Source organism: Shinella sp. 838 (genome assembly GCF_029623935.1).
Lineage (GTDB): Bacteria > Pseudomonadota > Alphaproteobacteria > Rhizobiales > Rhizobiaceae > Shinella.
This window is the reverse complement of record NZ_JARSBQ010000001.1, coordinates 168,743-398,666: the sequence shown is the minus strand read 5'-3', so window position 1 is coordinate 398,666 and position 229,924 is coordinate 168,743. Positions and strand designations below refer to the sequence as shown.

At 63.8% G+C, this 229,924-nt stretch carries 208 protein-coding genes, 1 tRNA gene and 1 other RNA gene (1 of these 210 only partly in view); 109 read left to right on the top strand and 101 right to left on the bottom strand.

Going from position 1 to position 229,924, the window contains the following annotated elements; translation table 11 throughout:
- The 4 genes from P9A16_RS01840 to P9A16_RS01825 all read right to left on the bottom strand — a co-directional run.
- A protein-coding gene (locus P9A16_RS01840) for a hypothetical protein (RefSeq protein WP_024271175.1) crosses the window boundary here: on the bottom strand, window positions 1-133 show its 5' portion. Its footprint begins 125 nt before the window's first position; only the first 133 of its 258 coding nucleotides appear in the window; it begins with the start codon at window positions 131-133; its stop codon lies beyond the left edge, outside the window.
- Between the two features lie 195 nt (window positions 134-328).
- Window positions 329-487: non-coding RNA, 6S RNA (gene ssrS, locus P9A16_RS01835), on the bottom strand.
- A 51-nt stretch (window positions 488-538) separates the two neighbouring features.
- A complete protein-coding gene (locus P9A16_RS01830; RefSeq protein WP_023514645.1) occupies window positions 539-910 on the bottom strand; it encodes a cell division protein ZapA in 372 nt (123 codons plus the stop codon).
- Between the two features lie 18 nt (window positions 911-928).
- Window positions 929-1,201, bottom strand: a complete 273-nt coding sequence (locus P9A16_RS01825) for a DUF4164 domain-containing protein (RefSeq protein WP_037408596.1) — start codon at window positions 1,199-1,201, stop codon at window positions 929-931.
- A gap of 329 nt (window positions 1,202-1,530) precedes the next feature.
- Here P9A16_RS01825 and tkt point away from each other — a divergent pair, with 329 nt between their 5' ends.
- From tkt to P9A16_RS01810, 3 genes are all read left to right on the top strand, one after another.
- A complete protein-coding gene (tkt, locus tag P9A16_RS01820) occupies window positions 1,531-3,513 on the top strand; it encodes a transketolase (RefSeq protein ID WP_023514643.1) in 1,983 nt (660 codons plus the stop codon).
- Between the two features lie 66 nt (window positions 3,514-3,579).
- Window positions 3,580-4,581 carry a type I glyceraldehyde-3-phosphate dehydrogenase gene (gene gap, locus P9A16_RS01815; RefSeq protein ID WP_023514642.1) on the top strand — a complete coding sequence of 334 codons (1,002 nt, stop codon included), beginning with the start codon at window positions 3,580-3,582 and terminating at the stop codon, window positions 4,579-4,581.
- 77 nt (window positions 4,582-4,658) lie between these two features.
- Window positions 4,659-5,858, top strand: coding sequence for a phosphoglycerate kinase (locus P9A16_RS01810; protein WP_023514641.1), 1,200 nt, complete (start codon window positions 4,659-4,661; stop codon window positions 5,856-5,858).
- 329 nt (window positions 5,859-6,187) lie between these two features.
- Here P9A16_RS01810 and P9A16_RS01805 read toward each other — a convergent pair whose 3' ends face one another.
- Window positions 6,188-6,343: a hypothetical protein gene (locus P9A16_RS01805; protein WP_024271176.1), complete on the bottom strand. Its 156-nt coding sequence runs from the start codon at window positions 6,341-6,343 to the stop codon at window positions 6,188-6,190.
- 152 nt (window positions 6,344-6,495) lie between these two features.
- On the opposite strand from P9A16_RS01805, the gene P9A16_RS01800 reads away from it, so the two are divergent.
- The 3 genes from P9A16_RS01800 to rcdA all read left to right on the top strand — a co-directional run bounded on the left by P9A16_RS01800 (window position 6,496) and on the right by rcdA (window position 8,855).
- Window positions 6,496-7,773: an MFS transporter gene (locus tag P9A16_RS01800; protein ID WP_024271177.1), complete on the top strand. Its 1,278-nt coding sequence runs from the start codon at window positions 6,496-6,498 to the stop codon at window positions 7,771-7,773.
- Window positions 7,770-7,958, top strand: coding sequence for a DUF1192 domain-containing protein (locus P9A16_RS01795; protein WP_024271178.1), 189 nt, complete (start codon window positions 7,770-7,772; stop codon window positions 7,956-7,958). The genes P9A16_RS01800 and P9A16_RS01795 overlap by 4 nt, the downstream gene beginning before the upstream one ends.
- 378 nt (window positions 7,959-8,336) lie before the next feature.
- Window positions 8,337-8,855: a protease adaptor protein RcdA gene (gene rcdA, locus P9A16_RS01790; RefSeq protein ID WP_023516321.1), complete on the top strand. Its 519-nt coding sequence runs from the start codon at window positions 8,337-8,339 to the stop codon at window positions 8,853-8,855.
- 151 nt (window positions 8,856-9,006) lie between these two features.
- Here the strand turns inward: rcdA and rpmE are convergent, their stop codons facing one another.
- Complete coding sequence (gene rpmE, locus P9A16_RS01785) at window positions 9,007-9,228, bottom strand: 50S ribosomal protein L31 (protein WP_023516320.1); 222 nt, start codon at window positions 9,226-9,228, stop codon at window positions 9,007-9,009.
- Window positions 9,229-9,418: 190 nt separating this feature from the next.
- On the opposite strand from rpmE, the gene P9A16_RS01780 reads away from it, so the two are divergent.
- Window positions 9,419-11,242 carry an ABC transporter transmembrane domain-containing protein gene (locus P9A16_RS01780; RefSeq protein WP_024271179.1) on the top strand — a complete coding sequence of 608 codons (1,824 nt, stop codon included), beginning with the start codon at window positions 9,419-9,421 and terminating at the stop codon, window positions 11,240-11,242.
- A gap of 109 nt (window positions 11,243-11,351) precedes the next feature.
- Window positions 11,352-12,311, top strand: coding sequence for a tripartite tricarboxylate transporter substrate binding protein (locus P9A16_RS01775; RefSeq protein ID WP_037408601.1), 960 nt, complete (start codon window positions 11,352-11,354; stop codon window positions 12,309-12,311).
- Between the two features lie 40 nt (window positions 12,312-12,351).
- On the opposite strand, the gene P9A16_RS01770 is transcribed toward P9A16_RS01775, so the two are convergent.
- The 5 genes from P9A16_RS01770 to P9A16_RS01750 form a co-directional block, all read right to left on the bottom strand.
- Entirely contained in the window at window positions 12,352-13,383 is a 1,032-nt protein-coding gene (locus P9A16_RS01770; RefSeq protein WP_023514879.1) for a peptidoglycan -binding protein, read from the bottom strand.
- A 2-nt stretch (window positions 13,384-13,385) separates the two neighbouring features.
- Complete coding sequence (locus tag P9A16_RS01765) at window positions 13,386-14,465, bottom strand: MotA/TolQ/ExbB proton channel family protein (protein WP_023514878.1); 1,080 nt, start codon at window positions 14,463-14,465, stop codon at window positions 13,386-13,388.
- Between the two features lie 109 nt (window positions 14,466-14,574).
- Complete coding sequence (locus tag P9A16_RS01760; RefSeq protein WP_023514877.1) at window positions 14,575-15,375, bottom strand: inositol monophosphatase family protein; 801 nt, start codon at window positions 15,373-15,375, stop codon at window positions 14,575-14,577.
- Window positions 15,376-15,555: 180 nt separating this feature from the next.
- On the bottom strand, window positions 15,556-16,698 hold the full coding sequence (locus P9A16_RS01755; protein ID WP_023514876.1) for a tetratricopeptide repeat protein: 1,143 nt from the start codon (window positions 16,696-16,698) through the stop codon (window positions 15,556-15,558).
- A 9-nt stretch (window positions 16,699-16,707) separates the two neighbouring features.
- A complete protein-coding gene (locus P9A16_RS01750) occupies window positions 16,708-17,361 on the bottom strand; it encodes a thiamine phosphate synthase (RefSeq protein WP_023514875.1) in 654 nt (217 codons plus the stop codon).
- Window positions 17,362-17,450: 89 nt separating this feature from the next.
- On the opposite strand from P9A16_RS01750, the gene P9A16_RS01745 reads away from it, so the two are divergent.
- Together P9A16_RS01745 and P9A16_RS01740 are read left to right on the top strand one after the other, a co-directional pair.
- Window positions 17,451-18,221 carry a sulfite exporter TauE/SafE family protein gene (locus P9A16_RS01745; protein ID WP_023514874.1) on the top strand — a complete coding sequence of 257 codons (771 nt, stop codon included), beginning with the start codon at window positions 17,451-17,453 and terminating at the stop codon, window positions 18,219-18,221.
- A 72-nt stretch (window positions 18,222-18,293) separates the two neighbouring features.
- Window positions 18,294-18,554, top strand: coding sequence for an ArsR/SmtB family transcription factor (locus P9A16_RS01740; RefSeq protein WP_023514873.1), 261 nt, complete (start codon window positions 18,294-18,296; stop codon window positions 18,552-18,554).
- Between the two features lie 188 nt (window positions 18,555-18,742).
- Here P9A16_RS01740 and P9A16_RS01735 read toward each other — a convergent pair whose 3' ends face one another.
- A complete protein-coding gene (locus P9A16_RS01735; protein WP_024271180.1) occupies window positions 18,743-18,916 on the bottom strand; it encodes a YdcH family protein in 174 nt (57 codons plus the stop codon).
- 216 nt (window positions 18,917-19,132) lie between these two features.
- Between P9A16_RS01735 and P9A16_RS01730 the strand changes: the two genes are divergently transcribed.
- The 6 genes from P9A16_RS01730 (at window position 19,133) to P9A16_RS01705 (ending at window position 23,048) form a co-directional block, all read left to right on the top strand.
- Window positions 19,133-19,336, top strand: a complete 204-nt coding sequence (locus P9A16_RS01730; protein ID WP_024271181.1) for a YdcH family protein — start codon at window positions 19,133-19,135, stop codon at window positions 19,334-19,336.
- Window positions 19,337-19,386: 50 nt separating this feature from the next.
- Window positions 19,387-19,854, top strand: a complete 468-nt coding sequence (purE, locus tag P9A16_RS01725) for a 5-(carboxyamino)imidazole ribonucleotide mutase (RefSeq protein ID WP_037408602.1) — start codon at window positions 19,387-19,389, stop codon at window positions 19,852-19,854.
- Window positions 19,851-20,909, top strand: a complete 1,059-nt coding sequence (locus P9A16_RS01720) for a 5-(carboxyamino)imidazole ribonucleotide synthase (RefSeq protein WP_023516274.1) — start codon at window positions 19,851-19,853, stop codon at window positions 20,907-20,909. Before purE ends, P9A16_RS01720 begins: the two co-directional genes overlap by 4 nt.
- 213 nt (window positions 20,910-21,122) lie before the next feature.
- Window positions 21,123-21,248, top strand: coding sequence for a type B 50S ribosomal protein L36 (gene ykgO / locus P9A16_RS01715; protein ID WP_024271182.1), 126 nt, complete (start codon window positions 21,123-21,125; stop codon window positions 21,246-21,248).
- Window positions 21,249-21,328: 80 nt separating this feature from the next.
- Entirely contained in the window at window positions 21,329-21,946 is a 618-nt protein-coding gene (locus P9A16_RS01710; RefSeq protein ID WP_037408603.1) for a hypothetical protein, read from the top strand.
- Window positions 21,947-22,040: 94 nt separating this feature from the next.
- Window positions 22,041-23,048 carry an alpha/beta fold hydrolase gene (locus P9A16_RS01705; RefSeq protein ID WP_037408597.1) on the top strand — a complete coding sequence of 336 codons (1,008 nt, stop codon included), beginning with the start codon at window positions 22,041-22,043 and terminating at the stop codon, window positions 23,046-23,048.
- 4 nt (window positions 23,049-23,052) lie between these two features.
- Here P9A16_RS01705 and pyk read toward each other — a convergent pair whose 3' ends face one another.
- Complete coding sequence (gene pyk / locus P9A16_RS01700; protein ID WP_024271184.1) at window positions 23,053-24,492, bottom strand: pyruvate kinase; 1,440 nt, start codon at window positions 24,490-24,492, stop codon at window positions 23,053-23,055.
- On the bottom strand, window positions 24,492-24,881 hold the full coding sequence (locus P9A16_RS01695; RefSeq protein ID WP_306414950.1) for a DUF1036 domain-containing protein: 390 nt from the start codon (window positions 24,879-24,881) through the stop codon (window positions 24,492-24,494). The genes pyk and P9A16_RS01695 overlap by 1 nt, the downstream gene beginning before the upstream one ends.
- Before the next feature lie 281 nt (window positions 24,882-25,162).
- Here P9A16_RS01695 and P9A16_RS01690 point away from each other — a divergent pair, with 281 nt between their 5' ends.
- From P9A16_RS01690 to P9A16_RS01680, 3 genes are all read left to right on the top strand, one after another.
- The gene (locus P9A16_RS01690) at window positions 25,163-25,951 is read left to right on the top strand and encodes an N-formylglutamate amidohydrolase (protein ID WP_023516227.1); all 789 of its coding nucleotides are present in this window, start codon (window positions 25,163-25,165) and stop codon (window positions 25,949-25,951) included.
- A 10-nt stretch (window positions 25,952-25,961) separates the two neighbouring features.
- Entirely contained in the window at window positions 25,962-26,267 is a 306-nt protein-coding gene (locus tag P9A16_RS01685) for a DUF1244 domain-containing protein (protein ID WP_023516226.1), read from the top strand.
- A gap of 97 nt (window positions 26,268-26,364) precedes the next feature.
- Window positions 26,365-26,628, top strand: coding sequence for a DUF2312 domain-containing protein (locus tag P9A16_RS01680; RefSeq protein ID WP_023516225.1), 264 nt, complete (start codon window positions 26,365-26,367; stop codon window positions 26,626-26,628).
- Window positions 26,629-26,757: 129 nt separating this feature from the next.
- Here the strand turns inward: P9A16_RS01680 and P9A16_RS01675 are convergent, their stop codons facing one another.
- Window positions 26,758-28,551: a DUF882 domain-containing protein gene (locus P9A16_RS01675; protein ID WP_371687632.1), complete on the bottom strand. Its 1,794-nt coding sequence runs from the start codon at window positions 28,549-28,551 to the stop codon at window positions 26,758-26,760.
- A 175-nt stretch (window positions 28,552-28,726) separates the two neighbouring features.
- Window positions 28,727-30,259, bottom strand: coding sequence for a sigma-54-dependent transcriptional regulator (locus tag P9A16_RS01670; RefSeq protein WP_023512867.1), 1,533 nt, complete (start codon window positions 30,257-30,259; stop codon window positions 28,727-28,729).
- 177 nt (window positions 30,260-30,436) lie between these two features.
- Here P9A16_RS01670 and P9A16_RS01665 point away from each other — a divergent pair, with 177 nt between their 5' ends.
- The 10 genes from P9A16_RS01665 to P9A16_RS01620 all read left to right on the top strand — a co-directional run bounded on the left by P9A16_RS01665 (window position 30,437) and on the right by P9A16_RS01620 (window position 42,049).
- On the top strand, window positions 30,437-32,284 hold the full coding sequence (locus P9A16_RS01665; protein ID WP_023512866.1) for a M3 family oligoendopeptidase: 1,848 nt from the start codon (window positions 30,437-30,439) through the stop codon (window positions 32,282-32,284).
- 21 nt (window positions 32,285-32,305) lie between these two features.
- A complete protein-coding gene (locus tag P9A16_RS01660; RefSeq protein WP_023512865.1) occupies window positions 32,306-33,463 on the top strand; it encodes an aminodeoxychorismate synthase component I in 1,158 nt (385 codons plus the stop codon).
- Window positions 33,448-34,080: an aminotransferase class IV family protein gene (locus P9A16_RS01655; RefSeq protein WP_023512864.1), complete on the top strand. Its 633-nt coding sequence runs from the start codon at window positions 33,448-33,450 to the stop codon at window positions 34,078-34,080. The genes P9A16_RS01660 and P9A16_RS01655 overlap by 16 nt, the downstream gene beginning before the upstream one ends.
- On the top strand, window positions 34,077-34,970 hold the full coding sequence (locus P9A16_RS01650) for a heme-dependent oxidative N-demethylase family protein (RefSeq protein WP_023512863.1): 894 nt from the start codon (window positions 34,077-34,079) through the stop codon (window positions 34,968-34,970). The genes P9A16_RS01655 and P9A16_RS01650 overlap by 4 nt, the downstream gene beginning before the upstream one ends.
- 133 nt (window positions 34,971-35,103) lie before the next feature.
- Window positions 35,104-36,555 carry a homospermidine synthase gene (locus P9A16_RS01645; RefSeq protein ID WP_023512862.1) on the top strand — a complete coding sequence of 484 codons (1,452 nt, stop codon included), beginning with the start codon at window positions 35,104-35,106 and terminating at the stop codon, window positions 36,553-36,555.
- A gap of 171 nt (window positions 36,556-36,726) precedes the next feature.
- Complete coding sequence (gene omp10, locus P9A16_RS01640; protein ID WP_023512861.1) at window positions 36,727-37,098, top strand: outer membrane lipoprotein Omp10; 372 nt, start codon at window positions 36,727-36,729, stop codon at window positions 37,096-37,098.
- 205 nt (window positions 37,099-37,303) lie between these two features.
- Entirely contained in the window at window positions 37,304-39,232 is a 1,929-nt protein-coding gene (locus P9A16_RS01635; protein ID WP_023512860.1) for a 5'-nucleotidase C-terminal domain-containing protein, read from the top strand.
- A gap of 196 nt (window positions 39,233-39,428) precedes the next feature.
- Window positions 39,429-40,460, top strand: a complete 1,032-nt coding sequence (gene hemH / locus P9A16_RS01630; RefSeq protein WP_050746177.1) for a ferrochelatase — start codon at window positions 39,429-39,431, stop codon at window positions 40,458-40,460.
- A 97-nt stretch (window positions 40,461-40,557) separates the two neighbouring features.
- Window positions 40,558-41,589 carry an SPFH domain-containing protein gene (locus tag P9A16_RS01625; protein WP_024271655.1) on the top strand — a complete coding sequence of 344 codons (1,032 nt, stop codon included), beginning with the start codon at window positions 40,558-40,560 and terminating at the stop codon, window positions 41,587-41,589.
- Window position 41,590: 1 nt separating this feature from the next.
- The gene (locus P9A16_RS01620) at window positions 41,591-42,049 is read left to right on the top strand and encodes an NfeD family protein (RefSeq protein ID WP_023516169.1); all 459 of its coding nucleotides are present in this window, start codon (window positions 41,591-41,593) and stop codon (window positions 42,047-42,049) included.
- 61 nt (window positions 42,050-42,110) lie between these two features.
- Here P9A16_RS01620 and P9A16_RS01615 read toward each other — a convergent pair whose 3' ends face one another.
- The gene (locus P9A16_RS01615; RefSeq protein WP_023516170.1) at window positions 42,111-43,106 is read right to left on the bottom strand and encodes a KpsF/GutQ family sugar-phosphate isomerase; all 996 of its coding nucleotides are present in this window, start codon (window positions 43,104-43,106) and stop codon (window positions 42,111-42,113) included.
- Window positions 43,107-43,607: 501 nt separating this feature from the next.
- On the opposite strand from P9A16_RS01615, the gene P9A16_RS01610 reads away from it, so the two are divergent.
- Window positions 43,608-44,393, top strand: coding sequence for an HAD-IIB family hydrolase (locus P9A16_RS01610; protein ID WP_024271656.1), 786 nt, complete (start codon window positions 43,608-43,610; stop codon window positions 44,391-44,393).
- A gap of 144 nt (window positions 44,394-44,537) precedes the next feature.
- Here P9A16_RS01610 and P9A16_RS01605 read toward each other — a convergent pair whose 3' ends face one another.
- From P9A16_RS01605 to P9A16_RS01595, 3 genes are all read right to left on the bottom strand, one after another.
- Entirely contained in the window at window positions 44,538-44,864 is a 327-nt protein-coding gene (locus P9A16_RS01605; protein ID WP_037409715.1) for a hypothetical protein, read from the bottom strand.
- Between the two features lie 135 nt (window positions 44,865-44,999).
- Window positions 45,000-46,067 (bottom strand): linear amide C-N hydrolase, encoded by a 1,068-nt coding sequence (locus tag P9A16_RS01600; RefSeq protein ID WP_037409717.1) that lies wholly within the window; start codon window positions 46,065-46,067, stop codon window positions 45,000-45,002.
- 36 nt (window positions 46,068-46,103) lie between these two features.
- Complete coding sequence (locus P9A16_RS01595; RefSeq protein ID WP_024271658.1) at window positions 46,104-47,048, bottom strand: hypothetical protein; 945 nt, start codon at window positions 47,046-47,048, stop codon at window positions 46,104-46,106.
- 847 nt (window positions 47,049-47,895) lie between these two features.
- On the opposite strand from P9A16_RS01595, the gene P9A16_RS01590 reads away from it, so the two are divergent.
- Window positions 47,896-49,374, top strand: coding sequence for an outer membrane beta-barrel protein (locus P9A16_RS01590; protein WP_023516794.1), 1,479 nt, complete (start codon window positions 47,896-47,898; stop codon window positions 49,372-49,374).
- Between the two features lie 3 nt (window positions 49,375-49,377).
- Here P9A16_RS01590 and galU read toward each other — a convergent pair whose 3' ends face one another.
- Window positions 49,378-50,265: a UTP--glucose-1-phosphate uridylyltransferase GalU gene (galU, locus tag P9A16_RS01585; protein WP_024271659.1), complete on the bottom strand. Its 888-nt coding sequence runs from the start codon at window positions 50,263-50,265 to the stop codon at window positions 49,378-49,380.
- A 218-nt stretch (window positions 50,266-50,483) separates the two neighbouring features.
- Between galU and P9A16_RS01580 the strand changes: the two genes are divergently transcribed.
- Together P9A16_RS01580 and P9A16_RS01575 are read left to right on the top strand one after the other, a co-directional pair.
- Entirely contained in the window at window positions 50,484-51,704 is a 1,221-nt protein-coding gene (locus P9A16_RS01580; protein ID WP_050743801.1) for a lytic murein transglycosylase, read from the top strand.
- 181 nt (window positions 51,705-51,885) lie between these two features.
- Window positions 51,886-53,034 carry an SGNH/GDSL hydrolase family protein gene (locus tag P9A16_RS01575; RefSeq protein ID WP_278025512.1) on the top strand — a complete coding sequence of 383 codons (1,149 nt, stop codon included), beginning with the start codon at window positions 51,886-51,888 and terminating at the stop codon, window positions 53,032-53,034.
- A gap of 71 nt (window positions 53,035-53,105) precedes the next feature.
- Here the strand turns inward: P9A16_RS01575 and P9A16_RS01570 are convergent, their stop codons facing one another.
- The 3 genes from P9A16_RS01570 to P9A16_RS01560 are packed head-to-tail and all read right to left on the bottom strand — an operon-like array spanning window position 53,106 to window position 55,446.
- A complete protein-coding gene (locus P9A16_RS01570) occupies window positions 53,106-54,449 on the bottom strand; it encodes a sensor histidine kinase (RefSeq protein WP_272789954.1) in 1,344 nt (447 codons plus the stop codon).
- Window positions 54,446-55,111: a response regulator transcription factor gene (locus P9A16_RS01565; protein WP_023515673.1), complete on the bottom strand. Its 666-nt coding sequence runs from the start codon at window positions 55,109-55,111 to the stop codon at window positions 54,446-54,448. Before P9A16_RS01565 ends, P9A16_RS01570 begins: the two co-directional genes overlap by 4 nt.
- Window positions 55,111-55,446: a PepSY domain-containing protein gene (locus P9A16_RS01560; protein ID WP_024271661.1), complete on the bottom strand. Its 336-nt coding sequence runs from the start codon at window positions 55,444-55,446 to the stop codon at window positions 55,111-55,113. Before P9A16_RS01560 ends, P9A16_RS01565 begins: the two co-directional genes overlap by 1 nt.
- Before the next feature lie 112 nt (window positions 55,447-55,558).
- Between P9A16_RS01560 and P9A16_RS01555 the strand changes: the two genes are divergently transcribed.
- The gene (locus tag P9A16_RS01555; protein ID WP_024271662.1) at window positions 55,559-55,822 is read left to right on the top strand and encodes a PepSY domain-containing protein; all 264 of its coding nucleotides are present in this window, start codon (window positions 55,559-55,561) and stop codon (window positions 55,820-55,822) included.
- Window positions 55,823-55,875: 53 nt separating this feature from the next.
- A complete protein-coding gene (locus P9A16_RS01550; protein ID WP_278025511.1) occupies window positions 55,876-56,841 on the top strand; it encodes a calcium-binding protein in 966 nt (321 codons plus the stop codon).
- 220 nt (window positions 56,842-57,061) lie between these two features.
- Here the strand turns inward: P9A16_RS01550 and P9A16_RS01545 are convergent, their stop codons facing one another.
- Both P9A16_RS01545 and gltB read right to left on the bottom strand, forming a co-directional pair.
- Entirely contained in the window at window positions 57,062-58,519 is a 1,458-nt protein-coding gene (locus P9A16_RS01545) for a glutamate synthase subunit beta (protein ID WP_023515511.1), read from the bottom strand.
- A 124-nt stretch (window positions 58,520-58,643) separates the two neighbouring features.
- The gene (gltB, locus tag P9A16_RS01540; protein WP_024270888.1) at window positions 58,644-63,368 is read right to left on the bottom strand and encodes a glutamate synthase large subunit; all 4,725 of its coding nucleotides are present in this window, start codon (window positions 63,366-63,368) and stop codon (window positions 58,644-58,646) included.
- Window positions 63,369-63,503: 135 nt separating this feature from the next.
- Here gltB and P9A16_RS01535 point away from each other — a divergent pair, with 135 nt between their 5' ends.
- Both P9A16_RS01535 and P9A16_RS01530 read left to right on the top strand, forming a co-directional pair.
- Complete coding sequence (locus tag P9A16_RS01535) at window positions 63,504-63,830, top strand: hypothetical protein (protein WP_156032032.1); 327 nt, start codon at window positions 63,504-63,506, stop codon at window positions 63,828-63,830.
- A gap of 56 nt (window positions 63,831-63,886) precedes the next feature.
- The gene (locus P9A16_RS01530; protein WP_050743794.1) at window positions 63,887-64,933 is read left to right on the top strand and encodes a threonine aldolase family protein; all 1,047 of its coding nucleotides are present in this window, start codon (window positions 63,887-63,889) and stop codon (window positions 64,931-64,933) included.
- A gap of 60 nt (window positions 64,934-64,993) precedes the next feature.
- On the opposite strand, the gene P9A16_RS01525 is transcribed toward P9A16_RS01530, so the two are convergent.
- Window positions 64,994-65,455, bottom strand: a complete 462-nt coding sequence (locus tag P9A16_RS01525) for an Hsp20 family protein (RefSeq protein ID WP_023515711.1) — start codon at window positions 65,453-65,455, stop codon at window positions 64,994-64,996.
- A gap of 452 nt (window positions 65,456-65,907) precedes the next feature.
- Between P9A16_RS01525 and P9A16_RS01520 the strand changes: the two genes are divergently transcribed.
- Window positions 65,908-66,870 (top strand): alpha/beta fold hydrolase, encoded by a 963-nt coding sequence (locus P9A16_RS01520; protein WP_023515712.1) that lies wholly within the window; start codon window positions 65,908-65,910, stop codon window positions 66,868-66,870.
- Window positions 66,871-66,879: 9 nt separating this feature from the next.
- Here the strand turns inward: P9A16_RS01520 and hisN are convergent, their stop codons facing one another.
- Window positions 66,880-67,653 (bottom strand): histidinol-phosphatase, encoded by a 774-nt coding sequence (gene hisN / locus P9A16_RS01515; protein ID WP_023515713.1) that lies wholly within the window; start codon window positions 67,651-67,653, stop codon window positions 66,880-66,882.
- 270 nt (window positions 67,654-67,923) lie between these two features.
- Window positions 67,924-68,808 carry an N-formylglutamate amidohydrolase gene (locus tag P9A16_RS01510; protein ID WP_023512678.1) on the bottom strand — a complete coding sequence of 295 codons (885 nt, stop codon included), beginning with the start codon at window positions 68,806-68,808 and terminating at the stop codon, window positions 67,924-67,926.
- Between the two features lie 190 nt (window positions 68,809-68,998).
- Here P9A16_RS01510 and cpdR1 point away from each other — a divergent pair, with 190 nt between their 5' ends.
- From cpdR1 to P9A16_RS01490, 4 genes are all read left to right on the top strand, one after another.
- On the top strand, window positions 68,999-69,361 hold the full coding sequence (cpdR1, locus tag P9A16_RS01505; RefSeq protein ID WP_023512679.1) for a response regulator CpdR1: 363 nt from the start codon (window positions 68,999-69,001) through the stop codon (window positions 69,359-69,361).
- A 94-nt stretch (window positions 69,362-69,455) separates the two neighbouring features.
- Window positions 69,456-69,530 (top strand) — tRNA-Val (locus P9A16_RS01500).
- Between the two features lie 611 nt (window positions 69,531-70,141).
- Window positions 70,142-71,626, top strand: coding sequence for a nucleobase:cation symporter-2 family protein (locus P9A16_RS01495; protein WP_023516035.1), 1,485 nt, complete (start codon window positions 70,142-70,144; stop codon window positions 71,624-71,626).
- A gap of 157 nt (window positions 71,627-71,783) precedes the next feature.
- On the top strand, window positions 71,784-72,812 hold the full coding sequence (locus P9A16_RS01490; RefSeq protein WP_023516036.1) for a sensor histidine kinase: 1,029 nt from the start codon (window positions 71,784-71,786) through the stop codon (window positions 72,810-72,812).
- A gap of 20 nt (window positions 72,813-72,832) precedes the next feature.
- On the opposite strand, the gene P9A16_RS01485 is transcribed toward P9A16_RS01490, so the two are convergent.
- Window positions 72,833-72,970, bottom strand: coding sequence for a hypothetical protein (locus P9A16_RS01485; RefSeq protein WP_023516037.1), 138 nt, complete (start codon window positions 72,968-72,970; stop codon window positions 72,833-72,835).
- A gap of 122 nt (window positions 72,971-73,092) precedes the next feature.
- Window positions 73,093-73,839 (bottom strand): FadR/GntR family transcriptional regulator, encoded by a 747-nt coding sequence (locus P9A16_RS01480; protein WP_023516038.1) that lies wholly within the window; start codon window positions 73,837-73,839, stop codon window positions 73,093-73,095.
- A 163-nt stretch (window positions 73,840-74,002) separates the two neighbouring features.
- Between P9A16_RS01480 and P9A16_RS01475 the strand changes: the two genes are divergently transcribed.
- Complete coding sequence (locus P9A16_RS01475; RefSeq protein ID WP_023516039.1) at window positions 74,003-75,532, top strand: UxaA family hydrolase; 1,530 nt, start codon at window positions 74,003-74,005, stop codon at window positions 75,530-75,532.
- A 3-nt stretch (window positions 75,533-75,535) separates the two neighbouring features.
- On the opposite strand, the gene P9A16_RS01470 is transcribed toward P9A16_RS01475, so the two are convergent.
- Together P9A16_RS01470 and P9A16_RS01465 are read right to left on the bottom strand one after the other, a co-directional pair.
- Window positions 75,536-75,886, bottom strand: coding sequence for a VOC family protein (locus P9A16_RS01470; protein ID WP_023516040.1), 351 nt, complete (start codon window positions 75,884-75,886; stop codon window positions 75,536-75,538).
- A gap of 10 nt (window positions 75,887-75,896) precedes the next feature.
- Window positions 75,897-76,946: a GntR family transcriptional regulator gene (locus P9A16_RS01465; protein WP_023516041.1), complete on the bottom strand. Its 1,050-nt coding sequence runs from the start codon at window positions 76,944-76,946 to the stop codon at window positions 75,897-75,899.
- Window positions 76,947-77,137: 191 nt separating this feature from the next.
- Between P9A16_RS01465 and ilvD the strand changes: the two genes are divergently transcribed.
- Window positions 77,138-78,973 carry a dihydroxy-acid dehydratase gene (ilvD, locus tag P9A16_RS01460; protein WP_023516042.1) on the top strand — a complete coding sequence of 612 codons (1,836 nt, stop codon included), beginning with the start codon at window positions 77,138-77,140 and terminating at the stop codon, window positions 78,971-78,973.
- A 45-nt stretch (window positions 78,974-79,018) separates the two neighbouring features.
- Here the strand turns inward: ilvD and P9A16_RS01455 are convergent, their stop codons facing one another.
- The gene (locus tag P9A16_RS01455; RefSeq protein WP_023516043.1) at window positions 79,019-79,423 is read right to left on the bottom strand and encodes a GFA family protein; all 405 of its coding nucleotides are present in this window, start codon (window positions 79,421-79,423) and stop codon (window positions 79,019-79,021) included.
- An 85-nt stretch (window positions 79,424-79,508) separates the two neighbouring features.
- Between P9A16_RS01455 and P9A16_RS01450 the strand changes: the two genes are divergently transcribed.
- The 16 genes from P9A16_RS01450 to P9A16_RS01375 all read left to right on the top strand — a co-directional run bounded on the left by P9A16_RS01450 (window position 79,509) and on the right by P9A16_RS01375 (window position 104,516).
- On the top strand, window positions 79,509-79,970 hold the full coding sequence (locus tag P9A16_RS01450; RefSeq protein WP_023516044.1) for a MarR family winged helix-turn-helix transcriptional regulator: 462 nt from the start codon (window positions 79,509-79,511) through the stop codon (window positions 79,968-79,970).
- Between the two features lie 81 nt (window positions 79,971-80,051).
- Entirely contained in the window at window positions 80,052-80,786 is a 735-nt protein-coding gene (locus P9A16_RS01445; RefSeq protein WP_023512845.1) for a DUF899 domain-containing protein, read from the top strand.
- Between the two features lie 29 nt (window positions 80,787-80,815).
- Window positions 80,816-81,592 (top strand): VOC family protein, encoded by a 777-nt coding sequence (locus P9A16_RS01440; RefSeq protein ID WP_023512846.1) that lies wholly within the window; start codon window positions 80,816-80,818, stop codon window positions 81,590-81,592.
- Between the two features lie 189 nt (window positions 81,593-81,781).
- Window positions 81,782-84,028, top strand: a complete 2,247-nt coding sequence (locus P9A16_RS01435; protein ID WP_023512847.1) for a methyl-accepting chemotaxis protein — start codon at window positions 81,782-81,784, stop codon at window positions 84,026-84,028.
- Window positions 84,029-84,129: 101 nt separating this feature from the next.
- Window positions 84,130-87,447: a transglutaminase family protein gene (locus P9A16_RS01430; protein ID WP_024270889.1), complete on the top strand. Its 3,318-nt coding sequence runs from the start codon at window positions 84,130-84,132 to the stop codon at window positions 87,445-87,447.
- 43 nt (window positions 87,448-87,490) lie between these two features.
- Window positions 87,491-89,884 carry a circularly permuted type 2 ATP-grasp protein gene (locus tag P9A16_RS01425; RefSeq protein WP_037408075.1) on the top strand — a complete coding sequence of 798 codons (2,394 nt, stop codon included), beginning with the start codon at window positions 87,491-87,493 and terminating at the stop codon, window positions 89,882-89,884.
- A 22-nt stretch (window positions 89,885-89,906) separates the two neighbouring features.
- Window positions 89,907-90,794 (top strand): transglutaminase family protein, encoded by an 888-nt coding sequence (locus P9A16_RS01420; RefSeq protein WP_023514257.1) that lies wholly within the window; start codon window positions 89,907-89,909, stop codon window positions 90,792-90,794.
- A 140-nt stretch (window positions 90,795-90,934) separates the two neighbouring features.
- Complete coding sequence (locus tag P9A16_RS01415) at window positions 90,935-92,176, top strand: vWA domain-containing protein (protein WP_024270890.1); 1,242 nt, start codon at window positions 90,935-90,937, stop codon at window positions 92,174-92,176.
- Between the two features lie 207 nt (window positions 92,177-92,383).
- On the top strand, window positions 92,384-94,843 hold the full coding sequence (locus P9A16_RS01410) for a glycogen/starch/alpha-glucan phosphorylase (protein ID WP_023513435.1): 2,460 nt from the start codon (window positions 92,384-92,386) through the stop codon (window positions 94,841-94,843).
- Window positions 94,843-97,056, top strand: a complete 2,214-nt coding sequence (glgB, locus tag P9A16_RS01405) for a 1,4-alpha-glucan branching protein GlgB (protein WP_023513434.1) — start codon at window positions 94,843-94,845, stop codon at window positions 97,054-97,056. Before P9A16_RS01410 ends, glgB begins: the two co-directional genes overlap by 1 nt.
- 22 nt (window positions 97,057-97,078) lie before the next feature.
- A complete protein-coding gene (glgC, locus tag P9A16_RS01400; protein ID WP_024270891.1) occupies window positions 97,079-98,341 on the top strand; it encodes a glucose-1-phosphate adenylyltransferase in 1,263 nt (420 codons plus the stop codon).
- Window positions 98,342-98,349: 8 nt separating this feature from the next.
- Window positions 98,350-99,789, top strand: coding sequence for a glycogen synthase GlgA (gene glgA / locus P9A16_RS01395; RefSeq protein WP_023514814.1), 1,440 nt, complete (start codon window positions 98,350-98,352; stop codon window positions 99,787-99,789).
- Between the two features lie 4 nt (window positions 99,790-99,793).
- Window positions 99,794-101,425 carry an alpha-D-glucose phosphate-specific phosphoglucomutase gene (locus P9A16_RS01390; protein ID WP_023514815.1) on the top strand — a complete coding sequence of 544 codons (1,632 nt, stop codon included), beginning with the start codon at window positions 99,794-99,796 and terminating at the stop codon, window positions 101,423-101,425.
- A gap of 1 nt (window position 101,426) precedes the next feature.
- Entirely contained in the window at window positions 101,427-103,400 is a 1,974-nt protein-coding gene (gene glgX, locus P9A16_RS01385; RefSeq protein WP_023514816.1) for a glycogen debranching protein GlgX, read from the top strand.
- Between the two features lie 106 nt (window positions 103,401-103,506).
- A complete protein-coding gene (locus P9A16_RS01380; protein ID WP_023514817.1) occupies window positions 103,507-103,995 on the top strand; it encodes a MaoC family dehydratase in 489 nt (162 codons plus the stop codon).
- Window positions 103,992-104,516, top strand: coding sequence for a GNAT family N-acetyltransferase (locus tag P9A16_RS01375; protein WP_023514818.1), 525 nt, complete (start codon window positions 103,992-103,994; stop codon window positions 104,514-104,516). The genes P9A16_RS01380 and P9A16_RS01375 overlap by 4 nt, the downstream gene beginning before the upstream one ends.
- Before the next feature lie 6 nt (window positions 104,517-104,522).
- On the opposite strand, the gene P9A16_RS01370 is transcribed toward P9A16_RS01375, so the two are convergent.
- The 5 genes from P9A16_RS01370 to P9A16_RS01350 are packed head-to-tail and all read right to left on the bottom strand — an operon-like array spanning window position 104,523 to window position 110,061.
- Window positions 104,523-105,071: a sarcosine oxidase subunit gamma gene (locus P9A16_RS01370; protein ID WP_023514819.1), complete on the bottom strand. Its 549-nt coding sequence runs from the start codon at window positions 105,069-105,071 to the stop codon at window positions 104,523-104,525.
- Window positions 105,064-108,057 carry a sarcosine oxidase subunit alpha gene (locus P9A16_RS01365; protein ID WP_023514820.1) on the bottom strand — a complete coding sequence of 998 codons (2,994 nt, stop codon included), beginning with the start codon at window positions 108,055-108,057 and terminating at the stop codon, window positions 105,064-105,066. The genes P9A16_RS01370 and P9A16_RS01365 overlap by 8 nt, the downstream gene beginning before the upstream one ends.
- Entirely contained in the window at window positions 108,054-108,398 is a 345-nt protein-coding gene (locus P9A16_RS01360; protein ID WP_023514821.1) for a sarcosine oxidase subunit delta, read from the bottom strand. The genes P9A16_RS01365 and P9A16_RS01360 overlap by 4 nt, the downstream gene beginning before the upstream one ends.
- A 14-nt stretch (window positions 108,399-108,412) precedes the next feature.
- The gene (locus P9A16_RS01355; RefSeq protein ID WP_023514822.1) at window positions 108,413-108,808 is read right to left on the bottom strand and encodes a hypothetical protein; all 396 of its coding nucleotides are present in this window, start codon (window positions 108,806-108,808) and stop codon (window positions 108,413-108,415) included.
- Window positions 108,808-110,061 carry a sarcosine oxidase subunit beta family protein gene (locus P9A16_RS01350; RefSeq protein ID WP_024270892.1) on the bottom strand — a complete coding sequence of 418 codons (1,254 nt, stop codon included), beginning with the start codon at window positions 110,059-110,061 and terminating at the stop codon, window positions 108,808-108,810. Before P9A16_RS01350 ends, P9A16_RS01355 begins: the two co-directional genes overlap by 1 nt.
- A gap of 327 nt (window positions 110,062-110,388) precedes the next feature.
- Here P9A16_RS01350 and rpsU point away from each other — a divergent pair, with 327 nt between their 5' ends.
- Both rpsU and P9A16_RS01340 read left to right on the top strand, forming a co-directional pair.
- A complete protein-coding gene (gene rpsU, locus P9A16_RS01345; RefSeq protein WP_024270893.1) occupies window positions 110,389-110,616 on the top strand; it encodes a 30S ribosomal protein S21 in 228 nt (75 codons plus the stop codon).
- Between the two features lie 223 nt (window positions 110,617-110,839).
- Window positions 110,840-111,736, top strand: a complete 897-nt coding sequence (locus tag P9A16_RS01340; RefSeq protein ID WP_023515778.1) for a tetratricopeptide repeat protein — start codon at window positions 110,840-110,842, stop codon at window positions 111,734-111,736.
- Between the two features lie 118 nt (window positions 111,737-111,854).
- On the opposite strand, the gene P9A16_RS01335 is transcribed toward P9A16_RS01340, so the two are convergent.
- The 6 genes from P9A16_RS01335 to P9A16_RS01310 form a co-directional block, all read right to left on the bottom strand.
- Complete coding sequence (locus tag P9A16_RS01335) at window positions 111,855-113,255, bottom strand: NAD(P)(+) transhydrogenase (Re/Si-specific) subunit beta (protein ID WP_023515779.1); 1,401 nt, start codon at window positions 113,253-113,255, stop codon at window positions 111,855-111,857.
- 10 nt (window positions 113,256-113,265) lie between these two features.
- Window positions 113,266-113,676, bottom strand: coding sequence for an NAD(P) transhydrogenase subunit alpha (locus P9A16_RS01330; RefSeq protein ID WP_023515780.1), 411 nt, complete (start codon window positions 113,674-113,676; stop codon window positions 113,266-113,268).
- Window positions 113,676-114,830 (bottom strand): Re/Si-specific NAD(P)(+) transhydrogenase subunit alpha, encoded by a 1,155-nt coding sequence (locus P9A16_RS01325; protein ID WP_023515781.1) that lies wholly within the window; start codon window positions 114,828-114,830, stop codon window positions 113,676-113,678. Before P9A16_RS01325 ends, P9A16_RS01330 begins: the two co-directional genes overlap by 1 nt.
- Window positions 114,831-114,917: 87 nt before the next feature.
- Window positions 114,918-115,142: an aa3-type cytochrome c oxidase subunit IV gene (locus P9A16_RS01320; RefSeq protein WP_023515782.1), complete on the bottom strand. Its 225-nt coding sequence runs from the start codon at window positions 115,140-115,142 to the stop codon at window positions 114,918-114,920.
- A gap of 231 nt (window positions 115,143-115,373) precedes the next feature.
- A complete protein-coding gene (locus tag P9A16_RS01315) occupies window positions 115,374-116,147 on the bottom strand; it encodes an N-acyl amino acid synthase FeeM domain-containing protein (protein ID WP_050743768.1) in 774 nt (257 codons plus the stop codon).
- Window positions 116,148-116,331: 184 nt separating this feature from the next.
- Complete coding sequence (locus tag P9A16_RS01310) at window positions 116,332-118,641, bottom strand: putative bifunctional diguanylate cyclase/phosphodiesterase (protein WP_024270896.1); 2,310 nt, start codon at window positions 118,639-118,641, stop codon at window positions 116,332-116,334.
- A 454-nt stretch (window positions 118,642-119,095) separates the two neighbouring features.
- On the opposite strand from P9A16_RS01310, the gene P9A16_RS01305 reads away from it, so the two are divergent.
- Complete coding sequence (locus P9A16_RS01305; protein ID WP_024270897.1) at window positions 119,096-119,917, top strand: gamma-glutamyl-gamma-aminobutyrate hydrolase family protein; 822 nt, start codon at window positions 119,096-119,098, stop codon at window positions 119,915-119,917.
- A gap of 26 nt (window positions 119,918-119,943) precedes the next feature.
- Here the strand turns inward: P9A16_RS01305 and P9A16_RS01300 are convergent, their stop codons facing one another.
- Window positions 119,944-121,191 (bottom strand): MFS transporter, encoded by a 1,248-nt coding sequence (locus tag P9A16_RS01300; protein WP_023515986.1) that lies wholly within the window; start codon window positions 121,189-121,191, stop codon window positions 119,944-119,946.
- A gap of 93 nt (window positions 121,192-121,284) precedes the next feature.
- Between P9A16_RS01300 and P9A16_RS01295 the strand changes: the two genes are divergently transcribed.
- On the top strand, window positions 121,285-121,803 hold the full coding sequence (locus P9A16_RS01295) for a winged helix-turn-helix transcriptional regulator (RefSeq protein WP_278025510.1): 519 nt from the start codon (window positions 121,285-121,287) through the stop codon (window positions 121,801-121,803).
- Between the two features lie 23 nt (window positions 121,804-121,826).
- Here P9A16_RS01295 and P9A16_RS01290 read toward each other — a convergent pair whose 3' ends face one another.
- The 4 genes from P9A16_RS01290 to P9A16_RS01275 form a co-directional block, all read right to left on the bottom strand.
- Window positions 121,827-122,234: a hypothetical protein gene (locus P9A16_RS01290; protein ID WP_023515984.1), complete on the bottom strand. Its 408-nt coding sequence runs from the start codon at window positions 122,232-122,234 to the stop codon at window positions 121,827-121,829.
- 61 nt (window positions 122,235-122,295) lie between these two features.
- Window positions 122,296-123,282 carry a 2-hydroxyacid dehydrogenase gene (locus P9A16_RS01285; protein ID WP_156032034.1) on the bottom strand — a complete coding sequence of 329 codons (987 nt, stop codon included), beginning with the start codon at window positions 123,280-123,282 and terminating at the stop codon, window positions 122,296-122,298.
- 29 nt (window positions 123,283-123,311) lie between these two features.
- Complete coding sequence (locus P9A16_RS01280) at window positions 123,312-124,340, bottom strand: LacI family DNA-binding transcriptional regulator (protein WP_023515982.1); 1,029 nt, start codon at window positions 124,338-124,340, stop codon at window positions 123,312-123,314.
- Between the two features lie 58 nt (window positions 124,341-124,398).
- Window positions 124,399-124,926: a MarR family winged helix-turn-helix transcriptional regulator gene (locus P9A16_RS01275; RefSeq protein WP_023515981.1), complete on the bottom strand. Its 528-nt coding sequence runs from the start codon at window positions 124,924-124,926 to the stop codon at window positions 124,399-124,401.
- Between the two features lie 104 nt (window positions 124,927-125,030).
- Here P9A16_RS01275 and P9A16_RS01270 point away from each other — a divergent pair, with 104 nt between their 5' ends.
- The 5 genes from P9A16_RS01270 (at window position 125,031) to cysE (ending at window position 129,304) form a co-directional block, all read left to right on the top strand.
- Window positions 125,031-125,822 carry a creatininase family protein gene (locus tag P9A16_RS01270; RefSeq protein ID WP_023515980.1) on the top strand — a complete coding sequence of 264 codons (792 nt, stop codon included), beginning with the start codon at window positions 125,031-125,033 and terminating at the stop codon, window positions 125,820-125,822.
- A 121-nt stretch (window positions 125,823-125,943) separates the two neighbouring features.
- The gene (locus P9A16_RS01265; RefSeq protein ID WP_024270898.1) at window positions 125,944-127,062 is read left to right on the top strand and encodes a CobW family GTP-binding protein; all 1,119 of its coding nucleotides are present in this window, start codon (window positions 125,944-125,946) and stop codon (window positions 127,060-127,062) included.
- Between the two features lie 19 nt (window positions 127,063-127,081).
- Window positions 127,082-127,492 carry an Imm45 family immunity protein gene (imm45, locus tag P9A16_RS01260; RefSeq protein WP_197032924.1) on the top strand — a complete coding sequence of 137 codons (411 nt, stop codon included), beginning with the start codon at window positions 127,082-127,084 and terminating at the stop codon, window positions 127,490-127,492.
- Window positions 127,492-128,481 carry a WD40 repeat domain-containing protein gene (locus tag P9A16_RS01255; protein WP_023516269.1) on the top strand — a complete coding sequence of 330 codons (990 nt, stop codon included), beginning with the start codon at window positions 127,492-127,494 and terminating at the stop codon, window positions 128,479-128,481. Before imm45 ends, P9A16_RS01255 begins: the two co-directional genes overlap by 1 nt.
- Before the next feature lie 10 nt (window positions 128,482-128,491).
- A complete protein-coding gene (gene cysE / locus P9A16_RS01250) occupies window positions 128,492-129,304 on the top strand; it encodes a serine O-acetyltransferase (protein WP_023516270.1) in 813 nt (270 codons plus the stop codon).
- A gap of 88 nt (window positions 129,305-129,392) precedes the next feature.
- Here the strand turns inward: cysE and P9A16_RS01245 are convergent, their stop codons facing one another.
- Window positions 129,393-129,677, bottom strand: coding sequence for a hypothetical protein (locus tag P9A16_RS01245; protein WP_023516271.1), 285 nt, complete (start codon window positions 129,675-129,677; stop codon window positions 129,393-129,395).
- Between the two features lie 248 nt (window positions 129,678-129,925).
- Here P9A16_RS01245 and P9A16_RS01240 point away from each other — a divergent pair, with 248 nt between their 5' ends.
- Window positions 129,926-131,092 carry a hypothetical protein gene (locus P9A16_RS01240; RefSeq protein ID WP_024270899.1) on the top strand — a complete coding sequence of 389 codons (1,167 nt, stop codon included), beginning with the start codon at window positions 129,926-129,928 and terminating at the stop codon, window positions 131,090-131,092.
- 49 nt (window positions 131,093-131,141) lie between these two features.
- On the opposite strand, the gene P9A16_RS01235 is transcribed toward P9A16_RS01240, so the two are convergent.
- Window positions 131,142-131,588, bottom strand: coding sequence for a glyoxalase superfamily protein (locus tag P9A16_RS01235; protein ID WP_023515692.1), 447 nt, complete (start codon window positions 131,586-131,588; stop codon window positions 131,142-131,144).
- Between the two features lie 249 nt (window positions 131,589-131,837).
- Here P9A16_RS01235 and P9A16_RS01230 point away from each other — a divergent pair, with 249 nt between their 5' ends.
- Window positions 131,838-132,470: a LysE family translocator gene (locus tag P9A16_RS01230; protein WP_023515693.1), complete on the top strand. Its 633-nt coding sequence runs from the start codon at window positions 131,838-131,840 to the stop codon at window positions 132,468-132,470.
- Window positions 132,471-132,512: 42 nt separating this feature from the next.
- On the opposite strand, the gene P9A16_RS01225 is transcribed toward P9A16_RS01230, so the two are convergent.
- From P9A16_RS01225 to odc2, 3 genes are all read right to left on the bottom strand, one after another.
- A complete protein-coding gene (locus P9A16_RS01225; protein ID WP_024270900.1) occupies window positions 132,513-133,199 on the bottom strand; it encodes an OmpW/AlkL family protein in 687 nt (228 codons plus the stop codon).
- A 200-nt stretch (window positions 133,200-133,399) separates the two neighbouring features.
- Window positions 133,400-133,990: a GNAT family N-acetyltransferase gene (locus P9A16_RS01220; protein WP_023517129.1), complete on the bottom strand. Its 591-nt coding sequence runs from the start codon at window positions 133,988-133,990 to the stop codon at window positions 133,400-133,402.
- Between the two features lie 91 nt (window positions 133,991-134,081).
- Window positions 134,082-135,215, bottom strand: coding sequence for an ornithine/lysine decarboxylase (gene odc2 / locus P9A16_RS01215; RefSeq protein WP_050743756.1), 1,134 nt, complete (start codon window positions 135,213-135,215; stop codon window positions 134,082-134,084).
- A 559-nt stretch (window positions 135,216-135,774) separates the two neighbouring features.
- On the opposite strand from odc2, the gene P9A16_RS01210 reads away from it, so the two are divergent.
- The 3 genes from P9A16_RS01210 (at window position 135,775) to P9A16_RS01200 (ending at window position 138,409) form a co-directional block, all read left to right on the top strand.
- A complete protein-coding gene (locus tag P9A16_RS01210; RefSeq protein ID WP_024270902.1) occupies window positions 135,775-136,680 on the top strand; it encodes a LysR family transcriptional regulator in 906 nt (301 codons plus the stop codon).
- Between the two features lie 86 nt (window positions 136,681-136,766).
- On the top strand, window positions 136,767-137,408 hold the full coding sequence (locus P9A16_RS01205; RefSeq protein ID WP_023512024.1) for a DUF1007 family protein: 642 nt from the start codon (window positions 136,767-136,769) through the stop codon (window positions 137,406-137,408).
- Window positions 137,402-138,409, top strand: coding sequence for a nickel/cobalt transporter (locus P9A16_RS01200; protein WP_023512023.1), 1,008 nt, complete (start codon window positions 137,402-137,404; stop codon window positions 138,407-138,409). Before P9A16_RS01205 ends, P9A16_RS01200 begins: the two co-directional genes overlap by 7 nt.
- Window positions 138,410-138,520: 111 nt before the next feature.
- Here the strand turns inward: P9A16_RS01200 and P9A16_RS01195 are convergent, their stop codons facing one another.
- From P9A16_RS01195 to P9A16_RS01180, 4 genes are all read right to left on the bottom strand, one after another.
- Entirely contained in the window at window positions 138,521-138,739 is a 219-nt protein-coding gene (locus P9A16_RS01195) for a hypothetical protein (protein WP_023512022.1), read from the bottom strand.
- Window positions 138,736-139,416: a GNAT family N-acetyltransferase gene (locus P9A16_RS01190; RefSeq protein ID WP_023512021.1), complete on the bottom strand. Its 681-nt coding sequence runs from the start codon at window positions 139,414-139,416 to the stop codon at window positions 138,736-138,738. Before P9A16_RS01190 ends, P9A16_RS01195 begins: the two co-directional genes overlap by 4 nt.
- A 98-nt stretch (window positions 139,417-139,514) precedes the next feature.
- Entirely contained in the window at window positions 139,515-140,207 is a 693-nt protein-coding gene (locus tag P9A16_RS01185; protein ID WP_023512020.1) for a tellurite resistance TerB family protein, read from the bottom strand.
- 134 nt (window positions 140,208-140,341) lie between these two features.
- Window positions 140,342-140,980 (bottom strand): 2-dehydro-3-deoxy-phosphogluconate aldolase, encoded by a 639-nt coding sequence (locus tag P9A16_RS01180; protein ID WP_023512019.1) that lies wholly within the window; start codon window positions 140,978-140,980, stop codon window positions 140,342-140,344.
- A gap of 153 nt (window positions 140,981-141,133) precedes the next feature.
- Here P9A16_RS01180 and P9A16_RS01175 point away from each other — a divergent pair, with 153 nt between their 5' ends.
- A complete protein-coding gene (locus tag P9A16_RS01175) occupies window positions 141,134-141,619 on the top strand; it encodes a CYTH domain-containing protein (protein WP_023512018.1) in 486 nt (161 codons plus the stop codon).
- A 49-nt stretch (window positions 141,620-141,668) separates the two neighbouring features.
- Entirely contained in the window at window positions 141,669-142,607 is a 939-nt protein-coding gene (trhO, locus tag P9A16_RS01170) for an oxygen-dependent tRNA uridine(34) hydroxylase TrhO (protein WP_037408103.1), read from the top strand.
- On the opposite strand, the gene P9A16_RS01165 is transcribed toward trhO, so the two are convergent.
- Together P9A16_RS01165 and P9A16_RS01160 are read right to left on the bottom strand one after the other, a co-directional pair.
- Window positions 142,608-144,803, bottom strand: coding sequence for a putative bifunctional diguanylate cyclase/phosphodiesterase (locus P9A16_RS01165; RefSeq protein WP_023512016.1), 2,196 nt, complete (start codon window positions 144,801-144,803; stop codon window positions 142,608-142,610).
- Window positions 144,804-144,890: 87 nt separating this feature from the next.
- Window positions 144,891-146,264, bottom strand: coding sequence for a GH1 family beta-glucosidase (locus P9A16_RS01160; protein ID WP_024270903.1), 1,374 nt, complete (start codon window positions 146,262-146,264; stop codon window positions 144,891-144,893).
- Window positions 146,265-146,471: 207 nt separating this feature from the next.
- On the opposite strand from P9A16_RS01160, the gene P9A16_RS01155 reads away from it, so the two are divergent.
- Window positions 146,472-147,377, top strand: a complete 906-nt coding sequence (locus P9A16_RS01155; RefSeq protein ID WP_024270904.1) for an HD-GYP domain-containing protein — start codon at window positions 146,472-146,474, stop codon at window positions 147,375-147,377.
- 50 nt (window positions 147,378-147,427) lie between these two features.
- Here P9A16_RS01155 and P9A16_RS01150 read toward each other — a convergent pair whose 3' ends face one another.
- The 5 genes from P9A16_RS01150 to P9A16_RS01130 all read right to left on the bottom strand — a co-directional run bounded on the left by P9A16_RS01150 (window position 147,428) and on the right by P9A16_RS01130 (window position 153,573).
- Complete coding sequence (locus P9A16_RS01150; protein ID WP_023515691.1) at window positions 147,428-148,612, bottom strand: Gfo/Idh/MocA family protein; 1,185 nt, start codon at window positions 148,610-148,612, stop codon at window positions 147,428-147,430.
- A gap of 48 nt (window positions 148,613-148,660) precedes the next feature.
- Window positions 148,661-149,713 (bottom strand): sugar phosphate isomerase/epimerase family protein, encoded by a 1,053-nt coding sequence (locus tag P9A16_RS01145; protein ID WP_024270905.1) that lies wholly within the window; start codon window positions 149,711-149,713, stop codon window positions 148,661-148,663.
- Window positions 149,714-149,943: 230 nt separating this feature from the next.
- Window positions 149,944-150,897, bottom strand: a complete 954-nt coding sequence (locus P9A16_RS01140; protein WP_024270906.1) for a substrate-binding domain-containing protein — start codon at window positions 150,895-150,897, stop codon at window positions 149,944-149,946.
- A 93-nt stretch (window positions 150,898-150,990) separates the two neighbouring features.
- A complete protein-coding gene (locus P9A16_RS01135; RefSeq protein ID WP_023517133.1) occupies window positions 150,991-152,001 on the bottom strand; it encodes an ABC transporter permease in 1,011 nt (336 codons plus the stop codon).
- Between the two features lie 45 nt (window positions 152,002-152,046).
- A complete protein-coding gene (locus P9A16_RS01130; protein ID WP_023517132.1) occupies window positions 152,047-153,573 on the bottom strand; it encodes a sugar ABC transporter ATP-binding protein in 1,527 nt (508 codons plus the stop codon).
- 219 nt (window positions 153,574-153,792) lie between these two features.
- Between P9A16_RS01130 and P9A16_RS01125 the strand changes: the two genes are divergently transcribed.
- Entirely contained in the window at window positions 153,793-154,824 is a 1,032-nt protein-coding gene (locus tag P9A16_RS01125; RefSeq protein ID WP_023517131.1) for a LacI family DNA-binding transcriptional regulator, read from the top strand.
- A 36-nt stretch (window positions 154,825-154,860) separates the two neighbouring features.
- Here P9A16_RS01125 and P9A16_RS01120 read toward each other — a convergent pair whose 3' ends face one another.
- The 7 genes from P9A16_RS01120 to P9A16_RS01090 all read right to left on the bottom strand — a co-directional run bounded on the left by P9A16_RS01120 (window position 154,861) and on the right by P9A16_RS01090 (window position 164,660).
- On the bottom strand, window positions 154,861-156,369 hold the full coding sequence (locus P9A16_RS01120; protein ID WP_023517130.1) for a globin-coupled sensor protein: 1,509 nt from the start codon (window positions 156,367-156,369) through the stop codon (window positions 154,861-154,863).
- Between the two features lie 350 nt (window positions 156,370-156,719).
- A complete protein-coding gene (gene xylA / locus P9A16_RS01115; RefSeq protein ID WP_024270907.1) occupies window positions 156,720-158,030 on the bottom strand; it encodes a xylose isomerase in 1,311 nt (436 codons plus the stop codon).
- Between the two features lie 27 nt (window positions 158,031-158,057).
- Window positions 158,058-159,512 (bottom strand): xylulokinase, encoded by a 1,455-nt coding sequence (gene xylB, locus P9A16_RS01110; protein ID WP_023515979.1) that lies wholly within the window; start codon window positions 159,510-159,512, stop codon window positions 158,058-158,060.
- Window positions 159,513-159,522: 10 nt separating this feature from the next.
- Window positions 159,523-160,572 (bottom strand): LacI family DNA-binding transcriptional regulator, encoded by a 1,050-nt coding sequence (locus tag P9A16_RS01105; RefSeq protein WP_024270908.1) that lies wholly within the window; start codon window positions 160,570-160,572, stop codon window positions 159,523-159,525.
- A gap of 89 nt (window positions 160,573-160,661) precedes the next feature.
- On the bottom strand, window positions 160,662-161,801 hold the full coding sequence (locus P9A16_RS01100) for a metallophosphoesterase (RefSeq protein ID WP_081870652.1): 1,140 nt from the start codon (window positions 161,799-161,801) through the stop codon (window positions 160,662-160,664).
- A 37-nt stretch (window positions 161,802-161,838) separates the two neighbouring features.
- A complete protein-coding gene (locus P9A16_RS01095; protein ID WP_024270909.1) occupies window positions 161,839-163,431 on the bottom strand; it encodes a DHA2 family efflux MFS transporter permease subunit in 1,593 nt (530 codons plus the stop codon).
- A 26-nt stretch (window positions 163,432-163,457) separates the two neighbouring features.
- Window positions 163,458-164,660, bottom strand: a complete 1,203-nt coding sequence (locus tag P9A16_RS01090; RefSeq protein WP_024270910.1) for an HlyD family secretion protein — start codon at window positions 164,658-164,660, stop codon at window positions 163,458-163,460.
- A gap of 143 nt (window positions 164,661-164,803) precedes the next feature.
- On the opposite strand from P9A16_RS01090, the gene P9A16_RS01085 reads away from it, so the two are divergent.
- From P9A16_RS01085 to P9A16_RS01060, 6 genes are all read left to right on the top strand, one after another.
- Window positions 164,804-165,463 (top strand): TetR/AcrR family transcriptional regulator, encoded by a 660-nt coding sequence (locus tag P9A16_RS01085; RefSeq protein WP_024270911.1) that lies wholly within the window; start codon window positions 164,804-164,806, stop codon window positions 165,461-165,463.
- 146 nt (window positions 165,464-165,609) lie between these two features.
- Window positions 165,610-166,362: a TerC family protein gene (locus tag P9A16_RS01080; RefSeq protein WP_023515732.1), complete on the top strand. Its 753-nt coding sequence runs from the start codon at window positions 165,610-165,612 to the stop codon at window positions 166,360-166,362.
- A gap of 295 nt (window positions 166,363-166,657) precedes the next feature.
- Complete coding sequence (locus P9A16_RS01075; RefSeq protein WP_023515733.1) at window positions 166,658-168,430, top strand: SLC13 family permease; 1,773 nt, start codon at window positions 166,658-166,660, stop codon at window positions 168,428-168,430.
- 175 nt (window positions 168,431-168,605) lie between these two features.
- Complete coding sequence (gene gltX / locus P9A16_RS01070) at window positions 168,606-170,075, top strand: glutamate--tRNA ligase (protein WP_023515734.1); 1,470 nt, start codon at window positions 168,606-168,608, stop codon at window positions 170,073-170,075.
- A 13-nt stretch (window positions 170,076-170,088) separates the two neighbouring features.
- Complete coding sequence (lysS, locus tag P9A16_RS01065) at window positions 170,089-171,582, top strand: lysine--tRNA ligase (protein ID WP_272789998.1); 1,494 nt, start codon at window positions 170,089-170,091, stop codon at window positions 171,580-171,582.
- A gap of 199 nt (window positions 171,583-171,781) precedes the next feature.
- A complete protein-coding gene (locus tag P9A16_RS01060; protein WP_024270913.1) occupies window positions 171,782-172,609 on the top strand; it encodes a class I SAM-dependent methyltransferase in 828 nt (275 codons plus the stop codon).
- 41 nt (window positions 172,610-172,650) lie between these two features.
- Here P9A16_RS01060 and P9A16_RS01055 read toward each other — a convergent pair whose 3' ends face one another.
- Entirely contained in the window at window positions 172,651-173,343 is a 693-nt protein-coding gene (locus P9A16_RS01055; RefSeq protein ID WP_023517021.1) for a hypothetical protein, read from the bottom strand.
- Between the two features lie 212 nt (window positions 173,344-173,555).
- Between P9A16_RS01055 and P9A16_RS01050 the strand changes: the two genes are divergently transcribed.
- From P9A16_RS01050 to P9A16_RS01025, 6 genes are all read left to right on the top strand, one after another.
- Window positions 173,556-174,458: a metal ABC transporter substrate-binding protein gene (locus P9A16_RS01050; RefSeq protein ID WP_023517470.1), complete on the top strand. Its 903-nt coding sequence runs from the start codon at window positions 173,556-173,558 to the stop codon at window positions 174,456-174,458.
- The gene (locus P9A16_RS01045; RefSeq protein ID WP_023517469.1) at window positions 174,455-175,324 is read left to right on the top strand and encodes a manganese/iron ABC transporter ATP-binding protein; all 870 of its coding nucleotides are present in this window, start codon (window positions 174,455-174,457) and stop codon (window positions 175,322-175,324) included. Before P9A16_RS01050 ends, P9A16_RS01045 begins: the two co-directional genes overlap by 4 nt.
- On the top strand, window positions 175,321-176,193 hold the full coding sequence (locus tag P9A16_RS01040; RefSeq protein WP_024270914.1) for a metal ABC transporter permease: 873 nt from the start codon (window positions 175,321-175,323) through the stop codon (window positions 176,191-176,193). Before P9A16_RS01045 ends, P9A16_RS01040 begins: the two co-directional genes overlap by 4 nt.
- Window positions 176,190-177,044, top strand: coding sequence for a metal ABC transporter permease (locus P9A16_RS01035; RefSeq protein ID WP_023514776.1), 855 nt, complete (start codon window positions 176,190-176,192; stop codon window positions 177,042-177,044). Before P9A16_RS01040 ends, P9A16_RS01035 begins: the two co-directional genes overlap by 4 nt.
- 122 nt (window positions 177,045-177,166) lie before the next feature.
- Window positions 177,167-178,402 carry an NAD(P)/FAD-dependent oxidoreductase gene (locus P9A16_RS01030; RefSeq protein ID WP_023514777.1) on the top strand — a complete coding sequence of 412 codons (1,236 nt, stop codon included), beginning with the start codon at window positions 177,167-177,169 and terminating at the stop codon, window positions 178,400-178,402.
- Between the two features lie 49 nt (window positions 178,403-178,451).
- Complete coding sequence (locus P9A16_RS01025) at window positions 178,452-179,402, top strand: nucleoside hydrolase (protein ID WP_023514778.1); 951 nt, start codon at window positions 178,452-178,454, stop codon at window positions 179,400-179,402.
- A gap of 21 nt (window positions 179,403-179,423) precedes the next feature.
- Here the strand turns inward: P9A16_RS01025 and P9A16_RS01020 are convergent, their stop codons facing one another.
- From P9A16_RS01020 to P9A16_RS01010, 3 genes are all read right to left on the bottom strand, one after another.
- Window positions 179,424-180,401: a hypothetical protein gene (locus P9A16_RS01020; protein ID WP_023514779.1), complete on the bottom strand. Its 978-nt coding sequence runs from the start codon at window positions 180,399-180,401 to the stop codon at window positions 179,424-179,426.
- A gap of 32 nt (window positions 180,402-180,433) precedes the next feature.
- The gene (ung, locus tag P9A16_RS01015) at window positions 180,434-181,129 is read right to left on the bottom strand and encodes a uracil-DNA glycosylase (protein ID WP_023514780.1); all 696 of its coding nucleotides are present in this window, start codon (window positions 181,127-181,129) and stop codon (window positions 180,434-180,436) included.
- Between the two features lie 85 nt (window positions 181,130-181,214).
- Window positions 181,215-182,387 (bottom strand): dihydrodipicolinate synthase family protein, encoded by a 1,173-nt coding sequence (locus P9A16_RS01010; RefSeq protein ID WP_023514781.1) that lies wholly within the window; start codon window positions 182,385-182,387, stop codon window positions 181,215-181,217.
- 339 nt (window positions 182,388-182,726) lie between these two features.
- Here P9A16_RS01010 and P9A16_RS01005 point away from each other — a divergent pair, with 339 nt between their 5' ends.
- From P9A16_RS01005 to P9A16_RS00985, 5 genes are read left to right on the top strand one after another with little or no spacing between them, the layout of a single operon-like run.
- Window positions 182,727-183,773: a LacI family DNA-binding transcriptional regulator gene (locus P9A16_RS01005; protein WP_024270915.1), complete on the top strand. Its 1,047-nt coding sequence runs from the start codon at window positions 182,727-182,729 to the stop codon at window positions 183,771-183,773.
- On the top strand, window positions 183,770-184,771 hold the full coding sequence (locus P9A16_RS01000; RefSeq protein WP_023516641.1) for a Gfo/Idh/MocA family protein: 1,002 nt from the start codon (window positions 183,770-183,772) through the stop codon (window positions 184,769-184,771). Before P9A16_RS01005 ends, P9A16_RS01000 begins: the two co-directional genes overlap by 4 nt.
- A 5-nt stretch (window positions 184,772-184,776) precedes the next feature.
- Window positions 184,777-186,390 (top strand): acyl CoA:acetate/3-ketoacid CoA transferase, encoded by a 1,614-nt coding sequence (locus P9A16_RS00995; RefSeq protein ID WP_023516642.1) that lies wholly within the window; start codon window positions 184,777-184,779, stop codon window positions 186,388-186,390.
- Window positions 186,383-187,162, top strand: a complete 780-nt coding sequence (locus tag P9A16_RS00990; protein WP_023516643.1) for an enoyl-CoA hydratase/isomerase family protein — start codon at window positions 186,383-186,385, stop codon at window positions 187,160-187,162. The genes P9A16_RS00995 and P9A16_RS00990 overlap by 8 nt, the downstream gene beginning before the upstream one ends.
- Window positions 187,162-188,667 (top strand): aldehyde dehydrogenase family protein, encoded by a 1,506-nt coding sequence (locus tag P9A16_RS00985; RefSeq protein WP_023516644.1) that lies wholly within the window; start codon window positions 187,162-187,164, stop codon window positions 188,665-188,667. The genes P9A16_RS00990 and P9A16_RS00985 overlap by 1 nt, the downstream gene beginning before the upstream one ends.
- Before the next feature lie 47 nt (window positions 188,668-188,714).
- On the opposite strand, the gene P9A16_RS00980 is transcribed toward P9A16_RS00985, so the two are convergent.
- Window positions 188,715-189,767, bottom strand: a complete 1,053-nt coding sequence (locus P9A16_RS00980; protein ID WP_023516645.1) for a LacI family transcriptional regulator — start codon at window positions 189,765-189,767, stop codon at window positions 188,715-188,717.
- A 306-nt stretch (window positions 189,768-190,073) separates the two neighbouring features.
- Between P9A16_RS00980 and P9A16_RS00975 the strand changes: the two genes are divergently transcribed.
- The 8 genes from P9A16_RS00975 to P9A16_RS00940 all read left to right on the top strand — a co-directional run bounded on the left by P9A16_RS00975 (window position 190,074) and on the right by P9A16_RS00940 (window position 198,821).
- Window positions 190,074-191,324, top strand: coding sequence for an ABC transporter substrate-binding protein (locus P9A16_RS00975; RefSeq protein ID WP_024270916.1), 1,251 nt, complete (start codon window positions 190,074-190,076; stop codon window positions 191,322-191,324).
- A gap of 167 nt (window positions 191,325-191,491) precedes the next feature.
- Window positions 191,492-192,373: a carbohydrate ABC transporter permease gene (locus P9A16_RS00970; RefSeq protein WP_024270917.1), complete on the top strand. Its 882-nt coding sequence runs from the start codon at window positions 191,492-191,494 to the stop codon at window positions 192,371-192,373.
- Entirely contained in the window at window positions 192,370-193,251 is an 882-nt protein-coding gene (locus tag P9A16_RS00965; RefSeq protein WP_024270918.1) for a carbohydrate ABC transporter permease, read from the top strand. The genes P9A16_RS00970 and P9A16_RS00965 overlap by 4 nt, the downstream gene beginning before the upstream one ends.
- Window positions 193,252-193,255: 4 nt before the next feature.
- The gene (locus P9A16_RS00960) at window positions 193,256-194,371 is read left to right on the top strand and encodes an ABC transporter ATP-binding protein (protein ID WP_023517141.1); all 1,116 of its coding nucleotides are present in this window, start codon (window positions 193,256-193,258) and stop codon (window positions 194,369-194,371) included.
- 9 nt (window positions 194,372-194,380) lie between these two features.
- The gene (locus tag P9A16_RS00955; protein WP_023517142.1) at window positions 194,381-195,889 is read left to right on the top strand and encodes a GMC oxidoreductase; all 1,509 of its coding nucleotides are present in this window, start codon (window positions 194,381-194,383) and stop codon (window positions 195,887-195,889) included.
- Window positions 195,886-196,665, top strand: coding sequence for a 3-ketoacyl-ACP reductase (locus P9A16_RS00950; RefSeq protein WP_023517143.1), 780 nt, complete (start codon window positions 195,886-195,888; stop codon window positions 196,663-196,665). Before P9A16_RS00955 ends, P9A16_RS00950 begins: the two co-directional genes overlap by 4 nt.
- A gap of 170 nt (window positions 196,666-196,835) precedes the next feature.
- Window positions 196,836-198,491, top strand: a complete 1,656-nt coding sequence (locus tag P9A16_RS00945; RefSeq protein ID WP_023514099.1) for a GMC family oxidoreductase — start codon at window positions 196,836-196,838, stop codon at window positions 198,489-198,491.
- Between the two features lie 9 nt (window positions 198,492-198,500).
- Window positions 198,501-198,821: a Dabb family protein gene (locus tag P9A16_RS00940; protein WP_023514100.1), complete on the top strand. Its 321-nt coding sequence runs from the start codon at window positions 198,501-198,503 to the stop codon at window positions 198,819-198,821.
- Between the two features lie 138 nt (window positions 198,822-198,959).
- On the opposite strand, the gene P9A16_RS00935 is transcribed toward P9A16_RS00940, so the two are convergent.
- From P9A16_RS00935 to osmF, 4 genes are read right to left on the bottom strand one after another with little or no spacing between them, the layout of a single operon-like run.
- Window positions 198,960-199,703 (bottom strand): ABC transporter permease, encoded by a 744-nt coding sequence (locus P9A16_RS00935; RefSeq protein ID WP_023514101.1) that lies wholly within the window; start codon window positions 199,701-199,703, stop codon window positions 198,960-198,962.
- Window positions 199,700-200,638, bottom strand: coding sequence for an ABC transporter ATP-binding protein (locus P9A16_RS00930; RefSeq protein ID WP_023514102.1), 939 nt, complete (start codon window positions 200,636-200,638; stop codon window positions 199,700-199,702). Before P9A16_RS00930 ends, P9A16_RS00935 begins: the two co-directional genes overlap by 4 nt.
- Complete coding sequence (locus P9A16_RS00925) at window positions 200,635-201,795, bottom strand: ABC transporter permease (protein WP_023514103.1); 1,161 nt, start codon at window positions 201,793-201,795, stop codon at window positions 200,635-200,637. The genes P9A16_RS00930 and P9A16_RS00925 overlap by 4 nt, the downstream gene beginning before the upstream one ends.
- Before the next feature lie 52 nt (window positions 201,796-201,847).
- Window positions 201,848-202,759, bottom strand: a complete 912-nt coding sequence (osmF, locus tag P9A16_RS00920; RefSeq protein WP_024271331.1) for a glycine betaine ABC transporter substrate-binding protein OsmF — start codon at window positions 202,757-202,759, stop codon at window positions 201,848-201,850.
- 323 nt (window positions 202,760-203,082) lie between these two features.
- On the opposite strand from osmF, the gene P9A16_RS00915 reads away from it, so the two are divergent.
- Entirely contained in the window at window positions 203,083-203,550 is a 468-nt protein-coding gene (locus tag P9A16_RS00915) for a hypothetical protein (RefSeq protein ID WP_023513436.1), read from the top strand.
- Window positions 203,547-204,923 carry an FAD-containing oxidoreductase gene (locus tag P9A16_RS00910; RefSeq protein WP_037408823.1) on the top strand — a complete coding sequence of 459 codons (1,377 nt, stop codon included), beginning with the start codon at window positions 203,547-203,549 and terminating at the stop codon, window positions 204,921-204,923. Before P9A16_RS00915 ends, P9A16_RS00910 begins: the two co-directional genes overlap by 4 nt.
- 187 nt (window positions 204,924-205,110) lie before the next feature.
- On the opposite strand, the gene P9A16_RS00905 is transcribed toward P9A16_RS00910, so the two are convergent.
- The 10 genes from P9A16_RS00905 to paaN form a co-directional block, all read right to left on the bottom strand.
- Complete coding sequence (locus P9A16_RS00905) at window positions 205,111-207,090, bottom strand: copper amine oxidase (RefSeq protein ID WP_024271330.1); 1,980 nt, start codon at window positions 207,088-207,090, stop codon at window positions 205,111-205,113.
- A gap of 28 nt (window positions 207,091-207,118) precedes the next feature.
- Entirely contained in the window at window positions 207,119-208,525 is a 1,407-nt protein-coding gene (locus P9A16_RS00900) for an aldehyde dehydrogenase family protein (RefSeq protein ID WP_037408855.1), read from the bottom strand.
- 116 nt (window positions 208,526-208,641) lie between these two features.
- The gene (locus P9A16_RS00895) at window positions 208,642-209,559 is read right to left on the bottom strand and encodes a helix-turn-helix domain-containing protein (RefSeq protein ID WP_023512761.1); all 918 of its coding nucleotides are present in this window, start codon (window positions 209,557-209,559) and stop codon (window positions 208,642-208,644) included.
- Between the two features lie 154 nt (window positions 209,560-209,713).
- On the bottom strand, window positions 209,714-211,774 hold the full coding sequence (locus P9A16_RS00890; RefSeq protein ID WP_023512762.1) for a 3-hydroxyacyl-CoA dehydrogenase NAD-binding domain-containing protein: 2,061 nt from the start codon (window positions 211,772-211,774) through the stop codon (window positions 209,714-209,716).
- Between the two features lie 4 nt (window positions 211,775-211,778).
- Entirely contained in the window at window positions 211,779-212,480 is a 702-nt protein-coding gene (locus P9A16_RS00885) for an ABC transporter ATP-binding protein (RefSeq protein WP_023512763.1), read from the bottom strand.
- A complete protein-coding gene (locus P9A16_RS00880; protein WP_278025509.1) occupies window positions 212,467-213,252 on the bottom strand; it encodes an ABC transporter ATP-binding protein in 786 nt (261 codons plus the stop codon). The genes P9A16_RS00885 and P9A16_RS00880 overlap by 14 nt, the downstream gene beginning before the upstream one ends.
- On the bottom strand, window positions 213,249-214,205 hold the full coding sequence (locus P9A16_RS00875) for a branched-chain amino acid ABC transporter permease (protein WP_023512765.1): 957 nt from the start codon (window positions 214,203-214,205) through the stop codon (window positions 213,249-213,251). Before P9A16_RS00875 ends, P9A16_RS00880 begins: the two co-directional genes overlap by 4 nt.
- A gap of 2 nt (window positions 214,206-214,207) precedes the next feature.
- Window positions 214,208-215,080, bottom strand: a complete 873-nt coding sequence (locus P9A16_RS00870; protein ID WP_023512766.1) for a branched-chain amino acid ABC transporter permease — start codon at window positions 215,078-215,080, stop codon at window positions 214,208-214,210.
- Window positions 215,081-215,150: 70 nt separating this feature from the next.
- The gene (locus P9A16_RS00865) at window positions 215,151-216,302 is read right to left on the bottom strand and encodes an ABC transporter substrate-binding protein (RefSeq protein ID WP_023512767.1); all 1,152 of its coding nucleotides are present in this window, start codon (window positions 216,300-216,302) and stop codon (window positions 215,151-215,153) included.
- Window positions 216,303-216,348: 46 nt separating this feature from the next.
- Entirely contained in the window at window positions 216,349-218,010 is a 1,662-nt protein-coding gene (gene paaN, locus P9A16_RS00860) for a phenylacetic acid degradation protein PaaN (RefSeq protein ID WP_023512768.1), read from the bottom strand.
- A gap of 100 nt (window positions 218,011-218,110) precedes the next feature.
- Here paaN and paaG point away from each other — a divergent pair, with 100 nt between their 5' ends.
- The 4 genes from paaG to P9A16_RS00840 all read left to right on the top strand — a co-directional run bounded on the left by paaG (window position 218,111) and on the right by P9A16_RS00840 (window position 221,479).
- Entirely contained in the window at window positions 218,111-218,899 is a 789-nt protein-coding gene (paaG, locus tag P9A16_RS00855) for a 2-(1,2-epoxy-1,2-dihydrophenyl)acetyl-CoA isomerase PaaG (RefSeq protein WP_278025508.1), read from the top strand.
- Entirely contained in the window at window positions 218,896-219,336 is a 441-nt protein-coding gene (gene paaI / locus P9A16_RS00850) for a hydroxyphenylacetyl-CoA thioesterase PaaI (protein WP_023512770.1), read from the top strand. Before paaG ends, paaI begins: the two co-directional genes overlap by 4 nt.
- 41 nt (window positions 219,337-219,377) lie before the next feature.
- Window positions 219,378-220,688 (top strand): phenylacetate--CoA ligase PaaK, encoded by a 1,311-nt coding sequence (paaK, locus tag P9A16_RS00845; RefSeq protein WP_023512771.1) that lies wholly within the window; start codon window positions 219,378-219,380, stop codon window positions 220,686-220,688.
- Between the two features lie 194 nt (window positions 220,689-220,882).
- Complete coding sequence (locus tag P9A16_RS00840) at window positions 220,883-221,479, top strand: TetR/AcrR family transcriptional regulator (protein WP_024271329.1); 597 nt, start codon at window positions 220,883-220,885, stop codon at window positions 221,477-221,479.
- A 7-nt stretch (window positions 221,480-221,486) separates the two neighbouring features.
- On the opposite strand, the gene P9A16_RS00835 is transcribed toward P9A16_RS00840, so the two are convergent.
- The 9 genes from P9A16_RS00835 to pcaF form a co-directional block, all read right to left on the bottom strand.
- Window positions 221,487-221,990, bottom strand: coding sequence for an acyl-CoA thioesterase (locus P9A16_RS00835; protein WP_023516155.1), 504 nt, complete (start codon window positions 221,988-221,990; stop codon window positions 221,487-221,489).
- Window positions 221,991-221,994: 4 nt separating this feature from the next.
- On the bottom strand, window positions 221,995-224,052 hold the full coding sequence (gene paaZ / locus P9A16_RS00830) for a phenylacetic acid degradation bifunctional protein PaaZ (protein ID WP_023516154.1): 2,058 nt from the start codon (window positions 224,050-224,052) through the stop codon (window positions 221,995-221,997).
- A 68-nt stretch (window positions 224,053-224,120) separates the two neighbouring features.
- Complete coding sequence (locus tag P9A16_RS00825; RefSeq protein ID WP_023516153.1) at window positions 224,121-224,876, bottom strand: Phenylacetic acid catabolic protein; 756 nt, start codon at window positions 224,874-224,876, stop codon at window positions 224,121-224,123.
- Window positions 224,877-224,887: 11 nt separating this feature from the next.
- On the bottom strand, window positions 224,888-225,964 hold the full coding sequence (paaE, locus tag P9A16_RS00820) for a 1,2-phenylacetyl-CoA epoxidase subunit PaaE (RefSeq protein ID WP_023516152.1): 1,077 nt from the start codon (window positions 225,962-225,964) through the stop codon (window positions 224,888-224,890).
- A gap of 123 nt (window positions 225,965-226,087) precedes the next feature.
- On the bottom strand, window positions 226,088-226,612 hold the full coding sequence (paaD, locus tag P9A16_RS00815; protein ID WP_023516151.1) for a 1,2-phenylacetyl-CoA epoxidase subunit PaaD: 525 nt from the start codon (window positions 226,610-226,612) through the stop codon (window positions 226,088-226,090).
- A 9-nt stretch (window positions 226,613-226,621) separates the two neighbouring features.
- Window positions 226,622-227,377 (bottom strand): 1,2-phenylacetyl-CoA epoxidase subunit PaaC, encoded by a 756-nt coding sequence (gene paaC, locus P9A16_RS00810; RefSeq protein WP_023516150.1) that lies wholly within the window; start codon window positions 227,375-227,377, stop codon window positions 226,622-226,624.
- Complete coding sequence (paaB, locus tag P9A16_RS00805; RefSeq protein WP_023516149.1) at window positions 227,377-227,661, bottom strand: 1,2-phenylacetyl-CoA epoxidase subunit PaaB; 285 nt, start codon at window positions 227,659-227,661, stop codon at window positions 227,377-227,379. The genes paaC and paaB overlap by 1 nt, the downstream gene beginning before the upstream one ends.
- 13 nt (window positions 227,662-227,674) lie before the next feature.
- Complete coding sequence (paaA, locus tag P9A16_RS00800; RefSeq protein ID WP_024271328.1) at window positions 227,675-228,679, bottom strand: 1,2-phenylacetyl-CoA epoxidase subunit PaaA; 1,005 nt, start codon at window positions 228,677-228,679, stop codon at window positions 227,675-227,677.
- Between the two features lie 23 nt (window positions 228,680-228,702).
- A complete protein-coding gene (gene pcaF / locus P9A16_RS00795; protein ID WP_023517488.1) occupies window positions 228,703-229,908 on the bottom strand; it encodes a 3-oxoadipyl-CoA thiolase in 1,206 nt (401 codons plus the stop codon).
- Window positions 229,909-229,924: the final 16 nt, after the last annotated feature.

Here is a 229,924-nt window from a genome sequence, read left to right as displayed (position 1 = left end):
CCGAGTGTTTAAGCGCTATCCTGCCCGACACGAAGGCGCGTATCGCGAGACCCGCTGCGAACATCCCGCCAGCCATCGCGATTGCGACAAACAACCAAACAGCACGATCTGTTAAAGGACGCTCCTCGTTCATCGTGATCAATCCATGATTGTCGTTTTGATCACGGATTACAGCGAAAATTTAAGGAGCGCCTAGCCGAAGATCCAGGAAGGTTTTCAATTTCAACAATCGATAGCGGGCACGCGGCTAAGCGTCCCCCGGAAATCATGCATATCTCATGGCGAAAGCCATGCATTCAGCAGAAATGACTGAAATGTAAAATAAAAAGTGCGATCCACGACGACCGATGGAGATTTACGATCCTGGGTGCCTACAAACGTAGGTGGGCACCGTGTGACCAAGCCCACGGGCCGGGTCAGGGACAGCTCCCTTTGGATCGAGTATGGCCCCAGGGATTGTGGTTCCTGTCGGGAAGCGCAGATCGCCTCCGCTATATAGGCGCAAAGCGGCCGCTTCGCCAGTGGCAATTGTTTAGGTTCAGTTGACCGGCGGCTTGCCTGAGAGTTTGGCCGCCATGCCCTGGATCTGGCTCGTCAGTTCGCCGAGCGCCTGGGCGATGGCGTCTTCGCTGCGCGAGACCTCGCTCATCACGCCTTCTCGCCCCTTGCGCAGATCCTCCGTCTCCGCTTCCAGCTTGCTCAGCCGGCGCTTGACGTCGTTGAGCTCGTCCATGACCATGATACCGGCCATGACGGTCAGGCGCAGGTCGCCGATCTCGCCGAACTGGCTCTTCAGGTGCCCGACATACTGATCGAAGCCGGAGGCGAGCTCTTCAAGATGCGCCTCCTGGCCCTCTTCGCAGGCCATGCGATAGGCCTTGCCATCGATCTGTACGGTTACCTGTGCCATGCGGGATTTCCTGACTGATTATCGATCGAGCACGGCCCGGATGGTTTCCATGGCCGTGACGAGCCGCCGGGAGACCTCGCGGTTGACCTCCTCCAGGCGGTTTGCACGGAATTCGGACTGGTCGAGCTCCTGGGCGAGCCGCGAGCGATCGGCATTGACACGCCGCACCTCGCCTTCGACCTCTCCATGGTCGCGTTCGCGGTCGAAGCGCATGTCGAGCGCATTGTCGAGGCTGAGTATCGCTCTGCGAAGCTCCTCGATCGCCGCTCTGACTGTTTCCCCGTTCGTCATAAAGCCTTCACCGGCACTCTCAAAAAACACGAATCGCCGCCGCCAGCGCCGGTTCTCTCCCATTGACAGTATTCAACTGCGGGCACGAGCGTCAACAGCACGGCCATCGCGGCGGGAAAGCCGCTGTGGATCAGCATCGCGGCGGGTTGCGCAAGGTGCCCGATACAGCCCCGTTGCCGCGGCAAAAAAGCCGCCGGAATCCCCCCGCAAAGGCCGGAAAAACCGCCGAATTCGTTGACTCCGACGGCTTACCTGCTATGTGTCACCCGCTTCCTAACCGATGCCGGAAACGGCACCGGCCCTGACACCCCGAAGAATACGGAACAGTCATGATCTCTCGCGAAAAACACGACCGGATGGCGAACGCAATTCGCTTCCTTTCCATGGATGCCGTGGAAAAGGCGAACTCGGGTCACCCCGGCCTGCCTATGGGCGCAGCAGACATCGCAACGGTTCTTTTCACCCGCTTTCTCTCCTTCGATCCGAAGACCCCGTCCTGGCCGAACCGCGACCGTTTCGTGCTGTCGGCCGGCCACGGCTCGATGCTCCTCTACTCGCTGCTTTATTTGACGGGCTACGAGGACATCACGATCGACGAGATCAAGAATTTCCGCCAGCTCGGCGCCAAGACGGCCGGCCACCCGGAATACGGCCATGCCGCCGGCATCGAGACGACCACCGGTCCGCTCGGCCAGGGCATCGCCAATGCCGTCGGCATGGCGCTTGCCGAGCGCAAGCTGCGCGACGAGTTCGGCTCCGACCTCATCGAACACTATACCTACGTTCTCGCAGGTGACGGCTGCCTCATGGAGGGGATCAGCCAGGAAGCAATCTCGCTCGCCGGCCACCTGAAGCTGAACAAGCTGATCGTGTTCTGGGACGACAACAACATCTCCATCGACGGCCCGATCTCGATCGCCGACTCGACCGACCAGCACGCCCGCTTCCGCGCCAGCGGCTGGAACACGATCGCTGTCGACGGTCATGATCCGGATGCGATCGCCGCGGCGATCGAAGTGGCTCAGAAATCCGACAAGCCGACCATGCTCGCCTGCAAGACGACGATCGGCTTCGGCGCCCCGAACAAGGCCGGTACGCACAAGGTGCACGGTTCGCCGCTCGGCGCGGACGAAATCGCCGCCGCCCGCAAGGCACTGAACTGGGAATCGGAAGCCTTCGTCGTTCCTTCCGACGTGCTTGACGCCTGGCGCCTTGCCGGCCTTCGCTCTGCCAAGACCCACAAGGAATGGGACGCGCGCCTCGAAAAGACGGACGCCGAGAAGAAGGCACAGTTCGTCCGCCGCTTTGCCGGCGATCTCGAGAGCAGCCTGGATTCGGCCATCTCCGCCTACAAGAAGAAGCTTGCCGAAACCAAGCCGAACCCGGCGACCCGAAAGGCTTCGGAAGACGCGCTCGAGGTCATCAACGGCGTTCTCAACGAAACGATCGGCGGCTCGGCCGACCTCACCGGCTCGAACAACACCAAGACGAGCCAGACCAAGTCGATCACCCCGACGGACTTCTCCGGCCGCTACATCCACTACGGTGTGCGCGAGCACGGCATGGCGGCAGCCATGAACGGCATGGCGCTGCATGGCGGCCTCATCCCGTATTCCGGCGGCTTCCTGATCTTCTCGGACTACTGCCGTCCCTCGATCCGCCTTGCCGCCCTGATGGGCATCCGCGTCATCCACGTCCTGACGCACGATTCCATCGGCCTTGGCGAAGACGGCCCGACGCACCAGCCGGTCGAGCATATGGCGGCCCTGCGCGCCATCCCGAACCTGCTCGTCTTCCGCCCGGCCGATGCCACGGAAACGGCCGAGTGCTGGCAGCTTGCCCTCGAAAGCCACAACCGCCCGTCCGCCATCGCGCTGACCCGCCAGAACCTGATGCCGGTCCGTCTGGAGTATGAGGAAGAAAACCTCTGCGCCCGCGGCGCCTACGATCTCGTCTCGGCCAGCGATGCCCAGGTGACGCTCTTCGCCTCCGGCTCGGAAATCGAGATCGCGGTCAAGGCGCAGCAGGCGCTGTCGGCCAAGGGCGTTTCGACCCGCGTCGTCTCGGTTCCCTGCTTCGAGCTCTTCGCCGAGCAGCCGGAAGCCTACCAGCAGGCGGTCATCGGCAATTCGCCGGTCAAGATCGCCATCGAGGCCGGCATCCGCCAGGGCTGGGATCACTTCATCGGTTCGGACGGCCTCTTCGTCGGCATGTCCTCCTTCGGCGCATCCGGTCCCTACAAGGACCTTTACAAGCACTTCGGCATCACGCCGGAGGCCGTTGTCGCCGCCGCGGAAGCCAAGCTCGCCTGAGTGCGTAGGGCGCGACCTGTCGCGCCCTCCCCCGCCAAACGTTTTATTGATAGGGAGAGACCCCACATGACTGTGAAAGTTGCCATCAACGGCTTTGGCCGCATCGGCCGTAACGTTCTGCGCGCAATCGTCGAATCCGGCCGCACCGACATCGAAGTCGTTGCCGTCAACGACCTCGGCCCGGTCGAGACCAACGCGCATCTCGTTCGTTACGATTCCGTGCACGGCAAGTTCCCGGGCACCGTTACCGTTTCCGGCGACACGATCGACGTCGGCCGCGGCCCGATCCGCGTCACCGCGATCCGCGATCCGAAGGAACTGCCCTGGGGCGACGTCGACATCGCGCTGGAATGCACCGGCCTGTTCACGACGAAGGAAAAGGCCGGCGCGCATCTCGCCAACGGCTCCAAGCGCGTCATCGTCTCCGCACCGTGCGACAATGCCGACAAGACGATCGTCTACGGCGTCAACCACAACACGCTGACGAAAGACGACCTCGTCATCTCGAACGCGTCCTGCACGACGAACTGCCTGGCGCCCGTCGCCTATATTCTCGACAAGGCCTTCGGCATCGAGAAGGGCTACATGACGACGATCCACTCCTACACGGGTGACCAGCCGACGCTCGACACCATGCACAAGGACCTGTACCGCGCCCGCGCCGCAGCCCTGTCCATGATCCCGACCTCGACGGGTGCCGCCAAGGCCGTCGGCCTCGTTCTGCCGCAGCTCGCCGGCAAGCTCGACGGCTCGGCGATCCGCGTACCGACCCCGAACGTCTCGGTCGTCGACCTGAAGTTCGTGCCGTCGCGCAACGTCACGGCTGACGAAGTCAACGCCGCCATCAAGGCCGCCGCCGAAGGCGAACTGAAGGGCATCCTCGACTACGTCACCGGCCCGCTCGTCTCGATCGACTTCAACCACGACAGCCATTCCTCGAACTTCGCTGCCGACCAGACCAAGGTCCTCGACGGCAACCTCGTGCGTATCCTGTCCTGGTACGACAACGAGTGGGGCTTCTCGAACCGCATGTCCGACACGGCCGTTGCCCTCGGCAAGCTGATCTAAGCAGAAACGCAAAACACCCGGGCAGCGATGCCCGGGTGTTTTTTCATGACCAGACACCAGACTTCCGGAGCGGCCCCATGACCTTCAAGACCCTCGACAACCTCACCGATATCGCCGGCAAGCGCGTGCTCGTCCGCGTCGATCTCAACGTGCCCGTCAAGGACGGCAAGGTCACCGATGCAACCCGCATCGAACGCGTCGCCCCGACCATCCGCGAACTCTCGGAAAAGGGCGCGAAGGTCATCCTGCTCGCCCATTTCGGCCGCCCGAAGGGTGAGGTCGTCGCCGACATGTCGCTTGAACAGATCCTGCCCGCCGTCAACGACGTTCTCGGCAGAAAGGTCGGCTTTGCCGCCGATTGCATCGGCGAGCCGGCCGCCACCGCCATCGCCGCCCTGCCGAACGGCGATATCCTGCTTCTCGAAAACACCCGTTTCCACAAGGGTGAGGAGAAGAACAGCCCGGACTTCACCGCGGCTCTGGCTGCCAGTGGCGACATCTACGTCAACGACGCCTTCTCCGCCGCCCATCGCGCCCATTCCTCGACCGAGGGCCTTGCGCATCTGCTGCCCGCCTATGCCGGCCGCACCATGCAGGCCGAGCTGGAAGCGCTGGAAAAGGGCCTCGGCAATCCGGCCCGCCCTGTCGTCGCCATCGTCGGCGGCGCCAAGGTCTCCACCAAGATCGACCTCCTCATGAACCTTGTGAAGAAGGTCGACGCGCTGGTCATCGGCGGTGGCATGGCGAACACATTCCTCGCCGCCCGGGGCACCAATGTCGGCAAGTCGCTCTGCGAGCACGACCTTGCCGATACCGCCAAGCAGATCATGATCGAGGCTGCGACCGCAACCTGCGCCATCGTTCTGCCGGAAGACGGTGTCGTCGCCCGCGAGTTCAAGGCCAATGCCGAGAACGAAGTGGTCGATGTCAACGCCATTCCGGCCGACGCCATGATGCTCGATGTCGGTCCGAAGACGATCGAGGCAGTCAACGCCTGGATCTCGCGCGCTTCGACGCTCGTCTGGAACGGCCCGCTCGGCGCCTTCGAAATCGCGCCCTTCGACACCGCGACGGTGGCTGCTGCCAAACATGCCGCCGCACGCACCAAGGAAGGCGCACTCGTCTCTGTCGCTGGTGGTGGTGATACGGTCGCGGCCCTCAACCATGCCGGCGTTGCCGACGATTTCACCTATGTCTCGACCGCCGGCGGCGCCTTCCTCGAATGGATGGAAGGCAAGCCGCTGCCGGGCGTCGATATCCTGCGCCAACAGAAATAATGCCAAAGCCCTTGCGCTTGGCGGTGGATCGCCTACATTCCTGACATCGTCAACGTTCAGAAAGGAAGGTGATCCAATGTCTAATGAGATTTCGGTCTTGGCTTCGGGCATGGGAATTGTGGTGAACGCAACGAGGCAGCCCTCGTTCTGATCACGCCTTCCTTCGGGTCCAAAGACCCGGGTCCACGCCGGACCAAACCTCATGGGGGCCACCTTCGGGTGGCCCTTTTGCGTTTCCGAGACGGCGCTGCCGCGCCGAACCGCAACGAAGGAGTGGTTTGCGGCCCTTTGACCTCGATCTGCCGGGCCTTTCCGGCAACGGCCTTGTCTTACGGACGGACCAGCACGGTCAGCATCATCAGGGCGATGGCGACGACGGCGATCTTCCAGAAATCCGCACGGCGTTTCAGCCCCGGCAGGCCGAGAGGCCGGATGAGATGCAGCAGCATGACGGCAAGCAGCAGGGCGGGAAGGATTTTCGACATGACGGCCTTTCTCCCCCCTTCCTGTCACACCTCAGACACTTTTCCAAGCGATCAGCACGAGACCTGAAATTCGTACGCCCACGTGCTTTGCATCTGGCAATCGCGGACAGGTGCGCTATTCCTTACCCATTGGCGAAACTCACGAAAACCTCATGCGAAAAAACCTCATATCCGTCTTCGCGCTTCTCATGGGCACGCTGTTCCTCTTTCTCGGGAACGGCCTGCACGGCCTGCTTCTGCCGATGCGCGGCGCCTTCGAAGGGTATGAGACGACGATGCTCGGCCTGCTGGGTACGTCCTGGGCCTCGGGTTTCGTTCTTGGCTGCCTTCTCGCCCCGACCGTCGTCAAGCGCATCGGCCATGTCCGTGCCTTTTCCGGTTTCGCCTCGCTGATCGCCATCATCGCGCTTCTGACGGGCATGCTGGTCGATCCGTTCTGGTGGATCGCGCTGCGCGCCGTCACCGGCTTCTCGATCGCCGGCACCTCGATGATCATCGAAAGCTGGCTGAACGAGCGCGCGACCAATGAAAGTCGCGGCCTGATCTTCTCGCTCTACATCGCCATCACCCTCGTCGGCACCGTCGGCGGCCAGATGACCGTGGCGCTGGGCGACGTGACGACCCCCCTGCTCTTCATGTTCGCCGGTATCCTCTATTGCCTTGCCATGCTGCCGACGACGCTCTCCACAGCCGCCTCGCCGCAGCCGCTAAAGCAGGTCAGGCTCGACATCCCCGCGCTCTACCGCACCTCGCCGGTCGCCAGCGTCGGCATCGTGCTGATCGGCATCGCCAACGGCGCCTTCGGCACGCTCGGCGCGGTCTTCGGCGCCAATGCAGGCCTCTCGCCCAGCACGATCGCCATCATGATGAGTGTCGCCATCTTCGCCGGCGCCGTGATGCAGCTGCCCGCCGGCCGCCTGTCCGACCGCGTCGACCGGCGCATCGTGCTCGCGGCGCTGTCCGCCATCGCCGCCGCGGCGGGTCTGTCGCTCTTCGTCTTCCAGCCCGCCTCGGTCACCATGCTTCTGGTGCTGACGGCGCTCTATGGCGCCATGGCAAACGCGCTCTACCCGATCGCCGTCTCGCACGCCAACGACTTCGCCAGCCCGGAAGACTTCGTCAAGGTCTCCGGCGGTCTGCTGCTGCTCTATGGCGTCGGCACGATCATCGGCCCGACGATCGGCGGTCCGATCATGTCGGCGGTCGGCCCCTATGCGCTCTTCATGGTCACCTGCTGGGCGCATATCCTGATCACCGCCTACGCCATCTTCCGCAGCCGGCGCCGCGCCGCAAAGCCGGCCGAGATGCGCGAGAACTACACGACCCTCAATCCCGGCACGCTCACCACGCCGGAAAGCCTTCAGCTTTCGCCGCGCGCCCTCGCCCAGCCACAGGCCGCCGACGAGCAACAGGAGGAGCGACCCGCATGACCTTTTTCGAAGACGACCGCCCGGCAAGGAAGATCGCCCACGAGATCGGCAGCGACCTCGCGCTGCTGTCCGTCGACGAGCTTTCCGCCCGCATCGACCTGCTGCGCGCGGAAATCGAACGGCTGGAGGCCGAAAAGCTGAAGAAGGGCGCCAGCCGATCGGCCGCGGAAAATCTGTTCCGGTAGGCGCGTCGGACTGCCGCAGCCTTGCCGAAAAGGCACAGACACAAGCAAACCGGCAATAGAGTTAACCGGCCATTAAGCCTTCCCTGTTATTACTTGAACATCCGGTCCTTCCGGGTTCAGACATTTTCACCCTTCGGGGTTCGGTCTGATTTTTCTCCCTGTTTTACCTTGAGAGCCGCTTTCCGCGGCTCTTTTTTTGTCTGCCGCGCCCACAAAAGGAACCTGTCCCGAAAGAATTGTGGAGATTAACCCTTTCTTAAGAATACCCTTGCGCGAATTAGGTTATGGGATCATCCTCACGACATAGACCGGCCGATTGGAACACCACGGGCCGACCTTCCGTTACCTGCATGTGATGCGTTCAACAGGGATGAAACCATGTCCGAAAGAGGATTGAATACCGTCAGCTTCGCTGGCCACGTTGCGTCGTCGGCGCAATTCAAGTCCCTGTACGCCGAAGGCATGGGTCTGGTCGAGGAGACCGCGAGCTATCTCGATGGCGTCGGCCGCCAGGCTTCCAAGGTGCTGCCCCGCATGGCCTCCGTGCTTTATGCGGCAGAGTCGATGCGCCTCACCACCCGCCTGATGCAGATGGCCTCCTGGCTGCTCCTGCAGCGCGCCGTCAACAATGGCGAGATGAGCCGCGACCAGGTGCTTTCGGAAAAGAACAAGGTCCGCCTCGACAGCTTCAACGTCGACAAGACCGCACCCGGCTGGAACGACCTGCCGGAAGCCTTCCGCGACCTCATCGAGCGCTCGCTGCGCCTGCAGAACCGCATCGCCCTGCTCGACCGCGAGATCTATCGCCCGCAGGAGGTCCAGACCTTCGCACCCGACAACCAGAACAGCGTGCAGGCCCAGATCAACCTGCTGCAGACGGCCTTCGGCAACAACTGAGCGACAGGCCAGATGTGACGATGGAGACCCGGCTCAGGCCGGGTTTTTTGTTGCACGGACCGCCCTCGCCTGCCCGCCGGGATCATCTCCTCCCAAAACGCAAAAAACCCGGCCGAAGCCGGGTTTTTCAAATTCGTCCGAAGCAGGCGGATTAGAGGCCGAGGCCTTCGAAGCGCTTCTTGAACTTGGAGACGCGGCCGCCGCGGTCCATGAGCTGCTGGTTGCCGCCGGTCCAGGCCGGGTGCGACTTCGGGTCGATTTCGAGGTTCATCGTTGCGCCTTCCGAACCCCAGGTCGAGCGGGTTTCGTACTCGGTGCCGTCGGTCATCACAACCTTGATGGTGTGGTATGCGGGATGGATATCAGCCTTCATGACAACTTTCCTGCCTGTTCCGGGGGCCAATTGTCGCAACGGATTGCGACAGCGGGGCCAAAGACGTAAATGAAGCCGCGGTCGGTCGGACCTACGGCTTCCCAATTCGATGGCGAGCCTATACAGGAAGGCCGTCTGGATAACAAGAGCCGAAAGACAATTCGTGCCGGAAGGCGCTGGAAACGGGGGTATGGTGTCCACAGACAAAGAGCAGGGCGCACAGGAAAAATCGGCGCGCCGCAACATTCGTCCGCTGGGCAGGCTCGCTCCCTATATCGGCCGTTATCGCGGCCTCGTCGCCGGGGCGCTGGTGGCCCTCGTAATGGCCGCCGTCACCACGCTCATCCTGCCGCTCGCCGTCCGCCGTATGATCGACCACGGCTTCTCCGGCGCCGATGCCGGCTTCATCAACACCTATTTCATGATGCTCTTCGCGCTGGCCGGCCTGCTCGCGCTGGCGAGCGCCATGCGCTATTACTTCGTCATCACGCTCGGCGAACGCATCGTGGCGGACCTGCGCCGCGACGTCTTTTCCCATGTGACGAGGCTTTCGCCCGCCTTCTTCGACGTCAACCAGTCCGGCGAGATCGTCTCGCGGCTGACCGCCGACACGACACAGATCAAATCCGCCGTCGGCGCCACCGCTTCCGTCGCGCTGCGCAACCTCATCCTCTGTTTCGGCGCCATCGCCATGATGGTCTATACCAGTCCGAAACTCTCCAGCCTCGTCATCGCCGCCATTCCGGTGATCGTCTTCCCGCTCGTCGCCTTCGGCCGCTCGGTGCGCCGCCGCTCGCGCGAGGCGCAGGACACGCTGGCCGCGGCCTCCGCCTATGCCGGCGAGGCGATCGGCGCCACCCGCACGCTTCAGGCCTTCAACGCGGAAGACGCCGCCCGCGCCCGCTTCTTCGGTGCTGTCGAGCAGGCCTATGGCGCCGCACGCTCCGCCATCCGCGCCCGCTCGCTGCTGACCGGCTTTGCCATCGCCATGATCTTCGGCTCTGTCGTTGCCGTGCTCTGGTTCGGCGCCCGCGACGTGCTGGCGGGCACGCTTTCGGCCGGCACGCTCGGCCAGTTCCTGCTCTATGCGGTCTTTGCCGCCGGCAGCCTCGGCGCACTGTCGGAAGTCTGGGGCGAGCTTTCGCAGGCTGCCGGCGCCGCCGAGCGTCTCACCGAACTTCTGGCCGAGCCGCCCGCCATCACCGCGCCTGCGAACCCTGTGGCCCTGCCGCTGCCCGCCCGCGGCGAGCTCACTTTCCGCGATGTGCATTTCTCCTATCCCGCCCGCCCCGGCTATCGCAGCATCAACGGCCTGGACTTTGCAGTAAGGCAGGGCGAGACCGTGGCCATCGTCGGCCCCTCCGGCGCCGGCAAGAGCACGATCCTCTCGCTGGTGCTGCGCTTCTACGATCCCGATACCGGCACCGTACTTCTCGACGGGGTAGACCTTCGTGCCGCCGATCCGGAAGAGCTGCGCCGCCGCATCGCGCTGGTGCCGCAGGACGTCACCATTTTTGCTGCGACGATCCGCGACAACATCGCCTTCGGCATGACCGGCGTGAGCGACGAGGCCGTGCAGGCCGCAGCAAGGGCCGCACAGGCGGAAGAATTCATCGCACGGCTCGACAAGGGCTATGACACCATGGTGGGCGAGCGCGGCGTGACGCTGTCCGGCGGCCAACGCCAGCGCATCGCCATCGCCCGGGCCATCCTCAAGGACGCCCCGTTGCTGCTGCTCGACGAGGCGACCTCCGCGCTCGACGCGGAAAGCGAAACGCTCGTCCAGAAGGCCCTCGACGGCCAGATGGGCAAGCGCACCACGATCGTCATTGCCCATCGTCTCGCGACCGTTCTCAAGGCCGACCGCATCCTCGTCATGGAGGCCGGCCGTATCGTCGAGGAAGGCACCCACCAGTCGCTCATAAGGCAGGACGGCCTCTACGCCCGCCTCGCCCGCCTGCAGTTCGATCACGGTGGTCAGGCGTTCCTTGGAGAAGACCGCGCAACCGGCTGAATGCGGCCCCTTGCCTGACGGGCTGGGCGCCCTATCCTGAGGTGGCGGACTTCACGTCACCTCGGGAGGAAACCACGTGACATTTTCGACGCTCACCCGCCGGACCCTCATGGCCCTCGGCACCACCGTGCTTGCATCGCTGGCACTCGGCCAGCCCGCCAGCGCCCAGCAGTTTCCCGACAGGACCGTCACGCTTGTCGTGCCCTTCGCCGCCGGCGGCTCGACGGATGTCGTCGCGCGCATCATCGCGCAGAAGATGGGCGACATCCTCGGCCAGCAGATCATCGTGGAAAATGTCGGCGGCGCGGGCGGCAGCCTGGGGGCCGACCGTGTGGCGCGCGCCGAACCCGATGGCTACACGATCCTGATGGCGACCGTCGCCACCCATGCACTGAACCCGCTGATCCTCAAGACCAAGCCCTACGATGCGGAAAAGGACTTCGCGCCGGTCTCCTTGCTGGTCATCGTGCCGAATGTCCTGGTGGTGAATCCGGAGCTGCCGGCCAAGAATGTCGAGGAACTGCTGGCCCTGCTGAAGGCCGATCCGGAAGGGTACAGCTATGCCTCCTCCGGCAATGGCACGCCGCTGCACCTTTCTGGAGAGCTCTTCAAATCGATGGCCGGCGTCAGCATGCAGCATGTGCCCTACAAGGGCTCCGGCCCGGCACTGAACGACGTGATCGGCAACCAGATCCCGATCATGTTCGACAACCTGCCGTCGTCCTCCGGCCACATCAAGGCTGGTACGCTGCGGGCGCTCGCCGTCACCACGAAGGAGCGCGCCGCTTCGTTCCCCGACGTGCCGACGATCGCCGAAGCGGGCATTCCCGGCTACGAGACCTATACCTGGAACGCGCTCTTCGCCCCGGCCGGCACGCCAAACGAGGTCGTCGCCAAGCTCAACGAGGCCGCCAACGCGGCGCTGAAGGATCCGGCCGTCGCCGAGCGCATGAAGGAGTTCAGCGCCACCATCGTCGGTTCGACGCCGGAAGAACTCGGCAAGCACGTCACGGCCGAGCTTGCCAAGTGGAAGCCGGTTGTCGAGGGCGCCAACATCCAGATGGACTGACGCTGCCTGTCCGAAGCAATTCCGCTTCGGCGGGATTGCTTCAGCGTTCGGTGAGTTTCAGTTCGATGCGACGGTTGGTTGCCCGCGCCGCATCATCGCTGCCTTCGGCGATCGGCTGGAACTCGCCGAAACCGGCCGCAACAAGCCGGTTGGCCGGAACGCCCCTGGAGATCAGGAACTTGACGACCGACGTCGCGCGGGCGGAAGAAAGCTCCCAGTTGTCGCGGTAGCGGCCCGTGCCCGACAGCGGCACATTGTCCGTGTGCCCGTCGACGCGCAGCACCCAGTTGATCTCCGAGGGGATCTCGCGAGCAAGATCGAGCAGCGCGGTGGCAAGCTTGCTCATTTCCGCCTGCCCCGCCTCGTTGAGGTCGTTGCCGCCAGAGGGGAACAGCACTTCCGACTGGAAGACGAAGCGGTCGCCGACGATGCGGATGTTTTCCCGGTCGGAAAGGATTTCACGCAGGCGCCCGAAGAAATCGGAACGGTAGCGGTTGAGCTCCTGCACGCGCTGCGCCAGCGCGACATTCAGGCGGCGGCCGAGATCGGCGATCTTCGTCTGCGACGACTTGTCCTTGGCTTCGGAGGCCTGCAGCGCCTCCTCGACGGCGGCGATCTGGCTGCGCAGCGCCGCGATCTGCTGGTTGAGCAGCTCGATCTGGCTCATGGCCCGGGCGCTCACCTGCTTTTCCGAATCGAGCTCGCCCTCCAATGTCGTGACCCGCGCATTGGCGGCATCCGAAACCCCGGCGCCACTGTCGAGCAGTTGCTGCAGGCGGGTACGGTCACTCTCCGACTGGGCGAGCGAGGCCTGGAGATTGGCTAGCGCGTCCTCGAGGTCCTGCTTGCCGCTCTTTTCCAACGCCAGAAGCTGGGTCAGCTCGTTGATCTGGCTGGTTAGCCGGTTGAGCACGTCGTCCTTGCCGGAGATTTCACGGCTGAGGAAGAACTGCGCCAGCACGAAGACCGTGAGCAGGAACATGATGGCGAGCAGCAGCGTCGACAGCGCGTCAACGAAGCCCGGCCAGTAATCGACCGTGCGTTGGCTGCGCCGGTTGCGGGCAAGCGCCATCCTTATTCGCCCCCGGCCTTATGCACCTTTTCCGTCGTGCGCTCCGGCAGGCGCTCGACGGTCTTCTCGCCGCTGCGTGCGGCAAGCCGGTCGAGCGTGCGGCGCAGCGCTTTCGCTTCCTCCTGCTGTGCCTCGATCCAGTCGCGCAACATCTGCTGCTCGCTGCGCATGTTCTTGACGAGGCCCTGGATACCTTCGGCAAGGCTGGCCATGGCCGCGGTCGAACGCCCGGGCCCGCCCTCCTGCGCCAGCTTGAGGATCTGCTGTGCCAGCGCCTGCACGTCGGTGGAGGAGTTGGCCGCCATGTCGACCACCGGCTGCAGCTCCGAGCCGACATCGGTGACGGACGAAAGCCAGTTTTCCAGCTCCGTATAAAAGCGGTTCTGTGCGCGGCCGGCCTGAAGGTCGAGGAAGCCGAGAATCAGCGAGCCGGAGAGACCGAAAAGCGAGGTGGAGAAAGCCGTTCCCATGCCTTCGAGCGGCGCGGAAAGGCCTTCCTTCAGCGCGTTGAGAATGTCGTTCGCCGTACCGGCACCGGCATCGAGTGACTGGATGACGGCGCTGATCGAGCCGATCGTTCCGAGCAATCCCCAGAAGGTGCCGAGCAGGCCGAGGAAGACGAGAAGGCCGATCAGGTAGCGGGAGGTGTCGCGCGATTCGTCGAGGCGCGTGGCGATGGAATCAAGGATCGACCGTAACGCCGTGGTCGAGAGCGCCACCGAATGACGCCGACCGATCAAAGCACGCATCGGCGCAAGCAGGACGGGATCGCGCCCGACCTTCTCGGCGCTGCCGGCCGCGCGGAACGAATTGAACCAGCGCACCTCCGGCCGCAGCGCCAGCACATGGTTGAAGACCAGCAGGATGCCGATCAGCAGAACGCCGAGAATAAGGCCGTTCAGGCCGGGGTTGCTGAGGAAGGCCGATTGCGCCTGGCGGAAGAGGATGGCGGCCACGAAGCCGACGATGATGAGGAAGATCACCATCGTCCAGAAGAAGGCCATGGGGCTTGAGAGTTTGTGGGGATAATCTTCCCCGGTCTCGGGCGCCCCTCCCCAACCCGACAGCCCAAGCTTCGCCATGTCGTCGTCTCTCCGCTTCCTTGTCGGGCGGGAGACTAGAGGAAGATTGCGCCGAATTGAAGGGCTTAGCGGCAACAGCGGCGCGGAATGCGCCGCCCAATTGCGGGTCTTAGCGGGTCGGCACCGGGCGATGCACGACTTCGCTCAGCGCCTTGTGGATATATTCGTTGCCCGCGATGATCGTGCCGGTGTCGAGCATAGCGCTGCCGCCCGTCAGATCGGTTGCATAGCCGCCGGCTTCGCGAATCAGGAGAATACCAGCCGCCAGATCCCAAGGCGCCAGATCGCGTTCCCAGAAGCCGTCGAAACGGCCCGCGGCGACATAGGCAAGGTCGAGCGCGGCAGAGCCGAGACGACGCATGCCGGCGACTTCACCCATCACGTGGCGCAGCTCGATAAGAAACTTGCCATGGTTGCCGCGGCCGAGATGCGGCACGCCGCAGCCGATGACCGCATCCGACAGGCTCTTACGGGCCGCAACGCGCAGGCGCCGATCGTTGAGGAAGGCGCCGCCGCCACGCTCGGCGGTGAAGAGTTCATCCGTCGCCGGGTTCAGCACCACGGCAGCAACGATCTCGCCGTTGCGCTCGAGCGCGATCGAAATGGCGAAGGCGGGAATGCCGTGCAGGAAGTTGGTCGTGCCGTCGAGCGGATCGACGATCCAGCGATGTGCCCCGTCGGTGCCGGCGATCTCTTCCGATTCCTCGCCAAGGAAACCGTAGGTCGGACGGGCCTTCATCAGGTCTTCACGGATCAGCTTCTCCGCCTTTCGGTCGGCCTGCGAGACATAGTCGCCCGGGCCCTTGAGCGAGACCTGCAGGTTCTGCACCTCGCCGAAGTCACGCGCGAGCGACTTGCCGGCCTTGAAGGCGGCCTGAACCATGACGTTGAGAAGAGCTGAACGAGCCATGTAGAAATAATCCTTCGGGAATGTCCGGCGCTTCGAAACGGCAGAGCCGCGGCGCGAAAGCACGCCGTGACCGGAATATGTGGCCTCAAAACCACAAATCCCCCGAAGTTTCAAGCCTTCGCCCCCTGCAACGGCTGCAATGCAGGGGGCCTGATGCTGCAAAGGGTAAACGGGACGGCCTCAGGAGCCGGACCGGTACTTGTTCGCCGCGTCGACTGCAGCCTTCTGTTGTGTGTCGCTGAGGCCGAGATAGAAGTCCTCGAGCGAGGGATCGTTGAGCCCGGCGCGGCGCGCCAGAACGAACCACTTGCCTGCCTCGACCGGATCGGCCTTCGTGCCGATGGCATGGATATAGAGCTGGGCGAGCTTGCTCTGGGCCACGGCATTGCCGCCGCCGGCCGCCCGCTTCAGCCACTTGAAGCCGGCCTCGTAGTCACGCTCGCCGCCCGTGCCGTTGACCAGCCACATGCCGAGATCGAGCTGGGCCGTATCGAAGCCGGCGCGCGCCGCGCGCAGCAGCCACTCACGGGCGCGCCTGGTCTTCTCCTCCGGCAGGTCCTTCAAACCGATATAAATCTGCGAAACGGCATATTGCGCATCGGCAATGCCCTGCTCGGCGGATTTTTCATAGTAGGGCAACGCGGCGCGCAGGCCCTTTTCTCCCGGAGAATCGGCCACCAGCACCTGTGCATAGTTGAACTGGGCGGAGGCATTGCCAAGCTCGGCCGATTTCTTCATCAGCTCGTCCGCCCTGGTGCGGTCTTCCTTCGAGCCCGAGCGCTCCATCAAGAGGATGGCATATTTGAACATGCCGGTCGGATCGCCGCCGCCTGCCGCCTGCTCATACCAGAACATGGCCTGTTCGCGGTTGCGCTTGACGCCGAGGCCGCGATCGAGGACCTCGGCCACCAGTGTCTGGGCTGCCGGATCGCCGAGCTGCGCGCGCGGCAGGGCCAGCTCCATCGCCGTCAGGTAGCGCCCGCGCTGGAAAGCGCCATACGCCTCGTCGATCTTCCCGGTAAAGGGTTTTTCCGCCGGCAATGCCGGCAGGTCCGCCCCCATGCGGTCGAGCACCGAGAGGCCGGTCGAAGGGCCATCGGCCGGCTTTTCCGTCTGCTTGTCCGTCTTCGCAGCAGACGCGTCATCGACAGATACCGGTTCAACGTCGGTCGCCGGATCCTTGGCGACCTCAGCACTACCGGCCGTGACGGACGGTCCCTTCTTCGCCGTTTCCGCAAGGGCGGGAATGGCCACGACGACACCCGCGGCGAGAAACGCCACCGGCGCGATACGGCAAGCTTGGATGAGAACGGCCCTGATCATGCGCGCCTACTATTGCTCAAACCGTGGCGCTTTTTCGTCAAGAAGCGCATTGACGGCGGCAACCACATGGGGCGCCTGCGCCGGATCGGCGAAAACCGCCCTGTCGAGCGCCACAAATTCCGCACCCGTCTCGGCCGCAGCAAGCGCGGACTGCGGATCCGTACCGCCGAGCACGATGCAGGGAATCTCCACCATCGAGGCCCACCATTCGGCAAGCGCAAGGTTCTTCGGGTGCGCCTCCGGCTTGATGTCGCCGCCGATCTTGCCGAAGAAGATGTAGTCGGGCTGCACCTCGCCGATCTCCAGTGCCTTGTGCCGGTCGGTCGCGTTGCCGCCGCCGACGATAAGTTTCGGCGTGAACTTCTCGACGGCCTCGCCGAGCGCCTCGAGCCCGCCGGTGATGTGAATGCCGTCGGCTTTCGCACGGCCAGCAACGCGGGTATCGCCGGCAACGAGCGCTGCAGCGCCTGCCTGCTGGATGATTGGAACCAGGGTTTCGGCATGTTTCTGGAACTGGCCGTCGTCCAGCCCGTATTGCGGCAGGATCACCGAGGCGACGTCACCGCCCTTCAGTGCGCCCTCCAGCATCGCGGCGCGGGCGGCAAGGTCCTCGCCCTCGGGGAGGATCAGCACCAGACGGCAGCGGGGTTCGGCATCGGACATGGATGAACTTCCTTAGAATACGGCACTCAGGCTCGTCATAACAGATCAAAGCGGATAGACGGAAGGACGAACAGGATCAATCGCCCTCCATGTCCATCGACCCCACCATCTACTATGCCGCCATTCCCGCAGTTCTCCTGGTCGGCTTGACGAAGGGCGGCATGGGCGAGGCATTGGCCCTGATGGGCGTGCCGTTGCTTGCCATGGCCGTTCCGCCGGTGCAAGCCGCCGCCATCCTGCTGCCCATCCTCGTGGTCATGGACTGCGTCTCGCTCTGGATCTGGCGCCAGCACAACGACCGCACGCTGCTCAAAATGCTGCTGCCCGGCGCCCTCGTCGGCATCGCGATCGGCTGGGCGACATCGGCCTATGTGCCACGCGACGCATTGCGCCTCATCATCGGCCTCATCACCGTGCTCTTCGTCGCCCGCTACTTCTACAACAGCTGGCGCGCACGGCGCGGCTATGTCGTCCCGGCGAAGCCGCACCGGCTGCTACCTGCCGCCTTCTTCGGCACGCTGTCCGGTTATGGCAGCTTCGTCGCCCATGCCGGCGGTGCGCCCTTCCAGGTTTACGGCCTGCCGCTGAAGCTGCCCCCGCGCGACTATACCGGTGCAGGCGTGCGCTTCTTCGCAATCCTCAACGCGATCAAGCTCGGCCCCTATTTCGCCCTCGGCCAGCTCGACACGACCAACCTGACGATTTCCGCCACGCTGGTGCCGCTCGCCATCGTAGCAACCGCTATCGGTGGTTTCCTCGTCAAGCGCATGAAGCCCGAGGTCTTCTACCCCTTCATGTATGCCATGGCCCTCATCGCCGGCCTGAAGCTCTCCTGGGACGGGGTTCTGGCCTTCCTCTAAGCCCGGAAATCCAGGGCCTTCGCAGCGCACAAAACGCTTGCCGCAAATGCTGCTTTGCCATAGCTTCCCGCCATGGCGCACCCGGACCCCTTTACGGCGATTGCCGACCCCAACCGCAGGTTCCTGCTGGAGGAGCTGCGCCGCGCGCCGCGCACGGTGAACGAGCTTTCCGAAGGTCTGCCGATCAGCCGCCCGGCTGTCTCGCAGCATCTGAAGGCCCTGCTCGACTGCAATCTCGTCAGCGTCAAATCCGAAGGCACGAAGCGCATCTACGCCATCAACGCGAAGGGCTTCGACCGGCTCAATCTCTGGCTCGACCAGTTCTGGGCGTAACGCCTTCGTCCCATCCTGAAACAGAACGCCCCGGCGCGTCATCATGGCGGCCAGGGCGTCTCGACATCTAATGTTTTCGTGTACCGGGAGCGGTTTCGCGAAATGGGCTCCTACCCTGGTCCTCCCATACAGACCAACTGTTCCGCGACCCTCACCCCTTCCGTAATTTTGGAAAAATCCCTGTCCTTTCAGTGAGACGAACCGCGAATGCGCTCGATCTCATCCTTGATGCGCAGCTTGCGACGCTTGATGTCTGCAATCGTCTGGTCCTCAGAGGAGGGCTGGTTCATTGCAGCGTGCAGCTCTGCTTCCAGAGCGAAGTGCTTCTTTTCGAGCGTGGCCAGATGAGCCTCAATCGTCATGTGACAGTTCCTTCCTTTTGCTTGCACCCGGTCATTTGCATGCCGGGTGATCCAGGTTGCAACAGAACTAGTGTGCCATGTCATTTTTCATTTGTCGAAGGCGAAAACGTGGCAAGGGATAACTTCCCGTTACCAGGGGTTTCGTGGTAGGAGCAGCCTTCATACAAGCTGGGGACCGCGGTTCTGCCGCGCCGCCGACGACGGGGAAAGAATAGCATGGCAGACCAGGAACAGGCTGAATTGCGGCTTGCCGCCGCACGGCTTCGCCAGGAGCACGAAGACTACGATGCCGCTATCAATGCAATGATCCAGGTCGGCTGCGAAGCCCTCAGAATCCAGCGCATGAAGAAGAAGAAACTGGTCCTCAAGGACAAGATTTCCAAGCTGGAAGACCAGATCATCCCCGACATCATCGCCTAACCGGACGAGACGCCTTGGACACCACAGAAACGCCCCCCGTCGCCATCATCATGGGAAGCCAGTCCGACTGGGAGACGATGAAAAACGCCGCCGATACGCTCGATGCGCTCGGCGTCGATTACGAGGCCCGCATCATTTCGGCGCACCGCACACCAGACCGGCTCTACAGCTTCGCCCGCGGCGCGAGGGCGGAAGGCTTCAAGATCATCATCGCCGGCGCCGGCGGCGCCGCCCACCTGCCCGGTATGGCCGCGGCGATGACGCCGCTGCCGGTCTTCGGCGTTCCGGTCCAGTCCAAGGCGCTCTCCGGCCAGGACAGCCTGCTCTCCATCGTGCAGATGCCTGCCGGCATCCCGGTCGGCACGCTCGCCATCGGCAAGGCCGGCGCCGTCAATGCCGCCCTGCTCGCCGCTGCCGTTCTGGCGCTGAGCGACCCCGAGCTCGCCCACCGCCTCGATGAATGGCGGGAGAACCAGTCGAACGCCATCGCCGAGTATCCCGTGGACGGCCCGCTATGAGCACACGCACGATCGGCATTATCGGCGGCGGTCAGCTTGGCCGCATGCTGGCCATGGCGGCTGCCCGGTTGAACCTGCGGACCGTGATCCTGGAACCGCAGGCAGATTGTCCGGCCGCGCAGGTCGCCAACGCCCAGATCGTCGCAGCCTATGACGATCCGGATGCGCTTGCAGAGCTTGCCCGCGTCTCGGACGTCGTGACCTACGAATTCGAGAACGTGCCGGTCTCCGCCGCCGAGGCGCTTGCCGCCGCCGTAGCGGTCTATCCGCCGTCGCGCGCGCTGGAGGTCTCGCAGGACCGGCTCGTCGAGAAGCGCTTCATCCGCGATTGCGGCATCCTCACCGCCGACTTCGCCGCCGTGGACAGCCAGGCCGAGCTTGAAGACGCGCTCGACCGCTTCGGCGGCGTCGGCGTGCTGAAGACGCGCCGCCTCGGTTACGACGGCAAGGGCCAGCGGCTGTTTCGTTCACCCGCCGAAGAGCGCGATGGCGCCTTCGAGGCACTTGGGGGCGTACCGCTGATCCTCGAGAGCCTTGTGCCCTTCGAGCGGGAAGTGTCGATCATTGCCGCACGCGACCGCGACGGCACGATCGCCTGCTACGACCCGGCGGAAAACGTCCACCGGAACGGCATCCTGCACACCTCGACCCTGCCCGCCCGCATCAGCGAGGCGACCGCGGACCAGGCCCGCAAGGCCGCACGCGCCATACTCGACCAGCTCGGCTATGTCGGCGTCATCGGCGTCGAGTTCTTCGTGCTGCCGGATGGCGGGCTCGTGGCCAACGAGATCGCGCCGCGCGTGCACAATTCCGGCCACTGGACGGAGGCGGCCTGCGTCATCTCGCAGTTCGAACAGCATATCCGCGCCGTCGCCGGCCATACGCTCGGCGACCCTCGCCGCCATTCCGATTGCGTGATGCAGAATCTCGTCGGCGACGATATCGAGGACGTTCCCGCATGGCTCGCCAGACCCGGCGTGCTCGTTCATCTCTACGGCAAGACGGAAGCCCGGCCAGGCCGCAAAATGGGGCATGTCACGCAAATTCTGGGCTGATGCGATTCCGGGAAAACTGCGCGCAAAGGCCAAAAAAGCCGTCAGGGACGCTGGAAAACCAGCCTGTGTCGCGGAAAACCCGCCGCAAATGGTTGACAGCACAAAAGTGACAGGGTACATGCCTGCCAACCCGAAAGCGCGCCCGAAACGGCGCGTTTTTGATTGAGGAAATCCGGCGAACTCGAGTCGCCCTGCAATACGCGGATCAGAAAAATGAAGATCAAGAATTCGCTCAAGTCGCTCAAGGCTCGTCATCGCGAGAACCGCCTTGTTCGCCGTAAGGGCCGCATCTACATCATCAACAAGCAGAACCCGCGCTTCAAGGCTCGTCAGGGCTGATTGTCGCCGCGGTCGCCATCCTGCAATGGGATGTGGTGATCGAGAAATATCGATTTGAAGTTGGGCCATGGCGGTTTACAATAACCGCCATGCGCTTTTTTATGCTTTCAGTACTCTGCCTTTCCCTCTCCCTGATCGGTACCGCACCGACTGCCGCGCTTGCGCAGGCCGTAGAGGCATCCGTCGATCCCGCTGCATCCAGCACCTTCACGACCCCGGCGCAACGCCTCGACAAGCTCTTCAGCGAGCTGAAACACGAGGGAAACGCGGATAGCGCCCGCGGCATCGCCGACCAGATTCGCCGGGAATGGCAGGAGTCGGGTAGTGCCAGCATCAACCTCCTGATCCAGTGGGCCGACAAGGCAATATCCGAAGAAAAGAACGCCGCGGCGCTCGATTTCCTCGATGAGGCGATTCGCCTGAAGCCCGACTATGTCGAAGGCTGGAACCGACGGGCCACCCTGCACTTCAAGATGGGCAACTATCGCAAGTCGATGTCCGACATCAACCAGGTGCTGGCCATCGAACCGCGCCACTTCGGCGCACTCGCCGGCATGGCCGCGATCCTCGCGCAGTCGGGCCGGGACGAGATGGCGCTGAGAGCATGGGAGCGCTTCCTCGACATCTATCCAACCGAGCGGCAGGCGCAGAAGGAAATGGGGGACCTTGCCGAAAAGCTGACCGGCCAGCGGACATAACCTTCGGCAGTGAACCGGCACGACGCGGTTTTCGTAGATCGGTTACTTCCACCGCCTGAAACCGGACCCTGCCTTGCCCTCCGCCCTCCGCACCATGCTGACAGCCCTGCTCGCCCTCCCTTTCGCCCTTGCTCTTGCTGGCTACGCCTTCACGGCGTGGAAGGCACGAGCGATCGAGGCGGCATTCCCCAATATCGGTGAGCTGGTCGATGTCGGCGGCTTTCGCATGAACAGCGTGCTGGTGACCGCAGGCGCAGATGCCGATCTGCCTCCCATCGTCTTCATCCACGGCGCCAGCGGCAACCTGCGCGACCAGATGCATGCCTTCCGGACACAGCTGGAGGGCCGGGCGACCATGCTTTTCCTTGATCGGCCCGGCCATGGTTATTCAGAGCGCGGCGGGCCGGAAAACGCCTGGCCGGACGGGCAGGCCCACGCCATCGCACGCCTGATGGAGATACGGGGCATCGAGAGGGCGATCATCGTCGGCCACTCCTTCGGCGGCGCCATCGCCGCAAGCTTCGCATTGGAACATCCAGAGAAGACGGCCGGCCTGCTCTTCCTCGCCCCGGCCACCCACCCCTGGCCCGGCGGCATCGACTGGTACTACGACGTCGCAAAAATGCCCGTTCTCGGCTGGCTCTTCACCCGCATCGTCGCGCTTCCTGCCGGCCTGTCCCGCATCGACAGCGGCACACGCTTCGTCTTCGCACCCAACAGGCGCCCCGACGGCTATATAACCGAGACGGCCCCCGCCCTTGTTCTGCGCCCCGACGCCTTCCGCAACAACGCCACCGATGTCGCCAACCTCCTGGACTATGTCCGCCGCATCCAGCCGCGCTACAGCGCGATCCATACACCGACGGTGATCATAACCGGCGACACGGACGGTGTCGTCTACGAGGAGATCCATTCACGGGGGCTGGCGCATGACATAGCGGGATCGGAACTGGTCTGGATCCGCAATCTCGGCCACAAGCCGGACTATATCGTCACCGGCCTTGCAATCGAGGCACTGGAAAAGATCGCCGGCAAGCCGCGCGACCTCCAAGAGTCAGCAAGGCGGGCCGAGGCCCGCCTTGCGAAAGATCACGAGGAATGATGGCTCAGACGCCGCTGACGCCGTCCGCCCCGATATAGGCGATACGCAGCATGTTGGTCGCGCCGGGCGTGCGCAGCGGCACACCGGCCGAGATGATGATGCGGTCACCCGGCTTGCCGAACTCTTCGGCAACGACGATGCGGCAGGCGCGGTTCACCATATCGTCGAGGTCCTCCGCATCGCCCGTGACGACGCAGTGCAGGCCCCAGACGACCGACAGACGGCGCGCCGTCTCGATGACCGGCGACAGCGCCAGGACCGGCACATCCGGCCGCTCGCGCGCAGCGCGCAGGCCCGTCGTGCCCGAAGACGTGTAACAGACGATGGCCGACAGCTTCAGCGTCTCGGCGATCTGGCGGGCAGCCAGCGAGATGGCATCGGCGCCCGTTGCTTCCGGCGTCGAGCGCTGGGCATAGATGATGCCCGGATAGTGCGGGTCGCGCTCGACCTTGCTGGCGATCGAAGCCATGGTCGAGACGGCTTCGACCGGATAGTCGCCCGAGGCGGATTCGGCCGACAGCATCACGGCATCGGCACCCTCGAAGACGGCGGTCGCGACGTCGGAGACTTCGGCGCGGGTCGGCACCGGTGCGGAGATCATCGATTCCAGCATCTGCGTGGCGACGACGACCGGCTTGCCGGCGCGGCGGCAGGCGCGGATAAGCTGCTTCTGCAGGCCCGGAACGGCTTCCAGCGGCATTTCCACGCCGAGGTCGCCACGCGCCACCATGAGCGCGTCGGACAGTTCGATGATCTCGTCGATACGCTCGATCGCCTGCGGCTTTTCGATCTTCGACATCAGGCCTACGCGGCCGCGGGCCACCTTGCGCACTTCGGCAAGATCCTCCGGGCGCTGGATGAAGGAAAGCGCCACCCAGTCGACACTGCCGGTAGCCAGAACCGCATCGAGGTCGACACGGTCCTTCTCGGTCAGCGCGCCGACACCGAGCAGCGTGTCGGGCAGGCTGACGCCCTTGCGGTCGGAGATCTTGGTACCGGAGACGACCGTGCAGACGATGGACTTGCCATCGGAGGTTTCGGCGCGCAGATGCAGCTTGCCGTCGTCGATCAGCAGGCGATGGCCGGGCTTGACGGCTTCGAGGATTTCCGGGTGCGGCAGGTAGACGCGTGTGTTGTCGCCGGGCACATCCTTGTTGTCGAGCGTGAAGGTCTGGCCGGGCTTCAGCTCTTCCGAGCCGTTGGCGAACTTGCCGACGCGCAACTTAGGCCCCTGGAGATCGGCAAGAATGCCGATCGGGCGACCACAGCGGGCTTCCACCGCGCGAATGCGGCTGATCAGCGTGCGCATCACGTCGTGGCTGGCGTGGCTCATATTGATGCGGAACAGATCGGCCCCGGCCTCATGCAGCTTCTGGATCATCTGCTCATCGGACGATGCGGGTCCGAGCGTGGCGAGGATTTTGACTTTTCTGTTCCGTCTCATCAGTTCTGGCTTTCCTGGGTCCCTGGCGTATCTGAGAGCTGCACCATCCAGCTCCCCTGTCGGCCCGTGTCATATTCCTTGAAGCCCATGCGCTGGAAACCGCGTGCGAAACAGTCCTGCACGCCGGTGATCTTGAACTCGTTCTCGGCGACGCACATGTTGACGTCACCGGTCCAGCGGCCGCCGCGAGCGGCGTCTTCGGCATAGAGATAGTAGTAGCGCGATTGCAGCTCACCCTCGATCAGCGTGGCGCAGGTGGTCGCGGGAACCTGCCACCAGCCTTCGGTCATCCAGCCTTCCTTGGCACGGTAGCCGATAGCGACGCCGACAAGGTTCTGCGTGCCGTTGCACACGCGGAAATCGGCTTTCGCCGTATCCGGCACGGACAGGGCGGCAAAGCCGGCAAAGGCGAAAAGGCCGGCCTGGAAGAGGCCGCGGGCTTTCGGGAAAAACGGGCGATGGCTCTTGGCTCTCACGGCTTCCGATGCAACTCCGTTGATTTGAATAAGCGCTTTCTTGCGACGGCAGGGCATGAATGTCAACGCAACACTAATCGATTACAATTTCACGACAGGAGAAGGAATCTTTCCTGAAAGGCGAGAGGCTGCGCTTGCGGCTCCCATCGCCCCATGCGATCAGTCGGCATGAGCGGCGCAATTCGGCAAAAGGCATGCAGGATCACTCTCCCTTCGAAATCATTGACGGCGACCTCGGCCTCGGGCTCGTCATCCTGGCGGACCACGCCACCCATCATCTCCCCCAACGCTATGGCCGCCTCGGCCTGCCGGACAGCGCCTTTGAGCGCCATATCGCCTACGATATCGGCGTCGAGGGCGTGGTGCGCGGCCTCAATGCCCGGCTGAATGCGCCGGTCGTCATGAGCCGTTTTTCCCGTCTCCTGATCGACCCCAATCGCGGCGAGGACGATCCGACACTCATCATGCGCATTTCCGACGGCGCGATCATTCCAGGCAATCACCCAATCACATCAGAAGAATGGCAATACCGGCTGGAAACCTTCCATCGCCCCTATCACGATGCCGTGTCCCGCACGATCGGCGCCGTTGCCGACAAGACCGGCAAGGCGCCGCTCGTCCTCTCCATGCATTCCTTCACGCCGGCCTGGAAGGGTGCCGCCCGCCCCTGGCAGGTCACCGTGCTCTGGGACAGCGATCCCCGCGCCGTGCACCCGCTGCTGGCGGCGCTTGAAGCGCCCGGCGACGTCGTGGTGGGCGACAACGAGCCCTATGACGGGGCGCTGCGCGGCGACACGATGTTCCGCCACTGCATGAAGCCCGGCATTCCGCATGCCCTCATCGAAATCCGCCAGGACGAGATCGGCGATGCGGCAGGCATTGCCCGCTGGGTGGAGCGCCTCGCTCCGGTCTTCGCCCGGTTGAATGCGGACGAGACGCTGCACACCTATGCCGTATTCCCCTCCCGCACGGGACCCTATTGAGGCCAAGACGATGACCGAGCTCAGCAAGGAACAGCAGACCGAGTTCGAGGCCGCCGCCTTCCGGCGCCTCCTCAAGCATCTCGGCGAGCGCAGCGACGTGCAGAACATCGATTTGATGAACCTCGCCGGCTTCTGCCGCAACTGTCTGTCGAACTGGTACCGCGAGGCGGCGAACGAAGCGGGCGTGCCGCTCGACAAGGAGGCGTCCCGCGAGATCGTCTACGGCATGCCTTACGAAGAATGGCGCGCGCGCCACCAGCGCGAGGCGAGCGAGGCACAGAAGGCCGCCTTCGAGGTGAACAGCCCGAAGGAATGAGCCTTACCCCCGTGAAAATCGGCGGGAGGCCTTGATCTTGCCGGAAGTTCGCGGCAAGTCACGGCCTTCGAATTTTATCCCACCCAAGGAGAAGACCATGTCGGATGCCCACGGCGTCGCCCGCGACCAGCTTCGCGCGTTCATCGAGCGCATCGAGCGCCTCGAGGAAGAAAAGAAAACCATCGCCGACGACATCAAGGACGTCTATGGCGAAGCCAAGGGAACCGGCTTCGATGCCAAGATCCTGCGCAAGGTCATCCAGATCCGCAAGCAGGACAAGGACGAGCGCATGGAGCAGGAAGCCATCCTCGACACCTACCTGCAGGCCCTCGGCATGATCGAACTTCCACCGGAAGCGTGAGCCGTCTCCCTCTTTTTTGGCCATGCTCGGGTCAATCTCGAGGATGGCGGCTGAGAAGAGGCAAGGTCAGACCACAAAAAACCCGCCGGATCGCTCCGGCGGGTTTTTTATTGGAATGATCGGCGAACCTTAGTTCTCGGCGTTCTGGAACTTGCGCACTTCCATGAAGTTGACGGCGGTTCCGCTGAAGCGACCGGCATCGATCGACTTGCCTTCCGACTGGAAGCCGGCCATGTAGACCGTCGTCGGCGCGGCACGCAGTGTGCGGCTGACGAAGCGCGGCGCCTTGACGGGCTTCGAGAGCGTCGCGACACGGCCCTGGGTCAGCGCCCATTGCGAGATGATCTTCTGCGTCAGCTTCGGCTCGGTGCGGATGGCACCGCGGCTTGCCGCATCGGCATCCTTCTTCTTCGGACGGCCGCCCTTGGACATCGTCTCTTCCGCCGGCTTGCCGTCGAAGGCGTCGAGCCCGGCCAGCGAACGCGTGCCTCCGGCATTGGTGGAGACGAGCGCCGCCATTTCGACCGGACCGCCGGCAGTGCCATCCGTCGTCGGATCGGCAAGCGCGGCAAGCCCGGAGCGATCGGCAGCGGTCGGCAGCGCGACATCAGCTTCCGCAGCCGCCATCAGCGCGGTCTGCGTCTGGTCAAGCGAGACCTCGGGACGCAGGCCCGGCACTGGAACCATGGCCAACTCCTCCGCATCCTCGACGGCCGCTTCGGCGGTCATGACCGCACCAGGCTCGGCATCGCCGGGCTCGGTGCGCGCACCGAGCATGACGGGAAGCGGGATCTTGTAGGTCGCAAGGTCCTCGAATTCAGGCTTCTGCTCTTCGGTCGTCGCCGCTTCGAGGGCCGCAACGGCGCCGCTCGTCGTCGGAGCGACAAGGGCAAGCTCGCTCGTCGTCTCGGCGGCCTTGAAGGCGGGGCGGCTGCCCGGCACCGGCGCGTTGAAGGCAAGCTCCGTCTCGGCTTCCGCCACGACCGGCTTCTTTTCTTCGACGACCTTCGCCTTCGCGCCCGCACTCTCGCCGCCTTCATCGAAGCTGTCGGCAATGGTGGCGCTGCTGGCGATCATTTCGGGTTCTTCATCCTCGTCGCCGCCGCCGCCGAAGAGAGCGGCAAGGAAGCCGCCCTTGCGCTTGGACGCGGTCGGGCTCGAGCCGCCGCCGGCCACCTGGATCGAGTCCGCGCCGACGCGGCGCTTGTAGTCGGCCACCGCCTGCTGGTAGCCGGGCAGCGGCTTGCCGTCTGTCGGCACATGCATGGTCTTGCCGTCGGGGAAGAGGCGGGCAAGCTCCTGGCGGCTCATGCGCGGCCAGGCGCGCACGCTGCCGACATCAAGATGCACGAAGGGCGAACCGGAGGTCGGGTAATAGCCGACGCCGCCGACCTGGAACTTCATGGCGGCCGCGCGCAGGTTGGCGAGCTTCACGCCGGGAATATAGAAGTCCATCGCCTTGCCGAGCATGTGCTGGCTCTTCTTCGCCACACCCTTGGAGCGCGAACGCAGCATGCCGTTGGTTGCCGGCGAGCGATAGGCAGAGACGACGTTGATGTAACCCTTGCCGCCGACCTTCTGGTAGACTTCCCACACGAGGTCGAGGAGCCGCGGATCCATCTTCGTCGGCTCGTTGCGGCGCCAGTCGCGCAGGAACTGGTTGATCTGCTTCAGGCCGCGCGCATCGTAACGCCCGTTGCGCTTGAAGGTGATCTCGGCCTTTTCCTTGGTATGGATGAAATAGAGCTTGAGCGTGCGGTTGCCGCTCTCGGCCTGGACCGTCGCGGGAATGGCCGTGGGCAGAATGAGGGCAGCAGACAGCACAGCCGTGGACAATGCCTTAGGCAGCTTTTGCAACACTGTCTTGCAGAGGCTGCCCAGGGAGGCCCCGGGGCGCTTCATCGATGCGAACAAATTTGCCAACTCTTTCCCCGTCCGAAGGACAACGAACGTCCGTTATCCCAGATGACTGCCAATTGCGGTGAGAGCATGGCAAATACGCCACACTCGTCGTTGCGCACCCGTTATAGTGAACAATCCACTAACAGGGAATAAACGGCAATCGAGAAATCGCAAGTGGCCGGGATTCAAGGGGTTTTTACGCAGCTTCTTTCAACGGATCGTCCGGGTCGATGCCATAATCCTTCAGTTTGCGATAAAGAGTCGAGCGGCCGATGCCCAATTTGCGGGCAACCTGGCTCATCTGGCCATGATAAAACTTCAGGGCAAAGCGGATCAGTTCCTCCTCCACATCGGCCAGCTTGCGCACGTGGCCGCCCTTGTCGACGCTGGCAATGGCGTTGTCCGGCCCGGTTTCGACGCTTGCCGAATCGTTCGGGCGAAAGTCCGGATAGACGCTGGGCAGGCGCGTTTCGGCGGCCGGCTCGGGCAGACGCTGGCTCGCCGATTCCCAGGTGACGACGCCGTCTTCGGCAAGGCCGTAGCCCGGAACCTGTGCGGCGATCTGCGGAAAATCAGCGGCGGTGAGTTCTGCGCCTTCCGAAAGCACGACGGCACGGAAGATGGCGTTTTCGAGCTGGCGGATGTTGCCCGGCCAGTCATAGGCGGTCAACAGCGCCATGGCGGCAGCGGAGACGCCAAGCGGGCGGGCGAGCTTCTGTTCGCCGGCAAAGCGCTGCACGAAGGCACGCACCAGAACCGGGATGTCCTCCTTGCGCTTGCGCAGCGCCGGGATCGTCACCGGGAAGACGTTGAGGCGATAGTAGAGGTCCTCGCGGAAGCGACCCTCGCGCACCTCGTTGATGAGGTCGCGGTTGGTCGCAGAGATGAGGCGGACGTTGACCTTCTGCGGGAAGCGGGCGCCGATCGTCTCGATCTCTCCCTGCTGCACCGCACGCAGAAGCTTCACCTGCACTTCGAGCGGCAGGTCGCCGATCTCGTCGAGGAACAGCGTGCCGCCGTCGGCTTCCATGAACTTGCCGGTATGGCGCTCCGTCGCACCGGTGAAGGCGCCCTTCTCGTGGCCGAACAGGATGCTTTCGACGAGATTGTGCGGGATCGCACCGCAATTGACGGTAACAAAGGGCTTTTGCGCCCGGTCGCTGGCCGCCTGGATGGCACGCGCGACCATTTCCTTGCCGACACCCGATTCGCCTTCCAGCACGACGGGGATGTTCGACTGGGCGGCGCGGCGGCCAAGCTCGATGACGCGCAACATTTCGGGGCTGGCCGAAACGATATCGTCGAAATGTACGGCCTCGCTGCGACCTCGACGCCCGCCCCGGCCGCGGCCTTCGCGCTGGTCCATCTTCAGCGCATTGCCGACGGCAACGTTCAGCCGCTCCGGTGAGACCGGCTTCACCACGAAATCGAAGGCGCCGGCGCGCATGGCCATCACGACCGTCTCGATACCGCCCTGCCCCGTCTGCACGATGACGGGGATGGTGTTCTCCCGCTCGGAAAGCGCATCGAGGAAGGCCGAGCCGTTCATTTCCGGCATCATCAGGTCGAGCAGGATCACATTGATCAGACCGCCCTTGCGATCGAGCAGATCGAGCCCCGCACGGCCGTTTTCCGCCATATGGGCGACATGGCCGGAGCGCTCGATCATGTTCTTCAACAGCCTGCGCTGGACAGGATCATCGTCGATGACAAGAATATGGGCCGTCACTGGAACCTCCTTGCCTGAAGCGTGCGTCATGCACGCCCAAGGGAACTCAACACCAGGGGACCATGGCAGAAAGGGTTGAACATGCCGTTTTGAGAAAGGCTTGCATTTTAACCAACGCCGACGCAAGCAAGGGGCCGATCCGCCCACCTGCCCGCCCACCTGGAAGAGAGACAGACGATGACCCGATTTTTCCAATCCCCCCGCATCGACTTCGCGCCGGCGGACGCCGCCGCCAGCGCCGAACTGGGCGATCTTCCCGGCTGGAATCTTGCCGATCTCTATTCCTCGCAGACCTCCCCCGAATTTCAGGGCGACATGAAGAAGGCAGAAGCCGGCTCGCTCGCCTTCGAGACAAAATGGAAGGGCAAGCTGGATGCCGCGACGGAAAAAACCGGCGACGACGGCATCGGCGCGGCCGTACGCGAATTCGAGGCGCTGGAAGACGTGATGGGCCGCCTCATCTCGTTCGCCGGCCTTACCTATTTCACCAACACGACCGATCCGGCCAACGGCAAATTCTACGGCGACATCCAGTCCAAGCTGACCGATCTCGGCGCGCATCTGCTGTTTTTCTCGCTTGAACTCAACAGGATAGCGGACGAGCGCATCGAAGCGGCGCTGGCGAAGGACGCGCTTGCCGCGCATTACCGCCCCTGGATCGAGGACCTGCGCAAGGACAAGCCCTACCAGCTCGACGACAAAACGGAACAGCTTTTCCTCGAAAAATCCATGACGGGCGCGGCGGCCTGGAACCGGCTCTTCGACGAGACCATGGCCTCGCTGCGCTACACGATCGACGGCGAGGAAGTGCCGCTGGAAATCGCCCTCAACCAGCTCCAGTCGCCCAACCCGGATGACCGGCACAAGGCGGCGCAAGCGCTGGCAAAAACCTTCAAGGACAATATCCGCACCTTCACGCTGATCACCAACACGCTCGCCAAGGACAAGGAAATCGCCGACCGTTGGCGCGGCTTTTCCGACATCGCCGACAGCCGGCATCTCGCCAACCGCGTCGAACCCGAGGTCGTTGCAGCCCTCGCCGCGGCTGTGCGCGAAGCGTATCCGCGCCTCTCGCACCGCTACTATGCGATGAAGGCAAAATGGCTCGGAATGGAGCAGATGGAATTCTGGGATCGCAATGCGCCCCTTCCCGAGACACCCGACGCAATCATTCCGTGGAGCGAGGCGCGCGATACCGTGCTGTCAGCCTACAGCGCCTTCGCGCCCGAGATGGCCGATATCGCCCGAGAATTCTTCGACAAGGGCTGGATCGACGCGCCGGTGCGCCCCGGCAAGGCGCCGGGCGCTTTCGCGCATCCGACGGTACCCTCCGCGCACCCCTATGTGCTCGTCAACTACATGGGCAAGCCGCGCGACGTGATGACGCTCGCCCACGAACTCGGCCATGGCGTGCACCAGGTGCTGGCCGGCGGCCAGGGCGCGCTGATGGCCTCGACGCCGCTGACGCTTGCCGAGACCGCCTCGGTCTTCGGCGAAATGCTGACCTTCCGCAGTCTGCTCGACAAGACCAAGGACAAGCGCGAGCGCAAGGCGATGCTCGCCCAGAAGGTCGAGGACATGATCAATACGGTCGTGCGCCAGATCGCCTTCTACGAATTCGAACGCAAGGTGCACACCGCCCGCAAAGAGGGTGAACTCACCTCCGACCAGATCGGTGAACTCTGGCTCTCCGTGCAGGAGGAAAGCCTCGGCCCGGCGATCCGGATTTCCGAGGGTTACGAGACCTATTGGGCCTACATCCCCCACTTCATCCACTCGCCCTTCTACGTTTACGCCTATGCTTTCGGCGATTGCCTCGTGAACTCGCTCTATGCCGTCTACAGCCAAGCCGAAGCCGGCTTCCAGCAAAAATACTTCGACCTGCTCAAGGCCGGCGGCACCAAGCACCACACCGAGCTGCTGAAACCGTTCGGCCTCGATGCGAGCGATCCGTCGTTCTGGAGCAAGGGATTGTCGATGATCGAAGGGCTGATCGACGAATTGGAAGCGCTTGATAAGGCCTGATCTCGAAAGAAGAAGCCACGCATGACCGACCGCGAACGCTTTGTGCTCCTCAGGGACGACCGCGAGGACCGGACGGTGGTTTTCGCCGAGCCGCTTGGCCTCGTCACCGTGCGCGATCGCGCCGGCTTCGAACCCGCCTTCGCGGCCTTGCAGGCGGCGCATGACAACGGCCACTGGATCGCCGGCTTCATGAGCTATGAGGCCGGCCATCTCTTCGAGGAGAAGCTGGCGCCCTTCGCGCCGGAGAACCGCCCGACGCCGCTGATGAGCTTCGGCATCTTCGAAAAGCCGGCGGACGACCATCCGCTGGCAAGACCGCGCCTGCGCACGGAAAACGAACCCTTCCTCACCGAGCCGAAAGCCGGCTGGGATTTCGAGACCTACCGCAGCCGCTTCGGCCGCCTGCACCGGCATCTGAGGGAGGGCGACTGTTACCAGGCGAACCTCACCATGCCGATCCGTGCCCGCTGGACCGGCGATCCGCTCGCCGCCTTCTGGTCGCTGATCGAACGCCAGCCCGTGCGCTACGGCGCCTTCGTCTCGCTCGACGGGCCGCTTCTCCTCTCCCGCTCGCCGGAACTTTTTTTCGATATCGACAAGGACGGCTGGATCGAGACGCATCCGATGAAGGGCACTGCGCCGCGCGGCGCCAATGCGGCGGAGGACGCAGACATCATCGCCGCCATGCAGGCCGATCCGAAATCGCAGGCGGAAAACCGCATGATCGTCGACCTCCTGCGCAACGACATCTCGCGCATATCAGAGGTCGGCACGCTCACCGTGCCCAAACTCTTCGCCGTCGAGACCTATCCGACCGTGCACCAGATGGTCAGCCATGTGCGGGCGAAACTGCTGCCCGACATCTCGATCCGCGACATCTTTGCCGCCCTCTTCCCCTGCGGCTCGATCACTGGCGCGCCGAAGATGAGCGCCATGAAAATCCTGCACGACCTGGAGGATGGTCCGCGCGACGCCTATTGCGGCGCGATCGGCGTGATCGCGCCCGACAGCACCATGCGCTTCAACGTGGCGATCCGCACCGTCTCGATCTTCGAAGAAGGCGAAGCGGTCTTCAATGTCGGCGGCGGCATCGTCTTCGATTCGACCGCCGAAGCGGAATATGAGGAGTGCCTGCTGAAGGCGCGCTTTGCGGTGGGGGATCAATGGATCTCTCGCTGATCGAGACCCTGCGCTGGGAACCCGGCACCGGTTTCCTGCGGCTGGAACGGCATCTGACGCGGCTCGCACATTCGGCGAGTGTGTTTGGACTGAACGGCACAGAGGAGGCGCGGCAGGCCCTGTTAACGGCGCTCGCCGCTCCTGCCCTGCCGGGTATCTCGCCTCTGCGCATCCGTCTCGAACTTTTTGCCGACGGCCGGATCGACGTGCAGACGGCTCCGTTCACGCCGCTCGCGCCCGACGCGATCTGGCGCCTGAAAATCGCCAGAACCCGCCTTTCGTCCGTGGATCCACTGTTGCGCCACAAGACCTCGCGCCGCGCCGCCTATGCCGCGGCCCGCGCCGAATTCCCCACCGAGACGGCAGACGAAGTCCTCCTTCTCAACGAACACGGTATGCTTTGCGAGGGCACCATCACCTCGCTCTTCCTGGATGACGGCACGGGTATCCTCAAGACGCCGTCGCTCGCCTGTGGCCTGCTGGCCGGCGTGCTGCGACAGGAACTGCTGGAAAGCGGCAAGGCAGCTGAGCAGATCCTGCGGCCGGAAGACTTCGGCGAGGGCACGGTCTTCGTCGGCAATTCCCTGCGCGGGCTCATCCGGGCAACGCTTTCATGAAAACACCCGCCTACACGCCCTATGATGGCTCTGCCCGCCTCTTCACCATCGGCCTCGGTCCGCTCGACCCTGCACGCTGGATCGAACCGGATGGCGATCTCGAACGCTACCTTCTCGAAAAGGACCGGCTGATCGCCGACCAGCGTGATGTCGTCTTCGTGGAAGAGGTCGGCACGCGTGCCGCACAACAGGAGGTTCTGGACCTTCTCGCGGACCATGTGGCGACGCAGCATCCCGCATTCTATCGCCGCGAAGGATCGGCGATCGCCACCGATGCGCGTACCATTTCCCTCGACGCCGACGACGCGCCGCTTGTCACCGCTGGTGCGCTTGTGCAGGAGGACCTCGTGCTGATGCGGCGCGACGAAACAGGCTGGCGTCTTGTCGCCGGTTACGTCGCCTTCCCCTCCTCGTGGTCCCTGCCGGAGAAATTCGGCCGGCGGATGGAGGATATCCACGCGCCCGTGCCGGATTTCGGCGAGGGTACGCGCAATGCCCTTCTGATCAACCGCATGTTCGACAATCTGAAGGTCGAGCAACCGGTCTTCCGCTTCAACTGGTCGATCAATCCGGATGCCGACCTGCACTACCCTGCGTCCAAGGCCCATGGCGCCCTGCCGGACGGGCACGCACTGTCGCTCGAGACCACCTTCGCCCGTGTCGAGCGACAGACGCTGCGCAAGCTGCCGGTCTCCGGCGACATCCTCTTCACCATCCGCATCTATACCGATCCGCTTGCCGCGCTGCGCACCTTGTCCGATGCGCGGAAGATTGCGCTCGTCTTTGCCGACCAGCTGGAAGCGCTGAACCTGCCGCAAGCGACTTACAAGGGGCTTGCAACAAAAAGGACGGCGCTGGTGGCGGAATTGCGGGCGGTTGCGGCCGGTTAAGAATATCACGACGGAAAACCACGGCCGCCCTTTATTGTGACAGAAAACTGTGCTCTAGCGCTGCCATATTATGCTATGGGGCCCGTCGAGACCCTGATTTTACAGCAAAAGCGGCCGTCCGCAGGAGAACCAAATGGCAGACAGCACCTATCCGGTTTATGGCGAGATCACCGGCCCGATCGTGATGATCGGCTTCGGCTCCATCGGGCGCGGCACGCTGCCGCTGATCGAGCGCCACTTCAAATATGACCGGAACCGGCTGATCGTCATCGAGCCGCGCGAAGACGCCGCCGACGCGGAGATCTACGCCCGCCACGGCGTGCGCCATGTCAAGGCCCATGTCACCAGGGAGAACTACAAGGACCTCCTGAAGCCGCTCCTCACGGAAGGCGGCGGCCAGGGCTTCTGCGTCAACCTCTCGGTCGATACCGGCTCGGTGGACCTGATCAAGCTCTGCCGCAAACTCGACGTGCTCTATGTCGATACGGTCATCGAACCCTGGCTCGGCTTCTACTTCGACAAGGGCATGAAGAACGCCGACCGCACCAACTATGCGCTGCGCGAAACGCTGCGCAAGGAAAAGGAAAAGAACCCCGGCGGCACGACCGCGGTCTCCACCTGCGGCGCTAATCCGGGCATGGTCTCCTGGTTCGTCAAGCAGGCGCTCGTGAACCTTGCCAGGGATCTCGACATCAAGTTCGATGAGCCGACGCAGGACGACCGCGAAGGCTGGGCCAAGCTGATGAAGAAGGTCGGCGTCAAGGGCGTGCACATCGCCGAGCGCGATACCCAGCGCACCAAGAACCCGAAGCCGTTCAACACGTTCTGGAACACCTGGTCGGTCGAGGGCTTCATCTCGGAAGGCCTGCAGCCGGCCGAACTCGGCTGGGGCACCCACGAGAACTGGATGCCGAAGAACGCCAAGAAGCACAAGAAGGGCTGCAAGGCAGCGATCTACCTGGAACAGCCCGGCGCCAACACGCGCGTGCGCTCCTGGTGCCCGACGCCCGGCCCGCAATACGGCTTCCTCGTCACCCACAACGAGTCGATCTCGATCGCCGACTTCTTCACCGTGCGCGACAAGGACGGACACGTCACCTACCGCCCGACCTGCCACTACGCCTACCATCCGGCCAACGACGCCGTGATCTCGCTGCACGAGATGTTCGGCAATGGCGGCAACCAGCAGCCCGTCCTGCACGTTCTCGACGAGAACGAACTGGTCGATGGCGTCGACGAGCTCGGCGTGCTGCTCTACGGTCACGACAAGAACGCCTACTGGTACGGTTCGCGCCTGTCGCTGGAAGAGACCCGCCGCATCGCCCCCTATCAGAACGCGACCGGCCTGCAGGTGACCTCCGCCGTGCTCGCCGGCATGGTCTGGGCGCTGGAAAACCCGAAGGCCGGCATCGTGGAAGCCGACGAGGTCGACTACAAGCGCTGCCTCGAAGTACAGACGCCCTATCTCGGCCCGGTCGAAGGCCACTATACCGACTGGACCCCGCTCGACGGCCGCCCGGGCCTCTTCCCGGAAGACCTCGACACGAAGGATCCGTGGCAGTTCAGGAACATTCTGGTTCGCTGAACCGGCCTTCATTTTGCAACAGGACGCCCGCGGCAAAACCGCGGGCGTCTTCGCTTTCAATGGGATAATGCCCGTCGCCCCGGCGGCGCGTCTTGCTTTCGACGTCTCTTCGCGGCATGGTTTGCCGAATTGGACGGGTGGTTCGCGCCGCCGTGACCCTGGGAGACCCATATGAAGCCGATCACAGTCCTCAGCCTGCTGACCGCCGCCGTCGCGCTTGCCTCGTGCCAGTCCGAGCGCGCACCGCGCGACCTGCCGGTGACCCAGCGCCCTGTGGCGCAGGGTGTGGAGGGGGCCTGGGTAGACCCGAACGGCATCGTCTCCACCTTCCAGGCCGGCACGTTCACGACGCGCACGACCGACACGAACCAGCTTCTCGCCTCCGGTACCTACATCAACACCTCGCCGACGCTGGTCGAGATCAACATGACCTCGCTGGTGCGCAACACCCAGTCCAAGGTCAATTGCGCGCTGGTCAGCCAGAGCCAGCTGAACTGCACGACGGCGGAAGGCGCACAGTTCTCGCTTGCCCGCCGGGCTTGAGCGACCGGCATATGAACGGAAAGGGCCGCAAGGCCCTTTTTTCGTTTTACCTCATAAACATGCGCGGCCTGTGGCCCCTCACCTTTTCTCTTGAACTCCTCCGCGACCGGTGAAAACATCCGCCGGCTGGCTGTCATGTTTCCGGTTTATCGAGAAACGGATCGCCCCTCCCGCGGCATCGCGGGCAAACAAGGAGAAGAGGACCATGACGTTTTTCCGATCCGGCCTTCTGGCCGCCTCCATCATAGCGCTCTCCAGCGGCTCGGCGCTTGCCGATTACGAGCTGAACATCCTGCACATCAACGACCTGCATTCGCGCATCGAGTCGATCAACAAGTTCGATTCGACCTGCTCTGCCGAGGAGGAAGGCAAGGGTGAGTGCTTCGGCGGCGTCGCCCGCCTCAAGACCGCGATCGACACCCAGCGCCAGGCACTGACGGGCAAGAACGTGCTGCTGCTCAATGCAGGCGACAACTTCCAGGGTTCGCTCTTCTACACCACCTACAAGGGCGCGGTGGAGGCCGAGTTCCTCAATCTCATGAAATTCGACGCCATGACCGTCGGCAACCATGAATTCGACGACAGCGAGGATGGCCTCGCGACCTTCCTTGACAAGGTGCAGTTCCCCGTCGTCACCGCGAACGTCGCGGCCAGCGCCTCCTCGAAGATCGGCGACCGCATCAAGCCGTTCATCGTGCTCGACCAGGGCGGCCAGAAGATCGGCATCGTCGGCGCGGTGGCAAACGACACGGCGGAACTCTCCTCGCCCGGCCCGAATGTCCTGATCGGCGACGACGTCGCCGACATTACCGCCGCCATCGGCGAATTGAAGAAGCAGGGCGTCAACAAGATCATTGCGCTGACCCATGTCGGCTATCCGCGCGACCTCGCGGCCATCGCCAAGATCCCCGACGTCGATGTGGTGGTCGGCGGCCACACCAACACGTTCCTCTCCAACACCTCGGACAAGGCGGAAGGCCCTTACCCGACGCTGGTCGACAATCCCGGCGGCTACAAGGTGCCCGTCGTGCAGGCCGCGGCCTACTCCAAGTATCTGGGCAATCTCAAGGTCGTTTTCGACGATGCGGGCGTCGTGAAGGAATCCTCCGGTGAACCGGTGCTGATCGACGGCTCCATCAAGCCCGACGAGGCCGTGCTCGCCCGCATCAAGGAGCTGGGCGGTCCGATCGAGGAACTGAAGAACAAGATCGTCGCCGAGAGCGCCGCGCCGATCGACGGCTCGCGCGAAGTGTGCCGCGCCGCCGAATGCGCGATGGGCAACCTGGTGGCCGACGCCATCCTCGACCGCACCAAGAGCCAGGGCATGACCATCGCCATCACCAATGGCGGGGGCCTGCGCGCCTCCATCGACGGCGGCCCGGTCTCCATGGGCGAAGTGCTGTCGGTGCTGCCGTTCCAGAACACGGTCGCCACCTTCCAGCTCAAGGGCTCGGACCTCGTCGCCGCTCTCGAAAACGGCCTCGGCCAGATCGAGGAGGGCGCTGGCCGCTTCCCGCAGGTCTCCGGCATGAAATACTCCTTCGACAAGTCGAAGCCGGCAGGCAGCCGCGTCGTTTCCGTCGAGGTGAAGGAAGGCGGGGCCTTCGTGCCGCTCGATCCGGCCAAGACCTACGGCATCGTCTCGAACAACTACATGCGCGCCGGCGGTGACGGTTACTCGGTCTTCGCCAAGGCGGGTCAGAACGCTTACGATTTCGGCCCGAACCTGGAACTGGTCGTCGCCGACTATCTTGCAGCACACCGCCCCTACCAGCCTTATACGGATGGCCGCATCACGGAAGTCGCCAATGCCACGGTCGTCGAGACCCCGGCAAGCACGGAGACAGCGACCGGAACCGAGGCCAAGCCCGCTGCAGGCGAAACGGCAACCAAGTCGGCCGAAGGCACCGCAACATCCGGCGAAGCCGCATCGGGCACTACGACCACGACGGCCGAAACCGCAACGGTGGCGGCCGGCGGCAAGCATGTCATCGCCCGTGGCGACACGCTTTGGGATCTTGCCAAGGCGGCCTATGGCGACGGCACGCTATGGCGCAAGATTGCGGAAGCCAACGGCAATCCGCGGCCGCGCGCCCTGCATGTCGGGACGGAACTGTCCATCCCGACCAAATAAGGACAATTTGTCTCCACTATTTCTGCCGGCCCGGGCTTTCCCGGGCCGGCATTTCTTTTTAGAACGATTCTGAGCCGACCGGGCGTCCGCCGCGTTAGGAGCAATCCAGCGCGCATGCCGCGGTCTTGCACCCGCACTTGCAAGAAGAAAAAGCCCAAGAGCAATGAACGACACTCCGCACGCCGAGGACCGCACCATGCAGGACATCGCCGCCAAGCCCGCCGACCACACGCCCGTCAAACACGGGAAGGTCGGTGTGCTGCTGGTCAATCTCGGCACGCCCGATGGTACCGATTACACCTCGATGCGCCGCTACCTGAAGGAATTCCTGACCGACAAGCGCGTCATCGAATGGCCGAGGATCGCCTGGTATCCCATCCTCTTCGGTATCGTCCTCAACACCCGCCCGGGCAAGGTCGGCAAGGCCTACGAGACGATCTGGAACAAGGAGAAGAACGAGAGCTACCTGCGCACCTATACGCGCAGCCAGGCCGAGCTGATGGCAACGGCCCTCTCCGATTGCTCCGAGGTCGTCGTCGACTGGGCGATGCGCTACGGCCAGCCTTCCATCGCCTCGCGCATGGACTATCTGCAGAAGGCCGGCTGCGAGCGCATCCTCGTCTTCCCGCTCTACCCGCAATATGCGGCCGCAACCACGGCAACCGTCAACGACAAGGCCTTCGAGACTCTTTTGAAGATGCGCTGGCAGCCGGCCCTACGCACCGTGCCGCCCTACCACGACGACCCGGCCTATATCGACGCGCTCGCCATCTCGATCGAGAAGCACCTGGCAACGCTCGACTGGGAACCCGAGCGGGTGCTGACCTCGTTCCATGGTATTCCTCAAAGCTATTTCGACAAGGGCGATCCCTACTACTGCCAGTGCCAGAAGACCGCACGGCTGCTGCGCGAACGGCTCGGCTGGTCGAAGGAGAAGCTCGTCGTCACCTTCCAGTCGCGCTTCGGGCCGGAAGAATGGCTGCAACCCTATACGGACAAGACCGTGGAGAAGCTGGCACAGGAAGGCATCAAGCGCATCGCCGTTCTCAATCCCGGCTTCGTTTCCGACTGCCTGGAAACGCTGGAGGAGATCGCCGAGCAGGCCGCCGAGAGCTTCCTGCACAATGGCGGCGAAAAGTTCGCGCACATTCCCTGTCTCAACGATTCGCCCGAGGGCATGGCCGTCCTCGAAAAGGTCGTGCGACGCGAGCTTTCCGGCTGGATCTGATACCGGATAAATCTTGTCTTCGTCCAAATAGACTGGCGTCGCGGTCCGTATTCCTTAAAGTGGCGCCGCGTCGCATTGTCTGTTGGAGAGAAGAACTATGGATTTAGCCGGACTGGATATCGTCGTCATCGCCCTCGTGGTGCTGGTCATCCTGATTCTTTTTGCCGGGATCAAGACCATTCCGCAGGGATATCAGTACACGGTAGAGCGCTTCGGCCGTTATACGCGTACGCTGGATCCCGGCCTTAACCTGATCATCCCCTTTATCGACCGCATCGGTGCGAAGATGAACGTGATGGAGCAGGTGCTCGACATCCCGACGCAGGAAGTCATCACACGCGACAATGCCAGCGTCGCCTCCGACGCCGTCGCCTTCTACCAGATTCTGAACCCCGCCCAGGCGGCCTACCAGGTCGCCAATCTCGAGCATGCCATCATCAACCTCACCATGACCAACATCCGCTCGGTCATGGGATCGATGGACCTCGACGAGCTGCTCTCCAACCGCGACAAGATCAACGACCAGCTTCTGCGCGTCGTCGATGAGGCCGCCAATCCCTGGGGCGTGAAGATCACCCGCGTCGAGATCAAGGACATCGCGCCGCCGAAGGACCTCGTCGATTCCATGGCGCGGCAGATGAAGGCCGAGCGTGAAAAGCGCGCGCAGGTGCTGGAAGCGGAGGGCTCGCGCAATGCACAGATCCTGCGCGCGGAAGGCGCCAAGCAGTCTGCGATCCTCGAGGCCGAGGGCCAGCGCGAAGCGGCGTTTCGTGATGCCGAGGCGCGTGAACGCCTCGCCGAAGCCGAGGCCAAGGCAACGAAGATGGTCTCCGAGGCCATCGCAGCCGGTGACGTGCAGGCCATCAATTACTTCGTCGCACAGAAGTACACCGAGGCTATGGCCTCGATCGGCAAGGCGCCGAACTCGAAGGTTGTGCTGATGCCGATGGAGGCTTCCTCGCTCATCGGTTCGCTCGGCGGTATCGGTGCGATCGCCAGGGAAGTCTTTGGGAGCGGCGGCGCGCAGGTGGCCAGCACGCCGCGCACGCGCCAGTCGACGCCCGCCACGACAACCACCGCCTCGACGCCTGCGTTCCGAAACCCGTTCGATACGCCGCAGGGAAGCTGAAATGATCCAGCGCATCGTCACGGAACTCGGCCCCTGGGCATGGTGGGTACTCGGCATCGTGCTGCTGATCCTCGAAGTGCTGATGCCCGGCGTCTTCCTCGTCTGGATCGGCATCGCGGCAGTTGTCACCGGCGCTCTCTCGCTGCTGCTCTGGGAGACGGCCTTCTGGACCTGGCATGTGCAATGGCTGGTCTTTGCCGTTCTGTCGCTTGTCGCCGTTTTGATCGGCCGGCGCATCGTCAGCGCACGCGGCACCGCCTCCGACCAGCCTCATCTCAATCAACGCGGCCAGAGCCTCGTCGGCCGCACCGCGACGCTGGAGCAGCCGATCAGCGAAGGCCGCGGTCGCATTCGCCTCGATGATACGATGTGGAGCGTGCAGGGCCCGGACCTGCCGGTCGGCGCGCGCGTGCGCGTCACGGCCAGCAATGGCCGCGATCTCATGGTCGAGCCTGCCTGAAACAAAAAAACCCGCATTTCCGGGAAATGCGGGTTTTGGTACGAGCCGTGGAGGATGCGGATCAGGCAACGCCGATTCGCAGCAGATCGTGGAAATGCACGACGCCGACAGGACGGTATGTCTCGTCCGTAACGATCAGCGCGGAAATGTTGTACTGGTTGAGCAGACCAAGCGCGGCGGTTGCCAAGGTCGACGGCTTCACCGTCTTGGGGCCGCGCGTCATGATCTCGTCGACGCTGAGTTCGGCAAGATTGCGCGAAAGGTTGCGCGCGATATCGCCGTCGGTGACGATGCCGACGAGAATGCCCTCGTCATTGATGACGCCGACGCAGCCGTAACGCTTCTGCGACAGGAGCAGAACCGCATCCGGCATGGACGTGCCGAGAGGAACGAGCGGCATGTTTTCGCCGCTGTGCATGATGTCGCCGACATGGGAAAGACTGGCGCCGAGCTTGCCGCCGGGGTGGAAGGTCTTGAAGTCCGTTGCGGTGAAGCCGCGGGCTTCGAGAAGAGCAACCGCAAGCGCATCACCAAGGGAAAGCTGCATCAGCGTGGAGGTGGTGGGTGCCAGGCCGTGCGGGCAGGCCTCCTGCTCCTTCGGCAGCAGCAGCAGCGTATCCGCCTCGCGGGCAAGAGCCGAGCGCTCGCCTGACGTGATGGCGATCAGCGGGATGGAGAAACGGCGGGAATAGGAAACGATACCCTGCAGTTCGGCCGTTTCGCCGCTCCAGGACATGGCGAGGATGACATCGTCACGCCCGATCATGCCGAGATCGCCGTGATTGGCCTCGACGGGATGCACGAAGAAGGATGGCGTACCGGTGGAGGCAAGCGTCGCGGCGATCTTCGCCCCGATATGCCCCGACTTGCCGATACCCGTCACGATGACGCGGCCGCTGATATCGCCGATGACGCGAACAGCTTCGCAAAATGCGTCGAAGAGCCGCCCTTCAAGGGCCGTCGAAAGGGCGGCAAGGCCAGCCTTTTCGGTTTCGACGGTACGGATTGCCGAGGCAATGGCGCCGGCACTGTCAACTTTTGCCTGTCTTTTGATCATGCGCCTCGTTAGCGCTTTTGCAATCTTCTGTCCATGCACGAAAGAACGCAGATTGTTACGGCGAGTGAGCTGGCGGTCGGCAACCAAGCGTTAACCACAACGATTTAGCCAGTGTTGCTTTACATACACAATGCGCATGCACCAGATTTTAGAGGCGCCATGATGAACTGGCGTCTGAGGTGTGAATGATGGAAATGACAATTCGGCCAAAGGCTTGACGATGACGTTCCGGTGCATGTGCGCGCGGCGAAGGTCGCTATCGAGAAGATTCTCGAGGCGCGGGTCTTGAAGGGCACGACTGGCGCGAAAGACTTGCCGCAAGAATGTACTGTTTTGCTAGACGTGTTCGCCGAGGTGCGGAACTGAGCTGGATGGGATGCACACCATTCCTACCAACGGCGTTGTCGTTGCAAAAATCCGTACTCTGCAACGCCGCGAATGTTATGCGCAGAACTCGAACAATATTCGCAATTTTTGCGACAATCACTCCTGGAGGACTATGTGCGACCGCTAGAACACGCCGACATTTCCACGTTTCGAGATGTGCAGTTCGTCCTGACCGACATGGATGAGACGCTGACCTATCAAGGCCGGCTTGCGGGGCACACCTATTTAGCTCTTGAGAATTTGCAGGCGGCAGGAGTGAAGGTAATTCCGGTAACCGCCGCCCCGGCCGGATGGTGCGATCAGATGGCCCGCATGTGGCCCGTGGATGGCGTAATCGGGGAAAATGGCGGGTTCTTCTTCCGCCGTCATGATGCCGGACATGGCATCGAGCGACATTTCTGGCATAGTGATGATGACCGTCCGGCCGTATCCAAACGCCTCGAGGAAATCGGGCGGCAAGTGCAACGCGCCGTTCCTTCCGCCAGCTTTACCGACGATCAGCCGTTCCGGCTCACCAGCCTTGCCTTTGAACAACCGAAGGATGCGGAAGTGCGCGCCGCGATCCTTAACGCACTTTGCGACGCTTCAGCCGATGCCACAGTTAACAATCTTTGGGTGCTCGGCTGGCTCGGGAAATATGACAAGCTGGCGATGGCGCGGCGGGTGCTTCTAGAACACTATGAACTCGACATAGACGCTGACCGCTCGGCGGTCCTTTACACCGGAGATTCCACTAACGACGCGCCGATGTTCTCGTTCTTCCAGCATACGGTAGGCGTCAGTACCGTGACCGACTACCTCGACCAGCTCCCCCAATCGCCGCGCTGGATTACGCGCGGCCCGGGAGGTGCAGGCTTCGTTGAAGCAGTAAATGCCGTGATCGTGTCGCGCAAATCCTGACTTTCCGCCGAAATCCTCCAACACTGAGAAATCAGCGATTTTCTTGTCGCGATATTCGGTCGCGAGAAGCTCAGCTTCGCGACCGAACTTTGCAACATCACCTAAACCGGGCTACGACTTCTTCAATGCCAATCCGACACCCTTTCAGGAAAAGCGCGTGTCAAAAGCCTTGGTGTAGTCGGTTTCCTGCTTCAGCAACCCCACCCTGACCAATTCGTCGGCGAGCCATTTGTAGCGCTCAGCGGTCAGGCAACCGATGCCCTTATCCAGCGCTTCGCCGCTATCAACGATGCCGTGTTTGTTGATCTTCTCGATGGCATATTCAGTTTGGCCAAAGCGGCGACCATCTTCTCGCGGACGCGCTGCACCGGATCGGCGGCGGAGCGAACCGGAACTGCGCTGGCGAGCTTGAGATGGGACATGCTGCGATCCTTTCCGAAACCGTTGAACATGTTCTCGGGATACAGCCATCTGCCAAAAGGGCGAACGAAGCGTTTTCTGAGGTATGTCCGATTTAGCCCTTAGATTGCAGGGCTGACTTGAACATGCCTGAGAAGGGGTGGAAAGCGGTCAGCGACTTTCCAATTGGCTGGCAAAAAACAGCCTTCATTCGGCTTCCATGAAGTCGAACGGCTTTGCAGGGGCGAACTGGTCCGATGCCTCGCCGGCAAGGATACGGGCCATGTCAACCCCGAGATCCAGTTTGCGGACATGCGCGCCTTCAGAGAAGTCGAGTTTCTTCAAATCCACCCAGAAAACGTTGGGTGACGTTGCCGATTCACCATAGAAAAGCATGCTCTTCTGGTCCGCCACCACACGCCAGCGGGTCGTGGAAAGGTTCGGTGCCTCTGGAATGCTTACGCCATAGGGTGCCGAAGCGTTGCGGATCACGCTGAAAACGGCGGCGGCGGCAACCCGGGGATCGTCGCTCTGGGTCACCGTGTTGATATAGAAGCCGGCGCGTACGAAACGGTCTTCGGAGCGCCCGCTGCCGGGAAGGAATTTGAGGGAGTCGACCGCACTCCAGTATTTTTGCAAGGCGAGTTGGTCATCATAAGGCGGATCGTTCGTCACCACCTGATACGCGCGGCCATGATGGATGTTCAGCTTTCCATCGATCCACTCAAGAATGGCGCTGTCGCCGGTGGCGTCGGAGAGCGTCAAATGCAGTGGCGCGAGGCTGCCGGGACGGCCGGGCACCTCGCCGCTCACGACCTGCACAGGATGGGCGCGCGTATATTCAACCGCTTCCGAGACCGTTGCGAATTGATCGAGGTAGAATTGCGCCCAGATCGAGAGCGACATGCGCGACGTCGTTCCGTCGTCCTCCGGAAATTTCGTGGCGTTGAGCCATAGCAGGCTGGCGTTGAGGCCGGCTTCGTTCATGCCGTCGACCGTCGAGATATCGTAGCCGGAAACGGCCAGACTGCCGAACTTCGATGTCCATTCCACCGACCGCGGACCGGCGGCCCCGCTGCGCTTCATACCGCGGGGAAAAACCCAGAAGTTGCTGATCATCGGGTCCTTGAAGTCCATGTTGCGACCCGTCAGAATCCGCCCGTCAGGCCCCTGATAGACGACCCGTGTGCAGGCCTGGGCCTCGGCGGTCAGCAGCGCCGCAGCGGCGGTCAAGGTAACGAGGAAGCGTGTGAACCGAGACATGTTGAACATCATTCCATCCATAAGAAGGCTACGCGAAACCGTTGCCGATCAGAACCGATAGGTCAGGCCGAGAACCGGGCCGCTGAGGCGCGTGTCATAGACGTGACCGCCGCGCTTGTAATCAACGTCGAGTACCTTGTAGCCCACGGAGGTGGATAGGCGATCGCTGAAGACATAATTGACGGTTGCCAGCGCCGACCATGTGAGATCGGAGCCGGCGCCGAATCCGCCGATGTCAGCCTGCGCCTGCACCGACAACTTTTCCGTGATAGGAAGGAAGGCGCGTAGACCGACCAGTGGATCGACCCAGCCGAAGCTTTCGTCGTGATTGACAGACCCTCTCAAGCCGCCAATGCTCCCGGTAAGCGTCACATCGTTCGAGATGTACCAGAAGCGAGCGCCGCCAAGGGCATCCAGAGTGAACTGCGATGTATCGACAACCCGGTACCCGCCCATCATCGTGGCAGTGAACTGCCTCGTGTCAATCTTCGCATCGATGTTGCCGCCCGGCGGGATCACGCCGACACCCGGAATCGTCAATGCAGGCAGCGGCCCGACCCCATGGCCATCCGTCGTATCGACATACATGATGTCGCCCGAAAAGACGAAGCGGTCGTAGCGTCCCCAGATGTTGATGAAGCCGCCGAAATTTAGGTCGTCCATGACGTCGGAGAACGACTTTTCTACGCCGATCGTCGGGCCTCGTTGAAACGGAGAAATGCGCCCGTCAAGGCCGGCCGCCCACAAATAGGGCGTGACCTGCAAGGCCCAATTTTGGGTGTCTACCGGGACTTGCCCTTCCGCCAAGTTGAGAGCAGTGTCCGCGCCATACGCGGAATGCGCACCGCAAAGGGATAGGGCAAGGACGACGGCATACCAAGGCGACAGAACCTCGCCAATGCCGGCGACGAACGGTCGCTCTTGAGGAGTGTGGTAGGCTTGATTCCGACCGTTGACCAGATCTAGTAATTTTTTGCCGGATCGAAACAGCATGACGCTCCCCCTCTCTTTCCATTCACGTCAACTAAATTACTGATATCAATTCATAAATTGCGATATTTAATACTATGCTCCATACAGGTCTCACCAAGTTCACGCAACCCACGACAGATTTGATTCAAGAAACTCGCGATCTGCAGGGGACGCTTTAAGCGTCCTCACCTCCTGCCATGAACGGCAGAAATTAAGGTCGGAAGCGGAAATGCCAATCGCGCAGCGACAGAAGCTCCACCATCCAGCATTCCAAGATCGCCGTCAAAATGGGACATCCCGTCATCGTATTGGAGACAACAGGGCATCCCATGCCACGGGGGAAGGCACGAACGGATGATGGTATGTCAGGGAAACTGTAACCCTAGGTCTTCGCTCGAAAGTCCATGCAGCTATCCGGGAATTCATTACGGAAATCGTCTTCGACAGCGACGACCATTCCGCAATCGTCATCATAGCCAATGGTGTTTCCCATACCGGATTCAGCATGGGCGTTTCAATCGACAGTTCAGAGCACTAGCAGCGTAGTCGCATGGGACGAGAGTTCGCTCCACCGAATTTTCGAAGAGGTCCCTCGCTTGCAGCGATGCACAGCGTGCTTTGCTGAAACACGGTAAGGGGAAAAGAGATCCTTGCAGATTTTCACCACCTGTTAACCATAAACTAACCCTTGGCTAATAGAGTGTTACCATGAGCGTAGACGTGGGAAATAACGCCGTTTTCCAAACACTTAAGCGCGAAGCGCCCGTGTAAGCAAAACAGCATTGGACTTTACGTTCGCTTAGGAAATCAAAAAGGGTCGCAGGCCGCAGACATGCCAAAGGTAGAAGCAAGAGATCGCGAGGCAAGGATGCCCCGCCTGTCATGGCCTCTGGCCGGTCTTCTGCTTGCCGGCACCATGCTTGCAGCCACCCCGGCGTTCGCCCAGCAGCAGACCGTAAACGAGACACCCACATTCCAGGAGCCGCTCGACCCCCTCGTCCAGGCAACCGGGAGCGAGACGCCGGACACGATGGCGTTGCCGGGTGCCGAGACCACGGCATCGACCGAAGCGCTGAGCGACCCCGCCCTCACGGGCGACCAGGCCGAGGCGCTTTCCGAAGCCGCCAGCGACAACGAGGCCATCCGGCGCACCGCCAGCGAGGGTGAGCGGCTGAACCTGCGGGAAGGCAGCGCCGACGCGACGAGAAGCAATTTCGGCGACCCCTATGAGCCGACCGGCATCCGCGTCGGCACGTTCGTGCTGCGTCCATCGATTACCCAGAGCATCGGCCATGAGCGCACGAAGGCCGGCAGCACGACGCGCCGGACCTATTCGCAGACCGGTTTTCGCGGCTCGCTGACCTCCGACTGGTCCCGCCACCAACTGATCATCAATGCCGAGGGCATCTACCAGCGCAACATAAGCGGCACCGGCGAGACGGAGCCGCAGGCGCGCATCGACAGCGACCTGCGCCTCGACCTCAGCGACGACACCATCGCGAACCTCACGGCCGGCTACAGTTTCGAACGCGAGGATTCCGCCGATCCCAACGCCGTCGACGGTGCCAGCGCCCAGTCCGGCGTGCATGGCTTTACCGCCGGTGCGCGCGTCCAGCGCGATTTCGGCGTGATCCGCGGCACGATCGGCGCCGAGATCGATCGCGAGGTCTACGGGTCGGTAAAACTCGCCAATGGCGGGAAGCTCAGCCTTTCCGATCGGAATTTCACGGAAGGCACGCTGACGGGACGCGTCGGCTTCGAACTGTCGCCGGCGCTGATTCCCTATCTCGAGGCTTCGATCGGCCGTTCGATCTATGACGAGAAACGCGATTCACTCGGCTACGAGCGTTCCAGTTCAACGGTGGTCGGTCGTGCCGGCGTGGAAATCGACCTTGGCGAGAAGCTGCGTGGCGATCTCGGCATGGGCTATCGGCGCTCCGCCTTCGACGACAGCCGCCTGAAATCGATTGCTGCCCTCGCGCTCGACGGCACGCTCACCTGGTCGCCGCAGCGCGGCACGGAACTCCGGCTCGGCCTCGCCACAGCGATCGAACCGTCTACCACCGCGGGCGAAAGCGGCTACGTCTCCTATGCCACTACGGCCGAACTGACGCACGAACTGCGCGAAAACCTCGTCGCGCGCCTGAGCGGCGCCTATACGTGGCGGGATTTCCGTTCGTCCGGCAGTGCCGATCAGAATGTCTACCTGGTCGGCACGGGTCTCACCTGGGACTTCAACCGCTGGCTCGCGCTGACCGGCGACGTCTCCTACGAGTTGACGAGCCAGTCGCGCGGCAGCGATACCGGCGTCACGCGCGCCGGCATCGGTCTCGTCCTGCGTCGCTGAAGCTTATTTCAGCTTGGCGACGAGTTCCTTCAGCGGGCCTTCGACAGTCGGGCGGATATCCGCGCGGGCCAGCGCGAAGGCGATGTTGGCCAGAATGAAGCCGTCCTTGGCGCCACAGTCATAGGTCTCGCCGCGGAAGTGGTAGGCGGCGAACTTCTGGACATCGGCAAGCTTCACCATGGCGTCGGTGAGCTGGATCTCGTTGCCGGCGCCCCGCTCCTGCGTGGAAAGGATCGGGAAGATTTCCGGCTGGAGAATGTAGCGGCCGTTGATGAAGAAATTGGAGGGCGCTGTGCCCTGCGGGGGCTTCTCGACCATCTTGGTGATGGCAAAACCGTCGCCGATCTTCTCGCCGACGCCGACGATACCGTATTTATGGGACTGCTCCGGCGCGCATTCCTCGACAGCAATGACGTTGGCCCCGCTGTGCTCGAAAAGCTCGACCATCCCCTTCAGGCAGCCCTTCTCACCCTTCATGATCATGTCGGGCAGGAGCAGCGCGAAGGGTTCGTTGCCGACCAGCTCGCGGGCACACCAGACGGCATGGCCGAGACCCAGCGGCTCCTGCTGGCGGGTGAAGCTCGTCGAGCCGGCGACCGGCAGGATGCTTTCGAGCAGCGTCAGCTCGGCGGTCTTGTTGCGTTGGCGCAGCGTCTGTTCCAGTTCAACCTGGATGTCGAAATAGTCCTCGATGACCGCCTTGGAACGCCCCGTCACGAAGATCAGGTGCTCGATGCCGGCGTCCAGCGCCTCGTCCACCACATACTGGATGACGGGCTTGTCCACGACGGTCAGCATTTCCTTCGGAACGGCCTTGGTGGCCGGGAGGAAGCGGGTGCCGAGACCGGCCACTGGGAAGACTGCTTTGCGAACCTTGCGTGCCTGCGACATATTCACCTCGTTGCGCCCGTCGCCATCATGGCCGGGACGTATTTGTGCCGAAATAGAAGCCAATTGCTATTTTTTTGCAAAGGAAGACTTTTTTGCGAAGGAAGACGGGGCAAATTTTTGATGGTAAAGAATTTGTTGACTTCGTTTTTATAAGTTTTGCGTTCAGCCGGTGGTTCCACGCCATCGTACCGAAATTTGAGAAACGGACACGACAGCTGATGACACAGAATCTGAAAACCGTTCTGCGCCGATCCGCGCTCACTCTCCTCCTGTCGGCCGGGCTTTTCGCCCAGGCCACCGCGGCCCGCGCGGACGCCCGCTTCCAGAAGTGGATCGCCGACTTCTACGCGACGGCATCGGAAGCCGGTATCAGCAAATCGACCTACCAGAAGGCGTTTTCCGGCGTCAAGACACCCGACCCGGCCGTCCTCGAAAAGGCCGCCTACCAGCCGGAATTCAAGCACAAGATCTGGGACTACCTTGATTCGCGCGTCAACCCGTACACGGTGCGCATCGGCCAGGAAATGGCGGCAAAACACGGCCGCACGCTCGCCGCCCTCGAGCGCCATTTCGGCGTCGACCGCAACATCCTGCTGGCCATCTGGTCGATGGAATCGAACTACGGCGCGGTGCTCGAAAAGGACGACCGGCTGCACTACGTACCGCGAGCGCTCGCAACACTCGCCTATGCCGACAAGAAGCGTGCGAAGTTTGCACGCACGCAGCTGATTGCCGCCTTGAAGATCATCCAGCGCGGCGACATTGCGGCCTCCGACATGACCGGCTCCTGGGCCGGCGCCATGGGCCATACCCAGTTCATCCCGACGAGCTATCTGATCTATGCCGTCGACGCTGACGGCAACGGTCACCGCGACATCTGGAATTCGGTGCCGGACGCACTGGCGACCGCCGCAAACCTGCTTGCCAAGAACGGCTGGCAGGCCGGCAAGACCTGGGGTTACGAGATTATCGTACCGACCGGCGGCAGCAAATATTCCGGCCAGACGAAGACGCTTGCCCAATGGGCGAAGCTCGGCTTCACGCGCCCGAACGGCTCCGGTTTCAAGAACGGCGCGGACCGCGCCGAGCTGAAGCTGCCGGCAAACGGCGGACCGGGCTTCCTGATGACCAAGAACTTCTTCGTCATCAAGCGCTACAACGCATCGGATTCCTACGCGATGGGTGTCGGCATGCTCGCCGACCAGCTCGCCGGCTATAGCGGCGTCAAGCAGCGCTGGCCGCGTCCGGAGGGCACACTCGACATCACGGAAAAATTCGAGCTGCAGACCCGTCTCAAGGAACTTGGCTACTACGACGGCGAAGTGGACGGCAATTTCGGCTCCGGCTCCAAGGCCGCGATCCAAGCCTTCCAGAACCGCATGGGCCTCTCGGCGGATGGCGAGCCGAGCCTGCAAGTGCTGAAGGCCCTGCGCCGCTAGGGCCTGTCGCAGTGAGGCGAAGGCGCCTCGGCCCCGACATTCGATAGTGCTCGAATCCCATAGAGACGAACAGGGGCGCTCCGGCGCCCCTTCTTGTTCGGGCTTTCGCTTGGCCCGCGCATTTGCCATCATGCCGCCACCGGGATCCGGCAGGGTAGCGCTCGAGACGGGAGCCTTCGCGATGAGCACGACAACGACCATGCGGATTGTGCGCCTCGGACTGGCCTTTGTGGCTGGGGCGAGCATCGTGGTGACCGCTCTTCCGGCCGAAGCCCAGCAGCGCAAGGAGCGCAAGACCATCCTGGAACTGCTCTTCGGCAAACCGAAGCGCGAGGAGGCCGCACCGGAGCGACAAATCAAGAAGCCGCGCACCGTCAACCGCAAGAAGAAGCAGACGACGACCATCGCGACGAAACCGGAGCCTGCGGCGATCGAGAAGCTGCCGGACGCCAAGGTCGTGCTTGTCGTCGGCGACTTCATTGCCGGAAGCCTCGGCGAAGGCCTCGTCGCCGCCTTCGAATCGACACCCGGCATCATCGTCGAGCGGCGCACCAACGGTTCTTCCGGCATCGTACGCGAGGACTACTACAACTGGCCGGCCTCCCTGCCCGGCCTGATCGCGGAAACGAAGCCCGCCCTCGTCGTGCTCAGCATGGGCGCCAACGACCGGCAGCAGATGGCGGTGGCCGGCGAGAAGGAAAAGTTCCGTTCCGAGGCCTGGACAAAGGAATATGAAGCACGGGTGGAGCGCCTTGCCACGCTCGCCCGCCAGGGCGGCAAGCCGATGATGTGGATCGGCATGCCGGCCTTCCAGTCTTCGGCCATGACGGCCGACATGACGACGCTGAACACCATCTATCGTGCTGGTGTCGAGAAGGCCGGTGGCGAATTCGTCGACATCTGGGACGGCTTCGTCGACGAGAACGGCAAGTTCGTCATTTCCGGCTCCGACATCAACGGTCAGCAGGTGCGCTTGCGCGGCTCCGACGGCATCAACTTCACCAAGGCCGGCAAGCGTAAGCTCGCCTTTTATGTGGAGAAGGAAATCCGCCGCGTGCTGGGCGACGCCGCTGCCGACGGCCCCGGACTGCAGGGCGACCTCAAGGATCTGGTGGTGACCGCACCGGCCGAGGACACCGAAATCACCAAGACCCTGCCGATCAGCCTCTCCGACCCGGCACTCGATGGCGGCACCGCGCTGCTCGGGGGCACGGCGATCAAAGGCAACGGCAAGAGCCTGCGCGAAAAGCTGGTGGAGAAGGGCGAGATCGCCGACGCCCCGCTCGGCCGGGTCGACGATTTCCGCTTGAATAAAATTGCAACGCCTTGATCATAGACGGGTGCTGCGACGGCGCCCTGCCTTCGAGGCTGTTGTGCGCCTTTCGCTGCTCGGCAGTCGAATCAGGCCACGATCCGGGGCAACATGATTCGGGCACAGAGACCGGGCTTGCGGTTTTCCAGCACGAAGCTGCCATTCGCCTCCTCGACGAAGCTCTCCGCAATGGCCAGTCCCAATCCCGCGCCTTCGCTCGTCGTGTCGAGACGGCCGCCGCGCTTCAGCACGAACTCGATCTCCTCCTCGGGGATGCCCGGCCCGTCATCGACGACTTCGATGACCGCGGCCGCCCCCTCCGCCCGGGCAAAAATACCGACGGTGGTCTTGGCGTAACGCGCGGCATTTTCCGCAAGGCTGCCGAGGATTTCGGCGAGGTCCTCGGCATCGATGCGCAGAATGAGGCCCGGTTCGATTTCCTGCTGCCAGTCGAGGTCACGCCCGGCCGGCGTGCGCGAGACCACGCTGACGACCTGCGAGGCGACGCGGCCGAGATCGCTGCGTGCCGTGTGCCCACGCTCGGCCTGGCGGGCACGAGCCATTTCGTGATCGACATGGCGGCGCATGCGCAGGATGATCGCCTCGATATCGCGAGCGACGCTCTCCTCGCCCCGCTCGCGCAGGCGCAGCACGTCGCCGGAGAGGATCTGCAACGGTGTCTTGAAACCATGGGCAAGGTCGGCTGCCCGCTCGCGCGCCTTGCGCAACTGGTTCTCCCGCGATTGCAAGAGGGCATCCACCTCGCCGGTGAGCGGCAGGACCTCGTCCGGGAAATCGGTCCCGAGCCGTTCCGCCTTGCCGGCGCGAATGGCCGAAAGGCGCTCCGTCAGCGTCGCCAGCGGACGAAGGCCGACGAAGATCTGCACGAAGCTCGCAGCCAGGAGAAGGACGGCGAGCACCTGCACATAGGGCAGAAGATCTCCCTCGAATTCATCCGTGGCGCGCGAAATATCAGTTCGATCGATGGCGACGGCGACACGCAGGGGCAGCGCCCCGGCCCGCTCGCTGGTCACAACCTCACGCTCGACGAGCAGCAGCGCCGCATCCCCCGGCCCCTTGATGGTCGCCGTATGCACACCGCCGGCCGGGATATCCGGCAGGGCCAGCACATCGTCCCAGAGCGAACGGGAGCGCAGCCGCTTCCCGTCCCCCTCGATCTGCCAGTAGAGCCCCGAAAGCGGCCGCTCGAACCGCGGATCGACCGGCGGCTTGACGAGGTGGAGCGTGGCGCCCGGCTGTTCGGCAAGACCGGCGATCACCTGGTTGAGATGCAGCATCAACTCGGCGGCGATACGCCGCTCCACATGCCGCTCGAACAGTGTCGACAGAACGAAGAACGCCGCCACGAGGGCGGCGATGATGGATGCGGCGCCGGCAAGCGCCAGGCGGAGACGCAGCGAACGGCGCGTCACGGAGCAGTCTCGCCCATATAGTAGCCGAAGCCGCGCCGCGTGCCGATGGCAACCGCGCCAAGCTTCTTGCGAAGGCGCGCGACAAGTGCTTCCAGTGCATTGGCATCGCGGGAGAAATCATCGCCGTAGAGGTGTTCCTGCAGCTCGGTCGGCGGCACGATGCGGTCGCGGTGATGGCCGAGATAGCTGACGAGGCGATACTCGAGCGGTGTCAGCGACTGCGGCACGCCGTTGACGCTGACGCGCATCGCCCGTGTGTCGATGGTGACGGTTCCGATGGCGATCGTCGCCGCGCCGTGCCCGACGGACCGGCGGATGAGCGCACGGGCACGGGCCAGCAGCTCCTCGAACTGGAAAGGTTTCGGCAGATAGTCGTCGGCGCCGGCATCGATGCCCTCGACACGCTCGGCCCAGCTTCCGCGGGCTGTCAGCACCAGCACCGGCATGTGGCGGCCGTTGGCGCGCCAGCGCTTCAGGAGAGACATGCCATCCATGCTGGGCAGGCCGAGATCGAGGATGATGAGGTCATAATCCTCCGTATCTCCCAGGAACCAGGCGTCCTTGCCGTCCGAGGCGGTCTCGACGGTATAGCCGGCCCCCGTCAGCACGGCGGAAACATCGGCCGCAATGCGGGCATCGTCCTCGACGAGAAGCAGGCGCATCAGTCGTCGTCGTCCTCTACGATCGCCATCGTCTTGGCATCGAGCTGCAACTCGATGATCTGGCCGGACGGCTGGATGAACTCCAGCTCATATATATAGCGATCGCCTTCACGCTCAAGCTCGACTTCGATGAGATCGCCCTCGACATGCTTGCGGGCTTCCACGATGATCTGCTCGAGCGGACGCACGAGGCCCTGTTCGAGGGCGCGGCGCGCTTCTTCATGCTCTACCGCATCGTCGTCATCGTCCGCTTGCGCGCCCATCGGCGGCACCACGGAAAGGGCGACGAACAGGGCCAGCGCCAGCGGAAAAGGGGTCAATATCTTCTTGATCATGGGCCTACCTATACGCGCATCAAGCTGACAAATCGCTGACAGCGCCTGTCAGGCAAGCAACAGGCGGGCTGTGCGAAACCTCTCCTCACAACGACAGGAAAGGACTTCGCAAATGCGCCCCATCACGACCGGCCTTCTCGCCGCCAGCCTGCTTGCCCTTAGCGTGCCGGCCCTTGCAGAAACCACCACTGCACCCGTTCGCAAGACGCTGGAACAGGTCGCCACGGAACTTTCGGCCAAGGGCTACGTTATCCGCGAGCTCGAAATGGACGACGGCCACTTCGAGGCAAAGATCGTGGATGCAAAAAACGTGATCAGCGAAGCCAAGATCGACAGCTACACCGGTGAGATCCTTCGCCTCGAGCGCGAAGACTGATCCCCGCCCTCTACCCATTCCATTGACCTCCCAAAAGAACAAGGACACTCCTCATGGTTAAGATTATCGGCACCTCTTCCAACAACACGCTCAAGGGCCAGTCGACGGGCGACGACCTCTACGGCAAGGGCGGCAACGACAAGCTCTTCGGCTATGGCGGCAATGACGACCTGGAAGGCGGCGCCGGCAACGACTGGCTGCAGGGCGGCACCGGCAATGACGAACTGACCGGCGGCTCGGGCCGTGACACCTTCGTCTTCTCCGCCGGCCGCGACGAGATCGACGATTTCTCCACGAGCGCCGACAAGATCATCATCGACAGCGCCCTCGGCGTGAAGAGCTTTGCCGAGCTGAAGGCGATCGCCAAGTCCGTCGATGGCGGCGAAGACGTGCGCTTCGACTTTGGCAACGGCAATACGCTGACGCTCGAGGACACCAAGCTGTCGAGCCTCAAGGAAAGCCACTTCTCCTTCAAGGCAGTTGACACCGACGAGCCGAAGGACCCGCGTTCGGGCGATGACGTGCTGAACGGCAACAGCAAGGCCAACACCATCTCCGGCGGCGACGGCAACGACCGCATCTCCGGCCACGGCGGCAACGACAAGCTTTCGGGCGACGCCGGCAACGACAAGATCTGGGGCGGCTCCGGCCATGACGACCTGGAAGGCGGCTCGGGCAACGACCAGCTCTTCGGCGGTTCGGGCAATGACGATCTCGAAGGCGGTTCCGGCAACGATCGCCTGGACGGCGGCACCGGCAACAACGAGCTTGAAGGCGGTGCCGGCCGCGACACCTTCGTCTTCAAGACCGGCAAGACCGAGATCGAGGATTTCCAGGCGAATTTCGACACGATCGAGATTTCCAAGAGCCTCGGCGTCTCCAGCTTCGCCGACCTCACCGATATCGCCCGCACGGCCGATGGCGGCAAGGACGTGGTGTTCGATTTCGGCCAGAGCGAACTGCGCCTCGACGACGTCAAGCTCGCCGATCTCTCGGCGTCGGACTTCCTCTTCGTCTGAGGCAGACACGGCCCCTCATCCCGCTGCCGCGACCTTCTCCCCGCAAGCGGGGAGAAGGGATTTTGCGGCAAGGCCACGCCCAAAACACTGGAAAGCGATGCGGCATACGCCTTCTCCCCGCTTGCGGGGAGAAGGTGCCGGCAGGCGGATGAGGGGCACTTCACCAACAGCAAAGGGCGCGCCGGTTTCCCGGCGCGCCCTTTCATCCTTGTCGAAAAACTCAGCGCGGCAGCGTGGTGGAACCCATCAGCGCCTCGTCGATCGCGCGGGCGGCCTGGCGGCCTTCGCGGATCGCCCAGACGACCAGCGACTGGCCGCGACGCACGTCGCCGGCGGTCCAGAGCTTTTCCACCGAGGTCTTGTAGTCGCGGTCGTTGGCGATGACGTTCGAGGAGCCGCGCTTGTCGGTGTTGATCGCGAGCTTGTCGCCGAGATCCTTCAGCACGCTGTTCGTGAAGGGCCCGCGGAAGCCGATGGCGATGAAGGCGAGGTCCGCCTTGATGATGAACTCCGTGCCGGCGATGGGCTTGCGGCGATCGTCCACCTGGCAGCACTTGACACCCGTCAGCACGCCGTCCTCGTCGCCGACGAATTCGAGCGTACCGACCTGGAACTCGCGCACCGCACCTTCGGCCTGCGAGGAGGAGGTGCGCATCTTCGTCGCCCAGAACGGCCAGACGGCGAGCTTGTCTTCCTTTTCCGGCGGCTGCGGGCGAATGTCGAGCTGCGTGACCTTCACTGCGCCCTGGCGGAAGGCCGTGCCGACGCAGTCCGACGCGGTATCGCCGCCACCGACGACGACGATATGCTTGCCGCCGGCGAGAATCGGATCCGACGGCCAACCGACGCTGTCGATGTTCTCGCGGCCGACGCGGCGGTTCTGCTGCACGAGATAGGGCATGGCATCGTGCACGCCGGTAAATTCGACGCCCGGAATACCGGCATCGCGCGGCGTTTCGGAGCCGCCGCAATAGAGCACGGCGTCATGTTCGGCGAGCATCTCGTCCATCGGCTTGTCGACGCCGACATTGACGCCGTAATGGAAGGTGACGCCCTCGCCCCGCATCTGGTCGACGCGGCGATCGATAAAATTCTTCTCCATCTTGAAGTCCGGAATGCCGTAGCGCAGCAGGCCGCCGGCCTTGGACTCGCGCTCGTAGAGGTGGACTTCGTGGCCAGCGCGGGCGAGCTGCTGGGCGGCCGCCATGCCGGCCGGGCCGGAACCGATGACCGCGGCCTTCTTGCCGGTCTTCACCGTCGCCGGCTGCGGCACGATATAGCCCATCTCATAGGCCTTGTCGGCGATGGCCTGCTCGACGGTCTTGATGGAGACCGGCGCATCCTCCAGGTTCAGCGTGCAGGCTTCCTCGCAGGGCGCGGGGCAGACGCGGCCGGTGAATTCCGGAAAGTTGTTGGTCGAATGCAGGTTGCGGATCGCCTCTTCCCAGTTGCCGTTATAGACGAGGTCGTTCCAGTCCGGGATCTGGTTGTGGACGGGACAGCCCGTCGGGCCGTGGCAATAGGGAATGCCGCAGTCCATGCAGCGCGCGGCCTGCTTCTGGACCTCGGGGTCCGACATCGGGATGGTGAACTCGCGGAAATGGCGGATGCGGTCGGAGGCCGGTTGATACTTCGCCACCTGCCGGTCGATTTCCATGAAACCAGTAACCTTGCCCACGTAAAAAATCCTCACTCAAAGACGGGCGCCGCTCGGGGCCCGATGCCGGAAGGCCGGCCAAGATGAATTCGATGCTGATGGCGTCTTCGCGCCATCAGCGTGTGAAGGGTGGTGAACCGCTGCCTTATTCGGCAGCGATGCCCATCCTCATGCGCTCCATCTCTTCGAGCGCGCGGCGGTACTCGACCGGCATCACCTTGCGGAATTTCGGACGATACTCGGCCCAATTGTCGAGGATCTCCTTGGCCCGCGGCGAACCCGTATAGTGCAGGTGGTTCGAGACGAGCTGGTAGAGCCGTTCCTCGTCATGGCGCGTCATGTCGTCGGACACGTCGACCATGCCCTTGTGCATGAGGTCGCCGCCATGGTGGTGCAGCTTCTCCAGCATGTCGTCCTCTTCCGGAACCGGTTCGAGTTCGACCATCGCCATGTTGCAGCGGCGGGCGAAATCGCCTTCCTCGTCCAGCACATAGGCGACACCGCCCGACATGCCGGCCGCGAAGTTGCGGCCGGTCTGGCCGATGACAACGACAACGCCGCCCGTCATGTACTCGCAGCCATGGTCGCCCACGCCCTCGACGACGGCGACGGCACCGGAGTTGCGCACGGCAAACCGCTCGCCGGCCACGCCGTTGAAGTAGCACTCGCCCGAGATCGCGCCGTAGAGCACCGTGTTGCCGACGATGATCGATTCATGCGGCACCGCCCGGTTGCCCTCCGGAGGACGCACGACGATGCGGCCGCCGGAAAGGCCCTTGCCGACATAGTCGTTGCCGGCGCCGACGAGATCGAAGGTGACGCCGCGGGCAAGGAACGCGCCAAAAGACTGGCCGGCCGTGCCGTGCAGCTTCACGGAGATCGTGTCGTCCTTCAGACCCTTGAAGCCGTAACGCTTGGCGACGGCGCCCGACAGCATCGCACCGGCCGAGCGGTCGACGTTCTTGATATCGACCTCGAAGGCGACGGGCGTCTTCGATTCGAGCGCGGGCTTGGCCTCTTCGATCAGCTTGCGGTCGAGCACGTCATGGATCGGGTGGTTCTGCCGCTCGGTCCAGTAGGTCGCTTCCTTCGGCGCTTCGACCTTGTGGAAGATGCGCGAGAAGTCGAGACCGTTGGCCTTCCAGTGCGAGATCATCTTCTCCTTTTCGAGCAGCTCGGAGGCGCCGATGATCTCATTCAGCGAGCGAACGCCGAGCGAGGCCAGGATTTCGCGCACCTCTTCGGCGACGAAGAAGAAGTAGTTGATGACATGCTCCGGCGCGCCCTTGAAGCGCTTGCGCAGCACCGGATCCTGCGTGGCGACCCCCACCGGGCAGGTGTTGAGATGACACTTGCGCATCATGATGCAGCCGGCCGCAATCAGCGGCGCGGTGGCGAAACCGAACTCGTCGGCCCCGAGCAGCGCGCCGATGACGACGTCGCGACCGGTCTTCAGGCCGCCGTCGACCTGCAATGCGATGCGCGAACGCAGCTTGTTCAGCACGAGCGTCTGGTGCGTTTCGGCAAGGCCGATTTCCCAGGGCGAGCCGGCATGCTTCAGCGAGGTGAGCGGCGAAGCGCCCGTACCGCCATCGAAGCCGGCAATGGTGATATGGTCCGCACGCGCCTTGGCGACACCGGCGGCGACCGTGCCGACGCCGACTTCCGAGACGAGCTTGACCGAGATATCAGCTTCCGGATTGACGTTCTTCAGGTCGTAGATGAGCTGCGCCAGGTCCTCGATCGAATAGATATCGTGGTGCGGCGGCGGCGAGATGAGGCCGACGCCCGGCGTGGAGTGACGGGTTTTCGCAACCGTCGCATCCACCTTATGGCCGGGCAACTGGCCGCCCTCGCCGGGCTTGGCGCCCTGCGCGACCTTGATCTGCAGCATGTCCGCATTGACCAGATATTCGGTCGTCACACCGAAGCGGCCGGAAGCGATCTGCTTGATCGCCGAACGCTCCGGGTTGGACGACCCGTCCGGCAGCGGCAGGTAGCGGTCTGCCTCCTCGCCGCCCTCGCCGGTGTTCGACTTGCCGCCGATCCGGTTCATGGCGACGGCAAGCGTCGTGTGCGCCTCACGGCTAATCGAGCCGAAGGACATCGCACCCGTCGAGAACCGCTTGACGATATCGACAGCCGGCTCCACCTCGTCGATCGAGATCGGCTTGCGGCCGGCCGCGTCCGCGCCCTTGATCGAAAAAAGGCCGCGGATCGTGTTCATGCGCAGCGCCGAGCTGTTCACCAGTTCGGCGAATTCCTTGTAGCGATCGGCCGCATTGCCGCGCACCGCATGTTGCAGCGAGGCAATGACGTCGGGCGTCCAGGCGTGCTCCTCGCCGCGCATGCGGTAGGCATATTCGCCGCCGATATCCAGCGTGTTGGCGAGCAGCGGATCACGGCCAAAGGCGGCCCTGTGGCGGTTGAAGGTCTCCTGCGCGATGGCATTGAGGTCGATGCCCTCGATGGTCGTCGCCGTGCCGAAGAAGTACTTGTCGGTCAGCTCCGAGGAGAGGCCGATGGCGTCGAAAATCTGCGCGCCGCAATAGGACTGGTAGGTCGAGATGCCCATCTTGGACATGACCTTGAGGATGCCCTTGCCGATCGCCTTGATGTAGCGATAGACGATTTCCTCCGCATCCACCTCCTTCGGAAACTCGCCGCGCTTGTGCATGTCGGTGAGCGTGTCGAAGGCCAGGTACGGGTTGATCGCTTCCGCACCGTAACCGGCGAGAAGACAGAAGTGGTGCACTTCGCGCGGCTCGCCGGATTCAACGACGAGGCCGACCGAGGTGCGAAGACCCTTGCGGATCAGATGGTGGTGCACGGCGGCGGTAGCGAGAAGCGCCGGGATCGCCACGCGGTCCGGGCCGATCTGGCGGTCGGAGAGCACGATGATGTTGTAGCCCGAGGTGACCGCCTGTTCGGCGCGCTCGCAGAGCCGGTCGAGGATTTCCGGCAGGCCTTCGGCACCGCGCGAGACGTCATAGGTGAAGTCCAGCGTCTTGGTGTCGAAGCGGTCCTCGACATGGCCGATGGAGCGGATCTTTTCGAGATCGCCATTGGTAAGGATCGGCTGACGCACTTCCATGCGCTTGGCCTTGGCCGCACCGCCATGGTCAAGGATGTTCGGCCGCGGGCCGATGAAGGAGACGAGGCTCATGACCAGTTCCTCGCGGATCGGGTCAATGGGCGGGTTCGTCACCTGCGCAAAGTTCTGCTTGAAATAGGTGTAGAGCAACTTGGTCTTGTCGGACATGGCCGAGATCGGCGTGTCCGTACCCATGGAGCCGATCGCCTCCTGGCCGGTCGTCGCCATCGGCGACATCAGGAGCTTGGTGTCCTCCTGGGTATAGCCGAAGGCCTGCTGGCGGTCGCGCAGTGAGACGTCGCGGCGCAGCGCCCGCGGCTCGACCGGGCCGAGGTCTTCGAGAATGATCTGGGTGTTGTCGAGCCATTCCCGGTAAGGGTGCTTTGCGGCGAGCGCGGACTTCACCTCTTCGTCGGAGATGATGCGGCCCTCTTCCATGTCGATGAGCAGCATCTTGCCCGGCTGGAGGCGCCACTTCTTGACGATGCTCTCTTCCTTGACCGGCAGCGTACCGGCCTCGGAGGCGAGGATGACGCGGTCGTCGTCGGTGACGAGATAGCGCGCCGGACGCAGGCCGTTGCGGTCGAGCGTCGCGCCGATCTGCCGGCCGTCGGTGAAGGCGACAGCGGCTGGGCCGTCCCACGGCTCCATCAGCGCGGCGTGGTATTCGTAGAACGCCTTGCGCTGCTGGCCCATCAACTGGTTGCCGGCCCAGGCCTCGGGGATCAGCATCATGACCGCATGCGCCATGGAATAGCCGCCGCGCACAAGGAATTCGAGCGCGTTGTCGAAACAGGCGGTATCCGACTGGCCCTCATAGGAGATCGGCCAGAGTTTGGTGATGTCCTCGCCGAACAGCGGCGACGAAACAGAGGCCTGGCGGGCCGCCATCCAGTTGACGTTGCCGCGCAGCGTGTTGATTTCGCCGTTATGGGCGACCATGCGATAGGGATGCGCCAGCTTCCACGACGGGAAGGTGTTCGTCGAGAAGCGCTGGTGCACGAGCGCGACAGCCGATTCGAAGCGCGGATCGGCAAGGTCCTTGTAATAGGCGCCCACCTGGTAGGCGAGGAACATGCCCTTGTAGACGATGGTCGTCGAGGAGAGCGAGACCGGGTAGAAGTTGCTCTCTTCGCCCTCGTATTCGTCGTAGATACGGTTGGAGATCACCTTGCGCAGGGTGAAGAGGCGGCGCTCGAATTCGCCGTTCGTCGCGGCCTCACGGCCAGCGCCGACGAAGACCTGAACATGGCGCGGCTCGGTGGCGGCGATCTCAGGGGCCTTGGAGAGGGAAGAATTGTCGACCGGCACGTCGCGGAAACCGATGAGGACCTGTCCCTCTTCGGCAACGACATCCCCGATAACCTTCTTGAAATAATCGACGAGCTTCTCGTCCTGGGGCATGAAGATGTGGCCGACGGCATATTCGCCTGCCTTCGGCAGCGTGATGCCCTGCTTGGCCATCTCCTCGCGGAAGAAGCGGTCCGGAATCTGAACGAGAATGCCTGCACCGTCGCCCATCAGCGGATCTGCGCCGACGGCGCCGCGATGCGTCAGGTTTTCGAGCATGAACAGCCCGTCCTGCACGATCTGGTGCGACTTCTTGCCTTTCAGATGCGCCACGAAGCCGACGCCGCAGGCGTCATGTTCGTTGCGCGGGTCATAGAGTCCCTGTTTTTTCGGCAGGCCCGTTGTAGAAGCGCGCGTTTTGGCGCCCGTCGCAGTCGTCTGCGACCGGGTCTGCCGACAGTCATGTGCTTGGGTCTTCTCCATCATCGTCTTCCCTCCTGTGGCCCATCCTGCGGGCATTCGTTTTCGCCCGTGTGACCGTCATCTGCCTTTCGGCTGGGCCGGCCCCGCGAGCGACTGCTTCATGAACCCGATGCGACCAACAAGCGACGGTCGACCGGAATGATCATCAGGACCGTCTGGACAGCCAGGGTTTCGGAAGAACTCTCTTCCCTCCCCCGGCGCCGTTTCGGCAACGCGCCGCAGTCGCGGACGGTGCCTCTTCGGTCTCTTGACCGAAATAGGACAGTAAACCTGTCCTATTTCATGGGCTCTATGCCAGAAACACCCCCCGGCCGCAAGGCCATCATGCCAAATAATCACCACCTCATGAAGAAAAATTGCCCGCCCCGCCATATGCTTGAAATTAAATTACGGACACCCGGCACATTGTTTCCATTCCTTTCATTCTGGAGCCATGCGGCACTTTCGGCGGTTTTCGGCGATTGATCGCCTTCATTTCTCCATTATGGTCCTTTCGCAGCCTCATTCGAACTGGAAACCGCATGTTTTTCGCTTCCGACAACTGGGCCGGCGCCCATCCCGACATCGCACAGAGCCTCGTGACCGCAGCCGGCGGCTTCGCCTCGGCCTACGGCACCAGCGACCTCGACAAGCGTGTGGAAAAGACCTTTTCCGAGATTTTCGAACGCGACGTCGCGGTCTTCTTCGTCGGCACGGGCACGGCGGCCAATTCGCTGGCGCTCGCCAGCTTCAATCGCCCCGGCGGCCAGGTCTTCTGCCACCGCGAGGCCCATGTGAATGTCGATGAATGCAATGCGCCGGAATTCTTCGCCACCGGCGCCAAGCTGGTGCCGATCGACGGCCCCGCCGGCAAGCTCTCCCCGGATGCACTTGCCGCCGCCATCGGCCGCTTCCCACCGGATTTCGTGCATGGCGGGCAGCCGATGGCCGTCACCATCACCCAGGCGACCGAAGCCGGCACGGCCTATACGCTGGACGAAATCGCCGCCCTTTCAGACGTCGCGAAGAAGGCGCACCTGCCGCTGCACATGGACGGCGCGCGTTTCGCCAACGCCCTAGCGCATCTCGGCACGACGCCGGCGGAAATGACCTGGAAACGCGGCATCGACATCCTCTCCTTCGGAGGCACGAAGAACGGCTGCTGGTGCGCCGAAGCGCTGATACTGTTCGATCCCGGCAAGGCGCAGCAGATGCATTTCCTGCGCAAGCGCTCGGCCCAGCTCTTCTCCAAGTCCCGCTTCATCGCCGCCCAGTTCGACGCCTATTTCAAGGACGGCCTGTGGCTGAAACTCGCCCGCCATTCCAACGCCATGGCCGCCCGCCTTGCGACCGGTTTTGCCACATCGGATACAGCACGCCTCGCCTGGCCGACCGGCTCGAACGAACTTTTCGTCGTCATCCGCAACGATGCGATGAAAGCCTTGAAGGACAGGGGCGCGGTTTTCTACGACTGGCCGGCCGGCCCCGAGCTGAAGGCGACCATGCGCGCGGACGAAACCCTCATTCGCCTCGTCACCAGCTTCGCCACGACAGAAGAGGACGTCGACAGGTTCCTGTCAGTGCTTTGACACACCAAAAAGGCGGCGCCCTGCGGCGCCGCCCTTGTTCATTCCCGAGACAGCGAAAAATCAGTTCGTCTGCGCTTCGATCTGCTTGGCTTCGCGCTGGACGGCGGCGATCTCGATACGGCGCGGCTTGGCGGCTTCCGGAATCTCGCGGAGAAGATCGATGTGGAGGAGACCGTTCTTCAGCGAAGCGGCGCGCACTTCCACATGATCGGCGAGCTGGAAGCGGCGCTCGAAGGCGCGCTTGGCAATGCCGCGGTAAAGATACTGGTTTTCCTCAGCCGCTTCGTCCTTCTTCTCGCCCTTGACCGTCAGCGCATGTTCGCGCGCTTCGATCGACAGTTCACTCTCATCGAAACCGGCCACCGCCATGGTGATGCGATAGGTGTTTTCGCCGGTGCGTTCGATGTTGTAGGGCGGATAGGTCTGGGCCTGATCGGGCTGGCCGAGGCTGTCGAGCATGGTGAAGAGGCGATCAAAGCCGACGGTGGAGCGATAGAGGGGGGAGAAATCGACGTGACGCATGGTGTCCTCCTTTAGAGCAACGGTTGCGATCTTCCTGAAGGCAACACCCGATTTCTAAAGGTGCAGCCCGGTTAAACCGGCCTCCGCCCCATTCTGGCGACGGAAACCTCGACGGACCCTGTTGGCGCCCGTGACGATGAGATGGGAATGGGTTTTCGGCCGTTCAAGGGGTCCCAAGCGGCCGAAAAGGCCACGCCCTAAAAATTTTCGAGATGAACGGTGGATGAACGGCGACTTCGGGCAGCGTTCAGATTGATCCCGCTAGAACAGCATCATCGGAAGCGAAAACTTCTGACGACCGGGGTGTAACGTCCCTTCCTTCCCGGTCAAATTGCGCCGGACTGCATGTGAAGCCACCCCCGTGCCCACATGCAGCCGGCTTTTTTCTTTGACGACACTTGCGCCAGCGCCTATCCATCGATCATCGACGCCCGCCGAGACCCGCCAGCGCCATGGATTCCATCCTCAACGCCACCGCCGACAATCCCGTTCCGGAGAACCATTCCGCCGGTTTCCTGGAGGGCAGTGGCGGCGTGAAGATCCGCTATGCCGTGTTCCGCTCGAAGGAGCGCGAGGCCAAGGGCACGGTCGTGCTGCTGCAGGGCCGCAGCGAATGCATCGAGAAATACTTCGAGACGATCAACGACCTCACGGCCCGCGGCCTGTGGGTCGCCACCTTCGACTGGCGCGGCCAGGCCGGCTCGGACCGGCTGATACCGGACAGCCGTGCCGGCCACGTGATACGGTTTTGCGACTACGAAGCCGATCTCTCGCTCTTCCTGGAGAAGATCGTGCTGCCAGATGCCCGCCTCCCCTTCTTCATCGTCGCCCATTCGACCGGCGCGCTCGTCGCCCTCTCGCAGGCGCCGGCCCTTGAAAACCGCATCGAGCGCATGGTGCTCGCCGCGCCCTTCATCGCGCTCGCCGGCCAGTCGATGAGCCAGCGCAAGATCACCATCATCGCCCGCCTCGCCTCGATGCTGGGTTTTGGCAAGCGCACCTTCCGCAAGGGCGATCCGCCGCTGGACTTCGCACACAACATCGTGACGTCGGATCAAAGGCGATTTGCCCGCAATGCCGGTATCTTCACCGAACATCCGGAGCTTTCCATCAGCTGGCCCTCCGCCCGCTGGCTGAACGAGACGCTGAAGACCATGGCGCGCGTGACGCACCAGGATCATCTGACGCGCATCCGCATTCCCACCCTGCTGCTGTGCCCGACGCGGGACGCCCTCGTGCCGCGCAAGGCAATCGGCGATCTCGCACGCATCTTCCGCGCCGCCCGCCTCATCGAGATCGACGGCGCACGGCACGAGCTGTTCCAGGAGGCTGACCGCTATCGCGCACAGGCGCTCGCTGCGATCGACGCCTTCATTCCGGGAAGCGACGCCGAGCGGACGGGGCTCGGCGCCTGACCCGAAGCTTCATGCCTTCAGCAGCGCCATCGCCTCGTCATAGACCTTGCGGCTGCCCGCCGCGATGATCTCGCCACCCATTTCCGCCGGGCCGCCATCCCAGGCGGTGATGATGCCGCCCGCCTGCTCGATGACGGGAATGAGGCCGCCGACATCGTAGGGCTTGAGCCCGCATTCGACGACGAGGTCGATATGGCCGGCGGCAAGCAGCGCATAGGCGTAGCAGTCGACACCATAGCGGAAGAGCCGGACCTTTTCCTGCACGGCTTCGAACCGCGTCTTGCGGCTCTCCGTGAAGAGATGCGGCGAGGTCGTGAAGAGAATCGCGTCGGACAAGCTGTTGCAGGAGCGGGTCGAGAGGACCTTGCTGCCGTCCGGTCCGGCATAGTGCGACGCCTTGCCGTCAGCGAAATACCGTTCGCCGGTGAAGGGCTGGTCGATCAGCCCCATCACAGCCTCGCCATTGCGGTAGAGGCCGATCAGCGTGCCCCAGACCGGCACGCCGGAAATGAAGGCCCGCGTGCCGTCGATCGGGTCGATGACCCAGACATATTCCCGGTCGAGACCGACCGAACCATGCTCTTCACCAAGGATGCCATGCTCCGGAAAATGCTGCTCGATCAGCGCCCGGATCGCCAGCTCCGCCGCCCTGTCGCCCTCCGTCACCGGATCGAAGCCAGCAGCTTCCTTGTTGACGACATCGGCACCGGCGCGAAAGCGTGGCAGGGTTTCCTTCCTTGCAGCTTCGGCAAGGCGGTCGAAGAAGGCGCGATCAGGCAACATGGGGGATCTCTCGGAGGGACTGCGGACCGCCCTTCCTTACTGCATCGACACGCAAAACGGAACCGGGATGGTGCGAAAGCCCGCGCAGCGCAGGCAAAGGAAATTGCTTAACGGATCGCAAATTTGTTCCGCAGCTGCGCTTGACATTTGTGCAGCGCAATATTATTGTTTTCTTACAGTCACTCGTGGCTGTAAATACCCTCCTTGGGTGTTTCCTCCCTAGACTTAACCGCGCCCCAAGCGCGGTTTTTTTTGAGAGGAGACCGGCCCCTATTCGGCCGCCAGCGCCCGGTCGACGGCGTATTCCTCGACATGGTCGGAAAAATCCTGCAGGAACGCTGAAATCGCCGTCTGCAGCACCGCGAAATCAGGTCGCTTGGCCAGTGTCGTTTCATCGACATAAAGGCCGCGGTTCACCTCGATCTGCAAGGCATGCAGCCCCTTGGCAGGCCGGCCGTAATGTTCGGTGATGAAGCCTCCCGCATAGGGCTTGTTGCGCACCACGGAAAAGCCCATGTCCTCCAGAAGCCGCATAGCAGTGCGTGAAAGCTCGCCCGACGCACTGGTGCCGTACCGGTCGCCGATGATGAAATCCGGCCGCATGCCCGTGCCGGAGACGCGGATATTGCCCGGCATCGAATGGCAGTCGATCAACACCGAGAAGCCGAAGGTGACATGGGTGCGCACGACAAGACGGCGCAGGCACGCATGATAGGGCTTGTAGACCGTCTCGACCCGCTCCAGCGCCTCCTCCACGGGAAAGCGCTGGCGGTAGATCTCCATGTTCTCGGCGACGACCCGTGGCACGGTGCCGAGCCCGCCGGCGACCCGAATCGAATTGATGTTCGCAAAGGAGGGTAGTGCCCCCTCGAACATGCGCGGGTCGAGCTCGTACGGCTCGCGATTGACGTCGAGCCAGGCACGCGGGAAGTGTGCGATCAGCATCGGCGCGCCGAGCGCCGGCGCGACCGAGAACAGCTCATCGACATAATGGTCTTCCGAACGGCGGATACCAAGTGAATCGAGACGCGACTGCGCCAGAAAGCCCTGTGGATAACGTCGGCCGCTGTGGGGGGAATTGAAGACGAGGGGCACGCTTTGCGAAACCGGCTCCAGCACTTCGAAGTGGCTGTTTTCGCTCAAAGCCTCCGCCATTGCTGCCCTTTACCATGCCTTCAAGTCATTGCGTGTGCCATGTTGCCAGCGGCCACCCTGCGTGTCCATACTGAGAAACAAGGGATAAGGGCTTGCCCTGCCCCATTCACCGGATATTTACCGGAATACGCTCTTGTAACAGAACCGCCCGTCCGCGGGCAGACAACCTTAGCAACGGTTCCCGAACTCCATGACACCCAAGATTCTCCTCGCAGAAGACGACAACGATATGCGCCGGTTCCTCGTGAAGGCGCTCGAAAAGGCGGGCTACCAGGTGCTGTCCTATGACAACGGCGCCAGCGCCTACGACCGGCTTCGCGAAGAGCCCTTCTCGCTGCTCCTGACCGACATCGTGATGCCGGAGATGGACGGTATCGAGCTGGCCCGCCGCGCAACGGAACTCGACCCGGACCTGAAGGTCATGTTCATCACGGGCTTCGCCGCCGTGGCGCTCAACCCGGATTCCAAGGCCCCGAAGGACGCCAAGGTTCTGTCAAAACCGTTCCACCTGCGCGATCTCGTTGAAGAAGTCAACAAGATGCTGGCCGCCTAACCCCCGGAAAAGACCGCAAAATCGGCCCGTAAAAAAAGCTTCAAAAAGCTATTGACGCGCCTCAGGGTTTTGTGGTCTATGCCCCTCATCGGATGGGCGTGTAGCTCAGCGGGAGAGCACTACGTTGACATCGTAGGGGTCACAGGTTCAATCCCTGTCACGCCCACCATTCGAATTCCAGAGGCCTTTCGGGAAACCGGAAGGCCTTTTGCTTTTCCGCCATTGCGTCTTGCCGGCAAGGCCGGGCGCTGGGTACGAAGCATTCTCCCCCACAGCGCAAAACCTGCTTCGCCGACCCGCCCCTGATCCTGACCGGAAACCGGCGCCTGCAAGGTGAGGATTCGGAGAATCCAACAGCGCGCTCCAACTCCCCATCACACCGTCATGTTTTCAGCCAGCGCCGGCGCGGCTCTTGAAAATTGTCCGGCTTTCCTCGCGGCACGCCGCATGCCGCCGGCTTTTTGCTCCGTCCGGATGGCTACGCGGAAATACACATATGCCGTGCAGGAAAGAGTTGACGGCGAGGGGTATTTTGCGGTCATATGGGTGGCACGTCCAGCCGCATATCGCACTGCGGACCAGCGCCAAGCAGGTGAAATTACACCCGAATCCGGCAGGTCGGCGGCACGCGGCGCGCATACTCCACCACTCGATTACCCCAGGAAACCGTAAAGTGTTTCTCGCCTGGCTATGCTTGCGGCCGTCTGCCCCTCTACCAAAGATGGCGCACCCCGTTGGAGGACGGGCATTCGAAAAGTCGACGTGATCGGAGGAGTATCCATGAGCGACGCATCCAGCATACACCCGGTGGACGAGAAACTGCCCGCAGGCAGGCTCGCGACGCTGGGCATCCAACACGTACTCGTCATGTATGGCGGCGCCGTCGCCGTGCCGCTCATCGTCGGGCGCGCCCTGCAGCTCAGCCCCCAGGACGTGGCGTTCCTGATTTCTGCCGACCTCTTCGTCTGCGGCCTCGTCACCATCATCCAGTCGCTCGGCTTTGGCCGGCATGTCGGCATCCGTCTGCCCGTCATGATGGGCGTGACCTTCGCTTCCGTCGGCCCGATGGTCTCCATGGCAACGATGACGCCGGGAACGGAGGGTGCCCGCATGATCTTCGGCGCCATCATAGGTGCCGGCTTCATTGCGCTGCTGATTGCCCCCATCATGGGCCGGTTGCTGCGCTTCTTCCCGCCCGTCGTGACAGGCACCATCATCCTCGTCATCGGCGTGTCGCTGATGCGCGTCGGCATCAACTGGACGTTCGGCAACCCCTTCGGCCCGACCGCGCCCAAGCTGATCGACCCGGCGCATGCCGAATGGCTCGCCCAGATGAAGACGCTCGCCGAAAGCGGCGGCCCTGCCGTGCCCAGCGGCTTTGCGATCGCACCGACCGTGTCCAACCCGGTCTATGCCGAGCCGAGCCATATCGCGCTGTCGGCACTGGTGCTCGTCTCGATCCTCGCCATCGCTCGCTTCGGCCGCGGCCTCATCAGCAACATCGCGGTCCTCAGCGGAGTCGTCATCGGCTGCGTTGCTGCCTCCATCCTCGGCATGATGCATTTCGACCGCGTCGCCGATGCCGGCTGGTTCGCCGTCGTCACGCCGCTGCGCTTCGGCATGCCGATCTTCGATCCCGTGCTGATCGCCACCATGACGCTCGTCATGATCGTCGTCATGATCGAATCGACCGGCATGTTCCTGGCACTGGGTGAAATCACCGAAAAGCCGGTTTCCCAGCAGAAGCTGACCGCAGGTCTGCGCGTCGATGGTATCGGCACGATGATCGGCGGCCTGTTCAACACCTTCCCCTATACCAGCTTCTCGCAGAATGTCGGCCTCGTCGGCGTCACTGGCGTGAAGAGCCGCTATGTCTGCGTCGCCGGCGGCATCATCATGATCATCCTCGGCCTCATCCCGAAGATGGGTGCCCTCGTCGAGGCCGTGCCGACCTTCGTTCTCGGCGGTGCCGGCCTCGTGATGTTCGGCATGGTGGCCGCGACGGGCGTGCGCATCCTCACGACGGTGGACTTCAAGTCCTCGCGCAACAACCTCTTCGTGGTTGCGGTCTCGGTCGGCTTCGGCCTGATCCCGCTGCTGGCCCCGAACTACCTGATGTGGATGCCGCATGCGATCCATCCCATCATCGAATCGGGCATCGTGCTCGCCTCCATCGTCGCCGTGCTGCTGAACGCCTTCTTCAACGGCGTACGCTTCGAGCAGTCCGATGCCGTCGAGGCCGCCCGCATGGCCGACTCGCATTAAAGGCCACTCGCTCACCTCAAGCCCGGCTTGCCTCTGCGCAAGCCGGGTTTTTCCGTGAACAAGGGTGCACGCGGCATTCTCCTGAGCCCACTTCCAAGGCATAGCTGAGGGCGTGGCGGACAACCGCCTCCGGGAAAGGCGGTTTCGAGGAGTACTCATGGCCGGCATGCTGAATGGACGCGAAGCGCTCGTGTTGGCCGTCACCCTGTGGACGGCGCTATCGATCAACGACATTCTCATGTTGCCCGGCGGCCTGCCCATCATCGCACCGGGTTGGCTGAGCAGCATCCTGCTCGCGCTGCTTCTCGCAAGGGTGTTGCAGCGCCTTCAAAATCTGTCGAAGGTCCAGGCGATAGGTTTCGGCACGCTTTGCGTGTTCGCCGCCGCGACCACCCAGGCGGTGTTCGACATCACCGTCATCATGACGGTCGGCCCGCACGCCTTGCCCGGCGGCCAGAGCGTGCCGGGCTTCGCCATCGCCAATACCTGGGAGAAGGCTCTCCTGCAGTTCCGCTTCAGCCTGATCTGGAACGGCATTGTCTTCGGCTTCTATGTGGCGGCGCTCTCCCTGCTCAATGCGCAGCGCCGCAAGCTGGACGCGGAGATGCGGGCGCTGCGCTACGAACTCAACCCGCATTTTCTTTTCAATACCCTGAACTCCATCGCCGGCCTCATCGAGGAGGGATCGGCGGGGCGGGCTGACCGCATGGTCCTGTCGCTTTCGCGCTTTCTCCAGAAGACGCTTTCGCTCGACCCGCTCCACGATGTCCCGTTGGCCGAGGAAATCGCCCTGCAGCGCGACTACCTCGAAATCGAGCATGAGCGCTTCGCAGACCGCATGGCCTTCGATATCCGTCTGCCGGCCGAACTGGAAGGGGTGATGGTCCCCAATCTCATTCTCCAGCCGCTGATCGAGAACGCCGTCAAACATGGCGTCGGCCCGTCGCGAAAACACGTCGCGATCGTGCTTGAGGCGAAACGGGAGGGGGATCATCTCGTGCTGAGTGTCGAGAACGACCTTCCAACTGAGGACATGGGCAGAAAGCCGCCTGGAATGGGCATAGGCCTTCGCAACATCCGGGAGCGGCTGCAGGCCCGCTTCGGCAACCGGTGGCGTTTCTCGTCAGGTCCGGTGGATGGCGGCCGCTACCTGGCCACCATCACCTTGCCGCTCCGAAACGCCTGAAGGCGATCACCGGCATCCCATCAATTCAGAGGGATCGAAAGGCCGCCGCCCGAAGCCGCCGGGCGAGCATAGGTCGTGTTGTTCGCAGCGGTCGTGCTGCATCCTGCCAGCGACAGGACCGTAAGTGCGGCGACGACGAAACCGGTGATGGGGCGCATGAATCTCTCCTTTGCGGTGTGCCCGTATGACATAGGCATGACGAAGGCTTGCGTCCACCGCCGCCGCCTTCATATCCCGTGCGTTCATCGTCAAGCCCGGGATGCCACACCCGCCAGCTTCGTCATGGCACCTCGGTGCGCCCCATCAGGCCGGAGATATCTCGCGCGGCGAGATCGAGAATATGACGCGAGCAGGCCTCCGCGCGCGCACCATCCCGCAAACGCAGCGCATCGACCAGCGACCGATGCACGCCGAGCGCTTCGTCATGACGCTCCGTCGCCCGGTTGGAGGCGTGCAACGCGTAGGAAAGGGCAGCGTGGATGATCGAGGACAACTGGTGGAAAACCTGGTTGTGGCTCGCTTTCAGCAGCGTCTCGTGGAAACGCGTATCGGCGGCGGTGAAGGCTTCTAGGTCGCCTTCGGCATCGCTCATGTCGTCACAGGCGCACTCGAGGTCGGCAATCTCCTGCGCCGTCGCGCGGGCGGCCGCGAGGAAGGCGGCGGCCGGCTCGACGGTGCGTCGTGCTTCGAGGATGGAGCCGAGAAGCTCGGCCGAGAGCACGTCCGGGCCCATCCATTCCAGGATTTGCGCGTCGAGCACGTTCCATTCCGAACGGTCGCAGACCAGCGTGCCGACCCTCGGCCGGCCTCGCACGAGCCCCTTCGTCTCCAGCACCTTCAGCGATTCACGGATGACGGTGCGGCTGACGCCATAGCTTTCGCACAGGTCGCTTTCCCGCGGCAGAGCCCCGCCGGGCGGAAAACGCCCGCCGCAGATATCGCCCCCGATCGCCGCGGTCACGTTATGACGCACCCGGGGTCGGCGCGATGACGGCCGATGCGCCTGCTTTGCGAGCTTCTCCGCCACGTTGCCTCCACCAGTTCAATCATTGATCATACAAATCGGAAGCAATCATACGATAAATTGACGGCCAGGGCCATTACCACCTGTTGCGGAGCACAGGCAATTCGCAATATTGACTTTTGCTGACAAAGTGCATAATGCGCCGACCTCAACAGCAGGAGCCGCCATGCTCGCCGACATCCCCCCCGTGCTCGTCCTCAACCCGAAAGACAATGTCGGGGTCGTTCCTGCCAATGTCGACGCCGGCCGCATGCTGGTGAACGGCGTTTCCGCCATCGAGCGCATACCGCGCGGACACAAGGTGGCAATCGCACCGATCGCGGAAAACGAACCGGTGAGGAAATACGGCCAGATCATCGGATATGCGACACGGGCAATCCGCCCCGGAGAACACGTTCACCTGCAGAACCTTGCCATTCTCGACGTGGCGCTGAAACACGAATTCTGCGTCGACAATGCGCTCCCGGCAATGGTGCCGGCGGCTGAGCGTCGCACGTTCGATGGCTACGATCGCGGCAACGGCCGCATCGGCACGCGCAACTACATCGGCATCCTCTCGACCGTGAACTGTTCCGCCACGGTCTCGCGCTATGTGGCGGAGCATTATGCCCGCAAGTTCCGCGAAACCGGCCATGACAATATCGACGGCGTGGTGGCGCTGACCTATGGCGGCGGCTGCGCGCTGAACCTCAAGTCCGAGGGCGGACGCATTCTCACCCGCACCTTCAAGGGCTATGCGCGCAACCCGAATTTCGGCGGCATCCTGATGATCGGCCTCGGCTGCGAGACCTTTCAGTACGGCCCGCTGGTCGAGGAGGCCGGGCTGGAGGAGGGGAAAACCTTCCGCACCATGATGATCCAGAACCAGGGCGGCACGCGCAAGACGATCGAGGCGGCTTGCGAGATGATCGACGACATGCTGCCGGATGTCGGCCGCATCCGCCGCACGCCACAGCCCTTGTCGGGCATCAAGCTGGCCCTCGAATGCGGCGGGTCGGACGGCTATTCCGGCATCTCCGCCAATCCGGCCCTCGGCATCGCCTCGGATCTCCTGGTCAAGGAGGGTGCGACGACGGTGCTGTCGGAAACGCCGGAAATCTATGGCGCGGAACATCTTTTGACCCGCCGCGCCGCCCAGCCTGAAGTGGCGGAAAAACTGCTGGCCCGCATCGACTGGTGGCGAGACTACACGGCAAAGAACGACGCCGAACTCAACAACAACCCCTCGCACGGCAACAAGGCCGGCGGCCTCACCACCATTCTGGAAAAATCGCTCGGCGCGGTCGCCAAGGGCGGCTCGATGCCGCTCAACGCCGTCTATGAATATGCCGAGGAGGTGACGGAGCCGGGCTTCGTCTTCATGGACACACCCGGCTACGACCCGGCGGCCGTGACCGGCCAGATCGCCGGCGGCTGCAATCTTGTCGCCTTCACCACCGGTCGCGGCTCGGTCTCCGGCTACAAGCCGGCGCCGTGCATCAAGATCGCCACCAACACGCCGATGTACGAACACATCAAGGAGGACATGGATATCAATTGCGGCACGATCGTCGACGGCACCGAGACGATCGAGGAGGCCGGCCGCCGCATCTTCGAATTCGTCATCGAAACCGCCTCCGGCCGCAAGACGGCGAGCGAAGCGTTCGACTACGGCGACAACGAATTCGTGCCCTGGCAGGTCGGCGCGATCACCTGACCGTCAGAGGTGCATGACGATGTTGACGAGTGTGCCCGCAGGATCGCGCACGAAGAACCGTCGCACACCCCAAGGCTCGTCCGCCGGTCCGTATTCGACGATGTAACCGCCCTCAAGGACCGCCGCATAGACGGCATCGAGATCGTCCACCTCGACCGAAAGACCCGGCACCGGCGTGCCGGAACCGCCCTCGGAGGCAAAGCTCACCTGCAATGGCATACGATCCTGCGTGCCGTAGGTGACGATCCAGCCGTGGTCCATCAGCAGCTCCAGCCCGAGTATCCCGCGATAAAAAGCGGCCACGCCCGCCGGATCGGCCGTTTCGATATTCGCGACGATGCGCCTGACCGTCATCCTTTCCTCCTCACCGGGTGACGGGCGTCGCATAGGCAGGCATGTCCGGCCGGTGCGCCGCACGCAGCTCCGCGACGCGGCCGATCACCTTGGGCAGCGAGACCGTGATGTGATGGCGGAGCGTTTCGGCCGCACGCGCCCTGTCGTCGACGTCGAGCGCACGGAACACCGCAAGATGCTCCGCTATGAAGGGCTCGTCGGCCGGCATCCGGTGCGAAACGCCGATAATGTGCTTGCTGACATTCAGCATGAAACGGGCACGGCGCAGCGCGATCAGCAATTCGCGGTTCGGGCAATAGCCAAGGCAGGTGATGTGCAGGTCGGTCTCAAGGTCGTCCATCGCTTCGACGGAGAGATCCGGATAGACGGCCAGCGCCTCTTCCAGTCGCTGCGTCATCGCACCGCGCTCCGCGGGCGGGATGAAGGGCGCAGCCTGGCTCAGCGCCAGCGGCTCCAGCGCGACGCGGATGTCGTGCAGGTCACGCATGCGTTGCTCGTCGAGCGGCACCAGCGTCCAGCGCATGCGCTCGTCTTTTTCCGTGATGCCGAGTGCTTCCAGCCGGGTCAGCGCATCACGCGCGACCTGCCGGCCGACGCCGCGCGCACGGGCCAGCTCCACCTCGTTGATGCGGTGGCGGCCGAAGACGGACAGATGCACCATCTCGCGCTCCAGGCTCTCGTAGATCGCCTCCCAGGCCGGTGCCTTGCGCAAGGCCGGCACCTCCTCGTCGAGGCCGAGCATCTCGGCGGTCAGCACCGCCCGCTTCGGCCCGCCGCGCCCCTGCCCCACCAGAAAACCGCGCCCATCGAACCGCCGGATCTGCCCCGCCGCCTCCAGAAGCGCGAAAGCCTGGCGCACCGGCGTACGGGTGGAGGCAAAGAGGGTCGCGACCGGCCCTTCAAGCAGCAGGGCGCCCTTCGGCAGCCGCCCGGAGGCAATCGCCTCGGCAAGCACCTCGCGGATACGCAGATAGAGCGGGCTCTTGTCGAGCGCCCCTTCGGCGCTTTCCACACCCGTTTCCGCCAAAGCCTGCCCCGTGCCGATCATGGCGCCGACCATTGCATGAATGCACCGTGCCGACAACGGTCATGTCTGCCACGGCTCCCGGCAAGGAAATTGCGTCGCACCGGCGAAAAATCTCCATTCCTTTCGTGACGCGCGGGGCATTTTGCGCTAGGGAACCCTGCTGAGGCTCGCAATGCGGCCCCAAAAAGCCCATATGTCAGCCGCGTCCACTCGAGGAATTGACCATGCCCGCATATCGCTCCCGAACCACCACCCACGGCCGCAACATGGCCGGTGCCCGCGGCCTCTGGCGCGCAACCGGCATGAAGGATTCGGACTTCGGCAAGCCGATTATCGCGGTGGTGAACTCCTTTACCCAATTCGTGCCCGGCCACGTCCATCTGAAGGACCTCGGCCAGCTCGTCGCGCGCGAAATCGAGAAGGCTGGCGGCGTCGCCAAGGAATTCAACACGATCGCCGTCGACGACGGCATCGCCATGGGCCATGACGGCATGCTCTATTCGCTGCCGTCGCGCGAGATCATCGCCGACTCGGTCGAATACATGGTCAACGCGCATTGCGCCGACGCCATGGTCTGCATCTCCAACTGCGACAAGATCACGCCCGGCATGCTGAATGCTGCGATGCGCCTCAACATCCCCGCGGTCTTTGTCTCCGGTGGCCCGATGGAGGCCGGCAAGGTCGTGCTGCACGGCAAGACCCACGCGCTCGACCTTGTCGACGCCATGGTCGCCGCCGCCGACGACACGATCTCCGACGAGGACGTCAAGGTCATCGAGCGCTCCGCCTGCCCGACCTGCGGCTCCTGCTCCGGCATGTTCACGGCCAATTCGATGAACTGTCTGACCGAAGCCCTCGGCCTGTCACTGCCGGGCAACGGCTCCACGCTCGCGACCCATGCCGACCGCAAGCGCCTCTTCGTCGAGGCGGGCCACCTGATCGTCGACCTCGCCCGCCGCTACTACGAGCAGGAAGACGAGAGCATCCTGCCGCGCTCGGTCGCCAACAAGAAAGCGTTCGAGAACGCCATGTCGCTCGACGTTGCCATGGGCGGCTCGACCAATACCGTGCTGCACATTCTGGCGGCCGCCTATGAAGGCGGCATCGACTTCGACCTCGACGACATCGACGCACTGTCGCGTCGCGTCCCATGCCTCTCCAAGGTCGCGCCCGCCAAGCAGGACGTGCACATGGAAGACGTGCACCGCGCCGGCGGTATCATGCGCATCCTCGGCGAGCTCGACCGCGGCGGTCTCATCCATCGCGACACGCCGACCGTGCATTCCGAAACCCTCGGTCACGCCATCGACCGCTGGGACATCACCCGCACCAGCAGCGAGACAGTGCGCACCTTCTTCCGCGCCGCACCGGGCGGCATCCCGACGCAGGTCGCCTTCAGCCAGGAAGCACGCTGGGACGAACTCGACACCGACGGGGAAACGGGTGTCATCCGCTCCGTCGAGCATCCCTTCTCCAAGGATGGCGGCCTTGCCGTCCTCTCCGGCAACATCGCGCTCGACGGCTGCATCGTGAAGACCGCCGGCGTCGATGAATCGATCCTGAAATTCTCCGGCCCGGCTGTCGTCTTCGAAAGCCAGGATGCAGCCGTCAAGGGCATTCTCAGCGGCGAGGTGAAGGCCGGCGACGTCGTCGTCATCCGCTATGAAGGCCCGAAGGGCGGCCCGGGCATGCAGGAAATGCTCTATCCGACGAGCTACCTGAAGTCGAAGGGTCTTGGAAAGGCCTGCGCGCTGATCACCGACGGCCGCTTCTCCGGCGGCACGTCCGGCCTTTCGATCGGCCATGCCTCGCCCGAGGCCGCCCAGGGCGGCGCGATCGGCCTCGTGCGCCAGGGCGACCTCATCGAGATCGACATCCCCAACCGCACGATCAACCTTGCGGTCCCGGAAGAAGAACTCGCCGCCCGCCGTACCGAACAGGACAAGCTCGGCTGGAAGCCGGCCGCTCCGCGCAAGCGCAATGTCACGACGGCGCTCAAGGCCTATGCCGCCTTCGCCGCCAGCGCCGACAAGGGCGCCGTGCGCATCCTGCCGGAATAAGCTTCGACCGGGCGCGAACATCCTGTTTCGCGCCCGGCTGTTTGCTCAGAGGTGGCGCGTCTCGGCCGGCGTATTCCACCAGGCATTGTTCCGTCCGTCGAAATATTGCACCGGCAATGCTGCAAGCTCGCTGTGCTCGATATCGTCGAGGCAGGCGACGTTGATCGAGACATAGGCGCCGCCGATCGCCTCGACATAGCCCTGGCCGAACGGCGAGACACCGCAGGTCTTGCAGAAGTGGTGGTGCCCGCTCATCGTGCCGAACTGGTAGTCGCCGAGATCCGCCTCGTCGCATTGCAGGCGAAAGGCATCCGGCTTGATCTGCGCGCCCCAATAGCGCTTCTTCGAGCAGATCGAGCAATTGCAGCGGCCCGTCCCGGCGGAGAGGTCAATATCGGCCTCATAGCGGATTTTTCCGCAATGGCAGCTTCCCTTGTAGGTCTTCAACATCACGTTCTCCTCGCTTGCACCGATCCGACTAAAATGACAATATGCTGTCAAAACCACCTTCGCAAAATGACAGCATGTTGTCAATATGAGCTCTGACCGCACTCCCGCCGGCGATGCCTTCGCCACCTTTGCCATCTCGGTCCTGCGCCTCGCCGGGCATTTGCAGACGGCGGGCGATGCACTGGCCAAACCCGCCGGCCAGACCAGCGCCCGCTGGCAGGTGCTCGCCGCCGCCGCCCATGCGCCCATGTCCGTCGCCGATGCCGGCCGGGCGCTTGGCATGACGCGGCAAGGCGTTCAGCGCGTCGCCGATCTCCTCGAGAAGGACGGCCTCGTCGCCTATGCCGAGAACCCCGCCCACCAGCGCGCCAAGCTGATGGTGCTGACGGATGACGGCGTGGCGGCGCTGACGGCCATAAGGGCGCGGCAGGCAGTTTGGGCCAATGCGCTCGGCGGCCTGCTCGGCGAAAAAGACATTCAGGCGGCAACCAGAACCATCGCCGCAGCGTTACAGGCCGTCGAGAAGCAGACCGTGCCCGACGACTGAGACCGGGCGTCGCTTTGACACGGTCGAATAATGTTGATACCAACTTATTTGTCGAAAGCCCGTGAAAGAGGAGTTCCGAGCATGAGACCGCACCACGAGATCGTATCCGAAAATGAATGGCTGGCAGCGCGAAAGGCGTTGCTGGTGCTGGAGAAGGAGGAGACAAAGCTGCGCGACAAGGTGCGCGCCGAACGCCTCTCGCTTCCCTGGGTCAAAGTCGAGAAGATCTATACTTTTGAGACACCCGATGGCCGCAAGACCCTGGCCGACCTGTTCGATGGCCGCAGCCAGCTCATCGTCTACCACTTCATGTATGGTCCTGATTGGGAGGCCGGCTGTCCCGGCTGTTCCTTCATGGCCGACCATATCGACGGCATGCTGCCGCATCTCAACAACCACGACGTCACGATGATCGCCGTCTCCCGCGCACCGCTCGAAAAACTCACCGCCTACAGGAAGCGCATGAATTGGACATTCCCGTGGGTTTCCGCCTTTGGCAGCGACTTCAACTTCGACTACCATGTCTCCTTCACCAAGGAGGAGCTGGCGAGCGGCAAGGTCATGTACAATTACCGCGAGACGAACGCCGCCGATGCGCATGACGAGCTTCCCGGCCTCAGCGCCTTTTTCAAGGACGAGGGCGGCACCGTCTACCACACCTATTCCGACTATGCCCGTGGCGGCGAGGAGGCGCTCGGCACCTTGATGATCCTCGACCGTGCGCCAAAGGGCCGAAACGAGACCGGCACGCTCAGCTTCGTCAAGCGCAAGGATGAGTATGCGGATGCGCCCAAAGCGCGATCCTGCTGCGACTGAGTCCGTCCATCAAGAAAATGGAGAACCGCATGCACAAGGATTATGGCACATTCTGCTGGTACGAATTGATGACGCCCGACGTGCCCGCCGCCGAGCGGTTCTACGCCTCGGTCGTCGGCTGGTCGACGCGCGATTCCGGCATGGAGGGCATGAACTACACCCTCGCCTATGCCGGTGAAACACAGGTGGCCGGGCTGATGGAACTGCCCAAGGAAGCCGAGGGCATGCCGCCGATGTGGATGGGCTACATCTTCACCGACACGCTCGAGGAGACCCTTGGCGACATCGAGAGGAATGGCGGAAAAACCCACCGCCAGCCGCAGGATATTCCCGGCGTCGGCCGCTTTGCCGTCGTCGCCGATCCGCACGGCGCCGTCTTCTCGCTCTTCTCCACCGAGGACGAAAGCCCCGACCGGCCGGAAATGATGACGCCCGGCCATATCGGCTGGAACGAGCTGATGGCCGGCGAACTCGACGGCGCCTGGGACTTCTATTCGAAAACCTTCGGCTGGACGAAGGACATGGCCGTCGACATGTCGGATGCCGGCATGGGCACCTACCAGACCTTTGCCGTGCGCGGCGGCAATGCCATCGGCGGCATGATGACCAACCCGCCCGGCACGCCCATGCCGCCTTTCTGGAGCTATTACTTCGTGGTCGAAGGCCTCGACGCGGCCGGAAAACGCGTGACGGACGGCGGCGGCCAGGTGGTTATGGGGCCGATGGAAGTGCCCGGCGGCGCCTGGATCCTCAACTGTGTCGATCCGCAGGGCGCATATTTCTCGCTCGTCGCGACGAGCCGGTGAGCCTCGACTGCGCGGGGCGGCCCAGCCGCCCTGCCTTTCCACAGCCTTCATGAAACAGTCATGGAGCCGTCATGACGAGACGGTATGAATAAACCGTCAGAACCGGACAGGCTCCGGCTGCAGGATGCGCCTTCTGACCGCCGACGCCGGCATGATCTGTAGCTGCGTATCTTTTTCAGAAATCATCCCATGCGTCTTTCCATCAAGCTTTCGCTTGCAGCCCTGCTGCTGGCTGTTATCGCCATTTCCGCGACCAGCATCGCAAGCCTCACGCTGAGCGCCAGCCAATCGACCGCGGCCGCCATGACAAAACTCGAAACGTTGGCCGACGGACGGCGCAACGAGCTGGCGCAATATCTGCAATCGGTCGTCAAGGAGACGCGCGATCTTGCCGGCCAGAAGGTGATCGCCAAGGCGCTCGACGATTTTTCCGGCGCGCTAGGCGCCATCGAGAGCGACCGCACGGGTGAACTGCAACGCCGCTACGGCGGCAAGGCCGACTTGAAATCCGCCGAGATCGATAAATTCGACCAGTTGCACGGCCGCTACCACGGCTTCTTCCAGCGCAACGCCGAGGCGCAGGGTTTTGACGACATGCTGCTGGTCAACCTCAGCGGCGACGTCGTCTATTCACTGAAGAAACACGGCGATTTCGGCGGCAATGTCTTGAGCGGCGCAACGCTCAAGGACACCGGTCTCGCCAGGGTTTTCGCGGAGGCGGCACCGGGTACGGACACGGCCATCGTGTCCTTCGGGGATTTCGAGGCCTACGCCCCCGCCGGCCGCGCCATGGCCTTCCTCGCCGCGCCCGTCTCCTCCGTCGCCGGCAAGATCGGCGTGCTCGTCGTCGCACTGCCGAGCGAGCGCATCACTGCCAGGCTGAACAATCCGGTCGGCCTTGGCGAAACCGGCGAGGCCATGCTGCTGAACGCCGAAGGCACCCTCCTCACCCGCCCCGCGCATGGCGCCGATGCCGACATATTCGCCATGCGCATCGCACCGGACCTGCTGACTGCCGAAGACGGTACTGATATCGCCAAGGCGACCCTTCCCGATCATCGCGGCCGCGAGGCAAAACTCGCCGCCGCGCGCTTCGATTTCCTCGGCCACACCTGGACGGTCGCCGCCGTCATGGCCTCCAGCGAGGTTTTCGCCGGCCTCAATCGCCTCATCAACTGGACCCTGCTGATCTCGCTCGGCGTGCTCCTCGTCACCGCCGCCGTCGGCTTCCTCTTCGCCAGCCGCCTCTCGCGCCCGATCACCGCCCTCGTCTCCGACATGGGGCGCCTTGCCGCCGGCGACACCACCATCGCCTGCAACGGCCAGGAGCGTCGCGACGAAATCGGCGACATGGCCCGCTCCGTCGTCGTCTTCCGCGACGCGGCAATCGAAAAGGAACGTCTGCAACAGGAAACGGCGACGATGCGCGAAGACGCCGAAAGCGAACGTGCCGCCCGCGATGCCGCCAAAGCGGCCGAGGACGCTGAGACGGAAACCGCCGTCCAGCACCTTGCCGAAGCGCTGCAACACCTCGCAAGCGGCGACCTCACCCGGCGGATCGACACGCCCTTCATTGCCGCGCTCGATCGCATCCGTACGGACTACAACGTCTCCGTCGAACGCCTCGCCGAAGCCATGACGACGGTGCGCATCAACACCCACCGCATCCGCGACGATTCCGGCGAAATGCAGGAGGCACTCGTGCAGCTTTCCAGCCGCACCGAGCGCCAGGCCGCCTCGCTCGGCGAGGCCGCGACGGCGCTTGCCGAGATGACCCAGGCCGTGCAATCGGCCGCCGAGCGCACGACGGTCGCCGAGCGCCTCGCCTCCGATACCAAGAAAAGCTCCGCCGCTTCCGAACAGGTCGTCGACAATGTCGTCGGCGCCATCGGCAAGATCGAGACCTCCTCGCGCGAAATCGGCAACATCATCGGCGTCATCGACGATATCGCCTTCCAGACCAACCTTCTGGCGTTGAATGCCGGCGTCGAGGCCGCGCGGGCCGGGGAGGCCGGCAAGGGTTTCGCCGTCGTCGCCCAGGAGGTGCGCGAACTTGCCCAGCGCACGGCAAGCGCCGCGCGCGAGGTGAAGGCGCTGATCACCAAGTCCGCCGGCGAGGTGGCGCGCGGGGCGGGCCTCGTGCGCGAGACCGGCAGCGTGCTGCGCGATATTGCCGGCAAGGTCCATGCCATCGACGCCGAGATCAAGGAAATCGCCCGGGCCGCGCGCGACCAGTCCGCCGGCATCCACGAGATCAACACGACGATCCGCCAGCTCGATACGGTCACGCAGCAGAACGCCGCGATGGTCGAGGAAAGCAGCGCCGTCACGCACCGTCTTTCGGACGAGTCGGCGATGCTCGCCCGTCTCGTCGGCCAGTTCGAAATCCCGCATGAGGCACCGGCGGCGCGCCCCATGCTCCGGCGCATCGCGTAATCCTTTGAAAGCGCGCGGCGATCGCGCTTGCAATCTTTCTTCGCATTGCACAAACTCCCCTCGATGACGGCAGAAGACCGTCCGAGGGGATCAAAGCGCGCATGTCGATCAAGGCCGGTATCTACCACCTCACCCACTATATCTACGACAAGCCGGTCCGCCTCGGACCCCAGATCATCCGGCTGAAGCCGGCGGCGCATTCCAGAACCAAGGTCATCAGCCACTCGCTGAAGGTTTCGCCGGAAAACCATTTCGTGAACCTCCAGCAGGACCCCTACGGCAACTACCTCGCCCGCTACGTCTTCCCCGATCCGGTGACGGAGCTGAAGATCGAGGTCGATCTCATTGCCGACATGACGGTCTACAATCCCTTCGACTTCTTCGTGGAGGAGGAGGCCGAACACTGGCCCTTCGATTATCCGGAGGACCTCAGCGAAGACCTGAATATCTATCGCACGCCCGAGCCGCTGACCCCGGCGCTCGAAGATTTCCTGAAGACGATCGACCGCTCGCGCCAGCGCACCGTCGACATGGTTGTCGGCCTCAATGCGCGGCTGCAGCAGGAGATCGGCTACGTCATCCGCATGGAGCCCGGCGTGCAGGCACCGGAGGAGACGCTGACGGTTGCCCGCGGTTCCTGCCGCGATTCGAGCTGGCTGCTGGTGCAGATCCTGCGCAATCTCGGTTTTGCCGCCCGCTTCGTCTCCGGCTACCTCATCCAGCTCACACCGGACCTGAAGGCGCTCGACGGCCCCTCGGGCACCGAGGTCGATTTCACGGACCTGCATGCCTGGTGCGAGGTCTATCTTCCCGGCGCCGGCTGGATCGGTCTCGATCCGACCTCCGGTCTCCTCACCGGCGAAAGCCACATCCCGCTCGCCGCCACGCCACACTACCGCAACGCCGCGCCGATATCCGGCGGCTATTTCGGCGAGGCGAACACCGAATTCGACTTCGCCATGACGGTGAAGCGCGTCGCCGAGCACCCGCGCATTACAAAGCCGTTTTCCGACGAGAGCTGGGAGGCGCTGAACGCGCTCGGCCGCGAGGTCGATAGCGTGCTCACCGCCAATGACGTGCGCCTCACCATGGGCGGCGAGCCGACCTTCGTCTCCATCGACGATTTCGAATCGGAGGAATGGAACACCGCCGCCGTCGGCCCGACCAAACGCGAGAAGGCCGACACGCTGATCCGCCGCCTGCGCGAAAAATTCGCGCCCGGCGGCTTCCTGCATTACGGCCAGGGCAAGTGGTATCCCGGCGAAAGCCTGCCGCGCTGGACCTTCTCGCTCTACTGGCGACGCGACGGCAAGCCGATCTGGCAGAACCCCGATCTCATCGCCGAAGAGGGCAGCGATGCGAACGTCGGCGAGGCCGATGCCAAGGCCGTGCTCACCGGCATTGCCGAGGAGCTCGGCGTCGAGCCCGACATGGTGCAGCCGGCCTACGAGGACCCCGCCGAGTGGATCATCAAGGAAGGCAATCTTCCCGAAAATGTCGATCCGTCGAACTCCAAGCTGGAAGATCCGGAAGAGCGCAGCCGTATCGCCCGCGTCTTCGAGCGCGGCCTCACCACGCCGACCGGCCATATCCTGCCGATCCAGGCCTGGAACGCCCGCGCCACCGGCCGGCGCTGGATCAGCGAAAAATGGCGCACGCGCCGCGGCAGGATCTTTCTCGTGCCCGGCGATAGCCCCGTCGGCTACCGCCTGCCGCTCGGCGCCCTGCCCTACCTCTCTCCCTCCAGCTATCCCTATATCAACCCGGCCGATCCCTCCGAGGACAAGTCGCCGCTGCCGGATTTTTCCAAACCCGGCCGCGCCATGGCCGAGGCCTCGTTCCAGGCGAGCGGGGCCGGCCAGGACCGCATCGAGCAGGTGCGCAGCGAAATCGTCGGCGCGGTGCGCACGGCGATGAGCGTTGAGGCACGCGACGGCCGGCTCTCGATCTTCATGCCGCCGGTCGAACGGGTCGAGGACTATCTCGACCTCGTGACGGCCGCCGAGCGCGCGGTGGAGCGGCTAGGCCTGCCCGTGCATATCGAAGGCTACGCGCCGCCGCAGGACGAGCGCCTGAACGTCGTCCGCGTCGCGCCGGACCCTGGCGTGATCGAAGTCAACATCCACCCCGCCGCCGACTGGCAGGATTGCGTCGACATCACCAGCGCCGTCTACGAGGAGGCACGCCAATCCCGCCTCGGCGCCGACAAGTTCATGATCGACGGCCGCCACACCGGCACAGGCGGCGGCAACCATGTGGTCGTCGGCGGCAGGAGCCCGAACGACAGCCCGTTCCTGCGTCGCCCCGACCTGCTGAAAAGCCTCGTGCTGCACTGGCAACGCCACCCCGCGCTCTCCTACCTGTTTTCCGGCCTGTTCATCGGCCCGACCAGCCAGGCCCCGCGCATCGACGAGGCCCGGCACGATTCGCTCTACGAACTGGAGATCGCGCTTTCCCAGGTGCCTGCCCCCGGCGAAGGCGCGCCGCCGCTGCCCTGGCTGGTCGACCGGCTGTTCCGCAACCTCCTGACCGACGTCACCGGCAACACGCACCGCTCGGAAATCTGCATCGACAAGCTGTTCTCGCCAGATGGACCGACCGGCCGCCTCGGCCTCGTCGAGTTCCGCGGCTTCGAAATGCCGCCGAACGCCCGCATGAGCCTTGCCCAGCAATTGCTGATCCGCGCCCTCATCGCCCGCTTCTGGCTGACCCCGGCCAAAGGAAGCTTCGTGCGTTGGGGCACCACGCTGCACGACCGTTTCATGCTGCCGCATTTTGTCTGGCAGGATTTTCTCGATGTGCTCGCCGACCTCAAGGCGAACGGCTTCGACCTTCGCCCCGAATGGTTTTCCGCCCAGCTCGAATTCCGCTTCCCCTTCTGCGGCGAGGTCGAATACGAGGGTGCGAAGCTGGAGGTGCGCCAGGCGCTCGAACCCTGGCATGTCATGGGCGAACAGGGCGCCATCGGCGGCACCGTGCGCTATGTCGATTCCTCCGTGGAACGTTTGCAGGTCAGGCTGGAGACGACCAATCCGGAGCGCTACACCGTCGCCTGCAACGGCCGGCCGGTGCCGCTGAGGCAGGCCGGCGCGCGGGGCGTTTCGGTTGCCGGCGTGCGCTACAAGGCCTGGCAGCCGGCCTCGGGCCTGCATCCTGTGCTGCCCGTCAATACACCGCTTACTTTCGACATTTATGATACATGGTCACGGCGCGCGATCGGAGGCTGCATTTACCACGTTGCCCATCCGGGTGGACGCAACTATGACACCTTTCCGGTCAACGGCAACGAGGCCGAGGCGCGCCGGCTGGCACGGTTCGAGCCCTGGGGGCACAGGGCGGGCGGTTATACGCTGTGGCCGGAAACCCCGCCGGCGGATTTCCCGCTGACGCTGGATTTGCGCCGGCCCGCCGGTATCTAGTGTTTAGCCTCCTCCAGGAGTGAATGGATTGAAGACCACGAGTATGGGGGCGGAACGCAGGGCGGCCAGTGCGGCGAAAGAGCCGGCTCACGCCTATGCCCCGCTTCCCGAGGTGGCCGACGAGATGGTCGACACCGAAGGCAAGGTGCGCCCCGTCTGGCGGCATTTCCTGAATGCGCTCGGCCGCATGGACGAGGCCGACCTTGCCGGCCGCTTCGCCCGCGCCGACCGGTATCTGCGCGATGCCGGCGTCTTCTACCGCGCCTACGGCAAGGAGGCGAACACCGACCGTGCCTGGCCGCTCTCGCACATTCCCGTGCTGATCGACGAAGCGGAGTGGGAAAACCTCTCCCGCGGCCTCATCCAGCGCGCCGAACTGCTGGAGGCCGTCGTCGCCGATATCTACGGCAAGAACGAGCTTGTCGCGAGCGGCCTCCTGCCTCCTGCCCTCGTCGCCTCCAACAGCGAGTTCCTGCGCCCGCTCGTCGGCGTGCATCCTGCCGGCCAGCATTTCCTGCACTTCGTCTCCTTCGAGATCGGCCGCGGGCCTGACGGCAACTGGTGGGTGCTGTCCGACCGCACGCAGGCTCCCTCCGGCGCCGGTTTTGCGCTGGAAAACCGCGTGGCAACCACCCGCGCCTTCTCCGATGTCTACGCGGAGACCCACGCCCATCGCCTCGCCGGCTTCTTCGGCGCCTTCCGCAACACGCTGCAGGCCAACAAATCGGCCGAGGACCGCATCGCCGTCCTGACGCCGGGCCTTGCCAACGAGACCTATTTCGAACACGCCTATATCGCCCGCTATCTCGGCTTCATGCTGCTGGAGGGCGAGGACCTGACGGTCGTCGGCGGCAAGGTCATGGTGCGCACCGTCGCCGGCCTGAAACCGATCGGCGTGCTGTGGCGGCGGCTTGACGCCTCCTTCGCCGATCCGCTGGAGCTGAACCAGAACTCCCATATCGGCACGCCCGGCATGGTCGAGGCGCTGCGCTCCGGCTCCGTCACCTTCGTCAACGCGCTCGGCGCCGGCATCGTCGAGACGCGCGCCTTCCTCGCGTTCCTGCCGAACATCTGTCGGCAACTGCTCGGCGAGGACCAGCTCCTTCCCTCCGTCGCGACCTGGTGGTGCGGCCAGAAGAGCGAGCGCGAACATGTCGCGGCTCATATCGAGCGCATGGTCATCGGACCGGCCTATTCCACGCGGCCGTTCTTCGACGACAACGAACAATCCGTGCTCGGCTCGACGCTGCGCGACACCGCGAAACAATCGATCGCCGAATGGCTGGCCTCCGACGGTGCCAAACTGGTCGGTCAAGAGGCCGTGACGCTCTCCACCACGCCGGCTTTCGTCGAGGGGAAACTCGTGCCGCGGCCGATGTCGCTGCGCGTCTTCGCCGCCCGCACGCGCGACGGCTGGCAGATCATGCCCGGCGGTTTCGCCCGCATCGGCGCCGGCGACAATGTCTCGGCCATCGCCATGCAGGAGGGCGGTTCGGCGGCGGACGTCTGGATCGTCAGCCCGAAACCCGTCGAGCGCACGTCGCTGCTGCCCGCCGAAGAGGTTTTTACCCGCAACATGCCCGGCAGCCTGCCGAGCCGCGCGGCCGACAACCTCTTCTGGCTCGGCCGCTACATCGAGCGGGCGGAAGGGGCGCTGCGCATCCTGCGCGCCTGGCACGGTCGCTACGCCGAATATGCCAATCCGGAACAACCGCTGCTGAAGGACGTCAGCGACTATCTCGAAGCGCTCGACATCGATACGTCGGAGGCGGTGCCGACAAGCCTCATCCGCAACATCGACAGCGCCGTCTTCTCCGCCAGCAACATCCGCGACCGTTTCTCGCCGGATGGCTGGCTGGCGCTGAACGACCTTTCCAAGACGGCGCGCCGCTTCCACGTCAACGTGCAGGCCGGCGACGACGCGACGCGCGCCATGACCGTGCTGTTGCGAAAGCTCGCAGGCTTCGCCGGTCTCGTGCATGAAAACATGTACCGCTTCACCGGCTGGCGTTTCCTGTCCATCGGCCGCTATCTCGAACGCGGGCTGCACATGACGCGCCTGCTCGGCCACATGTCCGGCGAGGACGCGCCCGACGGCGCGCTCGACATGCTGTTGGAAATCGGCGACAGCGTCATGACCCACCGCCGCCGCTACAATGTCGCGACCGCACGCCTGACGGTCACCGACCTGCTCGCGCTCGACCCGCTCAACCCGCGCTCGATCCTCTACCAGCTCAACGAGATCAAGAACGAAGTCGAGCAATTGCCGAACGCCTATGCCAACGGTCAGATGTCGCCCTTCTACCGCGAGGCGATGCGCCTGCATGCGGGCCTGGCGGTGATGACGCCGGAAACCATGACGGATGCGGTGTACAAGCGTTTCGAGGCGGAACTCGAAAAGCTGTCCGACATTCTTGCGAAGACCTATCTGAGCTGAGCGAGGGGGAGGCGCCGAAACCATGCTCTACGACGTCAACCTCCATATCAGCTACCTCTACGACACGCCGGTTTCCGGCGGCCGGCATATCGTGCGCGTGCTGCCGCTGTCGATCGGCGGGCGCCAGCGGCTGGTCGCCGGCACGGTGGGCGTAACACCCGGCCCCGGCGAACGGGTCGACCACAACGACTTCTTCGACAACCCGATGAGCGCCATCCTCTTTCGCAATACGCATGAGCGGCTGGATATCCGCATGCAGGCACGCGTGCATGTCGACGTGCCGGAACCGGCCGCCGACTTTTCCCCACGCGTTGCCGACCTGCCGGAGGATATCGCCAACTACTGGTCGCTCGATGCCGGCTCGCCGCACCACTATACCGGCCCGAGCCCGCGGCTGAAGGATTGCCCCGAGATCGCCGAATACGCCCGCTCGATCGTCAAACCCGACATGACGATCCGCGCCATCGCCACGGCCGTCTGCGCGCGCATCCACAAGGATTTCACCTACGATCCGAAGGCGACCAACGTCGACACCACCCCGCGTGAGGCCTTCAAGCTGAAGCGCGGCGTCTGCCAGGACTTTACCCATGTGATGATCGTGGCGCTCCGGAGCCTCGGCATTCCCGCCGGCTATGTCAGCGGGTTCCTGCGCACCATCCCCCCGCCAGGCAAGGAGCGGCTGGAGGGGGCGGATGCCATGCATGCCTGGGTGCGCTACTGGTGCGGCCGGGTGAACGGCTGGATGGAGCTCGACCCGACCAACAACATCCCCGCCGGGACCGATCACATCGTCGTCGGCTACGGCCGCGACTATGCCGACGTCGCCCCGGTCATCGGCGTGCTCAAGGGCTACGGCCAGCACAAGACGAGCCAGGCGGTCGACGTCATTCCGGTGCGGCAGACGGCGTAAATCCCGTTTGGAAACAACCGGGAAGACCGGATTTTCAAGGTCTTTGCAATTTTACGAAAACTATACCACGCACCCGAACCGTTAAATAACACTTCGCTGCTAGCTTCCCCCCACATTATGAAGATGGTGGGTGAGTTCTCATGACGAAGAATACGGAAAGAAAGACCTGGGTCTCCCGCCTTCTGCGGGACCGCGGCGGTAATTTCGGAATGATGACGGCGCTCGTCTTCCCGGTCATGCTGGCCGCCGGTGGCGTCGCCATCGACCTGACCACCATGGTCATGAAGAAAGCCGAATTGCAGGACGCCGCCGACGCGGCCGCCCTCGCGGCGGCCTCCGCACTGGCCAACGACGGCAAGAGCATCTCCGAGGCGAAGGTCATCGCGATGAGCTTCCTGAAGACACAGATGAGCGGCTCGACCAAAGAGGAAGAGGAAAAGGCCAAGACGGAAGGGACGAGCGGTTCGGACGGCAACGAAAATGGCGTGGAAGAATACGATTTCGATGCCTCGACCGTCGTCGAGATCATCGAAACGGCGCTGGTCGGCAACGGCAAATCGTTCAAAGTGAACGTCTCGACAAGCTACGAGATGAAGTTCAACCCCTTCACGCGGCTTCTCGGCCAGACGAAGACCACGATGAACGCCGCAAGCTCGGCGGAAAGCGCGACGGAATCGAAGAACGCCCTCTCGATGTTCCTCGTGCTCGACAAATCCGGCTCGATGGCCTGGATCACCAACGAGAAGGACGCAGCGGTAAAGTCCTGCATCAACTGGACAGAATCGAACTGGGGCAACACCAAGACCAAGGCGACGAGCCCGTGCTACGTTTCCAAGATGGCCGCGCTGAAGCTCGCTGTGGCAAGCCTCTTCACCCAGTTCAAGGCGGCCGACCCGACAGACACCTTCGTGCGCACAGGCACCATCGCCTATGATTCGGTGAGCTATACACCAAGTGCGCTGGCCTGGGGCTTCACAAGCTCGCTGGACTACGTCAACAAGCTCGACGCCAATGGCGGCACGGCCTCCGGCGCAGCCATGAAGACGGCTTACAACAGGCTGAAGGAAGCGTCCGAAAACACCGCTCACAGGGATAAGAACGGCCAGGTTCCGACCAAATACATCGTCCTCATGACGGATGGCGACAACAACAACACGGCCGACGACACGAGCACGAAGGCAACCTGCACCTCGGCCAAGAATGATGGCATGGAGGTCTACACCGTTGCCTTCATGGCACCGACCCGCGGCCAGAATCTGCTCAAGGATTGTGCATCGAGCGCTTCGCACTATTTCCAGGCCGAGAACATGGCAGCCCTCGTCGCGGCCTTCAAGGTGATCGGCGAGCGGACCTCCGCGGTGGTCTCCCGCCTGACCAAATAAGCGGCATCCCGCTATAGGAAAAAGCAAAACCCGCTGGGCCAGCCCAGCGGGTTTTTTAGCATATTCAACGTGTTTCAGGCATGTCGAAAATGCATGCGGCCTTTCTAGAAAAGCCTGTTGCAAGCGCTTCGGATAGATGCATAAATTGATTTAAACGCGACTTTCGCGAGAACGGACGCACAGAATGCGAGGGGGCAAAGTTCACCAATGATGAACCGGGTTACCAACAACGATCTCGCTCCCGCCCCCCGATCATCCGATCGCGAACAACTTGCGACCGAGCTTCTGGAGCGCCTCAAATATCGTATCGGCAAGGACCCGAAAGTGGCCAAGCCGCATGACTGGCTGACGGCGGCGATCCTCGTCGCGCGCGATCGCATCACCGACAAGTGGATGGACTCCACCCGCCGAACCTATGCAACGGGCGCAAAGCGCGTCTACTATCTATCGCTTGAATTTCTCATTGGCCGCCTGATGCGCGACGCCATGACGAATATCGGCATCATGGACGAGATGCGCCACGCGCTCGCCTCGCTCGGCGTCGATCTCGACATCATCGCCGAACTGGAGCCGGATGCTGCCCTCGGCAACGGCGGCCTCGGGCGCCTTGCCGCCTGTTTCATGGAAAGCATGGCGACGGTCGACGTGCCGGCCTATGGCTACGGCATCCGCTACGTGCACGGCCTCTTCCGCCAGCAGATGGCGGACGGCTGGCAGGTGGAGCTTCCGGAAACCTGGCTCGCCCACGGCAATCCCTGGGAGTTCGAGCGGCGCGAAAGCTCCTACGAAATCGGCTTCGGCGGCGCCGTGGAAACGATCAATATCGGCGAAGACAAGCAGCGCTTCGTCTGGAAGCCGGCCGAACGCGTCATCGCGACGGCCTATGACACGCCGGCCGTCGGCTGGCGGGCCAAGCGCGTCAACACGCTGCGCCTGTGGGCCGCCAACCCGATCGACCCGATCCTGCTCGATGCGTTCAATGCCGGCGACCATATCGGCGCCCTGCGCGAGAGCAACAAGGCGGAGAGCCTGACGCGCGTCCTCTACCCGGCCGACGCCACCTCCGCCGGCCAGGAACTGCGCCTCAGGCAGGAGTTCTTCTTCTGCTCCGCCTCGCTGCAGGACATCCTGCGCCGCCACCTGCAGCAATATCCCGATTTCACGTCACTGCCGGATGCCGTGGCGATCCAGCTGAACGACACGCACCCGGCCATTTCCGTCGCCGAACTGGTGCGATTGCTCACCGACGTGCACGGCATCGAGTTCGATACGGCCTGGGATATCGCCCACCGCACCTTCTCCTACACCAACCACACGCTGCTGCCGGAAGCACTGGAAAGCTGGCCGGTGCCGCTGCTCGAGCGCCTGCTGCCACGCCATATGCAGATCGTCTACGCGATCAATGCCAAAATTCTCGTCGTGGCACGCAAGGAAAAGGGTTTCGAGGATCAGCGCATCCGCAACATCTCGCTGATCGAGGAATCGGGCGAGCGGCGTGTGCGCATGGGCAATCTCGCCTTCGTCGGCTCGCACTCGATCAACGGCGTTTCGGCACTGCACACCGAACTGATGAAGGAAACGGTCTTCGCCGACCTGCACAAGCTCTATCCCGACCGCATCAACAACAAGACCAACGGCATCACGCCACGCCGCTGGCTGATGCAGTGTAATCCGGGGCTTTTCAACCTGATCCGCGAAGCGATCGGCGATGCCTTCATGGACGATGCCGAGGCGCTGAAGGCGCTCGACGCCTTCGCTGACAACCGAGATTTCCAGGAGCGTTTCGCCGCGATCAAGCGGGAGAACAAGAACCGCCTCGCCAATCTCGTCGGCAGCCGCATGGGCGCCAGGATCGATCCCGCCGCGATGTTCGACATCCAGATCAAGCGCATCCACGAATACAAGCGCCAGCTGCTGAACATCATCGAGGCCGTGGCGCTCTATGACCAGATCCGCTCGCACCCGGAACTCGACTGGGTTCCCCGGGTAAAACTCTTCGCCGGCAAGGCGGCGCCGAGCTACCACAACGCCAAGCTGATCATCAAGCTCGCCAACGACGTGGCGAAGGTGATCAACAACGACCCGGCGGTGCGCGGCCTGCTCAAGGTCGTCTTCGTTCCGAACTACAACGTCTCGCTCGCCGAGATCATGGTGCCGGCCGCCGATCTTTCGGAGCAGATTTCCACTGCGGGCATGGAAGCGTCTGGAACCGGCAACATGAAGTTCGCGTTGAACGGCGCGCTGACGATCGGCACGCTCGACGGAGCCAATGTCGAGATGCGCGACCATGTGGGCGAGGAGAACATCGTGATCTTCGGCATGACGGCGGAAGAGGTGGCGAAGGTCAGGGCCGAGGGGCACAATCCACGCGCCATCATCGAGCAGTCGAAGGAGCTGTCGCAGGCGCTCGCCGCAATCTCCTCGGGCGTTTTCTCGCCTGATGACCGCAACCGCTTCGCCGGTCTCGTCGATGGCCTCTACAATCATGACTGGTTCATGGTCGCAGCCGATTTCGACGCCTATGCCAGAGCCCAGCGCGATGTCGATGCCATCTGGAACGACAAGGCATCCTGGTACTCCAAGACAATCCGCAACACGGCCCGCATGGGCTGGTTCTCGTCCGACCGCACCATTCGCCAATACGCCAAGGAAATCTGGAGAGCCTGATGACCGCACCGCCGAAAAAAGGCACGACGGGGGGACCGTCAGAGCTTCTGGCGAAGGCAGACATCGACGCGATCTTGGAAAGCCGGCACTGGGACCCGTTCGCAGTGCTCGGCCTGCACGCGGCCGGCGACGGCCATGTCGCCCGCTGCTTCCTGCCCGGCGCCGCAGAGGTGACCGCCGAGACGCTCTCGGGCAAGGAGATCGGCGTGCTGACGCAGGTCGATCCGGCCGGCATCTTCGCCGGCGAGGTCTCCCTCAAGAAGCTTCAGCCGATCCGCTACCGCGCACGCAATGACAGCGGCGAGTGGGTGGTGGTCGATCCCTATTCCTTCGGCCCGGTGCTCGGCCCGATGGACGACTACTACATCCGCGAAGGCTCGCATCTTCGCCTCTTCGACAAGATGGGCGCTCATCCAATGACGCTCGAGGGCATCGAGGGCTTCCACTTCGCCGTCTGGGCGCCAAATGCCAAGCGGGTCTCCATTGTCGGCAACTTCAACAACTGGGACGGCCGGCGGAATGCGATGCGGCTACGCCGCGACACAGGCATCTGGGAAATCTTCCTGCCCGGCATCACCACCGGCCATGCCTACAAATACGAGATCGTCGGCATCGACGGCGAGGTCCTGCCGCTGAAGGCCGATCCTTTCGCCCGCCGCTCGGAGCTCCGCCCCGCCAACGCCTCCATGACGACAGGGCCGATCGACCAGGCCTGGGAGGACAAGGCGCACCTGGCGCACTGGGCCTCGGCGGACGCCCGCCGCCAGCCGATCTCGATCTACGAGGTGCATGCCGGTTCCTGGCAGAAGAACGACAATGGCGACTTCCTCACCTGGGACGAACTGGCGAACCGCCTGATCCCCTACTGTGTCGACATGGGCTTCACCCATATCGAGTTCCTGCCGATCTCGGAATTCCCCTTCGACCCGTCCTGGGGCTATCAGACGACCGGCCTCTACTCGCCGACCGCCCGCTTCGGCGAGCCGGAGGGTTTTGCCCGCTTCGTCAACGGCTGCCACAAGGTGGGCATCGGCGTCATCCTCGACTGGGTGCCAGCGCATTTTCCGACCGATGCGCATGGCCTTGGTCACTTCGACGGCACCGCACTCTATGAGCACGAGGATCCGCGGCAAGGTTTTCATCCGGACTGGAACACCGCGATCTACAATTTCGGCCGCGCCGAGGTCCTGTCCTACCTCATCAACAACGCGCTCTACTGGGCAGAAAAATTCCATCTCGACGGCCTGCGCGTCGATGCGGTCGCCTCGATGCTCTATCTCGACTATTCGCGCAAGCACGGCGAATGGGTGCCGAACGAATATGGCGGCAACGAGAACCTGGAGGCCGTGCGCTTCCTGCAGTCGATGAACGCCCATGTCTATGCCGCCCATCCCGGCATCCTGACCATCGCGGAGGAATCCACCTCCTGGCCGAAGGTTTCGGCGCCGGTGCACGACGGTGGCCTCGGGTTCGGCTTCAAGTGGAACATGGGCTTCATGCACGACACGCTGCAATATCTGTCGCGCGAACCGGTGCACCGCAAATTCCACCACAATGACATGACCTTCGGCCTGCTCTACGCCTTCACGGAAAACTTCGTGCTGCCGCTCAGCCATGACGAAGTCGTGCACGGCAAGGGCTCGCTGATCGCCAAGATGGCCGGCGACGACTGGCAGAAATTCGCGAACCTGCGCGCCTATTACGGCTTCATGTGGGGTTATCCCGGCAAGAAGCTATTGTTCATGGGCCAGGAATTCGCGCAATGGCAGGAGTGGAGCGAGGCCCGCGCACTCGACTGGAACCTGCTCGAATATCCGTTGCACGAAGGCATGCGCCGGCTCGTGCGGGATCTCAACGGCACATACCGCCGCAAGGCGGCGCTGCATGCGCGCGACTGCGAAGGCGACGGCTTCGAATGGCTGATTGCCGACGACCGGGAGAATTCCGTCTTCGCCTGGCTGCGCAAGGCGCCGGGCGAGAAGCCGATCGCCATCGTCACCAACTTCACCCCCGTCTATCGCGAGAATTATGGGGTCCCGCTTCCGGTGGAGGGCCGCTGGCGGGAAATTCTCAACACCGACGCCGAAATCTACGGCGGCAGCGGCAAGGGCAACGGCGGCGCCGTACAGGCCAAGAAACAGGCAAATGGAAGAATAACAGCCACGATCACCCTGCCGCCGCTGGCGACGCTGATGCTCGAGCTGGACGCATAAATTCGACTGTCGGGAGGACACTATGGAGCAAAAGCGGATTCAACCCCTCGCCCGTGACGCGATGGCCTATGTTCTGGCGGGGGGTCGCGGCAGCCGCCTCAAGGAACTGACAGACCGGCGCGCCAAGCCCGCTGTCTATTTCGGCGGCAAGGCGCGCATCATCGATTTCGCCCTCTCCAATGCGCTGAACTCCGGTATCCGCCGCATCGGCGTCGCCACCCAGTACAAGGCGCATTCGTTGATCCGTCACCTGCAGCGCGGCTGGAACTTCTTCCGCCCCGAGCGCAACGAGAGCTTCGATATCCTGCCCGCCAGCCAGCGTGTGTCCGAAACACAGTGGTACGAGGGCACCGCCGATGCCGTCTACCAGAATATCGACATCATCGAAGACTACGGCGTCGAATACATGGTCATCCTCGCCGGCGATCATATCTATAAAATGGACTACGAGCTGATGCTCCAGCAGCACGTCGATTCCGGCGCGCAGGTCACCATCGGGTGCCTGGAAGTGCCGCGCATGGAAGCAACCGGCTTCGGCGTCATGCATGTCGACGACAAGGACCAGATCATCGCCTTCGTGGAGAAGCCAGCCGATCCGCCGAGCATCCCCGGCAATCCCGACATGGCGCTCGCCTCCATGGGCATCTATGTCTTCCACACGAAGTTCCTGATGGACCTCCTGCGGCGCGACGCCGCCGACCCGACGTCGAGCCGCGATTTCGGCAAGGACATCATCCCCTACATCGTCGAGCACGGCAAAGCCGTCGCCCATCGTTTCACTGCCTCCTGCGTGCGCTCCGATTTCGAGCGCGAGGCCTATTGGCGCGACGTTGGCACGGTCGATGCCTATTGGCAGGCCAATATCGACCTCACCGACATCACCCCGGAACTCGACATCTACGACAGCTCATGGCCGATCTGGACCTTCGCCGAGATCAAGCCGCCGGCAAAGTTCGTGCATGACGACGAGAACCGCCGCGGCTCGGCGATCTCCTCGCTCGTCTCCGGCGATTGCATTATCTCCGGCTCGACGCTGCATCGCAGCCTCCTCTTCACGGGCGTGCGCGCCAACTCCTATTCCCGTCTCGAAGGCGCCGTCGTGCTGCCCAACGTCATGATCGGCCGCCATGCCAATCTCAGGAACGTCGTCATCGACAGGGGCGTCGTCATTCCGGAAGGCCTCGTCGTCGGCGAGGACCCGGTGCTCGACGCCAAGCGTTTCCGCCGGTCGGAAGGCGGCATCTGCCTCATCACCCAACCCATGATCGACAAGCTGGAGCTCTAGTCGTCCTCATGAACATCCTTTCGGTGGCATCCGAAGTATTCCCGCTGGTCAAGACGGGAGGCCTCGCCGACGTCGCCGGCGCATTGCCGATCGCACTCGCCGGGCATGGAACGCACATGCGCACGCTCATGCCCGGTTACCCCGCGGTCATGCAGCGGCTGGGAAGCGTCGAGGTGGTCGCCACCTTCGACGACCTTCTCGGCGAACCTGCGCGCATCCTCGCCACCGTGCACGAGGGCCTCGATATCCTCGTACTCGATGCCCCCGGTTTCTTCGACCGGCCAGGCGGGCCCTATACGGACGCCACGGGCAAGGATTTCGTGGACAACTGGCAGCGCTTCGCCGCCCTGTCCTTCGCAGGCGCGGAAATCGCCCGCGGCCTGTTGCCGGACTGGCGGCCGGACATCGTGCATGCCCATGACTGGCAGGCGGCAATGACGGCCGTCTACATGCGCTATACCGGCCTGCAGCACATTCCCACCATCGTCACCGTGCACAACCTCGCCTTCCAGGGCCAGTTCGGTGCCGATATCTTCCCGGGCCTCGGCCTGCCGCCGGAAGCCTTCACCGTCGACGGGCTCGAGTATTACGGCGATGTCGGCTTCCTCAAGGGCGGCCTGCGCACCGCCTGGTCGATCACCACGGTCAGCCCCACCTATGCCCACGAAATCATGACGCCGGACTATGGCATGGGGCTCGAAGGCCTGATCAATGCCCGCGCCGGCGACCTCGTCGGCATCGTCAACGGCATCGACACCACCGTCTGGAACCCCGAAACCGACAGCCAGATCGCCCGCCCCTATGCCGCCGGCTCGCTGAAACAGCGCGCGGTCAACCGGCAGGCACTGGCCGAACGGTTCAATCTCGAACAGGACGACGGCCCGATCTTCTGCGTCGTCAGCCGCCTCACCTGGCAGAAGGGCATCGACCTCATCGCCGAAATCGCCGACTGGATCGTCGATCAGGGCGGCAAGCTCGCCGTGCTCGGTTCCGGCGACCAGGGCCTCGAGGGCGCCCTGCTCGCGGCCGCCTCCCGCCATCGCGGCCGCATCGGCATTGTCATCGGCTACAACGAGCCGCTGTCGCATCTCATGCAGGCCGGCGCCGACGCGATCCTCATCCCCTCGCGCTTCGAGCCCTGCGGCCTCACCCAGCTCTATGGCCTGCGCTACGGCTGCATCCCGGTCGTCGCGCGCACCGGCGGCCTTGCCGATACCGTCATCGACGCCAACGAGGCCGCCCTTTCCGCCCGCGTCGCCACGGGCTTCCAGTTCACCCCGATCAATGCCGAGGGCCTGCGCCAGGCGCTGCGCCGTGTCTTCAAGGCCTGGCGCGAACCAAAAATCTGGGGCCGCATCCAGAACCAGGGTATGAAGTCGGACGTTTCCTGGGAAAACAGCGCCGCGCGCTATGCCGACCTCTATTCCAGCCTACTTTCGCGAGTGTAAGCCGATGACCATCAAGACCGTATCGACCACGCCCTATTCCGACCAGAAGCCCGGCACGTCCGGCCTGCGCAAGAAGGTCCCCGTCTTCCAGCAGAAGAACTATGCGGAGAACTTCATCCAGGCGATCTTCGATTCGCTGGAAGGCTTCGAGGGCCAGACGCTGGTGATCGGCGGCGACGGCCGCTACTACAATCGCGAGGTCATCCAGCTAGCCATCAAGATGGCCGCCGCCAACGGTTTCGGCCGCGTACTGGTCGGCCGTGGCGGCATTCTCTCGACCCCCGCTGCGTCCAATGTCATCCGCAAATACAAGGCCTTCGGCGGCATCGTTCTGTCGGCCAGCCACAATCCCGGCGGCCCGACGGAAGACTTCGGCATCAAGTACAATATCGGCAATGGCGGCCCGGCGCCGGAAAAGATCACCGACGCGATCTTCGCCCGCACCAAGGTCATCGACAGCTACAAGATATCCGACGTCGCCGACGTGAATCTTGACCTCGAAGGCACGCACGAAATCGAGGGAATGACGATCACCGTCATCGACCCCGTCGCCGACTATGCCGAGTTGATGGAACAGCTCTTCGATTTCAACGCGATCCGCGGCTTGCTCGCCGGCGGCTTCCGCGTCGTCTTCGACGCCATGAGCGCCGTCACCGGCCCCTATGCCAAGGAGATCCTCGAAAACCGCCTCGGCGCCACCAAGGGCTCGGTGCTCAACTTCATGCCGCTGCCGGACTTCGGCGGCCACCACCCGGACCCCAACCTCGTGCACGCCCGCGCGCTCTACGAGACGATGATGGCCGACGACGCGCCGGACTTCGGCGCCGCCTCCGACGGCGACGGCGACCGCAACCTGATCATCGGCAAGGGCATCTTCGTCACCCCGTCCGACAGCCTGGCGCTGCTCGCCGCCAACGCCCATCTTGCGCCCGGCTATGCCAAGGGCCTCGCCGGCATCGCGCGCTCCATGCCCACCTCGGGCGCCGCCGACCGCGTCGCGAAAAAACTCGGCATCGGCATTTTCGAGACGCCGACCGGCTGGAAATTCTTCGGCAACCTGCTCGACGCCGGCCTTGCCACGATCTGCGGCGAGGAGAGCGCCGGCACCGGTTCCGACCATGTGCGCGAGAAGGACGGCCTCTGGGCCGTGCTGCTCTGGCTCAACATTCTCGCCGTGCGCAAGGAAAGCGTTCTCGACATCGTCGAGCAGCACTGGGCGACCTACGGCCGCAACTACTATTCCCGTCACGACTACGAGGAAGTCGACACCGATGCCGCGAACGGTCTTGTGGCGAACCTGCGCGACCAGCTAGCCACCCTTCCCGGCAAGAGCTTCGGCTCCCTCACCGTCGCAACGGCAGACGATTTTGCCTACAACGACCCGGTGGACCAGTCGGTCAGCAAGAACCAGGGCATCCGCATCCTCTTCGAAGCCGGTTCGCGCGTGGTCTTCCGCCTCTCCGGCACCGGCACCTCGGGCGCGACCCTGCGCGTCTACATCGAGCGCTTCGAGCCCGACGCCGCGCGCCATGACATCGACACGCAGGAAGCTCTCGCCGACCTCATCGCCGTCGCCGACGAGATCGCCGGCATCAAGACCCGAACCGGCCGCGATGCGCCGACCGTGATCACCTGAGATGACGATCACCGCCCCTTCCTTCGCGCCGGGCGCCACGCTCTCCGGGGACGGGGTGGAGTTCGCGGTCTATTCGCACAACGCCGGCCGGGTCGAGCTTTGCCTGTTCGACAACAATGGCGACAAGGAACTCGCCCGCCTCGCAATGGGGCGGGACGAGAACGGTTTCCACCGTGTCTTCGTCGAAGGCGCGACCGCTGGAACATGCTACGGCTTCCGCGCCGATGGTATCTATTCCCCCGACCACGGCCTCTGGTTCGACCCGACAAAACTGCTCGTCGATCCCTATGCCAAGAAAATCGACCGCCCCTTCGTGCACGACGGCCGCCTCACCCGCTTCGGTGTCGAGACGGCGGATATCGTGCCGAAGGCCATCGTCACACGAAACCGGCCGGTCGATGTAAAAGCGCCGCTCTTCCGCCCCGGTGGCTTCGTCTACGAGGTAGCGGTGCGCAGCTTCACCATGCTGCACCCCGACGTGCCGGAGGCGGTGCGCGGAACCGTCGGCGCGCTTGCCCATCCCGCCGTGCTCGCCCATCTCAAGCGCCTCGGCGTCGATGCCGTCGAGCTGATGCCGATCACCGCCTGGATCGATGAACGCCATCTGCCGCCTCTCGGTCTTTCCAACAGCTGGGGCTACAACCCGATCGCGCTGATGGCGCTCGATCCGCGCCTCGTTCCCGGCGGCATGAAGGAACTCGCCGACACCGTCGCGGCACTGCGCGCCGAAAACATCGGCGTCATCCTCGACCTCGTCTTCAACCATTCCGGCGAGAGCGACCGCCACGGCGCGACGCTCTCCATGCGCGGCCTCGACAACCTCACCTATTACCGCCATGTGGAGGGCCGCCCCGGCGAGCTGATCAACGACACCGGCTGCGGCAACACCATCGCCGGGGAACACCCGATCGTACGCCAGCTCGTGCTCGACAGCCTGCGCCATTTCGTGCGCCATGCCGGCGTCGATGGCTTCCGCTTCGACCTTGCCACCATCCTCGGCCGCGAGGCGGACGGTTTTTCCGCAAGGGCCGCGCTGCTCTCGGAAATCTGCGCCGACCCGCTGCTCAAGGACCGCGTGCTGATCGCCGAACCATGGGACATCGGGCCCGGCGGCTACCAGCTCGGCAATTTCCCGGAACCCTTCCTCGAATGGAACGACCGCTATCGCGACGACACGCGCACCTTCTGGCGCGGTGACAGCCACCGACTCGGTGCCTTCGTCACCGCGCTTGCCGGCTCTTCCGACATCTTCTCCCGCCACGGCGGCGACCGCACCCGCTCCGTCAATTTCCTCGCCGCCCATGACGGCTTCACCCTGATGGACCTTGTCTCCCATACGGTGAAACACAATGAGGCGAACGGCGAGGACAACCGCGACGGCCACAACGAGAACCATTCCTGGAACAACGGCGCCGAGGGCGAGACGACGGACGGCGCGGTGCTCTCGGGCCGCCGGGCGGATGTGAAGGCGCTGCTGGCGAGCCTCTTCCTCTCGCGCGGCACCGTCATGCTGACGGCCGGCGACGAGGGCGGACGCAGCCAGAACGGCAACAACAACGCCTATTGCCAGGACAACGCCATCACCTGGATGCACTGGGACCGGCTCGACGACGGTCTGATCGAACACACCGCCATGCTCTCTGCCATTCGCAAGCGTTTCCCCGCTCTCACGGAAACGACCTTCTGGAGCGGCACCGGCGATATCGAATGGCGGACACTGGCAGGCACCCCGATGACGGTCGGCGACTGGGAAGCGCCGTTCGCCGGAACCCTGCTTGCCATCCTCAAGACGCCTGATCTACAGCAGCAGCGGATCGTCCATCTCGCAATCGCCATCAACCGGACGCATGGTGAGCAGGCGCTCGCCCTGCCGCCACCGGAGGGACGCGACTGGACGAACCTGCTTTCCACCAACCATCCCGCGACCAGCCTCATCCATCCCCGCAGCGTCGAGATTTTTGTCGAAAAGCACTGATCTTCATTGTCCGGACAAACCATCTCTCTAAAGCATGTCGCGCAAACGCGCCGCGCTCTTGCGAGAATACCGAATCCAGGCGCGCATCGAGCGGCAGGAAAACCCTATGCCAGAGACCATTCACCTGAAGGACATCGGCACCCTCGTCGGCACCGAACTCGGCCTGTCGCGCTGGTTCACGGTCGACCAGACGATGATCGACCGTTTTGCCGAAGCGACGGAAGACCACCAGTTCATCCATACCGATCCCGTGCGGGCAGCCGCGGAAACGCCATTCGGCGGCACGATCGCGCACGGCTTCCTGACGCTCTCACTGCTTTCAGCAATGAACTACGATTGCGTGCCGCGCATCGTCGAGCAGACGATGGGCATCAACTACGGCTTCGAGAAGGTCCGCTTCATGACGCCGGTGAAAAGCGGAACGCGTGTGCGCGGCCGCTTCGTTCTCGCCGAAGCGCGCTTTCGCGGTGCCGGCATGGTGACCATCCGCTATGACGTCTCAGTGGAGATCGAGGACGAACGAAAGCCCGCCCTGACCGCCGACTGGATCACCATCATCCAGTTCGATCCCAAGGACCGGCCGGAGGACGTGTGAAAATCCGTCTCGCCGCACCGGAAGACATCGCGATCCTCGGTGCCTGCGACTTTTCCTTCCTCGTCACCCGCGAAGCTGTACCACCTTTCGACGGCGACTGGTTGGCGCAGGCCCGGCCTGTGGAGCCCTATGCCAAGAGCTACGGCTTCGACGCGGATGACCTCAAAGCCGACCTGAACGACGAGGACAAGGCGCTCTTCGTCGTTGTCGGGGACGAGGCGCCGGTCGGCTATATCGTGCTCTCGAAGGGATGGAACAATTTCGCCTTCATCGATGACATCGCCGTCGATACGGAGTGGCGTGGCACAGGCGCGGCACAGCGCCTGATACAGCAGGCGTTTCACTGGGCGAAGGACAACGGCCTGCCGGGTATTCGTCTCGAAACCCAGACGACCAATGTTACCGCCTGCCGGTTCTATCTGCGCCAGGGTTTTACCCTCGGCGGCTATGACCGGCACCTGTACGAAGGGCTGTCCCCCGGGACGCGGGAGACAGCCCTGTTCTTCTATCGGTTCTTCTGATCGCGGTCAGAGCCCGGCGTCTTCCGCGCCCTCGGCAAGCAGGCCGAAGGCATAGGGCGAGAACGAGCGCCAGCATTCCACGCGATAGTCTTCCTCGCCGGTGCGCAGGAGCACGATCTCGATCTTGCCGAGCACCGTGCGCGCCGCGGCGCCAACCGGGAAGATCGCATTGCCGAGATCGAGCGGGCAGCCACTGGCAATCGCTCCGGCCGCGTTGGGGCCGGAAACGAGGATCGCCGTGTTGCGATGCGAGACATCCGTCGCCGAATGCAGCGCGGAAACGCCCGATGCAATGCCCATCAGGTCGGCGCCGTTCTCGTCGATCAGCAGCCATTCGTCCGGCCCGAGCCAGAGCGCGTGGCGCCCGCTGACGGAGGCCGAGGTTTTCGGCCGTCTCGGCAGTTCGAGGCCGAAGGCCAGCGAAAGCGTGCCGATGGCATCTTCGCCTGCACGCAGCGAAAGACGGGTTGCAGGGGCGGCGGGCGTGACGTGTGCGCCGGCGGAACCACCATGACGGCCGGCGAGCGGCGCCTTGCGAAGAGCGTGATCAGCCATTGAGGCGTCCTCCTTCCTTGTCGATGAACACCATGTCGCTGACCTCGACCGCGATGGTACGGTCGGGCATCGGCACGTAGAGCGTCTGGCCCAGCCGTGCCTGACCACCAGCGACAAGCGCCATGGCGATCGAGCGGCCGCAGTTTTCCGACCAGTAGGACGAGGTCACATGGCCGAGCATTTTCATCGGCTTCGGCTCGTTCGGATCGGCGACGATCTGCGCGCCCTCCTCCAGAACAACGTTCGGATCCTTGGTCAAAAGGCCGACGAGCTGCTTGCGGCCCTCCTTGACGAGGTCCGGACGCTTCAGGCCGCGGATGCCGACGAAATCCGTCTTCTTCTTGGAGACGGCCCAGCTCAGGCTGGCATCGTGCGGCGTCACCGTGCCGTCCGTGTCCTGGCCGACGATGATATAACCCTTTTCGGCGCGCAGGACGTGCATCGTCTCCGTGCCGTAGGCGCAGGCCCCGAGCGGTTCGGCGCGGGCCCAGATGGCTTCCCAGACGGCCTGGCCATAATCGGCGGGAACGTTGACTTCGTAGCCCGCTTCACCCGTGAAGGACATGCGGAACAGCCGGGTCGGCACGCCGCAGATCTTTCCTTCGCGCACGCTCATATGCGGGAAGGCTTCGTTCGAGATGTCGATGCCTTCGACGAGCGGCTCGAGGATTTCGCGCGCCTTCGGACCCTGCACGGCGATGACCGCCCACTGTTCGGTGGTCGAGGTCAGCCAGACCTTCAGATGCGGGAATTCCGTCTGGAGATAGTCTTCCATGTGGTTCATGACGCGCGGCGCGCCGCCCGTCGTCGTCGTGACGTGGAAGCGATCCTCCGCGAGGCGCCCGACGACACCGTCGTCATAAACGAAACCATCTTCGCGCAGCATGATGCCGTAGCGGCAACGGCCGGGCTTCAGCGTATCCCAGGCGTTGGTGTACATCAGGTTCAGGAATTCGGCGGCATCGGGGCCGACGACTTCGATCTTGCCGAGCGTCGAGGCATCGAAGAGGCCGGCGGCGTTGCGCACCGTGCGGCACTCGCGGTTGACCGCGTCGTGCATGGTCTCGCCGGAACGCGGATAATACCAGGCACGCTTCCAGTTGCCGACGTCTTCGAAGACCGCGCCATGCGCATCTTCCCAGGCATGCATGGGCGTCTTGCGCGCCGGATCGAAGAGTTCGCCGCGCGAATGGCTGATCAGCGCGCCAAAGGTGACGGGCGTATAGGGCGCGCGGAAGGTGGTGAGGCCGATCTTCGGGATCTCGCGGTTCAGCACTTCAGAGGCGATGGCAAGGCCGTGGATGTTGGACAGCTTGCCTTGGTCCGTCGCCATGCCGTTGGTGGTGAAGCGCTTGATGTGTTCGATCGAGTGCATGCCTTCGCGCACGGCAAGGCGGATGTCCTTGGCGCAGACGTCGTTCTGGAAATCGACGAAAGCCTTGACGGTCGTATCGACGCCGGCGCCCTCGCCCGCGCCGGCCATGCCGCCGGTCCATTCGAAGGCGTTTTCACCCGAGAGCTCGACCTTGTCGCCGCCCTCGTTGCCGGTGGCGCGGGCCATCAGCTCGCCCGCGGCCAGCGATTCCTCGATGGTCGCCTGGAGGCCGTCCGTGCCATTGCACGAACCGACCGAGAGGCAATCCTGCGCATAGGTTCCCGGCAGAAAGCGGCCGGAGGCGGCGTCATAGGCCACCTTGCCGCGCGACTGCGAGAAGAGATGGACGGAGGGCGTCCAGCCGGCGGACATCAGCAGCGCATCGACCGGGATGGCGCGGGCCGAGCCGCCGCCGTTGCGGGCGACCGACATGGAGGAGACGCGCAGCTTGCCCTTGGTGTCGACGACCGAATGGCCGGTCAGCACCTCGATGCCAAGCTTGCGGGCTTCCGCCAGAACGGCTTCGCCCGGCTTCTCTCTGTTGTCGACGATGGCGGCGATGGTGACGCCGGCACGCTTCAGGTCAAAGGCGGCCTCATAGGCCGAATCGCTTGCCGTATAGACGCCGACCTTGCGGCCGACGGCGACGCCGAAATGGTTGAGATAGGTGCGCGCCGCTGAGGCGAGCATGATGCCCGGCCGGTCGTTGTTGGCGAACACCATATGGCGCTCGATAGAACCGGTGGCGAGGATGACGCGCTTGGCGCGCACCTGCCACATCCGCTCGCGCGGCAGCTTCTTGTCAGGCTTTGCGAGGTGGTCGGTGACGCGCTCGACGAGGCCGACGAAATTGTGGTTGTAGTAGCCGAAGGCCGTCGTGCGGGTGAGGACGGTGACGTTCTCCATCGCCTTCAGCCTGACGGCCGTCGCCTGCGCCCAGTCGTAGCCGTTCCGGCCGTCGATCGTCACCGACGTGTCGTAATGCAGCGCACCGCCGACTTCCGGCTGCTCGTCGCAGAGGATGACGCGCGCGCCGGCTTCGGCAGCGGCAAGTGCTGCCGAAAGGCCGGCGACGCCGCCACCGGCAACGAGCACGTCGCAATAGGCATAGCGGCTGGCGTAGTGGTCCGGATCCTCTTCCGTCGGCGCGACGCCGAGGCCGGCGGCCTTGCGGATGAAGGGCTCGTAGACCTTTTCCCAGGCGGCCTTCGGCCACATGAAGGTCTTGTAGTAGAAACCGGCGGCGAAGAACGGCGACATCAGGTTGTTGACGCCGCCGATATCGAAGGCGAGCGACGGCCAGCGGTTCTGCGAAGAAACCTTCATGCCGTCAAAGACTTCCTGCACCGGCGCGCGCACGTTCGGCTGGCGGCGGGCGGCATCGCGCGAAACATCGATCAGCGCGTTCGGCTCTTCCGGGCCTGCCGACAGGATGCCGCGCGGGCGATGGTACTTGAACGAGCGGCCGACGAGGTGCACGCCGTTGGCAAGCAGCGCCGAGGCGACGGTATCGCCTTCCAGCGCGTCGAATGTCTTTCCGTCGAAGGTAAAACGCGCTGTCTTGGCCGGCGTCAGGCGGCCCTGACCGGCAATGCGATTGGCGCCGCTCATTGCGCGGTTCCTTCCGTGGTTTCAAAGGTTTCGACGGGTTTTTCGGTGGTTGTCGGCGCACCGGAGAGATCGGGCTTAGGCTCGCCCGCCTTGTAGCTCATAACGAACTTGTCGCTCACCGTGTCGCGTGCCGCGTTGAAGAAGCGGCCGCAGCCATGGATATGGCGCCAGCGTTCGAAGATCAGGCCCTTCGGGTTGTCGCGCAGGAAGAAATACTCCTGGAACTCCTCGTCGGTGATATCGGCCATGTTGGTCGGCCGGGCGATGTGCGCGTCGCCACCGTGGCGGAATTCGAGCTCCGAGCGCTCTTCCTCGCAGTAGGGGCAGTAGATCAGCAGCATGGTATCCTACCTGTTTAAAGCTCTGGTTCCGTCACGAGCGTGCCGGGTTCCTGGTCGCAAAGTCGCTGGCCCATGGAGACGAAGGGCACAAGCCGATAAAGCAGTTGCGCGCTATCCTCGTAGGGGGCCAGCACATCCGTTATTCCGACATTGGCCATACTCATCGCAAAGAGGTTGATGTCGATGTTGTAGGCGCGTTCCATGTCGTCGCCGGGGATGAAGTAGACCACCCGTTCGCCGAGCATCGTCGTGCACCCCAACATCCCGCTCTCCGCGAGAAAGGGCCAGTTCCGCTCGCCGGCCGCCTTGCGGATCGTCTGGAAACGGAAATCATCAGGCTCGGGAATGATCGAGCCCGCCGGCATCACACCGGCCGTCATCAGCAATCCGGCAAGGAGCGCGCCGTTCATCAATGGGCCACGGCCGCCGCCGCGGCCTCGTCGATGAGGCGGCCTGTGCGGAAGCGGTCCAGCGTCAGGCCGGAAGCCAGCTTGTGCGGCTCACCCTTCGCGATGAGGTGCGCGAAGAGATGGGCCGAACCCGGCGTCGCCTTGAAGCCGCCGGTGCCCCAGCCGCAATTGACGAAGAGGTTCTTCACCGGCGTCACGCCCTGGATCGCCGAACGATCCGGCGTGTTGTCGGTGATACCGCCCCACTGGCGCATCATCTTGACGCGTCTGAACATCGGGAAGAGTTCGCAGATCGCATCCAGCGTATGCGTGATGATCTGCAGACCGCCGGTCTGGGAATAGGAGTTGTACTGGTCCGTACCCGCGCCGATGACGAGTTCGCCCTTGTCCGACTGTGAGATATAGGCATGCACCGAGTTGGACATGACCACGCAGGGGAAGATCGGCTTCATCGGCTCGGAGACCAGCGCCTGCAGCGGCACGGAATGCAGCGGCAGCTTCACGTCGGCCATCGACAGGATGACCGAGTTGTGGCCGGAGGCCGACACCGCGATCTTCTTCGCGCCGATGAACCCCTTCGAAGTCTCCACACCTGTCACCGCGCCGTCGGGCCCGCGGCGGATGCCCTTGACCTCGCAGTTCTGGATGACATGCACGCCGCGATCCGACGCGGCACGGGCATAGCCCCAGGCGACGGCGTCGTGGCGGGCGGTGCCGCCGCGGCGCTGGAGGGCCGCACCGTTGATCGGGTAGCGGGCGGAGGCAGAGATATCGAGAACCGGCACGAAATCCTTCGCCTGCTGCGGCGTCAGCCATTCGTTGTCGATGCCGTAGAGCCGGTTGGCATGGACATGGCGCTGGAAGGACTGCTTGTCGTGCACATTGTGCGACAGCATCATCACGCCGCGCGGCGAGTACATGACGTTGTAGTTGAGATCCTGGCTGAGGCCTTCCCAGAGCTTCAGCGAGTGCTCGTAAATGTCCATGCTCTCGTCATAGAGATAGTTCGAGCGGATGATCGTCGTGTTGCGGCCGGTATTGCCGCCGCCGAGCCAACCCTTCTCGATGACCGCGACATTGGTGATGCCGTGCTCCTTGGCAAGATAGTAGGCCGCGCCCAGGCCATGGCCGCCGCCGCCGACGATGATCACGTCATATTCCTTGCGCGGCTCGGGCGAGGTCCATTGCGCCTCCCAGCCCTTGTGGCCACGCATCGCCTCGCGGGCGACGGCGAAAACCGAATATTTGCGCATCCCATGTCCTCAAAATCGCGCCGGCCCGGCCGGCTTGTTTCCTGCCCAGAAAGAAAGCAAATCCTGACGCTCCACGCCGTATCCTTTGCGACGCATTCAGGCGCACCTTGTACCACATGCGACATGAGCGTCACGGAAGCTTTGCCATGCTTTCCCACCGGCACCCCACAAATATCCTCAGCTTCCCGGCGCTTCAGGCTGGACTTCGCTGCTGCGATCTGGTATCCGACCCACCAATTGCCAGCCTGGTGGGCTGCGCGAACGCAATCTATTTGCCCGGCGACCCGTGCTCGGTGGGCGTACAACAAACAAAGGAACGGGATTCTCGTGCAGGTACTTGTCCGCGACAACAACGTTGATCAGGCTCTCCGCGCTCTCAAGAAGAAGATGCAGCGCGAAGGTATTTTCCGTGAAATGAAGATGCGCGACTTTTACGAAAAGCCGTCGCAGAAGCGTGCGCGTGAAAAGGCTGAAGCCGTCCGTCGCGTTCGCAAGCTGGCTCGCAAGCGCGCCCAGCGCGAAGGCCTCATCGGCGGTCGTCCCGGCGCCCGTTGATCGGCCGTCTTTTCGACGTTTTCGGATGCAAGACCGGGCGGGGGCGAACATTTCGCCGCCGCCTTTTTTGACGTGACCGGACGTTTTTTCACAGATGTGAAAGACTTCCCGTGCAATTCCGGGCGCTATCGCTACGCACCGTCGCCGGACTTGCTTTCAAGCGTAGCGTTTTCATTGCGCATGAGGCGCGACAGAAGCCCACTTTGAGGATTCGCACTTGGACATGGCTGCATCTACCGGGTTCCCGACCGACCGCTTCTCTCCCTCGGCTGCCCGCCTGCGCCGCCCCCTGATGGCCGCCGTCGCCGCCACGTCCATCGCGCTCCTTCTGACCGGCTGCCAGTCGACCGCTACGTCGACGGACGTGCTGAAGGTCGAGCGCGCCCAGGGCTCGGAAGAGAACATCTCCTCGCTCTCGGCAGTGATCGCCGCAAACCCGCAGGACCCGGCCGGCTACAATGTGCGCGGCTCCGCCTATGGCCGCGCCGGCCAGTATCGCCGCGCGATCGACGACTTCAACCGCGCGATCGAGCTCAATCCGCGCTTCTACCAGGCCTACGCCAACCGTGCGCTCGTCGAGCGCAGCCAGGGCAATCAGGCGCAGGCGGCGAGCGACTACAACACTGCGCTGCAGCTCAGCCCGAACTACGACGTCGCCTATATCGGCCGCGGCAATCTCTATCGTCAGGCCGGCCGCCTCGACGAGGCCTTCCGCGACTTCAACCGCGCGATCGAACTCGATACGACCGATCCGCGCGCCTATCACAATCGCGGCCTGATCTTCCAGGCACGCCGCCAGCACGACAAGGCCATCGAGGACTTCTCGAAGGCCATTTCGCTCTCGCCGAACTCGGCCGAGCCCTACAATGGTCGCGGCATTTCCTATGCCGCGCAGGGCGACGACGACAATGCGTTCCAGGACTTCAACACGGCGATCAACCTCGACGGCAAGCTTGCCGAATCCTGGGCAAACCAGGCGCTGATCTACGAGCGCCGCGGCGACATGGCCCGCGCGGCAAAATCCTATTCGCACGCCCTGAAGCTCGACCCGAACTACAAGCCGGCCAAGGACGGCCTTGCCCGCACAAGAGGCGCCGCCTCGGCTGCAAAGCCCGCTTAAGCTACGCACCTCTCGTTCGTCATCCTCGGGCCAGCCCGGGGTTCTCCTTCCGGGAGATTCTGAAACAAAAAAAGCCCGCGATCATCTCGCGGGCTTTTTTGTCTCGGTTGAAACCCTCTTAGTGGTTCATCGCCTTGACGATATCGTCGGTCATCTTCTTGGCATCGCCAAGCAGCATCATCGTGCCGTCCTTGTAGAACAGCGTGTTGTCGATGCCGGCGTAGCCGGAGCCGAGCGAGCGCTTGACGAAGAGGCAGGTCTTCGCCTTGTCGACGTCGAGGATCGGCATGCCGTAGATCGGCGAGGACTTGTCGTCGCGCGCCGCCGGGTTCGTCACGTCGTTGGCGCCGATGACATAGGCGACATCCGCCTGGGCGAACTCGGAGTTGATGTCCTCGAGCTCGAACACTTCGTCATAGGGCACGTTCGCTTCGGCGAGCAGCACGTTCATATGGCCCGGCATACGGCCGGCGACCGGATGGATCGCGTATTTCACCTCGACGCCGTTCTTCTTCAGCGCGTCGGCGAGTTCCCGTACCGCATGCTGCGCCTGCGCCACCGCCATGCCGTAGCCCGGCACGATGATGACCTTGGAGGCGTTCGCCATCAGGAAGGCCGCGTCGTCGGCAGAACCCTGCTTGACCGTGCGCTGCACACCGTCATCCGCCGCTGCCGCGCCGCTGTCGCCGCCGAAGCCGCCAAGGATGACAGAGATGAACGAGCGGTTCATACCCTTGCACATGATGTAGGACAGGATCGCACCCGAGGAGCCGACCAGCGCGCCGGTGATGATCAGCGCGAGGTTGCCGAGCGTGAAGCCGATGCCGGCCGCAGCCCAACCCGAATAGGAGTTGAGCATCGAGACAACGACGGGCATGTCGGCGCCGCCGATCGGCACGATGAGCAGCACGCCGAGCGCCAGCGCCAGAATGACGATCAGCCAGAAATCGAAATGGCTTTCCGACAGGGTCAGGCCGACGATGAAGAAGACGATCGCCGCGAGCAGCACGATGTTGATGACATGCCGGTAGGGCAGCATGATCGGCTTGCCGGACATGCGCCCGTCGAGCTTCAGGAAGGCGATGATCGAGCCGGTGAAGGTGATCGCGCCGATGGCGGCACCCAGCGCCATTTCGATGAGCGCCTGGCCGTGGATCTCGCCGACCTGGCCGAGGCCGAAGGACACCGGCGAGTAGAGCGCGGCGGCAGCGACCAGCACGGCGGCAAGGCCGACGAGCGAGTGGAAGCCCGCCACGAGCTGCGGCATCGAGGTCATCGGGATCGAGCGCGCGATATAGGCGCCGGCACCGCCGCCGATGGCAAGGCCGAGCACGATGAGCACGAGGCCACCGAAGGACGGCGTCGCGAGCAGCAGCGTCGTGCCGATGGCGATGCCCATGCCGATCATGCCGAGCATGTTGCCGCGGCGGCTGGTCGTCGGATGCGACAGGCCGCGCAAGGCCATGATGAAGAGCACCCCGGAAACGAGGTAGAGGAAGGCTGCGAAGTTTGCGTTCATCGGGCCGCCCTCACTTCTCTTTTTTCTTGTACATCGCCAGCATGCGCTGGGTGACGAGGAAGCCGCCAAAGATGTTGACGGAGGCGAGGATGAGCGCGACGAAGCCGAAGCCGGTCGCCACACCCGAGAGCGAGATACCGACGGCGAGCAAAGCGCCGACGACGATGACCGAGGAGATGGCGTTGGTGACGGCCATCAGCGGCGTGTGCAGCGCGGGTGTCACCGACCAGACGACATAGTAGCCGACGAAAATCGACAGCACGAAGATCGCCAGACGGAAGACGAAGGGATCGATCGCCCCGCCGGAAACGCCGTGCGCCGCCGCAGCGGCCGCATCCGGCACATATTCGGAAGCGGCGCGGACAGCTTCCACCGCGCGTTCCAGATCGGTGATCGCCTTGTCGAGAAGTTCGTTCGCCATCACTTGCCCTCCCCTTGCTGAACGCTACCGCCAAAATTCGGGTGCACCACGGCACCGTCCTTCGTCAGCATCGTCGCCTTGACCAACTCGTCCTCGACATTGACCGAAACCGACTTCGTTTCCTTGTCGACCATGGTCTCCAGGAAGGTGAGAAGGTTCTTGGCGTAGAGCGCCGAAGCGGAGGCCGCGATACGGCCGGGCACATTGAGATAGCCGATGACCTTGACGCCTTCGACCTCGGCAACGCGGCCGGCCTCGGCGCCCTCGATGTTGCCGCCGCGCTCGACCGCGAGATCGACGGCAACGGAACCCGTGCGCATGGCCGCCAGCATCTGGCGCGTCACAAGCCGGGGGGCAGGACGGCCGGGAATGAGCGCCGTCGTGATGATGATGTCCTGCTTGGCGATATGGTCGGCGACGAGAGCGGCCTGTTTCGCCTGATACTCCTTGGACATCTCTTTCGCATAGCCGCCGGCGGTTTCGGCGGCCTTGAACTCGTCGTCCTCGACGGCGATGAACTTGGCACCAAGCGAAGCGACCTGCTCCTTTGCGGCCGGGCGCACGTCCGTCGCGGAGACGGCGGCGCCGAGGCGGCGCGCGGTCGCGATGGCCTGAAGGCCGGCAACACCGGCACCCATGACGAAGACTTTCGCGGCCGGAACCGTACCGGCAGCGGTCATCATCATCGGCATGGCGCGGTCGTATTCATGGGCGGCGTCGATGACGGCCTGATAGCCGGCAAGGTTCGCCTGCGAGGACAGAATGTCCATCGACTGGGCGCGTGTGATGCGCGGCATCAGTTCCATGGCGAAGGTGGTGAGACCGGCACTGGCCATCTCGGCGATGGCGGCTTCGTTGCCGTAGGGATCCATCGTGGCAATGACGATGGCGCCGGCCTTATAGGCGGTGATTTCGGCGGAGGTCGGCCGCCGGACTTTCAGGACGACGTCCGCTGCTCTTGCCTCTTCGGGCCCGACGATGCGTGCGCCGACAGCTTCGTAATCCGCATCCAGGATACGGGAGGCAAGACCGGCACCGGTTTCCACCAGCACGTCGAGCCCCAGGCTTTTCATTTTCTTGACTGTTTCAACGGAGCCCGCGACGCGGCCCTCCGCCGGATCACTTTCCCGTACTACAAAAACACACTGACTCAAACCGTGGTCCTCCCCCCGAGACTGGCCGTGTTAAATCACGGCGCCGGAATGGCGCCGTGTGACAATCCGCAGATGCGGTTGTTTAGGTCAACGCAGCAGGAAGTAGCCGACGACGTTGAGAATGATGAGCAGCAGCAGCGCGCTGAAGAAACCGGCGCTGGTGAAGAAGCCGGCCGCCATGGCGATCAGCAGTGCGACGCAGAACAGCGTGCCGTATTTGGCGCCGGCGATGAAGAGGTCGTAGGTCTTCTCATGCTCCGGGTAATCCATCGCAGCGCCCGTCTCGACCGGTCCGGAATGATGTTCAGCCATAGTCTACCTTCTCCTAAGCACCCGCACCCGTCAGCGGAAAAGCCTCGCTGACAGGCACCGAAAACAGATTCCCTCAAGCGTGAAGACACGCGTCTTTCTGGCCATACACAATGGATCGGCAAAGCGCAACGGCAAGGCAGGCAGAGCGTTTCGACCTTTCTCGTTTCCGAAACAGAACGGGCCGGTTTCGCAAGAAACCGGCCCATCATGCGACATCAGAACGCGGAGCGCTTATCCGGCAAAGGCATTTCCGGAAAGCTGGATGCGCTCGCCGCCGAAATGCGCGCGGCGCGCGGTCGGACGCACGGTCAAAGGGCTGAACGGCAGGCCGTCGCCCCGGGCAAACATCATGCGACGCTCATAGGGTTCGGATTTGAAGAACGGGAAGCGCTGATAGAGCGAGGGCAACGTCTCCTTGACGTTGGTCGCCAGCAGCATCAGGTCGATAATGAACTTGCCGTGGTTGCTCTTCGGCGAAGCCACGAAATCGGCATCGAAGACGCGCTTGTAGAAGGCCGAATGCGCAGGCTTGACCATCTGCACGCAACGGTCCGTCTGGAAGTAATCCGTCGCCATGGTGGCGATACGCAACGTCAGATACGGGATTGCCGGCATCTCGCTCCAGATTTCCGGGTCGGCGGCCAGACGAACCGGGTCGATCAGCGACATGCCCGCATCGAGGAAGGCATTGATTTCATCCGGAAAAACCTTTCCCGACGAAGTGACGCGGTGCTCCGGCGTGACGTGGTGCAAGCGCACCGTCGAGATCAGCCGCTCCTCGTAATAGATGCCGAAGACATAGGCATGGCTATCGAAATCGACCTCGTCGATCAGGACCGCCTGCTCGTCGAGATGCATGACGGCGCCCGCCTTGTAAGCTTTGTAGCGGATGCGGGCGACGTCTTCCATGTCCTCGCCCGTCTCGACGCGGCGGTACTCGATCCTGTCGAGCAGCCCCAGAAGCTTGTCCGAAAAGCGGTTGGTCGCCGTCTCTACGCTGGCCATTGTCCCCGTATCCTCGATTGCAAGAGCACCGGCAGCCACCGCGCTGCCACCATTACAATCGTCGATATAAGACAATTTGTGTAAAATACCATTCATTAACCTTAATAAATGGTTAACGCTAATTTTGAAGACACTGATACGCCGTATCGAATTCATACGTCACGGAGGAAGAAGACAGGAAGGATCAGGCGACGCGGCGGCCGCGGCGGCGGGATTCGCCGGATTTGCGGGCGAGAGTCTCGTAGAGATCACGCAGTGCGTCAGGCGACATGGGCGCCGCGAAGACATAACCCTGCACGAGATCGGCACACTCGTACTTGTTGATAAGCGCGAGCTGCTCGCGCGTTTCCACGCCCTCGACGACGATACGCAGGCCGAGCTCGCGGGAAAGGTTGACCGTGCCGCGCAGGAGCTTGAAGCGGCGCGGGTCCTCGCCGATGTTGCGCACGAAGGACCGGTCGATCTTGATGACATCGAGCGGCAGCTGGTCGAGATAGCTGAGGCTGGAATAGCCGGTGCCGAAATCGTCGATGGCGATGGTGATGCCGCGGGCACGCAGCTCCTGCAGGATGGCCTGCACCTTGACCGGCTCTTCCATGAGGCAGCTTTCGGTGACCTCCAGGTGCAGCCGGTGCGGCGCGAGCCCCGCCACTTCCAGCGCTTCGGCAACGAGGTCGATGATGCCGGTGCCGCGCAGGTCCTGCACCGAGAGGTTCACCGAGACACCCATATGCGCCGGCCAGCCCGCGCAATCGGCGCAGGCACGCATGATCATGAAGCGCGTGATCTCGGAGACGATGCCCATCTCTTCGGCAAGCTGGATGAAGACGTTCGGCGGCACCGGACCACGCTCCGCATGCGTCCAGCGCGACAGTGCCTCGCAGCATTCGATGCGCGTGCCGTCGGGCACGAACATCGGCTGATAGGCGACGGACAGCGTGTTGCTGGCAAGTGCCTCGCGCAGATCGTCCTTGAGCTTCTGGCGATCCATGTAGCGTGCGTCCATCTCCTGCTCGAAGACTGTGACGCTGCCCTTGGCGCGCGACTTCGTCTCGAAGAGCGCGAGGTCGGCGCGGATCTGCATTTCCTCCAGCCGGAAATCGTCGCTCGAAACCATAACGGCACCGGCGCTGAAGGAGACGAGGAAGGTCATGCCGTCGAATTCGTAGGTGCCGCGCAGCTGCTCGTGGAACCGGCGCATGCGCGCTTCGAGATCGCGGCGGTTGGTCTCGTTGGGGAAGAAGAGGATGAATTCGTCACCCATCAGATGACCGGCGAGCACCTTGTCGCCGGCAAGCTTGCGCAGCCGCTCGGCAATGGCGCACAGCAGCCGGTCGCCGGTAACGTGCCCCTTCATGTCGTTGACATGTTTGAAGTCGTCGACATCGAGCACCATGAAGCCGACCGTACCGGCCTTCTTGCGCTCGCCCAGCGCCTCCTGCACGAGATCGGTGAAGTAGGCGCGGTTCGGCAGGCCCGTGAGACTGTCGTAGCGCACCATGTGCAGGATCTTCTTTTCCGCCCGCACGCGTGCCGTCACATCCTCGAAAATAAGCACGGCGCCACCGTTTTCACGCGGCGAGGCGGTGAACTCCAGATAGAGCCCGTCCGTGACCTGCACCAGCGCGCGGGAACGCTCTCCCTTCAACAGCTCGTCGAGCTGGCGCAGGATCACCCTGCTCTGCTCGGTGTTGAGGAAGGTGTTGCGCACGCCGAACCTGAGGACGACGTCGAGATGGCAGTCTTTCAGCCGCTCCTGGTTGCCAAGATGCAGAAGCTCGCAGGCCCGGCGGTTTGCGACGAGGATACGGTGGTCGGCGTCCAGCATGAACAGGCCGTGCGGCATGTTGTTCAGCGCCGTGTCGAACCGGTCGGCGATGATGGAGACCTCGCGCGTCGCCAGCACGTTCTTGTAGAGAAACTCGCGCACGCCGTTCGCCATCATGCGCGTCGTCATCACGAAAGGCAGGATGAGCACCGCGAGCACGGCATGGTAGAAATCCTGAAGCCCCAGGAAGCCCACGACCATCGGAAAACATGCGGAAAAAGTCATGTAGTCAACGGCGCGTTTCGAACCGCAGTTGCGCCCGACGACGGAGACCATGGTGGCAAGCGTCACCGCGATCGTGGCAAGCTCGGCAAAGCTGTCGCGGCTGAAGAGCAGGCTGTACCCGCAGGACGTACCGAGCGCCAGCGTCGTACCGACGGCACCGAGATTGTACCAGTTCTCCCAGTAGCGGATGCCGTCCATGTCGAGCGCTGCGTGATCCACCCGGTCGAAATGGCGCATGCCGACGGCACGCAGCGACCAGATGGCGATAACCAGCCCGCTCCAGATCAGGAAAAAGGGGTCGGCGGTCTTGGCGTAAACGAAGGAGAACGTGATGACATGCGAAATCATGCCCACGAAAAGGGTCTGGCGGTTCCCGTACAGCGAGCTGACGAACGACAGGTAGACATCAGCCGGCAGTGTGTTTTGACCCTTATCCTTCATGGACTCGGCACTCCCTTGACACGAGAGGGTTACCGACCAAAATTTAATGAATGATTTCGGGAAATTACCCAATAACGAGGGTATTGCCCTGCATCATTGCACGCGCACTCAACCCAGAGAAGACGCTCTCAACCTCATATTGCAATATTGAGGCCGTTCGCGCAGCCAACTCAACCTAACATGGGCCGCCCGCGCAATATCCTGTCTCCGGAGCGATACAGTATTACGCGCACGCAAAGCGAAAAAAGTCGTATATGCAATCGCTGTTTGCAAGCATGTAGTTAACAAGGCGTCGCCGAACCACACCGGGATTCCCCGAACCTAGATCAGTATATCCTTCCGTCTACCGCCTGGAAACCGGGCTTCGGCCGTCATTTCGCCAGAATGGGGGAATTGACTGATCGGAGATTTGATAGCAAATCGTCAATTGGTATTTCTTTTTCCGGAGCCCATCATGTCGAAACCCGTTGTCGCCATTCCCGCCGATATCAGGGAGATCGAAGGCAACGTCTGGCAGGCCACCCCGAACCAGTATGTGCGCGCCGCCGTCAAGGGCGCCGACGTCACGGTGTTCCTCGTGCCGGCGCTCGAATCGGACAACGATTTCGACGGCATTCTCGACCGGGTGGACGGGCTCCTCGTCAGCGGCTCGCGCACCAACGTGCACCCTTCCCTCTACGGAAAAGAAGCGACCGATGCGGAAGGCCCCTATGATATGGCACGCGATGCCACCAGCCTGCCGCTGATCAGCCGCGCGCTGGAGCGTGGCATTCCGCTGCTCGCCATCTGCCGCGGCATTCAGGAACTGAACGTCGTGCTCGGCGGCACACTCGCCAACGAGATCCAGGAACAGCCCGGCATGTGGGATCACCGCAAGCCGGACACTCCCGTGCTCGACGTCGCCTATGGCATCCGCCAGACGGTCCACGTCAAGGAAGGCAGCTGCCTTGCCGCCGTCGTCGGCGCCGGCGACGTGCAGGTCAATTCCCTGCACCGGCAGGCGATCTCCGACATCGCACCGCGTCTTGCCGTCGAAGCCGTCGCCGAAGACGGCACGATCGAAGCCGTCTCCGTCCTCGGGGCCAAGGCCTTCGCAGTCGGTGTACAATGGCATCCGGAATATTGGGTCGGCTCCGACCAGCCGTCGAACAAGCTGTTCGCCGCCTTCGGCGAAGCGGTTCGCAACTATGCTGCCGCGAAGCAGGGCGCGCCCCGCCCCGCCAAGACGGCCGGCGAGGCCGACGTGCTGGCTTTCGGCTCGGCCAAGACCGCCTGAACGGCCCGGCCTCGCACGACGCGTCGTCATGAAGCGCGCCGTGCCCTCTCTCGCGAAACCGCCCAGAGGAACAGGCCCGCAAGGCTGAAGGTCGCCCCCGCAAGGCAGACCCCTGCCCAGCCGAAACGGGCATAGCTCACCGTCGAGACGATGGCGCCCAAGGCGCTACCGGCCGAGTAGAAGACCATGTATCCGCCGACGAGGCGGCTGCGGGCATCAGGCCGGCGAGCAAAGATAAGGCTTTGGTTCGTGACGTGCACCGCCTGCACCGCGAAATCGAGCAGCACCACACCGATGGCAAAGACCGCGAGCGAGTGCGGCAGGAATGCGATTGCCAGCCAGGAGAGGCAGAGCAGCACAAGGGATAAACCGGTCGTGCGCTCCGCAAGGCCGCGATCTGCCAGCCGCCCTGCCCGGCCCGCAGCCAACGCCCCGGCCAGCCCCGCGAGCCCGAAGAGACCAATCTGGGTGTGGCTCAAGGAAAAGGGCGGCGCGCTCAGCGGCAGAACCATCGCAGTCCAGAGCGTGCTGAAGCTGGCGAAGATCAGGAAGGCCAGCCCCGCCCGCAGGCGCAGCACCGGCTCGTTCAGAAAGATGAGCGGCATGGATTTCAACACGCTGCCATAGCGTTCCGCACTTGCTACCGGGATCGTCCGTGGCAAGACTCGCATGAGCAACGCGCCCAGGAGCAGCATGAAGCCGGCGGAGACAAGATAAACGATCCGCCACCCGCCCGCATCGGCCAGGATGCCGGCAACGAACCGCGCCGCCAGGATACCGATCACCACGCCCCCGGTGACAAGGCCAACGGCCGCACCACGCTCTTCCGGCCGCGCCAGCGTGGCGCTGAGGGCTACCAGCACCTGGACCACGACTGCCAGCAGGCCCACAACGATCATCGCGCCGAACAGGGTAAGGGCATTCGGCGCCCCGGCGACGGCAGCAAGCGCCAAGGCGGAGAGCAGTGTCTGGCCGATGACCAGCTTGCGGCGATCGAGCAGGTCTCCGAGCGGCACGAGGAAGAGCAGGCCCACCGCATAGCCGACCTGCGTCAATGTGACGACGAGGCCGACAGCGGCCGGATGAATGGCAAAGGTCGCCGCGATCGCATCGAGCAGGGGCTGGGCATAGTAGATGTTCGCCACGCTGCTTCCGCAAGTGACGGCGAAGACCAGCAATGTCAGCCGCGAGAGGCCCGATGTTTCAGGCGCTTGCCTCGATCCATCGGCGGGCTGGCACGGGCGGGACTGGGAAAGGGTATCGCACGTTTTCATAATCAACCTCATCTTTGTCTTATGATGAGACCACTTGCGGAACACCTCTTCCAGTTCTATTTTAGAACCAGTTTGTCGCCGAGGGTACCCGATATGAAACGCAAGAGTTTTCGCGAGGCCGAATGCCCCGTCGCGCGCACTTTGGACGCCATCGGCGACTGGTGGTCGCTGCTCATCGTGCGCGATGCCTTCGACGGCATCCGGCGCTTCAGCGCCTTCCAGCAGAATCTCGGCATCGCCCGGGGCATGCTGAGCACGCGCCTGCGCGACCTCGTCGAGGCCGAGGTCCTCGCTCTCGCCCCGGCATCGGACGGCAGTGCCTACCAGGAATACGTCCTGACCAAGAAGGGCCGCGACCTCTTTCTCGTCATCGTCGCCATGAGGCAATGGGGGGAGGACCACCTCTACCGAGCGGACGAACGCCATTCCGTGCTGGTGGAAACGGCAACCGGCGCGCCCGTCGGCCGCCTCAGGCTGCAAGCCGGGGACGGGCGGCGGCTCGGCTGGGCCGAAACCTGTGTATCGGGTGCGGAGCGCGATACCTCCGCGGCAGACGAACCGAAAGGGCGAAGAGCATCCCCGGCAAGATCCAATCCGCCGAGGCAGCTCTAGTTCCTTGTTTTCTTGGGCGTTTGCTAGTCGGCCGAAATCATCGTGATCATGGCATCGGCAGGTTCGACGGCCTCATAGGCGAGACCGTCGCCATCGACGACGGTCAGAATGGCCTCACCCTGCGCATCGGCAACGATGACCGTACCATCGCCGTTGTCGACCCAGGTGCGTGCAGCCGAAAGGCGTGGCCAGACGGCGTCGCAGTCGCTGTTGGCAGTGAAGCGCTCGCTGCGGCTCGAAATTCGGTCACCGCGCTCTGCAAGGCATGCGGTATTCGCCACCACATTGGAAATGGTATAGCTGTGCGCGGACGCCGAAGCGGGAACGGAACTCGTCGTCACCGGGTCCACAGCCGGTGCGCGCTCCGCCGCAACACTCCAGAGCCCCAGCGACAATGCGCCGGCCACAGCGGCAATCATCAGCGTCTTCATGGGGCTCTCCTTCGCGATCGACTCGATGGCAAAAGCATGCGCCCGCAAAATTGCCGAAAGGTTAACGAAGGCTTTCCAGATCGTTCCCTGCTTTTCGCACAAAGGGCGTTTCAGGCACCGGGGTCAGGGCCGCACCACGCTCGAACCAGGCGAAAAGATTGTCTGCCACGAGGTCGGCCATGGCATCGCGCGTTGCCACCGAAGCCGAAGCGACATGCGGCAGGAGCGAGACGTTCGGCAGGTCGAGCAGTGCCTGCGGCACGTTCGGCTCATCATAGAAGACGTCGAGCCCGGCCGCCGCGATTACCCCGTCCCCAAGTGCTGCGGCAAGGGCGCCCTCATCGACCGTCCAGCCACGCCCGACATTGATCAGCACGCCATTGGGACCGAGCGCGCGAAGGATATGCGCATCGATCGTCCGGTGTGTCTCGGCCGTCTTCGGCACGATGGCGATCAGGATATCCACCGCCTCCGCCAGTTCCGCCAGCGAGGGATAATAGGCAAACGGCACGTCCTCGCGCGGGCGCCGCGTGTGGTAGGCGATCCCGACGCCGAAGCCCTTCAGCCGCTCCGCGATCGCCATGCCGATGCGCCCCAGCCCGTAGATGCCGGCCTTGCGGCCCCGCAGGCTGAGCGGTGTCAGCGGGAAGGCGCCCTCGCGCGCCCAGCGCCCTTCGCGCAGCCACGCCTCGGCCTGCGGAAGGCGGCGCACCGTATTGAGCAGCAGGCCGATCGTCGTATCGGCCACCTCGTCGTTCAGCACATCGGGCGTATTGGTGACAGCTATGCCGCGTGCCGCGGCAGCCGCCACATCCACACCATCGTAACCGACGCCGAAGCTTGCGATGATTTCAAGCGACGGCAGGTGCTCGATCATCGCCGCGCCAAGACCGCCGGAAACCGCGACACCGGAAATGCTCGCCGCCTCGGAGCGAGCGAGCAACGCCGGATCCGCCCGCTCGATGCGCACCACGTCGAAGGCGTCCTTCAGGCGGTCGAGCACCCGGTCGCGGATCGTGCCGGGCACGAGAAGACGCGTCTTGGCCACCATGGCGAGATCTCCCTTTGCCCGATGCCTTAGCCTTCCGGATGGGCCTTGAGCGGTCCGGTGGATTGCCGGATGCGCATTTCCGGCTTGATGAGGTGGATGCCGTCAGGCTCGTGGCTGCCCGAGAGCTTGTCGAGCAAAGCGCGGGCGGCGTTGCGGCCGACTTCGGACTGGCCGTTCCAGACGGTGGTCAGCGCCGGGGTGGCGATCGCCGCCTCTTCCAGGTCGTCATACCCGGTGACGGAGACGTCGCGGCCCGGCACGAGGCCGGCGCGGGCGATGCCGTTCATCAGGCCGATCGCCACGAGGTCGTTCCAACAGACCGCCGCTGTCGGCTTCTGCGGCAGGGAGAGGAAGTGCACCGCCGCCTCGAAGCCGCCCTGCTTGGTGCGCGGCCCGGGGATGCGCAGGCCCGGATCGACCTCGATATTCGCCTTGCGCAGCGCATTGACATAACCCTGGTAGCGGTCGCGACCGGTCGACGTCTGGTCCGTGCCGCCCACCATGGCGATGGTGCGGTGGCCGAGGCCGATCAGGTGGTTGGTCGCAAGCGAGATGCCGTAGCTGTCATCGCCGCGGAAGATCGGCACGTCCAGCCCCTCGATCGAACGGGCGATCAGGATCGCCGGCATGCCATTGTCCTCGGCAAGCCGGATATCCTCCGGTGGCGTGCCGATGGCCGGCGACATGATGACCCCGTCGCCGCCGAGCTGCAGCAGCGTCTCGACGAAATTGCGCTGCTTTTCGACTGAATCGTAGTGGTTGGAGAGAATGAAGGTCTGCCGGTCGCGGTCGAGCTCGCTTTCGATGGCCTTCAGGATTTCCGCATAGAACGGGTTCATGATGTCGTGCACGACGACGCCGATGATGCCGGAGCGGGAGGTGCGCAGGCTGGCGGCACGGCGATTGTAGATATAGCCGAGCGCGCGGGCCTGTTCCTTGATCTTGTCACGGGTGGTGGCTGCGACGAGCGGGCTGTCCCTGAGCGCAAGCGATACCGTCGCCGTGGAAACACCGAGCGTTTCCGCGATGGTGGAAAGCTTGATTTTCTGTGCCACGACCCCTCCCCAACGAACGCCAAGCAACGCGGCGTTTAAAACCGTTTATTTAAACAGTTTAAATCTCGTCGGCAACTGCCTTTTCGACTTCACGAGGGGCGTCCGCCAGGCCACCGTGCAGGTTTTCGTCCATGGCGCGCAGGAGCTTGAGCAACTGGCGCACATCCTTCTCGCTCAACCCTTCCGCCGCCTGTTGCTCGCTGAGCCGGCCGGCCTCGGTGATGTGATCGACGGAAGCCTCGCCGGCCTCGGTGAGATGCACGACGGTCAGCCGGCCGTCCGTTTCGTCCGGCCGCCGCTCCACGAACCCTTGCGCCTCCAGGCGCCCGATCGTGCGCGTCATCGTCGGCGCCTTGACCCCGAGCCGGGCAGCGAGCGCACCGGCGGTCAGGCCGCCATCTTCCGCAAGGGCCAGGATCACGCCGTCCTGGCCGGCATAAAGACCGGTGGCGAGAAGATTGCGCGACAGGACCGTGCGCATGGAGCGGGCCGCATTGACGACGGCGGCGGCAAGTCCGGCGCCCGAGACATCATCATGCCCTTTCTTCTTCTTGCCCTTCTTGCCGTCCTTGTGCTTCTTGCCCATCGATTGCCTCCGCCTCACCGTACCTTGCATCACCCTTGCATCGCGGGCATGGCCTTGTATGACTCATGTGACAGTCGGGCGGCAAGACGGGATAGAGGCAGACGATGACGCATCCGAAGATGCGGTGGGGCGACAACGATCCGGCGCTTTCGGCACGGGACCGTGCCGGCTGGATCGCCATTCTGCCGCTCGGCGCCCATGAAGGCCACGGCCCGCATTTGCCGCTCGAAACGGACACGTTGATCGCCGACGGCATTGCCGCGCGTCTGATGGCCGTGCTGCCGGCGCACCTGCCCGTAACCATCCTGCCCGCCGAGCCTGTCGGCTATTCGCCGGAGCATCTCGACGTGCCCGGCACGCGCTCGCTCGGCTATGCGGAGGCGGTGGAACGCTGGCTGGGCATCGCGGGAGACCTCAACGCAAAGGGCGTCCGAAAGCTTGTCCTGCTCAACGCTCACGGCGGCAATTCCCCCCTTTTGACGATCGTCGCCACCGAGGCGCGCATGCGTTGGAACATGCTCGTCGTTGCGACGGCCTGGACCCGTTTCGGCCAGCCGGACGGCTGGATTGCGCCGGAAGACAAGGCGATCGACATCCACGGCGGCGATATCGAGACCTCCGTCATGCTCGCCCTGCATCCGGAACGCGTCCACATGGACAAGGCGGAGCATTTCGGCTCGCGACAGGTGGAGTTCGCCGCGCGCTTTGCCCATCTGCGCGCCTATGGCCCGCATGCTTTCGGCTGGAAGATGGCCGACCTCAATCCGAAGGGCGTCGCCGGAAATGCCGCAGCAGCAACCGCAGGGCGCGGCGAGATCCTGATCGCACACGCCCTCGGCGGCATCGTCGCACTCCTCGAAGACGTCGCAGCCTTCGACGTGGAGACGCTACGCTAAGGAGTACCAAGCCGTTTTGCGTGACAACAAGGCCGGATCGCATTTGCGCTGGCCCGTGCGATCTCCTATATCAGACGCCAACCGGACGCTGCAGGCGTCCCCGCCATCGCTCGAGGTTCCCATGACCGAAACAGCCCTCCCCAAGCCCATTCCCGTCACCGTGCTCACCGGCTATCTCGGCGCCGGCAAGACGACGCTGCTCAACCGCATCCTGACCGACAATCACGGCAAGAAATACGCCGTCATCGTCAACGAATTCGGCGAGATCGGCATCGACAACGATCTCATCGTCGAATCTGACGAGGAAATCTATGAAATGAACAATGGCTGCATCTGCTGTACCGTGCGTGGCGACCTGATCCGCGTGGTGGAAGGTCTGATGCGCCGCCCCGGCCGCTTCGACGCCATCATCGTCGAGACGACGGGCCTTGCCGATCCGGTACCGGTCGCCCAGACCTTCTTCATGGACGACGACGTGCGCCAGAAGACCGAACTCGACGCCGTCGTGGCGCTGGTCGACGCAAAACACCTGCCGCTGCGCCTGAAGGACAGCCGCGAGGCCGAGGACCAGATCGCCTTTGCCGACGTCGTGCTGATCAACAAGACCGATCTCGTCAGCCCGGAAGAGTTGGCCCGGATCGAGGCGACCGTGCGCGTGATCAACCCGTCGGCCCGCATCCACCGCACCACCCGCTCGGAAATCGATCTCGCCAAGGTTCTCAACCAGGGTGCGTTCAACCTGGAGCGGGCGCTCGAAAACGACCCGCATTTCCTCGACCACGATGCCCCAGACCATGTCTGTGGCCCCGACTGCGGCCATGACCATGGCCATCATCATCATGGTCACGACCACGATCACCACCATCATGATCACGACCATCACCACCACGATCATGACCATCATCACCACGACCACGGCGTCTCGCCGATCCATGACGTGACGGTGCAGTCGATCTCGCTGCGCGGCGGCGAGATGAACCCGGACCGCTTCTTCCCGTGGATCCAGAAGATCACCCAGACCGACGGCCCGAACATCCTGCGCCTCAAGGGCATCATCGCCTTTGCCGGTGATGACGAGCGTTACGTCGTGCAGGGTGTGCACATGATCGTCGAAGGCGATCACCAGCGCGCCTGGAAGGACGGCGAGAAACGCGAAAGCCGTCTCGTCTTCATCGGCCGCGACCTCGACCGCGAGAAGATCGAACGCACGTTCAAGGCCTGTGAGGCGCAGGCGAACTAAGGGTTGCGGGAGCGGATGCGTGGAAACCTGGTCTGCAAACGGCCTCGGCCGGAACTGGGTTCCACTCTTCGAGCTTCCGGACCAAAGCCTGTGGCGAGGAGATGTCATTCGTCTTCCCCATCACCCCTCCATCGGTCTCCATGCGGGGCCGGTGGATCTCCTCCTGTTTGAACTGTGGGGATATGATAGGATTTTGGGGCTGATGATGACCAAGGGCTACAAGGCTGGAATGCCCTGGATCTACTTGCCGCCAGAGAGCCAGGGCCCCAATCGCCTTTCTCTCGAAACCGCTTGGTTGCGTGAAAACTGGGACCGGTGGTTTTGCTACAGGGATTTTCCCGATGAACTGGACGCTCCTGTTCCTTTGCCAAAAGATGGCGTATTGGTCCGTCGCAACTCCTCACCCGCACCAAGACTGAAAGTGCCGTAATGCCGACTGTCGCTCCTCTTGATCTCGACGGCCACGTCGTCGCGGCCGCCTTCCTCGGCGATGTGCCGTTCTTCGCCACCGCCTCCGGCGCCGTCCATCGCCTCGACCACGGCCAGAAGGTCACGGAAGCGCATGACGGGCTGCTCGCCTGCATCAGGGACGAGGCGAACGACACGCTGATCACGGGCGGCGAGGACGGCAAGGTGCAGCGCATCGCCGCCGACGGCACCGTGGCGCTTCTCGCCGAAGTGCCGCGCAAGTGGATCTCGATCGTCGCCGCCGGTCCGCAAGGCGCCGTCGGCTTCGCGGAAGGTCGCACGGCGCGCGTGCGTCTTGGCGACGGCACGATCAAGGAATTTACGGAAAGCCGTTCGATCGAGGGCATCGCCTTCGCGCCGAAGGGCCTGCGCATCGGCGTGGCGCGCTACAACGGCGCCTCGCTGCACTGGGTAGCGATAGCCGGCCAGCCCGTCGATCTGGAATGGAAGGGCGCTCACACCGGCATCACCTTCTCCCCCGACGGCCGCTTTGTCGTGACCAGCATGCAGGAAAACGCCCTGCACGGCTGGAAGCTCGACACGAAGCCCGGCGCAGACACCCGCCATATGCGCATGACAGGCTACCCGGCCAAGGTGAAGTCGCTCTCCTGGTCGGTGAAGGGCAAGTGGCTCGCCTCGTCGGGCGCACCGGCGGCCATCGTCTGGCCGTTCTCCGCGAAAGATGGCCCGATGGGCAAGCCACCGCTGGAGCTTGGCACCCGCGCCGACGTCATGGTCACGTCCGTTACCTGCCATCCCGCCGAAGAGGTCGTCGCCATCGGCTATTCCGACGGCATGGTGCTCGCCGCCCGCTTCGCCGACAGCCGCGAGGTGCTGCTGCGCCGCCCCGGAAAGGGCGCCATCACCTCGATGGCCTGGAGCAAAAACGGAAAACTTCTGGCTTTCGCCAGCGAAGCCGGCGATTGTGGGGTCATCGATCTTGCGGGATAGGAGCGGCATCGTGGCGCGTCAGGTGATCGATTTTGCCTCGCCCATCGCCAGCGACACGGAAGGGCGGGTCTGGACCGACATCCGGGCCGCGGCGCAACTGCGCGCCGACGACCAACCGCACCTTGCCGCATTGCTGCACCCCATCCTTGCGGCCAAAACAGGCCGCCAGATGCTGATCGGTACGCTCGCCGCGCGGCTCGCCCACACAGCCGGCGACCGGGCGCTTGCGGCGAAAGTCCTTGCCTCCACCGAAGACGGCGCACTTCTGGAGGAGACCGAGGCCGATCTCCTGGCGATCGTGACACGCGACCCGGCCAATCCCGATCCGCTCACCGTCCTCCTGCACCTCAAGGGTTTCCAGGCCCTGCAGGTCCACCGCTTCGCCCATCGCCTCTGGCAGGCAGGCCGCATGGAAGGCGCACGCTGGCTATCCTCGCAGGCCTCCCTCGCCTTCGGTCTGGATATCCATCCCGCCGCACGCATGGGCCGCGGCATCATGCTCGACCATGGTTCCGGCATCGTCATCGGCGAGACGGTCGTCGTGGAAGATGACGTCTCGATGCTGCAGCAGGTCACGCTCGGCGGTACCGGCCGCGACAAGGGCGACCGCCACCCGAAGGTGCGCCGCGGCGTGCTGATCGGGGCTGGCGCCAAGATCCTCGGCAATATCGAGATCGGCGCTTATAGCAAGATCGCCGCCGGAAGCGTGGTGCTGGAGCCAGTCCCTGCACATACGACGGTCGCCGGCGTGCCCGCCAGGATTGTCCGCGTCCACTCTGAAGACGAGATGCCAGCCGCGACGATGGACCACCGGATCGACTGAATTCCTTACGCTTCCTTGAAAACGGGAAGGCCCGAGAGAGCGTTGCTCTCCCGGGCCCCACAGACCGCACGGGCGGGGGTGAATGCGGTCAGTGCTTGCGCTTCTTGCAACCGCAGTCGCTGCCGCCGAGAATGCCCAGCGTGTTGCCGTTGAGGACACCCGACAGGGTACCGTTGAGCACGCCGTTCAGCACGTTGTTGCCGTCATTGTCACTGAGGATGTCGCCGACGCCGACGCTCGGGGCGATCACAACGCCGCCCGTCTTGTTGTTGTTCAGGATGCCGATACCACCGAGCAGGCCGCCAGCCGATGCCTGGCCAGCGCCGGCGATTGCGAGGACGGATGCGATTGCGATGATGCGGGTCATGTTCATGCTCTCTCTCCTTCGGTTGTGCACCTCGTTGGTACGCAATCGAAGGTAATATAAGCGCTGAATTACTCAACCGGATTCCCTAGTCATAGCAAATAGTTAACCATAACATAGACAAGTTTAACGAATCCCGCCCTTCCTCAAGCCAAAATAGAAAAACACGCATATCCCGGCCAAACATCAACCATCGAGGGAATTTTTAACCATACAACTCTAGGATTCTGTTCCAGAAACAGACAGGAACAGACCCGATGCGCTTCCTTGGTGGTTTCCTCTGCGCGGCCGCAATGCTGGCCGGATACAACCCGGCAAGAGCCGATTCAACCGTCGACTACAGGACGGGCATGGGCTGGTCGTCGAACATTTTTCAGGACCCAACCAACCTTTCCGCCGCCTTCAGCGAAGCAAAACTCGCCCTTCGCGGGACCCTTGCTCTTGAAGACTCCCAGGTTGCCTATGCGGTGAGCGCGAGTGCCCGGCGCGTGCCGAAATACCGTTTCGCCGACCAGCGCACGATCGGGCTCGAAGTTAGCTACACCTACGATGTCAGCAAGGCGGTGAAGGTCACGCTGAAGGGCGGCATCGAGCGACGGCGCAACGGCGATATCTTCCTCGCCCTTCCCGGCGCGCTCATCGGCTATCGCAAGGACGATGTCTTCGCGACAGGGAGCGCCGGCCTGACGGTCGATCATTGGGGCGGGCGCAACCACCTGACGACAACCCTCTCGAACCTCGACCGCGGCAAGGCGCATTTCACCCTTCCCGGCCTGAAGCCGACCCAGCTCGAAGCCGGGTACAGTCTGCTGGACATCACCGGTGGTCATATCCGGCCACTGCTCGGCGGTGAGGTGGGTGCGACACTGCAATACAGAGCAAGCCATATCGCGCGTTCCGAGCGCAGGATGTTCGAACGCTTTCCGGCGGAAACCCTGCGTGGCTCGCTCGCCTATGGCCGGGCCTACGCCAACGGTATCACCCTGATGGCCGAGGCCGGCGTCGTCGGCATCACCAGCCCCTATCTCGGCACGACCGTCGAGCGCGCCCGCCCCTTCTTCAAAGGCGAGGTGACCTGGCAATTGCCCCACAAGGCCGTGCTGAAGGCCAAGCTGGCACGCGACCTCCAGCTCGCCGACATCGACGATCCGCTCGCCGAGGACGTGCGCACGATCGGCCTCTCGCTTGAAAAGGAACTGACGGAAAAGCTGAAGCTCACACTCGCCTACGAGCAGGCCTATAGCGACTGGCTTTACTACGACTATCGTACACGCACGAAATCGGCCGCCGTCACGCTGGCCTACACGCTGCCCAAGGGAGCGACGGTGGCACTGGAATACAGCCACCTCGTGCGCCGCGAAAACGACAAGGCCGCCGATTTCACGGTCGACGGCCTTGCCGTACGGTTTGCCGGCTCGTTCTAGAACCGTCGCAGCGGTGGCATGGAGCGCTTTTGCGGAACGCCAGAAGGCCTCACCATTCGAGCTCGAGATGCGGCCGGCCGTTCGAGGTCTTTTCCGTGGTTCTGCCGGTTTCATCCACGGTGCAATGCACGCGCTGGCGGAAGGCGGAGAAACTATCGAAGGTCACCACATCCACCGGCTCATCGAAACGCAGCACCATGCGGTAGCGGCCGGGCTGGCCGGTCAGCGCCTGCACCCCGAGCACCTGTGCGTCGAAGGGTTGGCCGAGATAATGACCGCGCACGCGAGCGCCCAGCATCCATGGATTGAACGGTGGCCGGTTGCCGACGACCGCATGCAGCGTGTTCCAGTCGCGAAAACCGTATTGGGCGGCGATAAGTTCAAGGGCGCGGGAATGGGAAATCGCCTGGTCGTCCTCGGAAAAGCGGGCGCGCAGCCGCTTTGCCTGATCTTTCAGGGCGTCAAGCGATGGAAGGGGCGTCGGTGATGGACGCATGTCAGATCTCCAGTCGGTGCATGCGTCGTTTCGGAGGGAGCCCGCATTGCCACCGGTTCGCATGCCTGATGCTGGAAGACCGATTTTTCTGAAAGAGAGACTTCACCAAAGCTTGCGCTCGCGGGCGGCAGGGGCTCTCACCCTAGCCCCGCACATAAGGCCTCGCCGGCCTCCTGTCAAATCAGGCCCGTATGGACCCTTGCAGGATTTCCGTTGGCGTGGGAGCAATCTCACCGGGAGGAACCGACCATGACGCTCATCACCCTGCTTGCCTTCGCCGCCGTTGCCTTCATCGGGATCGCCACGCCCGGCCCGACGGTGCTGTTGGCCCTCACCAACGGTTCGCGCTACGGCCTCCGGCGCGCCCTGCCCGGCATGGTCGGCGCCGTGCTGTCGGATTTCGTTCTGATCGGCGCGGTGGCGCTCGGTCTCGGCGCGCTGCTCGCCGCCTCCGAATTCTGGTTCTCCGTCGTCAAATGGCTGGGCGCCGCCTATCTCGCCTTCCTCGGCATCCAGATGCTGCGCTCCACCGGCTCGCTCAGCCGGGCGCTCGATGCAGCGCCGGCAAACCTCAGCTCCTCAAGGGCGATCTTCGCCAAAAGCTTCCTCGTCGCCGTCACCAATCCGAAGGGCTATCTCTTCTTCTCGGCTTTCCTGCCGCAGTTCATCGATCCCGCGGCTGCGCAGGCGCAGCAATATGTACTGCTCGCACTCACCTTCGCGGCAATCGATTTTCTTGTCATGTTCGGCTATGCGGCACTCGGCTCGCAGGCCGTGCGTCTTTTGAAGACATCCGGCGCCATATGGCTCGACCGCATCTGCGGCGGCGTGCTTTTGGCGCTCGCCGGATCCCTCGCCTTCTACCGTCGCGCGACGGGCTGACGCGCCTGCTCCGCCCGGCTGGGACGGAGCAGGTCGATCATTCTAGAACCGATAGGTGACACCCGCACCGACCAGCCAGGGATTGAGCTTCGCTTTGCCGGTGAGCGGCGCCCCGTCGAGATCAACTTTCCATTTGGGCTCGAGGAAGATCTTCTTCACGTCGAAGTTCACGCCCCAATGCTCGTCCAGCATATAGTCGAAACCGACCTGCAGGGCCGCGCCCAGCTTGTTCTCGATGTCGAGATTGGAGAATTTGCCCGAGCCGGACTGCTCGTAGAACAGGCTGTAGTTCACCCCGGCACCGACATAGGGCTTGAACGCACCGAAATCGGTGAAGTGGTACTGCAGGGTCACCGTCGGCGGGAGCAGCCAGGCCTTGCCCACCTTGCCAAGCCCCTTGATCCCACCATCCGCATGCACATTCGCATAGGTCGTGCCGAGAATGAGTTCGGCCGCGATGTTGTCGGTGAAGAAGTAGGAGATGTCGAGTTCCGGGATGACCGTGTCCGAGTAGGAAAGGTCGGACCCCGGGATACCGTTCACGAAGCCGGAATCGTTCGTGATGACGCCAAGACCGCGCACACGGATCTGCCAGGGGCTCTGCGCTGCGAAATCAACCGTCGCCTCCGGCGGCGCCATGCGCTCCTCAAGGTCAGCTGCGGCAGCCTGTCCGGCCAGCAGCGCCAGGCCGGCGGCAAGGGCGGCACGCCCCATCCAATTTCCCTTCATGTCGTCTCTCCATCAAACGCGACTCGTCTTTGCGAGGGCGACTATGAAGCGAGGCGGCACGGTGGTCCTTTGAGATGGATCAAACAGCGGCACATGAAAGGAGGGATTGGCGAGAAATTCGCGCCAATCTTGACAATTGCCCAATTAAAACAATGGGAGATATCAAACGGAAGAGGGCCGGCCGGTCGCCGGCCCGAATGTCAGGCCGCCTTGCGCGGCTCCGCCACCATCCGCCGACGTCCGCTTGCAACGAGCACACCGGCAGCACCGTCCAGCCAGCCGTCCTTCAGCTCCAGCGCGAGAAAGCGGCGACGCTCGAACGGACCAGGCATGACGAGATGCTGTGCCTTATCGGCAAAGAAACCGAAGCGCTCGTAATATTCCGGATCGCCCACCAGCAGCACGGCCCCGTGACCACGGCCCTGCGCCTCGGTGATCGCAGCCCGCATCAGCGCACCGCCGATGCCCTTGCCTTCGTGCTCGCAATCGACGGCAAGTGGACCGAGCAGCAGCGCCGGCACGGCATTGCCTTCGGAATCGACCCCGGCCTCGACATTCCACAGACGCACGGTGCCGATGACGTGGCCGTCCAGATCCCGCGCGACAAGCGCGAGACCTTCGGCCGGCATGCGGCCGCGGCGGATCTTTTCCGACGACTTGCGGAACCGGGCTTCGCCCATGACGCGATCGAGCAGGCGCTCGCGCGCAACGACGTCGCCGGCATTTTCCTGGTCGATGGTGAAGGCGGCATGCGCGAAGAACGCGCGGACAGAATCAAGAACAGTGGCCATCTCTGGGCCTCCCGCACTCAAAACCGATTCAAACGGTATCCAGAACAAATTGTGAGGGTGGCGCTCCCGCAGGGACGGGAGCGCCGGGTGGTCAGATCACGTAGGCCTTGAGCGGCTCGAAGCCGTTGAAGGCGACGGCCGAGTAGGTCGTCGTGTAGGCGCCGGTGCCTTCGATCAGAACCTCGTCGCCGATCGAAAGCGAGACCGGCAGCGGATACATGTTCTTCTCGTACATCACGTCGGCCGAATCGCAGGTCGGGCCGGCGAGAACGCAGGGCTCCATCTCGTCCGTATCGCGCGCGGTGCGGATCGGGTAGCGGATCGCCTCGTCCATCGTTTCGGCGAGGCCGCCGAACTTGCCGATGTCGAGGAAGACCCAGCGGTGATTGTCGTTGTCGGACTTCTTCGAGACGAGAACGACTTCCGCCTTGATGACACCCGCATTGCCGACCATGCCGCGGCCCGGCTCGATGATGGTTTCCGGGATCTGGTTGCCGAAGTGCTTCTTCAGCGCACCGAAGATCGCCTTGCCATAAGCTTCGGCAGACGGGACGTCACGCAGGTACTTCGTCGGGAAGCCACCGCCCATGTTGACCATCTTGAGCTCGATGCCCTGCTTGGCAAGCTGCACGAAGACGCGCTTGGCATCGGCAAGCGCCGAATCCCAGGCATCGACCTTCGTCATCTGCGAGCCGACATGGAACGATACGCCATAGGAGACGAGACCGTTCTGGTGGGCATAGACGAGCACGTCGACGGCCATCTGCGGTACGCAGCCAAACTTGCGCGACAGCGGCCATTCCGCACCTTCACCATCCGTCAGGACACGGCAGAACACGCGTGCACCGGGAGCGGCACGGGAAATCTTCTCGACTTCCTCATGGCTGTCGACGGCAAAGAGCGAAACGCCGAGCGCATGCGCCTTGGCGACGTCGCGTTCCTTCTTGATCGTGTTGCCGAAGGAGATGCGGCTCGGGGTGGCACCGGCGTCGAGCGCCATTTCGATTTCGGCGACGGACGCGCAATCGAAGTTGGAGCCCATGGAGGCGAGCAGGCGCAGGACTTCCGGGGCCGGGTTGGCCTTGACAGCGTAGTAGATCGAGCTGTCGGGCAGCGCGTGGCGGAACGCCTTGAAATTGTCACGCACGACATCGAGGTCGACCACGAGGCACGGGCCGTCGGGACGTCGGGTGTTCAGGAAGTCGATAATACGTGCAGAGGCCATTTCGGTATTCCCCATATCCAGGTTGCTCCGGGAAAACCCCAGAGGACAAAGGGCAGATGCGAGCACGCTCTGGAACCAGCCGGTGGAGACCCCGGAACCAAGCATGCGCATCATGCGCGAACGGTGAACCAAAGCCCGCCTAGGCTTTAATTCGGCTTTGTCTGCCATGGATTGGCGGGAGAACCCGACCGCACGTCCGGCAATGAAGGTGTGCCTCTTCAGTAACCCCGGCTGTTGGAAAGCCGGCAGACACCAGAAAGGCCCGCACCGTCGTTGCTTCAAGATGTCCTCGCTCTTCCGGTTGGCCGGAGAAACGACTGGAGGGGTTAGTTCCAGGTACCTTACCGAGTTCCTCACCAAATCGAGGGTCGGCGGACACCCACAGGCACGTGCGACTTTGGGCAAGGCGGGAGATAAGAAGAATCGCTGTCGTAATCAAGAGGTTTTTTGCGGAACGCTATTGAAAATATTCTGACAGCCACGACATTCGCCGAACTGGTTTTCACAGAATGGTGATTACGCCCCGGCCACCGTTTCGGCCGCAGCCGCATGGGGACACATGGATACTCTGACCCGAATCCGGGCCTTCATAGACGTCGTGGACGCCGAGGGCTTTTCCGCCGCCTCCCGCAAGACCGGCCGGTCCAAGGCGCTGCTGTCGAAATATGTGCGTGAGCTGGAGGACGAATTGGGCACGCTGCTCCTCAATCGCACCACGCGCCAGTTCTCTATGACCGAGGCCGGTCACACCTACTACCGCACCGCCTCCGATATCCTGAAGGAGATCGACAATCTTGCCGATCTCGTGCGCGAGAAGAACACCGACCTGCGCGGCAAGCTGAAGGTTTCGGCGCCACGCACCTTCGTCGACGCCGACATCGGCCAGTCAATCATCGATTTCGGCAAGGAGCACCCGGAACTCTCGCTGGAAATCGTCTCGGACGACCGCTTCGTCGATCTCGTTGAAGAAGGTTTCGACGTGGCCGTCCGCATTACGCGCCTGGAAGACTCGGCCCTCATCGCGCGCAAACTCGGCGATTTCTACCTGAAGATCTGCGTCAGCGCGGAGTTCCTGGAGCGGGTCGGCCCGATCAACCACCCAAGCGACCTTGCCCGCCTGCCCTGCATCATCGACACCAACGGCAAGTCGCACAGCAACTGGCGCTTCATCGACGAGAAGGGCGCGGGCTTTTCCGTGCCTGTCGGCGGCCATATCGAGGTGAACAGCCCGACGGCAGCGGTGCGCGCGGCGGCGAGTGGCCTCGGCGTCGCACAGGTGCCGGCCTTCATCGCCCGCCATTGCCTCGACAGCGGCAAGATCGTTTCGATCCTGGAGGATTACCTCCCGACAGACCGCGGCATCTACGCGATCTATCCGCACCGCCGCTACCTGCCCGCGAAGGTGCGCACCTTCGTCGACTTCCTGCACGGCTGGTTCCGCCGCAATCCCGGCATCGAAGCATAAGGTGCCGCGGCGAGGTCCCAATTCCGACCCATTTGCGTTACATTCAGCCGGTCGATTCTGAACGCTGCCGCGAGAGGATATACCCCATGCGATTCCTCCCCCTCCTCGTTGCCGGAGCAGCCTTCCTTGCCCCGGCTGCGGCCTTTGCCCATCCGCATATCTTCGCGGAAGCGCGGCTTGAAGTGGTGGCCGGCGAAGACGGCACGGTCAGCGAATTGCGCAATGTCTGGCGTTTCGACGAAATGTTCTCGGCCAGCGTCGTGATGGATTTCGACAAGAACAGCAATGCCGCGCTCGATCCGGACGAACTGGCGGAAGTCGGCCAGACCGTTCTCGAGTCGCTGGAAGAGTTCAGCTACTACACGACGATCACCGAGGACGGGAAATCCATCAAGATCGCCAAGCCCGACGCGATCAACGTCGACTACAAGGACGGGCAGCTCCTGATGTTCTTCACCGTCAAGCCAGGCGAAGCCATGCCCCTCAAGGGCAAGCTCACCTTCGGCGTCTATGACCCCACCATGTACGCTGCCATGGACTTCGCCTCGGACGACGACCTCATCGCCGTCGGCGACAAGTTCACTGCCTGCAAGCGGGCGGTCGTGCGGCCGGATGCGGACGAGGTGCTTGCCCAGAACCAGGACAGCCTGACGGAAGCCTTCTTCAACGATCCCGCGGGCACCGACATGTCGAAACTCTTCGCCACCCGTCTGGAGCTGACATGCTGACCCGCGGCCGGGCTCTTGCCCTTCTCACGCTGACAGTCGCGATCGCGACCGCTGCCGGTCTTGCCCACGCACAGTCGCCACTCGGCATCGGCTCGGCGGAGCCGGGTTTCAACACGACCGGCACCTTCGGCAGCCTGTTCGGCTGGATCAACGCCCAGCAGCAGGGCTTCTACCGCGCCATGACCGGCGCGTTGAAGGAGATGCGCGGAAATCCCTGGGCGGCGTCCACGCTGGTCGGCCTCTCCTTCGCCTATGGCGTCTTCCATGCCGCCGGCCCTGGCCACGGCAAGGCCGTCATCTCCTCCTACATGCTGGCAAACGAGGTGGAGCTGAAGCGCGGCGTTGCTCTCTCCTTCCTCTCCTCGATCCTGCAGGGCATCGTCGCGATCCTGCTCGTCGGCGCGGCTTATCTCTTCCTGCGCGGCACCACGGTCTCGATGACCGATGCCACCCGCGCACTCGAAATCGGCAGCTACGCCCTCATCGCCCTTTTCGGCGCCTGGCTGCTCTTCCGCAAGCTGCGACCGGCGGAACGACGGGCCTCGGCGCTTGGCGCGCAGGCGGTCGAGGTACACGATCACGACCATCGCGACCATGCGCATCATCACCACCATGCCGGGGAGATCTGCTCGACCTGCGGCCATGCCCATGCACCGGATCCCTCGCTCCTGAAGGGTGAGCGCTTTGCACTGCGCGAGGCCTGGTCGGCCATCGTCGCCGTCGGTCTCAGGCCCTGCTCGGGTGCGCTGATCGTGCTCAGCTTCTCGCTTCTGAACGGCCTCTATCTCGGCGGCCTGCTCGCCGTCTTCGCCATGTCTATCGGTACGGCGATCACCGTCTCCACCCTCGCCACGCTCGCCGTCACGGCCAAAGGCGCGGCCGTTCGTTTCGCCGGCAACGGTTCGGCCGCCGCCCGCGTGGGTAGCGCCATCGAGATCGGTGGCGCAGCGCTGGTCATGGTCCTTGGATTGCTCCTGCTCGGCGCTGCACTGCAGGGCTGATAACAGCGCCCTCGATCATTTGCAGGAAAGTGCGAAGCGGTTTTCCGTCCGGAAAAGCGTTAAAACAAAGAGATCGAGTGTTTTCGCGATTCAGAGAAAAACGGAAACGCTCTAGTCGCCGCGGCTGCGCTGATAGCGCGCCCGGAGCCAGAAGAGCAGGAAAAAGCCGAGCACGAGCAGCGCGCCGAAGACGCCCGCCAGCCACGGCGAGACATCGCCAAGCGCGATCATCACCCGCGGCAGGAAATAGAACACCGCACCCGTGCCGAGCAGAATGAAGAGCGCTGCCAGCGCCGGCGACTTGCCCTTGCGTTCCGGTACTTCGGTCATGCTGCAATCTCCGCGCGGATGTCTTCCAGGCGACGTTTCTGCTGGCCGTCGGCACCGAAATTGTCAGGCGAGAGCCAGGCATCGAAAGCCTTGGCAAGGAGTGGCCACTCCCCGTCGATGATCGAGAACCATGCGGTATCGCGGTTCTCGCCCTTGGACAGCATATGCTGGCGGAAGACGCCCTCGAAGGTGAAGCCGAGGCGGGCGGCGGTGCGCTTGCTGGCCTCGTTGCCGTTGTGGCATTTCCATTCGTAGCGGCGATAACCGAGACCCTCGAAAGCGTGTTTGGCAAGCAGGTATTGCGCCTCGGTCGAGAGCGGCGAGCGGGACATGCCGCCACCATGGGCGATGCCGCCAATCTCAACGACGCCGTTTGCCGGGTCGGGCCGCATGTAATGCGCCATCCCGACAACCTCGCCGGCCGCCTTGTCGATGATCACCTCGCGCACCCAGCCGGACGTGATGACCGCTTCCGACCAGGAATCAAAATCCTCGATGCTGGCGAAATCGGCCTGCGTGAAATAGCGCAGCAGCGGGTTGATCTGCATGCCACCGAAGGCCTCCCAGAGGGCCTTTAGGTGTTTTTCCCGCTGGTAGGGCTCAAGACGCACGGTACGGCCTTCGAGGGTGACGGGCGCCGGCGGCGGGCAGCCTTTCCAATCCTTGAGGTCGCGCATGAAAATCCTCCTTCGGTCCTTGCCGAAGGGATAGAGCAGCGCGCGGGCGCGCGCAATGTTGAAAGCGGGGAGCGGCGTTCCGCCGCTCCCCCAAATCCTCAGACGGTGGCGGCGGAAACCGTCGCCTCGATGTGGTCGACCAGCGCATCGGCAAGGCCGAGGCGGCCGGCGAGCAGGTCGAGATAGCCGCGTTCGGCGCGCGACTTCGGCTCGATGGCGAGGCGCGAGGCTGTGTAGAGTTCGACGCGCTGCTCTTCGGTCGTCGCAGCAGCGATGATCGCGTCGAGATCGACCGGGTTGGCCAGCTCCTCTTCGAGGAACTGCGTGGCATCCGCACCGAGGCCGGAAACCTTCAGCTTGTCCATGATGCGGGCGCGCTCGGCCTCGTCGATATGGCCGTCGGCACGCGAGGCGGCGATCATGGCGCGCACGAGGATGAGGGCGAAATCCGTGCTGACGGCTTCAGGATGGAAGCCGGAATCGGTCGGCGGCGGCAAGAGCTCTGGCGTTCCGCCCTGCGTCGTCTCGACCGGGTTCTGGCCAGCCTTGTAGTTCTTGTAGGCCTGGTAGCCGAGGCCGGCGATGGCGGCAAGGCTACCGATCTTCAGCGCGGAGCCGGCCACCTGGCGGCCGGTGCCCGTACCGAGAAGAACGCCGGCGATGGCGATCGAGGCAAGTGGATTGTCCTTGGCGAGCTGCGTCACCTGGCCCGCGCGGTCGCGCACGGATCCGCCGGCACCAGGCACCTGCGAACCGAGGAACTGGTCAAGCAACTTCTTGGCGTCAAACATGGGCGGTCTCCGTTTCACTTGTTCTCTTGCATCGCAAGGGCCGACAGCAAGGCAAGATAGGAATGCACGCCCTGAATTACAAATGCATAACGGGCGACCAAGGGCCGCCCGTCTGCAAAACCGCTGAACCTGCCTCAGCCCTTCAGCGCCGCCGCTTCCGCGGCGAGCTTGGTGATGCCCGCCCAGTCACCCTTGGCGACGAGGTCCTTCGGCGCCACCCAGGAGCCACCGACGCAGACGACATTCGGCAGCGAGAGGTAGTCGCGGGCATTCGCGAGCGAAATGCCGCCCGTCGGGCAGAACAGCGTGCCGGCGAGCGGTGAGGACAGCGATTTCAGGTAAGCGGCTCCGCCCGCCTGTTCGGCCGGGAAGAACTTCAGTACCTGATAGCCCTCTTCGCGAAGGCCCATGACCTCGCTGGCCGTGGCGGCACCCGGCAGCAGGGGGATGTCGCTGTCGGCAGCCGCGTCGATCAGCTCCTGCGTCGTGCCGGGGCTGACGATGAACTGCGAGCCGGCCTCGACCGCCGCCTCGAACTGCGCAGCATTGAGGATCGTGCCGGCACCGGCAACGGCACCTTCAACCTCGTTGGCGACCGCGCGGATCGCCTCCAGCGCGGCGGGCGTGCGCAGCGTGATTTCGATGGCCTTGAGGCCGCCCGCCACCAGCGCGCGCGCCAGCGGAACGGCAGTCGAGAGGTCCTCGATGACCAGCACCGGCACCACCGGCTGCAGCTTCAGGACGGAAAGGAGCTTGGCGTTCTTCTCGCTCATGGCACGACCTTTTAAAACGATTGAATTTTGACCCGAATAGCGCGTCTGCGACGTCGTGTCGAGCCTAAAGCATGAAGGCTTCTCTTGTCATGACAGACTTATCGTGTAGTGTTCCCCTCGCCCAAGCCCATCTCCAACTGCGAAAGCGAGCCTATGGCGAAAGAGATCGAGCGGAAGTTCCTGGTATCGGGGCAGCGGTGGCGTACCTTCGCAGACGAAGGCATCGCCATACGGCAGGCCTATATTGTCGCCCAGGACGACCGGTCTCTACGGGTCCGCATCTACGGCAACGGGCAGTCACGCATTACCCTCAAGGTCGGACACACCGCGCTCGTACGCGATGAATACGAGTTCGAAATCGACCGCGACGAGGCTGAGGACATGCTGCGCCATGCCATCGGCAACGTCATCCAGAAAGTCCGCTACAAGGTGCCGCACGAGGGCCACGTCTGGGAAGTCGATGTCTATGAGGGCGCCCATCGCGGGCTTGTCATCGCCGAGGTAGAGCTTGCCTCGATCCATGACGATCCGGAGCTGCCCAACTGGGTGGGCCGGGAAGTGACGGGCGAAAGCCAGTATTCCAACCAGTCCATGGCGCTCGGCATCAGCGACGGCGCGCGGCTGCATCAGCTCGCCTGAGCCGCTACGCCGCATTGCCTGAAAAGCGGCGAGGTTGTATGTGGCGGCCATGACCCACGAGATTTCTTCGCCCGTCCCGGCCAGCGGCTTTCTTGTCGCCGCGCTCTATCATTTCGTCGCGGTTCCGCGCTTTGCCGAACTGCGCCCCCCCCTGCAGGCGCTTTGCGAGGAAAACGGCGTGCGCGGGACGCTGCTGCTCGCCCATGAGGGCATCAACGGCACGATCGCCGGCCCGGCCGATGGCCTCCGCCGTGTGCTCGCCTTCCTGCGCAGCCAGCCGGAATTCGCCGCACTGGAACACAAGGAAAGCCACGCGGCCGAGATGCCCTTCCTGCGTATGAAGGTGCGGCTGAAGAAGGAGATCGTCACGATGGGCGTCGAGGACATCGACCCCACGCGTTCCGTCGGCACCTATGTGGCGCCCGAGAACTGGAATGCGCTGATCTCCGACCCGGAGACGATCGTCATCGACACGCGCAACGACTACGAGACCGCGATCGGCATGTTCAAGGGCGCCGTGGATCCGAACACCAAGACCTTCCGCGAGTTTCCGGACTGGGTGCGGGAGAATACCGGCCTGCACAACAAGCCGAAGATCGCCATGTACTGCACCGGCGGCATCCGCTGCGAGAAGGCGACCGCCTTCATGAAGGAACAGGGGTTCGACGAGGTCTACCATCTGAAAGGTGGCATCCTGAAATATCTCGAGGAAGTGCCCGCAGAAGAAAGTCTCTGGGAAGGTGCGTGTTTCGTCTTCGACGAGCGCGTCTCCGTATTGCATGGCCTGGAAGAGGGCGAGCACAGGCTCTGCCGCGCCTGCCGCCATCCGCTGACGGCAGAAGAGATCACTTCGCCGCTTTACGAGGCCGGCGTCTCCTGTCCGCACTGCCACGCAGCACGCAGCGAGGACGATCGCCTGCGCTTCCGTCAGCGCCAGTTGCAGATGGACCTTGCGAAGAAACGCGGCGAACGCCACCTCGGAAAATAATCAGCCGGCCGCAGCCTCGATATCGGCCGGCGGAGCGAGCAGATCGCTGATCGCCGCCTCGCTCATTGGCCTGCCGAAGAAATAGCCCTGCAACTGGTCGCAGCCGCACAGATGGAGGAAGGCGGCCTGTTCCGCCGTCTCCACCCCCTCGGCCGTCACCGGCATGTCGAAGGATGTGGCGAGCGCCACCGTCGCCTGCAGCATTGCGCCGCCCTTCGGCGACTGCTCGCCGGCAATCGTGAGCGAGCGGTCGATCTTCATGCGGTCGAAGCCGAAGCGGATGAGATAGCCGATGCTGGAAAAGCCGGCGCCGAAATCATCGAGCGCGATACGCACGCCACCGGCCTTCAGCCGGTCCATGACGAGTTTCGCCCGGCCTGGGTTCTGGATGAAATAGCCCTCGGTGATTTCCAGCGTCACACGGGACGGCGCAATGCCCGCCTCCGCGATGATGCTCAGCGCCCGGTCCGGGAAATAGGGATTGCGGAACTGCGCCGGCGACACGTTGATCGAGACGCCCACCTCCGGCCAGTTGCGTGCCGCCTCGCAGGCCCGCTTCAGGACAAGCGGCCCGAGCGCATCGATGATGCCGGTCGATTCCGCCAAGGGGATGAAGACGTCCGGCGGCACGGGCTTCGTTCCGCCGCGCGACCAGCGGGCAAGTGCCTCGACGCCGCAGATGGTCCGGCTCCGCGCGGCGACGATCGGCTGGAACACGACGTCGATCTCACCGCGCGCAACGGCGGACCGCAAGGCCTCCTCCATCTCCCGCCGCTCGTCACGGTCGTCGTCCATCAGTGTTTCATAGTGCATGGCGCGGCCGCGGCCGGCATGCTTGGCGCGGTACATGGCGACATCCGCCCGCCGCAGAAGCTCCTCGCCGCCGACGCCGCCCCGGCGCGAGACAGCAAGGCCGATGCTGGCACCGACCACGGCAACGCGCTCGCCGATTGCGAGAGGTTCGGAGAAGAAATCCAGAATGGACCGGGTGAGACGCTCAGCCTCCGGCCCGTCGGGCCCGTCGATGAAAGCGATGGCGAATTCATCGCCGCCGATGCGGGCCAGCATGGCTTTGGCCGGAACGAGACGCGAGAGCCCGGCCGAAACCCCGCGTATCAGCCGGTCGCCGACCGCATGGCCATAGAAATCGTTGACATCCTTGAAACCGTCGAGGTCGAGATAGAGCATCACGACGTCGCCCTCCTCCTCCGTCGCACGGCCATTCAGCTCGTCAAGGCCGAGATAGAGGCCGGTGCGGTTCCGGAGGCCGCTCAGCCTGTCGGTGAGAGCCTGGGTCCGGGCCGTGTTCTCGTCCGCCTTGAGACGGATCGTAAAGGCCGCGCCGGTCAAAACGAGAAGCACGAAAAAGAAGACGACACCGGCCAGCGCCAGCAGCACCAGGGGACGCACTTGCGCATAGCTCTGGTCACCCGGCGCATCCGGTGTCCAGGAAAGAAAACCGATGGCCCTGCCGCCCGGATCGTTCAGCGGAACGGCGAGGCCTGCCGGCGGGGCGGCCTCGGTCAGCATCAGGCCCGAGATCAGGAAGTTGTCGGCGATGCGGGCAATGCGGGCCGGTGTCAGGTGCCGGATGATGAAGAGCGTGCGCAGGGCCTCCGAGGGTGCCTTGACCGCATCGGACATCGGCCGGATCGCGGAAATGGCGCCGACGGCCGGCCCGTCCGGCGTTTGCAGGAAGGCCCCCAATTCTTCGCCCGGATCGAGCCCGGCCTCAAGGATCTTGCGGTGCATGTCCGTGAAGGTCGGGCCGCCATAGGCGCGTGCATCGGCCTCGACAGGCGCACCATTGCGATAGGCAAGCATCGTCTTGCCCGCTTCATCGATCAGAAAGACCGTGTCGAAGAGCGGCCCGCCTTCCGTGGCAACCCCCATATTGGCAACCAGCCACGGCATATCGGGCGTGCCGTAGGTGGCCTGCACCGCGTCGTCCCAGACGGCATAGTCGCGTACGGTGGTGACCATGGAACTGCGCATGGAGGAGAGCGCGCCAAACACCGTCTGGCGCGTGCGCTCCGCATCGAGCTCGTTCGCCCGGTTCGCAAGGAAGCCGAGCGCCATCATGACGAGCACGGTCGCAAGGCTGACGACGACGGCAAAGGAGGCCAGAACGCCCAGTACGACTGCAAGCCGTCGGGCGCCGATCATGCCAGAAAGGTGGCGCGCTAGCCGCAGCATCGTCTTCTCCAACCAAGCGGAAATGATGCGGCAGAACCGTTATGAATCCTTTACGGCCGGCACGACAATACAAGGGAGTGCGGGCCGCTAGGCGGCCCGATGATTGCCCTTGGGAAAGGCCCCGGCAAGTTCGGCATACCACTTGCCGCTTTTCTTGACCGTACGGACCTGCGTGCCATAGTCGACATGCACGATGCCGAAGCGCATCCGGTACCCTTCGGCCCATTCGAAATTGTCCATGAGGCTCCAGGCAAAATAGCCGCGCATCGGATAGCCTTCACGGATGAGATCTGCCGTAACGCCGAGATGTTCGGCGATGTAGTCGAGGCGCGGCTGGTCGTCGACCGCACCGTTTTCGACCTCCATATTGTAGCAGGCGCCGTTTTCCGTGATGTAACAGGCGGGCAGCGCATAATCCGCATTGAGCTTGCGGATGAGATCCCCGAGCGCCGGCGCAAACACCTCCCAGCCTATATCCGTCCTGATGTCGGTAACCGGCGGTGCCGGCACGGTCGCAGGGAATTCCGCCCCTTCCGACACATCGTGCGCAACCCGCATCGGCGTATAATAATTGAGCCCCCACCAGTCGAGCGGCTGGCTGATCGTCTCCATGTCGCCCGGCTCGATCGCCGGCATGCGATCGCCGAGCGCCGAGAGGAAGCTTTCGGGATATTCACCCTTGAAGACCGGCCCGAAGATGACGCCGTTGTGAAAATCGAAAGCGCGCGTGGCCGCCGCCAGGTCGGCCTCCCCGGCGCTACCGGCATAGATGGAATGCGCATTGAGAACGAGACCGGTGGCAAGCTGCGGGCGCTCGGCGCGGATCGCCGCAACACCGAGGCCATGCGCCAGGTTGGTAAAGTGCAGGGCGTGCAGTGCGGCGTCCATGTTGCGCTCACCCGGTGCGTGAATGCCGTAGAGATGGCTTAGCCAGACGGAACACCAGGGCTCATTGAAGGTCGCGACCGCATCCAGCCGGTCGCCCAGCCGGGCGATCACGGTCTTCGCATAACGCTGGTAGGCATAGGCCGTCTGCCGCGCCGTCCAGCCGCCATCGCCGGCCAGCATCAACGGCAGATCCCAGTGATAAAGCGTCGCAAAGGCCTTGATGCCACGTGCCTTCAGGCCATCCACGAGGCGATCGTAGAAATCCAGCCCCTTCTCGTTCACCGGCCCCGTGCCTTCGGGGATGACGCGCGGCCAGGCGATAGAGAACCGGTAGGCCGACACGTCGAGCGACTGGATGAGATCGAGGTCCTCTTCCAGCCGGTTGTAGTGATCGCAGGCCACATCGCCATTGTGCCGACCATAGACACGGCCCGGCATGTTGGCAAACGCATCCCAGATCGAGGGCTTGCGACCATCCAGCTTCGTAGCACCTTCGATCTGGAAGGCGGCCGTCGCCACGCCGAACACGAAATCGCCGGGAAAGCGGTCGGCAAGGATCTTGGGATCGTTCATTGTCGTCTTTCGTGCGCGGCAAACGCTTGTCATTGAAACTGCAACGTTGCAGTAAGAGTCCTGGCCGCAAAAATCAATACCTTTCGCATTCAGCCGAATTTTGTAACTTGCAGCAAAGGGTCGCAAGGCTCGTCAAACAGGGATTGCTTAAACAAAGGTTAGGAACTTGTCCCTTAAACTACCAATAGCTGGGACGGAGACACTGGCGTGGTACGACGAATTGCGAAGCATCTCGTGCGGAAGGGCATGTTCGTAGAATCGCTGGAATGCCCGAACGCCGAATTTTCAGGGCGTCGCTTCCTTGTCCAGTCCGACGAAACCGTACGGGCGATCCTGGCGACTTCCGCCGCCTATGCCCTGATCAATCCACAAAAAAGCACGGTGGACATAGACCTCGCCACCGGCCCCGCCCCTGCAACGCAAGCCGCCGAAGAGCGCAAGCGCACGCTGGAGACAGTGGCAGAATCGGCCCGATCCCTGCGCACCAGCTTCGACGCAGCGAGAACCGGTCAGCTGGAAATCGACGCACTATCCCCGGTCGCCGACGAGATTTCCGAGCGTATCGACGCCGACCCCGATGTCTTCCTGAAGGTCACGCGCCTGAAGACGAAGGACGAGGGCACCTACGTGCATTCGCTGGCTGTCAGTGCGCTGATGATGCGCCTTGCCCGCCTGCTCGACCATGACGACAGCGCCGTGCGCGAACTCGGCGTTGCAGGCTTGCTGCACGATGTCGGCAAGCTGATGATCCCGAATACCGTTCTCAACAAGAGCGGCCGGCTGGACAGCGACGAAAAACGCCTGGTGCGCGGCCATCCCGAACTCGGATATCGCCTGCTGAAGGAGCAGGCCAACGTTTCCGATCTGGTGCTCGACATCTGCCGATACCACCACGAAACCCTGGATGGCAGCGGCTACCCGCTCGGTCTCAAGGCCGACAAGCTGAGCCAGGAAATCCGGATCGCCACCATCTGCGACGTCTTCGAGGCCCTGACGAGCACCCGTCCCTACAAGCGGCCGTGGACCACACGGGACGCCCTGAACTGGATGTTCGACCGAGGCCACCTGTTCGACAAGAAACTGGTGATCCGCCTCGGCAGCATTTTTGCCTGAAAGGTACCCGGCCGCCCCCCCTGGAGGCGGCGACCGGCGATCAAAAAACCTCAGACCTTGACCCAGGCTCCGTTCTTCTTCGAAGACTGCACGCAGGCATCGACGAAAAGCATGCCCTTGAGGCCGTCATCCACCGTCGGATAGGTGACGGCGGGATCGACCGGCGCGCCCTTGCGCTTGGCGTGAATGGCCCGGGCCGCTTCGGAATAGATGTTGGCGAATCCTTCGAGATAACCTTCCGGATGGCCAGCCGGAACGCGGCTGACGCGGGCGGCCGCGGCGCCGGAACCGGCACCGCCCCGGGTGATCAGGCGTTTCGGCTCGCCGAAGGACGTGTACCAGAGGTAGTTCGGATCGGCCTGCACCCATTCGAGACCACCCTTGGTGCCATAGACCCGCACCTTCAGGCCGTTCTCATGCCCCGGGGCCACCTGGCTGCACCAGAGCATACCCTTGGCGGCGACACCGTTCTTTTCCTTGAAGCGCATCATCACATGGGCATTGTCGTCGAGACGGCGGCCCGGCACGAAGCTGTCGAGATCGGCGGCAAGTTCGGCAAGCTCCAACCCGGAGACGAAGCACCCGAGATTGTAGGCATGCGTGCCGATATCCCCTGTCGAACCACCGGCACCGGATTTCGACGGATCGGTGCGCCAGGCCGCCTGTTTCTGGCCGCCGCTTTCGATGTCCTCGGTCAGCCAGTCCTGCGGATATTCCATCTGCACAAGCCGGATCGCGCCGAGATCACCATTGGCCACCATTTCCCGCGCCTGGCGAACCATCGGATAGCCGGTGTAGTTGTGCGTCAGCACGAAGAGTGCATCGCTCTCCTCCGTCAGCTTCTTCAGCTTGCGGGCATCCGAGAGGGTGGAAGTCAGCGGCTTGTCGCAGATGACATGGATGCCCCGCTTCAGAAACTCCCTCGCCGCCTCGAAATGCACATGGTTCGGCGTGACGATCGCCACAGCCTCGATGCCGTTCTTCAGCTTCGCCTCGCGGATCGCCATTTCCTTGAAGCTGCCATAGCTGCGGGAGGGGTCGAGCCCCAGTTCGCGGGCCGACTGTTCCGCCTTTTCCGGCGAAGACGACAGCGCACCGGCGACAAGTTCGTATTGATCATCGAGACGCGCCGCGATGCGGTGCACCGCGCCGATAAACGCGCCCGAACCGCCGCCGACCATGCCGAGCCGGATGCGGCCCTCCCGCGCCTCGCTGGCGCTTCCTTCGATTGCCATGAATGTTCCTCCTAAAAGTTCAAGCGCGGAATGAGCTCTTCGCCAACATTAAAGCCCGAGCATGCGCCGGTTGGCCGCCTGATCCGTCCCGGCATCGGCAAAGTCATCAAAAGCCTTCTCCGTCACACGAATGATGTGGGCCTTGACGAACTCCGCGCCTTCGCGCGCGCCGTCCTCCGGGTGCTTTAGCGCACATTCCCATTCCACCACCGCCCAGCCGGCGAAATCATTGGCCGCCATCTTGGAGAAGACGGCACCGAAATCGACCTGGCCGTCGCCGAGCGAACGGAAGCGGCCGGCGCGATTCACCCAGCTCTGGTAACCGCCGTAGACGCCTTGCCGGCCCGTCGGGTTGAACTCGGCATCCTTCACATGGAACATGCGGATGCGGTCCTTGTAGATGTCGATATTGTCGAGATAATCGAGGCACTGCAGCACATAGTGCGAGGGGTCGTAGAGCATGCAGGCACGGGCATGGTTGCCGGTTCGCTCCAGGAACATCTCGTAGGTGATGCCGTCATGCAGGTCCTCACCGGGATGGATTTCGTAGCAGACGTCGACGCCATTTTCCTCTGCATGGTCGAGGATCGGCTTCCAGCGCTTCGCCAGTTCGTCGAAGGCCGTCTCGACGAGGCCGGCCGGCCGTTGCGGCCAGGGATAGACGAAGGGCCACGCGAGCGCGCCGGAAAAGCTGGCCATGGCATCAAGGCCAAGGTGCCGCGAAGCCGTCAGCGCCATCTTCACCTGCTCAACTGCCCATTCCTGCCGCGCCTTCGGATTGCCGCGCACCTCCGGCACCGCGAACCCGTCGAAGGCCTCGTCATAGGCTGGATGCACGGCGACCAGCTGGCCCTGGAGGTGAGTGGAAAGCTCGGTGATCTCGACGCCGTTCTCACGCGCCCTGCCGGCGAAGTCGTCGCAATAGGCCTTGGATTCGGCGGCCTTCCTGAGATCGATCAGGCGAGCGTCCCAACTCGGGACCTGCACGCCCTTGTAACCGATATCGGCGGCCCATTTGGTGATGGAATCCCAGGAGTTGAACGGCGCGGCGTCACCGGCGAACTGGGCGAGAAACAGGGCCGGGCCCTTGATCGTCTTCATCTGTGGCATCCTCCCATGGACCGGGCCGTTTCCTGTGGCCGGCCAACGATACTTTTTTGCGGTACGTACCGCAGCGCGTGGAAAGCTATCGGCGTTTGGCGGGGTGGGCAATGCCGAATCGCAAGGCTGGCGCCCTTCTCCTCCGCCATGGCCGGGCCTGACCCGAGGATGACGCGAGCGCAGCGCAACCGCCCGGGCCATCATGTCCCGGGCGGCATGTCTTTGTCAGATCAGAACGGGGAATCCGGGAAGTAGAAGTCCTTCGCGTTGTCCTTCGTCACCAGCGTCGCGTCGATCGTGTAGACGCCGCGGACCGGAACCTGGCCGTAGAAGTTGGCGACGGTCATTTCGAGCGCGGTACCGACCATTGCCGGCGGATAGAGCACATCGACCGGGATCATCTTGTCGCCGTCCATGACCTTCTTGATCATGTCCTTCGAACCGGCGCCCGCCACGACATACTGGATGTCCGTGCGGCCGGCCTGCTCGATGGCCTGCAGGACGCCGACGGCCATGTCGTCGTCCTGGCACCACACAACGTCAATCTTCTGGTACTTGGTAAGGTAGTCCTGCATGACCTTGAAGGCATCATCGCGGTTCCAGTTACCGTACTGGCGATCGAGAACCTTCACGCCGGAACCTTCGATACCCTTGTCGAAGCCGTCCTGACGCTCCTGGTCGATCGGGATCGGCATGCCGCGGATGACGACGACTTCAGCCTCCGGCGTGGTGGCCTTGATGTATTCGCCGGCCGTCTGGCCGAGCGCAAAGTTGTTGCCGGCGACATAGAGGTCGCGCACGGAATTGTCGTTCGTGCTCGGCGCACGGTCGACCAGCGCGACGAAGGTGCCGCTGCCCTTGATTTCCTTGATGGCATTGACCAGCGGATCCGGGTCTGTCGGCAGGATGACGAGCGCATCGATGCCCTGCGTTGCGAGATCCTGCACGGCATTTGCCTGGCTTGCCGGATCGGGCGACGTCTTGACCACGACGTTGAGGCCCGGATGGCTCGCCATCAGGAGCTTGGCGACGCGCTCGGCATGGAAGATCACGCCTGCCGTCCAACCGTGGCTGGCCGCCGGGATCGAGACGCCGATCGTCACCTTCTTCTCTTCCTGTGCATGAGCGAAGCCGGTGAAGACGGCGAGCGCCGCAACCGTCAGGCCCAGTAGTTTCTTGCGCATGAGTTTCCTCCCAAAATCAGGTCTTCCTCAGAGGCCGGGCGACCTGTAGACCCGGCTACTTCCCCGCAATTCCGTGGCTGGAACTGCCTGGTCTCACGATTTGCGCACCAGCGAACGCTGGACGAGCATCGCAATGATGATGATCGCGCCCTGGATGGCTCCGATCAGGTATTCGCTGATGAAGTTGGAGAGCAGCATGATGTTGCCGACCAATTCGAGGATGAAGGCGCCGCAGATCGTGCCCCAGACGCGGCCTGCTCCCCCCTTCAGCGCCGTGCCGCCGACAACGACAGCGGTGATCGCCTGCAATTCCCAGAGGATGCCCGTCGTCGCCGAGGTGGAGCCGAGACGCGGCACGTAGAGCAGCACGGCGATGGCGACGCACAGGCCCTGGATGACGAAGGCAATGGTACGCACGCGGTCAACCGGAATGCCCGAATAGCGCGCGACATCCCTGTTCGAGCCGACGGCGACGACATGCCGGCCATAGCGCATGCGATAGAGGACGAAGGCGGCAATGGCGGTGACGACGAAGATGACGGCGATCGGCACCGGCACGCCCAAGATCGAACCGAAATAGGCCGGGCGATAAAGCGCCTGCAATTCGGGCTCGCGCAGCGTGATCGCACCGCCCTGCGACAGCCAGGTCGTCAGGCCGCGATAGATGCCCATCGTGCCGAGGGTCGCGATGAAGGGCTCGATCTTGCCGACGGTGGTGATGAGGCCGTTCAAAAGGCCGCATCCCGCGCCGATGACGACCGTGAGGACCATGGCGGCAGTCAGCATCAGCGAGGGATCGGCGATCGCACCGGAATTCATGAAGAGGATCATGAGGCTGGCGACGAAGGCGACCATGGCGCCGACCGAGAGATCGAGGTCGCCGGACGAAATGACGAAGGTGGCGCCGACCGCGATGATCGCGATGAAGGCGCTACGTGTCGCCACGTTTGCCAGGTTGGTGAAGCCAATGAAGTTGGGGTTCACCAGCGCGCCGACGACGAGCAGCAGAGCCAGTGCCGCGAAGGGCGCGACGGCTCTCAGATCGACATCCCGCCAGCTGCGGCCCTTGCCCTTCGTTTCGACCGCGTCTTCGCTTGCCGTCATGTTCGTCCCCAAACCTGATTCTGTGTGATGCCGCCGGCGCAAGGCTCAGGCAGCGGTCTTCTTCTTCAACCCTGCCGAATAGCGCATGATCTCCTGTTCCGAGATCTCCTCGCCTTCGAGAATGCCGACGATCCGCCCTTCCCGCATCACGGCGACGCGGGTGCACAGGCCGATGATCTCCGGCATCTCGGAGGAGACGACGATGATCGACTTGCCGTCGCGGGCGAGCGCGGAGATGAAATGGTAGATCTGCTGCTTGGTGCCGACATCGATGCCGCGCGTCGGCTCGTCGATGATGATGACGTCGGGTTCGGTCTCCATGACCTTGGCAAGCAGCAGCTTCTGCTGGTTGCCGCCCGACATGCGGCCGGCAACGACGCGCCCGTCACGCACACGGATGTCGAACCGGCGGCGCGCCCGTTCCAGCGCCTCGGCTTCACTCTTCGGGCTGAGGTAGCCGTACTTGCCATGCTTCCCCAGCGATTGCAGCGTGAGGTTCGCCGTCATGCGGGAGTTCAGGAGCAGCCCCTTTTGCTTGCGGTCCTTCGTCATATAGGCGATGCCGACGCGATTGGCGGCATGCACATCGCCGCCGGGCACGTTCTCGCCCCGCACCAAAACCTCGCCGGCAAGGCGCGGGCGAAGTCCGGCCACCGCTTCCATCAGCTCCGAACGGCCGGAGCCGATCAAGCCGGAAAAGCCGAGGATTTCCCCTTTGCGGACCTCGAAGCTCGCATCCTTGACGTAGTGGGTCGAAAGTCCCGCCACCGAAAGCGTCACCTCTTCGTCGACGCTCGGCTCCTGCTTGGAGGGATAGAGACTTGAAAGCTCGCGGCCGACCATCAGCTGCGCGATGGACTCGCCATCGAGAATGCTGGTCGGCGCGGTCTTCACCCATTGGCCGTCGCGCAGCACCGTGACCCGGTCCGTGAGTTCCATCACCTCGTCCAGCTTGTGCGAGACGAAGACGAAGGAGGTTCCCTTTTCCCGCAGCTTGCGCACCTGGCGGAAGAGATAGTTCGTCTCTTCGCGCGACAGGACGGCGGTCGGCTCGTCCATGAAGATGATGCGCGCGTCGCGACTGATGGCCTTGGCGATCTCCACCATCTGCTTGTCGGCTATCGAGAGCGAGCTGATCAGCGCGGTTTCATCGACATGGGACCCGAGCTGGTCGAGCACGCGGCGCGTTTCGGCGCGCATGAATTTCCGGTCCAGCACGCCATAGCGCGTCACCTCCCGGCCGAGGAACAGGCTTTCGGTGACGGTCAGATGTTCGGCGAGGTTGAATTCCTGGTGGATGATGACGATGCCGAGCTGTTCGGCCTGGCCGTTCGGCGGCAGCTTGACCGGCTGGCCATCGAGCAGGATCTCGCCCGAGGTCGGCTGTTCGAAGCCGGAGAGGATCTTGACGAGCGTCGACTTACCGGCGCCGTTCTCGCCCATCAGCGCATGAATCTCGCCGGCGCGCAGCTCGAAATTGACGCTGAAAAGCACCTGCACGCCATTGAAAGACTTGGCGATGCGGCGCGCAGCGAGAACGACGGGAGCCCCGTCGGCAGCGTCCGGATTCATGATTTCCTCCCTGCGGCTCCTCGACCGCTTGAGATGTGATGTAAACCTTTACACTCCCAATGTAAAGGTTTACATCATTGGATATCAGGAATTTTCGCCAAGCGCCGTTTGACCCTCAGTCCAGTCTGTGTAGTGTCCCCGCACTTCGTTTGTTAATGCAGTTCCGGATGCATCGCTTCGCACCCCTATCGGAATTGCCCGTGCCGAGTGAGAGCCAGTTTGTCGACGTCCAGCCCTGCCACGATCGAGGATGTCGCGCGCATCGCGCAGGTCTCGATCGCGACCGTATCGCGGGCAATCCACACGCCGGAAAAGGTGGCGAATTCGACCCGGCTGAAGGTCAACCAGGCGATCGCCATCACCGGCTACACGACCAATGCGATGGCACGGAGCCTGCGCCTCGGCCGGTCGAACATGATCCTCGTCGTGGCGCCCGATATCGGCGACCCAAACTTCTCCAACATCCTCGTGGGCCTGGAAAACGAGGCGCGTGCGCACGGCTACGGCATCCTGATCGGCCATACGCAGAACGATCCGCAACGCGGCCTGGAATATCTGAAATTCCTGAACTCCAACCAGGCGGCGGGGCTGATCCTCTTCACCGGCATCCTGCCCTTCGGCCACCAGTCCATGACGGCCCGCCTGCCGCCCAGCGTCGGGGTCTTCGAACCGGTCTACAATGGCGGCATCCCCTATGTCGGCGTCGACGACATCGAGGGTGCGCGCAAGGCGGTCGATCTCCTCATCGCCGAAGGGCATCGCAAGATCGCCTTCATCGGCGATTCGCGCACCCGCCTCGCCTATAGTCGCCGGCGCCAGGGCTACGATGCCGGGCTCGACGCCGCCGGCGTGCCGGTGGGTGAGCGTATCATCCTAGAGGGCGACGGCACGATCGAGAGCGGGCGCCTCGCGCTCGAACAGCTCTTCATGCGCGATACGCTACCGAGCGCCTTCATGTGCGTGAACGACCAGACGGCGATCGGCGTAATGATCGGCCTCGGTGCCCGCGGCTACGACATTCCGAACGATTTTTCCGTCACCGGCTTCGACGACGTGCCGCAGGCAAGCTTCATGACCCCTGCCCTCACCACGATCCGCCAGCCGCGCACCGCCATCGGCAAGAGCGCCATGGCGCTGCTGTTCGAGCTTCTTTCCAACAGCGAGCCGGCCGAAACGGAAATCCTGCTCCGGCCGGATCTGATCGTGCGCAATTCGGTCTCCGCGCCATCGCGGCGGCTTCAAAAACGATAGACGGCAGCACGCGACCCGGACGTGGCGCGCCTCCCCTTACCCGTAGCGGCGCTGCGCCGGTCGTGTCGGCCTCTGGCTGCGTTCGGCCGAAACCGTGAAGCGGTCGACCAGGCCCTTCAGCGTCGTGCTGATCTGCATCAGGTTGTGCGTCGCGGCATTGGTCTCCTCGACCATCGCGGCATTCTGCTGGGTCATCTGGTCCATGCTGCCGACCGCCGTGTTGATCTCGGAAATCCCCGCCGACTGCTCGCGAGCGGAGCTGGCGATGGCGTCGATATGCGTGTTGATGTGAACGACCTGCTCGCCGATGTGATGCAGCGCCTCGCCTGTCTTGTTGACCAGCGATACGCCGAGCTGCACATCCTCGAAGGATTTGTCGATCAGCACCTTGATCTCCCTGGCAGCATCCGCGGATTTCTGCGCAAGCTCGCGCACCTCCTGCGCGACGACGGCAAAACCCTTGCCCGCTTCGCCCGCCCGTGCCGCCTCGACACCGGCATTGAGCGCCAGAAGGTTGGTCTGGAATGAAATCTGGTCGATGACGCTGATGATCTGCGTGATCTTTCCGGAGGACTCCTGGATGGCGCTCATCGCGGAAACCGCCTGTTCGACAATCTTGCCGGAGCGTTGCGCCTCGTCCGTGGCACTGCCGACGACACGGCGGGCCTCTTCCGCGCGCTGCGCCGATTCGCGGGAAATGGTGGTGATTTCCTCCACGGCGGCGGCAGTCTCTTCGAGAGAAGCAGCCTGCTGCTCGGTGCGCTTGGCCATGTCATCCGTGGCATTCACCAGCTCGCCGGAATTGCCGGCAGCATCGTCCGCGGCCGTGACGATGGCGCCGAGCGTATCGTCCAGCTTCTCGATCGCCGCATTGAAATTGGAGCGCAGGCGCTCGAATTGCGGCGCGAGCGGCTTGCCGATGGACGCCGTGAGATCGCCGCCAGCAAGACGCGTCAACGAGGTATCTAGCGCCGCCAGCGCCTCCTCCTGCTCGGCATTCAGGACCTTCCGTTCGGCCTCCGCCTTCTCGCGCTCCTCCTGCAGCGCTTCCAGATAAACGGAGATCGCGTAGTCCATGTCGACAAGCGCGGCCTTGACGATGGCTGAAATCTCCTCGCCAAGCGCGGCCGCCTTCTTGCGATAGATGAACCCTTCAAGGTGCTTTGCAATGACGCTTTCGACAATCGCCTCGAGGATCAGCGCGTAGCCACCGATGTACCAGCGCGGCTCCAGGCCGAGGCGGGCATGCGTCTTGCCGATGGTGGTGACGGCGTCGACATATTGCGTGTCGAAGCGCGCCGAACCGATCAGTTCCCAATGCCTGACCTGCCGGCCCTTGGCACTCTGGATATGGGCTTCGCTGGAGAAGAACCGCGCTGTTTCGGGTGTCGCCCGCGCCTTGCGGTAGAAGATGTCCAGCGCACCATCGAGCGACGCAGAGATCGTCGGCAGGGCGCGCTTCAAGGCATCGCGCTGACCGCCGTCGAGTTCGACGAAGGAGAGGCGCTCATTCAATTGCTGGGTCTTGGCATCCTGCGCTGACATCCGAAACATCCTCGTGCGGTTGGAGTGTTGACTGATGCTCAGCCCCGAATCAGGCGCCTAGCTTCCGGTCACCCACGATTCTCCGCGAAGGATGGTAAATAAACAACTATAAATAGAAGACCATTACTTGCCGGGAATTGACAAAAGAAAAGCCCGTGACGGTAAAAACGGAATTTCAGGCTGAATGTTATGAACCATATCTATTATATCCGGACATTTCGAATAAAAGCTCACGTTACGTGAAATATAACTCACCCTACGTAAGGCACTACACTAAATCCTGTCCACAACCAAAAAGGGCGCCACAACGGCGCCCTTTCCGATATCCTGGTTTGCGCCCTTCAACCGGCTCAGACGTAGCGGTTGACCACGTTTTCCAGCAGCTCCTGCTTGCCGGAGCGCGGCTGCGGATTGATGTTGCCAGCAAGCACATAGGCCTCTAGCGCGTCCAGCGACGAGCCACCCGACAGCACCTTCTGCGCTTCCGGCGTCTGCCAGCCGGCATAACGCTCGGCAAGCGGGCCGGACAGCGCCCTGTCCTCGATCATCCGGGCAGCCGCCTTCACGCCGCGTGCGCAGCAATCCATGCCGCCGATATGGCCGATCAGGAGATCCGCCGGGTCGATCGACTGGCGACGCAGCTTGGCGTCGAAGTTCGTACCGCCACTGGTGAAGCCGCCGCCCGAAAGCACTTGGTAGAAGGCAAGCGCCATTTCCGGCACGTTGTTGGGGAACTGATCGGTGTCCCAGCCGGACTGGTAATCGTTGCGGTTCATGTCGATCGAGCCGAAGATGCCGAGCGCATTGGCAAGCGCCAGCTCATGCTCGAAGGAGTGACCGGCGAGGATCGCATGGCCCTGTTCGATGTTGACCTTCACCTCGTTCTCCAGGCCGTACTTCTTGAGGAAGCCGTAGACCGTCGCAACGTCGAAGTCATATTGGTGCTTGGTCGGCTCCTGCGGCTTCGGTTCGATGAGGATTGCCCCCTTGAAGCCGATCTTGTGCTTGTACTCGACGACCATGTTCACGAAACGGCCGAGCTGATCGAGCTCCTGGCCGATATTGGTGTTGAGCAGGGTCTCATAGCCCTCCCGGCCACCCCAAAGCACATAGTTGTCGCCGCCAAGGCGGTGCGTGGCGTCGATGCAGGTCTTCACCGTGGCGGCAGCAAAGGCAAAGACGTCCGGATCCGGATTGGTCGCGGCGCCACCCATATAGCGGCGGTTGGAGAAGAGGTTCGCCGTTCCCCACAGGAGCTTGACGCCCGTCTCCGCCTGCTTCTTCGCGAAGTAGTCGACGATCTCGTTGAGGTTCTTCGTGTTCTCGACGAAGTCCCGGCCTTCCGGCCGCACGTCGGCATCGTGGAAGCAGTAGAAAGGCACGCCGAGCAGTTGGAAGAATTCGAAGGCGACATCGGCCTTCAGCTTTGCCGCCTGCATGGAATCCTCGAACCACGGACGTTCGAAGGTCTGCCCGCCGAAGGGGTCGCCACCCGGCCATACGAAGGTGTGCCAATAGGCGACGGCAAAGCGCAGATGATCCTCCATACGCTTGCCGAGCACGATCTCGTCGGGATTGTAGTGACGGAAGGCGAGCGGGTTGGTGCTTTCGGGGCCTTCATATCTGATCTTGGCGATATCGCCGAAGAAGCCGGTGGCCATGGGGATCTCCTCTGGTGCGTTTTCTGGTCAGTAGGCGGCGCGCACCGCCGGATAGAGGCGGCGATAGCGCTGGTAGGCATCCTCATAGGCGGCCGTCAGAGCCGCCTCGGGTTCGATCGTCTCGGCCGTGGCCGGCGCGCTGCAGACCGCAACGGGATCCGCACCGGTTGCCGCGACGAGGCCGAGGCGGGCGGCGCCGAAAGCGGCACCGAAATCACCGTCCGCCGGCAGGTCGACCGGCAGGTTCAGCGCCGTCGCAATCGATTTCAGCCAATAGCGCGAGCGCGAGCCGCCGCCGATCGCAGTGACGCGGGTAAGCGCCGTACCGGCGGATTTCAGCGCCTCCAGACTGTCGCGAATGGCGAAGGATACCCCTTCGAGCACGGCCTGCGTCAGCACCGCCCGGCCGCTTTCATGGCCGAGGCCGAGGAAGGCGCCACGGATCGCCGCGTCGTTGTGCGGTGTGCGCTCGCCCGAGAGATAGGGCAGGAAGGTGACGCCGGACGGCGCCTTCAGCATATCACCGAGTTCTTCCGTCAAATCGGCGGCAGAGGCGCTGGTGACGCGCGAATGCCAGTTCAACGCATCGGTGGCCGAGAGGATGACGCCCATCTGGTGCCAGGTTCCGGGCAGCGCATGGCAGAAGGCGTGCACCGCGCTTTCCGGGTTCGGCAGGTAGCTGGCATTGGCGGCAAAGAGCACGCCGGACGTTCCAAGCGAGACGAACGCCGCCCCTTCGCGCACCGTGCCCATGCCGCAGGCCGAGGCCGCATTGTCCCCGGCCCCACCGGCAACGACGACACCGGTATCAAGACCCCATCGCGCGGCAAGTTCCGGGCGCAGGATGCCTGCAACATCCGTACCTTCCACCAGTGCCGGCATGTGGCGTTCTTCAAGCCCGGTCGCCGCCAGAAGCTCGCCGGACCATTTGCGCCCGCCCGTATCGAGCCAGGAGGTACCGGCCGAATCCGACATCTCCGACATGTGCTCGCCGGTGAGCCAGACACGCAAGAAATCCTTCGGCAGCAGAACCCAGCGGATCTTCGCAAAGACATCAGGCTCGTTGTTCTTCACCCAGGCGAGCTTCGGCGCGGTGAAGCCCGGAAAGACGATGTTGCCGGTGATCCTGCGGAAACGCGGATCGGCATCGAGCGCGGCCGCCTCGCGATGACTGCGCGTATCGTTCCACATGATGCAGGGGCGAAGCACCTTGTCCTCGGCATCGAGCAGGGTCGCACCGTGCATGTGGCCGGAAAGACCGATGCCGCGCACCGCGGCAAACGCCGCGGGGTGGGCGGCGCGGAGGCCGGCGATCGCCTCCTCCGTCGCACGGATCCAGTCCGCCGGGTCCTGCTCTGACCAGCCGGCCTGGGGCCGCGCGGTCTTCACCTCCTTGCTGGAAGCCGAGCCGACAACCGTCTGCTCCGCGTCGATCAGCATGGCCTTGACGCTCGACGTGCCGAGATCGATCCCGAGATACATGGCGTTCTCCCTAGTTGCCGTCATCCTCGTCCGGGCCGGCCGGGAGGTTGTCCTTGATGAAGATGTCGAGACGGATGCGCTCTTGCGCCGCGATGACGGGCAAGCCATCCGCCTTGGCCCGAAGCACGCGGATGGCGCTGCGTACCTCATGGCCGGCATCCTGGTTGAGCACGGCATCGATGGCGCCGGTTTCGAGCGCGGCCCGGGTATGGGCCGTCAGTTCATGGGCGATCACGCAGATATCCGTAGCCCGACCGGCGGCAAGCGCAGCAACAAGCCCCTGGTTGCCGGCGCCGAGGCTGTAGATGCCGGCAAGGTCGGGAACAGAAGCGAGGCATTCGGAAATCAGTTCGAGGGAACGCCCAGGATCGTCCTGCCCCTCCAGCACCGGCAGGATCGTGCGGGCGACAGGCATATCCGCCATCGCCGCGCGAAACCCTTCCAGACGCTCGCGGTGGTCCCGCACACGCATCGAGCCGGCGAGAACCGCGACGGGGCCAAGCCGGCTCCCGAGGAAACGCCCCATCAAGCTGCCGGCCGTGCGGCCCGCAGCGACGTTGTCGACGCCGACGAAATGGTCGCGGCCGGAAGCGGCAAGGTCGGAGACCAGCGTGACAAGGGGAATGCCGGCCGCGTGCGCCCGGCCGACGACCTCGGAAACCTCCGGCGCATCCACCGCAACGGCTGCGATGCCGGCGACCTTTTCTGCAATGGCACCATCGATCGCGGCCGCCAGCGCACCGGCATCGAAAGCGGGAACGGTGACGACCGACAGCTGGGTACGCTCGCTTGCCGAATGCAGGCCGGCGCGGCGCACTTCCGCCTCGAGCCCGCGCATGAAGGGATTGTCGCCCGCCGGCAGGATGAAGACGAGGGGGTAGACGCGGCTCTTGGCAAGGTTCGCCGCCGCCACATCGCGCACATAGCCGAGCGCGGCAATCGCCGCCTCGACCTTGGCGCGGGTCACGCCGCGAACGCCCGGGCGGTCGTTCAGCACGCGATCGACGGTCGCAAGGCTGACGCCCGCCCTGTCGGCAATATCGTGAACCGTGGGTCTCATCTCTCCTCCGTGCCGAGACCCATAGAGGAATTTCTGATGTACGTAAATCAGAAATTTTCCAACGATACCTTCCAGGGGATTTTCAAGGCCTAGGAGCGCTTGCTGAAGGCGTGCGTAAAGACAGGAGTGGAGGGAGTATCACCAGCACGGGCGAGCACCACATCCATGAAGGCGTCGGTGACGCGCACCAACGCAAAACCGCCCATGAAGGCCGCCACGGGCTTGAAGATGTCATAGCCCTCTCGATTGTAGATCATCGGCGTCGGATGCTCGTGGCCATGGAAGATGCCCACGACGTTGTATCCCTTGAGTGTCGAAAGCAGGCCGGCGCGCTCTTCGTCCGTCCACCAGTGCGCAGGGCCGCCCCCCTGCGGATCGAAGGTCTTTGCCGCGGGATCCCAGTGCTCGGTGGAAAAGCGGTCCCAGCCATAGTGCTGGAACAGCACGACCGGTCGCCCGTCAGCCGCATAGGTGGCGAGATCCTGCTTCAACCAGGGCAGGCCGCTGATGGCACCCTTCGTGTCGTCGCCGCCGAAGCGCTGCAGCTGCACCAGATGCAATCCGCCCCAGTCCCAGGAGAAATTGTCCGAGTCGATGTCGTAGTTCGTTACCGGCACGGGTGCCTTGTAAAAGACGGTGGAACGGTGGTTCAGCTCGACATAGTCGCGCAGTTCACGACGGTACCAGTCGGGATGCGGCGGCACACCGTCCTGGTCGAGATCATGGTTGCCGAGGCCGTTGTAGACCGGGTAGTGCACGCGATCCGGCCCGGTGCCCTGCTGATAACGGCTGGCAAACTGCTGGAGCTGCCGCCCTTCGCCCGGCACCTTCATCTGCCCGCCACCATCGTCCGTCATATCGCCGCCGAGCACGAGGCCGAGCGGCGTTGCGATGGCCGTGCCGGCGCCGGAGAGGCCGGACGGCCGGCCGTCGATCTCCGCGGGCCAGGCAAGGCCGCCGATGGCGTTTACCGCCGCGACATGCCGCAGCAGCGCCGCATCGGTCTTGCCTTCGTCCGCGCAGTTGGGGCTGAGCCCGTCCGCCGAGACGAGACAGGCATGCACGTCGCAGGAGAAGAGGAAGGTCGCATCCGCCGCCGGCCGGGCCGCGCGCGACGAGAACACCGGCAGGGTCAGCGAAAGCCCCAGGCCGCCGGCGGTGGCAAGGAGATGGCGACGCGTGGGTTCGAATGGCAAGCGGGCCTCCGGGCAGGAACAGAACCGCCCCATTGTGACCGAGCGATCCCGACCACGGCAAGGGGCAGTTTCAGTGTCCGCCGCCGCCCCGCACCGCACCCTGCGGCTTGCGGATCGCCAGCACGCAGAGGACGAGCGCTCCGAAAAGGCCGGTGAGCAGCACGAAGATGTCGATGAAGGACAGGATATAGGCCTGCTGCTGCACCATGCCTGCCATCTGCTTGACGGCGATGGCAGGGCCATCGAGACCGTGCGCGCTGTAGTTGGCGGCCATGCTGTTCATGCGCTCGACGGCTTCCGGATTGCCCCACTGTACATGCTCGGAAAGGCGCAGATAGTGCTCCTGCGAGCGCTGCGTAAGGATCGTGTTGATGACAGCGAGCCCCACGGCACCGCCGAGGTTGCGCGTCAGGTTGAAAAGGCCCGAGGCGTTGCGGATGCGGTCGGGCGACAGCGTGCCGAGCGCCACGTTGTTGATCGGCACCATGCAGATCATCAGCGAGACGCCGCGCAGGATCTGCGGCACGAGCAGCTCGTAGAAATCCCAATCGGCCGTCATCTGCGTCATCGACCAGGTGCCGAGCGCAAAACCGCCAAAACCCATCATCATCATGACACGCGGATCGAGCCGCGACGACATCATGCCGGCGATCGGTGCCGTACAGAACATGGCAAGACCGGAGACGAACATGGTCTCGCCGATCATCAGCGAATCGTAGCCGCGGATGCGCGCCAGATAGAGCGGATAGAGATAGGTCAGCCCGTAGAGGCCGATGCCCATAACGAAGGAGAAGATCGAGCCGAAGGCAAAATTGCGGTTGGAGAACGCGCGCAGATCCACCACCGGAAACGGCACCTTGAAGGCCCGCCAAAAGAACACGATCCCGCCGATGACCACCGCGACACTGCCAAGGACGATATGCCCATCGCTGAACCAGTCCTTGTTGTTGCCCTCTTCCAGCACGTATTCGAGCGAACCGAGGAACACCGCCATGGAGATGAGACCCCACCAGTCGAAGCGCTTCATCAGGCTGAATTCCGGCTTGTCGAAATCGATGAGGTTCCAGGTGAGAACCGTGACGATGATGCCGGGGATGATGTTGACGAGGAACAGCCAGTGCCAGGAGAAGGCATGGCTGAGATACCCGCCGACCGTCGGCCCGATGGTGGGCGCGAGCGTTGCAACGAGGCCGATCATCGGCGAGACGATGTTGCGCTTGGAGGGTGGGAAGATGGTGAAGGCGGCCGCGAAGACCGAGGGGATCATGCCGCCGCCGATGAAGCCCTGAATGGCGCGGTAGACGATCATCTGGTCGATGTTCGTCGCCGTCGCGGCGAGCGCGCTCGCCACGGTGAAGCCGGCGGCCGAGAAGGCGAAGAGCACCCGCGTCGAGACGATGCGCGCCAGCGTGCCCGACAGCGGGATCATGATGACTTCGGCGATGAGATAGGAGGTCTGCACCCAGGCGATCTCGTCGGCACCGGCGCCGAGGCCGGCCTGGATTTCCGAGAGCGAGGCAGAGACGATCTGGATGTCGAGGATCGACATGAACATGCCGAAGACCATCGCGAAGAACGCGACGACGCGGCGGACGGGAACCTTGTCGGCCTGCGCAGGCGCCGCCGTCAGGGCGCCTGATGCCGGTTGAGCGGTCGCGGCCATCGCCCGCGCTCCCTTGCTGGAGGTCTCTACTCGGCTTTGGCGGCGACCGCCGTACCGTCCGGCGCCGTGCGGCTGTCGACGTCGACGACGACGCTGAGGCCGGCGCGCAGCTTTCCGGTGTCCAGCGCCTCCCGGGGGATGGCGATACGGACCGGCACGCGCTGCGTGACCTTGGTGAAGTTGCCCGTGGCATTTTCCGCCGGCAGCAGCGAGAAGACCGAGCCGGAGGCCGGCGCGATCGAATCGACCGTGCCGAGGATGTCGTCGTCCTCGTAGGCGTCGACATGAAGGTGCACCTTCGAGCCCGGCACGAGATGGGCGATCTGCGTTTCCTTGAAATTCGCCTCGACATAGAGGTCCTTCACCGGCACGAGCGCGGCAAGACGCTGGCCGGCAGAGACGAGGTCGCCGACCTGCACCGAGACATTGCCGACGACACCGTCATAGGGCGCCTTCAGCACGGTGAAGCCAAGGTCGCGTTCGGCCTTGTCGCGGGCAAGCTCAAGCGTGCGAATCTGGCTTTCGGCCTCCGCACGCTGCGCTTCCAGCACGGTGATCGCCGCCTTGGCGGCGACGATATTGGCGTCCGCGCCGACGAGATTTGCCTTGGCCTGGTCCAGCGCCACGGTGGCGCTGTCGAGCGACGCGGTGGTGCCGACAGCCTTGGCATTCAGCTCCTTGGCGCGTTTTTCCGCAACTTCAGCTCCGCTGAGGGCAGCCTGATAAGCTGTCTTCTGGGCGTCCGCCTGGGCAAGGCTCGCCCTGGCACCCTCGATCTGCGCATCGATGCGGCCGAGCGCGAGCTTCTGCGTCGCGATCTGCGCTTCGGCCTGCTCGCGGGCGAGCCGGTAGTCGCCGTCATCGAGCGTGACGAGCGGATCGCCGGCCTTCACCGTCTGGTTGGCAACGGCGTTGACCACGGCCACATAGCCGGAAACCTTGGGAGAGATGGAGGCGATGTCGCCCTCGATATAGGCGTCATCCGTCGAGATCATGAATCGGCCGTTCGTCCACCATTCATGGCCATACCACCCGGCGGCGGCAATGAGGGCGACCGCAAGGATCGGCAGCGCAAGGCGCCGGCCGCCCTTCCTGGCCTCCGGCTGGGCGACGACCGCGGCAGGAGCAGCCTCTGCGGTGCTTGCCGGCCGCGCCTCGGCGGTCTCGGCCTCGAAATCATCGTTGACCGGGCGAACCTTTGCCGTGCCGGGGCCATGGGAAGTCGACATGGGCTTGCCACCATCTCTGGGATAAAATTCGAACTGAACCGTTCGGTTCGATTTGACATAGACTTCTTTCTCGCGCATATCAAGTACAAATCGAACCGGGCGGTTCGAAATTGATCGCACAGGTCTCGAACACGGGAACGGAGATGCAGACGACGGAAGACAAGCTGGACGCCCCGCAGACCGGGCGCCGCATTGCCGGCGAGGACCCCGCCAAGCGCGAACAGATCCTCGACGGTGCAAAACGCGTGTTCATGGAGCAAGGCTTCGAAGCCGCCAGCATGAACGATATCACGCGCGCCGCCGGCGTCTCCAAGGGCACGATCTACGTCTATTTCGAGAACAAGGAAGACCTCTTCGGCTCGATGATCGAGCGTGAGCGCCAGCGGATCACCGAGACGGTACGCCACGTGCTCGACGGCCGAAAGCCGATCGCCGAGACGCTGAAGGAGTTCGGCCTGCTCTTTGCCACCCACATGACGGCGGACCAGACGATCCGCGCCATGCGCATGGTGATTGCCGCCAACCATCGCATGCCGAAGCTCTGTAGCCGCTTTTTCTCCGCAACACCGATCAACCCGGTCTCGGTACTGCAGGAATATCTCGACCGTCAGGTGGCGGCCGGCATCGTCATTTCGGACGACACGGCCCATGCGGCCAAGCAGTTCATCGAGCTTACAACGGTCGGCCTTTTCAAGCCCCGCATCTTCGGCGCGATGGAAGAGGTGCCGCACAGGAGCGTGATCGAAGAAAACGTCGCTTCGGCAATACGGGTCTTCCTCGCCGCCTATGGCGCAAAGCCCTGAGGACGTGGACGGCCGCTATCCACCGTCCATCAGATGACGAAATCGTGATCAGGGCCTGAACGGCCGCCGCTCAGCTTGCCACCGGTCAATTTCTGCATAAATACGGAAGTCCATTCTCAAACCGTATTTTTGGAGAGGAAGACCGGATGGACAGCATTCTTGCGCTCATGCAAGACCCGGCCGCCTGGGTAGCCCTCGTCACGCTCGTCGTGATGGAGGTCGTTCTCGGCATCGACAACCTTATCTTCATCTCGATCCTGACGAACAAGCTGCCCCCCGAGCATCGCGAACGCGCCCGCCGCATCGGTATCGGCCTCGCGCTCGTCATGCGCCTTGCGCTGCTCGGCACCGTCGCCTGGATCGTCCAGCTCACCACCCCGGTCTTCGAGGCCTTCGGCCATGGCTTCTCCTGGAAGGACATGATCCTGATCGCCGGCGGCCTCTTCCTCGTCTGGAAGGCGACGAAGGAAATCCACCACAATGTCGATCCCATCGACCACAAGGAAGACATGGTGGGCGGCGCGGCATCGACGACCTTCGCGGCAGCGATCAGCCAGATCCTGCTGCTCGACCTCGTCTTCTCCGTTGACAGCATCATCACCGCCGTCGGCATGACGCCGCACCTCCCGATCATGGTGGTCGCTGTCCTCGTCGCCGTTGCGGTCATGCTGCTGGCGGCAAACCCGCTCGCCAACTTCATCGAGAAGAACCCGACGATCGTCATGCTGGCACTGGCCTTCCTGCTGATGATCGGCACCACGCTGATCGCCGAGGGCATGGGACTGCATGTGCCGAAGGGCTATATCTACGCCGCCATGGCGTTCTCGGCCCTCGTCGAGGTGCTGAACATGTTCTCCCGCAACGCGCGGCAGAAAGCCAAGGGTTCGGTCAAACACTGAAAAAGCAACCGGCGGGATCCTCATCCCGCCGGTTTCGCTTTTGCGGCCTGCTGAAGGCGGACCGGACAGGTGGAGAGTTCAACCGCCGTTCCGTTGGCCACCGGAAGAAACCGGAAAAACGTCCATGTCCTCCATCTCCGTCGCGTCCGGTTGACACGGCCCGCCTTCTCTTGGCAAACCGGTCGGCGGGTGGATTGTTCCGCGAAAGTTTATGCCCGGTTTGCGCCTCGCGCTGGAACCGGAAAGGCCCGTACGGAATTCATGCCGAGCATCGTCCCGCCGCACGGACCAGAACATGACCCTTGAGCAGACCTTCGCCTTCGTCGTCATCGCCCTGATGATGGCGGCGTTCATCTGGGGACGGTTTCGCTATGACCTCGTCGCCTGTTGCTCGCTGCTCCTGGCGCTCGCACTCGGCATCGTACCCTTCAACAAGGCCTTTTCCGGCTTCAGCGACGATATCGTCATCATTGTCGGCAGCGCGCTGATGGTGAGCGCGGCCGTCGCGCGCTCCGGCATCGTCAACCTCGCGGTGAAGCGTTTTTTCCCGAACCTCACGTCCGGGCGCGCGCAACTCGCGCTGCTGCTCGTCTCGGTGGCGGTGCTGTCCGCCTTCATCAAGAATATCGGCGCGCTCGCCATCATGATGCCGCTCGCCTTCCAGTTCGCCCGGAAATCCGGCATGCCCGCCTCGAAGTTCCTGATGCCCATGGCCTTTGCCGCACTGCTCGGCGGCCTGATGACGCAGATCGGCACCTCGCCGAACATCGTCGTCTCGCGGCTGCGCCAGGAGATTACCGGCGAGAGTTTCACGATGTTCGATTTCACGCCGGTCGGCGCACTGCTCGCCGTCTGCGGCATCCTTTTCATGCTGTTCTTCAACCGGATCGTACCGGAACGCACCAACAGCAATGCCAGCATCGAGGAGTCGCTGGAGGCGGCCGCCTATTCCTCAGACGCCACGGTGGAAGAAGGCTCTCCCTCGGTCGGCAAGTCGCTGAACGACGTGCTGAAGCACGGTGACGGCGAGGTGATCGCCACCGCCATCATCCGTGGCCATGTCCATCTCTCTCCCTTGCCGGATGTCCGTCTTGCCGCTGGCGACACGATCCTGATGGAGGGCACGGCAAGTGCGCTCGACAAGGTCGTTTCCGCCGCCGGCCTCATGCTCTCGGGCAAGCCGATCCGCGCCGGGCGCGGTGAGGAAGGGGAGATCAGCGCCATCGAGGCCGTGGTCGGCAACGATTCCCGGCTCATCGATATTTCGGCCCGCAGCATCGCGCTGTTTCATTCCTACGGCATCAACCTGCTTGCCGTCAGCCGCCAGGGCGCGCGATTGCGGGAAAAGCTCTCCGAGGTGCGGTTGCGCCCCGGCGACATGGTCGTGCTGCAGGGCAACAATCGCACCCTGCCGACGCTTTTGCCGGAACTCGGCCTGCTCCCCCTCGCCCAGCGCGAGATTTTGCTCGGCGCACCCCGCCGGGCAATCATCCCCGTCTTGATCCTGATCGCCGCCATGGCCTCCACAGCGCTCGGATTCGTGCCGGTTGCGACCGGTTTCTTCGCCGCCGCCGTTGCCATGGTGCTCTTCCGCGCCGTGCCGCTGCGCGAAGCCTATGCCGCGCTCGACGGGCCGATCCTCATCATGCTCGCCTGCCTCATTCCGGTGTCCGACAGTCTGCGTACGACAGGCGCCAGCGAACTCATCGCCGGCTGGTTGGGCGACGTCGCCGTGCACCTGCCACCCTTCGGCGCGCTCGCACTCATCCTGCTCACCGCCATGGCGATCACCCCCTTCCTCAACAATGCCGCAACCGTGCTCGTGATGGCGCCGATCGCGGCAAGTTTCGCAGGTGCGCTTGGCTACCGGCCCGAGGCCTTCCTGATGGCGGTCGCAATCGGCGCGGGCTGTGATTTCCTCACCCCTGTGGGGCACCAGTGCAACACATTGGTGATGGGCCCGGGGGGCTACAAGTTCGCCGACTATCCTCGGGTCGGCCTGCCCCTGTCCTTTCTCATCGTACTCGTCAGCGTGCCCGCGCTGCTCTACGTCTGGCCGGTGCAATAGGCAGGGCTGACTTTTTCTTGACGTGCCGGGCTGAATATGGTCTCACCCAGCCCAACGGAAAGCCTTTTCCCGCCGCATATCCGGCACAAAACCGGGCTTTCCCTCCCTAACGTGACGCCTTCGACGCCGGAACCGCCGGCCGGGGGCGTAAAACCATGTCAAGACGGGCCAAACCATGAGCACTTCCGCAACCGCCTCCGGCGTTCGCGTACGCATCGCACCCTCCCCGACCGGCGAGCCGCATGTCGGCACTGCCTATATCGCGCTGTTCAACTATCTTTTCGCCAAGAAGAACAACGGCACCTTCATCCTGCGCATCGAGGATACGGACGCGACGCGCTCCACGCCCGAATTCGAGCAGAAGGTGCTGGACGCGCTGAAATGGTGCGGCCTGGAATGGTCCGAAGGCCCGGATATCGGCGGTCCCTACGGCCCCTACCGCCAGTCCGACCGCAAGGAGATCTATCGTCCTTTCGTCGACAAGATCGTCGCGAACGGCCACGGCTTCAAGTGTTTCTGCACGCCCGAGAGGCTGGCGGAAATGCGCGAAGCACAGCGCGCCGCCGGCAAGCCGCCGAAGTATGACGGCCTTTGCCTGCATCTTTCGGCCGAAGAGGTGACCAAGCGCGTCGACGCCGGCGAGCCGCATGTCGTGCGCATGAAGATCCCGACCGAGGGCTCCTGCAAGTTCGTCGACGGCGTCTACGGCCCGGTTGAAATCCCGTGGGATGCCGTGGACATGCAGGTCCTGCTCAAGGCCGACGGCATGCCGACCTATCACATGGCGAACGTCGTCGACGACCACCTGATGAAGATCACGCATGTCGCGCGCGGCGAGGAATGGCTCGCCTCCGTGCCGAAGCACATCCTCATCTACCAGTATCTCGGGCTCGAGCCGCCGGTTTTCATGCACCTGTCGCTGATGCGCAATCACGACAAGTCGAAGCTGTCGAAACGCAAGAACCCGACCTCGATCTCCTACTATTCCGCGCTCGGCTACCTGCCGGAAGCGCTGATGAACTTCCTCGGCCTGTTCTTCATCCAGATCGCCGAAGGTGAAGAGCTGCTGACCATGGATCAGCTCGCCGAAAAGTTCGACCCGGAAAACCTCTCCAAGGCCGGCGCGATCTTCGACATCCAGAAGCTCGACTGGCTGAACGGCCGGTGGCTGCGCGAGCAGCTTTCGGAGGAAGAGTTCGTCCAGCGCGTGCTGTCCTGGGCGATGGAGAACGACCGTGTCCGCCAGGGCCTGAAGCTCTCGCAGTCGCGCATCTCCAAGCTCGGCGAACTGCCCGACCTTGCCGGCTTCCTGCTGAAGTCCGATCTCGGCCTGACGCCGGAGGCCTTTGCCAAGGTGAAATCGACGCCGGAAGAAATCCTCGAAGTGCTCAATCAGGTCCAACCCGACCTCGAAAAGATGCCGGAATGGACCGTCGAGAGCATCGAAGCGGAACTGCGCGCCAGCGCCGACAGGCTCGGCAAGAAGCTGAAGGTCGTGGTCGCCCCGCTCTTCGTCGCCGTCTCCGGCTCGTCGCGCTCGCTGCCGCTGTTCGATTCGATGGCCATCCTCGGCCGCTCCGTCGTGCGCCAGCGCCTGAAGGTGGCCGCACAGGTGGTCGCCTCGATGGCCGGCAGTGGAAAGTAAGGAAGCAACAACAATGAACGAGAAGACAGAAACCGCCCTTTCCTCGGACCCGACGGAAGTCCGCCGCCAGAAGCTCGACCAGCTGCGTCAGACCATCGGCGACGTCTATCCGGCGCATTTCCACCGGACGATGACCAATGCCGAGCTTGCGGCGAAATACGAGACGCTGGAACTCGACACCGAGAGCGGCGACGTCGTGACGGTCGCCGGCCGCGTCTATTCTTCGCGCAATTCCGGCATGTTCATGGACATCCATGACGCCTCGGGCAAGATCCAGATCTTTTCCCACAAGGACACGACGCCGGAAGAGGCGCGTGCGCTGCTGCCGATGATCGACATCGGCGACATCATCGGCGTGACCGGCGTCGTGCGCCGCACCAAGCGCGGCGAACTGACGATCAACGCACAGCAGATCGTCATGCTGACGAAGACCCTCTTGCCGATGCCGGAAAAGTGGCATGGCGTGGCGGATGTCGAAATCCGCTATCGCAAGCGCCATCTCGACATCATGACCAACGAGGAATCCAAGCTCCGCTTCCAGCAGCGTTCGAAGATCGTCTCTGGCATCCGCCGCTTCATGGAAAACGACGGCTTCATGGAAGTCGAGACGCCGATGCTGCACTCCGTCTATGGCGGCGCAACGGCCGAGCCCTTCAAGACGCACCACAACACACTGAAGCTCGACATGTTCCTGCGCATCGCGCCGGAACTGTTCCTGAAGCGCACGCTGGTCTCGGGCCTGACCGACAAGGTGTTCGAGATCAACCGCAACTTCCGCAATGAGGGCGTATCGACCCGGCACAATCCCGAATTCACGATGATGGAGTGCTACTGGGCCTATGCCGACTACGAGGACATCATGGACCTCGTGGAGCGCCTCTTCGCCGAGCTGGCAGTCAAGATCCACGGCTCGACGGAATTCGCCTATGGCGACAAGGAACTCTCCTTCAAAGGGCCGTTCAAGCGCGTGCCGATGCCTGACGCCGTCAAGGAAGCGACCGGCATCGACTTCCTCGCCATCAAGACCGACGAGGAGGCCCGCGCCGCCGCCAAGGCAGCCGGCTTTGAAGTCGAGAAGGACTGGACCTGGGGCGAATGCCTGGCCTTCATCTTCGAGGAGAAGGTCGAGCCGACGCTGATCCAGCCCTCGCATGTCACGCATTTCCCGAAGGACATCTCGCCCTTCGCCAAGGAAGTGCCGGGCGAACCGCGCCTCGTCGAGCGTTTCGAGACCTATTGCAACACCTGGGAACTCGGCAACGCCTTCTCCGAACTCAATGACCCCGAAGAGCAACGCGCCCGCATGGTCGAGCAGCTCGAACAGGCCCATGCGCGTGGTGAGAAGTCCAAGCAGCTCGACGACGAGTTCCTCGACGCCATCGACCAGGGCATGCCGCCGGCCGGCGGCCTCGGCATCGGCGTCGATCGCCTGATCATGTTGCTCACCAACGCGCCGTCGATCCGCGACGTCATCCTCTTCCCGGCGCGCCGCGCGAAGAGCGACTGAGCACCGACGCTGCACCAGCCTTCCACCCTTAAAAAGCGCTCCCCACGGGGCGCTTTTTTGTTGCGCGGCAGCGCCGCACAGCACCAGCCACACACAAGCCATCGCCGCGAGAATGGGCGGACTTACGTGTGCCCATGGGTTCGTCACAGGCTGTTTCGGAACGTATCAAGCACGCGCGCTGCCACCACCGAGGATAGACATGACGAACTACAGCGCCCATATCAACGAAGACGTGCTCCGGACCTGGTTTTCGGCAAAAACCCTTGCGGATCCTCAACTGGCACGGTTCATCGAAACCCATGACCTGCAGAAGATAAAGCCGACGTTCAAGGATATCTGCAACCGCCTGTTCGGTTGCGACAATCCCTATCATGCCTATCGGCCGGAGCTCCTGCCTTCACCGATGTCCTATACCCCGCATATCGGCCCGGCGACGCTGGGCGCGATAGAGGCTGCACTTGGCCGCCGACCCAGCTTCGGCCTGGAGGTCGGCAGCTTCATCGGCAGCAGCGCAACGATCCTCGGTTCCTGGCTGCGTGAGACCGGCGGAACCCTGATGTGCATCGACACCTGGTGCGGCGACATCAACATGTGGCTTCTCGGGAATTTTTCGGGAACCATGCGGAAGATGGACGGAAATCCGGTCATCTTCGACCATTTCATGAACGCAATGTTCAACAACGGTCTCACCGAAACGGTCGTGCCGTTCCGCGTTTCCTCGATCGTGGCCGCCAGAACCCTCAAGGTCCTCAACTACGACATCGATTTCGTCTATCTCGACTCCGCCCACGAATGCGGCGAGACCTTCCTCGAACTGTCGCTGTACTACGACCTTCTTCCGCAGGGCGGCGTCATCATCGGCGATGACTACCTGATGTTCCCCGCGGTCAAGCACGACGTCGATCTGTTCTGCAAGATCAACAACCTCCAGCTGAACTTCACAGGGGAAGGCGATACCTGGCTGATCCAGAAGCCGATACACGTCGAAACGGCGGCCGTCGTCGAGGCGGTAGCGGAAGACGCCTGAGAGGCACCGCCACGGCACAGGCCTTGAACGGCCGCTGATCTTCAGTGGCTGCTTGCCGCGACCTCGTGCGTGCCGCCCTCCGCGGCGGCCGCACTTTCCGCCGGAGCACCGTCGCCGGCCCCCTCTTTCGCCTCGCCACCAATCGCAGCCGTCTCGGTGCCATCAACAGCACTCGGATCGACGCAATCCGCGCGGTCTTCCATCGCAGTCACGATGACCTTGATCTCATCCAGCGAAAGTTCCTTGCGTTCGCCGTAGAATTCACCGTTGCCCGCCGGCTGCCCGGTCGTGTAGCGCGCGACGAACGGCGCCGCCATGCCGGGAATGGCGGCAGGATTGCGCGCGAAAAGCACCTCGGCACCGATGGCCCGACCACGCATGTCGGCCCGGTTCACTGGACCGGCGGCATCGAGCAGGATGACCTGGTAGAGATCGGCTTCCTCATTGTTGGACACGGCGCCGGCGACGCGCAACGCCGTCTTGATGCGCACATCCCCATCCTTGGCGTCCGAGCGCACATATTTACGCAACCATTGCTGGCCATTCCTATCGAGGCGAACGGTGGACACCGTCGTGCAGACGGCACCCGACACCTGTTCTGCCGGTGGCCCGAGCAGCGCATCGCGCCCGACAAAAATCGCGGCCGCCCCTGAGGCACCCGTCAACACGACGATGCCGGTGACGATGATCAGAAGCTTCCGGGACAAGCGGAAGGAGGTCGGAAGGAACTTCACGGGCGATGGTCTTCTCTTAAAACGCAGGAACACGAACGCGCCGAGAGCGCGCGAACTGCCCGCACTCTACAGGCCGTGCGTTTCGGAAGTTTTAAACGCGGGGCGTCCGATTTCGGGACGCCGTTGCGAATGATTTGCAATTGCGTTGACAGAAGCAAAAACAGCCCTATAGTTTAATGCAACTCATTCGCAAAAGCACATCAGGAGAACCGATGCTCCGCCGTTCATTTCATGCCCTTCTTCTCAGCCTGCCGCTCCTTGGTGCGGCCCCTGCTTTTTCCCCCGCCTTCGCCCAGGAAAAACCGAAGGTCGTCACGACCTTCACCATCATCGCCGACATCGCAGCGAATGTGGCGGGCGATGCCGCCGTGGTCGAATCCATCACCAAGCCCGGCGCCGAGATCCACAACTACCAGCCGACCCCGCGCGACATCCTGAAGGCACAGGACGCCAAGCTGGTTTTGTGGAACGGGCTGAACCTCGAACTCTGGTTCCAGAAATTCCTCGCCAATCTCGGCGACGTGCCGAACGTTACCGTCAGCGACGGCATCGAGCCGATGAGCATCGTGCAGGGCCCCTATGAGGGCAAGCCGAACCCGCATGCCTGGATGTCGCCGGCCAATGCGCTCGTCTATGTCGAGAACATCCGCAAGGCACTGGTCGCGCTCGATCCCGCCAATGCCGCGACCTACGATGTCAATGCCAAGGCCTATAGTGCGAAGATCACGGCACTCGGCGCGGAGATGAAGGCGAAGATCGACGCATTGCCGGAAGAAAAGCGCTGGCTCGTCACCAGCGAAGGCGCCTTCAGCTATCTCACCCGCGATTTCGGCCTGAAGGAACTCTTCCTCTGGCCGATCAACGCCGACCAGCAGGGCACGCCCAAGCAGGTGAAGGCGGTGATCGACGCGGTGCGCGAACACAACATCCATGTCGTCTTCTCCGAAAGCACCGTTTCCGCCGACCCGGCAAAACAGGTCGCCGCCGAAACGGGCGCAGCCTATGGCGGCGTGCTCTATGTCGACTCGCTGAGCGAGGTGGATGGCCCCGTGCCGACCTATCTCGATCTCCTGCGCGTCACATCGGAGACCATCGTGAAGGGTCTGTCACAATGATGATGGGCGGCAGGCCGAAGAAGGTGGACGGCATTCGCGCCGAGGACGTGACGGTCACCTACCGCAACGGCCATACGGCGCTTACACATGCCAGCTTCTCCGTGCCGAAGGGTACGATCACCGCCCTTGTCGGCGTCAACGGCGCCGGCAAGTCCACGCTCTTCAAGGCGATCATGGGCTTCGTGCCGGTCGCCGCCGGCAGGGTGACGATCCTCGGCCTCTCGGTGAAGGAGGCGCTGAAGAAGAACCTCGTCGCCTATGTGCCGCAGGCGGAAGAGGTCGACTGGACTTTTCCCGTGCTCGTCGAGGACGTCGTGATGATGGGCCGCTACGGCCACATGAACTGGCTGCGCATCCCGACGAAACGCGACCACGAGATGGTCGACGAGGCCCTTGCCCGCGTGAACATGACCGCCTTCCGCAAGCGCCAGATCGGCGAGCTCTCGGGCGGACAGAGAAAACGCGTCTTCCTCGCCCGCGCGCTCGCACAGGAAGGCCAGGTGATCCTCCTCGACGAACCCTTCACCGGCGTCGATGTGAGAACCGAAGAGCAGATCGTCGAACTGCTCGGCAAGCTGCGCGACGAAGGCCGCGTCATGCTGGTCTCCACACACAATCTCGGCAGTGTTCCCGATTTCTGCGACCGCACCGTCTTCGTGAAAGGCACCGTCATCGCCTCCGGCCCGACGGCCGAGACCTTTACCGAAGCCAATCTCGAGCGCGCCTTCGGCGGCGTGCTGCGCCACTTCATCCTCGGGGGCCACGACCTGCACGACGACGAGGACAAGCGCTCCGTCAAGGTCATCACCGACGACGAACGCCCCTTCGTCATCTACGGCGAGCGCGACACGGAGAAGACGCCGTGATCGACATGCTCCTCGAGCCTTTCGGCTACGGCTACATGGTGAATGCCATGTGGGTGAGTGCACTGGTCGGCTGCATCTGCGGCTTCCTTTCCGCCTATCTCATGCTGAAGGGCTGGTCGCTGATCGGCGACGCGCTCTCCCATTCCATCGTGCCCGGCGTTGCCGGTGCCTACATGCTGGGCTTGCCCTTTGCAGCCGGCGCCTTTCTTTCCGGTGGGCTTGCCGCCGCCGCAATGCTCTTCCTCAACCGCAAGACGCGATTGAAGGAAGACGCCATCATCGGCATGATCTTCTCCTCGTTCTTCGGCCTCGGCCTCTTCATGGTCTCGCTCGCACCGACCCCGGTGAACATCCAGACCATCGTGCTCGGCAATATCCTCGCCGTCAGCCCGGAGGATACGATCCAGCTCGCCATCATCGGCGTCGTTACGCTCGTCATCCTGCTCTTGAAGTGGAAGGACCTGATGGTCACCTTCTTCGACGAAAGCCATGCCCGCTCGATCGGCCTCAATCCGACGGGCCTGAAGATCCTGTTCTTCACGCTGCTCAGCGCCTCGACGGTCGCAGCCATGCAGACGGTCGGCGCCTTTCTGGTCATCGCCATGGTGGTGACGCCGGGCGCGACCGCCTATCTGCTGACAGACCGTTTCCAGCGGCTGATCACGATCGCCGCCGCGCTGGGCGCCGGCACCAGCTTTGTCGGCGCCTATATCTCCTATTTTCTCGACGGTGCGACGGGCGGTATCATCGTCGTGCTGCAGACGGCGATCTTCCTTGCCGCCTTCCTCTTCGCACCGAAACACGGCCTTCTTGCCGCGCGCCGCAGGAGCCGCCGCGCGCTTGAAACCCTGGGGGCCAAGCAGCCATGAACGAGACCCTCGAACTCGCAATCATGCCCTTCCAGCTCGCCTTCATGCAGAACGCCTTTCTGGTGACACTGATGATCGCGGTGCCGATGGCGCTGCTCTCCTGCTATCTCGTACTGAAGGGCTGGTCGCTGATGGGCGATGCGGTCTCGCATGCCGTGCTGCCGGGCGTCGTCATCGCCTATGTCGTGGGCCTGCCCTTCGCGACAGGTGCTTTCGTCGCGGGCCTGTTCTGCGCCCTTTCGGCCGGCTATCTCAAGGACAACAGCCGGGTGAAGGAGGACACCATCCTCGGCATCGTCTTTTCCGGCATGTTCGCACTCGGCCTTGTTCTCTATGTGAAGATCCAGCCGGATATCCATCTCGACCACATCCTCTTCGGTGACATGCTCGGCATCGCCACGTCCGATCTCGTGGAAACGGCGGCGATCGCAGCGGCCGCGACGGCCTTCATCCTTCTCTTCCGCAAGGACCTCCTGGTGCATGCCTTCGACAGACAGCACGCCTCGGCCATCGGCCTGCCGGTGAAACTGCTGCATTACGGTCTGCTCGCCGTTCTGTCCCTCGTCGTCGTCGGTGCGCTGAAGGCGGTCGGCATCATCCTCGCCATCGCCATGCTGGTCGCGCCGGGCGCCATCGCCACCCTCGTCACACGGCGCTTTCCGAGCATGCTCATGGTCGCCGTCGCCGTCGCCCTTGGTGCCACCTTCTTCGGGATCTGGCTGAGCTTCCTCATCGACAGCGCCCCGGCCCCGACCATCGTGCTGCTGATGACCATTCTCTTCATACTCGCCTTCCTGTGGCAGGTGCTCCAGAGCCGGAAACCGGCACAGGAGGCCGGAAAACAGGCCTGAACGGCCACGGTTTGCGGCTCAGTCGACAGCCGTGCGCTTTCCGTCTATCGTCCGCCGCAATCCGCCGTTCCTGCTTCGCGGGCGGCGGCGCAACGAACGAAAACAACACGCAACGGGACGGCATGGCGCATATCGGTATCGTCGGCGGCGGCCTCATGGGCTGCGCCACAGCGCTCAATCTCTTGGAACAGGGCCACAGCGTCACCATTCTCGAGCGCGATGCCGGCGGCCTGCCGGCGTCCGTCGGAAATGCGGGCATCCTGGCCGTGCCGGAAATCGATCCGCTCGCCCGGCTCGACATGCTGCTCTCGGTGCCGAAATGGCTGCTCGATCCGCTGGGGCCTTTGGCCCTGCGCTGGCAGGACCTGCCGGCGCTCACCCCCTGGCTGATCCGTTTCCTTCTCTCCGCGCGCGCCGGCAAGGCTGCGGAAAGCCGCATGGCGCTGCTCCACCTGATGAAGTCGGCGGAAGCCGATCATGCCCGCCTCGGCGCGATGGCCGGTATCTCCGGCCATATGCGCGACACGGGTGCGCTGACGGTCTTCGACAGCGTGGCAGCACGTGACAAGGCGTTTGCACACGAGATAGAGAATGCCAGGCTGCTCGGCTGCAACGTCGAGACGCTGGATGTGGCGGAAGCCCGTCGCCGCGTGCCGGCACTTTCCGGCCCCTTCGCCGGCGCCACCTTCAACGATGGATACAAGACCTTCGAATATCCGCTAACCTTCCTGCGACGGCTGCAGGCGCTGCTGCGCGAACGGGCGGCGCTGATCGACGCCACCGTGTCGCGGGTCGCCCGCACGGAGAGCGGCATCTCCGTGACGACCGAAGGCGGCCGGACCTTCACCTTCGATCGCCTTGCCATTACCGCGGGCGTCTGGTCGCGCCGCTTCGTCGCCGATCTCGGGCTGAAAGTGTTGCTCGAGACCGAACGCGGCTACAATACCACGTTCATGAACCCGTCGACGGCACTCGAAATGCCGGTCTTCTTCTCCGAGCACGGCTTCGTGGCGACGCCTTTCGAAAATGCGCTGCGCATCGGCGGTGCCGTGGAGCTTGCCTCGCCGGACGCACCCGCAAACTACAAGCGCGCCGCCGCCATGCGCCGGAAGATGCGCCGCTATGTCCCTGATCTTCAGGAGGAAGGCGGCACCGAATGGATGGGGCGCCGCCCTTCCACTCCGGATTCAGTACCCGTCATCAGCCTGCACCCGGGCGATCCACGCATCGCCTTCGCCTTCGGCCATGGTCATCTCGGCCTCACGCTTTCCGCAACGACGGGCCGCCATGTGGCGCGCCTGCTCGCGGGCGAAGGCGAAAGCGCACTTGCCCCCTTCTCCATCGCCCGCTTCCAGTAGGCGCGCGATCACAAGAAGCCCCATAAGAACAACAAGAAAGAGATACACCATGCACAAGGTTATTTTCGATACGGACCCCGGCGTCGACGACGCGATGGCGCTGCTGTTCCTGCACAATCATCCCGGGATCGACCTCATCGGCATCACCACTGTCTTCGGCAATGCCGCCATCGAGACCACGACACGCAACGCGCTGTTCCTGAAGCGCGAATGGGGCATTGCGGCCCCCGTCGCCCGCGGCGACGGCAAGACCTACAACCCGATGCGCAACCCGATCGACTGGCCGGTGATGATCCATGGTCATGACGGGCTCGGCAACATCGACGTGCCCGACACGATCGACCTGCCACTCGACCCGCGCCCGGCGCACCGCTTCATCATCGAGACGGTGCGGGCCAATCCCGGCGAAGTGACGCTCATCGCCGTCGGCCGCATGTCGAACCTTGCCTATGCGCTGAAGGAAGACCCCGGTATCGCAGGCCTCGTCAAGCAGGTCATCATCATGGGCGGCGCCTTCGACGTTCCCGGCAACATCACACCGGCGGCGGAAGCCAACATCCACGGCGATCCGGAAGCCGCCGACGCGGTGATGGCGGCACCGTGGAAGGTCGTGGTCGTCGGCCTCGACGTGACGATGAAGACCGTGATGACCCGCAGGCGCCTTGCCGAACTCACCGAGAGGAACGGCACGCACCTGAAGTTGCTCTCCGACATCTCGCAGTTCTACATCGACTTCTACGGCCAGCACGTGAAGGACGAGGGCATGGTGGTGCATGACAGCTGCGCCTGCATCTACCTCGTCGCGCCGGAGCTCTTCACCACACGCCCCGGCGCCATCCGCGTCGTCGCCGGCGGCATTGCCGACGGTCAGACGATCCAGAAGCCGGATGCCCGCACGTTCCCGCCCGGCAACTGGGACGATCTGCCGAGCCAGCATGCCTGCATCGGCATCGATGCGGAAAAGGTGATGGCCCTGCTCGACGAGACGCTCGTGCGATAGGACGGAGCAGCCGGCCGGGGACTACCGCCCGCCGGCTCGTTCCTGCCACCAGCGCAGCACGCGCAACGCCCTCAGCGTGATCCAGCGCGAGGGCTTTCCCACCTCTTCCATCTCGAACCATACCGGCCCTTTCAGCTGCCAGTCGAGCGGCCAGGTACCGTCTTCCGACTGCCGGGAGCGAAGATGATCGATGGCCTCGCCAAGCCTGGAATCCGGGGGTGTGCCGTCCACCAGGGAAGCCGCGCGAAAATAGTCGAGCCCGCGCAGAAGATCGTAGCGCCAGCGGTACGGGTGGAGGAAGGCCAGATAGCGCATATCGGCCGGCACGCCGCTGACCAGACGGCGAAAGAGGCCCCGTTTCAAGAGATATTCTTCACCGGCCGAGCGCGCAGCACGCGTTCCCGGCGTTGCGCCTACGGCGGTTTCGTATTCCAGAAGACCTTCCAGCACATTGATCGTAGAATGGAAGGAAGAGCGGTGCGAGCCGTTGCAGCGCTCGCAGTTCCAGCCGCCGTCCGGCTGCCGCTCGCCGAGAAGACGCGCGACAATCGGCGAGACGTCGATGCCGAAGTAGGCACCCGTGATCACCGTTCGCCCGTTGATGCACTCCTCCACCTCGCCTTCCCAATAGGGCTGTCCATCACGATCCCAGCGTGAATTGCGTCCGATGAGGTCGACCGTTCGCCGTGCCCGTTCACTCGATGGATCGAGGCCGAAATCGTAGAGTTGCTGGAGCGAGAAGCAGGTGGCGGTCCAGGCCTGGCCGAATTCACGCCATTTCTCTTCGGTGTAGTTCGCCGGCAGGAAGGCGCCGCCGGCCCATTGCCCGTCCTCATCCTGGTGGGAGAGAAGTCTTGCACCCCAACCTTCGGTCTCCACCCGCGCACGCTCGGCCCGCCATTCCGCCTCCGGCACGTCGAGAAGATCGCGCACCACCTGCCAGCGGATCGCGGGATCCGAAGCAAGAAGCCAGTCGATGACGGAGCTGGTGGACGCCATGCGGCAAGCCTACCAGCCCTGCTTGTGTCTGGCTATTGCGCCGCCGCCGGCAACTGCCAGTCGATCGGCTGGCGTCCGTGCTGCTCAAGAAAGGCATTCGCCTTGGAGAACGGCCGCGAGCCGAGAAAGCCGTTATGGGCAGACAGCGGCGAAGGATGGGCGGACCGCAGGACGAGGTGACGATCCCGGTCGACGAAAGCCGCCTTCTTCTGGGCATAGGAGCCCCAGAGGATGAAGACAACAGGCTTTTCCTGCTCGTTGACGGCGCGGATGACCGCATCGGTGAACCGTTCCCAGCCACGCCCCTGGTGCGAGGCCGCACGGCCCATCTCCACGGTCAGCACGCTGTTCAAGAGCAGGACGCCCTGCTTGGCCCAATGCTCCAGAAATCCGTGGCGGGCCGGCGGGATACCGAGGTCCTCCTGCATTTCCTTGTAGATGTTGACCAGCGACGGCGGGGTGCGCACGCCTGGCTGCACGGAAAAGCAGAGCCCGTGCGCCTGCCCCTCGCCGTGGTAGGGGTCCTGGCCCAAGATAACGACGCGCACATCTGCAAGCGGTGTCAGGTCAAGGGCCCGGAAGTACTCCGACCCCTTCGGGAAGATGCGCCGTCCTGCCTCTTTCTGCTCCAGCAGGAAGGCCCTGAGATCGGCCATATAGGGGCTGGAGAACTCCGCCGCCAAAGGCGCCTTCCAGCTTTCCCCCACCTTTACTTCACCCGCTGCCATCGCCCGCTCCCGCCAAACTTTTCGAGAAAGCGGAGCTTAGCGCCTGACGACGGCGAGAACCGGCCGCAAGGCCGGTCATCCACAGCTAATCTTGCCCGACGCCAAGCACGGACATCAGGTTTTTCATGCGTGCGGCGGCGAGGTCCGGCCTGTCGAGCACGTTGGCCCGGTCGGCCAGGCGGAAGACCTCGGCATAATGCAAAAGGCCCCGGGCCGACTGCATGCCATCAGGCATGGTGAAATGGTCCTGGTGACCGTTCAGCCAGGCGAGGAAGACGACGCCCGCCTTGTAGTACGGTGTCGGCGCCTCGAAGATCTTGCGCGAAAGCGGGACCGTCGGCGCGATGACGGCGCGAAAGGTGGCAACATCGCCAGCCGCAAGCGCAGCAAGCGCCTTGGAAGCCTGCGGCGCCACCGCATCGAAGATGCCAAGCAGGGCGTGGCTGTACCTCTGCCCGTCCCCCTCGATCAGTTCGGCGTAATTGAAGTCGTCGCCCGTGAAGCAGATCACACCCTCGGGCAGCCGGTTGCGCAGCGCCACCTCACAGGCATTGTCGAGCAGCGAAATCTTGATGCCCTCGACCTTGTCGCGGTTCTCGGCGATGATCGACAGAACCGTTTCCAGCGCCGGCTCGAAAGTCCCGGAACCCCAGTAACCGGCAAGCTGCGGGTCGAACATGTCGCCCAGCCAGTGCAGCACGACCTTGTCCTTCGCCTGGCCGAGAATATGGCCGTAGACCCTGCGGTAATCGTCCGGTGAGGCCGCCAGGCGGGCGAGTGCCCGGCTCGCCATCATAATGGCACGGCCGCCGTGTTTTTCCACGAAACCGACCTGCTCCTCATAGGCCCGAATCACGTCGTCCAGCGAACGGGCATCGGCGGGGTTGAGGTGATCCGTGCCCGCACCGCAGGCAAGATCGGCACCCGGCACGGTCTTCGCCTCGGCGAGCGAGCGGCGGATCAGCTCCTGCGCGCCGGCCCAGTCGAGCCCCATGCCGCGCTGCGCCGTGTCCATCGCCTCGGCGATCCTGAAGCCGAGCGACCAGAGGTGATGCCGGAACGCCATCGTACGCTCCCAGTCGATGGCCGGCGCCTCCCAGGGCCGCACATCGCGGCGCGGATCGGAAACCACATGGGCCGCCGCATAGGCGATGCGGCTGAAGGTCGGCACAACGGAGGAGCGCGGAAGCGGCGTCCCGACAAGATCGTAGCGGGAAAGGCCGCCATCCGGCAGCGGCAGGGTAAGGCTGATCGGCATGAAATCCTCCCGAGGTTTTTCACGGCAATAATTTAGATCGTTCCAAATTTCAAGATGGATTTTTTGAACGGCCGGTCGCCGCAGTCGAGCAGATTCGGATGAATTTGAGGATCAGGCCCTTTGACTTCTCTCTCGGCAACGCCAAAAACAACCGAAAAATATCGAAAATCAGTCTGAAACCGCAATATCGGCGCGATCTGATAAGAATGCGAACAATCCAGAAGACATCCAAGCACTGTCACCGCAGAGCCTACGCGAACGCACTTGACAAATTTGGAACGATCCAATTATGTTGCGCCAACAAACAGCGAAAACGATCGCCGCGCAGGGAGGAAGACCGTGAACAAGAGCCGGGTGACCGTCGTCGATATTGCACGCGCCGCCGGCGTGTCGAAGTCGACCGTCTCGCTCGTCCTGCAGGCAAGCCCCCTGGTGAACGAGGTGACCCGCGCCAAGGTGAACGCCGTCATTCGCGACCTCGGTTACGTCTACAATCGCGGCGCGGCGAACCTGCGCCAGTCCGCCTCCTCGCGGATCATCGGCATCATCGTCAACGACCTCACCAATTCCTTCTTCGCCGAGCTTGCTGTCGGCATGGACATGGTCATGCAATCGGCCGGCTACGTGCAGTTCCTGTCGAATTCGGCTGAGAGCGTCGACCGCCAGCGCGAGGTTATCGCCTCGATGCGCGAACACGGCATTGCCGGCCTCATCCTGTCGCCGGCCCGCGGCACGGAGGCGGCCGATCTGAAACCGCTCGCCGCCAGCGGCATCCCGGTCGTCGCCGTGGTGCGCAACGTCATCGGCGCCAAGGTCTCGACGCTGTTCTCCGACAATTATGCCGGCGCAAAGGATGCCGTCCGGCACCTCGTCTCGCTCGGCCACACCCACATCGCCTTCCTCGGTGGCATCGCCAACACGACGGTCTTCGCCGAGCGCGTCGAAGGCTGGCGGGATGCCCTTGCCGAAGCAGGACTTGCAGCGCCGGACCGGCTCGTCATCAGCACGGCGGCCTCGCGCGCCGGCGGCGTCGCCGCCATCGAACGCGCGCTGCTGCTGCCCGAAGCGCCGACCGCCGCGCTGTGCTTCAACGACGCGGCCGCCTTCGGCGTCTGCGACGGCCTGCGTGCCGCCGGCAAGGAGCCCGGCCGCGACTTCGCCGTCGTCGGCTTCGACGACGTGATCGAGGCCCAGACCGCCGTGCCGGCGCTGACGACGGTGTCCGTCGACCCCCAGGGCATGGGCCGGCGCGCCGCGCAACTCTTGCTGAAACAGATCAATGCCGGCCGGGTGGAACCCGAGACCATCGTCAGCTCCGTGCGCCTCGTCGTGCGCCAGAGCTGCGGCGCCGGCCAGACGGACAGGACGAGGAGGATTTCCGCATGACACGGTGGGGTTTGATCGGCGCCAGCACGATCGCGAAGGAATGGGTGATCGGCGCGATCCGCGCGACGGGCGGCGATGTCGTATCCGTGATGAGCACGAGCGCCGAGCGAGGCCGCACCTATGCGGACGAACAGCGCATCGCAAAGTCGGTCACGACGCTCGCCGATCTGCTTGACGATCCGGAGATCGACGCCGTCTACATCTCGACGACGAACGAACTGCACCGCGACCAGGCCCTCGCCGCAGCGAAGGCGGGCAAGCACATCCTGTGCGAAAAGCCGCTTGCCCTCTCGCTCGACGACGCCCGCGCCATGATCGCGGCAGCCAAGGCGTCCGGCGTGGTGCTCGCGACGAACCACCACCTGCGCAATGCTGCGACGCACCGGGCGATGCGCGATGCCATCAAGGCCGGGCGCATCGGCAAGCCGCTGTCAGCCCGCGTCTTCCACGCCGTTTACCTCCCGCCGCACCTGCAGGGCTGGCGGCTCGACAAGCCGGAGGCCGGCGGCGGCGTCATCCTCGACATCACCGTGCACGACGCCGATACCCTGCGTTTCGTGCTCGACGACGATCCGGCGGAAGCCGTCGCCTTCTCGCAGGCTGGCGGCATGGGCAAGGCAGGACTGGAGGATGCGGTGATGGGCGTGCTGCGCTTCCGCTCCGGCACGATCGCGCAGTTCCACGACGGCTTCACCACGAAATTCGCGGAAACCGGCCTAGAAGTCCATGGCACGGAAGGCTCGCTGATCGGCCGCAACGTCATGACGCAGCGCCCCACCGGCACGGTGACGCTGCGCAGTGCAGATGGCGAGCACGATCTGCCGCTCGACCACCGCAATCTCTATGAGACCACCCTTGCCGCCTTCCACGCCGCCATTGCCGGCAAGGGAACGCCATCGGCCACCGGCGAGGACGGTATCTGGTCGCTGGCGACAGGCCTTGCCGTCGTCGAAGCGGCGCGCACGGGCCATGTGGTTCGCATCGAGCCGGGACTGTGAGCCCCATGAGCAAGCATATCACCCCGCGCGAGGCGGCAGGCCTGATCCCCGACGGCGCCATCGTTTCCGTCTCCTCCTCCTCCGGCCTCGGCTGCCCGGACCTGATGCTGAAGGCGATCGGCGAACGTTTCGACGAAACGGGCCATCCGAAGAGCCTGACGACGCTGCACCCCATCGCCGCCGGCGACATGAGCGGCATCAAGGGTGTCGACCACATCGCGAAAAAGGGCCTGCTGAAGAAGATCATCGGCGGCTCGTATCCGTCCGGACCCTCGTCTTCCGAACCGCCGCTGATCTGGCAGATGATCGGAAAGGATGAGGTGGCCGCCTACAACATCCCCTCCGGTATCCTCTTCGACATGCACCGCGAGGCCGCCGCAAAGCGCCCCGGCGTCATCACCAAGGTCGGCCTTGAAACTTTTGTCGACCCAAGCCGCGAAGGCTGCGCGATGAACGCCTCCGCCGCAAACGAACCGGTGGTGGAGAAGATTACCTTCGCCGGCGAGGAATGGCTCTACTTCAAGGCGATCGCGCCTCACGTGGCGATCATCCGCGCCACCACCGCCGACGAGCGCGGCAACCTCACCTATGAACACGAGGGCGCCTACCTCGGCGGGCTCGACCAGGCGCTCGCCGCCCGCAACAATGGCGGCATCGTCATCGCGCAGGTCAAGCGCATCACCAAGGACGGCTCCCTGAAGCCGCACGACGTGCGCGTGCCCGGCGTGCTGGTCGACTATATCGTGGTCGACCCGGAACAGAAGCAGACGACGCAGACGCTGTACGACCCCGCCATTTCCGGCGAGATCTTCCGCCCGCTCGACACATTTCGCGTGCCGGAATTCAACATCCAGAAGGTCATTGCCCGCCGGGTCGCCGAGGAGCTGGAAGCCGGCAGCGCCGTCAATCTCGGCTTCGGCATCTCCGCCAACGTACCGCGCATCCTGCTCGAAGAGGGCCTGCACGGTGCCGTCACCTGGGTGATCGAACAGGGCGCGGTCGGCGGCGTGCCGCTGCTCGATTTCGCCTTCGGCTGCGCCTCGAACGCCGACGCCTTCATGCCTTCGCCCTACCAGTTCACCTATTTCCAGGGCGCCGGCTTCGATGCCTCGCTGCTCTCCTTCCTGGAAATCGGCAAGGACGGCTCGGTGAACGTTTCGAAACTCTCCTTCCGCCCGCATGTAACGGCAGGGGCCGGCGGCTTCGTCGACATCACGGCGCGGGCAAAGAAGATCGTCTTCTCCGGCATGTTCAATGCCGGCGCGAAGCTTGCGATCGAAGGCGGCAAGCTGGTGATCGAGAAAGAAGGCAAGCTGAAGAAACTGGTCAATGCCGTCGAGCATGTCACCTTCTCCGGCCCGCGCGGCGTGGCGCAGGGGCAGGACATCACCTATGTCACCGAGCGCTGCGTCATGAAGCTGACGCCGGAGGGTATCGTGCTCACCGAGATCGCACCCGGCGTCGACCTCAGGACACATATCCTCGACCAGTCGGAGTTCGCGCTGATCGTTTCACCCGATCTCAAGGTGATGGACGCAAAGCTCTTCACCGATGCGCCGACCGGCCTCACGCTGCCCGAAAAGGCGCCGCGCAAGCTGGTGGGGGCCACCCATGGCTGAACAGCGCATCCGCATCTCCATCGAAGGCCCCGTCGCGACGATTACCGCCGCACGTCCGGAAAAGCTCAACGCCTTCGACATCGACATGTTGAAGGAGCTTTCGGCCGCCTGCGACACCATCGAGGAAAATGCCGCGGTGCGCGTCGCCATTCTCACCGGCGAGGGCAAGGCCTTTTCGGCCGGCGGCGATATCCGGGCCTGGGCCGGCATGGAGGCGAACACGTTCGGTCATGCGTGGGTACGCTTCGGCCATCGTGTCTTCGAGCGGCTGGCGACTTTGCGCATGCCGCTGATTGCTGCCGTTAACGGCCATGCGCTTGGCGGCGGGCTGGAACTGGCGGCCGCAGCCGATATCCGCATCGCGGAAACCCAGGTGAAGATCGGCCTGCCGGAAGCCGGCCTCGGCATGGTGCCCGGCTGGTCCGGCACGCAGCGGCTGGTGAAGCGCTTTGGCGCACAGGCGGTGCGCCGGATGCTGCTCGGCGGCGAGGTACTGACAGCGGTAGAGGCCCAGATTGCCGGCATCATCGACCAGGTCGTCGAGACAGGCACGGCCGTCGAAGCCGCAAAGGCCTACGCAGCGCGCATCGCAGCGCGCGGGCCGGCGGCAACGGAGGTGTCGAAGCTGATGATCGCGGTGGCGAACGGCGAGGACAATGGTGCGGCGGTGGAGGCCCTCGGCTCGATCCTCGTCGCCAAGACCGGGGACCTGAAGGAAGGTGTCGCCGCCTTCACGGGCAAACGCCCCGCCGATTTCAAGGGAGAATGGTAATGACCACGCATGTGAAACCCAAGGCGCTCGAAAACTTCAAGGCGCGCGATTTCCGCATGCTGATCGACGGCATCTGGACGGAGGGCGCCGGCGATCCGATCGAACGCATCGCGCCGGGCCATGGCATCGTGGTCAGCCGCTACCCGGCCGGCAGCAAGGCCGATGCCGAACGCGCCATCGCCGCCGCACGCAAGGCCTTCGACGACGGGCCATGGCCGTCCATGACCGGCGCCGAACGCTCGAACATCCTCCTCAAGGCCGCCGACCTCATTGCCGCCCGGGCGGAGGAACTGGCCTTCCTCGACTGCATCGAAAGCGGCAAGCCGATCAGCCAGGCGAAGGGTGAACTCGGCGGTGCCGTCGATATCTGGCGCTACGCCGCAGCGCTCGCCCGCGACCTGCACGGCGAAAGCTACAACACGCTTGGCGACGGCACGCTTGGCGTCGTTCTGCGCGAGGCGATCGGCGTCGTGTCGATCATCACGCCGTGGAACTTCCCCTTCCTGATCGTAAGCCAGAAATTACCATTCGCGCTCGCCGCGGGCTGCACGACGGTGGTCAAGCCGTCCGAACTCACCTCGGGATCGACGCTTGTCCTCGGAGAGATCCTGATCGAGGCCGGCGTGCCCGCAGGTGTTGTCAACATCGTCACCGGCACCGGGCCGGAGGTCGGCGCACCGATGACGACGCATCCCGACGTCGACATGATCTCCTTTACCGGTTCAACCGGTGTCGGACGCCTGACCATGACCAATGCCGCCCAGACCTTGAAGAAGGTATCGCTCGAACTCGGCGGAAAGAACCCGCAGATCGTCTTCCCGGATGCCGATCTCGACGCCTTCATCGACGCCGCCGTCTTCGGCGCCTATTTCAACGCCGGCGAATGCTGCAATGCCGGCTCACGGCTGATCCTGCACAAATCGATCGCGGCCGATGTCACGGCCCGCATCGCGGAACTGGCGAAGAAAGTGAAAGTCGGCGATCCACTCGACCCCGCAACGCAGGTCGGCGCGATCATCACGCCGCAGCATCTCGAAAAAATCGGCGCCTATGTCGATGGCGCGGCGAAGGCCGGTGCTTCGGTCGCGCTCGGCGGCGCGGCGCTGGATCTCGGCCTCGGTCAGTTCATGGCCCCGACCATTCTCTCGGGCGTTCAGCCTGATATGGCCGTCGCCCGCGAAGAAGTGTTCGGTCCGGTGCTTTCGGTTCTGACCTTCGAGACGACGGAAGAGGCGATCCGCATCGCCAACGCCATTGACTACGGCCTGTCCGCCGGCGTCTGGAGCCGCGATTTCGACACGTGCCTCACCATCGGCCGCAAGGTTCGCGCCGGCACGGTCTGGATGAACACCTTCATGGACGGCGTGTCCGAACTGCCCTTCGGCGGCTACCGCCAGTCCGGCCTCGGCCGTGAACTTGGTCGCCATGCGGTGGAGGATTATACGGAGACCAAGACACTCAACATGCATATCGGCGCACGCACCGGCTGGTGGATGCCGCGATGAGCAACGCTCTCCCGACAACCACGGCAGGGACCGGCGCTGCCGCCCGCTCAGGGCGTCGGGAAGCTGAATTGCGGGCTCTGCAGGATGGTGAGGTCCTCGATCGGCTCACCGCCGATCCGCTTCAGCAGCAGTCGGCCCATCGCCTCTCCCGCCGAAGTCAGGTCTTCGTAGAGCGTCTCGACCTTCGGCTGGATCTGGCTGAGCAGCCGCGAGGTCTGCTTGGCGACAATATCGTATTCACCGCCAAGCGAGAGGCCGCGGTCGCTCATTCCGGTGATCGTGGCGAGCGCCGAGACTTCGCCGGGACAGGCGAAACCATCCGGTGGATCGGGCTCGGTGCTGCGGCGGCGCACATAGTCGCGAATCATGTCGGCGGGACTGTCGAGATCGAGCGCGTCGGGGATCTCGTAGGCAACGCCGGCCTCTCGCACAGCGGTCATGAAACCGTGCAGCATATGCTGGTAGAAGGTGAGGCGCCGGGGTGGCAGGACGATCGTCACCTTGCGCCGGCCCTTGGCGATCAGCCGCCTGGTGGCAGCATAGGCGAAGGCGAAGTTGTCGTAATCGACGAAGGCGTGCGGCGTGGAGAACTCCGTACGGCCATGTGTGACGAAGGGAAAGCCGTTTTCCAAAAGCAGCCGCACACGCGGATCGAAGGGTTCCGTGCGCGAGAAGATCAGCCCATCGGCCATACCGTTGCGGATGATGTAGTTGACCGCTTCGACATTGCTGCCGTCGAGGAAATTCGGCGTGACGATGAGGTGGTAGGGCGTTCCCTGGAGGGCGCGCGCCAGACCGTGCATGATGGACGTGCCAAAGCCCAGGATCTCCTCGTGTGGATCGAGCAGAACGGACACGACATTGGTGCGGCCGGTCTTGAGGCGCTGGGCAGCACGGTCCGGCAGATAGCCGATTTCGGCTGCGACCTCATGCACGCGACGGCGCGTCGTCTCGGAAATCTGCGGCGCGTTGCCAAGTGCACGGGAGACCGTGGTGACCGCAAGGCCCGTCATTTCCGCAATCGTCTTCAGCGTCGGCTTGCCGGTTCGAAGCGCGGAGCGGGCGGGATCACTGTCGGCGGGCTTTTCGATGCGGGACACGGGTGCGGTTCTTCAGATAGCGGCAGGCGATATGCGGCACCATATCCACGCACCTCGCCTTCGGCAATCTTGCGCTGCACAGAATTTAAAACGATTTCAGTGCGCCGCACAACGTCCTTAGAACTGCGGAAACTACCTGAGTTGCCGCAATTTACTGCATTTGTAGAAGCATATCCGGGGACGCACGCCGCACGCTTGACTCTGCAAATTTACAACGTTTTAAATTGGAGCGGCGCTTTGAGCCGCAGATGAACTATCGGCGGGAGGAGGCTCTCGCCCTTCAAACTTGCAAACGGGAGGAATACGATGCGCAAGTTTCTGACAACCACCGCGATCGCCGCGGTGATGATGACGATGGGCGGCATGTCCGCCAAGGCCGCCGAAGGCGTGGAAGTCCTGCACTGGTGGACCTCGGGCGGTGAAGCCGCCGCGCTCGACGTCTTGAAGAAGGATCTCGAATCCAAGGGTATTTCCTGGACCGACATGCCGGTCGCCGGCGGCGGCGGCACGGAAGCCATGACGGTCCTGCGCGCCCGCGTCACGGCCGGCAACGCGCCGACCGCGGTGCAGATGCTCGGCTTCGACATTCTCGATTGGGCCAAGGAAGGCGCGCTCGGTAACCTGGACGAGATCGCCGCCAAGGAAGGCTGGGACAAGGTGATCCCGACCGCCCTGCAGCAGTTCTCCAAGTATGACGGCCACTGGATCGCTGCTCCCGTCAACGTGCACTCCACCAACTGGGTGTGGGTTAACAAGGCGGCGCTCGACAAGGCCGGCGGCAAGGAGCCGACGAACTGGGATGAACTCGTCTCCCTGCTCGACAAGTTCAAGGAACAGGGCATCACGCCGGTCGCCCATGGCGGCCAGCCGTGGCAGGACGCGACGATCTTCGACGCCGTCGTGCTCTCCTTCGGCAACGATTTCTACAAGAAGGCCTTCATCGACCTCGATCCGGAAACGCTGGGCGGCGCCCAGATGAAGGAAGCCTTCGACCGCATGACGAAGCTGCGCTCCTATGTGGACGACAACTTCTCAGGTCGTGACTGGAACCTCGCTTCGGCCATGGTCATCGAAGGCAAGGCCGGCGTGCAGTTCATGGGCGACTGGGCGAAGGGCGAATTCATCAAGGCCGGCAAGAAGCCGGGCACGGACTTCGTCTGCATGCGCTTCCCGGGCACCCAGGGTTCGGTCACCTTCAACTCCGACCAGTTCGCGATGTTCAAGGTCGCCGACGACAAGGTTCCGGCCCAGTTGACCATGGCCTCGGCCATCGAAAGCCCGGTCTTCCAGTCGGCCTTCAACGTGGTCAAGGGCTCTGCCCCGGCCCGCACGGACGTTTCCGACGAAGCCTTCGACGATTGCGGCAAGAAGGCGATCAAGGACCTTGCGGAAGCCAACACCAACGGCTCGCTGTTCGGCTCCATGGCGCACGGCCACGCCAACCCGGCCTCGGTCAAGAACGCCATCTACGACGTCGTGACCCGCCAGTTCAACGGCGAACTGTCATCGGAAGAAGCCGTCACGGAACTGAAGGCCGCCGTCGAGGCTGCGAAGTAAGGCAAGGGCGCTGCCCCTCACCCTAACCCTCTCCCCGCAAGCGGGGAGAGGGGACAGAGAGGGCACGGCAGAATCCCTTCTCCCCGCTCGCGGGCAGAAGGTGCCGGCAGGCGGATGAGGGGCAAGACCCCACCGCACCAACACGATTTTCAACGGTGGTATCGACCATGGATAGCCGAAGCCGGCTGCAGGAGCTTTTGCCGAAGCTCGTGCTAGCCCCCAGTTTCCTCATCGTGCTCGTCTTCGTCTACGGCTTCATCGCCTATACGGGCTTTTTGTCCCTGACGGACAGCAAGATGCTGCCCTCCTACAATTTCGTAGGGCTCAGCAACTATTCCAAACTCTGGGCGCTGCCGCACTGGTGGCGGGCGATCTCCAATCTGGCGATCTTCGCTTCACTCTACATCGTCATCTGCTCGGTGCTGGGCCTCGGCCTCGCCATCCTGCTCGACCAGAAGATCCGCGCCGAAGGCATTTTGCGGCCGATCTATCTTTACCCGATGGCGCTTTCCTTCATCGTCACGGGCACCGCCTGGAAGTGGTTCCTCGATCCCGGCATCGGGCTTGAGAACACCATGCACCTCTGGGGCTGGGAAAGCTTCGCCTTCAGCTGGATCAAGGACCGCAACTACGCGATCTACTGCGTGGTGATCGCCGCCGTCTGGCAATCCTCCGGCTTCGTCATGGCGATGTTCCTCGCCGGCCTTCGCGGCGTCGACAACGAGATCATCAAGGCGGCGCAGATCGACGGCGCCTCGACCTCGACCATCTACCGCCGCATCATCATTCCGCTGATGCGCCCGGTGTTCCTCTCCGCCTTCGTCGTGCTCGCCCACCTCGCCATCAAGGCATACGATCTTGTGGTGGCCTTGACGGGCGGCGGCCCCGGCCAGGCGACCGAACTGCCGGCGACCTTCATGTATTCCTACACCTTCACCCGCAACCAGATGGGCATCGGTGCGTCCTCGGCGATCATCATGCTGGTCATGATCTTCTCGATCATCATCCCCTACCTCTATTCCGAAATCCGCGGAGGCAAAGGCCGATGAGCGCTCAAAATCCCGACAACGTCATCTCGCACAACAAGCTGACGCGCGCCCTCATCTATTCCGCGCTCATCCTCTTTGCGGTCTACTACCTGCTGCCGCTCTACGTAATGCTGGTCAATTCGCTGAAGCCGCTGGAGGAAATCCGCCAGGGCGGCATGCTGAACCTGCCGCAGGCCTGGACCATCGAGCCCTGGCTGCAGGCCTGGTCGACCGCGCAGATCGGCGTGCAGCCGACCGGCCTTCGCCCCTTCTTCATCAACTCGATCCTGATGGTCGTGCCGGCCGTCGCCATCTCCACCGTCATCGGCGCGCTGAACGGCTATGTCTTGACCAAGTGGCAGTTCAAGGGCTCGAACGTCTTCTTCGGCCTGCTGCTGCTCTCCTGCTTCATCCCGTTCCAGATCGTGCTGATCCCGATGGCGCGCATTCTGGGCGCGCTCGGGCTTGCCGGCTCGCTCTGGGGGCTGATCCTCGTCCATGTCGTCTACGGCATCGGCTTCACGACGCTCTATTTCCGCAACTACTACGAAAACTTCCCGACCGAGCTGGTGCGCGCGGCGCAGATCGACGGCGCAAGCTTCTTCCAGATTTTTTATCGCATCCTGCTGCCGTCCTCCGGCCCGATCATTGTCGTCTCGGTCATCTGGCAGTTCACCAATATCTGGAACGACTTCCTGTTCGGTGCGTCCTTCTCGGGCGCTTCGACGACGCCGATGACCGTGGCGCTCAACAACCTCGTCCAGTCCTCGACGGGCGTGAAGGAATACAACGTACACTTTGCCGGCGCGATCCTCGCCGCGCTCCCCACCCTCATCGTCTACATCGTCTCCGGACGGTACTTCGTGCGCGGCCTGATGTCCGGCGCCGTGAAAGGATAACGCCATGTCTTTCTTGAAAATCAGCAGCCTGCGCAAATCCTACGGTTCGCTCGAAATCCTGAAGGATATCAACATCGAGATCGAACAGGGCGGCTTCCTCGTGCTCGTCGGCCCCTCCGGCTGCGGCAAGTCCACGCTGCTCAACACGATCGCCGGGCTCGAACCGATCACCTCGGGCGATATCGCCATCGACGGCCGCTCGGTCTCTGGCCTGCACCCGTCCAAGCGCGACATCGCCATGGTGTTCCAGTCCTACGCGCTCTACCCGAACATGACCGTTGCCGGGAACATCGCCTTCGGCATGGAAATCCGCGGCGTGCCGAAGGAAGAACGCGACAAGGCGATCAAGCAGGTCGCCGACATGCTGCAGATCGGCCATCTCCTGGAGCGCAAGCCCGGCCAGCTCTCCGGCGGCCAGCGCCAGCGCGTCGCCATGGGCCGCGCGCTGGTGCGCGACCCGAAACTCTTCCTGTTCGACGAGCCGCTGTCGAACCTCGACGCCAAGCTGCGCGTCGACATGCGCACGGAAATCAAGCGCCTGCACCAGCGCATGAAGACCACCATCGTCTATGTGACGCACGACCAGATCGAGGCGATGACGCTCGCCACCAAGATCGCCGTGCTGAAGGACGGCGTGCTCCAGCAATTCGGCTCGCCTGCGGAAATCTACAACAACCCGGCCAACACCTTCGTTGCCGATTTCATGGGATCGCCCGCCATGAACCTGCTCAAGGCCAAGGTCGAGACCAACGGTTCGGGCATGGCCGTCTCGCTCGCCCGCCATCAGGCGGAGCCGCTGGTGCTCTCCGTCCCCAACGCCCCCGGCAGCCTTTCGGCCTATAACGGCAAGGACGTGATCTTCGGCATCCGCCCGGAGGCGCTGACCGACCCGGATGGCGCGGACCGCAACGCCCGCACCGTCGCGGAAGGCGATTGCCTGATCGAGGTGGTGGAGCCCGCCGGTGCCGACACCTTCGCCGTCACCCATCTCGGCGGCAAGGAGATCGTCGCGCGCCTACGCGCCGACGTGCGCATCGCCGCCGGCCAGATGGCGCGCCTTGCCTTCAACCTCGACAAGGCCGTGTTCTTCGACCCCGCAAGCCAGCTTCGCATCGCCTGAGATTTTTCAATGACCACGCAGCCGGACATCGTCATCATCGGATCGGGCATCGGCGGCTCCACCATGGCCGCCGCACTTGCCCCGACGGGTGCTAGGATCGTCATCCTCGAAGCGGGCGATCACCTGCCCGACCGCCCGGAAAACCGCGACCAGCGCGCCATCTTCCAGCGCGGCCATTTCCGCCCGAAGGAGATGTGGTACGAGGCTGACGGCACCGCCTTCAACCCCGGCAACTACTACAATGTCGGCGGCAATTCGAAATTCTACGGTGCGGTGCTGGTGCGCTACCGCCGTGAGGATTTCGAGGAAATGCGCCACCGCGACGGCGTCTCCCCCGCCTGGCCCTTCCCCTATGAGACGCTGGAGCCGTGGTACTCGGCCGCGGAAAAACTCTACAATGTCCGCGGCACGCTCGGCGACGACCCGACCGAGCCGCACCATTCCGCGCCCTACCCCTTCCCGCCGGTGCCAGACGAGCCCGCCATCGCCAGAGTACGCGCGAAAATGAAGGCGAACGGCCTGCATCCCTATTCGCTGCCGCTCGGTGTCGATATCGACCGCTGGCTCGCCAAGGCGAAGACGCCTTGGGACGCGCATCCGAATGCAAACGACGGCAAGATGGATGCCGAGAGCACGGCGCTCGCTGAAGCGCTGAAACATAAAAATGTCGAACTGCGCACCAATTGCAGGGTGACGCGGCTCGCCACAGCCCCGCACGGCCGCACTATCGCGACCGTGCACTATCAGCGCGGCGGCGAGGCGGAGAGCGTTTCACCGAAACTGGTCATCCTCTCGGCCGGCGCGGTGCAATCCGCGGTGCTTCTGCTGCGCTCGGCCTCGGAAGCCTTCCCGAAGGGGCTCGCCAACAGCTCCGACCAGGTCGGCCGCAACTTCATGAACCACAATTCGAGCGCCGTGATCGGCCTCTCGCCGTTCTACAGGAACACCTCCGTCTACCAGAAGAGTTTCGGCTTCAACGACTACTATCTCTCGGACGGCAACGGCGGCCCGCCGCTCGGCAATGTGCAGCTTCTCGGCCGCGTCTCGGGAAAGATCCTGAAGGCCAACATGCCCTCCGTGCCGGAATGGCTGCTGGAACAGGTGGCGGCCCGCGCCATCGATTTCTACGCCATGAGCGAGGACCTGCCACATCCCGAAAGCCGCATCCTGGTCGATCACGACCGGATCGTCATGAAATGGACGCGCACCAACTGGCAGGCTCATCTCGATCTCGTGACCAAGCTGAAAACCGCCCTGAAGAAGGCCGGTTTCCCGATCGTGCTTGCCCGCGCCTTCGACAAGCGCACGCCCTCGCACCAATGCGGCACCGTGCGCATCGGCAACGACCCGGCGACCGCGCCGCTCGACATCTGGTGCCGCGCCCATGACCACCCGAACCTCTTCGTGGTCGACGCCTCCTACCTGCCGACATCCGCCGCGGTGAACCCGGCCCTGTCCGTCGCCGCCCAGGCGCTGCGCGTCGCCGATCACATCCAATCGAGGGATCTTGCCGCATGACGACCTCAGCACGTCCCGTCGCCATCGTCACCGGCGGCCGCCGCGGCATCGGCCTCGGCATCGCCAGGGCGCTTGCGGCCGACGGTTTCGACATCGCCATAACAGGCATCGGGGATAGCGATGCCGCGACCGACGCCATGCTCGCCGATTTTTCCACCTTCGGCGCAAAGGCCGTTTATCTCAAGGCAGACCTTGCCGATCTCTCAGGCCACGCGGCCACAGTCTCGGCCATAGAAGATCAACTCGGCGCCATCGGCTGCCTTGTCAACAATGCCGGCATCGCCTCGGTCGTGCGCGGCGATTTCCTCGACCTCGCCCCCGAACATTTCGACACGATCGTCGCCACCAACCTGCGCGGCACCGTGTTCTTCACCCAGGCCGTGCTGAAGGCGATGCTGTACTCCAAACAGGCCGCCGGCCCGCGCGCGATCATCAACATCACCTCCGTCTCCGCCGACCTCACCTCGCCCGAACGGCTCGACTATTGCATGACCAAGGCGGGTCTTGCCGCCTTCAGCCAGGGGCTGGCGCTGCGGCTGGCGGAAACCGGCATTTCCGTCTTCGAGATCCGCCCCGGCATCATCCGCTCCGACATGACGGCCGGCGTTTCGGCGAAATACGACACCCTTATCGCGGGCGGCCTCGTGCCTATGAAGCGCTGGGGCGAGCCCGAAGACATCGGCGCCGTCGCCACAGCGCTGGCGACCGGAAAATTCGCCTTCGCCACCGGCTCGGTGATCAATCTCGACGGCGGGCTGTCGATCGGCCGGCTGTGAACGTCACCCCCCGGGGTTGCCCCTCACCCCGCCCTCTCCCCGCAAGCGGGGCGAGGGAGACGAGAGGGCACGGCAAATCCCTTCGCCCCGCTTGCGGGGAGAAGGTGCCGGCAGGCGGATGAGGGACAACTCCACCCGTAGCGGCACCGAACCATTCTGAGGACCAAGGTATGACCTACGATTACATCATCACCGGCGCGGGACCGGCCGGCTGCGTGCTGGCGAACCGGCTTTCGGAAGACCCGGGCGTGCGCGTGCTGCTGCTGGAGGCCGGCGGCGGCGACTGGAACCCGCTGTTCCACATGCCCGCCGGCTTCGCCAAGATGACCAAGGGCGTCGCAAGCTGGGGCTGGGAGACCGTGCCGCAGAAACACATGAAGGGCCGCGTGCTGCGCTACACGCAGGCGAAGGTCATCGGCGGCGGCTCCTCCATCAACGCCCAGCTCTATACCCGCGGCAATGCGGCCGATTACGACCTCTGGGCAAGCGAGGACGGCTGCGAGGGCTGGAGCTACCGGGAAATCCTGCCCTACTTCAAGCGCGCCGAGGACAACCAGCGTTTTGCCGACGACTACCATTCCTATGGCGGCCCGCTCGGCGTCTCCATGCCGGTCTCGGCGCTGCCGATCTGCGACGCCTATATCCGCGCCGGCCAGGAACTCGGCATTCCCTACAACCACGATTTCAACGGCCGCCAGCAGGCCGGCGTCGGCTTCTACCAGTTGACGCAAAGAAACCGCCGCCGCTCCTCCGCCTCGCTCTCCTACCTTTCCCCGATCAAGGATCGCAAGAACCTCACCATCCGCACCGGCGCCCGCGTCGCCCGCATCGTGCTGGAAGGGTCCCGTGCCGTCGGCGTCGAGGTGGTGACGGCAAGCGGTGTCGAGACGATCCGGGCGGAGCGCGAGGTGCTGGTCTCCTCCGGCGCCATCGGCTCGCCAAAGCTGCTCCAGCAATCCGGCATCGGCCCAGCGGATCACCTGAAATCCGTCGGCGTTGCGGTCAAGCACGACCTGCCGGGCGTCGGTTCGAACCTGCAGGACCATCTCGACCTCTTCGTCATCTCCGAATGCACCGGAGACCACACCTATGACGGCGTCGCGAAGCTGCACCGCACGCTCTGGGCCGGCCTGCAATATGTGCTCTTCCGCTCCGGCCCCGTCGCCTCCTCGCTCTTCGAGACGGGCGGTTTCTGGTATGCCGATCCCGATGCGCGCTCACCGGACATCCAGTTCCATCTTGGCCTCGGCTCCGGCATCGAGGCAGGCGTCGAAAAGCTGAAGAATGCCGGCGTGACGCTGAATTCAGCCTATCTGCACCCCCGCTCCAAGGGCACGGTGCGTCTTGCCGTCGCCGATCCCTCGGCCGCGCCGCTGATCGACCCGAACTACTGGGACGACCCGCACGACCGGAAAATGTCGATCGAGGGGCTGAAGATCGCCCGCGAGATCATGCAGCAGGCCGCGCTGAAACCCTATGTGATGGCCGAGCGCCTGCCGGGGCCGAAGGTCATGACCGACGAAGACCTCTTCAACTACGGCTGCGCCAATGCCAAGACGGACCACCACCCCGTCGGCACCTGCAAGATGGGCACGGGCGCGGATGCCGTCGTCGGGCTCGATTTGAAGGTGCATGGTCTTGAAGGCCTGCGCATCTGCGACAGTTCCGTCATGCCGCGCGTTCCCTCCTGCAACACCAATGCGCCGACAATCATGGTGGGGGAGAAGGGCGCCGACATCATCCGTGGCCTGCCGGCACTGCCGGCCCAGGTTTTTCAATATGAACGCAACGACGCGCGCCCGCGTGCCCGCGCCAACATCCGATAGGGGGCAGCCATGATCCGCCACTGCGTTTTCATCCACTTCAAGCCGACGATATCAGCCGCCTACAAGGCCGAACTCTTCAACGAGATCGACGCCCTGAAGGACCGCCTGCCCGGCATGCTCGCCGTGCATATCGGCACGAATGTCAGCCCGGAAGAGGGCATGGACAAGGGCTTTGCCGACGGTTTCATCGTCGATTTCGCCGACAGTTTTTCCCGCGACGCCTATCTGGAAGACACGGAGCACAAGGAGACCGGCGCCCGCCTCGTCGCGGCGGCGGAAGGCGGCATCAAGGGTATCCTCGTCTACGATCTCGAAACCGGCGATCGCTAGGGCGTTTCTGCCCGCCTGTGCCGCGTTCTGCGATGGATGTGAGAAATCCGTGAGCTGAATCGCGGGGAGCCAGCTTAAGTGATGGCGCCGCACCGCACGATCCTGTCGGCGCGTCCTCCTACCTTTACCGGCCTTGCGTCAGGCGCGCCCCGCCCGGCGCGACAGCACGCGTTCGATGGCCGAAAAGGCATCGTAGATCAGCACCGCCAGCACGGCGACGACGAGACCACCCTGCAGCACGAAGGCAAGGTTGTTGGATTGCAGCCCAGCGATAATGACCTCGCCGAGCGTCTTCGCCGCGACCGTGGAGCCGATGGTCGCGGTGGCGAGGCTGATGACGACGGAAAGGCGGATGCCAGCGAGGATGACCGGCAGTGCCAGCGGTAGCTCAACCCGGGTGAGACGTTGCCAGGCGGTCATACCCGTACCGCGCGCCGCCTCCATGATGGCGGGTGGCAGGGTCGAAAGGCCGGTCATGGCATTTTCGAAGATCGGCAACAGGCCGTAAAGAAAGAGCGCGATCAGCGTCGGTTTTTCCCCAAAGCCAACGGCAGGCACGGCGAGCGCCAGCACGGCGACGGGCGGGAAGGTCTGGCCGATATTCACGAGGCTGCGCGACAGGGGCAGGAATTCCGCGCCGATCGGCCTTGTGACGAGGATGGCAAGCCCAACGGCAACGACGGTCGCGGCAAGCGTCGCGATGAAGACCGTGGCGAGGTGCGACAGCGTCAGCGACAGCAGGCTGCCCTGATTGTAGATGGCCGGCGCATTGGTCTGCACCAGCGGCTTCAGCAACGGATCGAAAAGCAGCGGATGCACGAGAAAGGCGATGAGAACGACAAGCGCCGCCAGCCGCAGGAGATTGGGAAGATACCCCTTCATTGCGGCCTCGCCGCACGGCGGGCAAGGCCGGCAAGTGTGACGCGGCCAAGCCGGACACCATCAGCGCCAACGACCGGCAGGGCCGGTCGACCGGACCAGAGCAGGGCAGACAGCGCGTCGCGCTGGCTGGCTGCAGCGGAAATCGGCTCGCCCTCCGCCTCGCCGGCCTCGGCCGCGTCTGCGACAGCCCCGATCGACAGGAGCCGGAATGGCCGCTCGTCGGCGCCGATCAACGTCTCGACAAATTCCGTCGCCGGGTTCACCAGCATCTCCTCCGGCGCCGCATATTGCGCGATCCTGCCCTTGTCCATGACGGCAATGCGGTCGGCGAGATGGAAGGCTTCCTCCATATCGTGGGTGACAAGCACGATGGTCGTGCCGAAATGCTTCTGGATCGCCAAGAGATCATCCTGCGCCTTGGCCCGGATAACGGGGTCGAGCGCGCCAAACGGCTCGTCCATCAGGAGGATGTTCGGCTCGGCGGCGAGCGCCCGGGCGACGCCGACGCGCTGCTGCTGGCCGCCGGACAGTTCATGCGGATAACGCGGGCCGAAGGCGGCGGGATCGAGCTGGAACAGCGACAGCAGTTCCTTCACCTTCGCCGCGATGCGCGGTTTCTCCCAGCCGAGCAGGGTCGGCACCGTGGCGATGTTCTCCGCAACGGTGCGGTGCGGGAAGAGGCCGTGCCCCTGGATGGCATAGCCGATGCGGCGGCGCAACTCGTGGCCGGGAATGGAGCGGTTGTCGGCGCCGTCGATCAGGATCGTGCCGGAGGTCGGCTCGACGAGACGGTTGATCATGCGCATCAGCGTCGTCTTGCCGGAACCGGATGTGCCGACGATGACGGTGATCGTATGCGGCGCTATCGTCATGGAAACATTGTCGACGACCGCGGTTTCGCCATAGCGCTTGGTGATGCTGTCGATCTCGATCATGCGGTCCTGCCGAATTGTCTGCTGGAAAGTTCCGTTGCGGCGTCGAGGACGATCGCCGCGGCGAAGGCGAGGGCCACGGTCGGCACCGCGCCGAGCAGCACGAGATCCATCGCCGTCTGGCCGATCCCCTGGAAGACGAAGACGCCGAAGCCGCCCCCGCCGATGAGCGCCGCGATGGTCGCAAGACCGATATTCTGCACCAGAACGATGCGGATGCCGGTCAGGATGACCGGGAAGGCGAGCGGCAGCTCGATGCGGAAGAGGCGCTGGCCGTCCGTCATACCGATGCCGCGGGCGGCATCGTTCGCGTCACGCGGCACGCCGGCAAGCCCGACCACCGTGTTGGCAACGACCGGCAGCAGTGAATAAAGGAAGAGCGCGATGAAGGCCGGCGCGGCCCCGATGCCGCGAATGCCGAGCGCCGCTGCCCCCGGCACATGAAGGGCGACCCAACCCAGCGGCGCGATCAGAAGACCGAAAAGCGCGATCGAGGGAATCGTCTGGATGATGTTGAGCACGTTGAGAACGCCGGCGCGCAACGCCTCCACCCGGTGGCAGAGAATGCCGAGCGGCAGACCGACGAGCGTTGCCGCGACGAGCGAGCCGAGCGCCAGGACAACATGGCGGCCCGCCTCCAGCCAGAAGCTGTCGGCCCGGCTGCCATATTCCTTGAGGATCGACAGCCCGTCCCATACGCCTGAAATCAGAAGTCCCGCGGCAGCCGCGGCGACGGCGGCAAGCAGCGCCACCCGGGCGAGCGGCGACAGCCGGAGCCGGGCCAGCGCATCGGCCGTCAAAAGCGCAAAGGCAAAGCTCAGCAGCCAGAAGCCGGAGGCCGGCGAGACGCGGGCATAGGTGTTTTCCGGCGGCGTGAGATGACCGGCGGAAAGGCCGACGAGGATGGCGAGCACCAGCAGGGCGGCAAGTCCCAGCAGCAGCCGGAAGACCGTCGGCGTCTTCAGCGCGACGACAACGATCGCACTGGCGACAAAACCGAGCGGCGTCACACCGAGTGCCTCGGGAAGGGCCTCCAGAATGCCCTTTGCCTCGCCGGGCACGATGCGGTTGGCCCGGAAACTGGCGAAGGGCGCCAGAAAGGCGCCATAGGCCAGCAATGCGGCGATCACCACGCCGAGCTTGTCGATCCGGAACGTCATGAACACCTTTCGAGGGAGGTCCTCCGCTTTGAGAGCGGAGGACAAACGCGCCTTACTTGATGAAGCCGTTCTTCTTCAGGAAGTCCTCGGCAACGGCCTTGGCCGGCTCACCGCCAACCTGGACGCGGCCATTGAGATCCTGCAGCGTGACGAGATCAAGCTTTTCGAAGACGGGCTTCAGGATTTCCTCGATCTGCGGATTGGCCTTCAGCACCGCCTCGCGGATGATCGGCGCCGGCTGGTAGACCGGCTGCACGCCCTTGTCGTCCGCAAGAACCACAAGGCCCGACGGCGCGATACCGCCGTCCGTGCCATAGACCATGGCGGCATTTGCACCGTTCGTCTGGTTGGCAGCGGCCGCGATCGTCGCGGCCGTATCGCCGCCGGAAAGCGTGATGAGCTGCTCGGGCTTCAGGGTGAAGCTGTAGGTCGTCTGGAAAGCCGGCAGGGCCGCGGCCGAGTTAACGAATTCGGAGGAAGCCGCAAGCACCACCTCACCGCCGCCAGCGACATATTTGCCGAAATCGCTCAGCGTCACCAGTTTGTTCGGCTCGGCGACATCCTTGCGCAGGGCAATCGCCCAGGTGTTGTTGGCCGGGGACGGCGTCAGCCAGACGATCTTGTTGGCATCGAAATCAAGCGTCTTGGCCAGCTCATAGGCCTTGGCCGCATCCTTCCAGGCCGGATCCTCGGCCTTTTCGAAGAAGAAGGCGGCGTTGCCGGTATATTCCGGATAGATGTCGATCTCGCCCGCGATGATCGCCTGGCGCACGACCGGTGTCGCGCCGAGCTGCACACGGTCCGTCGTCTCAATGCCGTTGGCATTCAGCACCGAGAGGATGATGTTGCCAAGCACGCCGCCTTCGGTGTCGATCTTCGAGGAGACGACGACCTGGGCCTGAGCAGCGCCGGTTGCAAGCCCGAGGGCCAGAGCTGCTCCGAGGAATTTGACGACTGGACGCATGAGATAACCCTTTCGTTCTGTGCGGGAAGCCATGGCGGCATTTTCACCACGTTTGGGAAAGCCAGTCCCGGCAAAGCATTTCATATATGGCAGACAATCGCGAAAAATAGACTGCGCAACACCGGCGGGACATGCCGTTTGTTGCCGCGCTCAAAGCGCTTTCAAGATTGCGCGAAGCGACAGCCTTTTGCAACAGAAACGCATTGCAATTCCCGGTCGCATCCGACACTCTCCCCTTGGCCCGCCTCATTTTCCGATACTGCATTTCACCCTTGCCGGGAAACCATCCCGGGCCGATGTCCGGCGCAGATATGTGAGGGACAATGAGCATTTACATTCTTGCATTGCTGATCGGTATCGTGGCGGGGCTGCGTGCAATGACGGCGCCGGCCGCCGTCAGCATCGGGGCCGCGCTCGGCTGGCTTCCCGTCTCCGGCACCTGGGCCGGTTTTCTGGCCTATCGTTTCACGCCCTACATTTTCGGCGCCCTCGCCGTCGTCGAATTCGTCACCGACCAGTTGCCGGGCACACCGAGCCGCAAGGTGCCGCAGCAGTTCGGCGCGCGCATCGTCAGTGGCGGCTTCTGCGGCGCAGCCCTTGGCACCGTTGGCGGATCGATGATCGGCGGCCTCGCCGCCGGCATACTTGGTGCGATCATCGGTACGCTCGGCGGCTATGAAGCCCGCAAGCGTCTCGTCGCAGCCACCGGCGGCAAGGACCTTCCCATCGCGCTGCTGGAAGACGCCGTCGCCGTGCTGCTCGGCCTCTTTGTCGTCTCATCGGTCGCCTGATGCGCACGTTCGACGCCATCATCATCGGCGCCGGGCAAGCCGGTCCGTCGCTCGCCGGCCGGCTGACGGCCGCTGGCAAGAAGGTCGCGCTCATCGAGCGCAAGCTGGTGGGCGGCACCTGCGTCAACACCGGCTGCATGCCGACCAAGGCCATGGTCGCCAGCGCCTATGCCGCCCACCTCGCCCGCCGCGGCGCCGATTACGGCGTGGTGACGGGCAAGGTCTCCATCGATTTCGCCCGGGTGATGGCCCGCAAGGACAAGGTGCGCTTCGACGCCCGCAAGGGCAACGAGGACTGGCTGGCGGGCATGCAGGGCCTCACCTTCGTCCGCGGCCACGCGCGTTTCGAAAGCCCGACGGAGATTCGCGTCGGCGAGGAGTTACTGTCCGCCGGACAGATCTTCCTCAATGTCGGCGGACGGGCTGTCGTGCCCGACTTCCCCGGTATCCGGGACGTGCCCTATCTCGACAATGTCTCGATGATGGAGCTCGGCGAGGTGCCGAAACACCTCATCGTCGTCGGCGGCAGCTATATCGGGCTGGAATTCGCCCAGATGTTCCGCCGCTTCGGTTCGGACGTGACGGTCATCGAGAAGGGGCCGCGGCTGATCGCCCGGGAGGACGAGGATATCAGCGCCGCCGTGCGCGACATCCTCGAACGTGAGGGCATCGCCATCCGCACGGGGGCGGAGTGCATCCGCTTCTTCAAAACCGGCGACAGCGTCGGGGCCGGCGTCGATTGTACGGCAGGCACCCCCGAGATCCTGGGCTCCCATATCCTCCTCGCCACCGGCAGGCGGCCGAACACGGACGACCTCGGCCTCGACAAGGCGGGCGTGGCGGCGGACAAACGCGGCTACATCGCCGTCGACGAGCGATTGGAAACCAGTGCGCCCGGCATCTTCGCGATGGGCGACTGCAACGGCCGCGGCGCCTTCACCCACACCGCCTACAACGACTTCGAGATCGTCGCGGCAAACCTCCTCGACAACGAACCGCGCAAGGTGAGCGACCGCATCCAGACCTATGCGCTCTACATCGACCCGCCGCTCGGCCGCGCCGGCATGAATGAGACGGAAGCACGCAAGACCGGCCGCAAGCTGCTGATCGGCACGCGGCCGATGACCCGCGTCGGCCGCGCCAAGGAAAAAGGCGAGACCCTCGGCTTCATGAAGGTGATCGCCGATGCCGAAACGAAGGAAATCCTCGGTGCCTCCATCCTCGGCACCGGCGGCGACGAAGCGGTGCAGAGTATTCTCGACGTGATGTATGCCGGCAAGCCCTATACAGCCATCACCCATGCCGTGCACATCCATCCGACCGTCTCGGAGCTGATCCCGACGGTTTTCGGGGACATGCGACCGGTGGAGTGAAAGAGGCGGAGAGCGCCCCTCATCCCGCTGCCGCGACCTTATCCCCGCAAGCGGGGCAGGAGGTAGCGGTTTCCCTCCCAGACAACGCCGCTGTGGCGGGAAACCGGCGCGGCATTCCCCTTCGCCCCGCTTGCGGGGAGAAGGTGCCGGCAGGCGGATGAGGGGCATCGCCCGCCGGCATCGGTCCTTACTTCTTGCGCAACGTCAATGCCGGATTATGGGCGAAGAAGTTGTGCGGCATGATGTGCACGGTCTTCCACTCCGTCGACATGACCGGCCAGTCTTCCATGCGCGGAATGTGATGGAAGCCGGCGGAGAACCAGGTGACGATGTCCTTGCCCATCAGGTTCTGGTCCTTCTTGACCCATTCGGCGAGCGTGTCCGAGCCATCGCTCTGCATGGCGAACTTGCCGCCGGCATAGCGCTGTTCCGGGTCGTAGACCGTGTTCCAGACCGAATATTCGATATAGGCGTTGCGCTTCATCGGCGGGTCGTTGGCATAGTCGTAGGGACCATAGGCGACGCTGCCGTGATGGATCATCCAGCCGGGCTCATGGCCGAGATACCCTTCGCGTGACGGGTTGGAGATGTGGAAATAGCGCGGCTGCATGGCCGAGAGCTTGTAGCGCGCCTCCATTTCGGTCTTCGGCATATTGTGCTCGACCGTCCACATCGACTTGCGCGGGCTCGACGCATCCAGCTTGGCCGGCACGATGTCCATGGTCGAGAAATGGTTCACCGGCTGGTCGACGTCGAAATCGATGCGGAAGTTGAAGTAGTGGTCATGGTTGGCGGCAACGAGATTCGGCGCGATCAGCGTACCATAGGCGGTGTCCGCCTTCGCCGTCGGGTCCTTCATGGAGGTCGCGGCAACGCCCTTCACCGCATCGAGACCCGTCGCGCCGACATAGATGTTGACCTGGCCGTTCTGCTGCAGGCGATAATCGATGAGATAGTCGTAGTTGCCGACCTCGGAGGCCGTGCGCACGACAAGTTCCGTCGCCGGACGGCCTTCCGCCGGCACCGGGTTTTCCGGCGTCTGCGCGAAAACCTCGAAATGGCGCCAGGCCGGATCGCCGATGTTGCGCTCGAAGACGCAGATCGCATCCGGAATGACGAGCGGCGCGCCCTTGTCGTCGGCGATCGTCGCCGGCAGGAAAGTAGCGTGCGACGGGCAGTCGATACCGGCGCGCAGCGGGCTGAGGAAGAGGCCGAAACCATATTCCCCGCTGTCCATGTAGGTGCGCCAGTACCAGCCCTCCGTCGGATCCATGTAGGGCACGAAAACCTCGGAAAGGTGCGCCTGGTAGATGACCGAGCGCCAGGTGCCGTCGTCGTTGACATCGAGATTGGAGAGAACGAGGCCCGGGCGCTTGTCGACGCGGAAGTTGAAGCGCCAGATATCCCATTCGAGGTGACTGCCATCGATCTTGTAGTTCGGACCGCCTTCCTGCACGAGCGTGACGGGCTTCATTTCCGGGCGGAGCGGTAGGCGCTTGGCGACCTCCTCCTCCGTGTAGCCCCAGCTGTCCTTCGGCGCCTGTTCCACGACACCGGTGTCGATGACGCGCTGCACCTCTTTCTTGCCGATGTCGTAGATGGCGAAGAGCCCTTCGATCGGCTTCGCATAGAAGTTCGAGCCTTCCGGCACCTGGTAGCACGGCACCTTCATCAGGCGGGAGTTCTTGTATTCCTCGGTGAAGAAGTTGCCGCCCGTCAGCGGCAGGCAGAAGGCCTGCTCCGGCTTGAGGCCCCGCTTGGCAAGGCCTGCGATCATGTCCGGATGGCCGAGCGCGCCTTCCAGCGCGTTCATGAACTCGGTGAACAGCACCATCGGCTGGCCTGCTGTCTTGCCGTTGCTCTCGACCGTGCCCTTCGAGATGTTGACGACCGCCTCATTGAACCCGTCGGCGCTGGTGAAATAGACCGTCGCCTTGCGGTCGAGCGCCACGCCTTCCTTCCAGGCCAGCACCTCGGCCTTGGCCGGCTCCTTCAGTTCGATCAGCGGATAGAGCGTATTGTCATCCGCCACCTTCTGCTCGCGCAGGATCTGGTTGATCTTCTGGTATTCCTCGGCCGTCAGCCCGTCGAGCGGATGGGCGGCTGCCGCCCCGGCGGCAAGGCCGAACGCAAGGGCCGTCGTGGCGAGATGTTTCGTCAGTTTCATGATCGTTCCCTCTTTTCGTTTGTTTCTCTCAGGCAAAGACCACCTGGATATCGGTGTATTCGGCAAGCCCTTCCTCGGCGAACTCGACACCGATGCCCGAGGCTTTCACGCCGCCGAAGGGCACATTCGGCTGGATGGCACCGTGTTTGTTGATCCAGACGGAGCCGCAGGCGAGCCGGCTCGCAACCTTCTTGGCGGCCGCGACATCCGACGACCAGACCGAGCCGCCGAGACCGTTCGGGCTATCGTTGGCGAGCCGGATCGCCTCTTCGACGTCGGAATAGCGGATGATCGGCAAAGCCGGTCCGAACTGCTCCTCGTCGACCAGCGCATCGCCGTTGCGAAGGCCTGCGATGAGGGTCGGCGGGAAAAACAGGCCCTCGCCCGGCTCTCCCCCGAGCAGCACCTTGCCTCGCCCCTTCGCATCCGCGACGAGGCGCGAGACCTTGTCGAACTGCATGCGATTCTGGATGGGGCCGAGGATGCTCGCCTCCTCCATGCCGTCGCCGACCTTGATGCCTCGCGCATAGGCGACCAGCGCCTCGCAGACCGCATCGTGGATGGTGTCGTGCACATAGAGCCGCTTCATCGCCGCGCAGGTTTGGCCGTTGTTGATGAAGGCGCCCCAGAAGAGGCCTTCGGCAATCGACACCGGGTCCGCATCGGGCAGGACGATACCGGCGTCGTTGCCGCCAAGTTCCAGCGTCAGGCGCTTCATCGTCTCGGCAGCGGACTGCATGACCCGCTGGCCGGTGGCGCAGGAGCCGGTGAAAACGATCTTGCGGATGTCCGGATGCGCCGACATGGCTGCGCCGAGATTGAAGGCCTGGTCGTCACCCGTCACCACGTTGACGACGCCCGGCGGCAGCACCTCATTCATGATCTCGATCAGCCTCAGGGTGGAAAGCGGGGTATAGGGCGAGGGCTTGACGACGACGGTATTGCCCGTGCGCAGCGCCGGAAGGATATGCCAGACGGCGATCATGACCGGAAAATTCCACGGCGTGATGGAGCCGACGACGCCGAGCGGCTTGCGGGTGAGCTCCACCCGGCCCTGCTCGTTGTCCTGAAGCACGCGCACCGGCAACGAAAGCCCGGTCGTGTACCCCGCCCAGGCGACGGCGCCGCCGACCTCCCAGCGCGAGCCGAGACCGTTGAGCGGCTTGCCCTGCTCCAGCGTGATGATCTCGGCAAGCTCGCCGGCATGTTCCTCGATCTTGGCCGTCACCGCCGCGCAGGCGGCCTGCAGGGCCGCATCGCTCTGCGCCGACCAAGAGACGAACGCCGCCTTGGCGACCGAGACGGCCGCATCCAGCTCCGCCCCACCCATGTTCGGCGCGCGGCCGACCTCCTGGCCCGTCGCCGGGTTGAGAACGGCGAAGTCCACGCCGACGGGCGCCGGCTTGCCGCCGATGGTAGCCTTGAATTCCATCATATCCGCCTCCTCCATGAGCGGCCCGCCTCCTCCGGCGGGCACATATGGTGGCAGAGATTAGAGAGGGGCAGCACACCGGACTTGGACGGCACCGTCCCGCCTTTTGGACAAAAGCGTCAATGGCAGCGCGCGACCGCGCCCGGCGTCGTGCCGTACTTCTTGCGGAACTCGCGATAGAAATAGGAAAGGTCGTTGAAGCCGCAATCGAAGGCAACGGCCGTAACGCCCTCCGCCGCCTGCTCTCCCTTGCGGGCGGAGAGCCGCGCATGGGCAAGCTCCAGCCGCCGATTGAGCAACCGGTGACCGGGTGTTTCCCCGAGCGGCCGAAAATGCCGCTGCAGCATGCGCTCCGAAACGTTGAGGCGGACGGCCAGTTCACGTGGCCCGAAGCCCGGATCCGCGCGGTGGCGATCGATCATCGCAAGCGCACGCGACAGCAGCGTCTCAGCGGCACCGGTCACGCGGCTCGAATGCAGGTAGGCGCCGAGAAGGCACAGGAAAGCTTCGCCGAGTTGCGCCTGCGCCCCTTCCTCCAGCAGCATTTTCGCGATGACCGCGCGCATGGCGAGCCAGAGAGGATCATCGCGCGAGATCGAAAGGCCACCGGTGCATGGCGTACCGAAACGGTGGAGCATCTCGTCGCGCGGGATATGCAGCGACACCTGGTTCGAGCGCTCACCGCGATAGAGAAAGGACGAGGGCTTGAGGGAATCGACAAGGAACATGTCGCCGGGCGAAAGCTCCGCGACCTGATCGCCCTGCTCGACGCGACAGTGGCCCGCATCCTGCACCAGCAGGAAGAAGTATTCGCCGGGATCCTGCCGGATGGAGCGGGTGTTGCGCGCGACTTCGGAGGCATCGAGTGCGACGATGGCCGTATCGAAGGGACCGACACGCCGCGTCGTGACGTCGCCATTGACGACGCCCGTCCGCCCCATCGGCGCCAGATCGAACGAACCGCAGACCCTCCTGATCTCCGCCTCGAGAATTTCTACCGGCACCGGCTTGTGTCCCGGCGTCATCAGCGACTGCATCGTGCCCTCCCCGGCTCTAGCAGAAAGCCTATTCTCCCAAAACTATCTCACCACAGTCCGCAACGCTTGCCTATCGCCGAGAGCCCTTCCCATCCGCAAACGCGCAATCTTTCCGCCCTGCCGCAAGCCGGCAGGCAGTCTTGCCGGAATTGTCTCACCCGGCAAGCACCGAAAAACCACCGGCCTTTGCCGCCCGGCGCAGGCCGTCGCTAGGCGGTTCGGCAAGGCCATCCGCTGCAAGGCGGTCCAGCACCGCCACCACCTCCGAAAGCCCGCGCCCCTCGGCATAGTGCATCGGCCCGCCGCGCCAGCGTGGGAAGCCATAACCATGGATCTTCACGAGATCGATATCGGCGGCGCGGAATGCAACATGCTCTTCCAGGATGCGCGTCGCCTCGTTGACCATGGGCAGGAGAATGGCATCAACGATGCCTGCCTCGTCCCATGCGCGCTGTGCCCGGCTTTCCGCTGCCTCGGCGATGATCGCCGCCACGGTGTCAGAGGGTTTCGGCGCACGGTCGCCCGGCTGGTAGTCGTACCAGCCGCCGCCGGTCTTCTGGCCGTAGCGCTCGAGGGCACAGAGCCGGTCGGCAACGGGCGCAAAAGGCATTTCACCGCGTTCGCGCGCCGCCTTGCGCTGGAAGGCCGCGATGTCGAGGCCGCCGAGATCCTGCGCCTCGAACGGCCCCATCGGCAGGCCGAAGGCGCGCATCGCTGCATCGACCGCCGCAGGCGTCGCGCCCGACAGCAACAGCCGCTCGGCCTGCGCACGTGTCACCTTCAGGATACGGTTGCCAATGAAGCCGTCGCAGATACCGGCGCGCACCGGGATCTTGCCGAGCAGGCGGGCGAGCGCAAAACCCGTCGCCAGCACGTCTGGCGCAGTCGTCCCGGTCGGCACAATTTCCAGCAGCTTCATGATGTGCGCCGGGCTGAAGAAATGCAGGCCGAGGAACCGTTCCGGATGGGCAATGCCTTCGCCTATCGCGTCCGGATCGAGATAGGAGGTGTTGGTGGCCAGCACCGCATCCGGCCGGCAAACCGCAGACAATTTTTCGAAGACGGCGCGCTTGACCGACAGGTCCTCGAACACCGCCTCGATGATGAGGTCCGTATCGGCCAGCAAGCCGTAATCGCCGCTGCCGGCGACGCCGGCCATGCGCGCATCGGCGATGGCCTGCGTCATGCGCCCGCGCTTCACCGAACCGTCGTAGATAGCCCTGACATTGGCGAGCCCACGCTCGACCGCCGCCGCATCGCGCTCAATGAGAATGACCGGCAGACCGGCATCGCGCAACGCCGCAGCGATGCCCGCGCCCATCGTGCCGCCGCCGATGACGGCCGCCGAGCGGATATCGCGCGGCGTGATCCCGGCAAGCTCCGGCGGGCGTGGCGCAGCGCGCTCGGCAAAGAAGACATGGCGCAGCGCCGACGCCTGTTGCGAGCCACGCAGGTCGAGGAAGGTTTCCCGCTCGAAAGCCATGGCACTGGCGAAATCCGTCTCGCTGGCCCGGCGCACCGAGGCAAGCGCCCGGAGCGGAGCGGCCTCCCGCTTCGCCTTGGCGGCCACCGCCTTTTCGGCACCCTCCCAGAAACCGGCTTCAACGGGCGCTACGGCACGGCTGGAGATCGGCTCCGGCCGGGTTTTGCCGGCAGCACCATTCGCAAAGGCAATCGCGCCGGCCAGAAGGTCGCCCTCGATGACAGCATCCACGAGGCCGAGACCTTCTGCCTTCTTCGCGTCAACGGGGCTGCCGCTTGTCACGAGCTCGACGGCAGCCGCCGGACCGATCAGTCGCGGCAGGCGAACCGTGCCACCGGCACCGGGAATGATGCCGAGCTTGACTTCCGGCAGGCCGAGGCTGGCAGAAGCAACGGCCACCCGCCAGGCGCAGCCGAGCGCCACTTCGAGCCCGCCACCGAGCGCGCTGCCATGGATCGCCGCGACCCAGGGCTTCCTGGCGCCCTCGATGGTCGCCACCACGTCCGGCAGATGCGGCGGCTGCGGTGGTTTACCGAATTCGCTGACATCGGCCCCGGCGATGAAGGTGCGGCCGGCGCAGATCAGCACGACGGCTTTCACCGCGGCGTCCGCATCGAGCTTGGCGACGGCCTCGACGAGGGCCTGGCGCAGCGCCTGCGACAACGCGTTGACGGGCGGGTTGTCGATGGTGACGACGGCAATGCCGTTTTCGCTGATGATGCTGACGGTCATGGTGTCATATTCCCAGGTAAGCGGCGCGGATGCGTTCGTCGGCGATGAGGTCGGCAGCGGGGCCGGACATGGTGATGCGGCCCGTCTCCATGACATAACCGCGATCGGCGACCGAGAGTGCGCCGAATGCGTTCTGCTCGACGAGCAGCACGGTGACACCGAGCGCCTTCAGGCTCTTCACCACATCGAAGATCTGCGCGACGAGGATGGGGGCAAGGCCCATGCTCGGTTCGTCGAGCAGCAGGCAGGAAGGGCGGCCCATCAGCGCGCGGGCGATCGCCAGCATCTGCTGCTGGCCGCCGGAAAGGCCGCCGGCCGCAAGATTGCGCTTCTCCCTGAGGATCGGGAACATGGCGAAGGCGTCCTCCCGGTCCCGCTCCACCTTGTCATCGGAAAAGAGATATGCACCGAGGCGCAGGTTCTCCTCCACCGTCAGGTTGGTGAAGATCTGGCGCCCTTCGGGCGACTGGGCAAGGCCGCGCCGCACGCGGGCATGCGCCGGCACCGCCGTCAGCGCCTCACCGCGAAAGACGATGGACCCGGCCGAGACCGGCTGGATACCGGAGAGGCACTTGAGCAGCGTGGTCTTGCCGGCGCCGTTCGCGCCGACCACCGTGACGATCTCGCCGGAGGCGACATCGAGGTCGATGCCGTGCAGCACCTCGATACGGCCATAGCGCGAACGCAGTCCTTCAACCGTCAGCATTTTGCGCCTCCGTCGCCTGGGCACCCAGATAGGCCTCGATGACGCGCGGGTCGCGCGCGATCGCCGCCGGCTCGCCTTCGGCGATCTTCTCGCCATGGTCGAGCACCACGATATGGTTGGAAATACGCATGACCATCTTCATGTCGTGCTCCACCAGCAGGATCGACACGCCCTCGGCCGCGACCTTAGCGATCAGATGGTCGATCTCCTCCGTCTCGACGGCGTTGCAGCCGGCGGCCGGCTCGTCGAGCAGCAACACGCGGGGTTTCAGCGCCAGCGCGCGGGCGATCTCCAACCGCTTCAGCGCGCCATAGGAGAGCGAGCCCGCCTCCTGTTCGGCGGCGCGGCCGAGGCCGACACGGTCGAGCAGCGCACGCGCACTCTCCTCCGACGCCCTGCTGCGGCGGCGCGCGGCGGGCAGCGAGAGGAGATCGGCAAAGACCGAGCCACGCTCGTGCAGGTGATGCCCGACGACGGCGTTTTCGAGCACGCTCATCGACTGGAAGATCTGCAGGTTCTGGAAGGTGCGCGACAGGCCACGCCGCGCCAGAAGGTGCGGCGGCATGCGCGTGACATCCTCTCCGTCAAGCGCGACACGGCCGCGGGCTGGGGCGTAGACCCCCGAGATCATGTTGAACAGCGTCGTCTTGCCGGCGCCGTTCGGGCCGATGACGGAAACGATCTCGCCGGGTTTCAGGGAGAAGCCGACATCGTTGACGGCACGCACGCCGCCGAAATCGATCCCCAAACCTTCGATCTGAAGCAGGCTCATTCTGCCCTCCCCCGGATGCGGCGCGCGATGGAGGGCAGCAGCCCTTCGCGCATGAAGATCATGACCAGCATCATGACGAGGCCGAGCATGAGCTGTTCGTATTCCTGGAAGACCGTCAGCACCTGCGGCAGCGTGGTGAGGATCGCGGCACCGAGAATGGCGCCGAGCACCGACCCCGCGCCGCCCAGCACCGTCATGGTGACCATCTCGATCGAGTGCATGAAGCCTGCGACGTCAGGCGTGATGAACTTGTTCTGCAGCGCCAGAAGCGAGCCCGACACGGAGGCATAGACCGCCGAGAGGATGAAGGCGACAAGCTTGTAGTGCGCGACATCGACGCCGACCGTGCGGGCCGCGACCTCCGACCCGTGCAGCGCCCGCAGCGCCCGACCGGTCGGGCTGTGGTAGAGGTTGAGCGCCAGCCAGGCCCCGATGACAAGGACGAAGCCGGAGAAGGCATACCAGAACTCGGTGTTGGAAAGATCGATGCCGATGGCCTTCAGGACAGCGCGAAGTCCCAGTTCCGGCACCGCCATGCCGTCCGGCCCGCCGGTGAGCTGCGCCTCGTTGGAGAGTACCATCGAGACGAGGATGCCGAAGCCGAGGCTGGCGACGGCGAGATAGTAGCCCTTGAGCCGCAGGATCGGCCGGCCGACGAGGAAGGCGATGGCGGCAGAGAGCGCCGCGCCGAGCAGAGCGGCAAGCGCCGGATGCAGGCCGAGATGGACCGGCGCCAGCGCGCAGGCATAGGCGCCGATGCCGGCAAAACCCGCATGGCCGAGGCTGATCTGTCCGGCATAGCCGATGAGGATGACGAGGCCCGTCACCGCAAGCCCGTTGACGAAGATCAGCGAGCCGACGCGGAAATAATAGGAGGACGGGAAGAAGACCGGCGCGATCGCGATGACCGCGGCGAGGATGAGGAGCGTGGTTGCCTTGCTGGAGAGCCGCATGATCACACCCGATCCGTCGACTTGCGGCCGAACAGGCCCTGCGGCATGGCGAAGAGCACCGCAAGGATGACGACGAAGGCGGCTGCGTCCTTGTATTGCGAGCTGATATAGCCGGCCGTCATAGCCTCCAGGATGCCGAGCATCAGGCCGCCCACGAGCGCGCCCTTGGGATTGCCCATGCCCCCGAGCATGGCGGCAGCAAATCCCTTCAATGCCAGCGCGAGGCCGACATCATAGCTCGTCAGCGTGATCGGCGTCACCAGCACGCCGGCGAGAGCGCCGATGGCGGCCGACATGGCGAAGGAGAGAGTCATCACATAATTGGTGTTGATGCCGACGAGCTGGGCAGCGATGCGGTTGTTCGCCGTCGCCAGTACCGCGCGACCGATGAGGGTGCGTGTGAAGAACAGCCAGAGACAGAAGAAGACGGCAAGCGCACCGGCAATCACCCAGAGGCTCTGCGGCAGGATGGTCGCTCCGCCGATGACGATCGGCTGGTCGCCCGAAAAGGCCGGGAAGCGATGGAGCTGCTTGTCGAAAACGAGCTGTGTCGCGCCGCGGATGAAGATCGAGGCGCCGATGGTGATGATGATCAGCGAGACGACGGGTGCGCCCCGTGCCGGCTCGATCGCCAGCTTGTTGAGCGCAACGCCGACACCCGCCGTGACGATGATGGCGATGAGCGCGGCAAGCGGCAGCGGCAATCCGGCGGCATGCGCGAAGAAGGTGATCATGCCTCCGAGCATGACGAACTCGCCCTGGGCGAAGTTCACGACGTCGGAAGCGTTGTAGATGATCGTGAAGCCGAGCGCGACCAGCGCATAGACCGCGCCGACCGTGATCCCGGAAAGTAGGAATTGCAGGAGTTCGGGCATGAATGCCTCCGCTTCGCGCACGACGGTTTCCGCCGGCCCACAGCCCTGTGGCGCGGGCCGGCAGGCTCGATTACTCGACGATCTTCCAGCCGCCCTTTTCGATCTGCAGCATGCGGAAGGCCGACAGGTCGAGGCCGAGATGATCCTCCGCCGTCATGGTTACCGTGCCGGTCGTACCGACAAGGCCCGCCGTACCTTCGATCGCATCGCGAATCGCCGAAGGCTCGGTGCTGCCTGCCCGCTTGATCGCATCGACGAGAATGCGCAGCGCATCGTGGGCGTAGCCGCCGAAGGTCGAGACCGGCTTGCCGGTCGCCTTTTCATAGGCCTCCTTGTAGGCGACGACGACGGCGCGCTGCGGGTCGTTCTCCGGCAGCAGACCCGCGACGAGAAGCGCCGTGCCCGGCAGGCGCACGCCTTCGGCAGCCTCCGCGCCGGCAAGCTCGATGAAACCATCCGAGGCGACGCCGTGCGACTGGTAGAGCGGCAGGCCGACGGCGAGCTGCGCATAGTTGCGTGTGACGATCGCCGGCCCCTGGCCGAAACCGGGGTTCAGCACGGCCTGCACGCCGTCCTTGCCCTTGATGTTGGTAAGCTGCGGCGTCATGTCGGCATCGGTCGGGCCGTAGGTCTCGTCGGCCAGCACCTCGATACCGTATTCCCCGACGATGGACAGGCACTGCTTGTGCATGGATGCGCCGAAACCGTCGGAGCCGGAGATCATGCCGATCTTGGTGATGCCGTTCTTCTTCATGTCCTCGAAGATCTTCGCGCAGGCCATACGGTCCGTGTGCGGGGTCTTGAAGGTGAAGGGACGGACGGGATCGATGATCTCGATCGCGCCCGCAAGCGAGATGAACGGGACTTCGGCATCCTCGAAGACGGGGATGATGGCCATGGAGGTGCCCGTCGTCGTGCCGCCGATCACGGCGACGACCTCGTCGTCCTCTACCAGGCGGGTGGCGAAGGTGCGCGCCTTGTTCGGGTCGCCACCGTCGTCATAGACGATCAGGTCGATCTTCTCGCCATTGACGCCGCCGGCCGCATTGATCTCCTCAACCAGCATCTTCAGCGTCTTGGCTTCCGGATCGCCAAGGAAGGAGGCAGGGCCGGTCTCCGAAAGGGTCGCGCCGATCTTGATATCGGCAAGGGCCGGCGCGGCAAAGCCGAGGACGAAGGCCAGCGTGCCGGCGAGCGCGGTGGTGGTGAGCGAAAATTTCATGTCGGTTTCTCCTCCCAACAAAGACAAAGGTTAAAGCGAAAACTCCTCACGCCGCCGCGGGGCGGCGCCACATCACCACGCGGAACCGGTTCGCGACGAAAGCCGCATCCGTCAGGCTGGCATTGCCCGCCGGATTGGCACCGGTAACGTGGAAATCGCTGAAGGCGGCGCTCTGGTTGACATAGATGCCGCCGGTCAGGTTGACGGAAAGATTGACGCCCGCCGTGGCGAAACGATCGGCCGCGGCAAGAATCTGGGTTTCATCCGCCGCGTAGAGCGCCGCCGTGATCGCCCCCTTGCGCTCGGCAAGCCTGGCAGCATGGTCGATGCCGTCCTCGACGTCATCAACCGCAACGACGAAAGCGATGGGACCGAAGCGTTCCTCCGCGTAAGAATCCGCATCCGCTGCATCGACGACGAGAATCAAAGGCGTTGCAGTGCGAGCGCCATCGAGGCCTTCGACGGGCGCCGAGTCACGGACGATGCGGCCAAGCGACCGGGCCGTCGCAATGCGGGCGAGCGTCGCCGGATTGGCGATGGCCCCACAGACACCGGCCGCACGCGCCGGATCGGCAAGCAGACCATCGATGGCAGCCGCGATGCCAGCCGCAACCTCGTCGAAACTCTTGTGGCCTTCATTCGTCGCAATGCCGCCGCGTGGGACAAAAATATCCTGCGGCGCCGTGCACATCTGGCCGGAATAGAGCGAGAGCGAGAAGGCGATATTGCTGCACATGCCGGCAAAATCATCCGTCGCACCGATGACGATCGAGTTGACGCCGGCCTCTTCGGTGTAGACATCGGCATGACCGGCGTTTTCGCGCACCCAGGCACCGAACGTATTGGAACCGGTATAGTCGATGATGGCGACGGCAGGATGCTGCACGAGATCCCTGGTGATCTCGGCACCGGGCACATCGGCGGCGAGCAGCACGATATCGGCAGCAAACCCCTCTTCCACGAGCACCTGCCGCGCGACTTCGACGGTGATGGCAAGCGGCAGGATCGCCGCCGGATGCGGCTTGACGATGATGGTATTGCCCGTGACGAGGCTGGCGAAAAGGCCCGGATAGCTGTTCCAGGTCGGGAACGTATTGCAGCCGATGACGAGGGAAATACCGCGCGGCACGATGCGCCAGTGCTTTTCCATGACGATCGGCGCGCCCTTGCCCTGCGGCTTGGTCCAGGTCGCCTGCGCCGGTATGCGGCTCATCTCGGCATGGGCATAGGCGACGGCCTCGAGGCCACGATCCTGCGCATGTGGGCCACCGGCCTGGAAGGCCATGGCGAAGGCCTGGCCCGTCGTGTGCATGACGGCATTCGCCATCTCGAAGCTGCGGGCATTGAGGCGGGCAAGGATTTCGAGACAGATGCCGGCGCGTATGTCCGGCGAGGCCGCGGCCCATTGCGAGGCGACCGCGCGCGAGGCCATGACCAGCATGTCGGCAGAGGCGGCGGGATACGTGATGCCAAGGCTCGGCCCATACGGCGAAACCTCGGCACCGACGCGTCCTTCGGCCGGATGATCGACGAGATCGAACGCCGCATCGAGCCGTGCCGTATAGGCGGCAAGGCCATCGTCCTTTGCCGTTTCACCGTATATCTTGCCACTCGGCACTTCGGGATAGACGGTCCAGAAATCACGCTTGGCGGCCGCTTCGATTGCGGCGGCCAGCGTCGGGCGATGGCGCTCGAAAAGTCCGGTCATCTCTGGCTCCTCCAGTCAGTGCTTTTATAATTGACTGACCGGTCGGTTTATGCAAGAGTTTTTTTACGGTCGCCGCTGGGAAGGGCGACAGGGAGGAACCATGACCACTTCCGACACCATTCTGTCGGCGCTCGCCGATGGCGTTCTGAGCCTCACGCTGAACCGCCCGGACAAGCTTAACGCCTTTAACGACGAGATGCACCTTGCGCTGCGCGCCGGCTTCGAGCGTGCCCATGCGGATGACGCGGTACGCGCCGTACTGCTGACCGGTGCCGGCCGCGGCTTCTGCGCCGGCCAGGATCTCGGCGACCGCGATCCCAAGAAAGGCGTGCCGGACCTCGGCCGCACGATCGAGACCTATTACAATCCGCTGCTGCGCCTCATCCGCAGCCTCGAAAAACCTGTCATCTGCGCGGTCAACGGCGTCGCCGCCGGCGCGGGTGCCAATATCGCCTTTGCCTGCGACATCACGCTCGCCGCCCGCTCCGCCCGCTTCATCCAGGCCTTCGCCAAGATCGGCCTGGTGCCCGATTCCGGCGGCACCTGGAGCCTGCCCCGCCTGATCGGCGAGGCGCGCGCCAAGGCGCTTGCGCTCACCGCAGAACCGCTCGGCGCGGAAACCGCCGCCGACTGGGGACTCATCTGGCGCGCCGTCGACGACGACAGGCTGATGGAAGAGGCGAGCGCTCTCGCCGTACGCCTTGCCGCCGGCCCGACCAAGGGCCTCGGCATGACGAAACGCGCCATCCAGGCCGCCGCCACCAATTCTCTCGACCAGCAGCTCGACCTCGAGCGCGACCTGCAGCGCGCGGCCGGTCGCAGCGCCGACTACGCCGAGGGCGTTTCCGCCTTCCTCGAAAAGCGCAAGCCGGAGTTCTCCGGCAAATGAGCGCCGCCGAGCTTTCTCCGCAAGCGCTCGCCGAAGCCTGCGCCAAGGCGATGTGGGATGACGACAACGCCACCCGTCATCTCGGCATGGAGCTCGTTGCCATCGCACCCGGCGAAGCGGCCATTGTCATGACCATCGCCGAGACCATGACCAACGGCCACGGCACCTGTCACGGCGGCTACATCTTCACACTGGCGGATTCGGCCTTCGCCTTCGCCTGCAACACCTACAACCAGCGCACCGTCGCCCAGCACTGTTCAGTGACCTTCATCGTGCCGGCCTTCCGGGGCGACAGGCTGACCGCGACGGCGAAGGAGGTGTCGCGCCGCGGTCGTGGCGGCATCTACGACATCCGCATCACCAACCAGGAGGGCGAGCATGTCGCGGAATTCCGCGGCCACTCGCGAACAGTCAAGGGCACCCATCTGCCGGAGTGAGGCAGAGGGCACACCATCCCGCATTCTCGGAGGAGATTTTCATGGAAGACCTGTCCCCCCGCCCCGGAGACCTCGAAGCAATCGAGACTGCCTCCCGCGATGAGATTTCCGCGCTGCAGCTTGAGCGCATGAAATGGTCACTGACCCACGCCTACGAGAATTCGCCTTTCTATCGTCAGCGCTTCGACGCGGCAGGCGTACACCCCTCCGACCTCAAGACACTCGCCGACCTTTCAAAATTCCCCTTCACCACTAAGAAGGACCTGCGCGACACCTACCCGTTCGGCATGTTCGCCGTACCCCGTGAGAAGCTGGCGCGCATCCACGCCTCGTCGGGCACGACCGGCAAGCCCACCGTCGTCGGTTACACGAAGAACGACATCGACACCTGGGCGAACGTCGTCGCCCGCTCGATCCGCGCCTCGGGCGGCCGGGCCGGCGATGTCGTGCATGTCGCCTATGGCTACGGCCTCTTCACCGGCGGCCTCGGCGCGCATTACGGCGCGGAACGGGCGGGCTGCACCGTGGTGCCGATCTCCGGCGGCATGACGGAACGCCAGGTCACCCTGATGCAGGATTTCAAGCCGCGCATCATCATGGTCACGCCCTCCTACATGCTCTCCATCCTCGACGAATTCCGCCGCCAGGGCGTCGATCCGCGGGAAAGCTCGCTCGCCGTCGGTATCTTCGGCGCCGAGCCCTGGACAAACGCCATGCGGGAGGAGATCGAGCAGTCCTTCGACATGCACGCCGTCGACATCTACGGCCTGTCGGAGGTCATGGGCCCGGGCGTCGCCAATGAATGCGTCGAAACGAAGGACGGCCTGCACATCTGGGAAGACCATTTCTACCCCGAAATCATCGATCCGGTCACAGGTGCGGTGCTGCCGGACGGCGAGATCGGCGAGCTGGTCTTCACCACGCTCACCAAGGAAGGCCTGCCGATCATCCGCTACCGCACGCGCGATCTGACGCGGTTGCTGCCCGGCACCGCCCGCTCGATGCGCCGCATGGAAAAGGTCACCGGCCGCTCCGACGACATGATGATCCTGCGCGGCGTCAACGTCTTCCCGACACAGATCGAGGAACAGATCCTGAAATGTCGCGGCCTCGCGCCGCATTTCCAGATCGAGCTGACACGCTCGGGCCGCATGGACAACATGACCGTGCATGTGGAGTGCACGCTCGAGGCAGCCGACGAGGGTTCTCGCACGGGTTCGGCCAAGGAACTCGCCCATCACATCAAGAGCGTGGTCGGGGTCTCGACGAAGATCACGGTGCACGAGCCCGGCGGCGTCGCCCGCTCGGAAGGCAAGGCAAAACGGGTGGTCGACAACCGCCCGAAGGAATGAAAGGCCGGGCTGAACAATTCCAGCGATCGCGCGAGGAATGATTTTGCGTCCGGAGTTGTGTAGAAACAAAGAGATGGGGAATCTTCGCCGTTAGAAGAAGGATGAAGGTCCCCTATCCCGGAACCGGGTTGACTGTGTATAGGGAGGGCAGCCACCTTCCCGGAAGCAAGCCGGGCAAAGCAAAGCAGGATAAAATGGCACGCACGCGCGCAGTTGATTTCGAGGAAAAACAGCGCGGCATTCTCTCGAGTGCCGCCGCAGTCTTTGCCGAGATGGGCATGGAGAAAGCCTCCATGTCTATGATCGCCTCGCACAGCAATGTCTCCAAGGCGCTGCTCTATCATTATTATCCGAGCAAGGACGCACTGATCTTCGACATCGTACGCACGCACCTGACGGAGCTGGCAAACGCCATCGAAGCCGCCGACCGACCAGACGTCGCCCCGCAGGATCGCCTGCGGCTTCTCGTGAAGGCCGTGCTGGCGAACTACGAGGGTCGGGACAACGAGCACAAGGTGCAGCTCAACGGCACCAGCGCACTTTCCCCCGAACAGCTTTCCGAACTGCAGGCGATCGAGCGGCAGATCGTCAAGCGCTTCTCCGGCGTCATCCGCGACATCAACCCGGATCTCAACAAGGACCGACCGCTGCTGATGCCCGTCACCATGTCGCTCTTCGGCATGATGAACTGGGTCTATATGTGGTTCCGCCCGAACGGGCCAGTGACGCGGGATGAGTATGCGGATATCGCGACGACGCTGATCCTTGAGGGCGTCAAAGCCGTTACGTAAGCAAAAACTAACCGTCGTCCGACCGTTCCACATCCTTGCCCGTCGCCGCGACCGATTCCAGCCGCTCGGCAAATTCACGCCGCAGCGTGCGGCGCAACTCTGCCGCCTTGTAGCGCCTGGTATCCACCGGATCCGTCGGCTGCAACTCCGGCACACGCACCGGCTTTCCCGCTTCGTCCACGGCGACCATGGTGAAATAACAGGAATTGGTGTGCCGGCGGTGGCCGGAGCGGATGTTCTCCGCCTCGACGCGAATGCCGATCTCCATGGAGGTTCGGCCGGTATGGTTCACCGAAGCGCGAAAGGTGACGAGTTCGCCGACATGGATCGGCTCCTTGAACATCACCTGATCGACCGAAAGCGTCACCGCATATTGCTGCGAATAACGCGAGGCGCAGGAGAAGGCGACGCGATCGAGCAGGTTGAGCAACGCGCCGCCATGAACCTTTCCGGAAAAATTTGCCATGTCCGGCGTCATCAAAACGGTCATTTCCAGGCGGCGCGGGTCCATGCGGTCAGTCTCTCGTTTTGGCCACCATGGTCAGCACGTCGTACTGCGCGACGGTGGCGCCGGTTTGGTTGGTCACGTTGCAATCCCAGCGCACCTCGCCGTGCTCGGCATTGGCGCGCGGGTTGATCTCCTTGCATGTGAGCTGCACTTGCAGCGTATCACCCGGATTGACCGGTGTCAGGAAGCGCAGGTTGTCGACGCCGTAATTGGCCAGCACCGGACCCGGCGCCGGATCGACGAACAGGCCGGCGGCGAAAGAGACGATGAGATAGCCATGCGCCACGCGCCCGTCGAAGAACGGGTTCGCCTTGGCCGCTTCCTCGTCCATATGGGCGTAAAACGTGTCGCCCGTGAAATGGGCGAAATGCTCGATATCGTCGAGCGTCACCGTGCGCGTCGCGGTGATGAGCTGGTCGCCGATCTTCAGTTCCGCCAGCGATTTGCGGAACGGATGCTCACCGCCCGCCCGCGCTTCCGCGCCCGGCAGCCAGCGGCCGGTGACGGCGGAGAGCATGGTCGGCGCGCCCTGGATGGCGGTGCGCTGCATGTAATGCTTTACGCCGCGCATGCCGCCCAGCTCCTCGCCGCCGCCCGCGCGGCCGGGGCCGCCGTGCACGAGGCCCGGCAGCGGCGAACCGTGGCCGGTGGAGGACTTTGCGCTGACGCGGTTGCCGATCATCACGCGGCCATGGAAGGGCGCAAGGCCCAGCACGACCTCTTCGACAAAGGCCGGATCGTTGGTGAAGACCGAGGCGACGAGGCTGCCCTTGCCGCGCCGGGCGAGATCAACCGCCTCTTCCGCCGTGTCATAGGGCATGACGGTGCTGACTGGGCCGAAGGCCTCGACATCGTGCACGGCGCGGGCCGAGCCCGGCTTGTCGCAATAGAGCAGCACCGGATTGAGGAAGGCCCCGGCCACGGCGTCGCCGGACTGGACGCTGGGATTATCAGGATCGCCAGCGACGATCTCGGCGTCGGCGGAGAGATCGCGGATACGGGCGCGAACTTCTTCGCGCTGGTCGAGGCTGGCGAGCGGGCCCATGCGTACGGCTTCGTCGGCGGGATTGCCGATCGCCGTCTTCGCAAGACGCGCGCCAAGACTTTCGATGAGGGCCTCGCTATAGGCGCGCGGGGCGATGACGCGGCGGATCGCCGTACATTTCTGGCCGGCTTTCACCGTCATCTCGCGGGCGACTTCCTTGACGAAGAGGTCGAATTCCTCCGTACCGGGCGCGGCGTCGAGGCCGAGCACGGCGGCGTTGAGGCTGTCGGCCTCCATGGTGAAGCGCACCGAGTTTTCGATGATCGCCTTGTGCGTCTTGAGGCGCTGGCCGGTGGCGGCCGAACCGGTGAAGGTGACGGCGTCCTGTCCTTCGACGTGATCGAGCAGGTCGCCGACCGAGCCGCAGACGAGCTGCAACGCGCCTTCCGGCAGGATGCCGGTCTCGACGATACGGCGGACCATCAGTTCGGTGAGATAGGCCGTCTGGCTCGCCGGCTTGACGATGGCGGGAACGCCGGCGATCAGCGTCGGGGCGAGCTTTTCCAGCATGCCCCAGCAGGGGAAGTTGAAGGCGTTGATATGCACCGCGACGCCCTGCAACGGGGTCAGGATATGCTGCGCGGCAAAGGTGTTGTCCTTGGAGAGCGGCTCCACGTCGCCATCGAGCAGGACGCGGGTGTTCGGCAATTCGCGCCGGCCCTTGGAAGCATAGGAGAGCAGCGTGCCGATGCCGCCCTCGATATCGACCCAGCTATCGGCGCGCGTCGCGCCGGTGGCGGTCGAGAGAGCGTAAAACTCTTCCTTCTTCTCCATCAGCGCCTGGCCGAGTGCCTTCAGCATGGCGGCGCGTTCGTGGAAGGACATGCGCCGCAGCGCCGGGCCGCCCTTGTCGCGGCCGTGGGCGAGGATCGCCTTGAAATCGATGCCGGAGGAATCGATGAAGGCGACCGGATCGCCCGTCGCGGCGTCGAGCAGGGGCACGCCCTCCTTCGCACCGACGACCCAAGCGCCGCCGACATAGCTTTCGAGCCGGCGCGGCCGGTTTGCCATGACGTTCATCTCAATGTCCTTCCTGTTTTTTTCGCAATCACGGACGGAAAACCGCTTCACACTTTTCCTGGGATTGCTCAGTTCAATCCAAGCGCAGCGAGCTGCGCATCGACCTCGGCTCGCCATTCGGCCAGCAGGGTCTCGTTGGGCGTATACCGCAGGCCGAAACGCGACAGCGTTTCGAAGCGGGCGGAGCCGGAATGGCCAAAACTGGCGGCGACGCGCGGATACCAGTAGGCGACGGAAGCCTGCGCTTTGGCGCGGCCCTCCTCGTCACCGGCGATGCACACGAGGCCGGCAAGGCCAAGCTCCGCATGGCGCGTCTCGCGCGGCAGGATGGCGCGGAAAATCTCGGCGAGCGGCTGGTAGGAGACGCGCGACAGTTCCTTCAACTGTACGACGCTCGCCCGGCCCATCAGCACGTTCATGACGACGGCATCCACCCAGCCTTGCAGCGGATAGTGGAAGACGGAGAGGCGCATGTCGCCGCCCTGCCGTGCCGCGCCGATATCGGCCTCGCGGGAAAGCCGCTCGGCCCAGGGATGGTGCACGGCGTAGCGCCCGCCATTCGCGCCGAAGGTTTCCATGACCTGCAAGACCTTGCCGGCGTGATCGGCCTTTTCCAGCACGATGCGGGCGGCGGAGATGCGCTCCTGAATGCCCGGCGCATCGTTGATCGTATCGGCGAAGCCGGCGGAACCGGCCAGTTCGCTGTCGACAAAGCTCGCCATGAGGCGCAAGAGTTCGCCGCGATAGCGCGGCGGCACATTGGCGGGCGAGGAGAGCACACCACCCTCAGCCAGATAGTCTTCGATCGGCATCGTATCGGACATGAAAATTCCCCTTACTGGTCGTAGCTGACGACGATGCGGTCGGTGAGCGGGAAGCACTGGCAGGTCAGCACATAGCCCTGGCGCACCTCGTAATCTTCCAGCGCGTGGTTGACCTCCATCTCGGCCTCGCCCTCAATGATCTTGGCTCGGCAGGTTGAACAGACACCGGCCTTGCAGGCATAGGGCGCGTCCATGGCGTTTTCGAGCGCGGCGTCGAGCAGGCTCTGGCCCTGTTTCGGGAACTTGAAGACGCGGGTCGCGCCGTCGAGCGTGACGGTCGCCTCGCAGGTCGCGCCCTGGTCCGCGCCGTTCGCCTTCTCCACCCTGGCGCGCGCCCGGCCGGGCTGCGAGGAGGCGAAGAGTTCGAACTTGATCTGGTCGTCACGCAGGCCATGCTCACGAAGGGCGGCAGCGATCGCCAGCATCATCGGCTCCGGGCCGCAGATGAAGGCGGTCGTCACAGATTTCGGGTCGATCCAGTTCCTGAACAGCGCCGCGCACTTTTCACCGTCGATGCGGCCGGTGAAGAGGTCGATATCCTGCGCCTCGCTTTCGAGGATATGCAGCACCGAGAAGCGCCCAAGATAAAGGTTTTTCAGGTCCTCCAGTTCCTCGCGGAACATGATCGAGCTGATCTGGCGGTTGGCGTAGACCAGCGTGAAGCGCGCGCGCGGTTCACGTGACAGCACCGTCTTGATGATCGAGAGCACCGGCGTGATGCCGCTGCCGCCGGCAAAGCCGAGATAGTGTTTTGCGGCGTCCGGCTCCAGCGCGGTGAAGAACGCGCCCATCGGGGGCATGGCCTCCAGCGTGTCGCCGGCCTTCAGGCTTTCGTTGACCCAGGTGGAGAAACAGCCGCCGTCGACGCGCTTGATGCCGACCTTCAGGACACCCTCGTCCTTGCCGGCGCAGATCGAATAGGAGCGGCGCAGCTCCTCGTCCTCGAACTTGCGGCGGAAGGTCAGGTACTGGCCTTGCGTGAAGTCGAAGACAGCGCGGTCCTCTTCGGACGGCCGGAGCGTGACCACGACCGCATCGCGCGTCTCGCGGCGAACGTCGGTCACGGTCAGGGAATGAAAACGTGCCATGTGCGGGCCTTCTCCCTAGAGCATTTCCGGCCGGAGCGGCATCGCTTCGGCGTCGGATCATGCGGTAAAAACAGGAAACCAGAGCGTGTCAGGCGAATTCCGGTTCGCCGGAATCGCTTCCGGTCAGATGCACTTGAAATAGTCGAACGGTTCCAGGCAGTCCGTGCAGCGATAGCTCGCCTTGCAGGGCGTCGAGCCGAACTGGCTGATCTTTTCCGTGTTCGCCGAGCCGCAGCGCGGACAGGCGATGGTCAGGTTCGACCGGCCGGAGAGCCGGTCGATGCGTTTCATCAAGACGCCGTCGGTGGCCGTGCCGTCGATCGGCGGGGCGATGCCGTAGTCGCGCAGTTTTTCGCGGCCCTCGGCGCTGATCCAGTCCGTCGTCCAGGCGGGCGAGAGACGGCGCTCCAGCTTCACCTTGGCAAGGCCCTTTCCGGTGAGCGCCGTCTCGATATCGAGATTGATCACCGTGGTGGCGGGACAGCCCGAATAGGTCGGCGTCACCGTCACGACAAGTGTATCGTCCCGCCATTCGACATCGCGGATAATGCCGAGATCGGTGAGCGAGATGACCGGGATTTCCGGGTCCGGCACTTCGGAAAGCCAGTGCCAGACCTCCTTGACCGAGGGACGAAGCGCCGGGTCCATCGCCGCCTCCTACCAGGTCGCGCCCGGATAGGCGCGTTGCAGGAACTGCATCTCGGTGAGGATGAAGCCGAGATGCTCGGTGTGAACGCCGCGCCGGCCGCCCTTGTGCATGTAGCCGTCGGCCGGCTTCTTCAGCGTGCCCTCGGAGAGCGTCTCCGCGACGATCTCGTCCCAGCCCGCCTTGAGGCTTGCGGGGGCCGGGATGATGCCGGCCTCGACCAGTTCGGCGTCGAGCGCATCGCTCATGAACATCTCGCCGGTGAAGGGCCAGAGTTCATCCAGCGCCTCCTGCATGCGGCGGTGGCTTTCCGCCGTGCCGTCGCCGAGGCGGATGACGAGATCGCGGCTGCGGTCGAGATGATAGGAGACTTCCTTGAACGCCTTTTCCGCGATCTCGGCGATGCGGGTGTCGGAGGACCCCTTCAGCGCCTTGAGGAGCAGATAGTGCCAGGCGTCGAACAGGAACTGCCGCATCAGCGTCTTGCCGAAATCGCCGTTCGGGCGCTCGACGATGAGGATGTTGCGGAATTCGTAACCGTCGCGCAGATAGGCGAGATCGTCGGCGGAACGGCCCTTGCCTTCCACCTCGCCGGCAAGGCCGAGCCAGAGCTGCGTCTGGCCGATCAGGTCGAGCGCGGTGTTGGCGAGCGCGATATCCTCCTCCAGCGCGGGCGAGTGCCCGCACCATTCGGAAACGCGATGGCCGAGGATCAGCGTGTTGTCGCCGATGCGCAGCAGGAATTCGAGAAGCGCCGCGCCCGACATCACATGTGCCCCACTTCGTCCGGAATGTCGAAGAAGGTCGGGTGACGATAGACCTTGGAATTCGACGGATCGAACAGCGGGCCCTTTTCCGAGGGCGCGCTGGCGGTGATTTCTGAGGATTTCACCACCCAGATGCTGACGCCCTCGTTGCGGCGCGTATAGACGTCGCGGGCGTTGTTGATCGCCATCTCGGCGTCGGGCGCGTGCAGGCTCCCGACGTGGCGATGGTTGAGGCCGTGCTGGCCCCGGATGAAAACTTCCCAAAGCGGCCATTCGCTGGACATCGTGCTCTCTCCCTTACTCGGCGGCGATTTTTGCCGCAGCGCGGCGGTCGGCGGCCTTTTCGGCATGCGCCGTCAGGCCGTCGCGGAACCAGGCGCCGTCATTCCAGGCCTTCTTGCGGGCGTTGAGGCGCTCCGCATTGCACGGGCCGTTGCCGGCGATCACGTTGAAGAATTCCTCCCAATCCGGCTCGCCGAAATCGTGGCCGCCCTTTTCCTCGTTCCACTTGAGGTCCGGATCCGGCACGGTGAGGCCGAGATATTTTGCCTGCGGCACGGTCTGGTCGACGAATTTCTGGCGCAGCTCGTCGTTGGAGTTCTGCTTGATCTTCCAGGCCATCGACTGCGCCGAATGCACGGAGGCATCGTCCGAGGGGCCGAACATCATCAGCGACGGCCACCACCAGCGGTTCAGCGCATCCTGCACCATGGCCTTCTGGGCAGGCGTGCCCTTCACCATCTTCATCAAGACGTCATAGCCCTGACGCTGGTGAAAGCTCTCTTCCTTGCAGATGCGCACCATGGCCCGCGCATAGGGGCCGTAGGAACAGCGCTGCAGCGGCACCTGGTTCATGATCGCCGCGCCATCGACCAGCCAGCCGATTGCGCCGATATCGGCCCAGGTCAGCGTCGGATAGTTGAAGATCGAGGAATATTTCGCCTTGCCGGAATGGAGTTGCTCATACATCTCGTCGCGGCTGACGCCGAGCGTTTCGGCGGCACAGTAAAGGTAAAGGCCGTGGCCCGCCTCGTCCTGCACCTTGGCGAGCAGGATGGCCTTGCGCTCCAAGGTCGGCGCACGGGAAATCCAGTTGCCTTCCGGAAGCTGGCCGACGATTTCCGAATGGGCGTGCTGGCTGATCTGGCGCACCAGCGTCTTGCGATATCCTTCAGGCATCCACTCCTTCGGCTCGATCTTCTGGCCGGCGTCGACGCGCTCCTGAAAGGCGCGCTCCACGGGGTCCATCTCGTCGAGGGACCGGACGCGAGCGGCATCGGTCTTCACCATCTGGGCATACATGGTCTTTCCTCCTTGCTGGCGCGTCAGACGCGCTCGAGAATGATTGCGATGCCCTGACCGACGCCGATGCACATGGTGCACAGTGCATAGCGCCCGCCCTGGCGGTGGAGCTGATAGGTGGCTGTCGTGACGAGCCGCGCGCCGCTCATGCCGAGCGGATGGCCAAGCGCGATGGCGCCACCGTTCGGGTTCACATGCGGCGCATCATCCGGCAGGCCGAGATCGCGCAGAACCGCGAGCGCCTGCGAGGCGAAGGCTTCGTTGAGTTCGATGACGTCCATCTGGCCGAGCGTCAGGCCGGCGCGTTCCAGCACCCGGCGCGCCGCCGGCGCGGGGCCAAAGCCCATGATGCGCGGCTCAAGCCCCGCCGCCGCCATGGCGACGACGCGCGCCTTCGGCGTCAAGCCTTGCGCCTTGGCGGTCGCCTCATTGGCGATGAGCAGCGCGGCCGCGCCGTCGTTGACGCCCGAGGCGTTGCCGGCGGTGACAGAGAGGTCCGGGCCGTTGACGCCCTTCAGCTTGGCAAGCTGCTCGGCCGTCGTGCCGGGACGGGGATGTTCGTCGGTGTCGACGACCAGCGGATCGCCCTTCTTCTGCGGCACGGAAACGGACACGATCTCATCGGCAAAAAGGCCGGCCTCATGCGCGGCCGCCCAACGGGCCTGGCTCAGCGCAGCAAAAGCATCCTGGTCCTCGCGGCTGACGGCAAAGTCTGCGGCGACATTGTCGGCCGTCTGCGGCATGGAATCGACGCCGAAGGCCTTCTTCATCTTCGGATTGACGAAGCGCCAGCCGATCGTCGTGTCATAGACGGCATTGGCACGCGAAAAGGCGCTGTCGGCCTTCGGCATGACGAAGGGCGCGCGGCTCATGCTCTCGACGCCGCCGGCGATGACGAAATCGCAGTCGCCGGCGCGGATGGCGCGGGCGGCCATGCCGACGGCGTCCATACCGGAGCCGCAGAGGCGGTTGACGGTGGTGCCGGGAATGGAGACGGGAAGGCCGGAGAGCAGCACGGCCATGCGGCCGACATTGCGGTTGTCCTCGCCGGCCTGGTTGGCGCAGCCGTAGATGAGATCGTCTACTTTCGACCAGTCGACGCCTTGATTGCGCGCCATCAGCCCGCTGAGCGGCACGGCGGCCAGATCATCAGCACGCACCGACGACAGCAGCCCGCCATAACGGCCGATGGGCGTACGAACGGCGTCGCAGATAAAGGCTTCGGACACGCGGCTTCCTCCCTGA

Bases quoted from the DNA above. Each gene is read 5' to 3' on its own strand.
- P9A16_RS01830 (WP_023514645.1), bottom strand. From the start codon at position 910: ATGGCACAGGTAACCGTACAGATCGATGGCAAGGCCTATCGCATGGCC.
- P9A16_RS01825 (WP_037408596.1), bottom strand. From the start codon at position 1,201: ATGACGAACGGGGAAACAGTCAGAGCGGCGATCGAGGAGCTTCGCAGA.
- tkt (WP_023514643.1), top strand. From the start codon at position 1,531: ATGATCTCTCGCGAAAAACACGACCGGATGGCGAACGCAATTCGCTTC.
- gap (WP_023514642.1), top strand. From the start codon at position 3,580: ATGACTGTGAAAGTTGCCATCAACGGCTTTGGCCGCATCGGCCGTAAC.
- P9A16_RS01810 (WP_023514641.1), top strand. From the start codon at position 4,659: ATGACCTTCAAGACCCTCGACAACCTCACCGATATCGCCGGCAAGCGC.
- P9A16_RS01805 (WP_024271176.1), bottom strand. From the start codon at position 6,343: ATGTCGAAAATCCTTCCCGCCCTGCTGCTTGCCGTCATGCTGCTGCAT.
- P9A16_RS01800 (WP_024271177.1), top strand. From the start codon at position 6,496: ATGCGAAAAAACCTCATATCCGTCTTCGCGCTTCTCATGGGCACGCTG.
- P9A16_RS01795 (WP_024271178.1), top strand. From the start codon at position 7,770: ATGACCTTTTTCGAAGACGACCGCCCGGCAAGGAAGATCGCCCACGAG.
- rcdA (WP_023516321.1), top strand. From the start codon at position 8,337: ATGTCCGAAAGAGGATTGAATACCGTCAGCTTCGCTGGCCACGTTGCG.
- rpmE (WP_023516320.1), bottom strand. From the start codon at position 9,228: ATGAAGGCTGATATCCATCCCGCATACCACACCATCAAGGTTGTGATG.
- P9A16_RS01780 (WP_024271179.1), top strand. From the start codon at position 9,419: ATGGTGTCCACAGACAAAGAGCAGGGCGCACAGGAAAAATCGGCGCGC.
- P9A16_RS01775 (WP_037408601.1), top strand. From the start codon at position 11,352: ATGGCCCTCGGCACCACCGTGCTTGCATCGCTGGCACTCGGCCAGCCC.
- P9A16_RS01770 (WP_023514879.1), bottom strand. From the start codon at position 13,383: ATGGCGCTTGCCCGCAACCGGCGCAGCCAACGCACGGTCGATTACTGG.
- P9A16_RS01765 (WP_023514878.1), bottom strand. From the start codon at position 14,465: ATGGCGAAGCTTGGGCTGTCGGGTTGGGGAGGGGCGCCCGAGACCGGG.
- P9A16_RS01760 (WP_023514877.1), bottom strand. From the start codon at position 15,375: ATGGCTCGTTCAGCTCTTCTCAACGTCATGGTTCAGGCCGCCTTCAAG.
- P9A16_RS01755 (WP_023514876.1), bottom strand. From the start codon at position 16,698: ATGATCAGGGCCGTTCTCATCCAAGCTTGCCGTATCGCGCCGGTGGCG.
- P9A16_RS01750 (WP_023514875.1), bottom strand. From the start codon at position 17,361: ATGTCCGATGCCGAACCCCGCTGCCGTCTGGTGCTGATCCTCCCCGAG.
- P9A16_RS01745 (WP_023514874.1), top strand. From the start codon at position 17,451: ATGTCCATCGACCCCACCATCTACTATGCCGCCATTCCCGCAGTTCTC.
- P9A16_RS01740 (WP_023514873.1), top strand. From the start codon at position 18,294: ATGGCGCACCCGGACCCCTTTACGGCGATTGCCGACCCCAACCGCAGG.
- P9A16_RS01735 (WP_024271180.1), bottom strand. From the start codon at position 18,916: ATGACGATTGAGGCTCATCTGGCCACGCTCGAAAAGAAGCACTTCGCT.
- P9A16_RS01730 (WP_024271181.1), top strand. From the start codon at position 19,133: ATGGCAGACCAGGAACAGGCTGAATTGCGGCTTGCCGCCGCACGGCTT.
- purE (WP_037408602.1), top strand. From the start codon at position 19,387: ATGGGAAGCCAGTCCGACTGGGAGACGATGAAAAACGCCGCCGATACG.
- P9A16_RS01720 (WP_023516274.1), top strand. From the start codon at position 19,851: ATGAGCACACGCACGATCGGCATTATCGGCGGCGGTCAGCTTGGCCGC.
- ykgO (WP_024271182.1), top strand. From the start codon at position 21,123: ATGAAGATCAAGAATTCGCTCAAGTCGCTCAAGGCTCGTCATCGCGAG.
- P9A16_RS01705 (WP_037408597.1), top strand. From the start codon at position 22,041: ATGCTGACAGCCCTGCTCGCCCTCCCTTTCGCCCTTGCTCTTGCTGGC.
- pyk (WP_024271184.1), bottom strand. From the start codon at position 24,492: ATGAGACGGAACAGAAAAGTCAAAATCCTCGCCACGCTCGGACCCGCA.
- P9A16_RS01690 (WP_023516227.1), top strand. From the start codon at position 25,163: ATGCAGGATCACTCTCCCTTCGAAATCATTGACGGCGACCTCGGCCTC.
- P9A16_RS01685 (WP_023516226.1), top strand. From the start codon at position 25,962: ATGACCGAGCTCAGCAAGGAACAGCAGACCGAGTTCGAGGCCGCCGCC.
- P9A16_RS01680 (WP_023516225.1), top strand. From the start codon at position 26,365: ATGTCGGATGCCCACGGCGTCGCCCGCGACCAGCTTCGCGCGTTCATC.
- P9A16_RS01665 (WP_023512866.1), top strand. From the start codon at position 30,437: ATGACCCGATTTTTCCAATCCCCCCGCATCGACTTCGCGCCGGCGGAC.
- P9A16_RS01660 (WP_023512865.1), top strand. From the start codon at position 32,306: ATGACCGACCGCGAACGCTTTGTGCTCCTCAGGGACGACCGCGAGGAC.
- P9A16_RS01655 (WP_023512864.1), top strand. From the start codon at position 33,448: ATGGATCTCTCGCTGATCGAGACCCTGCGCTGGGAACCCGGCACCGGT.
- P9A16_RS01650 (WP_023512863.1), top strand. From the start codon at position 34,077: ATGAAAACACCCGCCTACACGCCCTATGATGGCTCTGCCCGCCTCTTC.
- P9A16_RS01645 (WP_023512862.1), top strand. From the start codon at position 35,104: ATGGCAGACAGCACCTATCCGGTTTATGGCGAGATCACCGGCCCGATC.
- omp10 (WP_023512861.1), top strand. From the start codon at position 36,727: ATGAAGCCGATCACAGTCCTCAGCCTGCTGACCGCCGCCGTCGCGCTT.
- P9A16_RS01635 (WP_023512860.1), top strand. From the start codon at position 37,304: ATGACGTTTTTCCGATCCGGCCTTCTGGCCGCCTCCATCATAGCGCTC.
- hemH (WP_050746177.1), top strand. From the start codon at position 39,429: ATGCAGGACATCGCCGCCAAGCCCGCCGACCACACGCCCGTCAAACAC.
- P9A16_RS01625 (WP_024271655.1), top strand. From the start codon at position 40,558: ATGGATTTAGCCGGACTGGATATCGTCGTCATCGCCCTCGTGGTGCTG.
- P9A16_RS01620 (WP_023516169.1), top strand. From the start codon at position 41,591: ATGATCCAGCGCATCGTCACGGAACTCGGCCCCTGGGCATGGTGGGTA.
- P9A16_RS01615 (WP_023516170.1), bottom strand. From the start codon at position 43,106: ATGATCAAAAGACAGGCAAAAGTTGACAGTGCCGGCGCCATTGCCTCG.
- P9A16_RS01605 (WP_037409715.1), bottom strand. From the start codon at position 44,864: ATGGCTGTATCCCGAGAACATGTTCAACGGTTTCGGAAAGGATCGCAG.
- P9A16_RS01600 (WP_037409717.1), bottom strand. From the start codon at position 46,067: ATGATGTTCAACATGTCTCGGTTCACACGCTTCCTCGTTACCTTGACC.
- P9A16_RS01595 (WP_024271658.1), bottom strand. From the start codon at position 47,048: ATGCTGTTTCGATCCGGCAAAAAATTACTAGATCTGGTCAACGGTCGG.
- P9A16_RS01590 (WP_023516794.1), top strand. From the start codon at position 47,896: ATGCCCCGCCTGTCATGGCCTCTGGCCGGTCTTCTGCTTGCCGGCACC.
- galU (WP_024271659.1), bottom strand. From the start codon at position 50,265: ATGTCGCAGGCACGCAAGGTTCGCAAAGCAGTCTTCCCAGTGGCCGGT.
- P9A16_RS01580 (WP_050743801.1), top strand. From the start codon at position 50,484: ATGACACAGAATCTGAAAACCGTTCTGCGCCGATCCGCGCTCACTCTC.
- P9A16_RS01575 (WP_278025512.1), top strand. From the start codon at position 51,886: ATGAGCACGACAACGACCATGCGGATTGTGCGCCTCGGACTGGCCTTT.
- P9A16_RS01565 (WP_023515673.1), bottom strand. From the start codon at position 55,111: ATGCGCCTGCTTCTCGTCGAGGACGATGCCCGCATTGCGGCCGATGTT.
- P9A16_RS01560 (WP_024271661.1), bottom strand. From the start codon at position 55,446: ATGATCAAGAAGATATTGACCCCTTTTCCGCTGGCGCTGGCCCTGTTC.
- P9A16_RS01555 (WP_024271662.1), top strand. From the start codon at position 55,559: ATGCGCCCCATCACGACCGGCCTTCTCGCCGCCAGCCTGCTTGCCCTT.
- P9A16_RS01550 (WP_278025511.1), top strand. From the start codon at position 55,876: ATGGTTAAGATTATCGGCACCTCTTCCAACAACACGCTCAAGGGCCAG.
- gltB (WP_024270888.1), bottom strand. From the start codon at position 63,368: ATGATGGAGAAGACCCAAGCACATGACTGTCGGCAGACCCGGTCGCAG.
- P9A16_RS01535 (WP_156032032.1), top strand. From the start codon at position 63,504: ATGATCATCAGGACCGTCTGGACAGCCAGGGTTTCGGAAGAACTCTCT.
- P9A16_RS01530 (WP_050743794.1), top strand. From the start codon at position 63,887: ATGTTTTTCGCTTCCGACAACTGGGCCGGCGCCCATCCCGACATCGCA.
- P9A16_RS01525 (WP_023515711.1), bottom strand. From the start codon at position 65,455: ATGCGTCACGTCGATTTCTCCCCCCTCTATCGCTCCACCGTCGGCTTT.
- P9A16_RS01520 (WP_023515712.1), top strand. From the start codon at position 65,908: ATGGATTCCATCCTCAACGCCACCGCCGACAATCCCGTTCCGGAGAAC.
- hisN (WP_023515713.1), bottom strand. From the start codon at position 67,653: ATGTTGCCTGATCGCGCCTTCTTCGACCGCCTTGCCGAAGCTGCAAGG.
- P9A16_RS01510 (WP_023512678.1), bottom strand. From the start codon at position 68,808: ATGGCGGAGGCTTTGAGCGAAAACAGCCACTTCGAAGTGCTGGAGCCG.
- cpdR1 (WP_023512679.1), top strand. From the start codon at position 68,999: ATGACACCCAAGATTCTCCTCGCAGAAGACGACAACGATATGCGCCGG.
- P9A16_RS01495 (WP_023516035.1), top strand. From the start codon at position 70,142: ATGAGCGACGCATCCAGCATACACCCGGTGGACGAGAAACTGCCCGCA.
- P9A16_RS01490 (WP_023516036.1), top strand. From the start codon at position 71,784: ATGGCCGGCATGCTGAATGGACGCGAAGCGCTCGTGTTGGCCGTCACC.
- P9A16_RS01485 (WP_023516037.1), bottom strand. From the start codon at position 72,970: ATGCGCCCCATCACCGGTTTCGTCGTCGCCGCACTTACGGTCCTGTCG.
- P9A16_RS01475 (WP_023516039.1), top strand. From the start codon at position 74,003: ATGCTCGCCGACATCCCCCCCGTGCTCGTCCTCAACCCGAAAGACAAT.
- P9A16_RS01470 (WP_023516040.1), bottom strand. From the start codon at position 75,886: ATGACGGTCAGGCGCATCGTCGCGAATATCGAAACGGCCGATCCGGCG.
- P9A16_RS01465 (WP_023516041.1), bottom strand. From the start codon at position 76,946: ATGGTCGGCGCCATGATCGGCACGGGGCAGGCTTTGGCGGAAACGGGT.
- ilvD (WP_023516042.1), top strand. From the start codon at position 77,138: ATGCCCGCATATCGCTCCCGAACCACCACCCACGGCCGCAACATGGCC.
- P9A16_RS01455 (WP_023516043.1), bottom strand. From the start codon at position 79,423: ATGTTGAAGACCTACAAGGGAAGCTGCCATTGCGGAAAAATCCGCTAT.
- P9A16_RS01450 (WP_023516044.1), top strand. From the start codon at position 79,509: ATGAGCTCTGACCGCACTCCCGCCGGCGATGCCTTCGCCACCTTTGCC.
- P9A16_RS01445 (WP_023512845.1), top strand. From the start codon at position 80,052: ATGAGACCGCACCACGAGATCGTATCCGAAAATGAATGGCTGGCAGCG.
- P9A16_RS01440 (WP_023512846.1), top strand. From the start codon at position 80,816: ATGCACAAGGATTATGGCACATTCTGCTGGTACGAATTGATGACGCCC.
- P9A16_RS01435 (WP_023512847.1), top strand. From the start codon at position 81,782: ATGCGTCTTTCCATCAAGCTTTCGCTTGCAGCCCTGCTGCTGGCTGTT.
- P9A16_RS01430 (WP_024270889.1), top strand. From the start codon at position 84,130: ATGTCGATCAAGGCCGGTATCTACCACCTCACCCACTATATCTACGAC.
- P9A16_RS01425 (WP_037408075.1), top strand. From the start codon at position 87,491: ATGGGGGCGGAACGCAGGGCGGCCAGTGCGGCGAAAGAGCCGGCTCAC.
- P9A16_RS01420 (WP_023514257.1), top strand. From the start codon at position 89,907: ATGCTCTACGACGTCAACCTCCATATCAGCTACCTCTACGACACGCCG.
- P9A16_RS01415 (WP_024270890.1), top strand. From the start codon at position 90,935: ATGACGAAGAATACGGAAAGAAAGACCTGGGTCTCCCGCCTTCTGCGG.
- P9A16_RS01410 (WP_023513435.1), top strand. From the start codon at position 92,384: ATGATGAACCGGGTTACCAACAACGATCTCGCTCCCGCCCCCCGATCA.
- glgB (WP_023513434.1), top strand. From the start codon at position 94,843: ATGACCGCACCGCCGAAAAAAGGCACGACGGGGGGACCGTCAGAGCTT.
- glgC (WP_024270891.1), top strand. From the start codon at position 97,079: ATGGAGCAAAAGCGGATTCAACCCCTCGCCCGTGACGCGATGGCCTAT.
- glgA (WP_023514814.1), top strand. From the start codon at position 98,350: ATGAACATCCTTTCGGTGGCATCCGAAGTATTCCCGCTGGTCAAGACG.
- P9A16_RS01390 (WP_023514815.1), top strand. From the start codon at position 99,794: ATGACCATCAAGACCGTATCGACCACGCCCTATTCCGACCAGAAGCCC.
- glgX (WP_023514816.1), top strand. From the start codon at position 101,427: ATGACGATCACCGCCCCTTCCTTCGCGCCGGGCGCCACGCTCTCCGGG.
- P9A16_RS01380 (WP_023514817.1), top strand. From the start codon at position 103,507: ATGCCAGAGACCATTCACCTGAAGGACATCGGCACCCTCGTCGGCACC.
- P9A16_RS01370 (WP_023514819.1), bottom strand. From the start codon at position 105,071: ATGGCTGATCACGCTCTTCGCAAGGCGCCGCTCGCCGGCCGTCATGGT.
- P9A16_RS01365 (WP_023514820.1), bottom strand. From the start codon at position 108,057: ATGAGCGGCGCCAATCGCATTGCCGGTCAGGGCCGCCTGACGCCGGCC.
- P9A16_RS01360 (WP_023514821.1), bottom strand. From the start codon at position 108,398: ATGCTGCTGATCTACTGCCCCTACTGCGAGGAAGAGCGCTCGGAGCTC.
- P9A16_RS01355 (WP_023514822.1), bottom strand. From the start codon at position 108,808: ATGAACGGCGCGCTCCTTGCCGGATTGCTGATGACGGCCGGTGTGATG.
- P9A16_RS01350 (WP_024270892.1), bottom strand. From the start codon at position 110,061: ATGCGCAAATATTCGGTTTTCGCCGTCGCCCGCGAGGCGATGCGTGGC.
- P9A16_RS01340 (WP_023515778.1), top strand. From the start codon at position 110,840: ATGGCTGCATCTACCGGGTTCCCGACCGACCGCTTCTCTCCCTCGGCT.
- P9A16_RS01335 (WP_023515779.1), bottom strand. From the start codon at position 113,255: ATGAACGCAAACTTCGCAGCCTTCCTCTACCTCGTTTCCGGGGTGCTC.
- P9A16_RS01330 (WP_023515780.1), bottom strand. From the start codon at position 113,676: ATGGCGAACGAACTTCTCGACAAGGCGATCACCGATCTGGAACGCGCG.
- P9A16_RS01320 (WP_023515782.1), bottom strand. From the start codon at position 115,142: ATGGCTGAACATCATTCCGGACCGGTCGAGACGGGCGCTGCGATGGAT.
- P9A16_RS01315 (WP_050743768.1), bottom strand. From the start codon at position 116,147: ATGGCCAGCGTAGAGACGGCGACCAACCGCTTTTCGGACAAGCTTCTG.
- P9A16_RS01310 (WP_024270896.1), bottom strand. From the start codon at position 118,641: ATGAAGGATAAGGGTCAAAACACACTGCCGGCTGATGTCTACCTGTCG.
- P9A16_RS01305 (WP_024270897.1), top strand. From the start codon at position 119,096: ATGTCGAAACCCGTTGTCGCCATTCCCGCCGATATCAGGGAGATCGAA.
- P9A16_RS01300 (WP_023515986.1), bottom strand. From the start codon at position 121,191: ATGAAAACGTGCGATACCCTTTCCCAGTCCCGCCCGTGCCAGCCCGCC.
- P9A16_RS01295 (WP_278025510.1), top strand. From the start codon at position 121,285: ATGAAACGCAAGAGTTTTCGCGAGGCCGAATGCCCCGTCGCGCGCACT.
- P9A16_RS01290 (WP_023515984.1), bottom strand. From the start codon at position 122,234: ATGAAGACGCTGATGATTGCCGCTGTGGCCGGCGCATTGTCGCTGGGG.
- P9A16_RS01275 (WP_023515981.1), bottom strand. From the start codon at position 124,926: ATGGGCAAGAAGCACAAGGACGGCAAGAAGGGCAAGAAGAAGAAAGGG.
- P9A16_RS01270 (WP_023515980.1), top strand. From the start codon at position 125,031: ATGACGCATCCGAAGATGCGGTGGGGCGACAACGATCCGGCGCTTTCG.
- P9A16_RS01265 (WP_024270898.1), top strand. From the start codon at position 125,944: ATGACCGAAACAGCCCTCCCCAAGCCCATTCCCGTCACCGTGCTCACC.
- P9A16_RS01255 (WP_023516269.1), top strand. From the start codon at position 127,492: ATGCCGACTGTCGCTCCTCTTGATCTCGACGGCCACGTCGTCGCGGCC.
- P9A16_RS01245 (WP_023516271.1), bottom strand. From the start codon at position 129,677: ATGAACATGACCCGCATCATCGCAATCGCATCCGTCCTCGCAATCGCC.
- P9A16_RS01240 (WP_024270899.1), top strand. From the start codon at position 129,926: ATGCGCTTCCTTGGTGGTTTCCTCTGCGCGGCCGCAATGCTGGCCGGA.
- P9A16_RS01235 (WP_023515692.1), bottom strand. From the start codon at position 131,588: ATGCGTCCATCACCGACGCCCCTTCCATCGCTTGACGCCCTGAAAGAT.
- P9A16_RS01230 (WP_023515693.1), top strand. From the start codon at position 131,838: ATGACGCTCATCACCCTGCTTGCCTTCGCCGCCGTTGCCTTCATCGGG.
- P9A16_RS01225 (WP_024270900.1), bottom strand. From the start codon at position 133,199: ATGAAGGGAAATTGGATGGGGCGTGCCGCCCTTGCCGCCGGCCTGGCG.
- P9A16_RS01220 (WP_023517129.1), bottom strand. From the start codon at position 133,990: ATGGCCACTGTTCTTGATTCTGTCCGCGCGTTCTTCGCGCATGCCGCC.
- odc2 (WP_050743756.1), bottom strand. From the start codon at position 135,215: ATGGCCTCTGCACGTATTATCGACTTCCTGAACACCCGACGTCCCGAC.
- P9A16_RS01210 (WP_024270902.1), top strand. From the start codon at position 135,775: ATGGATACTCTGACCCGAATCCGGGCCTTCATAGACGTCGTGGACGCC.
- P9A16_RS01205 (WP_023512024.1), top strand. From the start codon at position 136,767: ATGCGATTCCTCCCCCTCCTCGTTGCCGGAGCAGCCTTCCTTGCCCCG.
- P9A16_RS01200 (WP_023512023.1), top strand. From the start codon at position 137,402: ATGCTGACCCGCGGCCGGGCTCTTGCCCTTCTCACGCTGACAGTCGCG.
- P9A16_RS01195 (WP_023512022.1), bottom strand. From the start codon at position 138,739: ATGACCGAAGTACCGGAACGCAAGGGCAAGTCGCCGGCGCTGGCAGCG.
- P9A16_RS01190 (WP_023512021.1), bottom strand. From the start codon at position 139,416: ATGCGCGACCTCAAGGATTGGAAAGGCTGCCCGCCGCCGGCGCCCGTC.
- P9A16_RS01185 (WP_023512020.1), bottom strand. From the start codon at position 140,207: ATGTTTGACGCCAAGAAGTTGCTTGACCAGTTCCTCGGTTCGCAGGTG.
- P9A16_RS01180 (WP_023512019.1), bottom strand. From the start codon at position 140,980: ATGAGCGAGAAGAACGCCAAGCTCCTTTCCGTCCTGAAGCTGCAGCCG.
- P9A16_RS01175 (WP_023512018.1), top strand. From the start codon at position 141,134: ATGGCGAAAGAGATCGAGCGGAAGTTCCTGGTATCGGGGCAGCGGTGG.
- trhO (WP_037408103.1), top strand. From the start codon at position 141,669: ATGACCCACGAGATTTCTTCGCCCGTCCCGGCCAGCGGCTTTCTTGTC.
- P9A16_RS01165 (WP_023512016.1), bottom strand. From the start codon at position 144,803: ATGCTGCGGCTAGCGCGCCACCTTTCTGGCATGATCGGCGCCCGACGG.
- P9A16_RS01160 (WP_024270903.1), bottom strand. From the start codon at position 146,264: ATGAACGATCCCAAGATCCTTGCCGACCGCTTTCCCGGCGATTTCGTG.
- P9A16_RS01150 (WP_023515691.1), bottom strand. From the start codon at position 148,612: ATGGCAATCGAAGGAAGCGCCAGCGAGGCGCGGGAGGGCCGCATCCGG.
- P9A16_RS01145 (WP_024270905.1), bottom strand. From the start codon at position 149,713: ATGAAGACGATCAAGGGCCCGGCCCTGTTTCTCGCCCAGTTCGCCGGT.
- P9A16_RS01140 (WP_024270906.1), bottom strand. From the start codon at position 150,897: ATGCGCAAGAAACTACTGGGCCTGACGGTTGCGGCGCTCGCCGTCTTC.
- P9A16_RS01135 (WP_023517133.1), bottom strand. From the start codon at position 152,001: ATGACGGCAAGCGAAGACGCGGTCGAAACGAAGGGCAAGGGCCGCAGC.
- P9A16_RS01130 (WP_023517132.1), bottom strand. From the start codon at position 153,573: ATGAATCCGGACGCTGCCGACGGGGCTCCCGTCGTTCTCGCTGCGCGC.
- P9A16_RS01120 (WP_023517130.1), bottom strand. From the start codon at position 156,369: ATGTCAGCGCAGGATGCCAAGACCCAGCAATTGAATGAGCGCCTCTCC.
- xylA (WP_024270907.1), bottom strand. From the start codon at position 158,030: ATGGCCACCGGCTTCTTCGGCGATATCGCCAAGATCAGATATGAAGGC.
- xylB (WP_023515979.1), bottom strand. From the start codon at position 159,512: ATGTATCTCGGGATCGATCTCGGCACGTCGAGCGTCAAGGCCATGCTG.
- P9A16_RS01105 (WP_024270908.1), bottom strand. From the start codon at position 160,572: ATGAGACCCACGGTTCACGATATTGCCGACAGGGCGGGCGTCAGCCTT.
- P9A16_RS01100 (WP_081870652.1), bottom strand. From the start codon at position 161,801: ATGGGGCGGTTCTGTTCCTGCCCGGAGGCCCGCTTGCCATTCGAACCC.
- P9A16_RS01095 (WP_024270909.1), bottom strand. From the start codon at position 163,431: ATGGCCGCGACCGCTCAACCGGCATCAGGCGCCCTGACGGCGGCGCCT.
- P9A16_RS01090 (WP_024270910.1), bottom strand. From the start codon at position 164,660: ATGTCGACTTCCCATGGCCCCGGCACGGCAAAGGTTCGCCCGGTCAAC.
- P9A16_RS01085 (WP_024270911.1), top strand. From the start codon at position 164,804: ATGCAGACGACGGAAGACAAGCTGGACGCCCCGCAGACCGGGCGCCGC.
- P9A16_RS01080 (WP_023515732.1), top strand. From the start codon at position 165,610: ATGGACAGCATTCTTGCGCTCATGCAAGACCCGGCCGCCTGGGTAGCC.
- P9A16_RS01075 (WP_023515733.1), top strand. From the start codon at position 166,658: ATGACCCTTGAGCAGACCTTCGCCTTCGTCGTCATCGCCCTGATGATG.
- gltX (WP_023515734.1), top strand. From the start codon at position 168,606: ATGAGCACTTCCGCAACCGCCTCCGGCGTTCGCGTACGCATCGCACCC.
- lysS (WP_272789998.1), top strand. From the start codon at position 170,089: ATGAACGAGAAGACAGAAACCGCCCTTTCCTCGGACCCGACGGAAGTC.
- P9A16_RS01060 (WP_024270913.1), top strand. From the start codon at position 171,782: ATGACGAACTACAGCGCCCATATCAACGAAGACGTGCTCCGGACCTGG.
- P9A16_RS01050 (WP_023517470.1), top strand. From the start codon at position 173,556: ATGCTCCGCCGTTCATTTCATGCCCTTCTTCTCAGCCTGCCGCTCCTT.
- P9A16_RS01045 (WP_023517469.1), top strand. From the start codon at position 174,455: ATGATGATGGGCGGCAGGCCGAAGAAGGTGGACGGCATTCGCGCCGAG.
- P9A16_RS01035 (WP_023514776.1), top strand. From the start codon at position 176,190: ATGAACGAGACCCTCGAACTCGCAATCATGCCCTTCCAGCTCGCCTTC.
- P9A16_RS01030 (WP_023514777.1), top strand. From the start codon at position 177,167: ATGGCGCATATCGGTATCGTCGGCGGCGGCCTCATGGGCTGCGCCACA.
- P9A16_RS01025 (WP_023514778.1), top strand. From the start codon at position 178,452: ATGCACAAGGTTATTTTCGATACGGACCCCGGCGTCGACGACGCGATG.
- P9A16_RS01020 (WP_023514779.1), bottom strand. From the start codon at position 180,401: ATGGCGTCCACCAGCTCCGTCATCGACTGGCTTCTTGCTTCGGATCCC.
- ung (WP_023514780.1), bottom strand. From the start codon at position 181,129: ATGGCAGCGGGTGAAGTAAAGGTGGGGGAAAGCTGGAAGGCGCCTTTG.
- P9A16_RS01010 (WP_023514781.1), bottom strand. From the start codon at position 182,387: ATGCCGATCAGCCTTACCCTGCCGCTGCCGGATGGCGGCCTTTCCCGC.
- P9A16_RS01000 (WP_023516641.1), top strand. From the start codon at position 183,770: ATGACACGGTGGGGTTTGATCGGCGCCAGCACGATCGCGAAGGAATGG.
- P9A16_RS00995 (WP_023516642.1), top strand. From the start codon at position 184,777: ATGAGCAAGCATATCACCCCGCGCGAGGCGGCAGGCCTGATCCCCGAC.
- P9A16_RS00990 (WP_023516643.1), top strand. From the start codon at position 186,383: ATGGCTGAACAGCGCATCCGCATCTCCATCGAAGGCCCCGTCGCGACG.
- P9A16_RS00985 (WP_023516644.1), top strand. From the start codon at position 187,162: ATGACCACGCATGTGAAACCCAAGGCGCTCGAAAACTTCAAGGCGCGC.
- P9A16_RS00975 (WP_024270916.1), top strand. From the start codon at position 190,074: ATGCGCAAGTTTCTGACAACCACCGCGATCGCCGCGGTGATGATGACG.
- P9A16_RS00970 (WP_024270917.1), top strand. From the start codon at position 191,492: ATGGATAGCCGAAGCCGGCTGCAGGAGCTTTTGCCGAAGCTCGTGCTA.
- P9A16_RS00965 (WP_024270918.1), top strand. From the start codon at position 192,370: ATGAGCGCTCAAAATCCCGACAACGTCATCTCGCACAACAAGCTGACG.
- P9A16_RS00960 (WP_023517141.1), top strand. From the start codon at position 193,256: ATGTCTTTCTTGAAAATCAGCAGCCTGCGCAAATCCTACGGTTCGCTC.
- P9A16_RS00955 (WP_023517142.1), top strand. From the start codon at position 194,381: ATGACCACGCAGCCGGACATCGTCATCATCGGATCGGGCATCGGCGGC.
- P9A16_RS00950 (WP_023517143.1), top strand. From the start codon at position 195,886: ATGACGACCTCAGCACGTCCCGTCGCCATCGTCACCGGCGGCCGCCGC.
- P9A16_RS00945 (WP_023514099.1), top strand. From the start codon at position 196,836: ATGACCTACGATTACATCATCACCGGCGCGGGACCGGCCGGCTGCGTG.
- P9A16_RS00940 (WP_023514100.1), top strand. From the start codon at position 198,501: ATGATCCGCCACTGCGTTTTCATCCACTTCAAGCCGACGATATCAGCC.
- P9A16_RS00935 (WP_023514101.1), bottom strand. From the start codon at position 199,703: ATGAAGGGGTATCTTCCCAATCTCCTGCGGCTGGCGGCGCTTGTCGTT.
- P9A16_RS00930 (WP_023514102.1), bottom strand. From the start codon at position 200,638: ATGATCGAGATCGACAGCATCACCAAGCGCTATGGCGAAACCGCGGTC.
- P9A16_RS00925 (WP_023514103.1), bottom strand. From the start codon at position 201,795: ATGACGTTCCGGATCGACAAGCTCGGCGTGGTGATCGCCGCATTGCTG.
- osmF (WP_024271331.1), bottom strand. From the start codon at position 202,759: ATGCGTCCAGTCGTCAAATTCCTCGGAGCAGCTCTGGCCCTCGGGCTT.
- P9A16_RS00915 (WP_023513436.1), top strand. From the start codon at position 203,083: ATGAGCATTTACATTCTTGCATTGCTGATCGGTATCGTGGCGGGGCTG.
- P9A16_RS00905 (WP_024271330.1), bottom strand. From the start codon at position 207,090: ATGAAACTGACGAAACATCTCGCCACGACGGCCCTTGCGTTCGGCCTT.
- P9A16_RS00900 (WP_037408855.1), bottom strand. From the start codon at position 208,525: ATGATGGAATTCAAGGCTACCATCGGCGGCAAGCCGGCGCCCGTCGGC.
- P9A16_RS00895 (WP_023512761.1), bottom strand. From the start codon at position 209,559: ATGCAGTCGCTGATGACGCCGGGACACAAGCCGGTGCCGGTAGAAATT.
- P9A16_RS00890 (WP_023512762.1), bottom strand. From the start codon at position 211,774: ATGACCGTCAGCATCATCAGCGAAAACGGCATTGCCGTCGTCACCATC.
- P9A16_RS00885 (WP_023512763.1), bottom strand. From the start codon at position 212,480: ATGCTGACGGTTGAAGGACTGCGTTCGCGCTATGGCCGTATCGAGGTG.
- P9A16_RS00880 (WP_278025509.1), bottom strand. From the start codon at position 213,252: ATGAGCCTGCTTCAGATCGAAGGTTTGGGGATCGATTTCGGCGGCGTG.
- P9A16_RS00875 (WP_023512765.1), bottom strand. From the start codon at position 214,205: ATGCGGCTCTCCAGCAAGGCAACCACGCTCCTCATCCTCGCCGCGGTC.
- P9A16_RS00870 (WP_023512766.1), bottom strand. From the start codon at position 215,080: ATGCCCGAACTCCTGCAATTCCTACTTTCCGGGATCACGGTCGGCGCG.
- P9A16_RS00865 (WP_023512767.1), bottom strand. From the start codon at position 216,302: ATGAAATTTTCGCTCACCACCACCGCGCTCGCCGGCACGCTGGCCTTC.
- paaN (WP_023512768.1), bottom strand. From the start codon at position 218,010: ATGACCGGACTTTTCGAGCGCCATCGCCCGACGCTGGCCGCCGCAATC.
- paaG (WP_278025508.1), top strand. From the start codon at position 218,111: ATGACCACTTCCGACACCATTCTGTCGGCGCTCGCCGATGGCGTTCTG.
- paaI (WP_023512770.1), top strand. From the start codon at position 218,896: ATGAGCGCCGCCGAGCTTTCTCCGCAAGCGCTCGCCGAAGCCTGCGCC.
- paaK (WP_023512771.1), top strand. From the start codon at position 219,378: ATGGAAGACCTGTCCCCCCGCCCCGGAGACCTCGAAGCAATCGAGACT.
- P9A16_RS00840 (WP_024271329.1), top strand. From the start codon at position 220,883: ATGGCACGCACGCGCGCAGTTGATTTCGAGGAAAAACAGCGCGGCATT.
- P9A16_RS00835 (WP_023516155.1), bottom strand. From the start codon at position 221,990: ATGGACCCGCGCCGCCTGGAAATGACCGTTTTGATGACGCCGGACATG.
- paaZ (WP_023516154.1), bottom strand. From the start codon at position 224,052: ATGAACGTCATGGCAAACCGGCCGCGCCGGCTCGAAAGCTATGTCGGC.
- P9A16_RS00825 (WP_023516153.1), bottom strand. From the start codon at position 224,876: ATGTCCGATACGATGCCGATCGAAGACTATCTGGCTGAGGGTGGTGTG.
- paaE (WP_023516152.1), bottom strand. From the start codon at position 225,964: ATGGCACGTTTTCATTCCCTGACCGTGACCGACGTTCGCCGCGAGACG.
- paaD (WP_023516151.1), bottom strand. From the start codon at position 226,612: ATGGACCCGGCGCTTCGTCCCTCGGTCAAGGAGGTCTGGCACTGGCTT.
- paaC (WP_023516150.1), bottom strand. From the start codon at position 227,377: ATGTCGGGCGCGGCGCTTCTCGAATTCCTGCTGCGCATCGGCGACAAC.
- paaB (WP_023516149.1), bottom strand. From the start codon at position 227,661: ATGTCCAGCGAATGGCCGCTTTGGGAAGTTTTCATCCGGGGCCAGCAC.
- paaA (WP_024271328.1), bottom strand. From the start codon at position 228,679: ATGTATGCCCAGATGGTGAAGACCGATGCCGCTCGCGTCCGGTCCCTC.